Annotated in this window: 181 protein-coding genes, 5 tRNA genes, 2 pseudogenes and 1 riboswitch (2 of these 189 only partly in view); of the genes and pseudogenes, 125 read left to right on the top strand and 63 right to left on the bottom strand. The window is 75.1% G+C overall.

Annotated features, from left to right (window positions below; genetic code table 11):
* The 3 genes from K5O09_RS17760 to K5O09_RS17750 all read right to left on the bottom strand — a co-directional run.
* On the bottom strand, nucleotides 1-798 hold the 5' portion of the coding sequence (locus K5O09_RS17760; protein WP_255595856.1) for a diguanylate cyclase. The gene continues 537 nt to the left of window position 1, outside the view; only the first 798 of its 1,335 coding nucleotides appear in the window; its start codon is at nucleotides 796-798; its stop codon lies off the left edge, out of view.
* An 81-nt stretch (nucleotides 799-879) separates the two neighbouring features.
* Entirely contained in the window at nucleotides 880-1,509 is a 630-nt protein-coding gene (locus K5O09_RS17755; protein WP_222170771.1) for a TetR/AcrR family transcriptional regulator, read from the bottom strand.
* 45 nt (nucleotides 1,510-1,554) lie between these two features.
* Nucleotides 1,555-2,244, bottom strand: coding sequence for a heme oxygenase (biliverdin-producing) (locus tag K5O09_RS17750; RefSeq protein ID WP_222170770.1), 690 nt, complete (start codon nucleotides 2,242-2,244; stop codon nucleotides 1,555-1,557).
* Between the two features lie 310 nt (nucleotides 2,245-2,554).
* Here K5O09_RS17750 and K5O09_RS17745 point away from each other — a divergent pair, with 310 nt between their 5' ends.
* On the top strand, nucleotides 2,555-3,037 hold the full coding sequence (locus K5O09_RS17745; RefSeq protein ID WP_255596416.1) for a DinB family protein: 483 nt from the start codon (nucleotides 2,555-2,557) through the stop codon (nucleotides 3,035-3,037).
* 815 nt (nucleotides 3,038-3,852) lie between these two features.
* On the opposite strand, the gene K5O09_RS17740 is transcribed toward K5O09_RS17745, so the two are convergent.
* The gene (locus tag K5O09_RS17740; RefSeq protein ID WP_222170768.1) at nucleotides 3,853-4,464 is read right to left on the bottom strand and encodes a hypothetical protein; all 612 of its coding nucleotides are present in this window, start codon (nucleotides 4,462-4,464) and stop codon (nucleotides 3,853-3,855) included.
* A gap of 132 nt (nucleotides 4,465-4,596) precedes the next feature.
* Here K5O09_RS17740 and K5O09_RS17735 point away from each other — a divergent pair, with 132 nt between their 5' ends.
* Both K5O09_RS17735 and K5O09_RS19350 read left to right on the top strand, forming a co-directional pair.
* Entirely contained in the window at nucleotides 4,597-5,106 is a 510-nt protein-coding gene (locus tag K5O09_RS17735) for a helix-turn-helix domain-containing protein (protein WP_255595855.1), read from the top strand.
* A complete protein-coding gene (locus tag K5O09_RS19350) occupies nucleotides 5,103-5,228 on the top strand; it encodes a hypothetical protein (RefSeq protein WP_255595854.1) in 126 nt (41 codons plus the stop codon). The genes K5O09_RS17735 and K5O09_RS19350 overlap by 4 nt, the downstream gene beginning before the upstream one ends.
* A gap of 54 nt (nucleotides 5,229-5,282) precedes the next feature.
* Here K5O09_RS19350 and K5O09_RS17730 read toward each other — a convergent pair.
* Both K5O09_RS17730 and K5O09_RS17725 read right to left on the bottom strand, forming a co-directional pair.
* Nucleotides 5,283-5,356: transfer RNA gene (locus tag K5O09_RS17730), tRNA-Gly, on the bottom strand.
* Nucleotides 5,357-5,438: 82 nt separating this feature from the next.
* On the bottom strand, nucleotides 5,439-7,934 hold the full coding sequence (locus tag K5O09_RS17725) for a GH36-type glycosyl hydrolase domain-containing protein (protein WP_222172893.1): 2,496 nt from the start codon (nucleotides 7,932-7,934) through the stop codon (nucleotides 5,439-5,441).
* Nucleotides 7,935-8,097: 163 nt separating this feature from the next.
* On the opposite strand from K5O09_RS17725, the gene dcd reads away from it, so the two are divergent.
* The 5 genes from dcd (at nucleotide 8,098) to K5O09_RS17700 (ending at nucleotide 13,657) form a co-directional block, all read left to right on the top strand.
* Nucleotides 8,098-8,673 carry a dCTP deaminase gene (gene dcd, locus K5O09_RS17720; protein ID WP_222170766.1) on the top strand — a complete coding sequence of 192 codons (576 nt, stop codon included), beginning with the start codon at nucleotides 8,098-8,100 and terminating at the stop codon, nucleotides 8,671-8,673.
* A 13-nt stretch (nucleotides 8,674-8,686) separates the two neighbouring features.
* Nucleotides 8,687-9,808: a hypothetical protein gene (locus tag K5O09_RS17715; RefSeq protein WP_255595851.1), complete on the top strand. Its 1,122-nt coding sequence runs from the start codon at nucleotides 8,687-8,689 to the stop codon at nucleotides 9,806-9,808.
* A 131-nt stretch (nucleotides 9,809-9,939) separates the two neighbouring features.
* Nucleotides 9,940-10,833, top strand: a complete 894-nt coding sequence (locus K5O09_RS17710) for an SDR family oxidoreductase (protein WP_222170765.1) — start codon at nucleotides 9,940-9,942, stop codon at nucleotides 10,831-10,833.
* Between the two features lie 136 nt (nucleotides 10,834-10,969).
* A complete protein-coding gene (locus K5O09_RS17705) occupies nucleotides 10,970-12,724 on the top strand; it encodes a glycoside hydrolase family 15 protein (RefSeq protein ID WP_255596414.1) in 1,755 nt (584 codons plus the stop codon).
* A gap of 132 nt (nucleotides 12,725-12,856) precedes the next feature.
* The gene (locus tag K5O09_RS17700) at nucleotides 12,857-13,657 is read left to right on the top strand and encodes an SDR family NAD(P)-dependent oxidoreductase (protein ID WP_222170763.1); all 801 of its coding nucleotides are present in this window, start codon (nucleotides 12,857-12,859) and stop codon (nucleotides 13,655-13,657) included.
* Between the two features lie 541 nt (nucleotides 13,658-14,198).
* Here the strand turns inward: K5O09_RS17700 and K5O09_RS17695 are convergent.
* Both K5O09_RS17695 and K5O09_RS17690 read right to left on the bottom strand, forming a co-directional pair.
* Nucleotides 14,199-16,913 (bottom strand): annotated as a pseudogene (locus tag K5O09_RS17695) (cation-translocating P-type ATPase); the annotation flags it as partial.
* A gap of 453 nt (nucleotides 16,914-17,366) precedes the next feature.
* Entirely contained in the window at nucleotides 17,367-17,882 is a 516-nt protein-coding gene (locus K5O09_RS17690) for a TetR/AcrR family transcriptional regulator (RefSeq protein WP_255595850.1), read from the bottom strand.
* Between the two features lie 82 nt (nucleotides 17,883-17,964).
* Between K5O09_RS17690 and K5O09_RS17685 the strand changes: the two genes are divergently transcribed.
* The gene (locus K5O09_RS17685; protein WP_222170761.1) at nucleotides 17,965-19,539 is read left to right on the top strand and encodes an MFS transporter; all 1,575 of its coding nucleotides are present in this window, start codon (nucleotides 17,965-17,967) and stop codon (nucleotides 19,537-19,539) included.
* A 323-nt stretch (nucleotides 19,540-19,862) separates the two neighbouring features.
* Here K5O09_RS17685 and K5O09_RS17680 read toward each other — a convergent pair whose 3' ends face one another.
* Nucleotides 19,863-22,199 carry a (Fe-S)-binding protein gene (locus K5O09_RS17680; protein WP_222170760.1) on the bottom strand — a complete coding sequence of 779 codons (2,337 nt, stop codon included), beginning with the start codon at nucleotides 22,197-22,199 and terminating at the stop codon, nucleotides 19,863-19,865.
* 292 nt (nucleotides 22,200-22,491) lie between these two features.
* Between K5O09_RS17680 and K5O09_RS17675 the strand changes: the two genes are divergently transcribed.
* The 6 genes from K5O09_RS17675 to mnhG are packed head-to-tail and all read left to right on the top strand — an operon-like array spanning nucleotide 22,492 to nucleotide 29,131.
* Nucleotides 22,492-25,596, top strand: coding sequence for a Na+/H+ antiporter subunit A (locus K5O09_RS17675; RefSeq protein ID WP_222170759.1), 3,105 nt, complete (start codon nucleotides 22,492-22,494; stop codon nucleotides 25,594-25,596).
* Entirely contained in the window at nucleotides 25,593-26,114 is a 522-nt protein-coding gene (locus K5O09_RS17670; protein ID WP_222170758.1) for a Na(+)/H(+) antiporter subunit C, read from the top strand. The genes K5O09_RS17675 and K5O09_RS17670 overlap by 4 nt, the downstream gene beginning before the upstream one ends.
* Entirely contained in the window at nucleotides 26,111-27,661 is a 1,551-nt protein-coding gene (locus K5O09_RS17665; protein ID WP_222170757.1) for a Na+/H+ antiporter subunit D, read from the top strand. The genes K5O09_RS17670 and K5O09_RS17665 overlap by 4 nt, the downstream gene beginning before the upstream one ends.
* Nucleotides 27,658-28,254: a Na+/H+ antiporter subunit E gene (locus K5O09_RS17660; RefSeq protein WP_222170756.1), complete on the top strand. Its 597-nt coding sequence runs from the start codon at nucleotides 27,658-27,660 to the stop codon at nucleotides 28,252-28,254. Before K5O09_RS17665 ends, K5O09_RS17660 begins: the two co-directional genes overlap by 4 nt.
* Complete coding sequence (locus K5O09_RS17655; RefSeq protein ID WP_255595849.1) at nucleotides 28,251-28,700, top strand: monovalent cation/H+ antiporter complex subunit F; 450 nt, start codon at nucleotides 28,251-28,253, stop codon at nucleotides 28,698-28,700. Before K5O09_RS17660 ends, K5O09_RS17655 begins: the two co-directional genes overlap by 4 nt.
* A complete protein-coding gene (mnhG, locus tag K5O09_RS17650) occupies nucleotides 28,697-29,131 on the top strand; it encodes a monovalent cation/H(+) antiporter subunit G (protein WP_222170755.1) in 435 nt (144 codons plus the stop codon). The genes K5O09_RS17655 and mnhG overlap by 4 nt, the downstream gene beginning before the upstream one ends.
* 42 nt (nucleotides 29,132-29,173) lie before the next feature.
* Here the strand turns inward: mnhG and K5O09_RS17645 are convergent, their stop codons facing one another.
* Both K5O09_RS17645 and K5O09_RS17640 read right to left on the bottom strand, forming a co-directional pair.
* Nucleotides 29,174-29,932 carry a cyclopropane-fatty-acyl-phospholipid synthase family protein gene (locus tag K5O09_RS17645; protein WP_222170754.1) on the bottom strand — a complete coding sequence of 253 codons (759 nt, stop codon included), beginning with the start codon at nucleotides 29,930-29,932 and terminating at the stop codon, nucleotides 29,174-29,176.
* Between the two features lie 87 nt (nucleotides 29,933-30,019).
* Nucleotides 30,020-30,307 (bottom strand): DUF4235 domain-containing protein, encoded by a 288-nt coding sequence (locus K5O09_RS17640; RefSeq protein WP_222170753.1) that lies wholly within the window; start codon nucleotides 30,305-30,307, stop codon nucleotides 30,020-30,022.
* Nucleotides 30,308-30,461: 154 nt separating this feature from the next.
* A riboswitch (TPP riboswitch) is annotated at nucleotides 30,462-30,595 on the top strand.
* Between the two features lie 83 nt (nucleotides 30,596-30,678).
* Here K5O09_RS17640 and K5O09_RS17635 point away from each other — a divergent pair.
* From K5O09_RS17635 to K5O09_RS17610, 6 genes are all read left to right on the top strand, one after another.
* Nucleotides 30,679-31,773 carry a thiamine ABC transporter substrate binding subunit gene (locus tag K5O09_RS17635; protein WP_222170752.1) on the top strand — a complete coding sequence of 365 codons (1,095 nt, stop codon included), beginning with the start codon at nucleotides 30,679-30,681 and terminating at the stop codon, nucleotides 31,771-31,773.
* A 4-nt stretch (nucleotides 31,774-31,777) separates the two neighbouring features.
* The gene (locus K5O09_RS17630) at nucleotides 31,778-33,559 is read left to right on the top strand and encodes an ABC transporter permease (protein WP_370635489.1); all 1,782 of its coding nucleotides are present in this window, start codon (nucleotides 31,778-31,780) and stop codon (nucleotides 33,557-33,559) included.
* The gene (locus K5O09_RS17625; RefSeq protein WP_222170751.1) at nucleotides 33,556-34,599 is read left to right on the top strand and encodes an ABC transporter ATP-binding protein; all 1,044 of its coding nucleotides are present in this window, start codon (nucleotides 33,556-33,558) and stop codon (nucleotides 34,597-34,599) included. The genes K5O09_RS17630 and K5O09_RS17625 overlap by 4 nt, the downstream gene beginning before the upstream one ends.
* A 98-nt stretch (nucleotides 34,600-34,697) precedes the next feature.
* The gene (locus K5O09_RS17620) at nucleotides 34,698-35,330 is read left to right on the top strand and encodes a hypothetical protein (protein ID WP_222170750.1); all 633 of its coding nucleotides are present in this window, start codon (nucleotides 34,698-34,700) and stop codon (nucleotides 35,328-35,330) included.
* A gap of 196 nt (nucleotides 35,331-35,526) precedes the next feature.
* Entirely contained in the window at nucleotides 35,527-36,765 is a 1,239-nt protein-coding gene (locus K5O09_RS17615) for an Nramp family divalent metal transporter (protein WP_222170749.1), read from the top strand.
* A 193-nt stretch (nucleotides 36,766-36,958) separates the two neighbouring features.
* Complete coding sequence (locus K5O09_RS17610; protein WP_222170748.1) at nucleotides 36,959-37,633, top strand: TetR/AcrR family transcriptional regulator; 675 nt, start codon at nucleotides 36,959-36,961, stop codon at nucleotides 37,631-37,633.
* Nucleotides 37,634-37,655: 22 nt separating this feature from the next.
* On the opposite strand, the gene K5O09_RS17605 is transcribed toward K5O09_RS17610, so the two are convergent.
* Nucleotides 37,656-39,185: an SDR family NAD(P)-dependent oxidoreductase gene (locus tag K5O09_RS17605; RefSeq protein WP_255595847.1), complete on the bottom strand. Its 1,530-nt coding sequence runs from the start codon at nucleotides 39,183-39,185 to the stop codon at nucleotides 37,656-37,658.
* Nucleotides 39,186-39,357: 172 nt separating this feature from the next.
* Between K5O09_RS17605 and K5O09_RS17600 the strand changes: the two genes are divergently transcribed.
* Nucleotides 39,358-40,320: a cold-shock protein gene (locus K5O09_RS17600; protein WP_222170747.1), complete on the top strand. Its 963-nt coding sequence runs from the start codon at nucleotides 39,358-39,360 to the stop codon at nucleotides 40,318-40,320.
* 47 nt (nucleotides 40,321-40,367) lie between these two features.
* On the top strand, nucleotides 40,368-40,664 hold the full coding sequence (locus K5O09_RS17595; protein ID WP_255595846.1) for a DinB family protein: 297 nt from the start codon (nucleotides 40,368-40,370) through the stop codon (nucleotides 40,662-40,664).
* Between the two features lie 97 nt (nucleotides 40,665-40,761).
* On the opposite strand, the gene K5O09_RS17590 is transcribed toward K5O09_RS17595, so the two are convergent.
* On the bottom strand, nucleotides 40,762-42,063 hold the full coding sequence (locus tag K5O09_RS17590; RefSeq protein ID WP_222170746.1) for an MFS transporter: 1,302 nt from the start codon (nucleotides 42,061-42,063) through the stop codon (nucleotides 40,762-40,764).
* 90 nt (nucleotides 42,064-42,153) lie between these two features.
* Between K5O09_RS17590 and K5O09_RS17585 the strand changes: the two genes are divergently transcribed.
* From K5O09_RS17585 to nrdF, 12 genes are all read left to right on the top strand, one after another.
* Nucleotides 42,154-42,762, top strand: a complete 609-nt coding sequence (locus tag K5O09_RS17585) for a sugar O-acetyltransferase (protein WP_222170745.1) — start codon at nucleotides 42,154-42,156, stop codon at nucleotides 42,760-42,762.
* Between the two features lies 1 nt (nucleotide 42,763).
* On the top strand, nucleotides 42,764-43,327 hold the full coding sequence (locus K5O09_RS17580) for a TetR/AcrR family transcriptional regulator (RefSeq protein WP_222170744.1): 564 nt from the start codon (nucleotides 42,764-42,766) through the stop codon (nucleotides 43,325-43,327).
* A gap of 166 nt (nucleotides 43,328-43,493) precedes the next feature.
* A complete protein-coding gene (locus K5O09_RS17575) occupies nucleotides 43,494-44,204 on the top strand; it encodes a M15 family metallopeptidase (protein WP_222170743.1) in 711 nt (236 codons plus the stop codon).
* Nucleotides 44,205-44,625: 421 nt separating this feature from the next.
* Nucleotides 44,626-46,491, top strand: coding sequence for a molecular chaperone DnaK (dnaK, locus tag K5O09_RS17570; RefSeq protein ID WP_222170742.1), 1,866 nt, complete (start codon nucleotides 44,626-44,628; stop codon nucleotides 46,489-46,491).
* Nucleotides 46,488-47,114, top strand: a complete 627-nt coding sequence (locus K5O09_RS17565) for a nucleotide exchange factor GrpE (RefSeq protein ID WP_222170741.1) — start codon at nucleotides 46,488-46,490, stop codon at nucleotides 47,112-47,114. Before dnaK ends, K5O09_RS17565 begins: the two co-directional genes overlap by 4 nt.
* Before the next feature lie 103 nt (nucleotides 47,115-47,217).
* Complete coding sequence (locus K5O09_RS17560; protein ID WP_222170740.1) at nucleotides 47,218-48,222, top strand: DnaJ C-terminal domain-containing protein; 1,005 nt, start codon at nucleotides 47,218-47,220, stop codon at nucleotides 48,220-48,222.
* A 68-nt stretch (nucleotides 48,223-48,290) separates the two neighbouring features.
* Nucleotides 48,291-48,734: a heat shock protein transcriptional repressor HspR gene (locus K5O09_RS17555; RefSeq protein ID WP_222170739.1), complete on the top strand. Its 444-nt coding sequence runs from the start codon at nucleotides 48,291-48,293 to the stop codon at nucleotides 48,732-48,734.
* A 79-nt stretch (nucleotides 48,735-48,813) separates the two neighbouring features.
* The gene (locus K5O09_RS17550; RefSeq protein WP_222170738.1) at nucleotides 48,814-50,853 is read left to right on the top strand and encodes a threonine/serine exporter ThrE family protein; all 2,040 of its coding nucleotides are present in this window, start codon (nucleotides 48,814-48,816) and stop codon (nucleotides 50,851-50,853) included.
* 718 nt (nucleotides 50,854-51,571) lie between these two features.
* On the top strand, nucleotides 51,572-51,817 hold the full coding sequence (gene nrdH, locus K5O09_RS17545) for a glutaredoxin-like protein NrdH (protein ID WP_222170737.1): 246 nt from the start codon (nucleotides 51,572-51,574) through the stop codon (nucleotides 51,815-51,817).
* 90 nt (nucleotides 51,818-51,907) lie between these two features.
* Nucleotides 51,908-52,324: a class Ib ribonucleoside-diphosphate reductase assembly flavoprotein NrdI gene (gene nrdI, locus K5O09_RS17540; protein WP_222170736.1), complete on the top strand. Its 417-nt coding sequence runs from the start codon at nucleotides 51,908-51,910 to the stop codon at nucleotides 52,322-52,324.
* Nucleotides 52,294-54,465, top strand: a complete 2,172-nt coding sequence (gene nrdE / locus K5O09_RS17535) for a class 1b ribonucleoside-diphosphate reductase subunit alpha (protein ID WP_370635487.1) — start codon at nucleotides 52,294-52,296, stop codon at nucleotides 54,463-54,465. The genes nrdI and nrdE overlap by 31 nt, the downstream gene beginning before the upstream one ends.
* A 136-nt stretch (nucleotides 54,466-54,601) precedes the next feature.
* Nucleotides 54,602-55,576 (top strand): class 1b ribonucleoside-diphosphate reductase subunit beta, encoded by a 975-nt coding sequence (gene nrdF / locus K5O09_RS17530; protein WP_222170735.1) that lies wholly within the window; start codon nucleotides 54,602-54,604, stop codon nucleotides 55,574-55,576.
* Between the two features lie 73 nt (nucleotides 55,577-55,649).
* Here the strand turns inward: nrdF and K5O09_RS17525 are convergent, their stop codons facing one another.
* Together K5O09_RS17525 and K5O09_RS17520 are read right to left on the bottom strand one after the other, a co-directional pair.
* Nucleotides 55,650-56,405: a hypothetical protein gene (locus tag K5O09_RS17525; protein WP_222170734.1), complete on the bottom strand. Its 756-nt coding sequence runs from the start codon at nucleotides 56,403-56,405 to the stop codon at nucleotides 55,650-55,652.
* Nucleotides 56,398-56,760 (bottom strand): PadR family transcriptional regulator, encoded by a 363-nt coding sequence (locus K5O09_RS17520; protein WP_222170733.1) that lies wholly within the window; start codon nucleotides 56,758-56,760, stop codon nucleotides 56,398-56,400. Before K5O09_RS17520 ends, K5O09_RS17525 begins: the two co-directional genes overlap by 8 nt.
* A 129-nt stretch (nucleotides 56,761-56,889) precedes the next feature.
* On the opposite strand from K5O09_RS17520, the gene K5O09_RS17515 reads away from it, so the two are divergent.
* Nucleotides 56,890-57,492 (top strand): sugar O-acetyltransferase, encoded by a 603-nt coding sequence (locus tag K5O09_RS17515; protein WP_222170732.1) that lies wholly within the window; start codon nucleotides 56,890-56,892, stop codon nucleotides 57,490-57,492.
* A gap of 29 nt (nucleotides 57,493-57,521) precedes the next feature.
* Here K5O09_RS17515 and K5O09_RS17510 read toward each other — a convergent pair whose 3' ends face one another.
* Together K5O09_RS17510 and K5O09_RS17505 are read right to left on the bottom strand one after the other, a co-directional pair.
* Nucleotides 57,522-57,737, bottom strand: a complete 216-nt coding sequence (locus tag K5O09_RS17510; protein WP_222170731.1) for a hypothetical protein — start codon at nucleotides 57,735-57,737, stop codon at nucleotides 57,522-57,524.
* An 83-nt stretch (nucleotides 57,738-57,820) separates the two neighbouring features.
* Nucleotides 57,821-58,027: a hypothetical protein gene (locus K5O09_RS17505; RefSeq protein ID WP_222170730.1), complete on the bottom strand. Its 207-nt coding sequence runs from the start codon at nucleotides 58,025-58,027 to the stop codon at nucleotides 57,821-57,823.
* Nucleotides 58,028-58,121: 94 nt separating this feature from the next.
* On the opposite strand from K5O09_RS17505, the gene K5O09_RS17500 reads away from it, so the two are divergent.
* The 6 genes from K5O09_RS17500 (at nucleotide 58,122) to K5O09_RS17475 (ending at nucleotide 65,201) form a co-directional block, all read left to right on the top strand.
* Nucleotides 58,122-59,483 carry a TrkH family potassium uptake protein gene (locus K5O09_RS17500; protein WP_222170729.1) on the top strand — a complete coding sequence of 454 codons (1,362 nt, stop codon included), beginning with the start codon at nucleotides 58,122-58,124 and terminating at the stop codon, nucleotides 59,481-59,483.
* Nucleotides 59,484-59,579: 96 nt separating this feature from the next.
* On the top strand, nucleotides 59,580-61,790 hold the full coding sequence (locus K5O09_RS17495) for a hypothetical protein (RefSeq protein ID WP_222170728.1): 2,211 nt from the start codon (nucleotides 59,580-59,582) through the stop codon (nucleotides 61,788-61,790).
* 108 nt (nucleotides 61,791-61,898) lie between these two features.
* Complete coding sequence (locus tag K5O09_RS17490; protein WP_222170727.1) at nucleotides 61,899-63,254, top strand: YihY/virulence factor BrkB family protein; 1,356 nt, start codon at nucleotides 61,899-61,901, stop codon at nucleotides 63,252-63,254.
* A gap of 70 nt (nucleotides 63,255-63,324) precedes the next feature.
* Nucleotides 63,325-63,801, top strand: coding sequence for a transporter substrate-binding domain-containing protein (locus K5O09_RS17485; RefSeq protein ID WP_222170726.1), 477 nt, complete (start codon nucleotides 63,325-63,327; stop codon nucleotides 63,799-63,801).
* Nucleotides 63,798-64,814 carry a cation transporter gene (locus tag K5O09_RS17480; protein ID WP_222170725.1) on the top strand — a complete coding sequence of 339 codons (1,017 nt, stop codon included), beginning with the start codon at nucleotides 63,798-63,800 and terminating at the stop codon, nucleotides 64,812-64,814. The genes K5O09_RS17485 and K5O09_RS17480 overlap by 4 nt, the downstream gene beginning before the upstream one ends.
* Before the next feature lie 84 nt (nucleotides 64,815-64,898).
* Entirely contained in the window at nucleotides 64,899-65,201 is a 303-nt protein-coding gene (locus K5O09_RS17475) for a DUF1540 domain-containing protein (protein ID WP_222170724.1), read from the top strand.
* A gap of 19 nt (nucleotides 65,202-65,220) precedes the next feature.
* Here K5O09_RS17475 and K5O09_RS17470 read toward each other — a convergent pair whose 3' ends face one another.
* Both K5O09_RS17470 and upp read right to left on the bottom strand, forming a co-directional pair.
* Nucleotides 65,221-65,886 carry an SDR family oxidoreductase gene (locus tag K5O09_RS17470; RefSeq protein ID WP_222170723.1) on the bottom strand — a complete coding sequence of 222 codons (666 nt, stop codon included), beginning with the start codon at nucleotides 65,884-65,886 and terminating at the stop codon, nucleotides 65,221-65,223.
* Nucleotides 65,887-66,289: 403 nt separating this feature from the next.
* Nucleotides 66,290-66,925, bottom strand: a complete 636-nt coding sequence (gene upp / locus K5O09_RS17465) for a uracil phosphoribosyltransferase (protein ID WP_222170722.1) — start codon at nucleotides 66,923-66,925, stop codon at nucleotides 66,290-66,292.
* 467 nt (nucleotides 66,926-67,392) lie between these two features.
* Between upp and K5O09_RS17460 the strand changes: the two genes are divergently transcribed.
* A complete protein-coding gene (locus K5O09_RS17460; RefSeq protein WP_255595844.1) occupies nucleotides 67,393-67,863 on the top strand; it encodes a nucleoside deaminase in 471 nt (156 codons plus the stop codon).
* 147 nt (nucleotides 67,864-68,010) lie between these two features.
* Here K5O09_RS17460 and K5O09_RS17455 read toward each other — a convergent pair whose 3' ends face one another.
* A complete protein-coding gene (locus K5O09_RS17455; protein WP_222170721.1) occupies nucleotides 68,011-69,381 on the bottom strand; it encodes an ABC transporter substrate-binding protein in 1,371 nt (456 codons plus the stop codon).
* Between the two features lie 247 nt (nucleotides 69,382-69,628).
* Between K5O09_RS17455 and K5O09_RS17450 the strand changes: the two genes are divergently transcribed.
* Genes K5O09_RS17450 through K5O09_RS17440 form a run of 3 tightly spaced genes read left to right on the top strand, consistent with a single transcriptional unit; the run spans nucleotide 69,629 to nucleotide 76,048 of the window.
* Nucleotides 69,629-72,250, top strand: a complete 2,622-nt coding sequence (locus K5O09_RS17450) for a hypothetical protein (protein ID WP_222170720.1) — start codon at nucleotides 69,629-69,631, stop codon at nucleotides 72,248-72,250.
* Complete coding sequence (locus K5O09_RS17445; RefSeq protein ID WP_255595843.1) at nucleotides 72,247-74,277, top strand: ABC transporter ATP-binding protein; 2,031 nt, start codon at nucleotides 72,247-72,249, stop codon at nucleotides 74,275-74,277. Before K5O09_RS17450 ends, K5O09_RS17445 begins: the two co-directional genes overlap by 4 nt.
* Nucleotides 74,258-76,048 (top strand): ABC transporter ATP-binding protein, encoded by a 1,791-nt coding sequence (locus K5O09_RS17440; protein ID WP_222170719.1) that lies wholly within the window; start codon nucleotides 74,258-74,260, stop codon nucleotides 76,046-76,048. Before K5O09_RS17445 ends, K5O09_RS17440 begins: the two co-directional genes overlap by 20 nt.
* 27 nt (nucleotides 76,049-76,075) lie before the next feature.
* Here K5O09_RS17440 and K5O09_RS17435 read toward each other — a convergent pair whose 3' ends face one another.
* Nucleotides 76,076-78,895 carry an alpha-mannosidase gene (locus K5O09_RS17435; RefSeq protein ID WP_255595842.1) on the bottom strand — a complete coding sequence of 940 codons (2,820 nt, stop codon included), beginning with the start codon at nucleotides 78,893-78,895 and terminating at the stop codon, nucleotides 76,076-76,078.
* A 181-nt stretch (nucleotides 78,896-79,076) separates the two neighbouring features.
* Here K5O09_RS17435 and K5O09_RS17430 point away from each other — a divergent pair, with 181 nt between their 5' ends.
* The gene (locus tag K5O09_RS17430) at nucleotides 79,077-81,080 is read left to right on the top strand and encodes a beta-N-acetylglucosaminidase domain-containing protein (protein WP_255595841.1); all 2,004 of its coding nucleotides are present in this window, start codon (nucleotides 79,077-79,079) and stop codon (nucleotides 81,078-81,080) included.
* A 103-nt stretch (nucleotides 81,081-81,183) separates the two neighbouring features.
* Here the strand turns inward: K5O09_RS17430 and K5O09_RS17425 are convergent, their stop codons facing one another.
* On the bottom strand, nucleotides 81,184-84,216 hold the full coding sequence (locus tag K5O09_RS17425) for a glycoside hydrolase family 38 C-terminal domain-containing protein (protein ID WP_222170716.1): 3,033 nt from the start codon (nucleotides 84,214-84,216) through the stop codon (nucleotides 81,184-81,186).
* Between the two features lie 248 nt (nucleotides 84,217-84,464).
* On the opposite strand from K5O09_RS17425, the gene K5O09_RS17420 reads away from it, so the two are divergent.
* Nucleotides 84,465-84,719, top strand: coding sequence for an STAS domain-containing protein (locus K5O09_RS17420; RefSeq protein ID WP_222170715.1), 255 nt, complete (start codon nucleotides 84,465-84,467; stop codon nucleotides 84,717-84,719).
* A gap of 78 nt (nucleotides 84,720-84,797) precedes the next feature.
* On the opposite strand, the gene K5O09_RS17415 is transcribed toward K5O09_RS17420, so the two are convergent.
* Genes K5O09_RS17415 through K5O09_RS17405 form a run of 3 tightly spaced genes read right to left on the bottom strand, consistent with a single transcriptional unit; the run spans nucleotide 84,798 to nucleotide 87,648 of the window.
* Nucleotides 84,798-85,457 (bottom strand): class II aldolase/adducin family protein, encoded by a 660-nt coding sequence (locus tag K5O09_RS17415; protein WP_222170714.1) that lies wholly within the window; start codon nucleotides 85,455-85,457, stop codon nucleotides 84,798-84,800.
* Entirely contained in the window at nucleotides 85,454-86,803 is a 1,350-nt protein-coding gene (gene otnK, locus K5O09_RS17410) for a 3-oxo-tetronate kinase (protein ID WP_222170713.1), read from the bottom strand. The genes K5O09_RS17415 and otnK overlap by 4 nt, the downstream gene beginning before the upstream one ends.
* Nucleotides 86,800-87,648, bottom strand: a complete 849-nt coding sequence (locus tag K5O09_RS17405; protein ID WP_222170712.1) for a DeoR/GlpR family DNA-binding transcription regulator — start codon at nucleotides 87,646-87,648, stop codon at nucleotides 86,800-86,802. The genes otnK and K5O09_RS17405 overlap by 4 nt, the downstream gene beginning before the upstream one ends.
* A gap of 85 nt (nucleotides 87,649-87,733) precedes the next feature.
* On the opposite strand from K5O09_RS17405, the gene K5O09_RS17400 reads away from it, so the two are divergent.
* From K5O09_RS17400 to K5O09_RS17340, 13 genes are all read left to right on the top strand, one after another.
* Nucleotides 87,734-89,338 (top strand): L-fuculokinase, encoded by a 1,605-nt coding sequence (locus tag K5O09_RS17400; protein ID WP_255595840.1) that lies wholly within the window; start codon nucleotides 87,734-87,736, stop codon nucleotides 89,336-89,338.
* A complete protein-coding gene (locus K5O09_RS17395; RefSeq protein ID WP_255595839.1) occupies nucleotides 89,335-90,234 on the top strand; it encodes a hypothetical protein in 900 nt (299 codons plus the stop codon). The genes K5O09_RS17400 and K5O09_RS17395 overlap by 4 nt, the downstream gene beginning before the upstream one ends.
* Nucleotides 90,231-90,959 (top strand): aspartate/glutamate racemase family protein, encoded by a 729-nt coding sequence (locus tag K5O09_RS17390; RefSeq protein WP_222170711.1) that lies wholly within the window; start codon nucleotides 90,231-90,233, stop codon nucleotides 90,957-90,959. Before K5O09_RS17395 ends, K5O09_RS17390 begins: the two co-directional genes overlap by 4 nt.
* Before the next feature lie 11 nt (nucleotides 90,960-90,970).
* A complete protein-coding gene (locus tag K5O09_RS17385; protein ID WP_222170710.1) occupies nucleotides 90,971-92,479 on the top strand; it encodes an alpha-amylase family glycosyl hydrolase in 1,509 nt (502 codons plus the stop codon).
* Nucleotides 92,480-92,558: 79 nt separating this feature from the next.
* Nucleotides 92,559-95,240 carry a hypothetical protein gene (locus K5O09_RS17380; protein WP_222170709.1) on the top strand — a complete coding sequence of 894 codons (2,682 nt, stop codon included), beginning with the start codon at nucleotides 92,559-92,561 and terminating at the stop codon, nucleotides 95,238-95,240.
* Nucleotides 95,237-96,628 carry a GH1 family beta-glucosidase gene (locus tag K5O09_RS17375; protein WP_222170708.1) on the top strand — a complete coding sequence of 464 codons (1,392 nt, stop codon included), beginning with the start codon at nucleotides 95,237-95,239 and terminating at the stop codon, nucleotides 96,626-96,628. The genes K5O09_RS17380 and K5O09_RS17375 overlap by 4 nt, the downstream gene beginning before the upstream one ends.
* Before the next feature lie 30 nt (nucleotides 96,629-96,658).
* Nucleotides 96,659-98,587 carry a hypothetical protein gene (locus tag K5O09_RS17370; protein ID WP_222170707.1) on the top strand — a complete coding sequence of 643 codons (1,929 nt, stop codon included), beginning with the start codon at nucleotides 96,659-96,661 and terminating at the stop codon, nucleotides 98,585-98,587.
* A complete protein-coding gene (locus K5O09_RS17365; protein WP_222170706.1) occupies nucleotides 98,584-100,122 on the top strand; it encodes an FAD-dependent oxidoreductase in 1,539 nt (512 codons plus the stop codon). The genes K5O09_RS17370 and K5O09_RS17365 overlap by 4 nt, the downstream gene beginning before the upstream one ends.
* A gap of 176 nt (nucleotides 100,123-100,298) precedes the next feature.
* A complete protein-coding gene (locus K5O09_RS17360; RefSeq protein ID WP_222170705.1) occupies nucleotides 100,299-102,149 on the top strand; it encodes an MBL fold metallo-hydrolase in 1,851 nt (616 codons plus the stop codon).
* 22 nt (nucleotides 102,150-102,171) lie between these two features.
* Nucleotides 102,172-103,221: a LacI family DNA-binding transcriptional regulator gene (locus K5O09_RS17355; protein WP_222170704.1), complete on the top strand. Its 1,050-nt coding sequence runs from the start codon at nucleotides 102,172-102,174 to the stop codon at nucleotides 103,219-103,221.
* 443 nt (nucleotides 103,222-103,664) lie between these two features.
* Nucleotides 103,665-104,855 (top strand): ROK family protein, encoded by a 1,191-nt coding sequence (locus K5O09_RS17350; RefSeq protein WP_255595837.1) that lies wholly within the window; start codon nucleotides 103,665-103,667, stop codon nucleotides 104,853-104,855.
* The gene (locus K5O09_RS17345; protein WP_255595836.1) at nucleotides 104,848-105,429 is read left to right on the top strand and encodes an SIS domain-containing protein; all 582 of its coding nucleotides are present in this window, start codon (nucleotides 104,848-104,850) and stop codon (nucleotides 105,427-105,429) included. Before K5O09_RS17350 ends, K5O09_RS17345 begins: the two co-directional genes overlap by 8 nt.
* A 32-nt stretch (nucleotides 105,430-105,461) precedes the next feature.
* Nucleotides 105,462-107,483, top strand: coding sequence for a hypothetical protein (locus K5O09_RS17340; protein WP_222170703.1), 2,022 nt, complete (start codon nucleotides 105,462-105,464; stop codon nucleotides 107,481-107,483).
* An 83-nt stretch (nucleotides 107,484-107,566) separates the two neighbouring features.
* On the opposite strand, the gene K5O09_RS17335 is transcribed toward K5O09_RS17340, so the two are convergent.
* From K5O09_RS17335 to K5O09_RS17325, 3 genes are all read right to left on the bottom strand, one after another.
* Nucleotides 107,567-108,541, bottom strand: coding sequence for a carbohydrate ABC transporter permease (locus K5O09_RS17335; protein WP_222170702.1), 975 nt, complete (start codon nucleotides 108,539-108,541; stop codon nucleotides 107,567-107,569).
* Nucleotides 108,541-109,515, bottom strand: a complete 975-nt coding sequence (locus tag K5O09_RS17330) for a carbohydrate ABC transporter permease (protein ID WP_222170701.1) — start codon at nucleotides 109,513-109,515, stop codon at nucleotides 108,541-108,543. Before K5O09_RS17330 ends, K5O09_RS17335 begins: the two co-directional genes overlap by 1 nt.
* Nucleotides 109,516-109,761: 246 nt before the next feature.
* Nucleotides 109,762-110,649 carry a Sir2 family NAD-dependent protein deacetylase gene (locus K5O09_RS17325; protein ID WP_370635584.1) on the bottom strand — a complete coding sequence of 296 codons (888 nt, stop codon included), beginning with the start codon at nucleotides 110,647-110,649 and terminating at the stop codon, nucleotides 109,762-109,764.
* A gap of 132 nt (nucleotides 110,650-110,781) precedes the next feature.
* On the opposite strand from K5O09_RS17325, the gene K5O09_RS17320 reads away from it, so the two are divergent.
* The 4 genes from K5O09_RS17320 to K5O09_RS17305 all read left to right on the top strand — a co-directional run bounded on the left by K5O09_RS17320 (nucleotide 110,782) and on the right by K5O09_RS17305 (nucleotide 119,180).
* Nucleotides 110,782-110,868: transfer RNA gene (locus K5O09_RS17320), tRNA-Ser, on the top strand.
* Nucleotides 110,869-111,307: 439 nt separating this feature from the next.
* Complete coding sequence (locus K5O09_RS17315; protein WP_222170700.1) at nucleotides 111,308-112,066, top strand: hypothetical protein; 759 nt, start codon at nucleotides 111,308-111,310, stop codon at nucleotides 112,064-112,066.
* Nucleotides 112,063-118,827, top strand: a complete 6,765-nt coding sequence (locus tag K5O09_RS17310) for a DUF6531 domain-containing protein (RefSeq protein ID WP_222170699.1) — start codon at nucleotides 112,063-112,065, stop codon at nucleotides 118,825-118,827. Before K5O09_RS17315 ends, K5O09_RS17310 begins: the two co-directional genes overlap by 4 nt.
* Nucleotides 118,827-119,180, top strand: coding sequence for a hypothetical protein (locus K5O09_RS17305; protein ID WP_222170698.1), 354 nt, complete (start codon nucleotides 118,827-118,829; stop codon nucleotides 119,178-119,180). The genes K5O09_RS17310 and K5O09_RS17305 overlap by 1 nt, the downstream gene beginning before the upstream one ends.
* Before the next feature lie 138 nt (nucleotides 119,181-119,318).
* Here the strand turns inward: K5O09_RS17305 and K5O09_RS17300 are convergent, their stop codons facing one another.
* Nucleotides 119,319-120,137 carry a hypothetical protein gene (locus K5O09_RS17300; RefSeq protein WP_222170697.1) on the bottom strand — a complete coding sequence of 273 codons (819 nt, stop codon included), beginning with the start codon at nucleotides 120,135-120,137 and terminating at the stop codon, nucleotides 119,319-119,321.
* Nucleotides 120,134-121,030: a helix-turn-helix domain-containing protein gene (locus K5O09_RS17295; RefSeq protein ID WP_222170696.1), complete on the bottom strand. Its 897-nt coding sequence runs from the start codon at nucleotides 121,028-121,030 to the stop codon at nucleotides 120,134-120,136. Before K5O09_RS17295 ends, K5O09_RS17300 begins: the two co-directional genes overlap by 4 nt.
* Before the next feature lie 128 nt (nucleotides 121,031-121,158).
* Between K5O09_RS17295 and K5O09_RS17285 the strand changes: the two genes are divergently transcribed.
* From K5O09_RS17285 to K5O09_RS17265, 5 genes are read left to right on the top strand one after another with little or no spacing between them, the layout of a single operon-like run.
* Complete coding sequence (locus K5O09_RS17285) at nucleotides 121,159-122,505, top strand: SDR family NAD(P)-dependent oxidoreductase (protein ID WP_255595835.1); 1,347 nt, start codon at nucleotides 121,159-121,161, stop codon at nucleotides 122,503-122,505.
* Between the two features lie 15 nt (nucleotides 122,506-122,520).
* Nucleotides 122,521-123,402, top strand: a complete 882-nt coding sequence (locus K5O09_RS17280) for a PfkB family carbohydrate kinase (RefSeq protein ID WP_222170695.1) — start codon at nucleotides 122,521-122,523, stop codon at nucleotides 123,400-123,402.
* Nucleotide 123,403: 1 nt separating this feature from the next.
* Entirely contained in the window at nucleotides 123,404-124,933 is a 1,530-nt protein-coding gene (locus tag K5O09_RS17275) for a Na+/H+ antiporter NhaC family protein (RefSeq protein WP_222170694.1), read from the top strand.
* On the top strand, nucleotides 124,933-126,471 hold the full coding sequence (locus K5O09_RS17270; protein WP_222170693.1) for an amidohydrolase family protein: 1,539 nt from the start codon (nucleotides 124,933-124,935) through the stop codon (nucleotides 126,469-126,471). The genes K5O09_RS17275 and K5O09_RS17270 overlap by 1 nt, the downstream gene beginning before the upstream one ends.
* A 32-nt stretch (nucleotides 126,472-126,503) precedes the next feature.
* Nucleotides 126,504-127,610 carry a LacI family DNA-binding transcriptional regulator gene (locus tag K5O09_RS17265; protein WP_222170692.1) on the top strand — a complete coding sequence of 369 codons (1,107 nt, stop codon included), beginning with the start codon at nucleotides 126,504-126,506 and terminating at the stop codon, nucleotides 127,608-127,610.
* Between the two features lie 24 nt (nucleotides 127,611-127,634).
* On the opposite strand, the gene K5O09_RS17260 is transcribed toward K5O09_RS17265, so the two are convergent.
* On the bottom strand, nucleotides 127,635-128,141 hold the full coding sequence (locus tag K5O09_RS17260) for a septum formation family protein (protein ID WP_222170691.1): 507 nt from the start codon (nucleotides 128,139-128,141) through the stop codon (nucleotides 127,635-127,637).
* Between the two features lie 143 nt (nucleotides 128,142-128,284).
* On the opposite strand from K5O09_RS17260, the gene K5O09_RS17255 reads away from it, so the two are divergent.
* From K5O09_RS17255 to K5O09_RS17240, 4 genes are all read left to right on the top strand, one after another.
* Entirely contained in the window at nucleotides 128,285-129,016 is a 732-nt protein-coding gene (locus K5O09_RS17255) for a response regulator transcription factor (protein ID WP_222170690.1), read from the top strand.
* The gene (locus tag K5O09_RS17250) at nucleotides 129,016-130,455 is read left to right on the top strand and encodes a cell wall metabolism sensor histidine kinase WalK (protein WP_222170689.1); all 1,440 of its coding nucleotides are present in this window, start codon (nucleotides 129,016-129,018) and stop codon (nucleotides 130,453-130,455) included. Before K5O09_RS17255 ends, K5O09_RS17250 begins: the two co-directional genes overlap by 1 nt.
* A 90-nt stretch (nucleotides 130,456-130,545) precedes the next feature.
* A complete protein-coding gene (locus K5O09_RS17245; protein ID WP_222170688.1) occupies nucleotides 130,546-131,322 on the top strand; it encodes an LmeA family phospholipid-binding protein in 777 nt (258 codons plus the stop codon).
* Nucleotides 131,323-131,406: 84 nt separating this feature from the next.
* Entirely contained in the window at nucleotides 131,407-133,677 is a 2,271-nt protein-coding gene (locus K5O09_RS17240; RefSeq protein WP_222170687.1) for an MMPL family transporter, read from the top strand.
* A 12-nt stretch (nucleotides 133,678-133,689) separates the two neighbouring features.
* Here the strand turns inward: K5O09_RS17240 and K5O09_RS17235 are convergent, their stop codons facing one another.
* The 3 genes from K5O09_RS17235 to K5O09_RS17225 all read right to left on the bottom strand — a co-directional run bounded on the left by K5O09_RS17235 (nucleotide 133,690) and on the right by K5O09_RS17225 (nucleotide 140,415).
* A complete protein-coding gene (locus tag K5O09_RS17235; protein WP_222170686.1) occupies nucleotides 133,690-136,458 on the bottom strand; it encodes an Ig-like domain-containing protein in 2,769 nt (922 codons plus the stop codon).
* A gap of 122 nt (nucleotides 136,459-136,580) precedes the next feature.
* Entirely contained in the window at nucleotides 136,581-139,637 is a 3,057-nt protein-coding gene (locus tag K5O09_RS17230; protein ID WP_222170685.1) for a DEAD/DEAH box helicase, read from the bottom strand.
* A 49-nt stretch (nucleotides 139,638-139,686) separates the two neighbouring features.
* Nucleotides 139,687-140,415: a hypothetical protein gene (locus K5O09_RS17225; RefSeq protein WP_222170684.1), complete on the bottom strand. Its 729-nt coding sequence runs from the start codon at nucleotides 140,413-140,415 to the stop codon at nucleotides 139,687-139,689.
* Nucleotides 140,416-140,582: 167 nt separating this feature from the next.
* Between K5O09_RS17225 and K5O09_RS17220 the strand changes: the two genes are divergently transcribed.
* Nucleotides 140,583-140,780 (top strand): hypothetical protein, encoded by a 198-nt coding sequence (locus K5O09_RS17220; RefSeq protein ID WP_222170683.1) that lies wholly within the window; start codon nucleotides 140,583-140,585, stop codon nucleotides 140,778-140,780.
* Between the two features lie 28 nt (nucleotides 140,781-140,808).
* A complete protein-coding gene (locus tag K5O09_RS17215; RefSeq protein WP_222170682.1) occupies nucleotides 140,809-141,774 on the top strand; it encodes an Fpg/Nei family DNA glycosylase in 966 nt (321 codons plus the stop codon).
* 31 nt (nucleotides 141,775-141,805) lie between these two features.
* Here the strand turns inward: K5O09_RS17215 and K5O09_RS17210 are convergent, their stop codons facing one another.
* The gene (locus K5O09_RS17210; protein WP_370635485.1) at nucleotides 141,806-142,327 is read right to left on the bottom strand and encodes a GNAT family N-acetyltransferase; all 522 of its coding nucleotides are present in this window, start codon (nucleotides 142,325-142,327) and stop codon (nucleotides 141,806-141,808) included.
* 88 nt (nucleotides 142,328-142,415) lie between these two features.
* Nucleotides 142,416-143,081: a DUF1684 domain-containing protein gene (locus K5O09_RS17205; RefSeq protein ID WP_222170681.1), complete on the bottom strand. Its 666-nt coding sequence runs from the start codon at nucleotides 143,079-143,081 to the stop codon at nucleotides 142,416-142,418.
* A gap of 118 nt (nucleotides 143,082-143,199) precedes the next feature.
* Here K5O09_RS17205 and K5O09_RS17200 point away from each other — a divergent pair, with 118 nt between their 5' ends.
* Nucleotides 143,200-144,144, top strand: coding sequence for an LLM class F420-dependent oxidoreductase (locus K5O09_RS17200; protein ID WP_222170680.1), 945 nt, complete (start codon nucleotides 143,200-143,202; stop codon nucleotides 144,142-144,144).
* Here K5O09_RS17200 and K5O09_RS17195 read toward each other — a convergent pair.
* Nucleotides 144,125-145,492 carry a hypothetical protein gene (locus K5O09_RS17195; protein ID WP_255595831.1) on the bottom strand — a complete coding sequence of 456 codons (1,368 nt, stop codon included), beginning with the start codon at nucleotides 145,490-145,492 and terminating at the stop codon, nucleotides 144,125-144,127. The two genes, K5O09_RS17200 and K5O09_RS17195, sit on opposite strands and share 20 nt — an antisense overlap.
* Before the next feature lie 102 nt (nucleotides 145,493-145,594).
* Between K5O09_RS17195 and K5O09_RS17190 the strand changes: the two genes are divergently transcribed.
* On the top strand, nucleotides 145,595-146,941 hold the full coding sequence (locus tag K5O09_RS17190; RefSeq protein WP_222170679.1) for a uracil-xanthine permease family protein: 1,347 nt from the start codon (nucleotides 145,595-145,597) through the stop codon (nucleotides 146,939-146,941).
* 54 nt (nucleotides 146,942-146,995) lie between these two features.
* On the opposite strand, the gene K5O09_RS17185 is transcribed toward K5O09_RS17190, so the two are convergent.
* Both K5O09_RS17185 and K5O09_RS17180 read right to left on the bottom strand, forming a co-directional pair.
* Nucleotides 146,996-147,661 (bottom strand): LytR C-terminal domain-containing protein, encoded by a 666-nt coding sequence (locus tag K5O09_RS17185; protein ID WP_222170678.1) that lies wholly within the window; start codon nucleotides 147,659-147,661, stop codon nucleotides 146,996-146,998.
* A complete protein-coding gene (locus K5O09_RS17180; RefSeq protein WP_222170677.1) occupies nucleotides 147,651-147,959 on the bottom strand; it encodes a type II toxin-antitoxin system VapB family antitoxin in 309 nt (102 codons plus the stop codon). The genes K5O09_RS17185 and K5O09_RS17180 overlap by 11 nt, the downstream gene beginning before the upstream one ends.
* A 165-nt stretch (nucleotides 147,960-148,124) precedes the next feature.
* Between K5O09_RS17180 and K5O09_RS17175 the strand changes: the two genes are divergently transcribed.
* The gene (locus K5O09_RS17175) at nucleotides 148,125-150,962 is read left to right on the top strand and encodes a bifunctional diguanylate cyclase/phosphodiesterase (protein ID WP_222170676.1); all 2,838 of its coding nucleotides are present in this window, start codon (nucleotides 148,125-148,127) and stop codon (nucleotides 150,960-150,962) included.
* A 2,579-nt stretch (nucleotides 150,963-153,541) separates the two neighbouring features.
* Complete coding sequence (pheA, locus tag K5O09_RS17170) at nucleotides 153,542-154,492, top strand: prephenate dehydratase (protein WP_222170675.1); 951 nt, start codon at nucleotides 153,542-153,544, stop codon at nucleotides 154,490-154,492.
* 20 nt (nucleotides 154,493-154,512) lie between these two features.
* Here pheA and K5O09_RS17165 read toward each other — a convergent pair whose 3' ends face one another.
* On the bottom strand, nucleotides 154,513-155,670 hold the full coding sequence (locus K5O09_RS17165; RefSeq protein ID WP_222170674.1) for a diacylglycerol kinase family protein: 1,158 nt from the start codon (nucleotides 155,668-155,670) through the stop codon (nucleotides 154,513-154,515).
* Between the two features lie 128 nt (nucleotides 155,671-155,798).
* Between K5O09_RS17165 and serS the strand changes: the two genes are divergently transcribed.
* The 7 genes from serS (at nucleotide 155,799) to K5O09_RS17130 (ending at nucleotide 163,756) form a co-directional block, all read left to right on the top strand.
* The gene (gene serS / locus K5O09_RS17160) at nucleotides 155,799-157,112 is read left to right on the top strand and encodes a serine--tRNA ligase (RefSeq protein WP_222170673.1); all 1,314 of its coding nucleotides are present in this window, start codon (nucleotides 155,799-155,801) and stop codon (nucleotides 157,110-157,112) included.
* The gene (locus tag K5O09_RS17155; RefSeq protein ID WP_222170672.1) at nucleotides 157,109-157,921 is read left to right on the top strand and encodes an HAD family hydrolase; all 813 of its coding nucleotides are present in this window, start codon (nucleotides 157,109-157,111) and stop codon (nucleotides 157,919-157,921) included. The genes serS and K5O09_RS17155 overlap by 4 nt, the downstream gene beginning before the upstream one ends.
* 120 nt (nucleotides 157,922-158,041) lie before the next feature.
* Nucleotides 158,042-159,064: a LacI family DNA-binding transcriptional regulator gene (locus K5O09_RS17150; protein WP_222170671.1), complete on the top strand. Its 1,023-nt coding sequence runs from the start codon at nucleotides 158,042-158,044 to the stop codon at nucleotides 159,062-159,064.
* Nucleotides 159,065-159,165: 101 nt separating this feature from the next.
* Complete coding sequence (locus K5O09_RS17145) at nucleotides 159,166-160,554, top strand: ABC transporter substrate-binding protein (RefSeq protein ID WP_222170670.1); 1,389 nt, start codon at nucleotides 159,166-159,168, stop codon at nucleotides 160,552-160,554.
* A 99-nt stretch (nucleotides 160,555-160,653) separates the two neighbouring features.
* Nucleotides 160,654-161,643: a carbohydrate ABC transporter permease gene (locus K5O09_RS17140; RefSeq protein WP_222170669.1), complete on the top strand. Its 990-nt coding sequence runs from the start codon at nucleotides 160,654-160,656 to the stop codon at nucleotides 161,641-161,643.
* Nucleotides 161,640-162,617 (top strand): carbohydrate ABC transporter permease, encoded by a 978-nt coding sequence (locus K5O09_RS17135; RefSeq protein ID WP_222170668.1) that lies wholly within the window; start codon nucleotides 161,640-161,642, stop codon nucleotides 162,615-162,617. Before K5O09_RS17140 ends, K5O09_RS17135 begins: the two co-directional genes overlap by 4 nt.
* Nucleotides 162,618-162,691: 74 nt before the next feature.
* Complete coding sequence (locus tag K5O09_RS17130; RefSeq protein WP_222170667.1) at nucleotides 162,692-163,756, top strand: DMT family transporter; 1,065 nt, start codon at nucleotides 162,692-162,694, stop codon at nucleotides 163,754-163,756.
* Nucleotides 163,757-163,795: 39 nt separating this feature from the next.
* On the opposite strand, the gene K5O09_RS17125 is transcribed toward K5O09_RS17130, so the two are convergent.
* Nucleotides 163,796-164,380, bottom strand: a complete 585-nt coding sequence (locus tag K5O09_RS17125) for a bacterial proteasome activator family protein (protein WP_222170666.1) — start codon at nucleotides 164,378-164,380, stop codon at nucleotides 163,796-163,798.
* Nucleotides 164,381-164,471: 91 nt separating this feature from the next.
* Entirely contained in the window at nucleotides 164,472-165,455 is a 984-nt protein-coding gene (locus tag K5O09_RS17120) for an NAD(P)H-quinone oxidoreductase (RefSeq protein ID WP_222170665.1), read from the bottom strand.
* A 216-nt stretch (nucleotides 165,456-165,671) separates the two neighbouring features.
* On the opposite strand from K5O09_RS17120, the gene K5O09_RS17115 reads away from it, so the two are divergent.
* From K5O09_RS17115 to K5O09_RS17055, 13 genes are all read left to right on the top strand, one after another.
* Nucleotides 165,672-169,559, top strand: coding sequence for a nitrate- and nitrite sensing domain-containing protein (locus K5O09_RS17115; RefSeq protein WP_222170664.1), 3,888 nt, complete (start codon nucleotides 165,672-165,674; stop codon nucleotides 169,557-169,559).
* On the top strand, nucleotides 169,499-169,849 hold the full coding sequence (locus K5O09_RS17110) for a hypothetical protein (protein WP_222170663.1): 351 nt from the start codon (nucleotides 169,499-169,501) through the stop codon (nucleotides 169,847-169,849). The genes K5O09_RS17115 and K5O09_RS17110 overlap by 61 nt, the downstream gene beginning before the upstream one ends.
* 52 nt (nucleotides 169,850-169,901) lie before the next feature.
* Nucleotides 169,902-170,351: a roadblock/LC7 domain-containing protein gene (locus tag K5O09_RS17105; RefSeq protein WP_222170662.1), complete on the top strand. Its 450-nt coding sequence runs from the start codon at nucleotides 169,902-169,904 to the stop codon at nucleotides 170,349-170,351.
* A 7-nt stretch (nucleotides 170,352-170,358) separates the two neighbouring features.
* On the top strand, nucleotides 170,359-170,733 hold the full coding sequence (locus tag K5O09_RS17100; protein WP_222170661.1) for a DUF742 domain-containing protein: 375 nt from the start codon (nucleotides 170,359-170,361) through the stop codon (nucleotides 170,731-170,733).
* Entirely contained in the window at nucleotides 170,714-171,355 is a 642-nt protein-coding gene (locus tag K5O09_RS17095) for an ATP/GTP-binding protein (RefSeq protein ID WP_255595830.1), read from the top strand. Before K5O09_RS17100 ends, K5O09_RS17095 begins: the two co-directional genes overlap by 20 nt.
* 54 nt (nucleotides 171,356-171,409) lie before the next feature.
* Complete coding sequence (locus K5O09_RS17090) at nucleotides 171,410-171,817, top strand: PIN domain-containing protein (RefSeq protein WP_222170660.1); 408 nt, start codon at nucleotides 171,410-171,412, stop codon at nucleotides 171,815-171,817.
* A gap of 324 nt (nucleotides 171,818-172,141) precedes the next feature.
* Nucleotides 172,142-173,155, top strand: a complete 1,014-nt coding sequence (locus tag K5O09_RS17085) for a LacI family DNA-binding transcriptional regulator (protein ID WP_222170659.1) — start codon at nucleotides 172,142-172,144, stop codon at nucleotides 173,153-173,155.
* 80 nt (nucleotides 173,156-173,235) lie between these two features.
* The gene (locus K5O09_RS17080) at nucleotides 173,236-175,284 is read left to right on the top strand and encodes a beta-galactosidase (RefSeq protein ID WP_255595829.1); all 2,049 of its coding nucleotides are present in this window, start codon (nucleotides 173,236-173,238) and stop codon (nucleotides 175,282-175,284) included.
* A gap of 13 nt (nucleotides 175,285-175,297) precedes the next feature.
* Nucleotides 175,298-176,605 carry an ABC transporter substrate-binding protein gene (locus K5O09_RS17075; RefSeq protein ID WP_222170658.1) on the top strand — a complete coding sequence of 436 codons (1,308 nt, stop codon included), beginning with the start codon at nucleotides 175,298-175,300 and terminating at the stop codon, nucleotides 176,603-176,605.
* The gene (locus K5O09_RS17070) at nucleotides 176,602-177,549 is read left to right on the top strand and encodes a carbohydrate ABC transporter permease (protein WP_222170657.1); all 948 of its coding nucleotides are present in this window, start codon (nucleotides 176,602-176,604) and stop codon (nucleotides 177,547-177,549) included. The genes K5O09_RS17075 and K5O09_RS17070 overlap by 4 nt, the downstream gene beginning before the upstream one ends.
* A complete protein-coding gene (locus tag K5O09_RS17065) occupies nucleotides 177,546-178,466 on the top strand; it encodes a carbohydrate ABC transporter permease (protein ID WP_222170656.1) in 921 nt (306 codons plus the stop codon). Before K5O09_RS17070 ends, K5O09_RS17065 begins: the two co-directional genes overlap by 4 nt.
* Nucleotides 178,467-178,524: 58 nt before the next feature.
* Nucleotides 178,525-180,864 carry an alpha-xylosidase gene (yicI, locus tag K5O09_RS17060; protein WP_222170655.1) on the top strand — a complete coding sequence of 780 codons (2,340 nt, stop codon included), beginning with the start codon at nucleotides 178,525-178,527 and terminating at the stop codon, nucleotides 180,862-180,864.
* Between the two features lie 55 nt (nucleotides 180,865-180,919).
* Nucleotides 180,920-181,012 (top strand) — tRNA-Ser (locus tag K5O09_RS17055).
* 98 nt (nucleotides 181,013-181,110) lie between these two features.
* Here K5O09_RS17055 and K5O09_RS17050 read toward each other — a convergent pair.
* Complete coding sequence (locus K5O09_RS17050) at nucleotides 181,111-181,503, bottom strand: YchJ family protein (RefSeq protein WP_222170654.1); 393 nt, start codon at nucleotides 181,501-181,503, stop codon at nucleotides 181,111-181,113.
* 125 nt (nucleotides 181,504-181,628) lie between these two features.
* Here K5O09_RS17050 and K5O09_RS17045 point away from each other — a divergent pair, with 125 nt between their 5' ends.
* The 4 genes from K5O09_RS17045 to K5O09_RS17030 all read left to right on the top strand — a co-directional run bounded on the left by K5O09_RS17045 (nucleotide 181,629) and on the right by K5O09_RS17030 (nucleotide 186,306).
* Nucleotides 181,629-182,897, top strand: coding sequence for a threonine/serine exporter ThrE family protein (locus K5O09_RS17045; protein ID WP_255595828.1), 1,269 nt, complete (start codon nucleotides 181,629-181,631; stop codon nucleotides 182,895-182,897).
* 48 nt (nucleotides 182,898-182,945) lie between these two features.
* Nucleotides 182,946-183,034: transfer RNA gene (locus tag K5O09_RS17040), tRNA-Ser, on the top strand.
* A 264-nt stretch (nucleotides 183,035-183,298) separates the two neighbouring features.
* The gene (locus tag K5O09_RS17035; RefSeq protein ID WP_222170653.1) at nucleotides 183,299-184,348 is read left to right on the top strand and encodes a hypothetical protein; all 1,050 of its coding nucleotides are present in this window, start codon (nucleotides 183,299-183,301) and stop codon (nucleotides 184,346-184,348) included.
* 95 nt (nucleotides 184,349-184,443) lie between these two features.
* The gene (locus K5O09_RS17030; RefSeq protein WP_222170652.1) at nucleotides 184,444-186,306 is read left to right on the top strand and encodes a DUF4012 domain-containing protein; all 1,863 of its coding nucleotides are present in this window, start codon (nucleotides 184,444-184,446) and stop codon (nucleotides 186,304-186,306) included.
* A 57-nt stretch (nucleotides 186,307-186,363) separates the two neighbouring features.
* Here the strand turns inward: K5O09_RS17030 and K5O09_RS17025 are convergent, their stop codons facing one another.
* Nucleotides 186,364-187,701 (bottom strand): EAL domain-containing protein, encoded by a 1,338-nt coding sequence (locus K5O09_RS17025; RefSeq protein WP_222170651.1) that lies wholly within the window; start codon nucleotides 187,699-187,701, stop codon nucleotides 186,364-186,366.
* Between the two features lie 210 nt (nucleotides 187,702-187,911).
* On the opposite strand from K5O09_RS17025, the gene K5O09_RS17020 reads away from it, so the two are divergent.
* The 8 genes from K5O09_RS17020 (at nucleotide 187,912) to K5O09_RS16990 (ending at nucleotide 195,249) form a co-directional block, all read left to right on the top strand.
* Nucleotides 187,912-188,346: a helix-turn-helix transcriptional regulator gene (locus K5O09_RS17020; protein WP_222170650.1), complete on the top strand. Its 435-nt coding sequence runs from the start codon at nucleotides 187,912-187,914 to the stop codon at nucleotides 188,344-188,346.
* Nucleotides 188,347-188,455: 109 nt separating this feature from the next.
* Nucleotides 188,456-189,016 (top strand): hypothetical protein, encoded by a 561-nt coding sequence (locus K5O09_RS19335; protein ID WP_255595826.1) that lies wholly within the window; start codon nucleotides 188,456-188,458, stop codon nucleotides 189,014-189,016.
* A 209-nt stretch (nucleotides 189,017-189,225) separates the two neighbouring features.
* Nucleotides 189,226-190,542 carry an exopolysaccharide biosynthesis polyprenyl glycosylphosphotransferase gene (locus tag K5O09_RS19330; RefSeq protein WP_255595825.1) on the top strand — a complete coding sequence of 439 codons (1,317 nt, stop codon included), beginning with the start codon at nucleotides 189,226-189,228 and terminating at the stop codon, nucleotides 190,540-190,542.
* Entirely contained in the window at nucleotides 190,542-191,903 is a 1,362-nt protein-coding gene (locus tag K5O09_RS17010; RefSeq protein WP_255595823.1) for a nucleotide sugar dehydrogenase, read from the top strand. The genes K5O09_RS19330 and K5O09_RS17010 overlap by 1 nt, the downstream gene beginning before the upstream one ends.
* A gap of 120 nt (nucleotides 191,904-192,023) precedes the next feature.
* Nucleotides 192,024-192,857 carry a DUF4397 domain-containing protein gene (locus tag K5O09_RS17005; protein ID WP_222170648.1) on the top strand — a complete coding sequence of 278 codons (834 nt, stop codon included), beginning with the start codon at nucleotides 192,024-192,026 and terminating at the stop codon, nucleotides 192,855-192,857.
* Nucleotides 192,858-193,039: 182 nt separating this feature from the next.
* Nucleotides 193,040-193,732 carry a class F sortase gene (locus K5O09_RS17000; RefSeq protein WP_222170647.1) on the top strand — a complete coding sequence of 231 codons (693 nt, stop codon included), beginning with the start codon at nucleotides 193,040-193,042 and terminating at the stop codon, nucleotides 193,730-193,732.
* Between the two features lie 5 nt (nucleotides 193,733-193,737).
* Nucleotides 193,738-194,367: a sigma-70 family RNA polymerase sigma factor gene (locus tag K5O09_RS16995; RefSeq protein ID WP_370635483.1), complete on the top strand. Its 630-nt coding sequence runs from the start codon at nucleotides 193,738-193,740 to the stop codon at nucleotides 194,365-194,367.
* A 408-nt stretch (nucleotides 194,368-194,775) separates the two neighbouring features.
* Entirely contained in the window at nucleotides 194,776-195,249 is a 474-nt protein-coding gene (locus K5O09_RS16990) for an anti-sigma factor (RefSeq protein WP_255595821.1), read from the top strand.
* A gap of 89 nt (nucleotides 195,250-195,338) precedes the next feature.
* Here K5O09_RS16990 and K5O09_RS16985 read toward each other — a convergent pair whose 3' ends face one another.
* From K5O09_RS16985 to K5O09_RS16970, 4 genes are read right to left on the bottom strand one after another with little or no spacing between them, the layout of a single operon-like run.
* Complete coding sequence (locus K5O09_RS16985) at nucleotides 195,339-196,742, bottom strand: ABC transporter permease (protein WP_222170645.1); 1,404 nt, start codon at nucleotides 196,740-196,742, stop codon at nucleotides 195,339-195,341.
* Nucleotides 196,742-197,461, bottom strand: coding sequence for an ABC transporter ATP-binding protein (locus tag K5O09_RS16980; RefSeq protein ID WP_222170644.1), 720 nt, complete (start codon nucleotides 197,459-197,461; stop codon nucleotides 196,742-196,744). Before K5O09_RS16980 ends, K5O09_RS16985 begins: the two co-directional genes overlap by 1 nt.
* Nucleotides 197,458-199,227 (bottom strand): hypothetical protein, encoded by a 1,770-nt coding sequence (locus K5O09_RS16975; RefSeq protein ID WP_255595820.1) that lies wholly within the window; start codon nucleotides 199,225-199,227, stop codon nucleotides 197,458-197,460. Before K5O09_RS16975 ends, K5O09_RS16980 begins: the two co-directional genes overlap by 4 nt.
* 1 nt (nucleotide 199,228) lies before the next feature.
* A complete protein-coding gene (locus K5O09_RS16970) occupies nucleotides 199,229-200,308 on the bottom strand; it encodes a hypothetical protein (RefSeq protein ID WP_222170643.1) in 1,080 nt (359 codons plus the stop codon).
* A 267-nt stretch (nucleotides 200,309-200,575) separates the two neighbouring features.
* Between K5O09_RS16970 and K5O09_RS16965 the strand changes: the two genes are divergently transcribed.
* A tRNA-Arg gene (locus tag K5O09_RS16965) sits at nucleotides 200,576-200,648 on the top strand.
* Here the strand turns inward: K5O09_RS16965 and K5O09_RS19625 are convergent.
* Nucleotides 200,607-200,942, bottom strand: coding sequence for a helix-turn-helix transcriptional regulator (locus K5O09_RS19625; RefSeq protein WP_370635583.1), 336 nt, complete (start codon nucleotides 200,940-200,942; stop codon nucleotides 200,607-200,609). The two genes, K5O09_RS16965 and K5O09_RS19625, sit on opposite strands and share 42 nt — an antisense overlap.
* Nucleotides 200,943-202,787: 1,845 nt before the next feature.
* Here K5O09_RS19625 and K5O09_RS16955 point away from each other — a divergent pair.
* Genes K5O09_RS16955 through K5O09_RS16945 form a run of 3 tightly spaced genes read left to right on the top strand, consistent with a single transcriptional unit; the run spans nucleotide 202,788 to nucleotide 204,153 of the window.
* Entirely contained in the window at nucleotides 202,788-203,042 is a 255-nt protein-coding gene (locus tag K5O09_RS16955; protein ID WP_222170642.1) for a ParA family protein, read from the top strand.
* Entirely contained in the window at nucleotides 203,000-203,701 is a 702-nt protein-coding gene (locus K5O09_RS16950) for a ParA family protein (protein ID WP_255596406.1), read from the top strand. Before K5O09_RS16955 ends, K5O09_RS16950 begins: the two co-directional genes overlap by 43 nt.
* On the top strand, nucleotides 203,698-204,153 hold the full coding sequence (locus tag K5O09_RS16945) for a hypothetical protein (RefSeq protein WP_222170640.1): 456 nt from the start codon (nucleotides 203,698-203,700) through the stop codon (nucleotides 204,151-204,153). Before K5O09_RS16950 ends, K5O09_RS16945 begins: the two co-directional genes overlap by 4 nt.
* 350 nt (nucleotides 204,154-204,503) lie before the next feature.
* Here K5O09_RS16945 and K5O09_RS16940 read toward each other — a convergent pair whose 3' ends face one another.
* The 3 genes from K5O09_RS16940 to K5O09_RS16930 all read right to left on the bottom strand — a co-directional run bounded on the left by K5O09_RS16940 (nucleotide 204,504) and on the right by K5O09_RS16930 (nucleotide 208,456).
* Nucleotides 204,504-206,090 (bottom strand): hypothetical protein, encoded by a 1,587-nt coding sequence (locus tag K5O09_RS16940; protein WP_222170639.1) that lies wholly within the window; start codon nucleotides 206,088-206,090, stop codon nucleotides 204,504-204,506.
* Between the two features lie 513 nt (nucleotides 206,091-206,603).
* Complete coding sequence (locus K5O09_RS19620) at nucleotides 206,604-207,128, bottom strand: DUF1643 domain-containing protein (protein WP_370635482.1); 525 nt, start codon at nucleotides 207,126-207,128, stop codon at nucleotides 206,604-206,606.
* Between the two features lie 2 nt (nucleotides 207,129-207,130).
* Nucleotides 207,131-208,456: a DNA methyltransferase gene (locus K5O09_RS16930; RefSeq protein ID WP_222170637.1), complete on the bottom strand. Its 1,326-nt coding sequence runs from the start codon at nucleotides 208,454-208,456 to the stop codon at nucleotides 207,131-207,133.
* 203 nt (nucleotides 208,457-208,659) lie between these two features.
* Between K5O09_RS16930 and K5O09_RS16925 the strand changes: the two genes are divergently transcribed.
* Nucleotides 208,660-211,299: a sensor histidine kinase gene (locus tag K5O09_RS16925; protein ID WP_222170636.1), complete on the top strand. Its 2,640-nt coding sequence runs from the start codon at nucleotides 208,660-208,662 to the stop codon at nucleotides 211,297-211,299.
* Nucleotides 211,300-211,309: 10 nt separating this feature from the next.
* Entirely contained in the window at nucleotides 211,310-213,076 is a 1,767-nt protein-coding gene (locus tag K5O09_RS16920) for a hypothetical protein (protein WP_222170635.1), read from the top strand.
* Between the two features lie 13 nt (nucleotides 213,077-213,089).
* Here the strand turns inward: K5O09_RS16920 and K5O09_RS16915 are convergent.
* The 5 genes and pseudogenes from K5O09_RS16915 to K5O09_RS19615 all read right to left on the bottom strand — a co-directional run.
* Nucleotides 213,090-214,252, bottom strand: a protein-coding gene (locus K5O09_RS16915) for an IS3 family transposase (RefSeq protein WP_222170634.1) whose coding sequence is annotated in 2 segments (ribosomal slippage) — nucleotides 213,090-213,971 and nucleotides 213,974-214,252 — 1,161 coding nt in all. Because the reading frame shifts where the segments join, the coding sequence is not laid out codon by codon here.
* A gap of 176 nt (nucleotides 214,253-214,428) precedes the next feature.
* Complete coding sequence (locus K5O09_RS16910; RefSeq protein WP_222170633.1) at nucleotides 214,429-214,944, bottom strand: hypothetical protein; 516 nt, start codon at nucleotides 214,942-214,944, stop codon at nucleotides 214,429-214,431.
* Between the two features lie 116 nt (nucleotides 214,945-215,060).
* Entirely contained in the window at nucleotides 215,061-215,225 is a 165-nt protein-coding gene (locus tag K5O09_RS16905; RefSeq protein ID WP_222170632.1) for a hypothetical protein, read from the bottom strand.
* Nucleotides 215,226-215,427: 202 nt separating this feature from the next.
* Nucleotides 215,428-215,700 carry a hypothetical protein gene (locus K5O09_RS19325; protein WP_255595819.1) on the bottom strand — a complete coding sequence of 91 codons (273 nt, stop codon included), beginning with the start codon at nucleotides 215,698-215,700 and terminating at the stop codon, nucleotides 215,428-215,430.
* A 432-nt stretch (nucleotides 215,701-216,132) separates the two neighbouring features.
* Nucleotides 216,133-216,360 (bottom strand): annotated as a pseudogene (locus tag K5O09_RS19615) (IS3 family transposase); the annotation flags it as partial.
* Nucleotides 216,361-216,425: 65 nt separating this feature from the next.
* Here K5O09_RS19615 and K5O09_RS16895 point away from each other — a divergent pair.
* The 3 genes from K5O09_RS16895 (at nucleotide 216,426) to K5O09_RS16885 (ending at nucleotide 219,944) form a co-directional block, all read left to right on the top strand.
* Nucleotides 216,426-217,004 carry a hypothetical protein gene (locus K5O09_RS16895; protein WP_222170630.1) on the top strand — a complete coding sequence of 193 codons (579 nt, stop codon included), beginning with the start codon at nucleotides 216,426-216,428 and terminating at the stop codon, nucleotides 217,002-217,004.
* Nucleotides 217,001-217,252 (top strand): hypothetical protein, encoded by a 252-nt coding sequence (locus tag K5O09_RS16890; protein WP_222170629.1) that lies wholly within the window; start codon nucleotides 217,001-217,003, stop codon nucleotides 217,250-217,252. The genes K5O09_RS16895 and K5O09_RS16890 overlap by 4 nt, the downstream gene beginning before the upstream one ends.
* 454 nt (nucleotides 217,253-217,706) lie before the next feature.
* A complete protein-coding gene (locus K5O09_RS16885; RefSeq protein ID WP_222170628.1) occupies nucleotides 217,707-219,944 on the top strand; it encodes a putative Ig domain-containing protein in 2,238 nt (745 codons plus the stop codon).
* A 50-nt stretch (nucleotides 219,945-219,994) separates the two neighbouring features.
* Here K5O09_RS16885 and K5O09_RS16880 read toward each other — a convergent pair whose 3' ends face one another.
* Nucleotides 219,995-220,621 carry an AraC family transcriptional regulator gene (locus tag K5O09_RS16880; protein WP_255595818.1) on the bottom strand — a complete coding sequence of 209 codons (627 nt, stop codon included), beginning with the start codon at nucleotides 220,619-220,621 and terminating at the stop codon, nucleotides 219,995-219,997.
* Between the two features lie 300 nt (nucleotides 220,622-220,921).
* Here K5O09_RS16880 and K5O09_RS16875 point away from each other — a divergent pair, with 300 nt between their 5' ends.
* Nucleotides 220,922-221,362, top strand: a complete 441-nt coding sequence (locus K5O09_RS16875; protein WP_222170627.1) for a universal stress protein — start codon at nucleotides 220,922-220,924, stop codon at nucleotides 221,360-221,362.
* Between the two features lie 51 nt (nucleotides 221,363-221,413).
* Here K5O09_RS16875 and K5O09_RS16870 read toward each other — a convergent pair whose 3' ends face one another.
* Complete coding sequence (locus K5O09_RS16870; RefSeq protein ID WP_222170626.1) at nucleotides 221,414-223,732, bottom strand: DUF11 domain-containing protein; 2,319 nt, start codon at nucleotides 223,730-223,732, stop codon at nucleotides 221,414-221,416.
* Between the two features lie 378 nt (nucleotides 223,733-224,110).
* Nucleotides 224,111-224,650, bottom strand: coding sequence for a TetR/AcrR family transcriptional regulator (locus K5O09_RS16865; protein WP_222170625.1), 540 nt, complete (start codon nucleotides 224,648-224,650; stop codon nucleotides 224,111-224,113).
* Between the two features lie 91 nt (nucleotides 224,651-224,741).
* Between K5O09_RS16865 and K5O09_RS16860 the strand changes: the two genes are divergently transcribed.
* A complete protein-coding gene (locus K5O09_RS16860) occupies nucleotides 224,742-225,701 on the top strand; it encodes an SDR family NAD(P)-dependent oxidoreductase (protein WP_222170624.1) in 960 nt (319 codons plus the stop codon).
* 55 nt (nucleotides 225,702-225,756) lie between these two features.
* Here K5O09_RS16860 and K5O09_RS16855 read toward each other — a convergent pair whose 3' ends face one another.
* Nucleotides 225,757-226,959, bottom strand: coding sequence for an amidohydrolase (locus K5O09_RS16855; protein WP_222170623.1), 1,203 nt, complete (start codon nucleotides 226,957-226,959; stop codon nucleotides 225,757-225,759).
* A gap of 79 nt (nucleotides 226,960-227,038) precedes the next feature.
* Between K5O09_RS16855 and K5O09_RS16850 the strand changes: the two genes are divergently transcribed.
* Both K5O09_RS16850 and K5O09_RS16845 read left to right on the top strand, forming a co-directional pair.
* Nucleotides 227,039-228,088, top strand: coding sequence for an Lrp/AsnC family transcriptional regulator (locus tag K5O09_RS16850; protein WP_222170622.1), 1,050 nt, complete (start codon nucleotides 227,039-227,041; stop codon nucleotides 228,086-228,088).
* A 57-nt stretch (nucleotides 228,089-228,145) separates the two neighbouring features.
* Nucleotides 228,146-229,543, top strand: coding sequence for an L-serine ammonia-lyase (locus K5O09_RS16845; RefSeq protein WP_222170621.1), 1,398 nt, complete (start codon nucleotides 228,146-228,148; stop codon nucleotides 229,541-229,543).
* A 30-nt stretch (nucleotides 229,544-229,573) separates the two neighbouring features.
* On the opposite strand, the gene K5O09_RS16840 is transcribed toward K5O09_RS16845, so the two are convergent.
* Nucleotides 229,574-230,365 carry an alpha/beta fold hydrolase gene (locus K5O09_RS16840; protein WP_222170620.1) on the bottom strand — a complete coding sequence of 264 codons (792 nt, stop codon included), beginning with the start codon at nucleotides 230,363-230,365 and terminating at the stop codon, nucleotides 229,574-229,576.
* A gap of 4 nt (nucleotides 230,366-230,369) precedes the next feature.
* Nucleotides 230,370-230,686: the final stretch of an enoyl-CoA hydratase/isomerase family protein gene (locus tag K5O09_RS16835; RefSeq protein ID WP_222170619.1), read on the bottom strand. 538 nt of this gene lie beyond the right edge of the window; only the last 317 of its 855 coding nucleotides appear in the window; its start codon lies beyond the right edge, outside the window; the stop codon is at nucleotides 230,370-230,372.

Genomic DNA, 230,686 nt, shown 5'->3' with positions numbered 1-230,686 from the left:
CTGCACGACGGTGGTCCGCGGGATGCCGCACGTGACGACGCAGAACTCGTCACCGCCGATCCGCGCGGCGGTGGACCCGGGCAGCCCGCTGCTGGCGCGCCGGAGCACGGCCGCGACGGCGCGCAGCAGGTCGTCGCCGGCGTCGTGCCCGAGCTCGTCGTTGACCCGCTTGAGGCCGTCGACGTCGCACATCACGATGCACGTCTCGTCGCCGGAGTCGATCGCGGCCTGTGCGGCCTCGTCGGCGACACGGCGGGTGCCCAGGCCGGTCAGCGCGTCGTCGGACACCAGGTGGCGGACCTGCTCCGCCAGGTCGAGCCGGGCGATGTGGGCGCCGAGCAGCGTGCCCAGCACCTCGCCGCGCGCGGCGTCGTCGCGCGTGAACGGCAGCGCGCGCTCGTCCCGGACGGCGCACAGCGTGCCCCACAGCTCGCCGTTGACCACCACGGGCGCCACCAGCGCGGGACGGCTGCGGGCGGCGTCTCCGGGGCTGCGGCGCCACGTCTCCTGCCGGTGCCCGAGCGCGCGGGCGGCCTCGCCGTCGCGGACGGCGTCGAGCACGGCGTCCGCCTCGTCCGCGGGGTCCGCCGCGAGCACCTGCCACTGGTCCTGCTCCCGCCGCGTCACCGCGGCGACGCCGGCGCGCAGCACGTCGCGCGCGGCGGCGGCGGCGGCCTCGTGCGCGTCGGCCAGCGTCAGCAGCCCGCCGAGGCGGTGCGCGAGCAGCGCGAGCTGCCGGGCGTCGTCCCCGTCACCCCGGGGTGCGGCTGCCCGGGCCGGCGTCGGTGCGTCGGTCACGCGCACATCATCGCCGACCGCGGCCCTGCCCACACGGGTTCCGCGCACCGGGGCGCGCGCAGGCGGGTGATGTGCGGCGCGTCAGGCGGGCACCGGCTCCGCCGCGGCGACCTCGGCGCGCTCGCCGGCACCGACGGCGCGCAGCACGAACAGCACGGTGGACTCCACGGCTCGCTCGCGGGCCTCCGGGTCGTCCGGGAGCCCTCGGCTGCTCAGGCAGGCGTTGACCAGCGAGACCGTCGTGCCGAGGTCCTGCTCCGGGAACTCGCCGGACTCGATACCCGCCGCCAGGATGCGGCGCAGCAGCGACTCGACCAGCACGACGTGCTCGCGGACGCGCTGCTGGGTGCCGCGGGAGAGCACGGAGCGGAGGTCCGGCCCGGGCGCCAGGTGGTAGTCGCGCTTGAGCTCGCACTGGGCGCGCACGTACGCGCGCAGCTGGGCGGTCGGGTCGTCGACGCCGGCGAGCTCGGCCTCCAGGGCGGCGACGTACTGCTCGGTCTCGTGCAGGATGAAGCCGACGAGCATCGACTCCTTGTCCGCGAAGTGGTTGTACACCGCGGTGCGTCCCACGCCGGCGGCCTGGGCGATGTCGGCGAGCGTGATGGCGTCGAAGCCGCGCTCGCCCATCAGGCGCGACAGCGCGCCGAACAACCGCAGCCGGGTCTGCTCGCGGTGCTCGTGCAGCGAGCCGCCGATGATCTTGGGCATGCTGACATTCTCGCACGAAGCGTCAGCACGCTCCGAGGCGGGCCGTCAGGCCGGGCGGTGCCGCTCGCCGAGCGCCGCGAACAGCGCCCTGTTGTGCCGGAACGCGGCACGGGCGCGGTCCACGACGGCGTCCCGCTGGGCGTCGGTCAGGGGCAGCGCGTCGACCCGGGCGCGGTACAGGTCCTTGAACGGCTTGGGCTTCGGGACCGCCGGGAACGCGTAGAACCCGACGCCCGCGTCCGGGACGCCGTAGTGGCGCTGCACCATCCGCCCGATGACCTGCCCGCCGGACAGGTCGCCCAGGTAGCGCGTGTACGCGTGCGCGACGTACGCCCCGGCGTCCGCGCCGCCGTCCCGGATCTCCGCGGCGTAGGCGGCGGTGGCCGGCAGCGGGTCGGCTGCCGCCCGCCACGCCGGGCCGAGCAGGTGGGCCAGGTCGGACTCGAGGGCGGGGACGCGCCGCAGCTCGTCGAAGACGACGCCCGCACCGGCAGGGGTGCCGCGCACGGCGTCGCCGACCTCCTCCAGCGCCCGGTAGACGGTGTGCAGCTGCAGCGCGAGGTCCGCGTAGGCGGCCACGGTGAGGCGGCCGGCGAGCAGGTCGTCCACGAATGCCGATCCCTCGGCGGCCTCGTGCTCGGCGCGGGTGCCCTCGCGCAGCATCGTCGACAGGGGTGCGCGGGCGTCGTCGTCGGCGCGGGTCGCTGCGGCGGGCAGGTCGTGCGTGGCGGTCATCGCGACTCCCGGACGTGGTGGTGCGGCGTCGTCCTGACGCCGTGTCAGCAAACGTACCGGACGAAGTTAGGATTGCCTACCCTAGCCCTGGGGGTCGTCGTGTCGACCTCAGGTCGCGCCGAGGGCGCCCGCCCGGCTGACGGCCCCGCGGGATGACGACGTCGCAGGCGCCTCCCGGGTTACCGTCGAGGGCGTGACCGCTGACGCCGCACCCGCCCCGACCGAGCCCGACGAACCCCACGAACCCGCGACCGCGGACGCCGTCCCCGCCTACGCGCCGGCCGCGCCCGACGCGAAGGACTGGACGTGGGTGCTGCGCGAACGGTGCCCGGAGTGCGGATTCGCCGGGACCGATGTCGCCGGCCCGCAGCTGGCCGCGACGATCCACGACCTCGTCCCGCGCTGGCGGGCGGCGCTCGGCCGGATCGACGTCCGCGACCGCCCCGACCCGGCCGTCTGGTCCCCGCTGGAGTACGGCGCGCACGTGCGCGACGTCCACCGGGTGTTCGACGAGCGGCTGAGGCTCATGCTCGAGGAGGACGGCCCGCAGTTCCCCAGCTGGGACCAGGACGCGACCGCCGTCGAGGACCGCTACGACCTCCAGGACCCGGGCCGCGTCGCCGACGAGCTGGCCGACGCCGCCGCCGCCCTCGCCGCCCGGTTCCAGACCGTGCGCGCCGACCAGTGGGAGCGCACCGGGCTCCGCTCGAACGGCTCCGCGTTCACCGTGACCACGCTCGGCCAGTACTTCCTGCACGACGTGGTGCACCACCTGCACGACGTCGGGGCCTGAGCACCGGCACCGGAGACGCGGCGAGGCCCCTCGGACGCTTACTCCGAGGGGCCTCGATCCGTGGACGACGCTACGGGGCCGCCCCCGCACGCCGAGGGAGGCGCGCCGACGCCGTCGTCGTCCACAGATTCTGTGCACAGCCCTGTGGGTTCCGCGCGATCACGCAGGTGAACGTGTGGACAACATGTGCATCGACCGGTGGACGAAAACTGCCTGCTCCAGGGCCTTGCGGGGTGTTCCCGGGCAGGACTAGAACTGCTCCATCGACCTCGACGGACAGCCCGTCACCGCAGGACGACCGGTTCGCCGGACGCCCTCGGAGCGGGACCGGAGAGGTCGGGCCAGAGGGAGAACGACGGGACGCCCCGGCCGGGAGACCGGCAGGGCTGCGGATGACGACGCAGAGTCCTCGTGGGACCCCGACGGCCTGGTCGCCGCCGTCCCGCCTGCGGGAGGTGCCCTCTCGGGGGTGCCCACCGGGTGCCGGGACGGAGCCGCACCGTCAGAGCGGCCGCCGGTCCCCGACTCGTCGGGGGAAGCCGGTCGACGGCCACGGGAAGGGCCCCTCGGACGCTTACTCCGAGGGGCCCTTCTCCGTGCCCGGGCGCCTCTGTCCACAACCGCCGGGTTGTTGTCCACAGTGCTCGACCCCGGATGTCGTGCGGCGGCGCCACCCGTTCGGGCGATATGTCCGGCTCTATCCACAGGATTCATCCCCAGGTTGTGCACCGGGTCCCAGGTCAGGCGCACCACGCGTCCGCGCCCTGTGGATGCACGCCCACGGGGCTGTGGACCTGGTGTGCACGGGCCGGGGGTCAGCGGCCCGCCGCGGTGGCGACGGAGGCCCGTGACGGCGCCGCGAACCGGACCCGCATCGCCGTCGCGATCGACTCGGCGTGCCGCAGCAGCTCCGGGTACCGCTGGCTGCCGCGGGTGTCGAACCGGAGCTGCACGGCCTGGTGCGCTCCTGGCGGGAACACCGTCCAGACCACTTCGTGCCGCGCCGCGCCCTCGCTGCGCAGCGCGACGACCGCCGTCCCCGCGGGCACCTGCGAGCGGCTCGCGGCATGGTGCGCGATCCGCGTCGTCGTGCGCCGCGACCGGTAGATCTTGCGCCGCACCCGTCCCAGGTAGGTGTCGGCCGCGTCCGGCCCCTCGGGCGACTCGACGAGCAGCTCGCACGCCAGGGACGCGGCCACGTCGCCGGTCGGCTCCGGTACCCACACCCCGGCGCGGACGTGCCGGCTGTGCAGGTCGACCACCGCCCGGTCGACCGCCTCGACCGCCGCCCGCAGCCTGGCGCCCGCGACGGGCCCACTGGCCAGCTCGTCCGCCGCGCGCCGGGCGGCACGGGGACCGTCGCCCGGTCGCCAGACGCGCCAGCGCTCCGGCAGCTGCAGGTCGATCGACACGATCTGGCGGTCCATGTGGTGCCTCCCTCTGCTCAGGAACGGGCACGCTAACCGGCGCCGAGCACCACTCGGTGACCACTGAGTGGTGCGGGCGCGGGAGGAGTGAGGGTTTCGGCAGCGCATGCTGTGACCGGTGTGCTGTGCACCGTGGATGCCGCCACCTTGATCCGCACCACCCGCGAGCGTGCCGGGTTGAGCCAGCTCGAGCTCGCCCGGAGGGCGGGGACCTCGCAGCCCGCGGTCTCCCGGTACGAGTCGGGCGTGAGCTCACCCGCGGTGGACACGCTGGACCGGTTGCTCGCGGCGATGGGGGCTCGCCTCGAGCTGCGGGCCGACGAGGCTCCCCGCCGCCTGGACGTGAGGACCCCGAGGATGGCCCGGTTGCGTGCGCACCGCGACGCCATTCGCCGCGTGACCCATCGATACGGTGCGTCGAACGTCCGGGTGTTCGGGTCGGTCGCACGAGGCGAGGACGGGGCGGAGTCCGACGTCGACCTGCTCGTGGACCTCGACGTCCGCCGCCGGGGTCTGCTGCCCCTCGGGGCGATCGCGGACGAGCTGTCCGCCCTGCTGGGCGAGCGGGTCGACGTCGCTCCGGCGGGTGCGCTGGCGCCGCACGTCGCCGAGTCGGCGCTCGCCGAGGCGGTGCCGCTGTGACCCGGACGAGTCGCCTGAGGCTGCGCGACATCCTCCGGGCGATCGAGGCCATCGCGCGGGCGGAGGCGACGGGCCGTCGTCACGACACGGATCCCGAGCTCGCGGGCGGCGACCACTCCTGACGGTACGCGAAGGGCCAGGCCGGAACGTGCGGCCCGGCCCGGCCCTGCGATGGATGGAGCGGGTGACGGGAATCGAACCCGCGCTGTCAGCTTGGGAAGCTGAAGTTCTACCATTGAACTACACCCGCGCAGCGCCCCCGCCTGCGGGAGCGCGCACCCAGCATAGCGGCTCCGGACGCCCGGTCGGGTCGCCCGGAGCCGCCGCGGGTGTCAGACGGTGACCTCGACCCGCACGGTCGACCCGGCCGGCGCGTAGGGGACGGTGCGGCCCTCGACGGGCGTGCCGTCCACGACGAGCGCCGCGCGGGCGCCCGGGCGGCCGGAGTTGGTGACGGTGATCTCGTACCGCGCGCCGCGGGCCACGCGGGTGACGGTGAACGTCGGGACGTCCGGGCCGAGCTGCGGGTCGACGACCAGGCCGTCGTAGCCGGGCCGCACGCCGAGCAGGTACTGGGACGCGGCGACGAAGTTCCACGCGGCGGTGCCGGTCAGCCAGGAGTTCTTGGCCTCACCGTGCCGGACGGCCTCCTTGCCGGCGATCATCTGCGCGTACACGTACGGCTCGAGCCGGTGGACGTCGGAGATCTCCTCGCGGTACGCGGGGGTGATGCGCCGGTAGTAGTCGAACGCCTGCTCGCCGCGGCCGACGACGGTCTCGCCGATGATGACCCACGGGTTGTTGTGGCAGAAGATGCCGCCGTTCTCCTTGTAGCCCGGGGGGTACGTGGAGACCTCGCCGAGCTCGATCTGGTAGCTCGTGTACGCCGGCGACTGCAGGACCATGCCGTGCGGGGTCGCCAGGTGCTCGCGCGTGGAGTTCAGGGCGCGCAGCGCCGGGCTGGCGGCCGCCTCCGGGGTGGTGGGGTCGGTCGAGTCGACGCCGATGCCCGCCATGACCGCGAAGCCCTGCGGCTCGATCCAGATCTTGCCCTCCGGCTTGGCGTCGGTGCCGACGGGGTTGCCGTAGAAGTCGTACGCGCGCAGGAACCACTCGCCGTCCCAGCCGTGCTCGAGCACCGCGGCGCGCATCTCCTCGATCGCGGCGCGGGCCTGCGCGGCGACGTCGGTCAGCCCGCGGCGCTCGGCGAGCTCGGCGTACTCCGGGCCGATGAACACGAACATCGCGGCGATGAAGACGGACTCCGCGACACCGCCGGCCTGGTTCTCGGTCGTCTGGAACGACTCGCCCGGCTCGGTGGAGAAGCAGTTCAGGTTGAGGCAGTCGTTCCAGTCGGCGCGGCCGATGAGCGGCAGGCCGTGCGGGCCGCGGTTCTGCACCGTGAACTGGAACGAGCGCGTCAGGTGCTCGAACAGCGGGACCTCGGAGCCCGGCTCGTTGTCGAACGGCACGGCCTCGTCGAGGATCGACCAGTCGCCGGTCTCCTTGATGTAGGCGGCGACGCCGAGGATCAGCCACAGCGGGTCGTCGTTGAAGCCGGAGCCGATGTCGTTGTTCCCGCGCTTCGTGAGCGGCTGGTACTGGTGGTACGCCGACCCGTCGGGGAACTGCGTCGACGCGATGTCGATGATGCGCTCCCGCGCCCGCTCGGGGATGAGGTGCACGAAGCCCAGCAGGTCCTGGTTGGAGTCGCGGAACCCCATGCCGCGGCCGATGCCGGTCTCGAAGTACGACGCCGACCGGGACATGTTGAACGTGACCATGCACTGGTACTGGTTCCAGATGTTGACCATCCGGTCCAGGCGCTCGTCGGACGAGGTCACCGAGTAGGTCGACAGCAGGTCGGTCCAGTACGCCCGCAGCGTCTCGAAGGCCGCGAGGGTCTGCTCGGTGGTCGCGAACCGGGACAGCAGGGCGTGCGCGCGCTCGCGGTTGACGCGCTGCATCGGCAGCTCGCCGTCGGCGGCCGGCGCCCACTTCTCCTCGTGCGGGTTCTCGACGTAGCCGAGCACGTACGTCAGCGACCGGCTCTCGCCCGGGGCGAGCGTGACGTCGACCTGGTGCGAGCCGATCGGGTACCAGCCGGACGCGACCGACCCGGTGGCCTTCCCGGTGCGCGGGACGGTCGCCTCGCCGAGCCCGTTCCAGGGGCCGACGAACGTGTCGCGGTCGGTGTCGAAGCCGGCGGCGCGGGTGTTGACGCCGTAGACGGCGTAGTGGTCGCGGCGCTCGCGGTACTCGGTCTTGTGGTAGATCGCGGAGCCGGACGGGCCGTCGAGCTCGACCTCGACCTCGGCGAGCGACAGGTTGCGCTGGTAGTTCGTCTGGTCGTCCTGGGCGTTCCACAGGCAGAACTCGACGAACGAGAACAGCGAGACGGTCTTCTCGGCGTCCGAGGTGTTGGTCAGCGTGACGTGCTGGACCTCGGCGGTCTCGCCGAGCGGCACGAAGAACAGCGTCTCGACGCGCAGGCCGCCGCGCTCGCCGGTGATCCGCGAGTAGCCGAGGCCGTGGCGGGTCTCGAAGTGGTCGAGGTCGGCCTTGACCGGCAGCCAGCCGGGCGTCCAGACGTCGCCGCCGTCGTTGACGTAGAAGTAGCGACCGCCCTCGTCGGCGGGGATGTTGTTGTAGCGGTACCGGGTCAGCCGCCGCATCTTGGCGTCGCGGTAGAACGAGTACCCGCCGCCCGTGTGGGACAGCAGGGAGAAGAACTCCTCGGAGCCGAGGTAGTTGATCCACGGGTACGGCGTGTGCGGAGTCGTGATGACGTACTCGCGTGCCGCGTCGTCGAAGTGGCCGTACCGCATCGTCGCGCCTCTCGGTGTCAGGATGATCGTGGCGCGCGGGAGCGCTCCCACGCACGCCGACGGTCAGCATAGCGTCCGGCGTCCCGGGCCCTCGCGGCACCAGGTCCCGGGCCGCGCGGTGCCCGGCCCCCGGACGCACGGCCGGGGTCGGTACCGTGTCCCCGTGCTGCTCTCCGACCGCGACATCTCCGCCGAGCTCGACTCCGGACGGGTCCTGCTCGACCCGTACGACCCGGCGATGGTCCAGCCGTCCAGCGTCGACGTGCGGCTCGACCGGTACTTCCGGCTGTTCGACAACCACAAGTACCCCGTCATCGACCCCGCGGCGGAGCAGCCGGACCTCACGCGGCTGGTCGAGGTCGAGGGGGACGAGCCCTTCGTCCTGCACCCCGGGGAGTTCGTGCTGGGCTCGACGTACGAGCAGGTCACGCTGCCCGACGACATCGCCGCGCGCCTCGAGGGCAAGTCGTCGCTCGGACGGCTCGGCCTCCTGACGCACTCGACGGCCGGGTTCATCGACCCCGGCTTCTCGGGCCACGTCACCCTCGAGCTGTCGAACGTCGCGACGCTGCCGATCACGCTGTGGCCGGGCATGAAGATCGGCCAGCTGTGCTTCTTCCGGCTGTCGTCGCCCGCGCTGCGACCGTACGGCCAGGGCGCCGCGGGGTCGCGGTACCAGGGTCAGCGCGGTCCGACGGCGTCCCGGTCGTGGCAGGGCTTCCACCGGACGGACGTCTGAGGCTCCGGCCCGCATGACGCTGCTCCCCGCCCTGCCGACCGGGACCGCCCCCGACCGTGCCGGTGTCGCGCCGCCCCCCGGCCGGCACCTGCTCGTGCTGCCGGACGGCGTGGCGACCGACGAGGTCGAGGTGCTGGCCGCCAGCCGGTTCCCGGCGGCCCGCTGGGAGCGCCCGCCGCGCATCCCGTCGGGCCGCCGCTCGACGGGCGCGACCCGGGCGCCGACCGTCTCCGCCACGCCCGGCGTCCTCCGGGTGGGACGGCTCTCGACGCTGACCGGGCCGTACGCCCTCGAACCGGCGCGCGTCGCCGCCTGGGGTCTGCCCACGGACAGCCGCGTGGCGTGGGTGGTCGACTGCCCGCGTGAACGCCAGGAGGGGCCCAGGTTCGGCGGCGACCGCGACGGCTTGCGGCGGGCGTTCGGCGCCGCGGGGCCCGTCCGCGAGGAGCTGCGGGTGGTGCAGTGGCTGGTGGCCGCGGCGCGCCGGCTCGGCGGCGCGTTGCGCGTCGACTCCGGGGTCGTGCTGGAACCGGACATGGACGCCGCGCTCGACCTGGTCGTGCTGACCGACCGGTGGGTCGAGCCGGCCACGGTCCTGGCCGCGGCGCGCCGCGTCGCCCCGCAGGCCCGGCTCGACGGCGCCGGCGCGGCGACCGGCCCCGGGGCCGGCCCCGACGTCCCGCGGCCCTCGCCGCAGGAGACGGGCGCCGTGCTCGTCGCCCGCGACCAGGTCGGTGCGGGCGTCGCGGACGAGGCCGAGCGGCGCCGCCTGCACGCCGAGGCGGACGCGTTCGACGCGTGGATGCGCGCGCACCCGCCCGCCGCCGAGGCGTTCGGGCTGCAGGTGGACCTCGGCGTGGACGGCATCGTCGCGGTCGAGGTCTCGGCGGAGCGGGACGTGCCCGTCGTGCTGGCCGGGCTGCCGTGGGCGCAGGGCGAGGTGGTGGCGTACCGGGTCCGCTGGGAGGCGCCGGACGTGGAGCAGCTCGAGGCCGAGCGGCCGTCGCTCGCGCACCGCGTGGCCCGCGGGCGGGCGGCGCGGGTGGTGCGCTCCGTGGCGCGGGAGGTCCACGCCGACGTCGGCGGGGAGATCGCGGACCAGGCCGGGTTCCTGGTGGACCCGGTCGACCTGTAGGGCCCGCCCCCGCTCCTGTTGCGGGCCTCCCGGGGCCGTCCGACGATGGCTGCAGGTCGACGCCCGCCGCCCCCGGGGCGGCGGGCGTCGGCGTACCCGGACCCGCAGCCGCACGGAGGGCAGGACGCGAGATGGCCGACCAGTACACGTTCCAGGACCCGATCGCCCAGTACCGGATGCCCGCGCCGCCCGCGCAGAGCCAGGACGGTCCCGGGCTCGACGCGGACCTGCGGCCGCAGGCCGACCACGGTGAGGACACCTACCGCGGCACGGGCCGCCTGGCGGGCCGCAAGGCCGTGGTCACCGGCGGGGACTCCGGCATCGGCCGCGCCGTGGCGATCGCGTTCGCGCGGGAGGGCGCGGACCTGGTGCTGTCCTACCTGCCGGAGGAGCAGGAGGACGCCGAGCACGTCGCCGCCGTGGCACGTGAGGCCGGCCGGACCGTCGTGCTCGCGCCCGGCGACGTCGCCGACGAGGCGTACAGCCGGTCGCTGGTGCGGACCGCGCTCGAGGAGCTCGGGGGGTTGGACGTCCTCGCCGTGATCGCGGGACGGCAGCAGCACGTCGAGGACCTCGCGGACCTGACGTCCGAGTCGTTCGACCAGACGTTCCGGACCAACGTCCACGCGCTGTTCTGGCTGGTGCAGGAAGCGGTGCCGCACCTGCCGCGCGGCGCGAGCATCATCACCACGTCGTCGATCCAGGCGTACGAGCCGTCGCCGATCCTCGTGGACTACGCGACCACCAAGGCCGCGATCAACACGATGTCGAAGGCGCTGGCGCAGCAGCTCGCGCCGCGGGGCATCCGCGTCAACGTCGTCGCGCCCGGGCCGATCTGGACGCCGCTGCAGACCGCCGGCGGCCAGCCGCCCGAGGCGCTGCCGGACTTCGGGTCGCAGACGCCGTTCGGACGGGCGGGGCAGCCGGCCGAGCTCGCGCCGGCGTACGTGTTCCTGGCCTCCCCGGAGTCGGGTTACGTGAGCGGCGAGACGCTCAACGTCAACGGCGGGATGCCGACGCCGTGACGCGGCGCGAGGGGCGCGCGTGACGGAGCAGCAGGGCCTGGAGAACCTCGACGGCGACGCGGGTCACGCGACCGCGGGGTCCGGGCACGCGGCCGCCGAGCGGCTGCGGGCCCCGACCCCGCGCACCGGCGGGTACGTGGACCTGCGCGCGTACGCCGCGCTCGGCGACGGGCGGACGGTCGCGCTGGTGGCCGACGACGGCCGGGTGGACTGGTTCCCCGTGCCCGACCTGGACACGCCGCCCGTGTTCGCGGCGCTGCTCGACGCGGAGGGCGGCGGGTCGTTCGAGCTCGCGCCGGCCGTGCCCTACCGCCTGCGCCGGCAGTACGTGGTCGGCACGAACGTGCTCGAGACGACGTACGTGACGGACGGCGGCTCGGTGCGTGTCACCGAGGCGATGAACACCGGAGTCGCCGGACGGCTGCCGTGGAGCGAGCTCGCGCGGCGGGTCGACGGCCTCTCCGGGGCGGTCCCGATGGCGTGGCGCATCGCGCCGGGCACCGTGCTCGGCACCGCGTCGCCGTGGGTCCAGGACACCGTGCACGGGCCCGTCCTGCGCGACGACGGCGTCACGCTCGCTGTCCGGACGCTCGGCGCGACGACGGTCGTCGCCGAGGACCAGGCCTGCTCCGGGGCGTTCACGTCGACCGCCGGGTCCCGGCACCTCGTCGCGGTGGCCGGCACCGAGCGCGAGCCCGTGCCCGTGCCCGACCCCGAGGACGTCGACCGGGGCCTCGACCGCACGATCGAGAACTGGCGGGCCTGGACGCGGGAGTTCCACTACGACGGACCGTGGGGCAAGGCAGCGCAGCGCAGCGCGCTGGCGCTCAAGCTGCTGCTGCACGAACCCACGGGGGCGATCGCCGCCGCGGGCACCACGTCGCTGCCCGAGAGCCGGGCCGGTGGCAAGAACTGGGACTACCGGTACGCCTGGGTGCGCGACGCCGCGTACACGCTCGACGCGTGGATCGGCTTCGGGCTGCGCGAGGAAGTGCACGCGGCGATCTCCTGGGTGCTGCGCACGCTGCGCCGGCACGGCACCCGGGTGTTCTTCACCCTGGACGGCGACCTGCCGCCCGGGCGCGTGACCCGGGACGTGCCGGGCTGGCGCGGCATCGGACCGGTGGTCGCGGGGAACCGCGCCGACGGTCAGCTGCAGCTCGGGGTGTACGGCGACCTGCTCGCGGTGGTGCGCGGCTACGTCGACGCGGGCAACCTGCTGGACGCCGACACCGGCCGGATGCTCGCCGCCGTGGCCGACGAGGCGGCGGACGCCTGGCACCGGCCCGACGCCGGCATGTGGGAGCTGCCGGAGGAGCAGCACTACACGTCCTCGAAGCTCGGCTGCTGGCAGGCGCTGCGCTGCGCCGTGCACCTCGCGGACCTCGGACAGATCCCCGGGGACGCCGACCGCTGGCGGTCGGAGGCCGAACGCATCCGCGTGTGGGTCGAGGACCGGTGCTGGTCGCCGGCGCGCGGGGCGTACGTGATGCACCCCGGATCGGACGCGCTCGACGCGTCGGTGCTGCTCCACGCCCGCAGCGGGTTCGACACCGGGGAGCGCATGAGCAGCACGGTCGACGCGCTGCGCGCCGAGCTGGGCTCCGGGCCGCTGCTGCACCGCTGCTCCGGCGCGGCCGAGGAGGAGGGGGCGTTCGTGGCGTGCGCGTTCTGGGGCGTGGCCGCGCTGGCGCTCGTGGGCCGCACCGACGAGGCGCGCGACTGGATGGACGAGCTACTCGCCCTCGCGAACGACGTCGGCGTCTGGCCGGAGATGGTCGAGGCCCGCACCGGCGACTTCCTGGGCAACGTCCCGCAGGCGCTCAGCCACCTCGCGCTCGTGCAGGCGGCGCTGACGCTCGCGCCGGCGCTCGGGCACGCGGACGGTTGAGCCGACGGCTGACCGGTACCGACCGGCACGGATCACCGCCGACCACCCACGACCACCGCCGACCATCCACGACCACCACGACCGTCACCGCGGGTCCCGTCCGGTTCCGCGGAGCACACCGAGGAGGACCCCATGGACCTGGGCATCACCGACCGCATCGCGCTCGTCACGGGCGGGGACTCCGGCATCGGGCTGGCGACCGCCCGTCTGCTGCTGGCCGAGGGCGTGCGCGTCGTGCTCACCGACCAGGTCCCGGACCGGCTGGCCGCGGCGACCGCGGAGCTCGGGGCCGGCGAGGACCGGCTCCTGCCCGTCGTCGCCGACCTCACCGTGCCCGACGACGTGACCGGGCTGCTCGACCGGGCACGCGCCGCGTTCGGCGACCCGGAGATCCTCGTGCACTCGGCCGGGGTGACCGGCGCGCAGGGCCCGTTCCACGAGATCGACGACGCCGGCTGGGCGCGGACGCTCGAGGTGGACCTCCTCGCCGCGGTGCGCGTCGTCCGGGCGGTGCTCGGCGGCATGCGCGCGGCGGGACGGGGGCGCATCGTGCTGCTCGCGTCGGAGGACGGCGTGCAGCCCTACGTCGACGAGCTGCCGTACTGCGCGTCGAAGGCGGCGGTGCTCTCGCTCGCGAAGGGGCTGTCCAAGGCGTACGGGGCCGAGGGCGTGCTCGTGAACGCGGTGTCGCCGGCGTTCATCGCGACCCCGATGACCGACGCGATGATGGACGCGCGCGCGGAGCAGCGGGGCACGGACCGCGCGGAGGCGATCGCGTCGTTCCTCGAGGAGGAGCGACCCGGGATGGTGAGCGGCCGCCGGGGCGAGCCCGAGGAGGTCGCGGCGGTGATCGGGTTCCTGGTGTCGGAGCGCGCGAGCTTCGTCACGGGGTCGAACTACCGTGTGGACGCGGGCTCCGTCGCGACGATCTGAGGCGCGCTCGACCCGGCGCGGGGGGTCGGGCTCAGGGAGCCGCGCCGGGGTCGACGTCCCGCCTGCTGCTGCGCCGGGTCGGGGGCGTGACGTCCGGGGTCGCCGCGTCGTCGACGGGGGCGAGCACGATGGTGTCGTCCGGGTCGGTCGTGGGCTCCGTGACAGCGGTGTCGCCCGAGTCGTCCGCCTCTCCCGTGCCGGGCGAGCCTCCGGCGTCCTGCGCGCCCGCCTCGGCGGGGGGCGGCGTCAGCTGGATCGCCGTGGTGGCCGCGGCGGTCGCGTCGACCCCGCCACGACGCCCGCTGGCCCGGCGGGCGCCGTCGCGGGCGGGCACGAGCCGGGCGACGGTGCGCCCGTCGCGGACCAGGGCGATCTCGTCGCCCTGCTCGGCGGCGGCGACCAGGTCGGGCAGGCGCGCAGCGGCCTCGTCCACGTGCACACCGTCGGCGGTGCCCGTCGCTGCGTGGTCCCCGGCGGTGCCGGCCCCGGCGGTCCCCGCGGTCGTCCGCGCGGTGCCGGTGGTGCGGGCCCGGTCACGCGTCCGGGTGATCGCCTTCATGGCCTCGACCAGCAGGAACACGATGATCGCGAACCCGAGGGTCAGGCCCCACTCGCGCAGGTTGATCGGCGCCGAGTCGAACCACGCGTTCATGAACGGCACGTACGTGAACACGAGCTGGAGGACCAGCAGCGCGCCGGTCGCGATCCACACCACCGGGTTGCCGCGCAGCACCCGCGTCGTGATGCTCGACTCGCCCAGGAACCGGCAGTTGAACAGGTAGGCGAGCTGTCCGAGGGCGAGCATCGTGACGGCCGTGGTCTGGGCCACGTCCGTCGCCGTGCCACGCGCCCGCTCGATGCTGAACACCGCGAGCGTGGCCCCGCCGATGAGCAGCGACGCCACCACGACGTGACGCAAGGCGTCGCGGGAGATCACGGACCCGCCGGGCTTGCGCGGCGGCCGCGCCATGACACCCGGCTCCGCGGGCTCGTACGCCAGGGCGAGCGACAGGGTCACGGCGGTGACGAGGTTGACCCACAGGATCTGCACGGGGGCGAGCGGCAGGGCGAGACCGAACAGCACGGCCACGAGGATCACGAGCGACTGCGCGCCGTTGGTGGGCAGCAGGAAGACGACGGACTTGCGGATGTTGTCGTAGATCCGCCGCCCCTCCTCCACGGCCCGCTCGATGGACGCGAAGTTGTCGTCCGCGAGGACGATCTCGGCGGCCTCCTTGGTGGCCTCCGTGCCCTTGATGCCCATCGCGATGCCGACGTCCGCGCGGGTGAGTGCCGGGGCGTCGTTGACGCCGTCGCCGGTCATGGCGACGACCTCCCCGTGCGACTGGAGCGCGCGCACGATGCGGATCTTGTGCTCCGGGCTGGTGCGCGCGTAGACGTCGACGTCGCGCACGCAGGTGCGCAGCTGCTCCTGCGTCATGGCCTCGAGGTCGGCACCGGTGAGCGCGCGGACGTCACCGTCGGCGGCCACGATCCCGAGCTCGCGGGCGATGGCGGTCGCGGTGCCCACGTGGTCGCCGGTGATCATCTTGACCCGGATGCCGGCGCGGTGGCAGTCCGCGATCGCCTGCACGGCCTCGGGACGCGGCGGGTCGACGATGCCGAGGACCCCGAGGAACACGAGGCCGTCCTCGACGTCCTCGGGGCTCAGCGTGTCGGCGTCGTCGGCGGCGGGGCGCTCGGCGGCGGCCAGCGTCCGCAGGCCCTGGCCCCCGATCCGGTCGATGACGGCCTCCCACCGCTCCCGGTCCAGCGGCTCCGGGGCGCCGTCCGCCCCGCGCTGGTGGGTGCACCGGTCGAGCAGCCGGTCGGGCGCGCCGACGACGCGCACCCGCCGTCCGGTGCCGGGCACCTCGTCGAGCGTGGCCATGAACTTCGTCGCGGACTCGAACGGCAGCACGGCGTGCCGTCGCACCTCCGACACGTCCGCGCCCGCCTTGAGCGCGAGCGTCGCGACCGCCCCCTCGGTCGGCTGCCCGACGACGCGCCACCCGTTGCCCTCGGGGACCACTCGCGCGTCGTTGCAGGCGGCCGCGGCGGTCAGCAGCGCCCGCAGGTCGTCGTGCGAGTCGAGGGGCGCCGGTCGGCCGTCGAGCGTCACGCGGCCCTCCGGGGCGTACCCCAGGCCCTCCACGTCGTAGGTCGCCACGGCGGTGACGACCGTCCGGGCGGTCATCTCGTTCTTCGTCAGGGTGCCGGTCTTGTCCGAGCAGATCGTCGTGACCGAGCCGAGCGCCTCCACCGCGGTCAGCTTGCGGGTGATGGCGTTGCGCCGTGCCATCTGCTGCACGCCGAGCGCGAGCGTCACCGTCACCAGCGCCGGGAGGCCCTCGGGGACGGCGGCGACCGCGAAGCCGATGGCCGCCGAGACCAGGTCGGGCAGGTCGAAGTCGTGGATCACGCGCCCGATGACGAGCATGAGCGCGGCCATGCCGAGGATCCCCAGCGAGAGCGTCTTGCCGAACGCCGCGAGCTGGCGGGACAGCGGGGTGTCGAGGTGGTCGACCTCCGCGATCATCGACTGGATGCGGCCGATCTCCGTGCCCGCGCCCGTCGCGGTGACGACACCGGTGCCGGTCCCGACGGCGACGATCGTCCCGGAGTACAGCATCGAGGCGCGGTCACCGAGCCCGGCGTCCGCGCCGACCGGCGTGACGTCCTTGGCGGCGGGTACCGACTCACCGGTGAGCGCGGCCTCCTCCACCTGCAGGTTCGTCGCCTCGAGGAGCCGCAGGTCAGCGGGCACGCGGTCCCCGGAACGGACCCGGACGACGTCGCCCGGCACGAGCGTCTCCGCGTCGACGACCTGCCACTCGCCGTCGCGGCGTGCCTGCGCGTCGAGCGACAGCATGGTGCGGATGCCGTCGAGCGCCCGCTCGGCCTGGCCCTCCTGGAGGAAGCCCACGGCGGCGTTGATGACCGCGACCGCCAGGATGACGCTGAAGTCGATCCAGTCGCCGAGGATCGCCTTGAGGACGGCCGACGCCAGCAGGATGTAGATGAGGATGTCGTCGAAGTGTCCGAGCAGCCGCCGCAGGGCGCTCGGCCGTGGCGGCGTGGGCAGCCGGTTCGGGCCCCGCTCCGCCAGCCGGCGTCCCGCCTCCGCGCCGCCGAGACCGTCGGGAGTCGCGTCGAGACCGGCGAGGACCGCGTCCGCGGGCTCGGCGTAGGGCCGCGGCGTCGCCGCCCCGTCGGTGGGCGAGGGTGAGGGCGTCGCGGGTGCGGAGGTCGTCATGTCACCACCTGGTCGTCGGCGTCCACGCCATCGTGGCACGCCTCCCCGGCAGGATCGAGCCCCCGCCCCGGGCCTGGGGACGACGCCTCGCACGTCGCGCACGCGTCTCGCACGCGGGTCCCCGGCGGCCGTGGGACGGGGGTCCCACGACGTCGCGCGGGGGCCCCGGGTGAGTCGTCCCGTGAGGTTTTACGTGCCGTTCACCCCCAGGGGGTGCGCCGCTCGCGGTGCACCCGCAGACTGCTGCCCCGGGACCACGACGAGGGGGCGACGATGGACATGACCTCGCAGGACCAGCAGACCGCCGACGGCCAGCGCGACGAGATCGCGTGGACGTCGGTGAGCAACCCACGGCGCGTGCGGATCTGACGCGACCACCGCGGGACCCCGTGGCCGCCAGGTCGCGGGGTCCTCGTGCGTCCGGGCACCGCGGCGGGACGCCGCAGCACGCCGTCAGCGCGAGCGCAGCCGGCCGATCACCTCGCGGGCGTCCGCGAGCGCCGAGTCGTCCTTCACGCCCGTGACGGCGTGGTGGTACATCCCGTCGCCGATGAGCTCGACGACGTGCGCGAGGGCCGGGTCCTCCAGCTCCTCGACGAGGGCGTCGTACCAGGCTGCGCGCATGCGGTCCAGCACCGACGACGCGTCGCCGTCGGACTCCTCCGCGAGCCGGATCGCGGCGACGAGCGCCCGGTCCAGCGGGCCGCCGGACTCCGTGGAGCTGCGCAGGTAGTACTCGACCGGCCCCTCGGGCGCGGCGCGCATCGCCTCGACGTCGGCGTCCCCGAGCGCGGCCAGGCGCTCGCGCTGACCCTGGACGAGGGCCGCCTTGCTGGGGAAGTGGTAGAGCAGCCCGCCCTTGGAGACGCCCGCGGCCGCGGCGACGGCGTCGAGCGTGGCGGCGCGGGCGCCGTGCTCGATGAGCAGGCCCTCGAAGGCGTCGAGCAGCCGGTCGCGGGTGGCGGACATGGCGACGACCGTACCGGTCTCGACGACTGTACCGTCCGGACGGTACAGTCGTCGGGTCCGCTCACCGAACGAGGTCTCTGCCATGTCTGCCCCGGCCCCCACCGGCCACCCCGCCACCAGCCCCGCGACCGGCCCCACCGCGGCCGCGGCCGTCCTGCTGCACCGAGGCCAGCCGGTCCGGCCCTGGGGCGTGCTCGCGGTCCTCATGCTGCCCGTCCTGCTGATCTCCGTGGACAACACCGTGCTGTCGTTCGCGCTGCCCTCGATCACCGCCGCGCTCGGCGCGTCCGGGTCGCAGCTGCTGTGGATCGTGGACGCCTACCCGCTGATGCTCGCCGGCCTGCTCGTGCCCATGGGCTCCCTGGGGGACCGCATCGGCCGGCGACGGCTGCTGCTCGTCGGGGCGACCGGCTTCGCCGTGGTCTCCCTGCTGGCGGCGTGGTCGACCTCCCCGCAGGTGCTGATCGCGTCGCGCGCGCTGCTCGGCGTGTTCGGGGCGACGCTGATGCCGTCCACGCTGTCGCTCATCAGGAACGTCTTCCTGGACCGGTCGCAGCGTCGTCTCGCCATCGCGGTGTGGGCGTCCGGGTTCGCCGGTGGAGCGGCGTTGGGCCCGGTCGTCGGCGGGGTGCTGCTCACGCACTTCTGGTGGGGCTCGGTGTTCCTGCTGAACGTGCCGGTGCTGCTGCTCCTGCTGCCGTTGGCGCTGCTGCTGGTGCCGGAGTCGAAGGACCCGGCGCCCGGGCCGCTCGACCCGTGGAGCATCGTGCTGTCGCTCGCCACGATGCTGCCGCTGGTGCACGCGATCATCGCGGTCGGGGAGCACGGGGTCACAGGCGGCACCGTCGCGGGTGTGCTCGTCGGCCTCGCGGCGGGCGCGGCGTTCGTCCGCCGTCAGCGCCGGCTCGCGGCACCCATGCTCGACGTCCGCCTGTTCGCCCGGCCGACGTTCTCCGGCGCGGTCGCGGCCAACCTGCTGTCCGTGCTCGGGTTCTCCGGGCTGCTCGTCGTCGTGTCGCAGTTCCTGCAGCTCGCCGCGGGCCTGAGCCCGATGGACGCCGGGCTCGTGCTGGTGCCGGGTCTCGCTGCGTCCGTGGCCGCCGGCCTCCTGGCGGTCCGCCTGGTGCGGCACGTGCGTCCGGGGACGCTGATCGGGTCGTCGTTCCTGCTCGCCGCCGCCGGGTACGGCGTGCTGACCCTCGTCGGGGACGTGCCGACCCCGGTCACCGTCGGCGTGACCTTCGTGATCATGGGGACCGGCGTCGGGCTCGCGGAGACCCTCACGAACGACCAGATCACGACGGTGGTCCCACCGGAGAAGGCCGGGGCGGCGTCCGCGATCTCGGAGACCGCCTACGAGCTCGGCACCACCCTCGGCGTGGCCCTGCTCGGCTCGCTGCTCAACGCGACCTACCGGGCCCGTGTCGCCGTTCCCGACGGCCTGACGGCGGACCAGGCGCACGCCGCCGGGGAGACGCTCGGCGGCGCGGTCGGCGTGGCGGAGGGGCTCGGCCCGGACGCGGCCGGCGCGCTGCTGGAGTCCGCCCGGCTGGCGTTCGACGCGGGCACGCAGCACGCCGCCGCCGTCGGGGCGCTCGTGGCGGTGGCCGCCGCCGTGGTCTCGTTCGTGGCGCTGCGCCGCGCGACGGCCCTCTGACGCACCCGACGCGCTCCGGCGGGCTCCCTCGGAGGCTCCCAACGGTGAGGGAGGGGTGCGCGCGGGATCGGAGGTCTCCGCGGACACCTCCGATGGCGCGCGGGGGTCTCCGAGAGCGTTCGGAGCCTCCGACGGTGGCGCGGGCTGGCCCGGGAGGGCGAGCGTGCGGGGCGCTCGGAGCGGCGGCGGGGGCGGCGGGCGGCGTCAGGGCGTGCGCGGCCGGACCTCATGGTGTGCGTTCGGAGGCTCCCAACGGCGAGGGAGGGGTGCGCGCGGGATCGGAGGTCTCCGCGGACACCTCCGATCCCGCGCGGGGGTCTCCGTCAGCGTTCGGAGCCTCCGACGGTGCCGGCGCGGACGCGGTCGAGCAGCAGCAGCGCGATGTCGGTGACCTCCGGGACGCCGACCGCGGCGCGGTCGAGGCGCGTGGCGCTCGCCGCACCTGCGCCCGAGGGCGCTGCGGACGCCGCCGGGGCGGACCCGGCCGGGGCGGTCCCCGCCGGGGCGGACGCCGCCGGGGCGGCCGCCGCCGCGACCCCGTCCGTCAGCATCACGGTGCAGTACGGGCACGCCGTCGCGATGACGTCCGCCCCGGTGGCGACGGCCTCGGCTGCCCGGGCGGTGCCGATGCGGGTGCCGATCGACTCCTCCATCCACATGCGCGCCCCGCCGGCGCCGCAGCAGAACGAGCGCTCGCGGGTCCTCGGCATCTCGACGGCCTCGACGCCCGGCAGCGCGGCCAGCAGCTCGCGCGGCGGCTCGTAGACGTCGTTGTGCCGGCCGAGGTAGCAGGGGTCGTGGTAGGTGACGCGCTGCGGGCCGTCACCCGGGTCGACCGGGGTGAGGCGGCCCTCGGCGACCAGCCGGTCGAGCAGCTCGGTGTGGTGCACGACGTCGTAGTGCCCGCCGAGCTGCGGGTACTCCCGGGACAGGGTGTTGAAGCAGTGGGCGCACGTGACGACGACGGCGCGCGCCCCGGCGGCGGCGAGCGTCTCGACGTTCGCGGAGGCGAGCATCTGGTAGAGCACCTCGTTGCCGGCGCGGCGTGCGGGGTCGCCCGTGCAGCCCTCGCCGTCGCCGAGCACGGCGAACGTCACGCCGGCGGTGTGCAGCAGCTCCGCCACGGCGCGGGTGGTGCGACGCGCCTTCTCCTCGTACGCCCCGGCGCAGCCGACCCAGAACAGGTAGTCGACCTCAGCCGCCGACTCGACGTCCGCGCCGACCACGGGCACGTCGAACGGCAGGTCCTTCGCCCAGTCCAGCCGCTGGCGCGCGGGCAGCCCCCACGGGTTCCCCCGGCGCTCCATCTTGGTGAACGTCCCGCCGAGCTCGGCGGGGAACGCCGACTCCATGAGCGTCTGGTAGCGGCGGATGTCGACGATCGTGTCGACGTGCTCGATGTCGACGGGGCACTGCTGCACGCACGCCCCGCAGGTGGTGCACGCCCACAGGGCGTCCGCGTCGATGACGCCGGAGGCGACGAGGTCGACGTCCACGTGGCCGGGCTCGACGTCGGTGCCGGCGCGGGCCGCCCGCAGGTACGGGGCGGTGGCGGCGGCGTGGTCCCGCAGGGCGAGCGTCAGGAGCTTGGGGGACAGCGGCTTGCCGGTCGCCCACGCGGGGCACTGCTCCTGGCAGCGGCCGCACTCGGTGCAGGTCGTGACGTCGAGCAGCTGCTTCCAGGTGAGGTCCTCGACGGCGCGCGCGCCGAGGCGGGCGTCGTCCGGCAGGTCCTCGAGGGCGGCGACGTCGAGCTCGCGCCCGTCGACGCGGACCGGGTCGAGCGGGCCGAGCGCGACGTCCCCGTCGGGGGAGCGCCGCGCGTACACGTTGACGACGGCGAGGAACCGGTGCCACGCGACCCCCATCGTGGGCTGCAGACCCACGACGACGAACCACGCCATGGAGACGAGGATCTTGACGGTCGCGCAGACCACGACGGCGGACTCGAGCGTCGCGGTCGGGACCCCGGCCCACAGGTCGCCGATCCACCCCGTGGTGGGGAAGTGCCAGGCGCTCGCCAGGGCCGAGCCGTCGCGCGCGGCGAGCTCGTGCTCGAGGCCGCGCAGCAGCAGCACGGCCAGCATGACCAGCAGCACGGTGGCCTCGACCACGGCGGCCTGCCCGGTGTGGGAGCCGAAGAACCGGGACCGCCGCGCCGGCTCGGTGGGTGCGGGCCCGCTGCCGTCGCCGACGCCCGCCCCGGCGGCCGCGACGGCCCGCGCGGGCGTCGCCGGGGCGCCGCGCGGCGTGGTGCGGACGCGGGCGGCGACCAGGGCGAGGATCCCCGCGAGCGACAGCCACGCGATGCCCTCGGTGAGCCACGACCAGGGCGCGAACCCGCCGAGCACCGGCAGCACGAAGCCCGGGTCCACCACCTGCACGTACCCGGTGACGAGCGTGAGGAACAGGACCGGGAACGACACCATCACCGACCAGTGGGCGACGCGCACCACCGGTCGGTGCTGGAACCGCCCGTGGCCGATCATCTCCCGCACGACCAGCCAGGTCCGCCGCCCGGCGGGACGCAGCCTCCCCGGCGCGGGGCGGCCCGAGCGGATCGTGCGCGTGAGCCGGACGGCGCCGCGGGCGAAGACCGCGACGCCCACGACGGTGGCCGCGAGCACCACGACGAGGCAGGTCACCCGGAGCGCGTCCACGCGCACACGCTAGCCGCACGGTCCCGTGACCCGTCCGGACCCGAGGTCCCCCCGGGAGTGTGGCGTCCTGCACATCCGCGGCGGTGCGTGGTGACCGCTTGGTACAGTTGCGGCAATCCCTCGACCTCGGTCGGCGCCGGCGGCCCTTGCGCGCGCGGCGTCGCCGTGCGTCCCTGTACCTGCCCGCTGACAACACCACACGACCGCCGACCGCCGTCCGTGCCGCCCCGGCCCGGGCCACGACGGCGTCACCGACCGACCGACCACCCGCCCACGACAGGACGGAGCGGACGTGCTGCAGCTCCTCGCGGTGCACCTGCTGGCTGCTCTGGTCGCCCCTGCCCTGGTGGCGTGGATCGGCCGCAGGGCGTTCTGGGTGCTCGCGCTGGCGCCCGCCTCGGTGACCGTGTGGGCGCTCACGCTGACCGGCGAGGTCATGGAGGGCGGCGGTCCGACGCAGCGGGTGGAGTGGATCCCCGGGCTGGGGCTGGAGCTGGCGTTCCGCCTCGACACGCTGTCGTGGCTGATGACGCTGCTGGTCGGCGGTGTCGGCGCGGTGGTGCTGGTCTACTGCTCGGCCTACTTCAAGGAGAACGCGAGCGGGCTCGGGCGGTTCGGCGGCGTGCTGGTGGCGTTCGCCGGCGCGATGTTCGGCCTCGTCACCGCCGACGACACGCTGCTGCTGTTCGTGTTCTGGGAGCTGACGACGGTCTTCTCCTACCTGCTCATCGGGCACTACCACGACCGCAAGGCCAGCCGGCGGGCCGCGATGCAGGCCATCGTCGTGACCACGGCCGGCGGCCTGACGATGCTGGTCGGCGTCGTGCTGCTCGGCGAGGCGGCCGGCACGTACCGCCTGTCGGAGATCCTCGCCGACCCGCCGCACGGTGCCATGGTCACAGCCGGCGTGGTCTGCCTGCTGGTCGGCGCAGCGAGCAAGTCGGCCCTGATCCCCCTGCACTTCTGGCTGCCCGCCGCGATGGCCGCGCCGACCCCCGTCAGCGCGTACCTGCACGCCGCCGCGATGGTGAAGGCCGGCGTCTACCTGGTCGCCCGGTTCGCGCCGGCGTACTCCGAGCTGAGCGCCTGGCGGTGGCTGGTCGTCGTGCTCGGCGGCGGCACCCTGCTGCTCGGCGGCTACCGCGCCCTGCGGCAGCACGACCTCAAGCTCATCCTCGCGTTCGGCACCGTGAGCCAGCTCGGCCTCATCATCCTCCTCATCGGCTTCGGCACCCGGGCCACGGCCCTGGCCGGCCTCGCGATGATCGGCGCGCACGCCATGTTCAAAGCGGCGCTGTTCCTCGTGGTCGGCGTGGTCGACGCCGCGACCGGCACCCGCGACCTGCGGCGGCTGTCGGGGGTGGGGCGGGCGCTGCCGATCACCGCCACGGCCGGCGCGCTCGCCACCCTGTCGATGATCGGCGCCCCGCCGTTCGCCGGCTACGTCGCGAAGGAGGCCGCCCTCGAGGCGCTCGGACACGACGGCGACCCGTTCGGCCCGACGGTCCTGGTGCTGGTCGCGGTCGGCTCCGCGCTCACCGTCGCCTACGGCATCCGGCTGTGGTGGGGCGCGTTCTGGTCCAAGCAGGTGCTGTCCCCGGCCGCGGTGCGCGAGCTCGCGGCCGCGAAGGACGCGACCGGCAAGGAGCCCGTACCGCGCGAGTCGCCCGAACCCGGCCCGGAGGACGACCGCGCCGAGCCCGCGCCCGTCGGCCGCCCGTCCCTGCTGCTCGTGTGGCCCGCGATGCTGCTGGCCGTGCTCGGGCTCGCGGTCGCGCTGCTGCCGGGCCTCGGGGAGCAGCTCCTCGCGCCGCAGGCCGACGCGTACCCGGTGGGGGAGCCCGGCCACCTCCTGCTGTGGGGCGGCCTGACCCCGACGCTCGCGATCACGGTCGCCGTGCTGGCCGCCGGCGTGCTGCTGTTCGTCGTGCGCGGCCCCGTGGAGCAGGCGCAGGCCGCGGCGCCGCGCGTGCCGGAGGCCGACCGGGTCTACCGCAAGTTCATGCGCCGCCTCGACGACGTGGCCGCGGACGTCACCGCCGTGACCCAGCGCGGTTCCCTGCCCGTGTACCTCGGCGGGATCCTCGTGGTGTTCGTCGTCGCCGTCGGCATCCCGCTGCTGACGTACACGCGGCTCCCGGCCGAGACCCGGCCGTGGGACCGCCCGGCGCAGGTCGTCGTCGGGGCGTTCGTGGCCGTGGCCGCGGTGCTCGTCGCCCGCGCCCGCCGGCGCCTCAAGGCCGTGATCCTCATGGGCGTCTCGGGCTACGGCGTCGCGGCCCTGTTCCTGCTGCACGGCGCACCGGACCTCGCCCTCACGCAGGTGCTCGTCGAGACCGTCACCCTCGTGGTGTTCGTCCTGGTGATGCGCCGGCTGCCGCCGTACTTCTCGGACCGGCCGCTCGTCGGGTCGCGCTGGGTCCGGCTCGCGATCGCGCTGTCCGTGGGGCTGACGGTGGGCGGCCTGGCGCTCGTGGTGCCCGCCGCCCGGGTGCACACGCCCGTCTCGGTGGACTTCGCCGAGGAGGCCTACGCGTACGGCGGCGGCAAGAACATCGTCAACGTCACGCTCGTCGACATCCGCGCGTGGGACACGATGGGCGAGATCTCGGTCGTGCTGGTCGCCGCGACCGGCGTCGCCTCCCTGGTGTTCCTCCGGCGGCGCTCCGGCGCGATCTTCCGGGCGGGCGATGCCCCCGAGCAGCGCCAGGTCTGGGGCGGTGGTGACGACCCGCTCGCCGTGGTGCGCCGGCCGGTCGAGGCGCGCAGCGCGTACCAGCCGCGGGAGTGGCTGCGCGCGGGGCGGACGCTCGCCCCGCGTCGCCGGTCCGTGGTGTTCGAGGTCGTGGTCCGGCTGCTGTTCCACACGATGATCGTGTACTCGCTCTACCTGCTGTTCTCCGGGCACAACGCTCCCGGCGGCGGGTTCGCGGCGGGACTCGTGACCGGCATCGCGCTGATCGTCCGGTACCTGGCCGGCGGGCGGTACGAGCTGGGCGAGGCGGCGCCGGTGCAGCCCGGTCTGCTGCTGGGCAGCGGCCTGTTCCTGTCCGCGGGCGTCGGCCTCGGGGCCCTGGTGTTCGGCGGCACGGTGCTGCAGTCCTGGATCCTCGAGGCGGACCTGCCGCTGCTCGGCCACGTCAAGCTCGTGACGTCGCTGTTCTTCGACGTCGGCGTGTACCTCGTGGTGGTGGGGCTGGTGCTCGACATCCTGCGGTCGCTCGGGGCGGAGATCGACCGGCAGGCGGAGGCCGAGGGCGACGCCGAGCCCGTCGGCGGCGACGCGGACCCGGGCGAGGAGATCCGGGTCGACGCGGCCGCCGCGGGCCTCGTCGGGCGCGGCGGGGGCGGCACCGGCGGCCCGGCGGACACGACTACCTCCGGGGGGCCGCGATGATCGACATGAGCCCGAACCTCGCGCTGGTCGCGGTGATCGTCGTGCTGGTGACCGCCGGCGTCTACCTGCTGCTCGAGCGGAGCCTGTCCCGCGTGCTCATCGGGATCATCCTCATCGGCAACGGCGCCAACCTGCTCTTCCTGGTGGCCGGGGGCGCGGCGGGCCGGCCGCCGATCGTCGGGCTGGAGCTCGAGCGCGACATGGCGGACCCCCTGCCGCAGGCCATGGTCCTGACCGCGATCGTCATCACGCTCGGCATGACGGCGTTCCTGCTCGCGATGGCGTACCGGTCCTGGCAGCTGCACCGGCACGACGAGGTGCAGGACGACGTGGAGGACCGCCGCATCGCGCGGCTGGCCGCCCGGGACGAGCGCGCGTTCGAGGACGCCGACACGGAGGACACCATCACGTCGCTCGACGAGGAGGCCGCGGAGACCCGCGACGAGACCGACGAGGGCGGGCCGGTGCCCGCGGGCACCGCAGCCGAGCCGGCCACCGGCCAGCGGGAGGGCGCGTGACGGACTACACCTGGCTGGTCCCGCTGCCCGTCGTCGTGCCGCTGTTCGGCGCGGGCCTGGCGCTCGCGCTGTACCGCAAGCCCCAGGCGCAGCGGATCATCAGCGTCGTCGCGCTCAGCATCGTGCTGGTGGCGGCCGCGTCGCTGCTGGTCCTCGTCGACGACGGCCCGCTCGTCGTCGACATCGGCAACTGGGCGGCCCCGGTCGGCATCGACCTGGTGGCGGACCGGCTGTCGGCGCTCATGCTCACCGTCTCCGCGGCGGTCACCCTGTGCGTCCAGCTGTACTCGCTGGCGCAGGGTGAGGCCGACGGCGACGAGGCCGCGCCGGTGTCGATCTACCACCCGACCTACCTGATCCTGGCCGCCGGCGTCGCGAACGCGTTCCTGTCCGGCGACCTGTTCAACATCTACGTCGGCTTCGAGATCCTGCTGGCCGCCTCCTACGTGCTGCTCACGCTCGGCGGCACGGGGGAGCGCATCCGCGCGGGCAGCATCTACGTGGTCGTCGCGCTGCTGTCCTCGCTGCTGTTCCTCATCGCGATCGCGCTGACGTACGCCGCGACGGGCACCGTGAACCTGGCGCAGCTGGCCGAGCGGCTCCCGGAGATCGACCCGGGCGTGCGGCTGCTGCTGCAGGTGCTGCTGCTGCTCGCGTTCGGCATCAAGGCCGCGATCTTCCCGCTGTCCGCGTGGCTGCCCGACTCCTACCCGACCGCGCCGGCGCCCGTCACCGCCGTGTTCGCCGGCCTGCTCACCAAGGTCGGCGTGTACGCGATCATCCGCACGCAGACGCTGCTGTTCCCCGAGGGGCGGATGGACGACGTGCTGCTGTGGGCGGCGCTCGCGACGATGGTCGTGGGCATCCTCGGTGCGGTCGCGCAGGACGACCTCAAGCGCCTGCTGTCGTTCACGCTCGTCAGCCACATCGGCTACATGATCTTCGGCATCGCGCTGTCCTCGCAGGCGGGGTGGGCCGCGGCGATCTACTACGTCGCCCACCACATCACCGTGCAGACCGGCCTGTTCCTGGTGGCCGGGCTCATCGAGCGCCGCGGCGGCACGACGTCGCTGGAGTCGCTCGGCGGCCTCGCGAAGCTCGCGCCCGTGCTCGCGGTGCTCTTCTTCGTCCCGGCGATGAACCTGGGCGGCATCCCGCCGCTGTCCGGGTTCCTCGGGAAGGTCGGCCTGCTGCAGGCCGGCGTGCAGGACGCCCGCCCGCTCGCGCTCGCGCTGGTGGTCGGGGGTGTGCTGACGTCGCTGCTCACGCTGTACGCCCTCATCAAGGCCTGGAACAAGGCGTTCTGGCAGACCCCGCCGGAGCCGCTGCCCGAGGCCACGCTCCCGGCGGGCATGGTCGGCCCCGCGGCCGCCCTCGTCGCGCTGGGTCTCGGCCTCACGGTGTTCGCCGGGCCGCTGTACGGCTACGCGGAGCGTGCTGCCGAGGCGCTGGCGGACCGCGACGTGTACGTGCAGTCGGTGCTGCCGGACGGCGGCCGGGGCGAGGGGGAGTCGGCGGACGCCGCCCGGGCGGAGGCGGACGGATGAGCCTGCACCCGCGCCGCCGGCGGCTCGCCGCGCAGTGGCCCACGATGCTCTGGCTGGTCGGCGTCTGGGTGCTGCTGTGGGGCGACCTGACCGTCGCCAACGTCCTCGCCGGCGCCGTCGTGGCCGTCAGCGTGACCGGGGCGCTGCGTATGACGCCGATCGACTTCCACGGTCGGCTCCGCCCGTGGGGTCTCGTGGTGCTGGTCGTGCGCTTCGCGTGGGACCTGGTGGTGGCGTCCGCCGAGGTCTCGTGGGTCGCGCTGCGGCCGCGCCACACCCCGCGAGGCGCCGTCATCGGCGTGCAGCTGCGCAGCCACTCCGACCTGTACCTCACGATGACCGCCGAGCTGTGCTCGCTCGTCCCCGGGTCGCTCGTCGTCGAGGCGCACCGGCTGACCGGCATGCTCTACCTGCACGTGCTGGACGTGGAGCAGTCCGGCGGCGTGGAGGCGGCGCGGCAGGCGGTGCTCGACCAGGAGGAGCGTGTGCTGCGGGCGTTCGCCTCCGACGCCGAGCTGCGCGGGGCCGGCCTCGAGCCCCACCCGCGCCGTGCCGCCCGGCGCGGCACCCCCGGGACGGAGGTGGGCGCGTGACCGCCGTGTACCTGGTGTGCGCCGCGCTGCTGGCCGTCGCGGGGGCTCTGGCCCTGGTCCGGGCGGAGCGGGGCCCGTCGATGCTGGACCGCACCGTGGCGCTCGACATCGTCGTGACCGTCGTGGTCGCCGGCGTCGCGCTGTACGCCTCGATCGACCGGCGCACCGACGTCGTGCCCGTCCTCGTCGTGCTCTCTCTCGTGGGGTTCGTCGGCTCGGTGACCATCTCCCGGTTCGCGTCCGTGGAGCCCGAGGGCGAGGGCCGCGTGCGCACCCGCGAGGAGATCGCCCAGGAGGAGGCCGAGCGCATGCGCGCCGAGGACGAGGCCGAGGAGCAGCGCCGCCGGCGCCGCGCCCAGGAGGCCGAGGCGCAGGTGACGCACGACGACGCCGCGCACGGGCACGAGGACCACGCGGACGAGGAGCAGGAGGGAGGCGCACGGTGAGCACGGACACCCTCGCGGACGTCGTGGCGGCGGTCTGCCTCCTCGGCGGCGCGCTGCTGGCGCTCGCGGCCGGCATCGGCGTGCTGCGGTTCCCCGACCTGCTGTCCCGGATGCACGCCGGCACCAAGCCGCAGGTGCTCGGGCTGGTCCTGGTGCTCATCGGGCTATCGCTGCGGCTGCGGTCCGGCGGCGCGGTGTGGGCGCTGATCCTGGTGGCGCTGTTCCAGATGCTCACGGCGCCCGTCGCGGCCCACCTGGTCGGGCGGGCGGGCTACCGCACGGGCAAGGTGCGCCGCGACCTGCTCGTCGTCGACGAGCTCACCGAGGCGCAGGAGCGCGCGTCGGAGCGCGAGGGGACGCAGGACGGGGACGAGGACGACGACCACGACGACGCGCACGGTGCCCCGGGTGCGTCCGGCCGCCCGGGCTGACCCCGGCGGCGGGCGTCCGGTGCCCGCCCCGGCGGTGTGCCGTCACCGGCGGAACATCGCCGCCCAGAGGAAGTCCTCGCCGAACGTCGCCGGGTCGCCGGACCGCATGCGGCGCAGCTCCACCTCGTCCAGCCAGCCGAACGCGCGCCGCAGGTCGTCGGCGCCGTAGGCGAGCCCGCCGCCGAGCCCGCCCTCGCGGTACAGGTCGGCGTCGTCCGCCTCGGTGCCGCCGCGCCCGTCGTGCCCGGTCGCGAAGCAGGCCAGGCCGAACCGCCCGCCGGGGCGCACCGTCCGCTCCAGCAGCCCGCGGTACGTCAGCCGGCGGTGCGGCGGCAGGTGGTGGAAGCAGCCGGAGTCGTAGACCAGGTCGTACTGCTCCGCCGGCGGCTGCCACGTGAGGACGTCCGCGCGGGCGAACCGGACGTCGACGCCGGCCTCGTCGGCCCGCTCCCGTCCCCAGTCCAGCGCCGCCTGCGAGAGGTCGAGCGCGTCGACGGTGCAGCCCTGCTGCGCGAGCCAGACGGCGTTGCGGCCGGGCCCGCAGCCGAGCTCCAGCACCCGGGTGCCCGGACCGAGGGGCAGCCGGCCGTCGGCGTGCCACGCCACCAGGCTCTCGTCCGGGGCCCAGCGGAAGAACGGCACGCCCCGGCCGCGGTCGGCGTAGAACCGGTCCCAGAAGTCCGCGCCGCCCCGGTCCGACCACCGGTCGGCCTGCTCGGCGAACAGGTGGTCCATGAGGTCGAGCACGTCGTCGACGGTCTGGACACAGCGGCGTGCGGGCCGGGCTGGCGTCGCGGGCATGGCGGGCTGACCTGCGCATTCGTCGGCGAGCGGGACGCTCGAGCCTAGCGGGGCGCAGGTCGGTCGGAGGGGGACCTCCGTGCCTGGTCAGGCGTGCGGCAGGCGCCGGTTCCTGTCGACGCGCTGCACGAACTTCTTGGTCCCGCGCGTGGCGAACACCCGCGCCAGCGTCACGGCGCCGGCGGTGATCACGGAGGCCGCGACCACCTCGCCGATGCGGATGTCGTCGGCGTCGTCCTCCGGCTTCGGCGGCTTGTGGCCGACGGCGGCCTTCCAGGCGGCGTCCACGGCCTTCCCGGCGAGCCACGCGACCGCGCCCGCCACCACCAGGCCGGTGATCTTCGCGAACGTGGACTGGGTCTCCTCGTCGGCCACGGTTCCTCCTGCTGCGTCGGTGCGGTGTCGTGCGGGCGCGTGCGTGCTGCGCCCCACGCTAGCCCCGCGGGTGCCGCACCGCAGGTCACCCCGGCGCACGCAGTCGCGCGGGGGCGGCGGCTGGGGGCGTCGGGGACGGCGGTGTAGGGTCGGCCCCGAACGACAGGGGAGCGTCCCGGACCGCCGCCGCGAGGTGGCGCCCGACCGACGCTGAGAGTGCGGACGGAACCGCAGACCCTCGCACCTGATCCGGTTAGCACCGGCGTAGGGAGTCGGGATCTCAGTCGCCTCGTGTCGTCGGCACGGGTGCGGCAGCGCGCGCGGGCGGACGACGCGCGGCGACCCCCTCGGTTGCACATCGAGGAGGACGCATGGCGCGCACGCGCGCAGCACGCCGGACCATCCGGCACACCGCGGCCCTGGGGGTCGCGGCCCTGGCCCTCACGGCCTGCTCGGCCACCGGCGGGTCGCCGTCCGGCGGGTCCGCGGGCGGGGACGGCACGGCGGGCGGGTCGGTCACGCTGGTCACCCACGACTCGTTCCACGTCAGCGACGGGCTGCTCGAGCAGTTCGAGGCGGACACCGGGCTGACCGTCACGCAGGTCGCGCCCGGTGACGGCGGGGCGCTGGTGAACCAGCTCATCCTGACCAAGGACGCCCCGCTGGGCGACGTCGTCTACGGGATCGACAACACGTTCGCGTCGCGGGCGATCGACGAGGGCGTGCTGGAGCCCTACACGTCGCAGGTGCCGGCCGCGGCCGACGCGGAGCCGTACGCCCCGGACGACTCGGGGTCGCTGACCGCCGTCGACCTCGGCGACGTGTGCCTCAACGTGGACCACGCCTGGTTCGCCGACCGGGGCGTCCCGGAGCCGGCGACGCTCGAGGACCTGACCGACCCCGCGTACCGGGACCTGACCGTCGTGACGAACGCCGCGACGTCCAGCCCCGGGCTGGCGTTCCTGCTGGCGACCGTCGGGGCGTTCGGCGAGGACGGCTGGCAGCAGTACTGGCGTGACCTCACGGCGAACGGCCTGAAGGTCGCGGAGGGCTGGTCGGACGCGTACTACACCGACTTCTCCGGCGGGGGCGGCGGCGGCTCCCGGCCGATCGCGCTGTCCTACGCGTCGTCGCCGCCCGAGACGATCCCCGAGAGCGGCGGCGAGCCGACCACCGGCGCGCTGCTCGGCACCTGCTTCCGGCAGGTCGAGTACGCCGGCGTCCTCGCGGGCGCGCAGAACCCCGAGGGCGCGCGCCGGCTGGTGGACTGGCTGCTGTCGGACGCGGTGCAGGGCGACATCCCCGGGTCGATGTACATGTACCCGGTGAGCTCGGCGGTGGACCTGCCGGAGGACTGGGCGCAGTGGGCGCCGCTGGCCGACGAGCCGTACACCGTGCCGCTCGACGAGATCGCGGCGAACCGGGAGACGTGGGTCCGTGAGTGGACGGACCTGGTGACGGGCTGACGCCGTGACCCGCCCGCTGACGCACCCGTCCCCGACCGGCTCCGGCCGGCCGGGGACGGGTGCGCGCGCGACCCCTCCGGGGGTCCCCGCGCCGCCCCCGGCCGCGCCCACCGCGCCCACCGCGCCCGGGCGCGGCTGGGCGGTCGCGCGCGGGACGGCGTGGGCGGTGGCGGCCGCGGTGCCGCTGCTGTTCCTCGGGGTGTTCTTCGCGTGGCCCGTGCTGACGCTCGTCGGGCGCGGCCTCGTCGTCGACGGGTCGCTGGACCTGTCCGGGTTCGCGGAGGTGCTCGGGCGACCGCGGACCTGGCGGATCGTCGGGCTGACGCTGGCGCAGGCGACCCTCGGCACGGTGATCTCGGTGCTGCTGGGCGTGCCCGGTGCGGCGGTGCTGTACCGCAGCCGGTTCCCGGGGCGCGGGGTGCTGCGCGCGTTCGTGACGGTGCCGTTCGTGCTGCCGACGGTCGTGGTGGGCGTGGCGTTCCGGGCGCTGCTGCGGGACAACGGGCCCCTGGGGTTCCTGCACCTCGACGGGACGTTCGCCGCGATCGTCGCCGCGCTGGTGTTCTTCAACTACGCGGTCGTCGTGCGGACCGTCGGCGGGCTGTGGGAGCGCCTCGACCCGCGGCCCGAGCAGGCCGCCCGGTCGCTCGGCGCGTCGCCCGCGCGGGCGTTCCTGACGGTGACGCTGCCGGCGCTCACCCCGGCGCTCACGTCCGCGGCCTCGCTGGTGTTCCTGTTCTGCGCGACGGCGTTCGGGACGGTGCTGGTGCTCGGCGGCATGCGGTTCGGCACCGTGGAGACGGAGATCTGGATCCAGACGACGCAGTTCCTGGACCTGCGGGCCGCCTCGGTGCTGTCGGTGGTGCAGGTGGTGGTGGTCGTCGCCGCGCTCGCCGTGGCAGGCCGCGCGCGGGCCCGGCGGGAGCGCGCGCTGTCGCTCGTCGACACGCCTGTCCGGGCGGTCGGCCGCCCGCACCCCCTGCCGGCGGTCGTCACGGCGGTGGTGCTGGTGCTGCTCGCCCTGCCGCTCGCCGCCCTGCTGCTCGGGTCGCTGCGCACCGGCGACGGCTGGGGCCTGGACCACTACCGCGCGCTCGGCACCACGGGCGGACGGAACGCGCTGACGGTCACGGTCTGGGAGGCGCTGGGCAACTCGCTGCGCGCGGCGGTCGACGCCACGGTGCTGGCCCTCGTCGTCGGCTGCCTCGTGGCGCTTCTGGTGTCGCGGCGCCCCCGGCGCACGGCGGCCCGCCGCGCCGTCGGGGTGCTGGACGGCGTGTTCATGCTGCCGCTGGGCGTGTCCGCCGTGACGGTCGGGTTCGGGGCGCTGCTGACGCTCGGGCACCCGTTCGGCATCGCGACGGACCTGCGGACCACGGGAGTGCTGGTGCCGGTCGTCCAGGCGGTCGTCGCGGTGCCGCTCGTCGTGCGCACGGTGCTGCCCGTGCTGCGCGCCGTCGACCCGCGGCTGCGGGAGGCCGCCGGGACGCTGGGTGCCGGTCCCGGCCGCGTGCTCGCGACGGTGGACGGGGCGCTCGCGGTGCGTTCCGCCGGCCTCGCCGTGGGGTTCGCGTTCGCGGTGTCGCTCGGCGAGTTCGGCGCGACGTCGTTCCTGGCCCGGCCCGACCGTCCGACGCTGCCCGTCGTGATCTTCCGGCTGATCGGCCAGCCGGGTGCGGACAACTACGGCATGGCGCTCGCGGCCGGGGTCGTGTTGGCCCTGCTGACGGCGGGGGTGATGGCGGTCGCGGAGCGGCTGCGCGGCCCGGTGGGAGGAGAGCTGTGACGGACGGGCTGGCGGTACGGGGCCTCGAGGTGCGGTACCCGGGGGCGACCCGGGGTGCCGCGGGGGTGACGGCGGTCGCGGGCGTCGACCTGGACGTGCCGCAGGGGCAGGTGCTCGCGCTGCTCGGCCCGTCGGGCTGCGGGAAGTCGTCGCTGCTGCGCGCGGTGGCCGGGCTGGAGCCGCCGACGGCAGGGCGGGTGCTGTGGGACGCGCAGGACCTCGCACCCGTGCCGGTGCACCGCCGGGGGTTCGGCCTGGTGTTCCAGGACGGCCAGCTGTTCCCGCACCGCGACGTCGCCGGCAACGTCGCGTACGGGCTGCGGGACCTCGGCCGCGCGGAGCGCACCGCCCGGGTGGCGGAGCTGCTGGACCTCGTGGGCCTGCCCGGCTACGGCCCGCGGCCGGTGGCGACGCTGTCCGGGGGTGAGCGGCAGCGGGTCGCCCTCGCGCGGTCGCTGGCCCCGCGCCCCGGGCTGCTCCTGCTGGACGAGCCGCTCTCGGCCCTCGACCGGTCGCTGCGCGAGCGGCTCGCCGACGACCTGCGGCGGGTGCTGGTGACCACCGGGACGACCGCGCTGTTCGTCACGCACGACCAGGACGAGGCGTTCGCCGTGGCGGACCGGGTCGCGGTGATGGCGGCCGGCCGGCTGCTGCAGGTCGCACCGCCGGAGGAGCTGTGGCACCGCCCCGCCGGGCGCCAGGTCGCGGAGTTCCTGGGGTACCGGACGTTCCTCGCCGCCGCGGACCGGGGCTCGGCGGCCCCGCCGGCCGACGGCCCGCTGCTGGCGGGGACGCTCGCCGTGGCGCCGGGCGGCTGGCGCGTGCTGGCCCCGGGGGAGTCCGCGGGGGAGGGCGCTCCGGTGCGGGACGCGCGGGTCACCGGGCGCCGGTCGCGCCGCGGTCGCCTGGAGCTCGTCGCGGTCATCGAGCCGGAGGGCGTGGCGGTCGCCGCCACCCCGGCGCGCGGCGGCGTGCCCGCGGACGGCGCGCGCGTGCGGGTGGCGGCCGACGAGGGGTCGGTGGCGGTGCTCGGCGGCTGACGTGCCGGGGCCGGTGCCCGCACATCCGGCGGCCACGACGTTCCGGTAGTCGCGCTACAGGATCGTGCGGTGACGCTACCGGGCGGTAGCGTCACGCCATGCCGTGGCTGGAGATCATCGGGTGGACCGGGTCCGTCCTCGTCGTCGTGTCCCTCATGCAGGCCCGCGTGCTGCGGTTCCGGTGGATGAACTTCGCCGGCTCCGTGGTCGCCGCCGGCTACAACGCCGTGGTCGAGATCTGGCCGTTCGCCGCCATGAACGGCGTGATCGCGGTGATCGACGCCTACTGGCTGTGGCGGCTCACCCGCGAGCGGCACGACGCCGACGTCTACCAGGTGGTGCCCGTCGGCCCGCGCGACGACTACCTGCGGCACGTGCTCGGGGTGCACGCCGACGACATCGCCCGGTACTACCCGTCGTTCGCGCTCGACGACCCCGGCGCGCGGTGGGCGTACCTCGTGCTGCACGGCGACGAGACGGTCGGCGTCGTCGTCGTGCGCGACGCCGGCGAGGGGGTCGGCGAGGTGCAGCTCGACTACGTGACGCCCCGGTTCCGCGACTTCGCGCCCGGCGAGTTCGTGTACCGCCGCAGCGGGGCGTTCGCCGGGTCGGGCCTGCGGTTGCTGGTGGTCGTCGACGACGCGCAGGACTCCGGCGACTACCTCCGCCGCGTCGGCTTCACCCACGAGGCGGGCCGCTGGCGCCGCGAGGTCGCCCCCGCCACCCCCTGACCCCCGCCCGTCCGGCCCCGTCCGGTCCCGTCCGGTCCCGTCCGGTCCCGTCCGCCGAGTTCGGCAGTCCCAGGCGAGGTCGGCAGCTCCGGGTGCCGACCTCGCACACGACCTGCCGAACTCGCGGGAGGGGGTGGGCGGCGGCGGGGGTGGGGTGTGCTTAGGATGAGTTCGGACGACCGAAATTGGAGGTGTGGTGACCAGCACTCAGGATCGTGCCGCGGTGTCGCGCGGGCGCGTGCTGCCGCTGCTCGGTCCGGCGTTCGTCGCCGCGATCGCGTACGTCGACCCGGGGAACGTCGCGGCGAACCTCACGGCCGGCGCCCGGTACGGGTACCTGCTGCTCTGGGTGCTCGTCGCCGCGAACGCCATGGCGGTGCTGGTGCAGTACCAGTCGGCGAAGCTCGGCATCGTCACCGGTGAGTCGCTGCCCGGGCTGCTGGGCCGGCGGATGCGGCGCGGGCCCCGGCTGGCGTTCTGGGCCCAGGCGGAGGTCGTGGCCGCCGCGACGGACATCGCCGAGGTCGTGGGCGGCGCCATCGCGCTGCACCTGCTGTTCGGTCTCCCGCTCGTCGCGGGCGGGCTCGTCGTCGGCGTGGTGTCGATGCTGCTGCTGGCCACGCAGGACCGCTACGGCCAGCGGCGGTTCGAGCGGCTCGTCGTCGCGCTGCTGGTCGTCATCGTCGTCGGGTTCCTGGGTGGCCTGCTGCTGGGGCCGCCCGACCCCGCGGGCATGCTCGCCGGCCTCGCCCCGCGGTTCGCGGGCACCGACTCGGTGCTGCTCGCGGCGTCGATGCTGGGCGCCACGGTGATGCCGCACGCGATCTACGTGCACTCGGCGCTGAGCCGGGACCGGTTCGGCCGGTCGCCCGCCCCCGAGCTGCGCGCCGGCCTGCTGCGCGCCACGCGCTGGGACGTCGGGACGGCGCTGGGTGTCGCCGGGACGGTGAACATCGGGCTGCTCCTGCTGGCGGCGGCGAACCTGCGCGGCGTCGAGGGCACGGACACGATCGAGGGGGCGCACGCGGCGATCAGCGACGCGCTCGGCGGGGGGATCGGCGTGGTGTTCGCGGTCGGGCTGCTCGCCTCGGGCCTCGCCTCGACGTCCGTGGGCTGCTACGCGGGTGCGGCCGTCATGGAGGGCCTCATCCACCGCCGGGTGCCGCTGCTGCTCCGCCGGGCGATCACGCTCGTCCCGGCGCTCGTGCTCCTGGCGGTCGGTGCCGACCCGACGTGGACGCTGGTGGTCAGCCAGGTGGTGCTGTCGTTCGGCATCCCGTTCGCCGCGTTGCCGCTGGTCCGGCTGAACCGGGACCGGGGCCTGCTGGGGGCGTACGCGAACGGCCCGCGGCTGCAGGCGGTCCTGGTCGTGGTCGTCGCCCTGGTGGTGGCACTCAACCTGGCGCTGCTGGTGCTGCTGGCGGCCGGGGCCTGAGTAGTCGGAGCGCGGCTCCCGAAACCCGCGGCGACCTGCGTTGACGCGGCGAGTCCCCGCGTCCGCTCGGCACCGCGGACCGGCCGGGAGGGGGTCGGTGGGCCCTGGCCGTGGTGCCGCGGCCGCCGGGCGGGCGGTGCTTTCCGGAGCGGCGGTACGAGAACCTTTCCGTAGCGGCGCTACGATCAGCGGTGTGACCAGCGGTGTGACCAGCGGTGTGACCAGCGGCGACGGGCGGACCCTGCGGGCCGTGGCGACCCGGGCGCGCGTCGCGCAGGCCGCGACGCGGCTGTTCCTCGCCGACGGCTACGGCCCCACCACCATCACGGCCGTCGGGCGTGCCGCCGGGGTCGGCGTCCAGACCGTCTACTACTCGTACCCCACCAAGGCGGACATCCTCGTCGGCTGCCTCGACCACGCGGTGGACGGTGCCGACCGCCGGGACGCGCAGCACGACCTGGCCGACCAGGCCTGGGTCCGCGCGGTCGTCGCCGAGGCCGACCCGGCGCGGCGCGTGTTCCTGCACGTGCGCGGGTTCGCCGAGCTGCTCGGCCGTGCCGCCGCGGTCCAGGACCTCGTGCGGTCGGCGGCGCCGGGCGACGCGGTGCTCCGGGACGCGTGGGAGCGCGACGAGACGCGGCGGCGGACGGTGCACGGCCTGCTGGTCGGCACGCTGGTGGCCGACGGGTCGCTGCGCCCGGGCCTGGAGCCGCTGCACGCCGTCGACCTGCTGACGCTGCTGCTGGGCCCCGAGCCGTGGAACGCGCTGGTGCGCCGCGGCGGCTGGAGCGCCCTCGCGTGGGCGCGGTGGGCGCACGGCGCGCTGCTCGCGGACCTCGTGCCCTCCCGGTGGGAGCCCGGCGCCTGACCGGCCACCGCGCCCCGGGCCCTCACCAGGCCGAGCGGGCGTAGTCCTTGAGGAAGCAGCCGTACAGGTCCTCGCCGGCCTCGCCCCGCACGATCGGGTCGTACACGCGGGCCGCGCCGTCCACCAGGTCGAGCGGCGCGTGGAACCCCTCCTCGGCGAGCCGCACCTTCGTCGGGTGCGGCCGCTCGTCGGTGATCCACCCGGTGTCGACGGCGGTCATGAGGATGCCGTCGGCGAGCATCTCGCCCGCGCTCGTGCGCGTCAGCATGTTGAGCGCCGCCTTGCTCATGTTGGTGTGCGGGTGGCCCGGGCCCTTGTAGCCCCGGGCGAACACGCCCTCCATCGCGGAGACGTTGACGACGTACGTCCGGCGGGCCGGCGACGCCGCGAGGGCGGGCCGCAGCCGGCTGATGAGGATGAACGGCGCCGTCTGGTTGCACAGCTGCACCTCGAGCAGCTCCATCGGGTCGACGTCCTCGACCGTCGCGACCCAGGAGTTCGTCTCCGCGACGTCGGGGATCAGCCCGCCGGCGTCGATCGACGTCCCCGCCACCAGCCGCTCGAGGCTCGCCGCCTCGGCGGTGAGGGACTGCGCGGTCAGCGCCTCCGCGGCGGCGCGCCCGGCTCGTTCGATCGCCAGGGCCGGGCTGCTCAGCTCGCTGACCGATCCCGCCAGCGCGCGCGGGTGGGCGTCGCTCGTCCGGCCGAACGTCGTGATCATCCGCGCGGCGTCGGCGTCCAGCGGGGCGTCCTCGGCCTCGGCGATCCGCGCGTACGCCCCCGGCGACCGCCGCACCGTCTGCGCGGCGTTGTTGATGAGGACGTCCAGAGCCCCCTGGGCGGCGACGTGGTCGGCGAGCGCGACCACCTGCGCCGGGTCGCGCAGGTCGATGCCCACGACGTGCAGCCGGTCGATCCAGTCGGCGGAGTCGTCCATCGCCCGGAACCGGCGGACCGCGTCCTGGGGGAACCGGGTGGTGATCGTCAGGTCGGCGCCGTCCCGCAGCAGCCGCAGCGCGATGTACATGCCGATCTTCGCGCGACCGCCCGTCAGCAGCGCGCGGCGGCCGGTGAGGTCCGTGCGGGCGTCCCGCTTGGCGTGGTGCAGCGCCGCGCAGTCCGGGCAGAGCTGGTGGTAGAACGCGTCGACCAGCGTGTAGTCCTGCTTGCAGACGTAGCAGGCGCGCGGCCGCAGCAGCGTCCCGGCGATCGCGCCGGTGGCCGACGAGGTGATCGGGATGCCGGCGGTCTCGTCGTCGATCCGGCCCGGGCTGCCCGTCGCGGTGGCGGCGACGACGGCGGCGTCGGCCTCGGCGATCAGACGGCGCTTCTCCCCGCGGCGGTGCTTCTTCGCGGCCTTGAACATGGCGGACGCGGCACGCCGGGCGGCGGCGTGCTGCGGGTGCGTCTGCGGGAGGGCGGCGACCTGGTCGGCCACCCGCAGGAACGTCGCGAACTCCGCGGGGTCGACGCCGGGCACGTCCGCGGCGGGTTCCGTGCCGTCGCCGGGTGCGTCCGGGTGCTGCGGGGGCGTGGTCGTCTGCGCGCTCATAGCGCCGTCCGTCCTCGGGTGGGGGAAGGGCGCCGCGGTCGCGCGGGGCCCGGAGGATCGTACGCGGCGCGCGCTGCCGGTACCCAGGCCGGGGCCGGCGTGACGCCCCGGCGCCCCGGACGGGGGACACTGGGAGGCAGCAACCGTCACCGCAGCACCACGAGGAGTCACCGTGCCCCAGGGAACCGTCCGCTGGTTCGACGCCGAGCGAGGGTTCGGCTTCCTCGCGCTCGGCGACGACGCCGAGGACCTGTTCGTCCACGTCTCCGAGGTCGTCGGCCAGGACGGCCCTGCGACGCTCCGCGAGGGGCAGTCCGTCGAGTTCGAGGTCGGCGAGGGCGACCGCGGCCCGCAGGCCCGCCAGGTGCGCGTCACCGGTGACGCCGCGGTGGACGCCGCGCTCGGCGTGCTGGGCACCGTCAGCTGGTACGAGCCGGCCAAGGGCTACGGCTTCCTCACGCCGGACACCGGCGACGGCGAGATCTTCGTGCACAGCTCGGCCATCGTCGGCGGCGGGGTGATCGCCGAGGGCCAGCGCGTCGCGTTCCTCGTCGTCGAGGGGGAGAAGGGGCCGCAGGCCGACCACCTCCTGCCGCTCGGCGCGCACGCCGCCGCGGGCCCGGGCCGCGCCGCGGTGACGGACGACGGCGCCGACGGCACCGTGACCTGGTACGACGCGGGCAAGGGCTTCGGCTTCATCACCCCCGACTCCGGGGAGCAGGACGTCTTCGTGCACGCGCGCTCGCTGCACGGCGACCTGACCGAGCTCGTCGAGGGCGACCGGGTGAGCTACCGCGCCTCGGAGGGCGAGAAGGGCCTGCAGGCCCAGGGGGTCCGGCTGGTCGGGGGCCCGTCCCGAGGCGGCCGCGGCGGTCGCGGCGGGTCGGACCGGCGCGACCCCGGTCGGGGCCCGGCACCGTCCCGCGGCTCGCAGCGGGGCGGCCAGGGTGTCGTCGCGCGCTACGACGCGGAGCGCGGCTTCGGGTTCATCACCCCGGACGACGGCGGGCCGGACCTGTTCGTGCACGTGTCGGTCGTGCGGGACGGCGAGGAGCTCTACGAGGGCGACCGGGTGCGGTACCAGGTGCGCCAGAGCGACCGGGGTCCCCAGGCGGACCGGGTCGACCTGCTCTGACCGGCAGGAGGTCACCGGCCCGCCGGGGCGGTGACCTCCTCGGGCACGTGGCGCAGCAGGTCGCCCGGCTGGCAGTCCCCGCGGTGTTCTCCGAGCCGTCGCCGACGTTCGACCGGGTGCTGGCCGTGCGGGCCGAGCGCCAGGCGATGGTGCGGGACCACCTCGCCTCCGTGACGCCGGCGGACCTGACGGGCGTGCGGCCGAACCCGTGGGGGCCCGACCACCTCGAGACGGTGCTGTCCTGCCTGCACACGATCCTCGACGAGGAGTGGTCGCACCTGCGCTTCGCGCTGCGGGACCTGGACGCGCTCGCGGCGCGCCCAACCGACGCCGACCCGGCCTGACGGCTCCGGCCGGGCGGCTGGTCCGGCCGGGGGCGCGGCCGCGCCGGTCCGAGCCCGGCGTGGCCGCGCCGGGCTCGTCGTGCGCGGTCAGGCGCGGTCAGGCGCCGGGCGACGCCGCCGGCCCACCCGAGGCGGTCACGGGCTCCTCGTCCGGCTCGGGCGCGGCCGCGCGCGTCAGCAGCACCCGGCCCACCCCGGCGACGACGAGTCCCGACACGACGACGCTCAGCAGCGCGACCCGCAGGCTCGAGGCGTCCGCGACCACGCCCACCACGGTCGGCGACACCAGGAACCCGACGCGGAGCAGCCAGCTGACGACGGTCAGCCCGACGCCGGCGGGCAGGCCGGGCAGCTCGTCCGCGGTGTGCATGACGGCGGGCACGAGCGTCGCGACGCCGAGACCCGCGAGCGCGAACCCCGCGAGCGTCGTCGCCAGTGACGGCACGGCGAGCATCCCGCCGGCCCCGACCGCGATCGCGAGGCCGCCGACGCGCGCGACGCGCCGCTGCCCGAACCGGTCGACGACCCGGTCTCCGGTGAGCCGGCCGACGGTCATCGCGACCTGGAGGGCGACGAACGCCAGCCCGGCGGCGGCCGCGCCGGTGCCGACCTCCGTGCGCAGGTACAGGGCGCCCCACGAGGACCCGGCGTCCTCGACGAACGCGCCGCAGGCGGCGAGCACGCCGAGCGCGGCGAGCAGGAGGACGGCGTGGCCCGCGACGCGCCGCCGGGGCGCCGGTGCGGGGGCGTCGGCTGCGGGGGCGTCGGCCGCGGGGGCGTCGGCCGCGGCCCGCTCGGCGTCCTCGGGCCCGCGCAGCAGGAACCGGTGCGCGACGACGGCGACGACCGCGAACACCGCGGACGTGGTGGCGATGTGCGCGGGCAGCGGCACGCCGAGCCCGGCGGCTGCCGACCCGACCAGCCCGCCGAGCACCGCGCCGACGCTCCACAGGCCGTGGAACGCGTTGACGATGGAGCGCCCGTAGAGCCGCTGCACCCGGAACCCGTGCGCGTTCTGCGCGACGTCGATCACGGCGTCGAGGGCGCCCGCGAGCAGGAGCAGCCCGGCCAGCGCGGCCCAGCTCCCGGCGAGAGGCACGAGCGCCACGGCGACCGCGAGCGTGACCAGGCCGGACGACGCGACGGCGGCCGACCCGAGGCGCTGGATCAGCAGCGGCGCGAGCAGCCCGGCCAGCAGGGCGCCGAGCGGCATCGCGGCGATCGCGGTGCCGAGCGCGGCGTTGCTCAGGCCGAGGTCGGCCTTCACCTCGGGCAGCCGCGGCACGAGGTTCGCGTACAGCACGGCGTTGACCAGGAACACCATCGAGACGGCGACGCGGGCGCGCCGGGCGACCGGCGTCACGACGGCTGCTGAGGGTGCTGCAGGGGAGGCGGGCATGGGGCTCCGGCGGTGGGTCCGGGTGCCGGCGTCGGCGCCCGCGGGCGGGGTGCGTCGTCGAGCGTACACACGATGTGTACGCTCGTACACATGAGCGATCGCGACTACTTCGCCGGCGACCCGCGCACCAACCGCGAGCGGATGCTCGCCGGTGACCTGTACATCGCGGACGACCCGGAGAGCGAGCGCATCGCGCGCCGGGCGACCGTCCTGGTCGAGGAGTACCGGCTGGCCGTGATCGCGGCCGACGACGCCCGCGCCCGCCGCGTGCTGACGGACCTGCTCGGCTCGCTCGGCGAGGGCGCGTTCATCAAGCCGCCGCTCGCCGTCGACTACGGGGAGAACCTCCACGTGGGCGCCCGGACGTTCGTGAACTCCGGCCTGACGGCGCTCGACGTCGCGACGATCACCATCGGCGAGGACTGCCAGATCGGCCCGGACGTGCAGCTCCTGACCCCCACGCACCCCCTCGACCCGCAGCCGCGGCGCGACAAGCTCGAGGCCGCCGAGCCGATCACGCTCGGGGACAACGTCTGGCTGGGCGGCGGCGTCATCGTCTGCCCCGGGGTGACCATCGGGGACGACACGGTGGTCGGGGCCGGTGCCGTCGTCACGCGGGACCTGCCGGCGGGCGTCGTGGCCGTCGGGAACCCGGCGCGCGTGGTGCGGCGCCTCGACGAGCCCGGCGAGCAGGTCTGAGGTGGCCGCCGCCGGGCAGCCCCGCAGGCGCCGGCACGACCCCGACCGGCGCGACCGCATCGTCGAGACGTGCCTGGAGGTCATCGGCGCGGAGGGCGTCGCGGGCACCTCGACCCGTCGCATCGCGGCCGCCGCGGACGTCCCGCTCGGGTCGATCACGTACCACTTCGCCGACGTCGACGCCTTGCTGCACGAGGCGTTCGAGCGGTTCGCGACGCGCGTCAGCGACCGGTTCGAGGCCGCGATGGCGGGCGCCGCGACCCTCGACGAGGCGCGCGCCGCCGTCGTCCACCTCATCGGCTCGGACGTGCTCACCGACCCCCGCGAGCTCGTCCTCACCCACGAGCTCTACACGCTGGCCGCCCGCGACCCCCGGTACCGGCGCCTGACCCACGCCTGGATGGCCCGCAGCCGCGCCGCGCTCGAGCGGCACTTCGACCCGCCGACCGCCCGGCTGCTGGACGCCCTCATCGAGGGCCTGTCGATCCACCGGGCGCTGGACACGGAGCCGCACGGCATCGCCGAGGTGGAGCGCGCGGTCGCGCTGGTGACCCGGGCGCCGTGACCGCGCCCCCGGCACCCACCCCCGGCGGCATCCCCTCGGTCGTCCGGGCGGGTCCGGCTCCCCCTGCGGGGTGACGTGACCGGACCCTTCGGTGGTGCGGCGCGGCCGCCGGGACCGGCCCGGGAGCCGATGTCCCGGGGGGTCGCCGCTTCCTAGCGTCGAGGGCATGACGACCCTGACCGGCACCCCCGCCCCTCACGCCCTCCCGGCCCCCCGCGCCCACCCGGCCCCCCACGCCCACCCGGCCGCGTACGCGGACTCCGGGTCCCGGCCGGCCCACCCCGGTCACGCGGCCCGGCGAGTCCGCGCCTCCCGTCCCTCCCGTCCCTCCCGTCCCCGGCGGCACGCCGTCGCCCTGGTGCTCGCAGTCGTGGCGGTAGCCGTCGCCGCGGCGCTCGCGCTCCAGGCCCTCGCGCCGGGAGGCGACCGCAGTGCCGGCACGTCGCAGAACGGCTGGCCCGAGATCACGTCCGGCGACGACCCCCGCCTCGTGCGGCTGCCCTGGGTGACGGGCCGTGTCCTGGGCGGCGACGTCGCCACCGTCCTCGGGTACGTCGCGGAGCGGTTCGACGCCGAGGTCGAGCCCGTCGACCCCGACGCCTCCTGGGGCTGGGCCCACCGCCCGGTCCGCGGCGGGACGACGCTGTCCAACCACGCCTCCGCCACGGCCATCGACCTCAACGCCCCCCTGCACCCGCTGGGCGTGCGCGGCACGTTCACGGACGAGCAGGTCGCGGCGATCCGGGCGATCCTCGCGGACGTCGCGCCCGCGGTCGCCTGGGGCGGCGACTACGCCGACCGGCCGGACGAGATGCACCTGGAGATCGTCGGGGACCCGGACGTGGTGGCGGAGGTCGCGGCGCGGCTGCGCGGCTGAGCGCGCGCCAGCGGGGGCGGGTCCCTCCAGCGTCGCGCCACGCCGCTGGATGCAGTCCGTCATGAGGGGCACCGTGCCGTCGGAGTCCTGATCTCGTCGATGAACAGGGCCATCGCGATCGCGCACTCGCGGAGCGCTGGGACGACGCCGGCCACCAGGTCCTCGAGGTCGAGCTCGACGTCTCCGGACGAGGCCCGGTCCGGGGGACGACGCCGTCCTTCCTGGTCGGCCCTCATCTGCCGCGGCAGCGGAATGCTCCGCCGCCGTCCAGGGTTGAGCCAGATGGACTCAAGTTCGCCCGCGCCGAGTTGCCACAGCGCCCGGAGCGACGCAGACTTGAGCGCAGCAGGCTCAAGGCGACCGGCCCCGCTCCGGGGTGCGCGGCGCCGGACCCACGCAGCACGACGAAGGAGCGACAGACATGGCACGAGCAGTCGGCATCGACCTGGGCACCACCAACTCCGTGGTGGCCGTCCTCGAGGGCGGGGAGCCCACGGTCATCGCCAACGCGGAGGGCGCCCGCACGACCCCGTCGGTCGTCGCGTTCTCCAAGACCGGCGAGGTCCTCGTCGGTGAGGTCGCCAAGCGGCAGGCCGTCACGAACGTCGACCGCACCATCGCGTCCGTCAAGCGCCACATGGGCACGGACTGGACGACCGAGATCGACGACAAGACGTACACCGCGCAGGAGATCTCCGCCCGCGTGCTCGGCAAGCTGAAGCGCGACGCCGAGGAGTACCTGGGCGAGCCGGTCACCGACGCGGTCATCACCGTCCCGGCCTACTTCAACGACGCCGAGCGCCAGGCGACGAAGGACGCGGGCCAGATCGCCGGCCTCAACGTCCTGCGCATCGTCAACGAGCCCACCGCGGCGGCCCTGGCCTACGGCCTGGAGAAGGGCAAGGAGGACGAGCTGATCCTCGTCTTCGACCTCGGCGGCGGCACGTTCGACGTCTCCCTGCTCGAGGTGGGCAAGGACGACGACTTCTCGACCATCGAGGTCCGCGCGACCTCCGGCGACAACCGCCTCGGCGGCGACGACTGGGACAACCGGATCGTCGACTGGCTGGTCGGCCAGGTCAAGAACTCGACCGGTGTCGACCTGTCCAAGGACAAGATCGCCGTCCAGCGCCTGCGCGAGGCCTCCGAGCAGGCCAAGAAGGAGCTGTCGTCCGCGACCAGCACCAACATCAGCCTGCAGTACCTCTCGATGAGCGAGAACGGCCCCATCCACCTGGACGAGAAGCTCACCCGGGCGCAGTTCCAGCAGATGACGGCCGACCTGCTCGAGCGGACCAAGGCGCCGTTCCACGCGGTCATCCGCGACGCGGGCATCAAGGTCTCGGACATCGACCACGTGGTGCTCGTCGGCGGCTCCACCCGCATGCCGGCTGTGGCCGACGTCGTGCGCGAGCTGACCGGCGGCAAGGAGCCCAACAAGGGCGTCAACCCGGACGAGGTCGTGGCCGTCGGTGCCGCGCTGCAGGCCGGTGTCATCAAGGGCGACCGCAAGGACGTCCTCCTGATCGACGTGACCCCGCTGTCCCTCGGCATCGAGACCAAGGGCGGCGTGATGACCAAGCTCATCGAGCGCAACACGGCCATCCCGACCAAGCGCAGCGAGATCTTCTCGACCGCCGAGGACAACCAGCCGTCCGTGCTGATCCAGGTGTTCCAGGGCGAGCGCGAGTTCGCGCGGGACAACAAGCCGCTCGGCACGTTCGAGCTGACCGGCATCGCGCCGGCGCCGCGCGGCGTCCCGCAGATCGAGGTCACCTTCGACATCGACGCGAACGGCATCGTGCACGTGTCCGCCAAGGACCGCGGCACCGGCAAGGAGCAGTCGATGACGATCTCCGGCGGCTCCGGCCTGCCGAAGGACGAGATCGACCGCATGGTCAAGGAGGCCGAGGCGCACGCCGCCGAGGACAAGAAGCGCCGCGAGGAGGCCGAGACCCGCAACTCCGCGGAGCAGCTCGTCTACTCCACGGAGAAGCTGCTCGCCGACAACGACGACAAGCTGTCCGACGACGTGAAGACCGAGGTGACGTCCGCCGTCGGCGACCTGAAGAAGGCGCTCGAGGGCGACGACCTGGCCGAGGTCACCGCGAAGCAGGCGGCCCTGGTGACCGCCAGCCAGAAGATCGGCGAGGCGCTGTACTCGGCGAACCAGCAGGCGCCCGCGGGCGACGCCCCGGCGGACGGCGCGGCGGGCTCCGGCGCGTCGGCGCAGGACGACGACGTGGTGGACGCCGAGATCGTCGACGACGAGAGCGAGAAGAAGTGACGGACGAGCCCACCCCGCAGGGGCGTGACCCGGAGGACGCCCCGCGCGTGACCGACAAGCGCCGCATCGACCCGGAGACGGGCGAGCTGCGCGAGCCGACGCCCGAGGAGGCGGTGCTGGCCGAGGCGGAGGACGCCGCGACCGCAGCCGAGGAGACCGTGATGCTGGAGGGGCTGGTGGAGGCGCAGAAGCTGGCGGCCGAGCGGCTGGACGAGCTCCAGCGCCGGAACGCCGACTACTACAACCTCGAGCAGCAGTACTCGGCGTACGTCAAGCGGTCGAAGTCCGAGGCCCTCACGGCCCGCGACCAGGGCGTGGCGTCCGTCGCCGAGGCGCTCATCAGCGTGCTCGACGACATCGAGCTGGCGCGCCAGCACGGCGACCTGGTCGGGCCGTTCGCGTCGATCGCGGAGAAGCTCGAGGGCACCCTCGGGCGGTTCGGCATCGAGCGGTACGGCGCGGCCGGGGAGCCGTTCGACCCCACGGTGCACGAGGCGCTCATGCACGGGCACTCGGCAGACGTCTCCGAGCCGACCGTGCAGCAGGTGCTGCAGCCGGGCTACCGCATGGGCGAGCGCATCATCCGCGCCGCCCGGGTGGCGGTCGTCGACCCGGAGGCGTGACGAGCAGGATGAGGGCCCGGCCGCGTGACCGCGCGGCCGGGTCCCGCCCGGCCCGGGCCCTGACGCGGGCCAGGACCGGTGGAGCAGAGCGGAGGGAGGCGTCGTGAGCGGGCAGGACTGGCTGGAGAAGGACTTCTACGCCGTGCTGGGCGTCCCCAAGGACGCCGACGCGGCCGCGATCAAGAAGGCGTACCGCAAGCTCGCCCGCACCATGCACCCGGACCACAACCCCGGGGACGCGGTCGCGGAGGCGAAGTTCAAGGAGGTCGGCGAGGCGTACGCCGTGCTGTCCGACCCCGAGCAGCGGCAGCAGTACGACCAGCTGAGGGCCATGGCCGGCGGCGCGCGGTTCCGCGCGGGTGCGGGCGACCCCGGCAGCGCGCAGGCGGGCGGGTTCGAGGACCTGTTCGGCGGTGTGTTCACCGGCGGTGGCTCACGCGTGCGGTTCCCGCAGGGCGGCGGTGGTGCCGCGGGCGGTGCGGGCGGTGCCGGCGGGTTCGAGGACCTGCTCGGCGGGCTGTTCGGCGGCGGCGGAGGCTTCGGCCAGACCCGCGCCGCGCGGCGCGGCGCCGACCTGTCCGCGGTGACCACCCTGCCGTTCCGGCAGGCCGTCGAGGGCTCGACCGTCGCGCTCGGCGTCGAGGGCCGCACCGTCAAGGCGCGGATCCCCGCCGGCGTCCGGGACGGGCAGAAGATCCGGCTGCGCGGCAAGGGCCGGCCCGGTGAGCACGGGGCGCCCCCCGGCGACCTCGAGGTCACCGTGCGGGTCACGCCGCACCCGGTGTTCGCGCTGGACGGCAACAACCTGCGCGTCACGCTGCCGGTCGCGTTCGACGAGGCCGCGCTCGGCGCCGAGGTGCCCGTGCCGACGCTCGACGGCGGCACGGTGCGGCTGAAGATCCCGGCCGGCACGCCGTCGGGTCGCACGCTGCGCGTCAAGGGTCGCGGCGTCACCACGACGTCCGGCACGGGAGACCTGCTGGTCACCGTGCAGGTGGTCGTCCCGCAGCGGCTCAACGCCGCCGCGAAGGAGGCCGTGCAGGCGTTCGGCATCGCGACGTCCGGCGAGGACCCGCGCGCCGAGCTGCTGGCGCGCGCCCAGGAGTGAGGCACCGCCGGGCGCCCGGGGCCTGACGGTCCCCGGTGTCCGGCGCCCGACGGCAGGAGGTGGTGGGGATGGTCTCGGAGGACGCGCAGGTCTACGTGATCTCGGTCGCCGCCGAGCTCGCCGGCATGCACCCGCAGACCCTCCGGCAGTACGACCGGCTCGGCCTCGTGCAGCCCGGTCGCACGCGCGGCCGGGGGCGGCGGTACTCCCTGCGGGACATCGCCACGCTGCGCGAGGTGCAGCGGCTCTCCCAGGAGGAGGGTGTCAACCTCGCCGGCATCAAGCGCATCCTCGAGCTCGAGTCCGAGGTCGAGCGGCTGCGCCGGCAGGTCGAGTACCTGCGGGCCTTCGCCGAGCCCGGACGGCGCGTGTTCACCGCACACCCCTCCGGCGACGTTGTGGCGATGGGACCGCTCGGACGCAGCCAGCGCCGGTCCGCCGCCTCCGCCGAGGACCCGCGAGCCGCCGGGGCGCGCGGGGCGATCGTGCTCTGGCGGCCGTCCGGGCGCTGACGCGCGACGTCACCCGGCGCGGTCCGGGCGAGGTCGCCTACGGTGGCAGGCGACGGGCTGGACGGACGAGGCGGGCACCATGCGAGGCAGGACCCCGGCGGCGGGCGCCGCGCTGCTCGTGGCGGTCCTGACGGTGCTCGGGCCCGGGCCCGCAGCGGCGGCGACCGTCGACGGAGGAGGCGGTGCGGCGGTCGGGAGCGGAGCCGCCGGCGGCACGGCGGACGGTACCGCCGCGGGCGGCGGGTCGGGCGGCGACGCCGCGGCACCCGAGCCCGTCCCGACGCCCGAGCCCACGTCGACCCCCGCGCCGACCTCCGCGCCCGCGCCGACGCCCGACCCCAGCCCGTCCGGGGAGCCGGAGGCGACGCCGACGCCGACCCAGGCACCCGCACCGCAGCCAAGCCCGAGCACGCCGGGGTCGCCGGGGCCCTCGCCCTCGCCGACGTCCGTCGTCCCCGAAGGATCCGGGACGGACGACGAGCAGCCCGCGCCCGGACGGCGCCCCGCCACGCCGCCCGCGGTCACGACGGCCGCCACGCCGTGGGGGCAGCTGCTCGGCGCGCTGGCGGTCGTCCTGGCGGGGGCCGTCGCGGTCGTGGTGCTCTCGGCGCGCCGGCGGGCTGCGGCGGCCGCAGCTGCCGCACACCGCGGCCCGGCGGCGGGCTCCGCGTCGTCCTCGCCGCCGTCGGTGGCTCCCACGGGCGGAGCCCCGGGCCCGGAGGATGTCCTGCGCCTGATGGTCACCGCCGGCGAGGCGATGATCGACGCCGGGCACACGGTGTCCTCGGTCGCCGAGACGCTCGACGACATCGCCGCGGCGCACGGCGTCCCCGGCGCGGAGACGGTCGTGCTCCCCACGGCGCTGCTGGTGTCGGTGCCGCAGGGGTCGACGGTCGCCACCGCCGCGGTGTCGACGGGTCGCCGTCCGCTCGACCTGTACCAGGTGGACGACCTGGCCGACGTGCTGCGCGACGCCGCCGCGCCCGCGGACGCCGCCGCACCCGCGGCCCCGGGGGCGCTGGTCGACCGGATCGCGGACCTGCGCGTCGCGCCGCGGCCGTTCGGGCCCGTGGCCCGGCTCGCCGGCTACCTGCTGCTGTCCGTCGGCCTCGCCGCGCTGCTGGGCGGGTCCTGGGTGGACCTGCTCGTGGCGGGCGGGCTGGGCGTGGCCGTCGGGGCGGTGCAGCTCGCCGTCCCGCCGCTGTCCAGCGGTCCCCAGGTGGCGCTCACGATCGCCGCGGCGTTCGGGGTGGCGCTCGCCGTGCTCCTGCTCGCCCGCGTCGTGCCCGGGCTCGGCGTGCTGCCGTCCGTCGTCGCGCCGCTCGCGCTGTTCCTGCCCGGCGGTCTCCTGACCACCGGGGTGATCGAGCTCGCGGCCGGCCAGATGCTGTCCGGCGGCGGGCGGCTCGCCGCCGGGACCATGCAGCTCGCCCTCCTGGCCGGCGGGATCGTCAGTGCCGGAGCCCTCGTCGGAGTCCCCGAGCTGGACCTCACGGCGTCGTCCCAGCCGCTCGGGCCGCTCGCACCGTGGGCGGGCGTCGTGCTGTTCGGCGTCGGGACCGTCGTGTTCCGGTGCGGTCGGCCGCGGACCACCGGCTGGGTCGTCCTGGTGCTCGCGGTGGCCTACGGGGCGCAGGTGGTCGGCGGGACACTGCTCGGCGGGGTGCTGTCGGCGTTCGTGGGCGCGCTCGTCATGACGCCCGTGGCGCTCGCCGTCGCGCGGTTCCCGTCCGGCCCGTCGCCACTCGTGTCGTTCCTGCCGGCGTTCTGGATGCTCGTGCCCGGTGCCCTCGGCCTGGTCGGCGTCGCGACCCTGCTCGACGGCGGGAGCGGCGCGCTGTCCACCCTCGTGTCGACGGCGGCCACCATGCTCGGGATCGCCCTCGGTGTGCTGCTCGGGCTGTCGGCGTCGCGGGCGATGCCCGGCCTGCCGCACCGGCGCGGCGGCGACGGCCTGCCCGGCACAGCCGTCGTGGGACGGCGGGTGCCCGTCGGCGGCGAGGGACCCGTGGCACCGCGCGCGGCGGCCCGGACGGACCACCGGTACCCCGCGGACGGCCCCGACCACGCCCCGGGCGCCCCGGAGACGCCGGCCGACCCTGAGGCGCCTCGGGTCTGACGCGCGCGCGGCGCACGAGCGGCCCGGGGCACGTGGGCACCGGCACCGCGGCACTCGGGCACCGCGGCACCCGGCGCCCCGGCCGCCCGGCACCCCGGCACCCCGGCCCTCTGGCCCTCTGGCGCTCCGGCGCTCCGGCGCCGCCGCACTCGGGCACCGCGGCACCCGGCGCCCCGGTGGCTGTGATGGTGATCGGATCCGTTCGCGCGGACACGCCGGGTGTGTCGGGTCGGGGGGATCCGAACGGGTGCGGGGGTGGGGGTGGAGGGCGTCGCGCGGGGGTCGGCGGGGACCCGCGACACGCCGGCGGGCGCGACACGCCGGACGCGGATCACGTCCGCGGCAGGTCCGCGGCGCGTCGTCCACAGGTGGACCCCGGTGTGGGTGGACTGGGGACGACGAAGGGGTCCCTGTGGACGACGCAGCAGGTCCCGCGGGTCGCCGCCCGGCGGGCTGTGTGTCAGTGGTCGGTCGTAACCTGTGGATGAAGCCGGACACCACGGCTCCGTGCACAGCCTGTGGAGAACGACACGCGTGTAACACCAGCACTTGTGGTCCCTTGCCGGGCGCACCACTAGGTGTAGTGTTCTAACTCGCCGCTCGACGCGGGCCCCGGCCACCCGGGAGACCCGCCGACGCGGCCCAGGACGAGCACCAGCAGTGCGGGGCGGGCGCGGGGGCGCACGTACCAGCGAGGCCTTCACACCGGGGAGACACGATGACCATCACCGTCTACAGCAAGCCGTCGTGCGTCCAGTGCAACGCGACGTACCGCGCCCTGGACAAGGCCGGGCTGGAGTACGAGGTCGTCGACATCACCGAGGACGCCGACGCCCGTGACTACGTCATGTCGCTCGGCCACCTGCAGGCGCCCGTCGTCGTGGCGGACGGCCACCACTGGTCGGGCTACCGCCCCGACCAGATCAAGGCGATCGCCGACCGCGCCGCGGTCTCCGTCGCCTGACGTCGCCGCCCGCCGCCCGCTGACCCGGGCGGCCCGGCCGCGACCCTGCACGATCCACGATCCGACCGGGGCGAGGGGGATCGACGAGCCATGAGCTCACTGGTCTACTTCTCCAGCGTCTCGGAGAACACCCGCCGATTCGTCGACAAGCTGGACATCGACGCCGCGCGCATCCCGCTCCGCCCGACGGAGCCGTTCCTCCGCGTCACCGACCCCTACGTGCTGGTGGTCCCGACGTACGGGGGCGGCAACGAGGGCGGCGCGGTCCCGCGGCAGGTCGTGAAGTTCCTCAACGACGCATCGAACCGTTCCCTCATCCGCGGCGTCATCGCGGCGGGGAACACCAACTTCGGCGCTGCCTACTGCATCGCCGGGGACATCATCGCCGCGAAGTGCCAGGTCCCGTACCTGTACGCCTTCGAGCTCATGGGAACGACCGAGGACGTCACGCGCGTCCGAGAGGGATGGGGACGATTTTGGCAGCGACAGTCACGGATGCCGGCCTGACCGACGGCACGCAGGTCGTCACCATCACGCCCGAGATGGACTACCACTCGCTCAACGCGATGCTGAACCTGTACGGGCCGAACGGCGAGATCCAGTTCGACAAGGACCGGGAGGCGGCGCGGCAGTACTTCCTGCAGCACGTCAACCAGAACACCGTCTTCTTCCACGACCTCGAGGAGAAGCTGGACTACCTGGTCACGAACAAGTACTACGAGGCCGAGGTCCTGGCCCAGTACGACCACGAGTTCATCAAGCGGCTCTTCAAGCACGCGTACTCGAAGAAGTTCCGGTTCCAGACGTTCCTCGGCGCGTTCAAGTACTACACCTCGTACACGCTGAAGACGTTCGACGGCAAGCGGTACCTCGAGCGGTTCGAGGACCGCGTCGCGATGGTGTCGCTGACGCTGGCGGCCGGTGACGAGACGTTCGCCCTGCAGCTCGTCGACGAGATCATCTCCGGCCGGTTCCAGCCGGCCACGCCGACGTTCCTCAACCTCGGCAAGGCGCAGCGCGGCGAGCCCGTGTCCTGCTTCCTGCTGCGCATCGAGGACAACATGGAGTCGATCGCGCGCGGCATCAACTCCGCCCTGCAGCTGTCGAAGCGCGGCGGCGGCGTGGCGCTGCTGCTGTCGAACATCCGCGAGCACGGCGCGCCCATCAAGCACATCGAGAACCAGAGCTCCGGCGTCATCCCCGTGATGAAGCTGCTCGAGGACTCGTTCTCGTACGCGAACCAGCTGGGTGCGCGCCAGGGCGCCGGCGCGGTGTACCTGCACGCGCACCACCCCGACATCATGCGGTTCCTCGACACCAAGCGGGAGAACGCGGACGAGAAGATCCGCATCAAGACCCTGTCGTTGGGCGTCGTCATCCCGGACATCACGTTCGAGCTCGCGAAGAACAACGAGGACATGTACCTGTTCTCGCCGTACGACGTCGAGCGCGTCTACGGGGTGCCGTTCGCGGACGTCAACGTCTCCGAGAAGTACCGCGAGATGGTCGACAACGGCGAGATCCGCAAGAAGAAGATCAACGCCCGCGACTTCTTCCAGACGCTCGCCGAGCTGCAGTTCGAGTCCGGCTACCCGTACATCCTGTTCGAGGACACGGCGAACCGCGCGAACCCGATCAAGGGCAAGATCACGCACTCGAACCTGTGCTCGGAGATCCTGCAGGTGTCGACGCCGTCGACCTTCAACGAGGACCTGTCCTACGCCGAGGTCGGCCGGGACATCTCCTGCAACCTCGGCTCGATGAACATCGCGCTGGCGATGGACTCCCCGGACTTCGGCCGCTCGGTCGAGACCGCGATCCGCGCGCTGACCGCGGTGTCGGACCAGACGGACATCGAGTCGGTGCCGTCCGTGAAGAAGGCGAACCGCGGCGGGCACGCCATCGGCCTCGGGCAGATGAACCTGCACGGCTACCTGGCGCGCGAGCACATCTACTACGGGTCCGACGAGGGCCTCGACTTCACGAACATCTACTTCTACACGGTGGCGTACCACGCGATCCGGGCGTCGAACCTGCTGGCGAAGGAGCGCGGCCAGGCGTTCCTCGGCTTCGAGGACTCGACGTACGCGTCCGGCGAGTACTTCGCCAAGTACGTCGAGGGCACGTGGGAGCCGCGCACCGCCCGGGTACGGGAGCTGTTCGCGACGGCCGGCGTGCACATCCCGACGCAGGACGACTGGCGGGCGCTGGCGGAGTCGGTGCGCGAGCACGGGCTCTACAACCAGAACCTCCAGGCGGTCCCGCCGACGGGCTCCATCTCGTACATCAACAACTCGACCTCCTCGATCCACCCGATCGTGTCGAAGATCGAGATCCGCAAGGAGGGCAAGATCGGCCGGGTCTACTACCCCGCGCCGTTCATGACCAACGAGAACCTGGACTACTACCAGGACGCGTACGAGATCGGCTACGAGAAGATCATCGACACGTACGCCGAGGCCACGCAGCACGTGGACCAGGGCCTGTCGCTGACGCTGTTCTTCAAGGACACCGCCACCACGCGCGACATCAACCGGGCCCAGATCTACGCCTGGCGCAAGGGCATCAAGACGCTCTACTACATCCGCCTGCGGCAGATGGCGCTCGAGGGCACCGAGGTCGAGGGCTGCGTGTCCTGCATGCTCTGAGCGACCGGCGCCGGCCGTGCCTGCGGGCCCGGCCGGCGCGTCGGTCCCGGGGTGCAGGATGGGGAGCAGGACGTCGCGGGCCCCGGCCCGCAGCCGCGGTCGGCGCGGCGAACCACGACACGACGATGGAGCAGTGATGGCGGAGAAGCTGAAGTTGATCGACCGCGTGCAGGCGATCAACTGGAACCGGCTCGAGGACGACAAGGACCTCGAGGTCTGGGACCGGCTCACGGGCAACTTCTGGCTGCCGGAGAAGGTGCCGCTGTCCAACGACATCCAGTCGTGGGCGACGCTCACGGAGACCGAGAAGCAGATGACCACCCGGGTGTTCACGGGTCTGACGCTGCTCGACACCATCCAGGGCACGGTCGGCGCGGTCTCGCTGATCCCCGACGCCCTGACCCCGCACGAGGAGGCGGTGTACACCAACATCGCGTTCATGGAGTCGGTGCACGCCCGCTCCTACTCCTCGATCTTCTCGACCCTCATCTCCACGCGGGAGATCGACGAGGCGTTCCGCTGGTCGGAGGAGAACCCGAACCTGCAGCGCAAGGCCGAGATCGTCCTCAACTACTACCGGGGCGACGACCCGCTGAAGCGCAAGGTCGCCTCGACGATGCTCGAGTCGTTCCTGTTCTACTCCGGCTTCTACGCGCCGATGTACTGGTCCTCGCGGGCCAAGCTCACCAACACGGCCGACCTGATCCGCCTGATCATCCGCGACGAGGCGGTGCACGGCTACTACATCGGCTACAAGTTCCAGAAGGGTCTGGAGAAGCTCACGGAGGCGGAGCGCCAGGAGCTCAAGGACTACACGTTCGAGCTGCTGTTCGAGCTGTACGACAACGAGGTGGAGTACACCCAGGACCTGTACGACCCCCTGGGCCTCACCGAGGACGTCAAGAAGTTCCTGCGCTACAACGCCAACAAGGCCCTGATGAACCTGGGCTACGAGGCGCTGTTCCCGCGCGACGAGACGGACGTGAACGCCGCGATCCTCGCCGCCCTGTCGCCGAACGCCGACGAGAACCACGACTTCTTCTCCGGGTCGGGCTCCTCGTACGTCATCGGCAAGGCCGTGAACACCGAGGACGAGGACTGGGACTTCTGATCCCGGCCTGACCCGCGCGCGACGACGGCGGACGCCGGACCTCCGGCGTCCGCCGTCGTCGTGCGGAGGGACCTCAGCCCCCGGACCCGGCCCCGATGACGGCGACGACCACGGAGCCGATGGCGGTCCACGCCAGCACCGTCCACGGCAGCAGCATGCTCACGCGCTGCGGGGCCGCCTCCTCGCGCGGGCCGACCACGGGGTCGGCGGTCCGGCCGCGACGCCCGAGGACCACGTCCGCCCCGACGCCGGTGGCGAGCAGCAGCAGGCCGGCGCCCAGGGCCGCGGGCGCGGGCAGGTGCGCGATCGGCGCCTCGATGCGCAGCAGCAGCGCCGACGGGACGAGCGCAGCGGTGACGCCGGCGCCGACGGCCACCGCGGCGACGAGCGGCCTGCGGACGATCAGCTCCAGCAGGCGGTCCGCGCCCCGGGCGAGGAGCCCGCACCCGGCGGCCACGACCGCCAGCATCGCCAGGTGGCCCCAGGTGAGCGTGACGTCGCCGCCACGGGCGATCTCGCCGACCGCCGTGATGACGGTGGTCATGCCGGCGAGCTCGACGGCCAGCGGCGCGAGGTGCGGCCACCACCGGGGACGCGGGGTGGGGAACGTCTCGGCGACCGTCCGGGCGTAGGCGGCGGGGTCGCCGAAGGCGACGTGCGCGGGTTCGCCGCTGTCCCGGCAGTGGGCGTCGATCTCGGCGAGCGCGTCGCCGATGCGCTCACCCGGGACGTCGCGCAGCCGCGCCTCGAGGACGAACGCGTCGACCCAGCCCGGGTCGACGGCGGACGCGATCTGCTGGGCGTCGGTCGGGTGGCGGGTGTCAGGCACGGGGGTCCTCTCCTCCGGGGGCGGGTGCGGCCAGGTGGGCGTCGACGACCGCCGCGAAGCGCGTCCAGCGCGCCACCAGGTCGAGCAGGTGGCGGCGCCCCTCCGGGCTGATCTCGTAGTACTTGCGTCCGGGGCCGCCCTCACCGGCGCGCCACTCGACGGTCACGTGGCCGGCGGCTTCGAGGCGGCCGAGCAGGGGGTAGAGCGTGCCGCCCTTGATCTCGCCGATCCCGGCCTCGGCGAGGCGGGTGGCGATGGCGTACCCGTACGTCGGGCCGTCGTCGAGCACGCGCAGCACCGCCTGCGGCAGCACGCCCCGCAGCCACTCGCCGGGCCACTCGCGGTCGTCGGTCACGTCTAGATCGTACGGCTGACTAGATGGGCAGACAACCTACTAGCCAGGCCCGGCGGCGGACCCGGGGTCCCGGCTGCCCGCCGGCGCGGTCTGGGACACTCGCCCCACACGACGAAGGAGGACCTGAGGGTGGAGCTCGACCTGGCGACGGCGCTCGCGGACGGCCGCACGGAGTACGACAAGATGGTGGCCGGCGACTGGTACCGCTACCGGTCCGGGCCCGAGCTGGCGGACATGACGACCAGCACGCAGCGCACGTGCCGCCGGATCACGGCGCTGTACGACGAGGACCGGCCCGCGGCCGAGACGCTGTTCCGCGAGCTGCTGGGCACGGTCGGAGAGGGGGTCGACTTCCGGCCGCCGTTCTACCTCGACTACGGGCACCGGCTGCACCTCGGGGACCGGACGTTCGTCAACGCGGACTTCCTGACCCTGGGCGGCGGCGAGATCCGGATCGGTGCGGACGTGCTGATCGGCCCGAGCGTCCGCCTGTACACGCCGACGCACGTGCTCGACCCCGAGCTGCGCCCGCAGGGATGGGAGCGGGTGTCCCCGATCACGATCGAGGACGGCGTGTGGCTGGGCGGCAGCGTCGTGGTCTGCCCGGGCGTCACCATCGGCGCGCGGTCGGTGGTCGGTGCCGGGTCGGTCGTGACGAAGGACGTGCCGCCGGACGTGGTCGTGGCCGGCAACCCGGCGCGCGTCGTGCGCCCGCTCGTGCCGGAGGGCTGACCTCGGGCACCGTGCCGCCGGTGCGGCCGTCAGCGGTCGCGCAGGTCGTCCGGGTCGGGCCCGGGGGTGGTCGGCGAGGCCGCCGGCGCGTCGGGGTCGTCGTGCGCGGAAGGCCCCTCGTCGCCGTGGCCCTCGTGCTCCTGCCCCTGGTTGATGTCGTCGGGGTTCGGCCCGGGGCTCGCCCGGTGACCCGGCGACGTGGGGATGGCCGCGCCCGTGCGCTCGTGCGGATCTGAGGTGCTCATGCCGGTCACTCCTCTGTGCGTGCGGCGTCGAGTCCTGGAACGCTCTCACCGTACGCGCGACCGGGCCCCGGCGCCGCTCGGGGTCAGCGGCGCTCCGGCTCCCCCGTGGTGCCGTCGCCCAGCTGCGAGGGGAGGGCGACGCCGCACGTCCCGCCGGTCCCCAGCACGGTGTGCACGACCTGGTCGCGCCCCCCGACGCCGCCGGCGCGGACGTCCCGGTGCCCGGCGCGGTCCGTCCCGGCGACCGTGAGGATTCCGTCAGGATCGGCGCGCCCCGCGCGCCGCGGCACCGGTGACCCGGTGGGATGCCTGCGGGCGCCGCCGCGCCGCCGCCCTGCCCACCGCCCTCCCGCCGACCTGCCCCCGCCGACCGAGGAGCCTCTCGTGCCCGATGCCGTCCTGCGCCTGCGGTCCCGGCTGAGCGTGCACCGGGGACCCGGACAGCTCGTGGCGCTCGGCTTCGCCGCGGCGATCGCGGTCGGCACGGTCCTGCTCTCGCTCCCCGCCGCGGGGAGGCCGGGTCACGCGGCGTCGCTGCTGGAGGCGCTCTTCACGGCCACGTCCGCGGTGTGCGTGACGGGCCTCGCGGTCGTCGACACCGCGACGGCGTGGTCGGGCTTCGGCCAGGTGGTGATCCTGGTGCTCATCCAGGTCGGCGGCTTCGGGATCATGACGCTGGCCTCGCTGCTCGGCGTGCTGCTGTCCCGCCGCCTCGGGCTCCGCACCCGCCTGACGGCCGCGGCCGCCACCCGGAGCGTCGGGCTCGGTGACGTCCGCCGCGTCCTCCTCGGGGTCGGGGTCATCACGGCGGTCGTCGAGGTGGGCACCGCCGCGGTCCTGGCGGCCCGGCTCACCGTGGCGTACGACGAGCCGGTGGGACGCGCGTTGTGGCTCGGCGTGTTCCACTCCGTGTCGGCGTTCAACAACGCCGGGTTCGCGCTGTACCCCGACAGCCTGGTGCGATTCGCCTCCGACGCGTGGGTCACGCTGCCCGTGACCGCCGCGGTGCTGGTCGGCGGGATCGGCTTCCCGGTCCTCCTGGAGCTGCACCGCAACCCGCGCCGTCCCCGGCGGTGGTCCCTCCACACCCGCCTCACGCTGCTGCTCACCGCCGTCCTGCTGCCGGCGGGGTCCCTGCTCGTGCTGCTCGGCGAGTGGTCCAACCCCGCCACGCTCGGGCCGATGAGCACGCCGACGAAGCTGCTCAACGCGTTCGTGCACGGCGTCATGCCGCGGACGGCGGGCTTCAACACGGTCGACGTCGCGGGCATGAACCCGGGGACGTGGATGGGCAACGACGTCCTGATGTTCATCGGGGGTGGCAGCGCCGGCACGGCCGGTGGCATCAAGCTCACGACCTTCGCCGTCCTGCTCTTCGTCATCTGGTCCGAGCTGCGCGGTGATCCCGACGTCACCGTGTTCGACCGCCGCATCTCCACCACCACGCAGCGGCAGGCGCTCTCGGTGGCTCTGCTGGGGGTCGCCGCCGTCGTGGGCCCGGCGGTGCTCATCACGCTCACCTCGTCGTTCAGCGGGGACCAGGTGCTGTTCGAGGTCGTGTCCGCGTTCGCGACCGTCGGCCTGTCCACCGGGATCACCGCGGACCTGGCGGGCTGGCACCAGGTCCTGCTGATCGGCCTCATGTTCGTCGGACGTCTCGGTCCGATCACGCTCGGGACCGCGCTCGCCCTGCGCGAGCGCCGCCGGCTGTTCCGCCACCCCGAGAGCGCGCCGATCATCGGCTGAACCACGCGCTCCGTCCCCCGGGGCGTCCGGGTGGTCGCTGGTCCTCGCCGTGCGAACCGGTCCCCGGCCCCGGCCGCGCGCTGCCAGGATGCCCGCATGCCCTCGCCCCGTCTGCTCGCGGTCGTCGGTGCCGCTCTGCTGCTGCCGCTCCTCGTGCCCGGCGGCGCCGACCCGGCCCCCGCCGGCGCACCGCCCGCGACGCCCGGCCGGCCCGGGTGGGCCGCGGTGGCCGCGCCCCCTCTCGCCGAGGCGCCGGCGTTCCCGGCGCTCGGGCCCCTGCCGGCAGCGGAGGACCGCACGGAGGGCCTGCGCGTCGCGACCTCCGCCACGTACTCCGTGGATCTGGCGGCGAGCGTCGTGCACGTCGAGCACGTGGCGACGCTGACGCACGAGACCCCGCCGTCGCGCGGCTGGTACTACACGTTCGAGGAGTACGCGGTGCCGTTCCTGCCCGGCGGGACCGGCGTGAGCGCGACATGGGACGACGGGACCCCGCTGGCGTTCACCCTGGAGCCCGGCACGGACGAGTACCTGCCGGCGGTCGTGGTCGGGTTGCGGCCGGTGCTGACGTACGGGGACACCCGGACGCTGCGGGTCACGTACGACCTGCCGGCGCAGCCGCCGCGCGTCGCCACGTACGCGCAGGTGAACCCGGCGTTCGCGACGTTCCCCGTGGTGCTCGACGGCGACCCGGGTCTGGCCGCCGCGCGCGTCGTGGTGCCGGGGGGACCGGAGGTCGAGGTGGTCGGCGGTCCGATGACGCCGACGCCCTCCGGCGACGGCACGACGTGGAGCGCGGACGCCGTCGCCGACCCCGCCGCGTGGCAGGCGCAGGTGGTCGTGCGGGACGACGAGGCACTGGTGCCGGCCGACGTGGACTACGGCGACGGCGTGCGGGTGCTCGGCTGGCCAGCCGACGAGGAGTGGCTGGCGTTCACCACCGACCTGGCCGGGCGCGGCCTGCCGGCGCTGGAGGAGGTGATCGGGCACCCGTGGACGGTGACGGGCGAGCTGACGATCCTCGAGGCGGCCACGCCGAGCGCGCACGGGTACGCGGGCTGGTACGACCACGACCGCGGCACGATCGAGGTCGGGGACATGCTCGACGCCCACGTGACGCTCCACGAGCTCGCCCACGCGTGGTTCAACGGGACGACGTTCGAGGGCCGGTGGATCGGCGAGGCGCTCGCCGACGAGTACGCCGCGATCGCGGTGGAGGCCCTCGGCGAGGAGCGGCCGGAGCCCGCACCGCTGGACGTCGCGCGGCCCGACGCGATCCGCCTGGTCGACTGGGAGGACGCCCGTGCGGACGGGCCCGAGGGGGGCGCGCACGACGAGTACGGCTACGCGGCGTCCTGGTGGGTGTCGCACGAGATCGCCGCGGAGATCGGGCCGGAGGCGCTGTCCGTCGCCGTCGGTGCGGCGGTCTCCGGGAAGGACGCGTACCCCGCGCCGACCGACGAGGAGGGCCCGCCGGGCCCCACCGGGTGGCAGCGGCTGCTCGACCTCCTCGAGCAGGCCGGGGGCTCCGAACGGGCCGCGCAGGTGTTCCGCGACGTCGTGGTGCGGCAGGAGGACCTCCCGCTGCTCGACGCCCGGGACGGCGCCCGGCGCGAGTACCGGCGGCTGCTCGACGCGGGCGACGGGTGGGCACCGCCGGCAGGGGTCCGGGACGCGATGGCGGACTGGCGGTTCGACGACGCGACGGCCGCCGTCCCCGGGGTGCTGGCGCTGCTGGAGGACCGGGACGTCCTCGAGGCCGAGCTCGCCGGCATCGGGGCGGACGTCCCGGCCGCGCTGCAGGAGCAGGTGGAGAACGCGACGTCCGTGCCGCAGGCGGCGGGCCTCGTCGCGCAGGCGGGGGAGGCCGGCGCGGCGCTCGTCGCCGCCACCGGCGCGCGGGAGGCAGCGGACCCGGTGACGCGGCTCGGGATGCTCGCCGGCGGCGTCGACGGGGACCTCGAGGCGGCGCGCACCGCGTTGGACGCCGGCCGGTACCAGGAGGCCACGGCCGCGGCCGAGCGGGCGTCCGGCACGCTCGCCTCCGCGCCCGCACGGGCGGCCGTCGCGGCGGGCGCGCTCGTCGTGCTGGTGGCGGGCGGCGTGCTGCTGGTCGTCCGGCGCCGCCGGGCGGCTGCCCGTCGCCCGGCGGGGCCCCCGACGGTGCCCGCGGCGGCACCGACGTCGCCGCCCACGCCGCCCACGGCGCCCACGCCGCCCACGGTGCCCACGCAGCCCGGGGCGCCCGACGGCACTCCCACGCCGCCGCCCGGCGGGCCGGACCCCGGGGGTCGCGCCCGGTCGTGATCCGACGCCCGCCGGCGCACGACGGCGGCCGTCGCGGGCCACCGTGCGCCGCACGCGCATCTCGGCTTCACTCGACCGGGGGCGTCGCCCGCCCGGAGAGGAGGCCCCGTGCCCGCCACCGTGCTCGTCGTCGGCCTCCTCGCGGCCGTCCTGGCGCGTCGCGTGCCGTGGGTGCGCACCCGGCTGCCGGTGCCCGCGTCGACGACCGCGGCGTGGCTGGCGGCCGCGGGCAGCGCCCTGGCGGTGGCGGGCCTCCCGGCGGGGTGGCGCGCGGTGGCCGGGGGCGCGCTCGCTGCCGCCTCGGCCGCGGTGGCGGTCGGCGCGGCCGCGTGGGTCACCGGCCGGCTGCGGGGGCCGCTCGACCGCCGCCGGCGCCGCCGCGAGGGGCAGCCGACGCTCCGGGAGCGGACGGTGGCGTTCGCCGGGCGGCACCCCGTGCGGGTCGCGGGCCACGACGTCGTGGGCACGACGGTGCGTGCGGGACTGCGGGCGGGCGACGTGCGCGTCACCGGGCTCGCCGCCGAGATGACGTACTACGCCCTCATCTCGCTGGTGCCGATCACGACGGCCCTCGGCGCCAGCCTGGGGTACCTGCGGCCGGTGCTCGGGGACGACCAGGTGGAGCAGCTGCGGTCGAGCGTCGTGGACACGCTCGCGGCCGTGTTCGCGCAGCAGGTCGCCGGCGACGTGCTGGTGCCGCTGGTCGACGGCCTGCTGGACGAGCAGCGTGGCGGGTTCGCGGTCGGTGCCCTGGTGCTCACGCTGTACCTGGCGAGCCGGGTGTTCCGGGCGGCGGTGCGCGCGCTCGACGACGCCTACCAGGTGCGGAGCCGGCGCGGGGTGGTCGCGCAGTACGCCCTGGGGCTGGCGTTCACGGTCGGGGCGCTGGTGACGGTCGTGACGGCGCTGCTGCTGGTCGTCGTCGGCCCGCTGCTCGGGGGCGGCGCGAGCCTGGCGGACCGCCTCGGGCTGGGCGACGCGTTCCGGACGGCCTGGGACCTGCTGCGCTGGCCCGCCGTGCTGGCGGTGACGACGGCGTTCCTCACGCTCCTGTACCGGTACGCGCCGAGCGCGGACTCCACGTGGCGGCGCTGCCTCCCCGGGGCGGTGGTGGGCACCGCGGGGGTGCTGCTCGTGTCCGCGGGGTACCTGTCGTACGTGCGGGTCGCGGTGCCGGACACCCCCGGGGCGTCCCCCGGCAGCGAGGCCGTGGTGCAGGCGGCGGCGCAGATGCTCGGGCTGGTGCTGGCGGGCGCGCTGTGGCTGTGGCTGTGCAGCGTCGCCGTGCTCGCCGGGGGTGTGCTGGTCGCGGAGCTCGACGCCGAGCAGGACGGGCGCGCGGGACACGCGCAGCGGGGACGGGGACCCGGCCACCCGCACGGCGGGGGCCGTGCGGAGCCTCCTGCCGGCGTCCCCGGGGCGGGAGGCGGTCCGCGGCCGGCCCCGCCCCGGGACCCCGGGTGACGCGCCGGCCGCGCCCCGGTGCGGAGCCGCCCGGGTGCGGAGCGGCGCGCCGTCGGCTTCACTCGGCGGTATGAGGCGCATCGCTGCGGTGGCGCTCGCGGTCCTGCTGCTCGCGGGGTGCGGCGGTTCCTTCCCGGCGGACCCGGACGGCACGCTCGACCGGGTCACCGGCGACGTGCTCCGGGTGGGCGTCTCCCCGAACCCGCCGTGGACGGAGGTCCGACCCGGGGCCGGGCCGTCGGGGCTCGAGGTGGAGATCGTGGCGGAGTTCGCCCGGACGCTCGACGCCCGGGTGGAGTGGACGACCGGGGGCGAGGAGTCACTGGTGGGCGACCTGGAGCGGGGACGGCTGGACCTGGTGGTCGGTGGGCTCACCGGGCGCTCGCCGTGGGCCGGCCAGGCCGCGCTGACCACGCCCTACACGACCGTGCCGGGGCCGCGGGGCGACCCCGAACCGCACGTCATGGCCGCGCGGATGGGGGAGAACGCGTTCCTGGTGCGCCTGGAGACGTACCTGCTCGAGCACGAGAAGGACGTGCTGCCGTGAGCGTGACCTTCGGGCACACCGAGCTGCCGCCCGTGCAGTCGCGGGCGCTGCGCCGGGCGGTGCGCCTGGCGTGGGGGACCATCGGGTTCCTCGTCGTGGGTGTCACGCTCGTGTACCTGGTGATGGGCAGCTCGCAGGCCATGAAGGCGGCGTGGACCGAGGACCTGCTGTCGTTCATCCCGCCGATCAGCTTCCTGGTGGCCGTGCGGTACGCCCGGCGCCGACCGACGCCCGAGCACCCGTACGGGTACCACCGCTCGGTCGGCATCGGGCACCTGGTGGCCGCGACGGCGCTGCTGGCGATGGGCGCGTTCCTGGTCGTCGACTCCGGCAGCGGGCTGCTGAAGGCGGAGCACCCGCCGGTCGGCGTGATGCACCTGGGCGGTCACGTCTTCTGGGCGGGGTGGCCGATGATCGCCGCGATGGTGGTGACGGGCCTGCCGCCGGTGCTGCTCGGCCGGGCGAAGCTGCCGCTGGCCCGGACGCTGCACGACCGGGTCCTGTACGCGGACGCCGACATGAACAAGGCCGACTGGATGACGGCCCTCGGCACGGTCGTCGGCGTGCTCGGCATCGGGGCGGGTCTGTGGTGGGCGGACGCGGCGGCCGCGCTCTTCATCGCCGGGAGCATCCTGCGCGACGGCGTCACGAACCTGCGGGTCGCCGCGAGCGCCCTGATGGACGCCCGGGCGACGACCGTCGACGGCGCGGACGTCCACCCGCTGGTGGGCCGGGTCGACGAGTACCTGCGCGCCGTGCCGTGGGTGGCGGCCGCGCGGTCCCGGGTGAGGGACCAGGGCCACGTGTTCCACGTGGAGTCGTTCGTCGTGCCCCGCGACGGGACGTCCCCGGGCCCCGCGGACCTCGACGCGCTGCGCGAGGGCGTCACGGCCCTCGACTGGAAGGTCCAGGACCTGGTCGTGGTGCCCGTCGAGCAGCTGCCGGAGCAGATGCTCCCCGGGGCGCGGACGGAGCCCGGGGAGGAGTCACGGCCGGTCGCCCGCGGCGGGTGAGCCAGGCCTTCCTGCCTAGACGCCCCGCCCGGCCGGGCCTAGCGTCGAACGGGACAGCACGCCCCACCCCCCGCGGAGGTTCCCATGAGCACGCTGCTGGACCAGCCGCCCGTCTCCGAGTGCTCGGTCGACGGCTGCTCGTACAACCACGACCACGCGTGCAGCGCGGCCGCGATCACCGTCGGCGGCAGCACCACCGGCGACGCGCAGTGCTCCACGTTCATCCCGCTGGGCGTCAAGGGCGGGCTCGACCGTGTCGTCTCGCACGTCGGCGCCTGCCAGCGCGCGGACTGCTCCCACAACGAGCACCTGACGTGCGCCGCCGACGCGGTCCGCATCGGCGCGGGTCACGACCTGGCGGACTGCCTGACGTACGCCCCGGCCTGATCCGCCGCGCCGGGCGGGGTCAGTCCTCCCGCTCGGTGGCGGCGGCCACCGCGGCCGCCACCGGGACGGCTCCGCCGGACAGCTCCAGGGTGAGGCCCGCGGTGCGCGGCTCGTCGAGCAGGGCCACGAGCACGGCGGCGACGTCGTCGCGCGGCACCGCCCCGTGCGGGATCCCCGTGCCCAGGCGGACGTGTCCCGTGCCCGGGTCGTCGGTGAGGGCGCCCGGCCGCAGGATCGTCGAGTCGAGGTCGCGGTCGCGCAGCGCCTCCTCGGCGGCCGTCTTGGCGCGCAGGTAGGCCGCGAAGACCTCGTCCGTGCCGGCGGGCGGCTCGGCTCCTGCGCCGGCGGACGAGACCAGCAGGTAGCGCCGGACGCCGGCGGCCGCCGCCGCGTCGGCGAGCAGCACGGCGGCCCCGCGGTCGACGGAGTCCTTGCGGGCCGTCCCGCTGCCCGGGCCGGCCCCGGCCGCGAAGACGACGGCGTCGGCGCCGTCCAGGTGCGGCGCGAGCTCGGCGGCGCCGACCTGCTCGAGGTCGAGGAGGACGGCGGCCGCTCCGTCGGCCTCGACGTCCGCGACGTGGGCGGCGTTCCGGACGACGGCGACCGGTGCGTCGCCTCGCGCGGCGAGCAGCCGGCTCAGGCGTCGGGCGATCTTCCCGTGGCCCCCGGCGATGACGATGCGCATCCGTCCACGGTAGGAGCCCGCGGGCCCGCCCGCCACAGGGTCGCAGCCGTGCGGCCCGGGACGGCCGGCCCGGACCGACGTGCCCCGGTCCGAGGTGCCCCGGGCCGCGGAGGGGGCCGCGGCCCGGGGCGTGACGCCGGTCGCCGAGGGGGGGTGACGGTGCCCGACGTCGGCGCCGCGTGCCGCGCGCACCGGCGCGGGTGTGCCGGTGCGCGGTGCGGCGGCGCTCGACCAGGCTAGGGAGCGTCAGCGGTCGTGCACACCGATGAGTAGCGCGCGGCGGTGGAACCAGGTGGTGGACCGGTGGGGATTGAGGGGTGCAGCGGGTCGCGGTGCCCCACCGCGCAGCGACTGCGTAGGCGTACGGGAGCGGCCGGGGCGCGGACGACCGGGCGGGTCGCGGTCAGACCACGCCGTAGAGGCGGTCGCCGGCGTCGCCGAGGCCCGGGACGATGTAGGCCTTCTCGTTGAGGCGCTCGTCCACGGCGGCGACGACCACGGTGACGTCGACCCGGTCGCCGACGGCGTCCTCGACGACCTTGAGGCCCTCGGGCGCCGCGAGCAGGCACACCGCCGTGACGTCGCGCGCGCCGCGCGCGAACAGGTACTCGATCGCGGCGACGAGCGTGCCACCGGTGGCCAGCATCGGGTCGATGAGGAAGCACTGGCGGCCGGTGAGGTCCTCCGGCAGCCGGTTGGCGTAGGTGATGGCCTCGAGCGTCGTCTCGTCGCGCTGCATGCCGAGGAACCCGACCTCCGCGGTCGGCATCAGCCGGGTCATGCCGTCGAGCATGCCGAGGCCGGCGCGCAGGATCGGGACCACGAGCGGCAGCGGCTCGGCGATCTTGACGCCGGTGGTGCGGGCGACGGGCGTCTCGATCTCGACCGGCTCGGTCCGCACGTCGCGCGTCGCCTCGTAGGCGAGCAGGGTCACGAGCTCGTCGACGAGCTTGCGGAAGGTCGGGGACGACGTGTCCTTGTTGCGGAGCACCGACAGCTTGTGGGCGACGAGCGGGTGGTCGGCGACGTGCAGGCGCATGGGGTCAACCTACCGTGCGCGGCACCGCGTCACCGCGTCCCGGCGGACGGGCCGGTCCGGGAGGACGCCGGGACGCGGGGCCCCGCCGCCGACCCGTGCGCCGGACGGGCGGCAGGTGGGTCCAACGTCCCGGGTGCGGGTGCCGCGGGGGCGCGAGGCTAGCCCGAGCGCGCGGCGACGACGAGGACCCCCTGCCTGTGTCGTCGCCGCCGCGCACCCACGTCCCGTGCCGCACGCGCACCGTCGCGCGCCCGGTCCGGTGAGGCGCCCGGTGGCGCGAAACGTGCCCTGCCGGGACCCGCGCCCCTGCCGGGACCCGCGCCCCTGCCGGGACCCGCGCCCCTGCCGGGACCCGCGCCCCTGCCGGGACCCGCGCGCCGGTCCCCCGCCGCGCCCGGTCGCGGCCGCCGGCTGCCGCGCTCGTCGCCGCGCGACCCCGTCGCGGGCGGTGCGCGAGGATGGGCCGCATGTTCGCGCGCCCCGACGACCTGACCGCGATGGGCCTGGCCCTCACCGAGGCCGCCGGCTGCGCGGCGTCGGGCGACGTGCCGGTGGGGGCGGTCGTCATCGGTCCGGACGGCGCGGTCGTCGGGGCGGGGCGCAACCGGCGGGAGGCGGACGGCGACCCGACCGCGCACGCCGAGGTCCTGGCGCTGCGGGCGGCGTCGGCGGCCCTGGGCCGGTGGCGGCTCGACGACTGCACGCTGGTGGTCACGCTCGAGCCGTGCCTCATGTGCGCGGGCGCGACCGTGCTGGCCCGGGTGCCGCGGCTGGTGCTCGGTGCGTGGGACCCGAAGGCCGGCGCGTGCGGGTCGCAGTGGGACGTGGTGCGCGACTCCCGGTCGAACCACCGCGTCGAGGTGGTCGGTGGCGTGCGCGAGGAGGAGTGCGGGGCGCTGCTGCGGGCGTTCTTCGCGCCGCACCGCGCCGACGGCTGACGGCGTCGGTCGGCGCCCCCGTGGCGCGGGTCCTGCGCGCGCCGGTCACGGCACCGGGACGCCCGTCCCGCCGCGCACGGCGCACGAACGAGGGCCCCCGCCGGTGCACCGGCGGGGGCCCTCGTTGCAGGGGGCGGACGGCGTCGGTCAGCCGCCCGTGATGTTGTCGTACGCCCGCATGGCCGCGGTCTGGGCGTCCGCCAGGGCGTCCTCGGGCGACTTGTCACCGAGCAGCGCCGCGGTGATGGCGTTGTTCAGCTCGTTCTGGATGTCCTGGCCGGCGGGCGAGGACCCGAAGGTCTGCCCGTAGTCCACGACGTCGTAGTAGGTGGAGATCACCTGGTCGAAGCCGGCGTCGCCGGTCTCCTTGACGTACTCGTCGCGGATCGCCTGGTCGGCCTCCGGCGAGCCGGTGAACAGGCCGGTGTTGAGGCCGCCGTCCGTGGCGATCGTGTCGGCGCGCGCCGCCCCGGCCGCCATCCACGCGTCGTAGGACGTGAGGTTGAGCATCCAGGAGCAGGCGGCGTCCTTGTTCTGCGCGCCGGCCGGGATGACGAACGCCGTGCCGGAGGCGACGGAGAACGGGTTGCCGTCCTGGTCGAGGAACGGCACGGCCTCGATCTCGATCTGGCCGACGTAGGCGCCGAGCACGTTCGGGTACCACTGGGCGTTGACCTGGGCGCCGACCTGGTCCGCGACGTACTGGTTGTTGTCGCCGAAGGTGTCGAACGAGTCGGTGAACGACTTGACCTTGGCGAAGCCGCCCTGGGCGTCGGTGATCTGCTTGAGCAGCTCGATGCCGGCGACGTTGGACGGGTCGTCGAGCGTCGGCTTGCCGTCCGCGTCGGTCAGCTGCCCGCCCTGCCCGAGGATCCACAGGCCGCCCTGGCCGGTGGCCACGGGGTCGAGGCCGAGGGTCGTCGGGACGCCGCCGCTCTCGGCGTACATCTTCTCGATGGCCGGGATGAGGACGTCGGGCTTCGAGGTGTCGATCTGGTCGTTCGTGACGCCCGCGGCGTCCATGACCCGCTTGTTCAGGATGATGGCCGGCGGCTGGTAGAACTGCGGCACCGCCCAGACCTGGTCCTCGTACCGCACGTCGTCGACGACGGACGGGTAGTACTGCTCCTCCGGCACGACGTCGTGGGCGGCGTAGCAGGCGTCCAGCGGCATGATCAGGTCCTGCGCGGCGTACGTCGTGACGTACCGGCGGTCCATCTGCACGACGTCGGGGACGTCGCCGCTGGCGAGACGCGTGGTGAACTTCTGGGCGTCGAACGCGGTGGCGTCGAGCTCGATGTCCACGTCGGAGAGCTGCTCGGCGGCGTAGTCGAGCCGCGACTGGCCCACGTCGTCCGCGTTCTCGAAGCCCCAGGCGTTGAGCGTGCCGGTGGCCTCGGTGCTGAAGTCGGTGGATCCGCCGCCCTCCTCGTCCCCACCGCCGGAGCTGCACGCCGCGAGGGCGAGCGCGGTGAGGGGCAGCAGGGCGATCGCTGCGCGACGGCTCCTCTTGGTCATTGACGTGTTCCCTTCCTCGGCCGGTGGGCCTGCGTCGTCGCAGACCCACGGGAGAACCCTCGGCATCGGTGCCGAGATGGATGAAAACCTTCCCACATCGGACGCTAGTTCAGGGCCGTCGGCGACGGCAAGAGCGGGCGGATCACGGTGTGATCACGCCTGTCCGGCGCGTGCTGACCATGGACTGGGCGCCCGGTCTGTGACTAGGCTCATATGGCAACGATGCCACAAAGACGAGGATTTGGCGATGCCCTCCCCGCGTGAAGACCTTCGAGACGACCTCCTGGACGACGGCGGCCCCGGCCGCTCGCTCCCCGACGGCCCTGCCGGTCCCGACCCCTCCCCGGGGCGGCGGCTGCGGCAGGTCCTCCTGGTGGGCCACACCCACCACGACGTCGGCTACACCAACAGCCCGCGCCTGGTGGACGACCTGCACGCGGAGACCGTACGGCGGGTCCTGGACCTGTGCGACACGGACGACGGCGACGGCCCGGACGCGTTCCGGTGGACGTTCGAGGTGGCCCGGCCGGTGCTGCGGTTCCTGGAGCGGGCCTCCGCCGCCGACGCCGAGCGGCTGCGCCGGCGGGCGGCCGAGGGGCGGGTCGCGGTGACCGGCGGCTACCTCAACATGACCCAGCTGCTCTCCGACGCGGAGCTCGGGACCGCCTACGACCTGCTGGACCGGCTGCGGGACGCCGGGATCCCCGTGCGCACCGAGCAGCACGGCGACGTCAACGGCACCGCGTGGGGCACCGTCGACGGCATGCGCCGCGCCGGCGTCGAGCGGCTCGTGATGGCCCTGAACCCCGACCACGGCAGGCCGCCCTACACGCAGCCGACCGGCTTCTGGTGGGAGGGCCCCTCCGGCGGGCGGGTGTTCGTGTGGCTGTCCACGCACTACGGCGTGGGCGAGGAGTGGGGGATCGTCGACGGCGACGTGACCGCCGCGGAGGCCCACGTCGCGGCCTTCGTCGCGCAGCTCGAGGCGCGCGCGGACTACCCGTACGACACCGCCGTCGTGCACGCCGCGAACGACAACCGGTGGCCGACGGCGCTGTGGCTGGACGTCGTCCGGCACTGGAACGCCCGCCACCCGGAGCTCCCGATGCGCACCGCGACGGTCGACGAGGCGCTGGACGTGCTGCAGCCGCAGGCGGAGGCCGCCGACGTGCCCGTGGCCCGCGGCGAGTGGTCGGACTGGTGGGCCCACGGCCACGGCTCGACCGCGCGGGAGGTCGCCGTCTACCGCGAGGCCCGCAGCTTCGCGCGCGCCGCCCAGACCACGCTCGGCCTCACGCGGCTGCGGGGCGACGGCCGGCCGGCGCTCGCGGACGTCGTCGGCTACCGACGCGGTCCCGTGCGCCTGCGGTCCGACGCCGAGGTGGCGCGCGACCTGGAGCGCGTCGACCACGAGCTGCTGCTGTTCGCCGAGCACACCTGGGGCTCCTGGGAGACCTACTCCAAGCCGTACTCCACGTTCAGCCACTCGCACTGGAACGCCAAGGCCGGCTTCGCCTACGGGGCGTTCGACCTCGCGCGGGACCTGGCCGTCGAGGGGCTGTTCCGGCTCGCGGCGAGCGGGCCGGCGACGGGCGACGGGGCCGCGCCGGCTGCCGGCGGGACCCGGGTGCTGGTCGTCAACCCGACCGAGCGCACCCGCACCGAGCCGGTCGACGTCGAGGTCGCGGGTCGCACCCGGGCCCGCACGGTGGCGACCGTCCCGCCCTTCGGGGTCGCCGTCGTGCCGCTGCCCGCGGAGCCCGGCGCGTCCCGGACGGCACGCGAGCTGACCTGGGGCGCCCACCGGGTCGTCGTGGACCCGGCGCGCGGGGGCGTCGTCTCGCTGGTCCACCTGCCGTCGGGTCGCGAGCTCGTGGACGACGGCGCCGGGCACGGACTGGGAGCGGTCGTCACCGAGACCGTCGTCGCGGGCAGCACCCACCCGATGGTGGTGCGGGACCCGAAGGACTTCCACCCGGACTTCCCCGGCCCGGACTTCGACCGCCGGCACGCGACCGGCGACGAGGAACCCGTCGTCACCGAGGGCGACGGCTGGGCGCGGATCTCGTGGCGGACCACCCCGCCGGGCCTGCCGGCTGCGACGACCTCGCTGACGCTCTACCGGGACGTCGACGTGGTGGACCTCGCCGTCGCGCTGGTGAAGCCCGAGTCGTTCGGACCGGAGAGCATCCACGTGGCGTTCCCGTTCCGCGTCGACGGCCCACCGGAGTTCCTGCTCGAGACGGCGGGCGCCGTGTACGCCGCCGAGACCGAGCAGCTGCCCGACACCAGCAAGGACTGGTACTCGGTGCAGCACGCCGTCGGGGTGCACGGCGCGGCGGGCGGACCGGGCGTGCTCTGGGGCACCGTCGACGCGCCCCTGGTGCAGCTCGGCGGCCTGCACACCGGGGAGTGGGCGCGCACCCTGCGCGCCACGAGCGGCCACGTGTCCTCGTGGCTCATGAACAACCTGCACTTCACGAACTTCCAGGCGCGGCAGGAGGGCACCCGCACCTACCGGTACCGGTTCGCCGCCACCGAGGCCGTGACGCGCGAGGCCGTCCGGGTGCTCGGGCGGGACCTGGCCGAGCCGCTCCAGGCACGCGCGTACGACGGCCCGGTGGCGTTCACCGGCGGGTCGGGCCTGCGGGTCGAGCCGGCCGACCGGGTGCTGGCCGAGGTGCGGCCGCTCGCCGGACCCGCGGACGGCGCCACCGCCGGCGGCGTCCGGGTGCGGCTCCGCAACCCGGGTGCCGGGCCCGTCGAGGCGACGGTGTCGTGGGACGGGCCGGACGTGGAAGGGGGGCAGCGGGTCGCGCTCGGCGCCCACGGGGTCGCCGACGTCGTGCTGCACCGCGTCCCGAGGTGAGCGGCAGACGGCGGGACCGCGAGGTCCCGCCGCTGTCGTCCGTGCCCCGGTTCCTGCTCTGGCAGGCAGCACGCCAGCCAGGGACCCTGGTCGGCGGCGTGCTGTTCGGCGTGCTGTGGATGCTCTGCCAGGTCGCGTGGCCGTACCTGCTGGGCCGGGCTGTCGACGAGGGCGTGACGGGCGAGCCCCGCGACGTGCTCGGGTGGTGCGGCGCCCTGCTGGCCGTGGCCGTGGCGCAGGCGGCGACGACCACGCTCCGGCACCGGATGGCCGTGACGAACTGGCTGCGCTCGTCGCTGGGGGTCGCGCGCCTCGTCGGGCACCACTCGGCCGGCACCGGGCACGCGATCACCGCCACCACGGCGCAGGGCGAGATCGTCGCGACGGTGTCGGGCGACACGCTGCGGCTCGGGGAGATGTTCGACGTGGTCGCGCGGCTCGCCGGAGGGCTCGTGGCGTACCTGTGCGTCGCTGCTGTCGTCGCCGCGCGGTCGTCCGCGCTCGGCGTGCTCGTGCTGGTGGGCGTGCCCGTGCTGGCCGCCGCGCTCTCGCTGCTGATCGGCCCGCTCCAGAGGCGGCAGCAGGCGTACCGGCACGAGACCGGCCTGCTGACGACGCTCGGCGCGGACACGGTGGCCGGGCTGCGGGTGCTGCGCGGCATCGGCGGCGAGGACGCGTTCGTCGACCGGTACGCCCGGCAGTCGCAGCGTGCCCGGGTCGCCGCCGTCGAGGTCGCCCGCACGCAGTCGTGGCTCGACGGCATGCAGGTGCTGCTGCCCGGTGTGCTCGTCGCCGCGCTCGTGTGGGCGGGCGCGCGGCTGGTGGCGGCCGGGTCCCTCACGGCGGGGGAGCTCGTGACGCTCTACGGCTACGCGACGTTCCTCGTGGTCCCGCTGCGCACCGGGGCCGAGGCCGCCCAGGTGTTCACGCGCGGCGTGGTGGCGGCGCGCCGGGTGCTGGCGGTCCTGCGCATCCGGCCGGCGGTGCAGGACCCCGGCGACCCGGTGGAGCCACCGCCGCGCGGTGCCGGGCTCGAGGACACCGCGTCCGGCCTGGTCGTGGCCCCCGGCCGGTTCACGGCGGTCGTCGACACCGACCCGGACGCGGCCGCCGCGGTCGCGACCCGCCTGGGCCGGTTCGACGACGCGGCGCTGCGCGACGCACCCGTGCTCTGGGGCGGGGTCGACCACCGGGCGGTGCGGGTGCGCGAGGTCCGCCGCCGCATCGTCGTCAGCGACACCACGCCGCACCTGTTCGCGGGACCGCTCGGCGACGGCCTCGACGTCCTGGCCGTGCGGGAGCCGGACCGCGCCCGCGCGCACCCCCGGCACGGGCGGATCGACGCGGCGCTGGACGCGGCGGCAGCCCGGGAGACGGTCGACGCGCTGCCCGGCGGGCTGGGGGCGCCCGTCGCCGAGCGCGGCCGGACCTTCTCCGGCGGGCAGCGGCAGCGGCTCAGCCTGGCCCGGGCGCTGCTCACCGACGCGGAGGTGCTGGTGCTGGTCGAGCCGACGTCCGCGGTGGACGCGCACACCGAGTCCCTCATCGCGGGCGGCGTGCGGCGGGCGCGCGAGGGACGGACCACGGTGGTCGTCACCGAGAGCCCGCTGCTGCTCGACCGCGTCGACGTCGTGCAGGTGATGGACCACGGCCGGGTGGTCGGCAGCGGCACCCACGGGGAGCTGCTGCGGCGCGCCGACGAGGTCGGCGACCTGTACCGCTCGGTCGTGGCGCGGACGAGCTCGCCCGCCGAGCCGGAGCCGGGGGTCGACCCGGGAGGGGCCGAGGCCGGCGGGGTGGACGCCCTGTGGGACGAGGGCGTGCACGCCGGCACGCTGCCGGCCCCCGCGCCGCCGGCGCAGCGCGTGCCGCCCCCTGCACGGCGCCGGGACGGGCACGTGGTGCTGCCGCCGCCGGGGCGGCACGAGGCCCTGCCGCCGGAGCCGCCGGCCGCCCCGCCCGGCACCCCTGCCGATGACCCGCACCCCGACGCCCCGGAGGGCACCGATGCTCCTGCCGATCGCTGACGGCCCCACCGTCCGCCGCACCGGGGCCCGCCTCGTGCGGGCCCACGCCCGGGAGCTCGCCGGCGTGCTGGCGCTGCACGGCGGCGCCGCGGTGTGCGGGCTCGCCGGGCCGTGGCTGCTCGGGCGGCTCGTCGACGCCGCGACCCGCGGCACCATCGGCACGGCGGCGGTGGACCGCACCGCCGCGGTGCTGCTCACCGCGCTCGTCGTCCAGGCCGTGGCGACGCGGTTCGCGCAGCGCGCCGCGATGGTGCTGGGCGAGACGGTCTTCGCGGCGCTGCGCGAGGAGTTCCTCCGCACGGTCGGGCGGCTGCCGCTGTCCACGGTCGAGCGCGCCGGCACCGGGGACCTGCTGTCCCGCACCACCAACGACATCGAGAGCGTCGCCCGGACCGTGCGGTTCGGGGTGCCGCGCATCCTCGTCGCCGGCATGACGGTCACGCTGACGCTCGTCGCGGCCGTGCTCACCGACGCCCTGCTCGCGTGCGGGCTCGTCGTGGGCGTCCCGCTGATCGTCGTCAGCACCCGGCTCTACCTGCGCCGGGCCGGCCCGGGGTACCGCCGCCGGCTGGCGTCCTACGCGCTCCTGTCCGGCGTGATCTCGGAGACGGTCGAGGGCGCCCGCACCATCGAGGCCCTGGACCTGGCGCGCGCGCAGCGCCGGACCATCGACCGCGCGCTGGCCGAGCGCCGGGACGCCGAGCGGTACACGCTGCGCCTGCGGTCGTGGTGGTTCCCGTGCACGACGCTCGGGTTCCTGCTGCCGGTCGTCACCGTCGTCGGGTGGGGCGCGTGGCTGGTGGCGGCGGACCGCACGACGCCGGGCGCGGTCACGGCCGTGGCGCTGTACGCGATGCAGCTCACCGGCCCGGTAGACGAGCTGATCGGCTGGATGGACGAGATCCAGGTCGGCACCACGGCGCTGTCCCGCATCGTCGGCGTGGGCACCGTGCCGCCGGACCGCACGCCGTCCGGCGCCGAGCCCGCGTCCGAGGAGCTGGTGGTCGACCGGGTGCGGTACGCGTACCGGCCGGGCGTGGACGTGCTCCGTGACGTGTCGCTGCGGCTGCGCGACGGCGAGCGGCTGGCCGTCGTCGGCCCGTCCGGCTCCGGCAAGTCGACGCTCGGGCGGCTGCTGGCCGGCATCACGGGACCCACCGGCGGCTCGGTCACCGTGGGCGGCGTCCCGCTGGTCGACCTGCCGCTGGAGGAGCTGCGCGGGCACGTCGCGCTCGTCACCCAGGAGCACCACGTCTTCGTCGGCAGCCTCGCGGAGAACCTGCGGCTGGCCGCCCCCGGGGCCCCGGAGGCCGCCCTGCGGCGGGCGCTCGGCGTCGTCGGGGCGCTCGGCTGGGTGGACGCGATGCCGGACGGCCTCGCGACGGCGGTCGGCTCCGGTGGCGTGGTGCTGACGCCCGCGCAGGCGCAGCAGCTCGCGCTTGCGCGGCTCGTGCTGCTGGACCCCCGCACCGTCGTGCTCGACGAGGCGACGTCGCTGCTCGACCCCGGCGCCGCGCGGGACCTCGAGGACTCCCTGTCGGCGGTGCTGGCGGGGCGGACCGTCGTCGCGGTCGCCCACCGGCTGCACACCGCCCACGACGCCGACCGGGTGGTGCTCGTCGAGGCGGGCCGCATCGTCGAGCAGGGCCCGCACGACGTGCTCGTCGCCGCCGGCGGGCAGTACGCCGCCCTGTGGGCGAGCTGGCACGGCGAGCCGCACGAGCACCCGGCGGGGACCGGGCGCCCGGGCGGCCCCGGTGCCGGCGCGTAGCAGGTCAGCGCCGGCACCGGGAGCGCGTCAGGCCGGGTCGTCCTCGGAGGCCGCCTCGGCCGGCACCGGCCGGCCCGTGGCGTCCGGGTGGCTGCCCTGCGTCGGGGTCAGGCCCGCCGAGGCCCGCTGCGCGTCCGCGTCCGGCACGTCGCCGCCGGCCGCGGGGACGTCGGGGGCCACGGCGGCGGTGCGCACGCCCGCGGGGCGGCCCGGGCCCTCCGCGCCGTCAGCGCCGTCAGCGCTCTCCGTCAGCGGCCGCTCGACCAGGTCGACCTCCCGCACCGGCGCCTCCGGGTCCGCCGGCACGACGAACGTCCGGAGCTGGTAGGGCCCGAACTCCGCCTCGACGGTGCGACCCACGACCGGGAGCTCCAGCCGGGCGACCGCGGCGGCACCGCGGGTCTCGACGGCCCGGACCACGAGGTCCGCCCCGCCGGGCCCGGCGGTCGCGTCCTCGGTGCCCTTGAGCGCCGTGATGGCCACGGGGCCGGCCTGGTCGGACGCGAACGAGCCGGTCCGCGGCAGCGTGCCGGGGTGGAACGACTCGAGCATCGCCCGCACGGGGGAACCGAGCAGGGCGGCGCGGCGCCCCGGGTCCGCGGCGTGCCGGTCGCCCCCGTGGACGACGAGCTCGTAGGAGAACCGCTGGATGCCCATGTCCTGGTAGGCGTACACGTCGTCGCCGTCCAGCAGGCGCGGGTCGTGCCACGCGTACACGGGGCTGCGGACGGCCGTCACGCCGATGCTCGGCTGGTCACCGGGGGAGACGTCGTAGCCGTGCTTGTTCGTCATGACGACGGTCAGGCCGGCGGGCCGCCCGTCGAGCGTGCCGGTGAGGTCCACCCAGCCCTGGCCGGGCTCCTCGGCGCCGTCCACCGGCCGCTCCAGCTCCGCGTAGGGGATCTGGTACGTGGCGCGCGGGTCGGTCAGCGCCGTCGGGAACCGGAGCTTGAGCAGGTGCGCGGGCTCCCGCCAGTCCAGCGTCACGTCGACGCGCAGCACGGCGGAGTCGTGGTCGAGCAGCAGCTCCTCGATCATCGTGGAGGCGCCCCACTCCCGCTCGACGCGGACCCGCGCCCGCAGCGGGCCGGTCTCCCGCACGACGATCCGTGCCGTCGCCATCGTGTCGCCCGCCCACGCGTACGACACGACGCGGTGACCCCAGGTGTCGGTCGGGTCGTCGCAGACCTGGGTGTGCGGGGCGCCGTCGACGCCCCGCATGACGTCCAGGCCCGTGCGCTTGTCGAGGTACGAGGTGATCCAGCCGGTCGCGGGGTCCAGCTCGACGCGGACGAGGTCGTTCTCGAGCACCGTCCCGGGCACCGTGCCGGACACCGTCAGGCCACCGGGCGCGCCCTCGCTCCACTCGGGGGCGGCGGGCTCGGCGGCCATGCGGACGCGGTACAGCCGGTAGCCGAGCGGCGGCACGTCGGCCCGCAGCACGAGCGCGCCGCGACCGGTCTGGTTGGTGGTCGCGCGGGACTGGGTGGGCTGCGAGACGACGACCCGGCCCTCGTCGTCGACGACGTGCACCGCGCCGGGGTGCGAGCCGTAGTGCAGCTCGACGTCGGTCGACACCGGCCACGGGTGCGGGTTGAACACGAGGACGGGCTGGCTGCCCTCCTCCAGCGGCACGTCGACCTGCCGGGCGATCGTGTTGTGGGCGCGCGTGATGAGGCGCTTCGCGATCGCGACGGCCTCGCCGAGCTGGTCGCGCGCGTCGTCGTAGGCGTGCTCGATGGCGGACCCCGGCAGCACGTCGTGGAACTGGTTGAACAGCACCTGCTTCCAGGCGCGCTCCAGGTCCTCGCGGGGGTAGGGCGTGCCGTCGTGCACCGCGGTGACGGCCGCCCAGCGCTCCGCGGAGAGCAGGGCGTACTGCGCGCGACGCTGCCACGCCTTGATGCCGGAGTGGGCCGAGTAGCAGCCGGGGGCGTGGTGCTGCAGGTCGTCGGTCCACACGGTCAGGCCCTCCCGGAACTCGGGGCCGCGCGCGTGGACCCCGTCGAGGTACTCGCGCGGCGACGACATGCGCAGGCGGCCGAAGGACCCCATGCGGTCGTAGCGGTGGATCGACTCGATGTTCGCGATCGTCGGCCCGCCGCCGTGGTTGCCGACCCCGTACAGCACCATGACGTCGCCGAGGGAGCGGTCGAGGGTGCCGAGCGCCTTGTCGACCTGGCCGTCGACGGAGCCGGGCGGAGAGCAGTACTCGAACGGGATGCGGTAGCCGAGCACCTCCGAGCCGTCGGGCGCGCGCCACCGGAACAGCGTGTCGTCGAGCTCGCTCTCGTGCGGGCCGGGCCGCAGGAACAGGTACGAGTCCATGCCCTGGCCGCGCAGGACGGTCGGCAGGCTGGCGCTGTGGCCGAATGGGTCGGCGTTCATGCCGACGGTCGCGGGCTTGCCGAACCGGGACACCAGGTACCGCTGGCCGTACAGGCCCTGCCGGGCGAACGACTCGCCCATCGGCATGTTGCAGTCGGGCTCCACCCACCAGCCGCCGACGTTGACCCACCGGCCCTCGGCGACGCGCTCGGTGATGCGGGCGAACAGCTCGGGGTCGGACTCCTCGACCCACGACAGCAGCACCATCTGGTCGCACGTGAAGACGAAGTCCGGGTACTCGTCCATGCGGTGGATCGCGGACCAGAACGTGGCGCGCGCCTCCTGGTAGCCCTCCTGCCACGGCCACAGCCACACGGGGTCGATGTGCGAGTTGCCGATCATGTGGATGGTGCGGTCCGGCGTCGCGTGCGGGCGGGGTGCCGCCGGCAGGTCCCGGGGCTGGGCACCGGCGGGTGCGTTCGACAACGGTGCGCCGGTGGTGTGGCGGGGCCTGCTCATGTCGCTCCTCGTGCGTCGTCGCGCGGGTCCGGTCCTGTGCGCACGATCGTACGCTGCAATCGATCCCATATCGAGGGACCGGGCGGTGTCAACCCACGACGTCCCCGCACGTGGAATGTGCGGCACCGCACATGTGTGCGTCGATTGACACGTGATGCGAGCGGCCGGTTGCATGGGCGCCATGTCACGTCGCGGAGGACGTCTGCAGGCCGGTGTCGTCGAGGGGTTCTACGGCCCGCCGTGGAGCCACCGGGAGCGGCTCGACCTGCTCGCCGCCGCACCGTCCCTCGGGCTCGACACCTACCTGTACGCGCCGAAGGACGACCCGTGGCACCGCGAGCGCTGGCGCGAGCCGTACCCGCCGGACGCCCTCGCCCGGCTCGGGGAGCTCGCGGAGCGGGCGCGGGAGGCAGGGGTCGCGTTCGTCTGGTCCGTCGCCCCCGGTCTGTCCATGCGGTACGCCGACGACGCCGACCACGCGGCGCTGGCGGCGAAGGCGGAGCAGGTGCGCGCGGCCGGCGTCCCGGACGTCTGGCTGCTGTTCGACGACGTCCCGGACCGGCTCGCCGACCCCGCCGACGTCACCCGGTACGGCGACGGGCCCGACGGGGCGGGCCGGGCGCACGGCGAGGCGGCCGCGCGCTTCCGCGAGGCGTTCCTGCTGCCGCACGGGATCGACCACCCGATGACGGTCTGCCCCACGGACTACGCCGGCTGCGGGCCCTCGCCCTACCGCGCCGGGCTCGCGGAGACGCTGCCCGCCGACGCGCGCGTGCTCTGGACGGGACGGGACATCGTGGTCGGGGAGGTCACCCGCGACGACGTGCTCGCTGCGGCCGCGGCGTTCGGGCGCCGCCTGGTGCTCTGGGACAACTACCCGGTCAACGACTTCGACCGCACCCGGCTGTTCCTGGGACCGCTGCCCGGACGCCCCGCGGACGTCACCGGCCTGCCCCTGGACGGCGTGGTCGCCAACGCGATGATCGAGGCGCTGCCGTCCCGGCTGCCGCTCGCGACCGTCGGCGCGTGGGCGCGGGACCCCGCGGCGTACGACCCGGGGCGGGCGGGCGCCGAGGCGCTCCGGGCCGTCGCCGGGGACCGCGCGGCGCAGGTCGCGCCCCTGGTGCGGGCCTGCTCGTCCTGGCCGCCCTCGGCGCCGCGCGACCCCGGGCTGACCGCGCTCCTGGACGGCGCGCTCGCGGGGGACGCGGCCGCCCTCGCGGCCGTCCGCGGGCGGATGCAGGAGCTGCGCGGGTGCGCGCCGGGCCCGCTGGAGGAGCACCCCGGCGGCGCGGACGCGCCTGCCCGCGCGGCGGACCCCGGGGCACCGCACGACGTCGCCCCCGCGCGCGGGCGCGCGCTGCTGGTCGCGCTCCGCCCGTGGCTCGACGCCGCGGCGCACGCGGGGGCCGCCGGAGCTGCGGCGTGCGACCTGCTGGGCAGGGGCGACGACGCGACGGCCGAGGAGGTCGCGGCGGCGCGGGAGGCGCTCGACCGGGTCGAGACCGACTTCCCGGACGTCCTGCGCGCGGACGTCGCGGGATTCGTGCGCCGGGCGCTCGCGGCGTGCGGGGCCGTCACCGCGTCCCCGGTCGCCGGTGGCCGCCGGGCGGTGCTCGTCACGGGCCCGGAGCCCGGTGCCGGCGACCGCGCGACCGAGGCGTGGCTGCGCCGCCGGGGGTTCGCGGTGGAGGTGCGCTCGACCTGGGCGCCCGGGGACGCTTCCGACCTCGTGGTGCTGACCCCGGGGGCCCCGCTGCCCGCCGCCCGGGCCGTGGCGGCGTCCGCGGTCCCCGTGCTCGCGGCCGGCCGGCTCGTGACCCTCGGGGTCGCGCGGGAGTCGGGCGTGCTGCTGGACCGCGACCGCGTGCGCACCGGCGAGGACGAGGTCGTCGTGCACCGGGGGCCCGGTCGGCTCACCTGGTGCGAGCCCGTGGCCGGCGCCCGCGTCGTCGCCCGGGCGCCCGAGCCGGAGCCCCGGCCGGTGCTCGTCGAGGTCGCGACCGGGACCCCGCTGACGGACGGCACGCCCGCGCCGGCCGCCCGCACCGTGACGTTCCTGACCGGTGACGGCGCGGCGCGCTGGCTGCTGACCGACGCCGGGTGGTCGCTGCTCGACGCGGCGCTCGACCGGCTGCTGCCCGGGGGCCCGGACGCCGTGGAGCCGGCGGGCGCCCGGTCCTGAGGCGGCGCCGGGGCCCCCTGCGCGCTGGTGCCCGGGAGCGGGCGGTCGGCCACCTGCACCGGCCGCCCGCTCCCCGTCGTCCCCGGTCGTCCCGGGCCGGGCGTCAGGCCCGCGCGAAGCGCAGCGTCACCACCTGGAACGGCGCGAGGTCCAGCGCCACCGCCCCGTCGCCCGCGTCGGACAGCGGCGCGAGCGCGGCGACGTCCGTGTCCTCGCACTCCAGCAGGTCCCGGACCGACGCGCCCGTCGTCGCGAACCCCGGCCGGACCACCGTGCGGCCGCGGCCGCCGCGGGACTCGTAGAGCCGGACCACGACGTCGCCGGACCGGTCGTCCGCCAGCTTCACGGCCTCGACCACCGCGCCGCCGCCGGTGACCTCGACCAGCGGGGCGACCGCCGCGGCGCCCCGCACGCGCCGCTCGGGCAGGTTGATCCGGTAGCCCTCGCGCACCGCGTCGTCGATGTCGGCCCCGCACGCCAGCGCGTACCGCATCGTGTGCCGGCCCTGGTCGGTCTCCGGGTCGGGGTAGCGCGGCGCCCGGACCAGCGACAGCCGGACCGTCGTCGCCCCGGCCCCGCGGGCGTCGCCCGGCCCGGGGCGGGTCACGTCGTGCCCGTACGTGGAGTCGTTGACCACGGCCACGCCGTAGCCGGGCTCGGCCACGTGCACCCAGCGGTGGGCGCAGATCTCGAACCGCGCGGCGTCCCACGAGGTGTTGGTGTGCGTGGCCCGGTGGACGTGCCCGAACTGCGTCTCGCTCGCGGACCGCTCGGCGTGGACCGCCAGCGGGAACGCGGCCTTGCAGAGCGTCTCGCGCTCGTGCCAGTCGACGTCCAGGGCCAGGTCCACGCGGCGCTCGCCCGCCGCCAGGGCGATCGTCTGCACGTACGTCGACGCCCCGTCGCGCCGTGTGACGCGCAGCTCCGGACGGGCCGGGTCGGCGTCGTCGAGCACCAGGTCCTCGACGGTGCGGACCTCGCGGACGGAGTGCCGGTAGAACTCGTCGACGTCCCAGGCGTCGAACCGCACCGGCTGGTCGGGGTGCAGCTGCAGCACGTTCGCGGACGCCCCGGGCGCGAGGACCTCGCGGTCGGCGACCAGGTCCCGCACGGCGCCGACCGTGCCGTCGGCGTCGACCCGGACCCGCAGCAGGCCGTTGTCGAGCACGACGGCGTCGCCGTCGCGCCGGACCGCGACCGGTGCCGGCGGCGCGGTGGCGGGGCCGGCCCCCAGCCCCGGGACGCCGGCGCGGGTGTGCGGCGCCGCGTTCGCGACCACCTCGGTGTCGCCGTCACCGGCCGCGCGGCGCAGCGCGTCGCCGACCAGCGCCTCGAGCTCCTCGCGCAGCCGCGCGTAGGTCGCCCGCGCCTCGCGGTGCACCCAGGCGATGCTGCTGCCCGGCAGGATGTCGTGGAACTGCAGCAGGAGCATCTCCTGCCAGATCCGGTCGAGCTGCTCGTACGGGTAGTCAGCGCAGCCGCGCACCGCGGCGGTCGCCGCCCAGAGCTCGGCCTCCCGCAGCAGGTGCTCGGTGCGGCGGTTGCCCTGCTTCATGGCGAGCTGGCTGGTGTACGTGCCGCGGTGGAACTCGAGGTACATCTCCCCGGACCACACGGGCGCCTGCGGGTACTCCGCCTCGGCGCCCGCGAAGAACTCCGCCGGCGTCTCGACGACCACGCGCGGCGACCCCTCGAGGTCCGCGACGCGGTGCGCGGTCTCCATCATCTCGCGCGTCGGGCCGCCGCCGCCGTCGCCGTACCCGAACGGCAGCAGGCTGCGGTTCGCCGGGCCGGCGTCGGCGAAGTTCGCCACGCCGTACGCCAGCTGCTCGCCCGACAGCTTGGCGCCGTACGTGTCGGCGGGCGGGAAGTGCGTGAACACCCGGCTGCCGTCGATGCCCTCCCACCAGAAGGTGTGGTGCGGGAACCGGTTGGTGGTGTTCCACGACATCTTCTGCGACAGGAACCACCGGAACCCCGCCAGCCGGGCGAGCTGCGGCAGGGCACCGGTGTACCCGAAGGAGTCCGGCAGCCACACCTCGCGCGGCTCGACGCCGAACTCCGCGTCGAAGAACCGCTTGCCCTGCACGAACTGCCGCACCAGCGCCTCGCCGCCCGGCAGGTTCGTGTCGGACTCCACCCACATCCCGCCGACCGGCACGAACTGCCCGGACGCGACCTTCTCCCGGATCCGGTCGAAGACGCGCGGGTGGTGCTCCTTCGTCCACGCGTACTGCTGCGCCGACGAGCACGCGAAGCGCAGGTCCGGGTACTGGTCGGCGAGCGACACCACGTTGGAGAACGTGCGCGCGCACTTGCGGATCGTCTCGCGCACCGGCCACATCCAGGCGGAGTCGATGTGCGCGTGGCCGACCGCCGACACCCGGTGCGCGCTCGGCGCCGCGGGCTGGGCGAGCAGGTCCGCGACCTGCGCGCGGGCGCGGGCCGCGCTGCCCGGGACGTCGCGGACGTCGAGCGTGTCGACCAGCCACTCCAGGCCCGCGCGGATGCGCTCGCGGCGGGGGTCGTTCTCCGGGAGCTGCAGCGCCAGCTCGTGCAGCACCTGCGCGTCGAGCGCCAGCGCCTGGACCTCCTCCTCCAGCACGGCGACCTCGGCGCGGGCCAGCCGGTACAGCAGGGTGTCCGGCACCGTGTCGAGGTCGCCGAGCGCGGTGACGGGCTCGCCGCCGATCGACGGGTTGGCCGCGGCCTCGACGTAGAGGTCGACCACCTCTCCGCCGGTCGCGGGGTCGGCCACCGGGACGTACAGGTTGCGCGGCTCGATGCCCTTCAGCGGGGTGCCGTCGGGGGTGTACACGAGCCCCTCGGCCTCGAATCCGGGGCCGCCGGTGCGGAACCCCAGGTCGACGAGCACCTCGACGCGCCGGCCGGCCATGCCCGGCGGCACGACGCCCCGCAGGCGGAACCAGGAGGTGGACCAGGCGCGGCCCCACGGCTCGCCGACGGCGGTCGGCGTGAACGGCAGCCGCACCGCCTCCGCGAACGGCACGGGCTCTCCGGGCAGGTGGGCGACCGTCACCTCGAGCGGGGTCCGCTGGGTGTGCACCCAGGGGAGGATCCGCTCCTTCACGGTGCGGTCGATGCGGGCGGTGAGGTCGGTCAGGGTGCGGTGCACGGCTCTCCTCGGTCGGACCGCGCGCGCGGGGGCTCCCGGGCAGGGTTCCGTGCGGCGCCGGACGGATGTAGGAACGTTGCCACACTAGCGAATGTGCGAGTTCGCACACCAGGGGCACGGGGTGACGTCCTGCGGTCCGTGCGCTCCTCATGAGTGGCGCTTCCCCTCGCGCCACCGGAGAACCGCTCCTACCCTCACCACGGCGGGCTGTGGCACAACGGCCGGACCGGCTGCAGGGGAGGTGCGCCGTGGAGGTGACGATCGACCTGGGACGACCCTCGCAGGAGTCGGTGATCTCGGTGCGCGGCCAGCTGGACGTGCACACCGCGTCCGCGCTCCGCGAGGCGCTGCACTGCCTGCTCGAGGCCAGCGGCGAGGAGCTCACCGTCGACGCGACAGCCGTGCGCGTCACGGACGACGCCGGCTGGGCGACCCTCGAGGGCGTCGGGCGGCACTGCCGCGAGTTCGGCGGCCACCTGCGCCTCCCGCCCCCGGCGGCCTGACCCCGCCCGGAGCCACCTCCCCGGGGCGACCTCGCCACCGGGGAGCCGAGCCGCGGGGGCGCCGGTGGCGGGCGCGGGTCAGCGGGAGCGGAGGGCCGCGACCTGGGCGGGGGTCAGGCGGCGGTGCGGGACGCCGTGCAGGAGGAGGACCACCTGGGCGGCGGCCTCCAGCTCCTCGGCGAGGTCGACGGCCGCGTCGAGGTGCGTCCCCGCGACGACGGAGCCGTGGTTCGCGAGCAGCAGCACCGGTGCCGTGCCGGCCCGGTCCGCGACGCCCGCCGCGAGCTCGGTGCTGCCCGGCAGGGCGAACGGCGCGACCGGCAGGTCGCCCAGCCGCATCACCTGGTACGGCGTGGTGGCGGGGAGCGGGCCGGTGGCGGCCTCGGGCGGGAGCGCGGCCGGGTCGAGGCAGGACGCCGCGACGGCGGCCGGGGAGTGCAGGTGCACGACCGCGCGGGCGTCGGGCCGGGCGGCGTACACGGCGCGGTGCAGGGGCAACTCCTTCGACGGCCGCGGCCCGCCTCCGGTGACCGTGCCACCGCCGGGCGCGTCGGCGACCGGGACCAGCGCGAGGTCCTCCGGCCGCACCCGGGAGAGGCTCGAGCCGGTCGGCGTCACGAGCAGGTCGTCGCCGACGCGGACGCTGACGTTGCCGGAACCGCCCGGCGAGAGCCCGCGGGCGGCGAGGTGGCGGCACGCGGCGACGACGGCCTCGCGGGCGGAGGCGGGGGTGGTCACGGGCAGGCCTCCCAGGCGGTGCGGAACAGGTCGGGACCGCCGAAGTTGCCGGACTTCAGCAGCACGGAGAGGCCGGGCCGGCCGACGGGCACCATCCACGGCACCCCCGGGGCGGCGGCGGGGCCGACGTGCAGCACGTGCAGCCCGAGCGCGGTGGCCACCGCGCCCGACGTCTCGCCGCCGGCGACGAGCAGCCTCCCGACCCCGAGGTCCCGCACCGCCCGCGCCGCGACCTCCCCGGCGGCGTCCTCCAGCAGCGCGGCGGCCCGGCGGGCGCCGAGCCGCCCCTGCGTCGCGCGCACGGCCGCGGGCTCGGCCGAGGACGCGACCAGCACGGGGCCGGGGCCCGCGCGGTAGGCGTCCGCGAGGGCGCGCAGCACACCGTCGAGGGCGACCTCCCGGTCGGCGGCGAGGGCGGTCGCGTCGAGCGCGATCCGGGGACCGTCGAACCGTGCGATCTGCTCGAGCGTCCGCGCGGAGCAGGAGCCCGAGACGACGAGGGCGCGGCGGTCGGCCCGGGCGCCGGCGGCGGGCGGGAGGCCCGGGGCGCCCGCGGACGTCCGGACGGAGGGGGAGGCGGGCGTGGCGCGGGCCCAGAGCCGCGCCAGCGCGGCAGCGAGGCCGGCGGCCCCGCCGAGCAGCACGGGCCGCCCGGGCGCCGCCCGCCGTCCCGCCAGCACCTCGGCCAGGGCGTCGAGGTCGGCGTCGGTCAGCGCGTCCGCGAGCACGTGCCGCGCGCCGTCGGCGGCCAGCCGCTCCAGCGCCGCTGCCGCGTCGTCGGACAGCACCGCCTGCCGGCTCAGCAGCGCCACGGGGCGCGGCGTCTGCCGTCCGAGCACCCGGACCAGGTCCGGGTCGCGCATCGGTGTGAGCGGGTGGTCGCGCAGCGGCGACTCGGACAGCAGCCGGTCCCCGACGAACAGGTGGCCCTGGTACTGCGTCCGCCCGGCGCGCGGCGTCGCGGGGGTGCCGACGGCGACGGCGTCCGGCCCGAGCAGGTCGAGCAGCGCGTCCGCGACCGGGCCGATCATGCCGTCGTCGGTCGAGTCGAAGGTGGAGCAGTACTTCTGGTACAGCGCCTGCGCGCCGAGGTCGAGCAGCCGGCGGGCGGACGCGACGGACTCGGCGACGGCCTGCGGGCGTGGCGCGGTGCGGGTCCGGAGCGCGACGACCGCGCAGTCGCAGGACGGCAGGTCGAGGTCCCGGCCCGGCACGCCCAGGACGACGACCGCCGAGCCGCCCGCGTCGCGCACGGCGTCCGCCAGGTCGCACGCCCCGGTGACGTCGTCCGCGACGACGCCGAGCCGCGGGCCGGACGCGCCGGTGGCCGCCCGTCGCCCCGTCACGCCGGTGCCCGTGCCGCGCCGGCGGTCGCGCGGTCCGCGTCACCGCCCTCGTCCGCCGCACCGCCCGGTTCGCCGGGCCCGGCGGTCGCCGCGACGACGACCCGCTCGCACCGCTCGCGCAGCAGCGCCAGCTGGTCCGGGGTCGCGGCGTCGTCGACGACGACCGCGTGCGCCTGCTCGAGCCCCAGCACCCGCATCGGCGCGCGGGCGTCGAGCTTGCGGTGGTCGAGCAGGAGCACGACGCGCTGCGCGATGGCAGCCATGGCGCGCTTGGTGTCGGCGTCCCACTGGTCGGCGGAGAACACCCCGGCCGGTCCGGCGGCGGTCGCGGAGAGCACGGCGACGTCGACGGCGAGGTCCGCGAGCCCGGCCCGGGTGCTGGGCCCGGCGAACGACCGCGTGAGCCGGTGGTAGGTCCCGCCGAGGGCGACGACCTCCAGGTCGTCGCGCGCGGTGCAGGTGGTGATGACGGGCACCGAGTGGGTGACCACGGTGAGCCCGCCGGGCAGCCGCCGCGCGAGGGCGGCCACGGTGGTGCCGGCGTCGAGCGCGACCACACCGGCGTCCGCGAGCAGCGGGAGGGCGGCGCGCGCGACCGCGTCCTTCTCCCGGGCGGCCTCGGTGCGCCGCAGCTCGAACGGGGGGGCGGCGCTGCCGTCCACGAGGCTGGCGCCCCCGACGACGCGTCGGACCCGTCCCTCGGCGGCGAGCTGGCCGAGGTCCCGGCGGATGGTCATCTCGGACACGCCGAGCTCCGCGGCGGCCGTGCTGGACGACACGTAGCCGGTCTCCTCGAGGCGGCGCAGCAGCTCGTCGCGGCGGCGGGGGGCGGCGGAGTAGCGCACGGACGTCATCCAACGGGGCCGGTCACGGGTTGTCAATCGTCGGACATGGTTGACCAAAGTGTTCGATGACGAACACACTGGGCGGGTGAGTCGTCAGCGCCGCCGGGTGGGCCTCGGCATCGACGTCGGGACCACCAACGCCAAGGTGGCGGTGGTCGGCGTGCCGGAGGACGGCTCCGGCGCGCCGGTGCTGCTCGCCGTCGCGTCGGCTCCGACGCCCGGCCCCGCCGGCCTCGACCGCACGCTGCGGGAGCTGGGCGTCCGTGCACTCGCCGCGGCCGCGCGCCGCACCGGGTCCGCCGTCGAGCCCGAGGCCGTCGGCATCGCGTCGATGGCCGAGACCGGCGTCCCGCTCGACGCGGACGACCGGCCGCTCGGGCCGTGGCTGCGGTGGGACGGCCACCGCGCCGCCGCGGAGGCCGCCGCGCTCGCGGACCGGCTCGGCGCGATCGCGCTGTTCGAGGCGACCGGGGTGCGCCCGAGCGCGAAGGTGCCCCTGGCCACGCTCGCGTGGCTGGGCTCCCACGAGCCGGCGACCCGCGCGGCGTTGCGCCGGTGGGCGGGCGTCGCCGACCTGGCCTGCCTCCACCTCACGGGCGAGCTCGTCACCGACCACACGCTCGCCGGGCGCACGATGGCGTACCGGCTGCCGCCCGCGGGGGACCCGCTGCCCGAGCAGCTCGACGCCGACCTGCTCGCCGAGGTCGGCCTGCGCCCGGACCACCTGCCCCGGGTCGCGCGGCCCGGCGCCGTCGCCGGGAGGGTCGACGCCCCCGCGTGGGTCGCCGCCGGTGTGCGCAGCGGCACGCCGGTGACCGTGGCCGGCCACGACCACGCTGTGGGCGCGTGGGCCGCCGGCGTCCGGGCACCGGGTGACGTCGCCGACTCCATCGGGACGGCGGAGGCGGTGTGCACGGTGCTCGCCGACGACCCCGTCCGCCCGGCCGTCGCCCGGGCGGGGATGAGCCTGGTGCGGACCGTCGCGGGCCTGCCCGCCCTCCTCGCCGGGTCGTCGAGCGCCGGCGCCATGGTGCGGTGGTGGCTGGAGCAGGAGGCCCCGGGCTGGTCGGCCGACGCGCTGTTCGCGGCCGTCGCGGCCCTGCCGGAGGCGGAGCACCCGGCGGACGTGGTCGTGCTGCCCTACGTGAGCGGGCGGCAGACGCCGGCGCCCGACCCCGGCGCCCGCCCGGTCGTCCTGCACCGCGGCAACCACGGCCCGGTGGCGCTGGCGGCGGCCATGGTGGACGGGCTGGCGCTGCACGCGCGGTGGATGCTCGAGGTCCAGGCCGGGCTCGCCGGCGACGGCCACCGGCCCCGGCAGGTGCGCGTGCTCGGCGGGCCCGCGGGGCGGAACACGGCGTGGATGCGCGCCAAGGCGCTCGCCGGACCCGTCCCGGTGCGGCTCGTGGACGGGGCGGAGCCCGTCGCCGCCGGGGCCGCGCTGCTCGCCCTGCACCGCGCCGGGCTGCTCGGCGGGGGCGCGGCCCCGACGCTGCCGCTGCTCCCGGGCCTGCCCGACGGCCGCCCCGTGCCGGCACCGGTCCCGGCCGCCGACGCGGCGCTCGACCGCTTCGTGCGTGCCGCGCTCGGCACCGACGTCCCCGGGGCACCCGCGCCCGGGGCCCCGACCACCGGACCCGCGCCCCGTCGCGCGGCTCCCGCACCGCACCGCCAGGAGGCCCGCCCGTGACCCACCCGACCGCCGCCGCGCCCACGCTCGACGCCATCGCCCGCCCGTCCGGGGCGCTCGCCATGGTGGCGATGGACCAGCGCGAGAGCCTGCGCACGATGTTCGACCAGGCCGGTGCCGGCCGTCCCGACCACGCGACGCTCGTCGACTTCAAGGTCGCCGTGGCCCGCGCCCTGTCCCCGCTGGCGTCCGGGTTCCTCATCGACCGGGAGATGGGCGTCGAGCAGGCCGCCCCGCTGCTGCCCGCGTCCTGCGGGCTGATCCTCGCGGCGGACGCGCTGGAGCAGGAGCCCGGCGGTCCGGTCGAGGAGACCGGGCTGGACGACGTCGTCGTGGCCCCGGAGTCCGACCTGCACGGCGCGGTCGCGCTCAAGCTGCTGGTGATCTGGCGGCGCGACGCGCGCAGGGAGCGGCGCGTGGAGCTCGCGCGCCGGTTCGTCGAGGTGGCGGCGTCCCGCGGCGTGCTGTCGGTCCTCGAGCCCGTCGTGCGGGCGACCCCCGAGGAGCTGGCGGCCGGCACGTGGGACCAGGAGGCGGCGATCGCCGAGGCGGCCCGTGAGCTGTCCCCGCTCGGCCCGAGCCTGTACAAGGTGCAGGTGCCGCTGGGCGGCCGGGCGCCGGCGGCGGAGCTGGAGCGGGCGTGCGCGACGCTGGGCGAGTCGATCACCGGGCCCTGGGTGGTGCTGTCGCAGGGCGTGGACCGGGAGGACTTCGCCGGGGCGGTGCGGGCGGCGTGCCGCGGCGGGGCGAGCGGGTTCCTCGCGGGCCGGGCGCTGTGGAGCGACGTCGTCGGCCGGCCGGACGTCCCGGCGGCGCTCGCGGAGGTCTCGGTGCCGCGGCTGCGCGCACTGGTCGAGCTGGTGGACGCGGAGGCGCGCCCGTGGAGCGCGGCGTGACCGCCGGGTCGGGGTCCGTCGCACCCGGGTCTGCCGGCACCGTCGGCCTGCTGCACACCGTCCCGGCCCTGGCGCAGCGGTTCGACTCCGACGTGGACGCCGCCGCGCCGCTGCTGCGCCGGCTGCACGTGGTGGACGGCTGGCTGCTCGCCACCGCGGTGGCCGCGGGTGTGACGCCGCAGGTCGAGGCCGCGGTCGCCGCGCACGTGCAGCACCTGGTGGCCGCCGGGGCGTCGGCGGTGCTCGTCACGTGCTCGTCGGTCGGCGAGGCCGCGGAGGCGGCGGCCGCGACGGTGGCCGTCCCGGTGCTGCGCGTCGACGCGCCGATGGCACGGGAGGCGGTGACGCTCGCGTCCGCCCCGGGCGCGCGCGGGAGGGTGGCGGTGCTGGCGACCCTGGCGTCGACCCTGGGACCGACCGGGCGGCTCGTGGAGCGCGCCGCGTCGGACGCGGGAGCGGGCGTCGAGGTCGCGGCCCGCGTGGTCGACGGGGCCGCCGCCGCGCGGGACTCCGGGGACGGCGGGCGGGCGGACCGGCTGGTCGCGGAGGCGGTGTCCGACGCCGCGCGCGACGCCGACGTGGTGGTGCTGGCGCAGGCGTCGATGGCCGGGGCCGCCGAGCTGGCGCGGCCCGCGGTCCCGGTGCTGACCTCGCCCGCCGGCGGGGTGGCGGCGCTCGTCCGGGCGCTCGCGACGACGACCGGGCGCGAGCCCGGGGAACGGTGAGGAGGACGGACGTGGACGACCACGGCGTGCACCTGCTGGCGTACACCGAGCGGCTCGGCGGGCCGACGCCCGACCTGGCCGGCGTGCGGGCGCTGCTCGCGGACGGCCCCCTGGCGGCGTTCAGCGGCGTGCACCTGCTGCCGTTCTTCGTGCCGTTCGACGGCGACGACGCCGGGTTCGACCCGGTCGACCACGGGACCGTCGACCCGCGCCTCGGCACCTGGGACGACGTGCGGGCGCTCGCCGCCGCGGGCGTGCACGTGACCGCGGACCTCATCGTCAACCACGTCTCCGCCGACTCGGCGGAGTTCCGCGACTGGCTGGCGCGCGGCCCGCAGTCCCCGTCGGACGGCATGTTCCTCACGTTCGACACCGTGTTCCCCGACGGCGCGGACGAGGCGGCGATCACGGCGTTCTACCGGCCCCGGCTCGGGCTGCCGTTCACGCCCTACCAGCGGGCCGACGGCACGCGGCGGCTGGTGTGGACGACCTTCATGCCGACGCAGGTGGACCTCGACGTCCACCACCCGGCGGCGCGCGACTACCTGCGGCGCATCCTGCGGACCCTGCGCGAGGGGGGCGTGTCGACGGTGCGGCTCGACGCCGTGGGGTACGCCGTCAAGACGCCGGGCACGGACTCGTTCATGACCGAGCACACCCTGGCGTTCGTCGAGGAGATCACCGCCCTGGCGCACGCGGAGGGCCTGCAGGTGCTCGTGGAGGTGCACGCCCACCACACGCAGCAGGCGGCGATCGCTCCGCTGGTGGACCTGGTCTACGACTTCGCCCTGCCCCCGCTGCTGCTGCACGCGCTCGCGACGGGCGCCACGGACCGCCTCGCGCACTGGCTGGAGATCCGCCCGGCGAACGCCGTCACGGTGCTGGACACGCACGACGGCATCGGCGTCATCGACGCCGGACCGTCGGGCGACCGCCCGGGCATCCTCAGCACGGAGGAGATGGCCGGCGTGTTCGCGGAGGCGGAGCGCCGCACCGGCGGCGAGTCGGCGCAGGCGTCGGCGCGGGTCGCGTGGGCGGCGCTGCCGCACCAGGTCAACTCGACGTTCTGGTCGGTGCTCGGCGCGGACGCGACCGCGTACCTGCTGGCCCGGTGCGTGCAGCTGTTCGTGCCCGGGCGGCCGCAGATCTACTACGTGGGGCTGCTGGCCGGCGCCAACGACATGCCGCGGTACGCCGCGACCGGTCAGGGCCGCGAGGTGAACCGCCACGTCTACACGCCGGGCGAGCTCGAGGCGGCGCTCGCCGGTGAGGTCACGCGCGCCCAGCTCGGTCTGGTGTCGCTCCGGACGGGGCACCCGGCGTTCGCCGGCACGTTCGCGGCGCGGGCGGCGGGCGACGGGCGGCTCGAGCTGGCGTGGCGGGACGACGCCGGGGCCTCGGCGGTGCTCACGGTCGACGTCACGCCGGGACGGCAGGGGTTCCTGGTCGAGGTCGCGGGCGGGCCGGAGGGGGAGCGGCGGTACGCGTCCGTGGCGGACCTGGCGGAGCTCGCCGGCTGACCGGCGGCCCGCGCCGCCGCCGCGGCACCCGGCCTTGCCCCGCCTCCGAGGCATGTGGTTTCGTTCTCATATGGCATCGATGCCAGATCCCCTGACCTCGCCGGACACGGCCCCCGCCCCCGGGTGGGTGCTGGACCTGGACGGCGACGGCTGGCTCCTGCGTGAGGCGCTCGGCGACACGTGGCAGTGGTACGTCGACGCGGGGGCGCACAGCCTCAACAACGCCGCCGACGCCGCCCGCGCCGCCGCGGCGACCCCGGGCTGGTGGCCGGCGACCGTCCCGGGGTCGGTCGTCACCGCCCTCGCCGCGGCCGGCGAGCTGCCCGACCCGTACCGCGGGCGCAGCAGCCGCGCCGCGGAGTGGACCGGGGCTCGGTCGTGGGTGCACCGCCGCGTCGTGGACCTGCCGCCCGTCCCCGCCGGGCACCGGGTCGTCGTCGAGCTCGACGGCGTCGACCCGTCCGGGACGCTGTTCTGGGACGGGGAGCCCGTCGGCCGCGTCGACGGCCTCTACCACCGGCTGCGCGCCGAGGTCCCACCGCCCCGCGCGACCCCGGGGCCGCACCGGATCGCGGTCGTCGTGGACCCGCTGCCGCCGTCGGAGCCCCAGGTCGGGCGCACGGAGCGCGTCCGCACGCACCGACCGCGGATGACCGAGGGCTGGGACTTCTGCCCGCGGCTGCCGCACCAGGGGCTGTGGCGCAGCGCCCGGGTGGTGGTGGACCGGGTGCACCTGGCGTCGGCCGGCGTCCGCGCGGAGCTGGTGCCCGGTCCGGCGGGCCTGCCCGCACCCGACGCCGACGGCCTGGTCCGCGTCACCGGCAGCGTGGAGGTCGCCGACGACGGTCCGGCGCGCGTCCTCGCCGAGGTGCTGGACGCCGCGGGCCGCGTCGTGGCGAGCACCGCCGCGGACCTGCCCGGCCCCGTGGGCGAGCGGCCGCTGGGCCTGGCCGTCCCCGTCGACCGCCCGGCGCGCTGGTGGCCCCGTCGGCTGGGAGAGCCCACCACGTACACCGTCCGGCTGCGCACGGCCGGCCGCACGCTCTGGTCGGGCACGGTCGGATTCCGCACGGCGCACCTGGTGGCGAACGCGGGCGCTCCTGCCGGCGCCCGCGGCTACACCGCCGAGGTCAACGGCGTCCGCCTGCCGCTGGTCGGGTGGAACTGGGCGCCGGCCGACGCCCAGTACGGTGCCGTGCCTCCCGAGCGGGTCCGGCACCTGGTGGACCTCGCCGCCCGGTCCGGCGCCGCGCTGCTGCGGGTGTGGGGCGGCGGCCTGGTGGAGACCGAGGAGTTCTACGACGCGTGCGACAGGGCCGGTCTGCTGGTCTGGCAGGAGTTCTCCCAGTCGTCGTCGGGCATGCAGAGCGCGCCCGCCACCGACGACGCGTTCGTGGACCTGCTGCGGCGGGAGGCGGCCGCGCTGGTCCCGGCCCGCACCCACCACCCGAGCCTGCTGCTCTGGGGCGGCGGCAACGAGCTCGACGACGGCGGCGTCCCGCTGGACGAGGAGCGTTCGCCGGCGCTCGCGGCGCTGCGCGACGAGGTCACCCGCCTGGACCCGGGCCGGTCCTGGCTGCCGACGTCCCCGACCGGTCCGGCGTTCCACCACCGCGCCGACGTGATCGCCGCCGCGCCGGACGACCAGCACGACGTCCACGGGCCGTGGGAGCACCAGGGCCTCACGGGGCAGCAGGCGCTCGCGGACGCCGGCACCTGCCTGGCGCACAGCGAGTTCGGCGTCGAGGGCATGGCGAACCGCCGGCTGCTGGACGACCTGGTGCCCGCGTCCGAGGTCTGGCCGCTGGACCGGTCGAACCCGGTGCACCGCCACCTGGGGGAGTGGTGGGACAACGCGCCACTGGTGCAGGAGTGCTTCGGCGGCCGGCTCGCGGACGTCGAGGGCTACCGGCGCGCGAGCCAGCACCTGCAGTCGACCGGCCTGGCGTACGCGGTGGAGGCGGACCGGCGGCGGTGGCCGCGTTGCTCGCTGGTGCTCCCGTGGCAGCTCGCGGAGTCGTACCCGAACACCTGGTGCACGGCCGTCGTCGACCACCTGGGCGACCCGAAGCCGGCCTACCACGCGGTCGCGCGGGCGTTCGCCCCGGACCGGGCGACGCTGCGGACGGCGACCACCGCCTGGGGCGGGCGGTCGCACGCCGTCGCGGAGGTCTGGCTGTGGTCCGACGCCGGCGTCCCGCCCGGGTCGCGCGTGGCGGCCCGGCTGCGGCGCGCGACCGACGGCGCGGTGCTCGCGGAGCGGCGCTGGCACGTCCCGGAGCCGGTGGCCGACCCGCGCCCGGCGGGGGAGCTGCGCTGCCCCGCCGCGGTGCTGCCGCCGGCGGAGGTGCTGCTGTGGGAGGTCGAGTGGACCGCGCCCGACGGCACGCCGCTGGACCACGAGGTCGTCGTCGCGACCTCCGCGGCGGACCTCGCGCCGCTGCTCGACCTCGCGCCCGCGACCGTCGAGGCCGGGATCGGGCCGGACGGCCCCGACGGTGCCGTCGTCACCGTCACCCACCGCGCCGGACCGGCGGTGGTCGGCCTCGCGCTGCTCGACGCCCGCCCTGTGGACGCGCCCGGCTGGGCGGTGCTCGACGGGGACCCGCGGCCGCTGCTGCCCGGCGCCACCCGGCGGCTGCGAGCCCGGTGGCGCGGCGAGCGGCCGGAGGGCGGGTCGCCCGCGGCCGGCCCGCCGCACCGTCCGCTGACCCTCGAGGCATGGAACCTCACCCCGACCACCCTGGAGCCCCTGCCGTGACCGTGACCTTCCCGCCCGGGTTCCTGTGGGGCGCCGCGACGTCCGCCTACCAGGTCGAGGGCAGCCTCGACGCCGACGGTCGCGGACGGTCCGTGTGGGAGGAGTTCGCGTCCCGGCCCGGTGCCGTCGAGGGCGGCGGCGACGGCTCCCGCGCCTGCGACTCGTACCGGCGGTGGCGTGAGGACGTCGACCTCGTGGCCGGCCTCGGCCTGGGGGCGTACCGGTTCTCCGTCGCGTGGTCCCGCGTCGTCCCGGAGGGCCGCGGGCGCGTCGAGTCCCGCGGGCTCGACCACTACGAGCGGTTCGTCGACGCGCTGCTGGAGCGCGGGGTCGAGCCGGTGCTGACCCTCAACCACTGGGACATGCCGCAGGCGCTCATGGCGGACGGCGGCTGGGCGGGGCGGTCGAGCGTCGACGCGTTCGCGGAGTACGCCGACGCGGTGGCCGCGCGCCTGGGGGACCGGGTGACGTGGTGGGTGACCCAGAACGAGCCGTGGATCGTGCAGCTGCTCGGCTACCAGCTCGGCCTGCACGCCCCGGGGGTGGCGGACCTGGCGGCGTCGGTCGCCGCCGGTCACCACGTGCTGCTCGGCCACGGCGCGGCCGCCGACGCGATCCGCGCCCACGCGCCCGCGGCCCGCACCGGCTGCGCCCTCAGCCTGTTCCCGTGCGACCCGGCGACCGGGTCGGACGAGGACGCCGCCGCCGCGTGGGGCTCGGACGGCTACGTGAACCGCTGGTACCTCGACCCGCTCGCGGGCCGCGGCTACCCGGCGGACACCCGCGCGCACTACGAGCGGGCGCTGGGACGGTCGCTGGACGACATCATCCGCCCCGGCGACGAGGAGCGGATCGGCGGCCGGCAGGACTGGATCGGCGTCAACTTCTACACCCGCCGCGTCGTGGCGGCCGCGGAGCCCGGCCCCGGCCGGCCGTTCCCGTGGCAGGTCGTGGGCCCGTCCGGTGACGTGCAGCGGACCGACGAGGGCTGGGAGGTCGTCCCCGGCGCCCTGCGGGACCTGCTGCTGCGGCTGCACCGCGAGAACCCCGGCACGCCGTTGATGATCACCGAGAACGGCGGCGTCTTCGGTGACGGGCCCACGCACGACGGCCGCGTGCACGACGTCCGGCGCACCGCCCTGCTGCTCGGGCACCTGCGGGCGGTGCACGAGGCGGTCGAGGGCGGCGCCCCCGTCGTCGGCTACCTGCACTGGTCGCTGCTCGACAACTTCGAGTGGTCGCTCGGCTACCGGCCCCGGTTCGGTCTGGTGCACGTGGACTACGCCACCGGCACGCGGACCGTGAAGGACTCCGGCCGGGTCTACGCGGAGATCGCCCGCACCGGCACGCTGCCCACCGCCCTGCCCGAGATCCCGCCGTTCGGCTGACACCCGCCCCCGACCCCGAGGACCCACCCCATGCGCATCACCGCCGGACCCGGCACCCGCACGGTCGCCGCCGACACCTACCTGCTGGAGGTGCGGTCGACCCCGCCGCGCGCCGTGCTCGCAGGCCCCGACGGCCGCATCTGGTCGCACCTGTCCCTGCTGGCGTCGGTGGACCGCGTCGGGGCGGTCGACGAGTCGCTGGACGTGGCGGCGCCGACGGTGCACGCCGCGGACGGTTCGCCGGTCGGGTCGGATCCGGTCGAGTCGGACGCGGCCGAGGTGCGGCTGGAGTGCACGAGCACCGCCTGGGCGCGCCGGACGGTGACGCTGCGGTGCCTGCCCGACCGGCTGGAGCTGGTCGTGGAGGTCGAGGGCGAGGGCGTCCTCACGGACGTGCGCCTGCTGGGCGGCCGGGCGGTGCTCCCGAACGGCGCCGGGGGGACGTTCCGCTCGTCCGCGGAGCACCGGTCGGTGTTCGTCCCGACGCCGACCGAGCCGGTGGACCTGGTGCGCCCGGCCGCGTCGGCCGCGACCCTGGGCGTCGTCGGCGACGCGTCCCCGGGGCGGCTGCACGCCGTGTTCTCGCCGCCGCCGCTCTGCCTGGTGCTCGGCCGCGAGCCGGCCGCGTCGGCGCTCGACGTGCCCGCGGGGGAGTGGCTCGGGATCGGCGTCGTCGCGCCCGTGGCGGACCTGCGGTTCACCGAGCTGCGCTACCAGCCGCTGGACGGGGGGTTCCTGCTGGAGCTCGACCACGACGCGCACACCCGCGTCTCCGGGCGCTGGACCAGCCCGGTCCTGGTGCTGCGCCCCGCCGCCGACCCGTGGCAGGCCCTCGCGGACCACCGGGAGGACGCGGTGCGCGCCGGCGCCCCCGCCGGGCCGGTCGCCCCGTCGGCGCCCTGGTGGGCGGAGCCCGTCTTCTGCGGCTGGGGCGCGCAGTGCGCCCGCGCCCCGCTGCCCGGGGAGCCCGCGTCGCACCCGTACCGGCTCCAGGACCTCGGCCCCGCCGTCGTCCCGGTGGGTCTCCCGGTCGCGCCGGACCTCGCCCGGCAGGACGTGTACGACGAGCTGCTCGGCCACCTCGCCGCGCACGACGTCGTACCGGGGACGGTGGTCGTCGACGACAAGTGGCAGGCCGCCTACGGCACGGGCGAGCCGGACACCGAACGGTGGCCGGACCTGCGCGCGTGGGTCGCCGCCCGGCACGCCGCGGGCCAGCGGGTGCTGCTGTGGTGGAAGGCGTGGGACCCCGAGGGCCTGCCCGTCGAGGAGTGCCTGGTCGACGCCGGCGGCCGACCCGTGGCCGTCGACCCGGCCAGCCCGGCGTACCGGGAGCGGGTCCGACGCGTGGTCGCCGCGCTGCTCGGCCCGGACGGCGTCGACGCCGACGGGTTCAAGGTCGACTTCACCCAGCGCGCGCCCGCGGGCCACACGGTGCACCCGCACGCGGGCGCGGACCCGGGCGCGCCCTGGGGTGTCGCCGCGCTGCACGCCCTGCTGGCCGACCTGTACGCCGCCGCGAAGGCGGCGAAGCCCGACGCGCTCGTCGTCACCCACACGCCGCACCCCGCGTTCGCGGACGTCTGCGACATGGTCCGCCTCAACGACGTCCTGGAGCGGGACACCGCGCACCGCGTCGTCCCGCTCGCCGACCAGATGAGGGTGCGGCGGGCGATCGCCGGCACCGCGCTGCCGGGGCACCTGGTGGACACCGACCAGTGGCCGATGCTCGACGCGGCGCAGTGGCGCGCGTACGTGGCGGCGCAGGCCGAGGGCGGGGTGCCGGCGCTGTACTACGCGGAGCGGATCGACCGGAGCGGCGAGGAGCTCGCCGCGGACGACCTCGCCCTGGTCGCGGACGCGTGGCGGGCGTACCGCGCCGCCCGGTCGGCGGCACCCGCCACCCCGCCGGCGGGTGCCGCGCCGGTGGCCGCCGCGCCGGCGGAGGCGGGCCGATGACCTCCGCCGACGTCGTGGTCGCCGGTGCCACCTCCGCCGGGGTGTGCGCCGCGCTCGCCGCCGCGGAGGCCGGCGCGTCCGTCGTGCTCCTCGAGGCCGGGCGGCACGTCGGCGGCATGACGTCGGGCGGCCTCGGCTACACCGACGTCGGCGACGTGCGGGTGCTGGGCGGCATGGCGGCCCGGTTCCGCGCCGAGGTGGCCGCGCACTACGGCGTGCCGGTCGGGACGTACGCCGGCCCGGAGCCGCACGTCGCGGAGGGGATCTTCCGGCGCTGGCTCGACCACCCGCGGATCCAGGTGGTGCACGACGCCGAGCTCGAGGCAGCCGAGGTCCGGGACGCCACGATCGTGGGCGTCCGCACCCGGGACGGGCGGGCGTGGACCGGCGGGGCGTTCGTCGACGCCACCTACGAGGGCGACCTGCTGGCGTTCGCGGGCGTGCCGTCGTCGGTCGGGAGAGAGGACCGGTCGCTGCACGGTGAGGCGTTCGCCGGGCGCCGCGAGCCGGTCCCGGGGCGGCACGCGTTCCCGGCGTGGGTGTCGCCGTTCACCGACGACCCGAGCGGCGGGACGGCCGGCGCGGTGCTGCCGCAGGTGCGCGACGTCCCGATGGCCCCCGTGGGGGCGGGCGACGGCGGGGTGATGTCCTACGGCTACCGGCTGTGCCTGACGACCGCCCCCGACCGCGTGCCCGTCGAGCGCCGCCCCGGCTACGACGCGGCGCACTGGGAGCTCGGCCGGCGGCTGTTCCGGCACTGGGCGGCCGAGGGGTACGAGCCGCCCGCGGGCGCGCTGCTGGGGCTGGAGCCGAACCTGCCCGGCGGCAAGGCCGACGGCAACTCGCTCGGCCCGTTCTCGCTGAGCGTCCTGGACGGCACCGCGTGGGAGTACCCGACCGCCGGCAGGGAGCGGCGCGAGGAGATCCGCCTGCACCACCTGCACCACGCGCAGGACCTGCTGTGGTTCCTCACGCACGACCCCGCCGTGCCCGCGTCGGTCCGCCGCGAGCTCGGCCGCTGGGGCCTGCCGCGCGACGAGTTCGCCGACACCGGACACCTGCCGCACCAGCTCTACGTGCGCGAGGCCCGCCGGATGCAGGGCGAGGTGGTGCTGACCGAGCACGACCTGCGCCGCCCGGCGCGCTGGCACGACGTGGTCGCCATGGGGTCGTACCACCTGGACGTCCGGGAGGTGCAGCGGACGTGGCGCTGGGTGCACGAGCACCCGCGGCCGGTCGGCATGGTGGTCACGGAGGGCTACCTGTCGGTCCCGGTGCCGCCGTACCCGATCCCCTACCGGGCGCTCGTGCCGCGGTGGGAGGACTGCACCAACCTCGTCGTCCCGGTCTGCGTCTCGGCCTCCCACGTCGCGTTCTCGTCCGTCCGGATGGAGCCGCAGTACCAGATGCTCGGGCACGTCGCCGGTCTCGCCGCGGCGCGCGCGGTGGCGTCCGGGCGCGCGGTGCAGGCGGTGGACGTGGTGTCGCTCCAGGTCGAGCTGCGGGCGGCCGGTCAGGTGCTCGCGCTGCCCTGACCGGCCCGCAGCGGCGGCCGGCGTCCCGGAGGGGTCCCGGCTCTTCGCCCACCCGACCTCGACGAGCCCCCGCCTCGACCGGTGCGGGTGCGGTCCGCGCCGTCCACGAGGCTCGGGGGTCGCCCTGAGCAGCGCTTCTCTTGTCCCGCCTCGACTGGAATCGATACCATAGGGCGATGTCCCCCGTTACCGAGGTCGCTCCCGGGGTGTTCCGCATCGCGGACACGTGCCAGGTCTACGTCGTGCGCGCCGAGCAGCCCGCCCCGGACGGCACCCGCACCGCGGTGGCCGTGGACTTCGGGTCCGGTGCCGCGCTCGACCACCTGGCCGAGATGGGCGTCGACCGCATCACCGACGTGCTCATGACCCACCACCACCGGGACCAGGGCCAGGGGCTGCCGCGCGCCGTCGAGGCCGGCATCGCCGTGCACGTCCCGCCCGTGGAGCGCGACCTGTTCGAGCACGTCGACGAGATGTGGCGCACCCGGCCCGTCGTCAACGACTACAACCTGCGCCAGGACCGGTTCTCGCTGCTGGAGCCGGTGCCCGTCAGCGACGTCGTCCCCGAGTACCGGGTGCGCGAGTACGGCGGCGTGGCCGTCCAGGTGGTGCCGACACCCGGGCACACCACCGGGTCGGTGACGTACGTCGTCGAGCGTGCGGGTCGGCGCATCGCGTTCACGGGGGACCTCGTCTACGCGCCCGGCAAGGTCTGGTCGCTCGCCGCCACCCAGTGGTCGTACACGGAGAACGAAGGACCGGCGATGACCGTCCTGTCCTGCTACCTGCTCATGGACGAGCGGCTCGACCTGCTGCTGCCGTCGCACGGCGCGCCCATGGACGACCCGCAGCACGCGCTCGGGCTGCTCGCCACGCGCATGCGCGGCTACGTCGACTCCCGCCGCCCGCAGCCGTGGGACCTGCGCACCCGCCTGACCGAGCCGTTCCAGCGCATCACCGAGCACTTCCTGCTCAACGTGTCGTCCAACGCCTGCTCGTACGTGCTGGTGTCCCGGGACGGCGCCGCGCTGCTCATGGACTACGGCTACGACATGACGACGGGGCTGCCGACGGGCACCGACCGCGCGTCCCGACGGCCCTGGCTCGCGTCACTGCCCGCGCTGCGACGGGACCACGGCGTCACGGGCGTCGAGGTGGTGCTGCCCACGCACTACCACGACGACCACGTCGCCGGCATGAACCTGCTGCGCGAGGTCGAGGGCACGCAGATCTGGGCGCCCGCGAACGTCGCGCCGGTGCTGGAGGAGCCGCTCCGGCACGACCTGCCGTGCCAGTGGTACGACCCGATCCCCGTGGACCGCGTGCTGCCGCTGGGGGAGACGTTCCGGTGGCACGAGTACGAGATCACGGTGCACGAGCTCCCCGGCCACACGCTGTACGCCGCGGCGTTCGAGGTCGAGGTCGACGGCGTGCGGGTGCTCGTCACCGGCGACCAGCAGGACGGCCTCGGCATCCCCGGCCACCGGCGCGAGATCCTCAACTACCAGTACCGGAACCTGTTCCGGATCACCGACTACCGGGACTCCGCGGCGCTGTACCGGCGGATCGCCCCGGGCGTCATGGTCTCCGGGCACTGGGAGCCGCGCTGGGTCGACGAGGCGTACCTCGACATGCTCGCGCAGGAGGGCGACGAGCTCGTGCAGATCCACCACGACCTGCTGCCGCTCGACGAGTACGACCTCGGCGCCGACGGCCGGCTCGCGCACATCGCGCCGTACGTGTCGCGGGCCCGGACCGGCGAGCCGGCGCGGTTCACCGTGACGGTCCGCAACCCGACCCGCGAGGACTGCACAGCGACCGTGCGTCCGGTGCTGCCGGTAGGCTGGCGCGCGCACCCCGACGAGGCCGTCGTCGCTCTCCCGCCCTCCGGGCAGGCCGAGCTGGACCTCGAGGTGGTGCCCACGGGCCCCGGGGCGAGGCGCCGGCGGCTCGCCGTCGACGTCAGCATCGGGGACCTCCGGCTGGGTCAGCACGCCGAAGCGCTCGTGGACGTGGCGGGGGACTGAGGACGACGCTCGAGGAGCACGCATGGACGCCGTCGCGCAGGGGACGCGGGGCCCGGTGACCGCCGGGCGTCGCGCGACGATCAAGGACGTGGCCGAGGCGGCCGACGTCTCGCGCTCGACGGCGTCCCGCGCGCTCACCGGCCGCGGCTACGTCGCCCCCGCCGTGCGCGACCGGGTCCGCCGTGCCGCGCAGACCCTCGGCTACGTGCCCGACGCGATGGCCCGCAACCTGCGCCAGCAGGTCAGCCGCTCCATCGGCGTCCTGGTGTCCGACCTGCGCAACTCGTTCTACGCGGACCTCGCCGCAGGCGTCAGCCAGCAGTCCCGCCGCCGTGGCTACGCGATGATGCTCGCCGACGACAACGGGTCGGTCGAGGCCGAGCTCGAGGCCGCGGAGACGTTCGTCGCGCTGCGCGTCGCGGGCGTGATCCTCACGCCGCTGTCCGTCGAGGTCACCGAGTACCTCGCCCGGCACCGCATCCCCGTCATCGAGGTCGACCGGCAGTTCGCCGAGGGCACCTGCGACGCCGTGGTGGTCGACAACAAGTCCGCCGCGGAGCGCGTCACCGCCGGGCTGCTCGCGCAGGGCCACCGCCGCGTCGCGCTGCTCATCGACGAGATGGACTGGACGACGGGCCGCGACCGCCTGGTCGGGTACCGCTCGGCGTTCCTCGCGGCCGGCCTTCCGCTGGACGACCGGCTCGTGGTCCGTGGCGGGTGGGACGTCGGGGCCGCGCAGGGCGTCGCGCGCGACCTGCTCGGGTCGCCGGACCGGCCCACCGCGGTGTTCGCCGCGAACAACGTGCTCGCCGAGGGCGTGTGGCGCGCCGCCCAGGGCCTCGGGCTGCGCATCCCCGAGGACCTCAGCCTGGTGTCGTTCGACGACGCCCCCTGGATGACGATGGTCCGTCCCGGCGTGACGGCCGTCGCGCAGGACGCCGTCGCGCTCGGCGAGGCCGCCGTGGCCCAGATGTTCGACCGCATCCAGAGCCCCGAGTCGCCCGTGCGGACCGTGATGCTGTCCGCCGCCGTCGCCGAGCGCGGCTCGACGGCCCCGCCCGCCAGCGCCTGACCCGGGGCCGTCCCCGGCGGCGCGCGGCCCGTCCTCACGTGCGCGTCCTGACGTGCGCGCGCGGGAACTGACGATGCCCCCGTCGGAGACTCCGAACGCGCACGGAGACCCCCACGCGTCATCGGAGACCTCCCCGGAGCCCTCCGATGACGCGCGGAGACCTCCCAGAACGTGGGGAGCCTCCGAACGGGGTGGCGGGTCGGCGTCGCGGCACCGGTCACTCCGCCGGGCTGGACTCGTTCCCATGCCGGTGTCGCGTGGCGGACCGGCTCATCTCCCGCATCGCGGCCCTGCGGCTTGACGGTCGATCGAGCATCCTCCTATGCTCGTTCTGGAATCGATCCCAGGCCGGATCGGCTGCACAGGAGCCGCCGAGCCAACCGCCGGGGTCCCGCGCTCCGCGCCTGCCGCGTCGCGCGCCGTCGGGGGTCTGGAGGACGTGCATGACGACGGATCGACCGCTCGCGCCTGCCCGCACGGCGCAGGTCGCCCGCGACGCGGCACCGGACCCCGCGCCGGTGCCCGCCCCGCTGGCCCCGGCCGGCGCCGGTCCCGTGCTGGCGCTCGACATCGGCGGCACCAAGCTCGCGGTCGCGGTCGTCACCGCCGACGGCGCCGTGCACGGCCTGCGCATCCGGCCGACGCGGCGCGAGGAGGGCCCGCAGGCCGTCATCCGCCGGCTGTTCGACATGGGTCACGAGGCCGTCGCCGAGGCCGGTCTCGGTCCGGTCGGCGCGGTCGGGATCGCGTGCGGCGGGCCGCTCGACGCCCCCGCCGGCCTGCTGCAGTCCCCGCCGCACCTGCCGGGCTGGGACGACATCCCGATCGGCCCGCTGGCGTCGCAGGAGTTCGGCGCCCCGTTCGCGCTGGAGAACGACGCGACGGCCGCCGCCGTCGCCGAGCACCGCTACGGCGCCGGCCGGGGCCTGCGGTCGCTGGTCTACCTCACGGTCTCCACCGGCATCGGCGGCGGCGTGATCCTCGAGGGCCGGCTGCACCGCGGCGCCGCGGGCAACGGCGGCGAGCTCGGCCACATCACCGTGCGCCGCGGCGGGCGCGCGTGCTCCTGCGGTCGCGCCGGCTGCATCGAGGCCTACGCCTCCGGCACGTCGATCGCGCAGCGCGCCCGGGAGGCCCTGGCCGCGGACCCGGCCTCGTCGCTCGCGGGGCTGCCCGCGGTCACCGCCGCGGACGTCAGCGCGGCCGCCGCCGCGGGGGACCCGCTCGCCCGGAGCCTGTGGGACGAGACGACCGACCTGCTCGGCTGCGCCGTCGCCGACCTGGTGAACGTGCTGGAGCCGGAGCTCGTCGTCCTCGGCGGCGGGGTCACCCGCTCCGGCGCGATGCTGCTGGACCCCGTGCGGGACCTGGTCGCCCGCGAGGCCATGCCGCCGGCCGCGCGCGCCGCCACCGTGACGCTCGCGGCGCTCGGCGACGTGGTGTGCGTGGTGGGCGCCGGGGCGATCGCCCTCGACGTGCTGCCGCCCGCAGCGCCGGACGCCCCCGTCGACGCCACCGCGCCCGCCGTGGGCGCGGAGCCGCCCGCCCCGCCCCCCCCCGCCCCCCCCCCCCCCGCCGGGACCGCCCCCGCGGGACCCCCGCCCCACACCGCCCCGGAGGCCGCCCGTGTCTGACTGGCTGCACGCCCACCTGACCGCGCACACCGACGTCGCCCACGCGATGTCGGGCCTCGCGGAGCAGATCCGCGCCGCGGGCGAGCTCGTGCGCGACACGTTCGCCGCCGGCGGCACCCTCTACACGTTCGGCAACGGCGGCAGCGCCGCGGACGCCCAGCACCTCACCGGAGAGCTCGTCGGCCACTACAAGCGCGACCGCCGGCCGCTGCCCGCCGTCACGCTGAGCACCGACCCGACGTCCATGACCTGCATCGCGAACGACTACGCCTACGACGACGTGTTCGCCCGCCAGGTGCAGGCCCTCGCCCGGCCCGGGGACCTGGTGGTGGCGTTCACGACCAGCGGCCGGTCCCCGAACGTCGTCGGGGGGCTGGCGGCGGCGCGCGCGAACGGCGCGACCACGCTGCTGCTGGCCGGCGGCGACGGCGGGCCGGCTCGGGAGCACGCCGACCACCTGCTGCTGGTGCCGTCGGCCACCACCCCCCGCATCCAGGAGATGCACACGTTGGTGCTGCACGTCATCAGCGAGATGGTGGACGCCTGGGCCGCCGACGAGGCGCCCACCGCCTGACCGCGTTCCCCGAGTCGAGAGGAACCACCGCCGTGCACCAGGGCGTCCTGCTGCGACCCGCCGGGACCCGGTGGCCGGGGGGCGACGCGCCCGTGGTGGGCACCGTCCCGCACGTCGTCGAGGTGGTGGCACCGGACGGCACCGTCACGCCCGTGCCGCCCGCCTCGTCCCCCGGCCCCGGGGCGGTCGCCGGCGAGGCCGCCGGCTTCCGTGCCACCGCCTGGTGGTCGCCGCCCAGCGCCACCGGCCGCGTGGACGTACGGCTCGACGTCGAGCACCGCGGCGGCAGCGAGCGGGACGCGTGCCTGCGCGTCCGCGTGCTGCTGCCCGCCGCCCCGCAGGCGCCGTGGTGGCTGGTGCCCGGCGCGTTCTACGGCGAGAACCGGCCCGTCGGCTGCGAGCGGGCGTTCCCGCGGTTCGAGGTCGGGGCCGACGACCCGGCCGGCATGGTGAGCGACCACTGGGAGCTGCGGGCGGACCGCGCCGCGACGCCCGCGGTGCTCGCCTGGGCCGGTCCAGGCGGCGTCGCGCTGCTCGCGCCCGAGACGACGCCGCTCGGCATGACGGGGCTCGGCCTGGCGCACGACGCGGCGACCGGTGTCGGCAGCGTCCACCTGACGTTCCCGTTCCGCGAGGGTCCCGTGTCGTACACGGGCTCCGGCACCCCCGCCCCGGCGGAGGTCACCACCCACCGCTGGGCGCCCGGCGAGCGGGTGTCGCTGCGGTTCGCCGTGCACCCCACCGGCCCGGACCGCCACGCGTACGCCGCCGTCCTGCGGGAGGAGCACGAACGGACCCGCGCCGGCTCGCCGCTCGCGCCGTGGGTGGGCGTCGACGAGGCCGCCGACCTGACGGCCGAGGGCCTGCACCGCTGGCACTACGCCGAGCCGGGCGTGCTGCTCGAGACCGTCGGCTTCGACCGCGAGGTCAGCGGCCGCGACGGGCTCTCCGTCGACCGGCAGGCGATGCACGTCGGCTGGGTCAGCGGCATCCCGTGGGCGCACGCCCTGCTCGCGCACGCCCGCCGCCGCGACCGCCCCGACGCGGGTGCCGCGGCCGCGCGCGTCATCGACGTCATCTGCGACAACCTCGCGCCCTGCGGCACGTTCTGGGGCGTCTGGTACGCCGAGCACGGCTGGTCGCAGTCGTGGTCGCACATCAAGGGCGCCCTGCACTCCCGCACGCTCGCGGAGGCGGCGCTGTTCCTGGCGCGCTCGCTCGAGCTCGGGGCGGACGTGCGCGCCGCGCACCCCGGGTGGGAGGCGGCGCTGCGGTCGAACCTCGACGCGGTCGTGCGCCGGCAGCGCTCCGACGGCAACCTCGGCTCCGCCCACCACGCGCAGACCGGCGAGGTGCTGTCCTGGGAGGGCGCCGCGGGCCTGACCTGGGTCGCGGCGCTCGCGGAGGCGGAGCGCTGGGACGGTGCCGACGGCGCGCGCGGGGCGTACCTCGACGCCGCGCTGCGGGCGGGGGAGTACTACGCGCAGTTCGTCGACCGGGAGTTCCTGCACGGCGCCCCGGAGGACGTCGACCTCGCGCCGACGTCCGAGGACGGGTACGTGGCCGTGATGTCCTACGTCGCGCTGCACCGCCGCACCGGCGACCCGCGCTGGCTGGACCTCGCGCGCCGCGCGGCGGACTGGATGCTGACGTTCCGGTACTCGTACAACACACGGTTCCCCTCGGGCACGATGCTGGAGCGCTACGGGTTCGCGACCCGCGGCGCCGACAACGCCTCGCCGTCCAACCAGCACCTGCACGCGTACGGGCTGGTGTGCACCGCCGAGCTCGCGGAGCTGTCCGCGGCGCTGGGCGACCCCTGGTACGCCGAGCGCGCCGCCGAGACGCTCGCGTGCTTCCGGCAGATGGTCGCGCGGTTCGACGGCGACATGAACGCCTACCGCGGCATGACGTCCGAGCGGTACTACCAGACGGCGTGCTTCCAGCCGAAGGGCATGCTGCTCACGCTGTCGCACGCCTGGACCGTGGGCGTGCTGCTGCTGGCGTGCGAGCAGGTGCTGGCGCGGCCGGGTCTGCTGCCCGACCCGGTCTGAGCCGCCCCCGCGCACGACGAGGGCCGCACGACGAGGGCCGGGTCGCGACGGGCGACCCGGCCCTTCGTCGTCGGTGCGGGGCGTCAGCCCTTGCGGCCCTGCGTGGCCACGCCCTCGATGAAGTACCGCTGCCCGAAGGCGAACAGCGCCAGCATCGGCAGCGTGACCAGCAGCGACGCGACCATCACGTACTGGTAGTCGCCCTGCCCGCCGGCCGTCGGCGAGTACTTCGTCATCGCGTACGCGATGCCGAGCGGCGCCGTGAACTCGTCGGGGCTGCCGGCGTTCAGGTAGATCAGCGCGGCCTGCAGGTTGTTCCAGGACGCCTGGAACTCGAACAGCAGCACGATGATGAACGACGGCACCGACAGCGGGAACGCGATCCGCCAGTACGTGCGCCACTGGTTCGCGCCGTCGATGCGCGCGGCCTCGAACAGCTCCCGCGGCAGCCCCAGGTAGAACTGCCGCTGCAGGAAGATGTAGAACGCCGACCCGAACAGGTTCGCGCCGAACAGCGGGACCCAGGTCCCGAGGAACCCGAGCTCCTTCCAGATCAGGTAGATCGGGATCATCGTGACCGCGCCCGGAAGCATCATCGTGGCGAGCACGAGGCCGAACAGCGGGCCGCGCAGCGGGAACCGGAAGTGCGCGAAGCCCCACGCCACCAGCGAGGACGACACGGCGACCGTCACGGCCGCCAGCACCGCGATGCCGATGCTGTTGACCATCCAGCTGCCGAGCGGCAGCTCGTCGAACACCCGGACGTAGTTGTCCCAGTGGAAGGTCCCGGGCCACAGCGAGTTGTCGAACACCTGCCCGCGGCCCTTGAGGCTGGCCGAGAGCAGCCACGCGAACGGGTACAGGAACATCAGGGAGATGACCGAGAGGAGCGCGATGACGACGCCGCGCCTGATCCTGCGGCCGGTGCGCCCGCCGCCGCGGACCTCGCTGGGCGCGGGACCGGTCGGGTCGATGGGGCGGTCGCCGTGCCCGGCGGCGTCCTCGGGGAGGCCGGGGACCTGGCGGACGGGCGTGTTCGTGGTGCCGGTGCTGGCCATCAGTCCTTGCCCCCCTCGTAGTAGACGAACCGGTTGCCGAACTTCATCTGGAGCGCCGTGATGGCCATGATGATCAGGAACAGCAGCCAGGCCATGGCGGCGGCGAACCCGAAGTTGAACTGCCGGAACGCCTGCTGGAACAGGTAGATCGCGTAGAACAGGGACGCCTCGGGCGAGGCGTTGGACTGGTCGCGCCAGAACAGCAGGTACGCCTGGTCGAACACCTGGAACGCGGCGATCGACAGCACGATCACGTTGAAGAAGATGGCGCTCGAGATCATCGGCAGCGTGATGTTGCGGAACCGCTGCCAGATGCCCGCGCCGTCGAGCTCCGCGACCTCGTAGAGCTCCCGCGGGACGTTCTTGAGGGCGGCCAGGAAGATCACCATCGTCCCGGAGACGCCCCACAACGTCATGAGCACGATGGACGGCTTGATCCACGCCGGGTCGACGAGCCACTGCGGCCCCTCGATGCCGAAGATCCGCAGGAACTGGTTGAGCGCCCCGGTGTTGCCGTTGAGCAGCAGGAAGAACACCGCGGCGGTCGCCACGGCGGGCGTCATCTTCGGCAGGTAGTACACCGTCCGGAAGAACCCGGCGCCGCGACCGGCCTGGTTGAGCAGCGACGCCAGGCCCAGCGCCACCAGGATCTCCAGCGGCACCGCGAGCACCGCGTAGAACAGCGTGTTGCCGAGGGCCGTGGCGACGCGCGGGTCGGTGAACAGCTGCGCGTAGTTCTCGAACCCCGCGGGCCGGGCCGTGTTCGTTGCCAGGTTGTAGTGGCTGAACGAGATCACGAGGCTGTAGACCATCGCCCCGGCCGTGAAGATCAGGAACCCGACGATCCACGGCGAGATGAACAGGTAGCCGGACAGCGCCTCGCGCTTGTTGTAGGGCACCTTGTCCCGCCGCTTGCGCGGGGCCCGGGGCGAGCGCGCGACCGCCGGGGCGGCGTCGGCTCTGAGCTGCGTCATCGGGGCCTCCAGTCGACCGATATCGCCGGTCGAGGCCTGCCCCTGCTCCGTTGCCCGGCGATGTGGCAACGATGCCACATGCCGCGACTATAGGGCGCAGGGGGTGCTGCCGCAAGACACCGGCCGGAGCCCGCGGACTACCTCACGGGCGCTGTCGGGGGCAGCGTGGCACGACACGCCCCGGCCCACGACCGGAGTGCCGGCCACGCCGCCGGCACGGCACCCGGCGCGCCGCCGACCCCGGCGTCAGAGCCGCGCCGCGAGCTCCGTCAGCGCCTCCGACGCGCCCGCGTCCAGCGTCAGCGTCGCCAGCGGGTCGCCCCGCGTCGCCCCCCGGTTGAGGATCACCACCGGCTTGCCGCCCGCCGCCGCGTGCCGCACGAACCGCAGCCCGGACTGCACCGTCAGCGACGAACCGGCCACGAGCAGCGCGTCCGCGTCGTCCACCAGCGCGTACGCCTCGGCGACCCGCGGCGCCGGCACGGTCTCCCCGAAGTACACGATGTCCGGCTTCAGCATCCCGCCGCACGGGCCGTCGCCGCCGTCCGGGTCCGGCAGCCAGCAGTCCACGACCCGGAAGTGCGCGGTCTGCTCGATCACCGCGTCCGCGTCCGGCGCGATCTCCACGTCCCCGACGGCGCCGACCGACTCCGCGAACCCCGGGTTCGCCGCCTCGAGCCGCTCCGCCAGCTCGGCGCGCGACACGGTGCGCCCGCACCGCAGGCACACCACCCGGTCGTACCGGCCGTGCAGGTCGATCACCCGCCGCGACCCCGCCTGCTCGTGCAGCAGGTCCACGTTCTGCGTGATCACCCCGACGACCGCCCCGTGCGCCTCCAGCGACGCCAGCGCCCGGTGACCGGCGTTCGGGTGCGTCCGGTGCACGTACCGCCACCCCACGTGGTTGCGCGCCCAGTAGTGCCGCCGGAACGCCGCGTCCCCCACGAACTGCTGGTACGTCATCGGGTTGCGCGGCGGCGAGTCCGGCCCCCGGTAGTCCGGGATCCCCGAGTCCGTCGACAACCCCGCGCCCGTCAGCACCGCCACCCGGCTGCCCCGCAGCAGCGCCACCACGTCGTCCACCGTCCCCGGGTTCGGCCGCACGTCGTCGTGCGCCGGCACCGGCAGGCGCACCGGCGGCGCCGGCGTCACGGGCGGGAGGGGCAGCGCGGGGGCGGGGGGCACGGGGTCCGGGGACGTCACGGGTCCACGCTACGTCCGCCGATGCGGGAGTTCGTCCCGGCATCCGGTAGTCTCTCCTGCCGAGGTAGCGTGTCCGAGCGGCCTAAGGAGCACGCCTCGAAAGCGTGTGTGGGTGAAAGTCCACCGTGGGTTCAAATCCCACCGCTACCGCGCGAGACGTCGCAGGACGTCGACGACAGCCCGAGCCCGTCAGGGTTCGGGCTGTCGTGGTTTCCAGGCGCGCGGGGGCAGTCCGATCCGCGCGGGCCACCGCAGAGCACCTCCCCGGCTCCGGGGCGGACGGCCAGCCGCTGCCACAGACCGCGCACGGCGGCGGAGAGGCTCGCCGGGTAGGTGGCCGGCCGGTGCGCGCAGGTCCACTCAACGCCGAGCGGGAGCCTCCACCTGGTCAGCGGTTCCCCGCCACTCAACGTCCGCACTCGGGCACCTGAAAGCTGTGAGTCGGCCGTGGGTGCGTGGTGCCCCCGCCTAGCGTCGCGATCCGGCGGACCGAGCCCGGACCGCCGCTCGCCTCCAGGGGGAAGGCCCTTTCCGCGTGCACCCGAGTCGCCGTCCGCTGCCCGTTCCAGCACGCCCGCGACCGTCCGGCTTGTCCGCCGCCGCGACGGGGGCGCTGTCCCGGACGAGGGCCGTGGTGGCGGCCGGCGTCGTGCTCCTCGTCCTGGGGGCCGTTGCCGCAGTCACTGCCACGGCAGCTCCGAGGGAGTCCGGCGCACGGGAGGCGGCGGAGCTGCTGCCTGGCTGGGAGCGCACCTCCTCGGCTGCGACGCCGGAGGCCGTCGTGTCGCTGGCCGGCACGGGCCTCGTCGACCGCGCTGCGTGGGCGGACGCCGATGAGGACGGCGTCGCGGACCGTGTCGAGCAGGCGCTGTGCGGCTCGGCCACGTGCGCGGTCCCGTGGGCGGACGTCGATGCCGACGGAGTTCCGGACGCCGCCGACGTGCTGGTCTGCGGGACCGCGGGCTGCGTGGACGCTCGAGTCGATGCGGACGCCGACCGGATCCCCGACTTCGTGGGCGTGCTGCTGTGCGGGGAGGCCGGGTGCCCGGCGGGGACGCTGCGCGGCGATGTCGACGGCGACGGCGTGGAGAACTGGGTCGAGGCGCTGATCGCCGGGGACGCCACGGGGGCCACCGGTCAGGAGGACCTGGACGGGGACGGCATCGCGGACGAGGCGGCGCTGATGGAGTGCCTGCGTCTGGTCGACAGGCTGGCGACGACCGGTGCCGAGGTGTGGTGGCTGCTGGCCGCCGCGTGCGTCGCCTGTGGGGCGGGGCTGGTGCTGCGCGGGTGGCGTGACCTGCGGATGGAGCGGGACGGGACGTCGTCGGAGGGGATGGCGGCGTGAACACCACCCGCACGAGCAGCCGGGTCCGCGCGGTCGGCGGCGGTGTCGAGGGGGCGTTGGCCCGGTGGACCGGGCGCGGCGTGGTCGCCGCCGTGGCCGCGGGCACCCTGGTCGCGGTGATGCTGGTCCCCGCGGAACCCTCGGCGGCGCACCAGCAGGCGCAGGCCGCGGCGGAGGTGCTGGCGTGGGCGCGCTCGAACGCCCACGCCGCGACCACCGCCACCGACCCCGCTCCCGACCCGCAGCCCCGGCCCGCTCCTGACCACACCGGCGACGCCCCCGCGCCGGTGTGGGGGACCGGCGCGGTCACGCCGGGTGCGGGTGGGCAGGTCAGCGGCGACGTGGCCTCGGTCGAGTTCTCGGGCCACGGACTGACCGCTCCGGTCGACGTGATCGTCACGGCCCTGGACGACGCCGTGGCGGCGACGGCGGCCGATGGGGACACCACCGTCGTCCTCGCGCCGGGTTTCGACGTGACGGCGCTCGACCCGGACGGCGAGCAGGTCACTGCGTTCCCCCACGACTCCCCGGACGCCCCGGAGCCTGGCACTGCCGCGGCAGCTCGTCGAGCGGGTGCCTCCGGGCTGCCGGTGACGCAGGCCGAGGACGGCTCCACGCTGATCGGCGGGCTGCCCGTGGGGCAGGCGCCGCACCCGGACGCGGCGAACCTGGACGCCGGGCTGGGTGAGGCGATGGCCGGCGACGACGGCGAGACCACGCCGGGCGTCCGGATCGAGGTGCAGGTCGCGCCGACCGAGCTGGACGGCATCCGTCCCGGGTCGGTGCGGTTGATGACCCGTGAGTCCGACGCCGACCGGTGGACCGTCGTCCCGTCGTACCTCGACGCCGCGCGGTCGGTGGTGGTGGGCGAGCTGGACCACCTGTCGCAGTTCGTCGTCATCGGCGGCAAGGACCTCGGCGACCCACGCCCGCGCGTCGTGCTCGACCCGGACAACGACCGGGCGTTCGCGAACTCCCCGGGTCCGCGCGTGACGGAGGTCGGGTACAACGTCGCCCTCGCGAACCAGGTCGCGGCCCGACTCACCCAGACCTGCAACGCCGACGTCGTCGTCACCCGCACCACTCCGATCCCGGACCTGGGGCGCGACATCCGGGCGGGGATGGCGGTCGCCCACCACCCGGACCTGACCGTGACGTTCGGGTTCAACGGCAACGACGGGGACGCGTGGGGGAACGTCGGCAACGGTGGGTCCGAGGTGTACTCGCGCGGCGGCGGCCTCGACGAGCAGGCCCGCGCCACGATGCTGAACGTCCTGCCCGTCTACACCGGTCGCCCGGCGAACCCGAAGTCGCGGGTCAACCTGACCTACCCCGAGTACGCGGGCCTTCCGGGCGCCCTGATCCACCTCGAGGCGCTGTTCCTCGACCACAACTTCGACCGGCCCGTCATCGACAACGGGTTCTCCTTCATCGTCGACGGGGTCTTCACCTCGCTGGGCCTCCAGCTGGAGAACCAAGGGTTCGACTGCTCGGACCCCGACCGCGGGGGCGGGTGGCCGTCACCGCCGTCGGCGGCGCAGGTCGCGACGTGGATGCAGCTGGGGTTCAAGAACTACGCCGCCTACGGCGCCGACCCCGTCAGCTTCGCCACCGGCAACCTGGTCGAGCTCGAGGACCTGTTCCACCTGACCGGCCCCGGCGGGTCGGACACGCAGATCGCGCTGATCCACAACTCCCAGGACGGGCGGGTCAGCCGGTTCGGGGCCGGGTGGACGAGCGACCTGACCGCGAGGGCCCAGCGGTTCGCCGACGGGTCTGTCATGGTCGTGCGCGGCGACGGCGCGTCGTTCGTCTTCACGCCCGACGGGACCGGTGGGTACAGCGCGGACCCCAATACCGGGGCGGCCCTGGCCGAGGCCGGCAGCGGGCAGCTGGTCCTGACCGTGGACGATGGCACCAGGTGGCGGTTCGACACGTCCCATCCCGAGGGCGTCGGGGACGTGGTCGAGCGCCGCGACCCCACCGGCGCGGTCACCCGGTTCGAGTACGCGCCACTGTCGGGGGACCCGTTGTTCCGCTCGCTGACCGCCGTGGTGCTGCCCGGCGACCAGCGGATCGCCGTGGAGTCCGACGCGCGCGGGCTCGTGACGGCGCTGACCGCACCCGACGGGAGGGCCTGGCGGCTGGGGTACGACGACGCCCTCGACCTGCGCACGATCACCCTGCCTGACGGGCGCGTGCGCGGCTTCGACTACGACACCGCCCACCGGATCACGGTCGCCCGGGACGCCGCGGGAGCGGTGTACCTGACGAACAGCTACGACGCGGCCGGCCGTGTGGTGTCCCAGGGGGACGGCGTCGGTGGGACGCGCACCTTCGCGTACCGCACGGGCGGGACGGACTACACCGACGCCGCCGGGTCCGTCTGGCGGTACCAGGTCGACGCGCGGTCCCGGGTCACCGGGTTCACCGACCCCCTCGGGCACACCACCAGAGTGGAGTACGGGGCGCTCGACGCACCGACCGCCGTGGTCGGCCCCGACGGGGAACGCATCACCTACGAGCTGGACGCCCAGGGCCGGCCCACAGCCGTCGACGTCCCCGGGACTGGTGCGACGGAGCTGGTGCTCGGCGCGCTCGGCCGGGTCACGCAGGTGACCGCACCTGGCGCCGGCGGTGCCGCCGTGACGACCCGCATCGAGCGGGACGGGGCGGGGCGGCCCACCCAGGTGCAGCACCCCGACGGGGTGGTCGAGGTCACGCGGTACGACGCCGCCGGTAACCCTGTCGCGTTCACCGATGCCGCCGACGAGACCTGGACGGCGACATTCGACGCCCGCGGGAACCAGACGTCGAGCACCGATCCGCTCGGGCGGACCACGACGTTCGCCTACGACGCCGGCAACCGCCTGACTGCCCGCACTCTGCCCTCCGGCGCCACCTGGGGATACGGGTACGACGCGGTGGGGCGTCTGGTGTCGGAGACCGACCCCACCGGGGCGGCCACCACCTACGGGTACGACGCGAACGACAACCTCACCCGGATCACCGATCCCACCGGGGCCGTGACCCGCCAGACCTGGGACACCGGCCGGCGCCTGACCCGTGTCACCGACCCGAACGGCGGGGTGACGACGTACGCCTACAACGGCGAGGACGTCGTGGTGCGCGAGACCGACCCGACCGGTGCGACGACCGCATACACCCTCGACGCCGCGCACCGGGTGGTCGCTGTGACCGATCCGAACGGCGGAGTCTGGGAGCGGACCCTCGACGAGTCCGGCAACGTGGTCGCCCAGACCGACCCGGGCGGCGGGGTGTCGACCTGGGAGTACGACCAGGGCGGGCGGCTCATCGCCCAGAGCGATCCCGACGGGGTCGTCACCGCCTTCGCCTACGCCCCGGGTGGCGGGCTTCTGGAGACCCGCGACGCGGCCGGTGCCACGACGACGTTCACCTACGACGCCGCAGGCCGCGTCGTCGCCGAGTCCGGTCCGGCCGGGACGACCCGGTACGCCTACGACGCGGTCGGACGGCTCATCGCGACCACGGACCCGGCGGGGCGCACCACCGAGGTCGCCGTCGACGCCGCCGGGCAGGTCACGGCCGTCACCGACCGGACCGGAGCCACCACGGCTTTCGAGTACGACGCAGACGGTCACCAGGTCGCGACCCTGGACGCCGACGGTGTGCGCCAGACCGGGAACCTCGACCTCGCGGGGAGGGTCCTGGCCGCCGGTGTCGAGGGCGGCGCGGTGCGGGAGTACACCTACGACGCCGCTGGTCGGGTGACCGCCGAGACCGACGGCCTGGGTGCCGCCACGGCGTACTCCTACGACCCGGCCGGGCAGCTGATGGGGGTCACCGACCCGACCGGCTCCGTCACGACGTTCGCCTACGACGGTGCGGGGAGGCAGACCGCGACCACGGACCCCGACGGGGTGGTGACCGCGTACTCCTACGACCGGGCCGGGCAGCTCGTCGAGGTCGTGCAGAACGCCACCGGCACAGGCGACGCCTCCGATGACGAGAACGTCACCACCACGTACGCCTACACCCCCGTCGGGGACCTGTCGCAGGTCACTGGCCCGCGCGGCGCCGTGACTAGGTACGCCTACACCCCCGGTGGGCGGCTCGTGGCCGAGACCGATCCGCTGGGCCACACCTGGACCTCCGCCTACGACGACGCGGGACGGCTCGCGCGAGAGACGGACCCGGACGCCCGGACCGTCACGTACGCGTACGACGACGCGGGACGGGTCCGGTCGGTGGAGTACACCCAGGGCCGTCGTGCGGCGCGTGCCGCCCGTGACGAGCCGCTGCGGGTCGAGCTGGAGTACGACGCCACCGGGAACGCGATCGCGATGACCGACCCCACGGGCGTCACCGGGTGGACCTACGACGCCGAGGGCCGCCGCACCGCCCAGCGGACCGTCGCAGGCACGGTGAGCACCGCCTACAGCGCTGCGGGCCGTCAGGTCAGCCTGACCACCCCCGACGGGACGACGCAGACGTGGGCGCACGACGCCGCAGGCCGCGTGGCCGAGCAGGGCACCCCGGCCGGGGTCATGACCTACGCGTACGACCAGACCGACCAGGTCACCGCGATCAGCCGCACCAACGCGGACGGCACGCCCGGCCCGATGACCGCCTTCGCCTACGATCCCGCGGGGCGCACCACCGGCATCCGCCACCGCGTCACCGAAGTCGACCCGTTCATCGCGCCCGAGCCCGGCGAGGTGGCGCTGACGTGCGACACCTGCCTGCCGGGGCCGGACTACCTCGCCGGACGCACCCTGCCGGGGACCGGCACATCCGGGTCCGGGGTCTGGGACATCCAGATCGACCAGACGTACACGCCCACCGGCCACGTCGCCACGCGCACCCGTGTCGACGCGGGCGGACGGACCCTGTCCGGTGCGTACACCTACGACCCGCTCGGGCGGCTGACCGGCGGCACCGAGACCGACCGGATCCCCGGTCCTGAAGCCACCGACGAGGCGGAGGCGTGGGACCTCGCGCAGGTCCCCGTGGTGCCGGCTCCGCGCGCGCCGGACACCCCCGCGGCCTCGGACGCCGGATCGGGCGAGACGGCTCCCGAGACGCCGGCCACGCAGCTGACGTACGCCTACGACGCGGCCGGCAACCGCACCGCCGCTAGGGCCACAGGCCCGGACGGGACCACCCGTACCCGGGCTGCGGTCTTCGACCAGGCGGACCGGCTCACCCGCACCACCGACACCACCACGCAGCAGGACGACGGCGCCGACGTCCTGTCCGGGCTGATGGCAGCCGCCCGGGGCGGGTCGGTGACCGAGTACCGGTACGACGAGGCGGGCAACCGCACCCGCGAGGCCACGACCCCGGCCGGCGGGGGCCTTCTCACCGCGGGAACGTTCGTGCGCGACTACGTCTACGGGCCGGACGGGCGCCTCGGACAGGTCACCGACCTGGACCGGACCGTCGCGTTCACCCGCGACGGCCTTGGGCGCACGGTGACCACGACGACGGCGACCGAGTTCGTGACGCACACCGCCACCGCGACGTGGGACGGGTTGACCCAGGTCGCCACCACCGACGACCAGTTCGGCACCACCACGTACGCGCGGGATGTGACCGGGGACCTCGCGGTCCAGTCGTCGGCCCGGACGGCGACGACGGGTGGCGTGGGGAACAACGACCCGACCGTCCTGCCCGGCGGGGTGACGTCCGGGGCGGTGTGGGAGCTGACGGACGCCCTCGGCTCCGTGATCGCCCAGGCGGTGGGGGACACGATCACCCAGGTCGCCTCCTACGACCCGTGGGGCGACGCCACTACCCGCACCGCGGGGTGGGACGCCGATCACGGGTACACCTCCCAGACGGCCGACCTCGGGCTCGGTGAGGTGTGGTTCTACGCGCGCACGTTCGACCCGACCACCGGGACGTTCACGACCCAGGACGCCTGGGAGGGACTCCTCACCGCCCCCGGCACCCTCAACGCCTACGCCTACGTCCTTGCCGACCCGCTGACCACAGTCGACGTGCTCGGGTACTGGCCGGACTGGCTGGACGACGTGAACTGGCGCGAGGTCGGGGGAGCCGTCGCAGGCGTGGCCGCGGGTATCGCGGTGGGCGTCGCTGTCGGCGCGTGCATCGCCGCGACCGCCGGGATCTGCGGTGGCGTGGTCGCGGGTGTCGCGGTCGCGGTTGCCGGCGGTGCTGCAGCCGGAGCAGCCGGGGCGGCAGCCAGCTACGCCGTCACCGGGAGCAACGGGCAGTACTCCTGGGGCGGCTTCGGCACGCAAGTCGGCCTCGGAGCCGCCGCCGGGGCAGCAACCGGCGGTCTCGGCTACGGGGTGACGTCGGGGCTGCGAGCGGTGGGTAACCGCATCACCGCAGCACACCGGGCAGCGCAAGCTCAGCGTGCAGCCCAGGCCGCCGCGAGGCGTAATCCGAGCGGACGGTCGACCGTGGGTCGGTCGGGCCAGGTGACGTCTGGATCTCACGCCACCCAGGCGCCACCGAAGGCGTCGGGCGCCTCGGCTGCTACCTTCACGGATGATGCCATCGCTTACGCGATGACACCTCAGAGGTACGGGCACATCTTCCGCGCTAAACACCTTCTGGGTCCCGTGTTGACACGTGCGGGCTCTGAGCGAGCCCTCCTGCGTGCCGTGATCGGCGCCGTTCGCCCGTCTCTACCCGCTCGAGGTCCGTTCGCGCGAATCGTGCGGGTCTACGGCTACCAACTCGAAGTGCGAGGCTCCGTGATGGAGGGACGGCTCCTAATCGGGAGCATATTCCGGAAGGGGAAGTGATGGCTCCCCGATTGCTTTCCACGCAAAGAGCAATCGCGTTGATTGAGCGCGCCCGTGAACTGCTCGGGTTCGAATCCATGTCCCCTTATTCGGGCATCTCCGAGGTGGTGCAGGAAGAGGTCTCAACCTTCGCTCGGCTCGGCCCCGACGACTCTTCTGTTCAGCGGCCTGTTCCGGCCGATAGCCAGCTTTTCTGTGGACGCGATGACTCTGGATTTCCGATGGGCGAGATGATTTTCTGGGTCAAGGACACCGGAGAAGTCGGCGAAATCGAGCTGGTATGGTACTCCAACGACCTGCCGGACGAATGGCCGTCTGCTGCTGATTTGTGGGTGTCGGCGAAGTGGCTGTGAGGAGGCGCCGCTTTTCGCGGTCTGGGTGTGGCGACGTCGGATGACGCCCGGTGTGGGGACGATGGACCGGAGCAGGGGCCCCGGCGTCGTCGCTGACCGAGACGAGGCCGAGGGGCGTCACCGCGGAGGCGCCGGCCGTCAGGCCACGGGCCGCACGCGGTCGACCAGGCGGGTCCGTCCCGTGCCGTCGCCGAGCTCGTGCCGGGCGCCCGGGGTGGCGGCGTAGAAGAGCAGCGTCCCGGCGAGGAACAGCGGGTCGACGTCGAGCACCGGGGTCGGCACGCCGAGCACCGCGCCCTGGGGCGAGCCCAGCCCTCCGGGCACCGGGGCGCTCAGGAACCGACCGCGCCGCCGCCAGGGGGCCGAGCGGGCGCCCGGCCTCGCGATGAGGTGGAGCACCGGCCAGGAGCCGGTGTCGCCGAGCCGGACGTCCGCGAGGTCGTCCCAGGCGAGGTGGCCGTCGCCGTCCCAGCCGTGCACGGTGACGCCGCGGGCGTCCAGGACGAGGCGGTGCGGACGGCGGCGCAGGCGCAGCAGGCTGTCGGGGAGCGGCAGCGCGAGCAGCACGGCGGCGCCGATCATGACCCACGTGATCGGCGCGGGATCGCCGAGCTGGAGCGTGGCCCCCGCGAGCAGCACGACGACGAGGCCGCCGATCGTCGCCGCGGGCACGGTGAGCAGGGTCGTGGACCACGTGAGCACGGTGGCGCGGCTGCCGTCGGGGAGCGTCTCGACCGTCACGCGCCGGCCGTCGAGAGGCGGTCGGCGCAGGTACGTCCGGTGGAACCCGACCGCGCCGGCGCCGACCCACAGCAGTCCCGCCCCGGCGACGACCACGCAGGTCGCGGGAGCCCACGTGCCTGGCGAGGCCACCAGCAGGGCGACGGCGAGCAACGTCAGGGCCGAGCCGAGCAGCGCGTTGCCGACGACGACCGCCCACAGCGCCGGCCTGCTCACGCCGCCCCGCCCGTAGCGCCAGCGCCAGCAGCGCCACCTCCACGACGACCAGCCACGTCCCCCGGCACCCCCGCGGCCTCCGCCGCGAGCGCCCCCAGCAGCCGCAGCCGCTCCGCGCTGGGGCTGCCCGCGTCGGCGTAGTACACGACGAGCACCACGCCCTCGACCGGCAGCTTGTCGCGGTGCAGCGTCAGCTCGCCGACCACGGGGTGGTGCACGACCGTCGTGCCGCCGGTGAGCGGGCGCACGTCCTGGCGCGCCCACAGGGAGCGGAACCGGGCGCTGGACAGGGACAGCTCGCCGACCAGCTCGACCACGCGCGGGTCGTCGGCGTCGTCCCCGACGCTCTGCCGGAACGCTCCCACGAACCCGGCGACGGCGGCGTCCCAGTCGGTGTGGAAGGCCCGCTCCTCGGGGTCGAGCAGGAGGGACCGGAGCCGGTTCTCGCCCGGTCGCAGCCGCGGCGAGAACGCGACGGCGAGCGGGTTGGCGGCGAGGACGTCGAACGCGCGGCCCTCGACGAACGCCGGGACGTCGAGCGCCGCGAGCAGGTGGTGCAGCCGCTCCGGCACCCGCTCGGGCGGCCGGCGGCGGGGCCGGGAGCGGGGCCGGGGTGCGGCGAGGTCCCGCAGGTACGCGGTCTCGACGTCGTCGAGCCGCAGCACCCGCGCCAGCGCGTCGAGCACCTGGGCGGACGGGTTGCGGTCGCGGCCCTGCTCGAGCCGCAGGTAGTAGTCGGCGCTGATGCCGGCGAGCAGTGCGACCTCCTCGCGGCGCAGCCCGGCGACCCGCCGGTTCGCGCCGCCGGGGATGCCGGCCTGCTCGGGCGTGACGAGCGCGCGGCGGGCGCGCAGGTACGCGCCGAGCCGCCGGGTGCCGTCGTCGGTGCTCACCGGACCACGGTAGGCGCGCTGCGCGCCCCCCGGGGTGGTCCCGGCACTCCCAGGAACCGCGGGGCCGTCCCCCGCGCGCGGGGCCGCGCCGAACCTGGAGGTCCCCCACACGGAGAGAAGGAACGACCATGGACGTCTCGCGCCGCACCGCGCTGGTCGTCGGCGGCACGTCCGGCATCGGGCTCGGCCTCGCGCACCGGCTGGCCCGCCTGGGCAGCACCGTCGTCGTCGGGGGGCGCCGGCCCGCCCCCGTCGACGGCCTGGAGCAGGTGCAGGTCGACGTCACCGACCCCGCGTCGGTGCTGCGCGCCCGCGACGAGGTGCTCGCCGCCCACCCGGACCTGGACCTGGCGCCCACGACCGCGGGCGTGTTGACCGTCCGCGGCTGTGGGCGCTACTTTGTGCGCGCCAGAGACCGGTCTCTCAAAGAGAGCGGTCTCCACCCGACAGAGAGGTCTTCCATGCTCGGCTTCGACCCGGACCGGTTCTCCACGGTGGTCGGCGGCGCCGTCCGCCTCCGCCCGCGCATCGAGGAGCTCGCCGAGCTCGTCGTGGACCGCGACCCGAACGCCCTCTTCCTCATCGGCTCCGGCGGTTCGCACGCCGCGATGTGGCCCTACGCCCTGCTGATGTCGACCCGCTCGACGCTGCTCACCCGCACCCCGATCGCGGCGGAGCTCGTCGTCTCCGGCGACCGCCACCTGACCGCCGAGTCGGTCGTCGTGCTGGCGTCGCTCTCCGGCACGACCAAGGAGACGGTCGCCGCGGCCGAGTACTGCCGCGAGCGAGGGGTCACCACGATCGGCATGACCGGCGACCCGGAGTCCCCGCTGGCGCGGATCGTCGACCACGTGCTGGTGAACCCGGCCGACGACGAGACGGCGTCGGAGTCCTACGACATCCAGCTCACGCTGCTGATGACCGCGATCCTCGCGCGCCGCGGCGAGTTCGACGGCTACCCCCGTCTCGCCGCCGCCGTGGACCGGTCCGAGGAGATCCTGCTCGCGATCCAGCAGCAGGCGGAGCCGGTCGCGGCGGCGTTCGCCGAACGGCACCGGGACACCGGCTACCACATGCTCGTCGGAGCCGGGAACCTGTGGGGCTTCGCCTACAACTACTCGATGTGCATTCTCGAGGAGATGCAGTGGCTGCACACCACGCGTGTGCACGGGGCGGAGTTCTTCCACGGCTCGCTCGAGCTGGTCGAGAAGGACACCAGCCTCATGCTGTTCGTCGGCGAGGACGAGAGCCGGCCGCTCATGGAGCGGGTGCGCCGCTTCGCCGAGACCTACTCCGACCAGGTCACCGTCCTCGACTCCGCCGACTACCCGCTCGAGGGCGTCGACGCCGACCTGCGCGGGCTGTTCGCGCCGCTGGTCATGGACTCCATCACCATCCGCATCTCCAAGCACCTGGAGCAGGTGCGGAACCACCCCCTGGACACCCGGCGCTACTACCGCGTCGTCGAGTACTGAGAAGAGGACCTCCCCATGTCTGCAACGACGCAGGCGGCCACGCCCCCTCGCGTGGTCGGCTTCGGCGACAACGTCGTCGACCGCTTCCTCGACCGCCGGGTCATGTACCCCGGCGGCAACAGCGTGAACTTCGCTGTGTACGCCGGCCAGCTCGGGGCGGAGGCGGCCTACCTCGGCGTCTTCGGCACCGATGAGGCCGCCGCACACGTCCGCGAGGCGCTCGTCGACCAGGGCGTGGCCCTCGACCGGTGCCAGGAGAAGCCCGGCGAGACCGGGTACTGCGACGTCACCGTCGTCGACGGCGACCGCGTGTTCGGCGACTGGAACGAGGGTGGTGTCACCACCGCCGACCCGTTCAGGCTCGAGAGCGACGACATCGCCTACCTGGCCGGCTTCGACCTCGTGCACTCCGGCGTCTACGGAGGCGTGGCCGACCAGCTCGGTCAGCTGCGTTCCACGTCCGCGCTCGTGTTCTTCGACTTCTCCGACGAGGACGAGTTCCGGACCGCCCCGTACCTGGATGAGGTGTGCCCGGCCGTCGACCTGGCGCTCCTGTCGTGCGAGCACCTGACCCTGGACGACACGATCTCCCTCGCGCACGACGTCCGCCGCCGGGGCCCGGCCCTGGTGCTCGCGACGCGCGGCATGCACGGATCCGTGCTGGTGGACGGACGCGGGACGCTGCACGGGACGGCGACGCCCATCGAGGCGTACGACACCATGGGGTGTGGGGACGCGTTCTCCACGGCGTTCGCGGTGAGCTGCCTGCGGTCCGGGTGGCGCCGGGGCGCCCTCCCGCCCGTGGTCGACCTTCAGGAGGCACTCGCTCTCGCGGCCGACTTCGCCGCGAAGCAGTGCCTCGTCGAGGGTGCGTTCGGCTACGGGAAGGAGTTCTGAGATGAGCTCGACACTCGCTTCCGAGGGTTCCATGACCGGGGCGCCGCAGCAGCCGCAGGGGCCGTGGTCCGCCCTGGTCCGGCGGCTCGGCGACCGCCGGACGCTGCTCGCCTACGCCGGCCTGGCCGTCATCTTCCTCCTGGTCCTCGCCTTCGCCCCGCAGGGTGAGGGCGCGACGTACGGTGCGTGGTCGCTGCTGCCCGCCGGGACGCTGTTCATCTTCATCCTCATGACGCAGCAGGTCCTCGAGGGGTTCATCTGGGCATCGCTCCTCGGCGCGGTGATGCTCGCGCGTGGCGCCTTCTTCGGGTTCTGGATCGACCGCCTGTTCACCGAGGTGGCGGTGGCCGATCACCTCCAGCTGCTGGTGCTGCTGCTGCTCATCGGCGGGCTCATCGGGGTGTTCGAGCACATGGGGCTCGCCGCGTCGTTCGCCGAGGCCGCCGCGCGGCTGGCCCGCGGTCCGAAGCGGTCCTCGCTCGTCACCGTCGTGGCGACCGGGCTGCTCTCGAACGACTCCTACCTGTCGACATCCGGCGTCGGCGTCTCGATGACGCCCGTGAACAAGGGCTTCGGTCTGCCGCGCGCGTACAGCGCGATGCTCATCCGCTCGACCGCGGAGCCTGCCTGCACGCTGAACCCGATCGGCTCCACCCCGGTCCTGGTGACGGGCCTCCTGGTCACGGCGGGAGTCGTCAGCGCGGACGAGCAGGTCTCCGCCTACCTGCACGTCCTCCCGTACCTGTTCTTCTCACTGGCGATCGTGCTGGTCGCCCTCCTCACCGCTGCCGGCGTGCTCCCGATGCTCAGCGCGATGCGCCGCGCGGCGGCCGCCGAGGCACAGGAGGAGGCCGGGCAGACGGCTGGGGCCGAAGCGGCTGGGCCGTCGTCCGCCACGGAGCCCGCCGGCCGCGCACCGCACTGGCTGAACATGGTCGCCTCGATCGCGGCCGTCATCGTCGGCATGCTGATCACCGGCAGCGTGCAGCATGCCTTCATCATCGCGCTCGTCGTCACCGGCGTCGTGCTGCTCGCGCAGCGGCTGACCTCGCCCAGCGGCTACCTGGACGCCGTCCTCGAGGGGATGAAGGACATCTTCTCCCTCGTGCTGCTCATGGCCATCGCGTACATCCTGGTCTCGTTCATCGCGGACCTGGACTTCGCCGGGTTCGTCATCCAGCACGTGTCGGGCGTCGTCGCCCCGGCCTGGCTGCCGCTCGCGGTGTTCCTCGTGTTCGGCGTGACCGAGCTCCTGGTCACGCTGAACTGGAGCCTGTACATCCTGCTCATCCCGGTGCTCGTCCCGCTCTGCGAGCAGACCGGCGCCAACCTGTGGGCCACCGTGGCCGCGCTGCTGAGCGCCGGCACCTGGGGGCTGACGGCATCGATCTCCTCCGACGTCGGCCTGCTCACGGCTTCGTCGACCGAGGTGGGCCTCTTCCGGCACTGGATCACGAACCTGCCGTACCAGGCCATCGCCTTCGTCGTGGCGGCGGCCGGGTTCGCCGTGGTCGGACTGGTGGGTGCGTGATGGCCGTGGACCTGATCATCCGGTCCGAGGCGGTCTACGACGCGGCGACGGGGACGGCGTCCCCGGGCCACGTGGCCGTCGCGGGCGACCGCATCCTGTCGGCGGGCCGGGGCCCGGGGGACGAGCACGTCGGCCCCCGCACCCGCGTCGTGGACGCCGGTGACGGGCTCGTGGTGCCGGGGCTGCACGACAACCACACGTTCGTGACGGCCCTCATGCTCGAGCACGCGGGTGCGGACGTCTCCGGGTGCACCACGGCGTCCGAGGTCGTCGACGCGCTGCGGTCCGCGCCGGAACCACCGGCCGGCGGGGTGCTGCTCGCCCGGGACGCGGTCCTCGGCGACGCCGCGCGGGCGGGTCTGCCCGACGCGCTCGACGCGGCCTTCCCCGGCAGCGCCGCGGTGGTGCTGGGGGCGGGCCGGGAGTGGCTGGTCGCCGGACGCGCCGCCCGGGCCGAGCTCGGCGACGGGCTGGACCCGGGATCGAACGAGGCGCTCGCCCCGCTCTACGCGGCCCTCGCCCGGGACGCCGGCGTGGTGCGACGCACCTACACCGACACGGCCCGGCGCATGGCGGCCCAGGGCGTGGTGTCCGTCAAGGAGATCGCGTTCGACGACTACCTCGGCATGCTCCCCGTCCTCGACGACCTGACCCGTTCCGGCGACGTGCACCTGCGGATCAGCTTCGCCTCGCAGCCGGTGCAGGCGCCGGCGGACCTCGCCTTCGGGGACCGGGCACGTGCCGCGCACGCGTCTCCCCGTCTGCGGTTCCACGGGTTCAAGCTCATGACCGACGGCTCCTTCGACGAGTACACCGGTGACCTCGCCGGACCCGCCGACGAGTGGACCGCGCGCCAGCACCCCACCGTGGACTACGCCGCTCTCCGGCGCGAGGCCCGGAGGATCGTGGCCGCCGGGCACAACCTCGCGCTCAACGCCGACGGGGACGGTGCCGTCGGGCGCTGCCTCGACGTCATCGAGGAGATGCTGCTCGACGGCATGGCCCTGCCGGACCTGCTCTCCCTGTCCGACGTCTCGTTGATCACCGACGAGGACGCCCGGCGGGCCGGCGCGCTGGGCGTGTTCTGCGAGGTGTACACGCAGCTCCTGCTCATCGAGGGGTACACCCCGGACCTGGTCCGGGACATCCTCGGACCCGAGCGGGAGCAGCGCCTCGGCAACCACGCCCGCCTGCTCTCCGCCGGCGCCCGACTGACCTCCGGGACGGACCTGCCGCTGTTCTTCCCGTCTCTCGGGGAGGCGATGCTGTCGGCCGCCGAGCGGCGGTTCCCGGGCGGCGGACCGGCCGGCGGCTGGCACCCGGAGCGCGGGCTGAGCCGTGCCCAGGTCGTCGACTCCTGGACGGGCACGGCGGCGGCCGCGATGGGCCTCGACGGCTGGACCGGGGCGTTGCGACCCGGTCTGCGTGCGGACGTCGCGGTGTTCGACCGCGACCTGCTGCGCGTGCCCGCCGACGGGCTCGCCGGGGCGGCAGCGGTGCTCACGGTCGCCGGCGGGACCGTGGTGCACGAGTCGTGATCAGGGGTGACGCGTCGGATAGGCTCACCGGCGTGTCCGGCGCGTCACCCTCCCGAGTCACGGTCACCGACGTCGCCCAGGCGGCAGGTGTGGCCCGTGCGACGGCGGCCCGGGTGCTCGGCGGCTACGGCTCCGTCCACGCCGGGCTGCAGGAGCGGGTGCGGGAAGCCGCCGCCGCGCTCGGCTACCAGCCGAACACCCTCGCCCGGTCGATGGCGACGGGCGTCACGCACACGATCGGCGTCGTCGTCGCCGACATCGGGAACCCCTTCTTCGCCGGCGTCGTCCGGGGCATCGCCGACGCGGCGCGCTCCGCCGGCTACGACACCATCGTGGTGAACACCGACGAGAGCGCCGACCGCGAGCGGGACGCCGTCCGCGTCCTGCTCGGGAAGCAGATCGACGGCCTGATCGTCGCCTCCGCGGTCGGGGCCGCCGAGGACCCCGCGCACCTGCGGGCCGCCGTGGAGCGCGGCGTCCCCGTCGTCGCCGTCGACCGGGAGCTCCCGGGCCTCGACGTCGACGCGGTCGTGATCGACAACCACGACATCGCGGCGGAGGCCGTCCGGCACCTCACGTCCGCCGGGCACCGGCGCGTCGCCCTGGCGTGGGGGCCGGCGCTCCCGCACCGACCGCGGACCCTGAGGACGCTGCTCGACGCCGGCCGCCGGGACCTCCCGACGAGCGGGGCCCGCCTGCTGGGCTGGGCCGACGCCCTCGCCGAGGCCGGCCACGACCCCGACCCGGCGCTGGTGATGACCGGCAGCCAGACGATCGAGGGCGTGCGCCGGTTCGTCACGCGCCAGCTGGGCGGGGACGACCCCGCGACGGCGGTGTTCGCCACCGAGACGGACGCCGTGCTCGGCACGCTGGCCGCTGCCCGGGACCTCGGTCTCCGGGTGCCCGAGGACCTGTCCGTCGTCGGGTTCGACGACAACCCGTGGGCGACCGTCACCGTGCCCGCGCTGACGATGGTCGAGCAGCCGGTGCGGCAGCTCGGGCGGGCAGCCGCCGGGCGGCTCGTGCAGCGGATCGAGGGGCGGGCGGCCGGGTCCAGCACGCGTGCGCTGCGCGCACGGCTGGTGCGCAGGGACTCCGTCGCCGCGCCACGGGAGCGGGTGCGGCCGGACCGGCCGTGACGCCGGACGACCGGCGGAGCACCGTCAGAGCGCGGAGCCCTCGAACGACTGCGTCACCATCTCGGACGGGTGCTGCGCCACGCACTGCAGCGCGTCGTCGCCCTGGTCCCAGCTCTCCTCGGTCGGGTACAGGAACGTCACCTCGAGCACCGAGCTCTCGTACGCCGCGCCGACGAACGGCTCGAACTCCGTGAGGCAGAACTCCTGGGCCATCGCGTCCAGCTCGGTCTGCTCGGGCAGCTCGGTGAGCGTCTGCTCGGCGTAGATCTGGCCGTCGTGCGGCTGGTCGCACGGCAGCGCCTGGAGGGACTCGACCATCGTCTCGTCGGCCGACGGCATGACGAGGCAGTCCTTCACCTCGAGCGAGAAGACGCTGGCCTCGGCGGATTCCGTGATCTCACCGGAGGCGGAGTCGCGCTGGGCGTCGTCGGGGCCGCCCAGCACGCCGCAGGCGGAGACGGACAGCACGAGCGCCGCGGCACCCGCGAGCACGCCGGCGGGACGGGACAGGTGGTGCACAGGGAACGTCATGCCGACATCCCAGCAGGTCACAGCCGCTCGCGCTCGCCCTCTCGCCTCTCGGACCCTCGGTTCGCCCGATCGGCGGCGTGCAGGGCAGCGACCGGTCCGGACGCGTTCCGGCCGGAGCGGTCCGGGCCTGGCAGGATCGGTCCGTGCCTGCCGACCGTCCGCACGTCCTGGTCGTCGACGACGACCCGGGCATCCGGGAGCTGCTCGCCGCGGGTCTCGCGTTCTGCGGCTTCGAGGTGACGGCCGTCGGCACGGTCGCGGCGGCGCTCACCGCGCTGCGCGAGCAGCGGCCGGACGTGGTGGTGCTCGACGTGGTGCTGCCCGACGCGGACGGCGTCGACATGCTGCGCGTCGTGCGCCGGTCCGGGGACCGGACGCCGGTGGTGCTCCTCAGCTCGCGCGACGCCGTGGCGGACCGGGTGGCGGGGCTGGCGGTCGGCGGCGACGACTACGTGACCAAGCCGTTCGACCTCAGCGAGGTCGTGGCCCGCCTGGAGGCGGTGCTCCGGCGCACCCGGGCGGCGGGGACGCCGGGTGCGGTGCCGGACGGGGCGTCGGCGGCGGACGAGGTGCTGCGCTACCGCGACCTGCGCGTCGACACGGCGCGCATGGTGGCGCACCGCGGCGGGCGGGACCTGGACCTGTCCCCGGCCGAGTTCCGGCTGCTCGCCGCGCTCGCCGCGAGCCCGGAGCGCGTGCTGTCCAAGGCGCAGCTGCTCGACCGCGTGTGGGCGTACGACTACGGCGGCGACACCTCCGTGGTGGAGAAGCTGGTCTCCCGCCTGCGGCGCAAGGTGGACCCGCCGGACGAGGAGCCGCTGGTGCGGACGGTGCGGGGCTTCGGGTACGCCCTGCGGGCGGGGGACGGCGGCTGATGGCCCGGCCGCGGCTGCCCCGGTCCATCCGCGGCCGGGTCGTGGCGGGTGTCGCGGGTGCGGTCGTCCTCGCGGTCCTGGCCGCGGGGCTGCTCAGCGTCGTCGCGCTGCGCGCCTCCCTGCTCGCGCGGACCGACGAGCGGCTGCGTGACGGGGCGGGGACGGTCCGGCAGGCGCTCGCGGCAGCCGGCGACGACGGCCTGCTCGTCCGGGACGACCGGGTGCGGGTGCTGCTCGAGGCCTCGACGGCCGACCTCGCGGTGCACCTCGTCGCGGGGGACCGGGTCGTGGAGACGATCGCCGCGTCCGGTGCCGTCCCCGCGCCGGTGGCCGTCGCCGACGCGCACGCCCTGCGCGACGGGCCCGGGTGGTTGCCCGGTGGTCCCGCGCTCCGGGCGCTCACCGTGCAGACCCCGGGCCTGACGGTGGCGGAGGGGGACGCGCAGACCGCTGTGGACGAGGTCGTGCTCGTCGCCGACGTCTCGGAGGACCGGCGGACGGTCACGACCCTCGCGCGGATCGAGCTGGCCGCGGGCGCCGGCGCGACCGTCGTCGGCGTGGTGCTCGCCTGGTGGGCGGCGGGCGCCGGCCTGCGCCCGCTGCGGCGGATGGCCGCGTCCGCCGAGCGCATCGCGGACGGCGACCGGACGGTGCGGATCCGCGAGCCCGCCGCGCCCAGCGAGACGCGGCTGCTCGCGACGGCGCTCGACGACGCCCTCGACCAGCGGGCTGTCGCCGAGCAGCGGGTGCGGGACTTCGTGGCGGATGCAGCGCACGAGCTGCGGACCCCGCTCACCAGCGTCCACGGCTGGGCGGACCTGTACCTGCAGGGCGCGCTCGACGAGGACGGGCTGGACCGGGCGATGGAGCGCATCGGGCGGGAGACCGCGCGGATGCGGCACCTCGTCGACGAGCTGGCCCTGCTCGCGCGGCTCGACGCGGAGGCCCCGCTGCGCACCGGACCGGTGGACCTCCGCGACGTCGTGGGGGAGGTGGTGGCCGACCTCGGCGTCCTCGCGCCCGGGCGCCCGGTGGTGTGGCGAGCGCCCGCGCGGCCGGTGGTCGTCGCCGGTGACCGGGACCGCCTGGTGCAGGTGGTGCAGAACCTCGTCGGCAACGTCCTGCGGCACACCCCGGCGACGGCGTGCCTCACCGTGACGCTCGCCGCGCCGGGCCCCACCGCCCGCCTCGTCGTCCACGACGACGGACCGGGCGTGCCGCCCGAGCTCGTCTCCCGGGCCTTCGACCGCTTCGTGCGGTCGCGCGGGACGCCCGGGACCGACCCGGAGGACGCGGCCGGCGGTCCCCGCCGCGAGGGCTCCGGGCTCGGTCTGGCGATCGTCGCCGCCCTCGTCCGGGCGCACGGCGGGACGGTCGGCCTCGACTCCGTCCCCGGCGAGGGGACGACGGTGACGGTGGAGCTGCCGCTGCTCCGCTGACGCCGCTCCCAGGGAGCCGGGGGCGGGAGGTCAGCGTCCGGTCAGGTCCGCGGGAGCCGTCGCGCAGGCTGCCCTGGTCTGCTGCGCGACGTGACCCGACACCCCGGTCCCGACCGAGCCCGCGCCACGGCGCCCGACCGTGCGCCACGACGACGGCCCGCCGGTCCCCGCCCCCGGCGGCGGCTGGCGGTCCTGGGCGCGGTCCTCGCGGGGCTGCTCGTCGTGGTGGCCGGAGCCGACGTCGCCGTCCGGTGGTGGGCGGAGGGTCGCGCCGCCGACCGGCTCGCCACCGAGCTCGCCGGGCGCGGGCTGCGGGACGTCGACGTGCACCTCGGCGGCGTCCTGGTGCTGCCGCAGCTCCTCCGCGGTCACCTCGACGGGGTGGTCGTCTCGGCGCTGGTGCCGTTCGACGTGCTCGACGCCGCGGTCCTGCCCTGGGGCGGCGGCTCCGGCTCCGGGGCTGCCGGGTCGCTGGACGGCCTGCGGTGGTCCGGCGAGGACGGCCTGCTCGTCGCACGCGGCGAGCTGACGCGCCGGTCGCTGACCCTGCCGGTCGCGGTCGCGTCCGAGGTCTCCGCGGCCGACGGGGTCCTCGTCCTCACGCCGCGCACGGTCACCGTGTCGGGCGTGACCCTCCCGGTCGACCGTGCCGCCGGCGTGCTGCCGGCCCGTCTCGGGGACCTGCTCCAGCCCCGCCGCGTCGACGTCGGGGCGCTCGCGCCGGAGCGGCTCGACGGTGCCGAGGTGCGTTCCGCCTCCGTGACCGCGGAGGGGGTGGCGATCGCGGTCGCCGTCCCCGGCGACGCGCTGCCGTCGTCGGCGGCTCCGAGGGCGACGGCGCCCGTCCCGGAGCCGCCCGCCCCGTAGCCCCCGCCCGTCCCTCACGCGTCCCTCGCCCGTCCCTCGCCCGCCCCCTCCCCCCGCCCGCTCCTGCTCTCGAGAGGTCCTCCCGTGCCCCGTCCTGTGATCGCCCTCGCCCGGTTCAGCGCCCGCCACCGGCGCCTGGTGCTGGCCGTCTGGGTGCTGCTCGCCCTCGCCCTGCTGGCCGGGAGCCGTGCGCTCGGCTCCGCGCTCGACGACGACCTCGAGGTGCCCGGCAGCGACAGCGCCGTGGCGACCGGGATCGCCGGCACCGTCGGAGGCTCCGACGGCGCACCGTCCGGGGCGTCGACGTCCAGCGTGCTCGTCGCGTCCGGCGACCCGATCACCTCCCGGGCGGCGGACGTCTCGGGCCTGGCGGCGGCCCTGCGCGAGGTGGACGGCGTCACCGAGGTCACCGACCCGCTGGCGGCGGCCGCGGACGGCGGGCGGCCCGCCGGCGTCAGCCCGGACGGCCGGGCCGTCACGCTCCGGGTCACCGCCGAGGACGACGTCGACGACGCGGCCCTGCGCGACGCCGTCACCGCCGCCCGCGAGGCCGGGCTCGACGTGGGCGTCGGGCAGCCGCTGGTCCGTGATCTCGAACCGGCCGCGGACTCGCGCGTCAGCGAGCTGGTCGGGCTCGCCGCCGCCGTGCTGGTGCTGCTCGTCGCGCTGGGCTCGGCGGTCGCCATGACGGTCCCGATCGCGACCGCGCTGGTCGGTGTGGTGAGCGGTCTGTCGGCCCTGCAGCTGCTCGGGCACGCGGTCACCATCCCGACGGTGGTCCCCACGCTGGCGACGATGATCGGCCTGGGCGTCGGCATCGACTACGCGCTGTTCCAGGTCGCCCGGCACACCGACAGCCTGCGCGCGGCTCCCGACCGCGTCGAGGCCGCCGCGGTCACCGCGGCGACGTCGGGCTCCGCCGTGGCGTTCGCCGGCCTCACCGTCGCGGTCGCCATCTCCGCGCTGGCGGTGACCGGGGTCGACTTCGTCTCCTGGCTCGGGTTCGGGACGGCGGTGGTCGTGCTCGTCGTGCTGCTCGCGGCGCTGACCTTCACCCCGGCCCTGCTCGCGACGCTGGCCCCCCGCCTGGTGCGGCCGCGACGCCGGTGGGCCCGGCGACGTGTCGCGGCGGCCGACCGGGCCGCGCCGGCGGGTCCCGCCGCCCGGACCGACGGCACCGTCCCGGCGGAGCCCGCCACCCGGACCGACCCGGTCGCCCTGCCCGGGTCCGCCGCCCTGCCCGGCCAGGCAGGCGCGGACGACCCCGCCGCGGCACTCGACGCGACGCGGTGGGCGGGCTTCGCGCGGCTCGTCACGCGCCGCCCGTGGGTGTCCGTCGCGGTCAGCGCCCTCGTCCTGGGGGCGATGGCCCTGCCGGCCGCCTCGATGACGCTCGGGCAGGGCAGCGACGGGGACCGGCCGCCGGGCACGGAGCGACGGACGGCCTACGACCTGACGGCCGAGCACCTCGGGGCCGGGGCCAACGCGACCCTCGTCGTCGCGGCGACGCTCGACCCGGCGGTGAGCGACGGGCAGGACCCGCGGGTGGCTGCCGTCCGCGAGGAGGTGGCTGCGGTCGAGGGCGTGGCGGCCGTCGCCGCGCCGCAGCTCGCCGCCGACGGCTCCGCCCTCACACTGCGTGTCACGCCGACGACGGACCCGACCGACCCGGCGACGGCCGACCTCGTCACGCGGCTGCGGGCGCTCGACCCGGACGGCGCCGAGGTCCACGTCGGCGGCCAGACCGCGGTGCGGCTGGACCTGTCGGACCGCATCGCCGCGCGGCTGCCGTGGCTCGTGCTCGCGACGGTCGCGGTGGCGGCGCTGCTGCTGGTCCTCGCGTTCCGGTCGGTCGCGGTGGCGCTCAAGGCCGCCGCGATGGACCTGGTGTCGGTGGCCGCGGCGTACGGCGTCGTCACGGCGGTGTTCGAGTGGGGCTGGGGCGTCGGGCTGCTCGGCCTGGACGGTCCGGTGTCGGTGGACGCCTACGTGCCGATGATGCTGTTCGCGGTGCTGTTCGGCCTGTCGATGGACTACGAGGTGTTCCTGCTGTCGTCGGTGCGCGAGCACTGGCGCGCGACGGGTGACACCACGCTCGCGGTGCGCCGGGGCGTCGCGTCGACGGGGCGCGTGATCACGGCGGCGGCGGCCATCATGCTCGCGGTGTTCGTGTCGTTCGTGCGGGTCGACGACCCGACCATCAAGGTGTTCGGCGTCGGGCTGGCGGTGGCGGTGCTCGTGGATGCGACGCTGGTCCGGTGCGTGCTGGGCCCGGCGGTCATGGTGCTGATGGGCCGCTGGACCTGGTGGCTGCCGCGCCGCCTCGACCGGGTGCTGCCGCGGGTGGAGGTGTGAGGCGGCGCGGCGTCAGCTCGCGCGCCGCCGCCGCGTGGCCGCGGCCCGCAGCAGCAGGCCCGCACCCACCAGGAGGACGGCCGGGACCGCGGCCCCGGCGGCCGTCGTCCCGGTGACGGCCAGCGGGACGCGCGCGGTCACCGGGGACGCGCCGGCCGGCCCGACCGCCACCGGAGGGGCCGCGGGCTGGACGGCGGGTGCCGCCGTGTCGTACCGCAGGACGACGGTGGTGGTCGTGTCGACGCCGACCAGGACCAGGTGGTGGGCGCCGGCCTCGAGGTCCAGACCGGCCAGGACGGCCCGGCCGTCGCGGACCGGGAACGTCCCCAGCAGCCGCGGCGTCGAGTACGCGTACACGGTCACCGCGGCGTCGGCCTCCGCCCAGGGGACGGTCAGGTCCACCGTCCCGGGCAGGGCGGCCGGGTCGAAGCCGAGGGCGACGTCCGCGAGCCCGGGCGCGTCGGGGTGGCGCGCGACGAGCCCGGCGGTGTCGGCGGCCACCTCCGTGGCGACGTCCCACACCCGCAGCAGGGCCGCGCGCGTGACCGCCTCCGTCCCGTCGCTCCCGGCGAGCCGCGCGCGGAACCAGGTGTCCGGACCGGGGCCGGCGGTCACCCGCAGCGTGAGCGCGGCGGCACCCGGCACCCGCTGCCAGGCCGCGTCGGGGGCCGTCGGTGAGGCGGCGGTCTCCCAGACCACCGACCCGACCGACGCGGGGTCCGCGGCAGCGACGGTGAACGTCGCGGAGCCGCCGGGGACGACAGGTCCGGTGTCGCCCGGCTGGGCCGACACGACCGGCGTCGCCGCGGGCAGCACCGTCACGACGAGCGGGGCCTCGCCGCGGTTCCCGGCGCGGTCGGTCGCGGCCACCCGCACCCGGCGCTCGCCCGGGCCGGCGGTGGCGGGATCGCTGAGCAGGAGGGTGCCGTCGGAGACCCGGAACAGGGCGTTGTCGGCGTCGCCCGCGCCCGGGACCAGGGTGAACGCGACGGGCCCGTGGGCGTCCTGCGCGACGAGCGTCCCCGCGGTGGCGTCCGGCGCCGCGCTCGCCCGGAGGGTCGCCGGCACCAGACGCGGGGCCTCGGGAGACGTGGTGTCGACGACCACCGTCAGCGGCTCGCCGGCCGAGGAGGTCAGGACGCTGCCGAGGACGGAGGCGGTCGCCCGCGCGGTGAACGTGCGCTCGCCCTCCGGCCGGGTCGGCGCGGTGATGGTCCAGGACCCCGCGGCGTCCGCGGTGCCGGTGCCGAGCTCGGTGCCCCCGTCCAGCAGGGTCACGGTGCTCCCCGGCCACGCGGTGCCGGTCACGGTGGGGGTGGTGTCGGAGGTGTGCGTGCCCGCGCCACCGGTGTCGCTCGCGGGGTCGAGCCGGAGCGCGCGGGGGGCGGGCGGCGCGGCCGGGGAGAGCCGGAGCCGGCCGTCGACCACGACGTACGACGCGGGGGTCGCCGACCCGGGCACGACGAGGGTGGCGTCCGCTCCCGCGGCGGCGTCGATCCCGAGGTGCACGCGGGTCCCGCCCGGGTCGGCCTGGACCTGGACCTGTCCCGCCCCGAGCGCCGAGCCGTCCCCCTCGCCCAGCACGGCGGTCAGCGGGACGCGGGGCTCGCCGGGCGTCGCGAGGTCGCGCACCTCGACGGCGTCCTCGACCCCGAGGTCGGTGATCGTGTCGGTGCCGGACGGGCCGGCGGCGGGCACGACGACGACGTCCGCGCCCGCCCTGCCGGTGAGCCGGTTGTCGGCCTGGTTGCCGATCAGCACGTCGTCGCCGGACCCGCCGACGGCGTCCTCGATCAGGCCCTCCGTGCTGCCGGCGGGCAGGTGCGCCGTGGCGATGTTCGGCGACCGGCGGGTGACGTCGTCGGTGTCGAGCACCGGGTACTGCCCCCCGAGGTCGGTCCAGCCGCCGGGGCGCAGGTCCACGCGCAGGTCGGTGGTGTACGACGCGAAGCTGTACGTGTCCGTGCCGGCGCTGTCCCAGATCGTCGTGAAGACGACCTCGGCACCGGGGTCGAACATGTAGGTGGTGTCCCAGGCGTTGTTCGCCCCCACGCCGTAGAGGTGCTGGATCGCGGAGACGTCCTGCAGCATCGGGGACGACGGGTAGCTGCCGTCGGCGATGCTGTAGGCACCCGCGGGGGCGCCGGGCCAGCTCGAGTAGCTCATGACCGTCGTCGCGACGGAGTGCGTCCCGGGTTCGGCCGCGGGGAAGCCCCCGACGGCGTCGTGCGGGTGCTTCAGGCCCAGCGCGTGCCCCAGCTCGTGCAGCACGGTGAAGCCGGTGTAGGTCCCCGCGCCGGCGAGCTGACCGCTCGTCAGCCCCGCTCCGAGCTGCACGTCGACCGGACCGTCCCCGGGCGTCTGCGGCACCCGGGCCGTCAGGTTGTCCGGCGAGCGGTACCAGTACACCCGGATGTCCGCGGCGGCGGGGTCCGTGACCTCGGTGAACGTCAGACCGGACGGGCGCGCCCACCGGTCGAGCTGCTGGCGGAGCCGGTCGCGCTCGTCCGCGTCGAGCGCCGTCACGTACGCGGCGTCCACGTCGGTGAGGGCGGCGGCGTCCTCCGGGAACGCGTAGGTGAGGGCGGTACCGGACCAGCGCGCCCCGCTGAGCAGCGAGTCGACGGCCGGGTCCCCGGACGGGGGCACCGCGAGGGCGGCGGCGGGGGCGGCGTGCACGAGGGGACCGGCGGCCAGCGGCGCTCCCGCGACGAGGGCGAGGGCGGCGGCGCAGACGCGTCGGCGCCAGGCGGTGGCCGGGACGGTCAGGGCGCGGGGCATGGGGATCCGAATCGGAAGGGATGAAGGTCCTGGTCGCAGACCTGCCGACCCTACCGGCGGCCCGGCGGCGGACGGGAGCGCCGCCCGCCGCCGTCACCCGCCCGGAGCAGCGCGGTGCCGGGTCACCCGAGCAGCTCCCGCACCTCCGCCGCGGTGACCGCCGCCGCGAACAGGTCGCCGTCGTCGACCACCGCGTCGACCAGGGCGGCCTTGCGGCGCTGGAGCGCCACGACCTTCTCCTCGATCGTGCCGGCCGCGATGAGCCGGTAGACCATGACGGTGCGGTGCTGCCCGATGCGGTGCGCGCGGTCGACGGCCTGCTGCTCGACCGCCGGGTTCCACCACGGGTCGAGCAGGAACACGTAGTCGGCCTCGGTGAGGTTCAGGCCGGTGCCGCCCGCGCGCAGGCTCAGCAGGAACACGGGGGCGTCGCCGGTGCGGAACCCGTCGACGACCTCCTCGCGCCGGGTCGTCGAGCCGTCCAGGTAGGCGTGCTCGACGCCCGCACCGGTCAGCCTCTCGGCGACGAGCGCCAGGTACGACGTGAACTGGCTGAACACGAGCGCCCGGTGACCCTCGGCCACGACGTCGGCGATCTGCTCCACCAGCGCGTCGGTCTTCGCCGACGGCACGCCGGCCAGGGCCGGGTCGACGAGGGAGGCGTCGAGGGCCAGCATCCGCAGCAGGGTGAGCGAGCGGTAGACGATGAACCGCTGCCGGTCCAGGTCGTCGACGAGCCCGAGGACCTTCTGCCGCTCGAGCTGGAGGTACCGGTCGTACACCGCTCGGTGCTCCGGGGACAGCTCGACGGCGAGGGTCTGCTCCTGGCGGTCGGGCAGGTCGGCGGCGACCAGGTCCTTGGTGCGACGCAGCAGGAACGGCCGCACCCGGCGCCGGAGCCGGTCGAGCCGCTGGGACCGCAGACGCTCGGCGCTCGCGGGCAGGTCACCCGCCCCGGGGCCGGTGCTGATGCCCGCGTGGACGCCTTCGACGGGCCGGACGTACTGCTCGGCGAACCGCCGCGCGGACGGCAGCAGGCCGGGTGTCGTGAGGGCCAGCAGCGCGTGCAGCTCGGTCAGCGAGTTCTCGACGGGCGTGCCCGTGACGGCCAGCGTGAACGGGACGCCGAGGTCCCGCACGGCCCGGTGCCCCCGGGAGGCGGCGTTCTTCACCTGCTGCGCCTCGTCCAGGACGACGCCCGCCCAGCCGTCGCCGGACGCGACCCCGGCGTACGCGTCAGCGTCGAGCCGGAGCAGCGCGTAGCTGGTGACGACGACGTCGGCCCCGCGGGCGACGTCCGCGAGGGGGACGGGCGCGGTCGCCTCGGTGCCGGCCACGCGGCGGACGGTCAGCCCCGGGGTGAACCGCGCCGCCTCCGCGACCCAGTTCGGGACGACCGACGTCGGCGCCACCACGAGGAACGGCCGGCGCGGCTCCGTGGGCCCGCGCTGCTCGACGGCGTGCTGCACGAGGGCGAGGGTCTGCACCGTCTTGCCGAGTCCCATGTCGTCGGCCAGCACGCCCCCGACCCGGTGCCGCCAGAGGAACGTCAGCCACCGGAACCCCTCGGCCTGGTACGGCCGCAGCTCCGCCTGCAGCCCCGCGGGCAGCGGCACCGTCCCGCCGGCGGGGTCCTGCGCCTCGGCCAGGAGCGCCTGCCAGGCGGGGGCGGCCTCCGCCTCGTCCGCGAGCCCGGCCAGGTCCTCCCACAGGGACGTCTGGTGCCGGCTGATCCGCAGCCCCGTCTCCCACTCGGCGAGGTCGCGGGCCTCCGCGATGAGCTCGACGAGGGGCTGGAGCGCGGGGTGGTCCAGGGACAGGTAGGTGTGGTCGACCAGCAGGAGCCTGCGCCGGCCCTTCGCGAGCGCCGTGAAGAGCGGGACGAACGGCACCGTCCGGCCCTCCAGCGTGACGGTGACGCCGAGGTCGAACCAGTCGTTCTGCTCGGTCGGCTGCGCGGTGACGGTGAGCACGGGCGTCCCCCTCAGCTCGCGGTACGCCGGTGCGTCGCCGACGACGTCCACGCGCACGCCCGGCAGGCCCGCGAGCCGTGGCAGGACGGTCGTGGCGGCCTCCGCGGCGTCCACGTCGCGCAGGGTGAGCCGCCGGGGCAGCACGCCGGCCGGAGCGGGGCCCCCGGCCGGGTCCCGCGGCCACCACTCCTCGGGTACCACGCCGGCGAGCAGCCGCCGCGGGTCCGGCGCGGGAGCCGCCGCACGCCCGGCGTCCCAGCGCCACGCCAGGTCGAGCACGTGGCCGGGGGAGTGGGTCGCGGTCAGCACCAGCGTCGGCGGGGCGGGCGGCGGCAGGTCCACCGTCCCGTCCGCGCTCGTGACCTCCATGCCGGCCCGCAGCGCCGGCAGGTGCTCGGCGAGGAACGCGGGCGCCTCGTGGTCGGGCACCACGACGCCGGCCCCGAGGGCGTGGCCGACGGTCCTGCCGCCGGCCGCGCCGAGCAGCGCGAGGTGCTGCGGCGTCAGCGGCTCGGCCACGGGGGCGAGCACGACGTCGCGCGGTCGGGTCGGGTCGGCCACCCACACGCCGTGCGTGCCGACCGGGTGCGCGTGCCGGACGGGCACCGCGACGTCGTCGACCGTCACGCGGGCGCCGAGCCGGATGCCGCCGGCCACCCGGGCGGCGTCGATGCCCACTGCGGCCCGGGCGCCGACGCGGACGACGGCCCGCGCGGAGGCGCCCACGAGCGGCAGCCCCAGGGCGTCCGCCTGCGCGAGCAGCTCCCAGAGCACGGGGTTCACGAAGTCGTCGAGGAACAGCCAGCCCGGGTCGTCCCCGGGTCGGGGCGGGCGCCCCGCCCGGTGCAGCGCGCCGAGCTGGCACAGCCACCGGTGCTGCGCGTCGTCCAGGTCGAGCCGCTCCTGGAGGTGCGGCAGGTTCGACCACGTCAGGCCGGCGCGAGCCCAGCCGCGCGTGGTGCGGACCACGGGCCGGGCGCCGAGGCGCAGCTCGCCGCTGCCCGGGGCGCCGTCCGCCGGAGCCCGCCGGCCGGCCGCGCGCGACGTCGGGCCGTTCCAGCGGTCCCGCGTCCGGGGCGTCAGCTCCCGCACCTCCAGCTGGAGCGCCGCCCGCCCGGAGCGTGCCGCGTCCTGGGTGCCGCCCCACGCCAGCAACCCGTCGAGCACGGCGTGCCACGGCTCCGGCGAGGTGGCGGGCTCAGGCACCGGGCGATCGTGCCACAGGCGGCCGACACCCCCGGCGGCGGGCCGGGCGTCAGCCGTGCAGGGGCCCCGCGGCCTGCTCGACCGCCCCGCGGGCGCCGTCCGCCTCGCGCGTCGCGGCCAGCACCGCGTCGACGTCGGCCAGGTCGACCGGCGCGGCGAGGACGCTCTCGGCCCCGGTCAGCGCCGCACCGAGCGCCGCGCGCTGCCCGGGCGTCCCGCGCCCCTCGGCCAGCGCTGCGGCGGCGGGAGCCACCGCGCCCCGCAGCGCGTCCCGGGCGGCCGCGAGCCCCGTGACGGCCTGGGCCAGCTCCCAGGCGGCGGAGGACTCCGCGGCGTCCGCGGACGCCGCACGGACCTCGGCGGCACGGCGTCCGGCGGCGCGGGCGTGGTCCCGGGCGGCCGCGGCGCGCTCCGCGCGCGACCCGGTCGTGCCGGGGCCCGGCCCCAGCGCGGTGGCCTCCTCGAGCGCCTCGGCGAGCGCGGCGCGCGTCGCGTCGGACTCGACCCGCCCGGCGGTGCTGAGCAGCACCTGCTCCCCGGCCGCGGTCGCCGCTCCCAGGTCGGCGACCGCGGCGCCGAGCTCCTCCTGCGCCGCGGCCAGCGCCCGCTCCTCGTGGGCGACCTGCTGCTGGTGGCGCAGCAGCCACGCGCCCCCGCCGGCGGCGAGCGCGAGGACGAGCAGCGCGACGAGGGCCGTCGCGCGGAGGCCGCGCTCGCTGGGCGCGGGCGGCTCCGGCGGCGCAGCGGCCGGGTCGGGGGCGGGCGTCGTGGGAGGCATGCGGGTCCTGCGGCTCGGGTCCGGGAGGACACCATCCTCCCCCCTCGGGGCGGCTGGTGGCGGGGGACCTCCGCCGACACGCGCCCGAGGACTTCCTGAGAGCGGGCTGTGGCTGACAGGATGGTCGCCATGACCAGCCCGGACGTCCCCGCGCGCCTGGTGGGCCCGTGCTGAGCGGGTCGACCGACGCGCTGGTGGAGATCGTGCTGCGCCTCGCCTCGGCGCTCGTCGAGCGCGTCGTCGCCGGCCGGGGCGCGGTCACGGAGCTCGCGGCCGCGTGGTCGTGGACGGTCGTGGGCCCGGCGCTCGGACTCGTCGCGGTGGCGCTCGTGCTGGGCGCGTGGACGGCGTTCTGGGACGACTGACGTCCGACCCCGCACCTAGCCTGGGCGCATGCCCGAGGGTCACACCGTCCACCGCATCGCCCGCCAGTTCGCCCGCGACCTCGTCGGGCGCCGCCCGGCGGTGTCGTCCCCGCAGGGGCGCTTCGCCGCCGGGGCCGCGCTGCTCGACGGCCGCGAGCTGCTGACCTCCGCCGCCGTCGGCAAGCAGCTGTTCCTCGGCTTCGAGGGCGGCCACGTGCTGCGGGTGCACCTCGGGCTGTACGGCGCGTGGGACTTCGCGGGCGTCGTGTCGCCGCTGGAGGACGGCGCCGACGCGGTGGCGAGCCTCGGTGCCCCGCGCGTCCGTCGCCGGCTGCGCATGGGCGAGGGAGAGCGGGAGGGCGACGTCGGCGCCGAGGTCGAGGACTTCCCGCCGGAGCCGGTCGGTCAGGTGCGCGTCCGCATCGCCACGGACGCGACGGTGGCCGACCTGCGCGGCCCGACGGTGTGCGAGGTGCTCGACCCGGTCGCGACGGCGGCCGCTCTCGACCGGCTCGGGCCCGACCCGGCGGTCGAGGACGACGTCCGCGCCCGGGTCACGGGCACGCCGCCGGACACCTCCCGCCCCGCGGCGGCCGACGTCGTGGTGCAGCGGCTCACCGCGCGCCGCACGCCCGTGGGCCAGCTCCTCATGGACCAGGCGGTCGTCGCCGGCATCGGCAACATCTACCGCGCCGAGCTGCTGTACCGCGCGCGTCTCGACCCGCACACCCCGGGGACGCGGGTGCCGCCCGGCACCGCCCGGGCGCTGTGGGACGACTGGGCGCTGCTGCTCGCGGACGGCATCCGCACCGGCGTCATGCTCACGCGCGAGGACCTCGACCAGGCGGGCCGGGCCGCGGCGCTCGCGGACCCGGCCGAGCGGCACTGGGTCTACGGCCGGGCGGGGGAGCCGTGCCGGACGTGCGGCACGCCGGTCGCCGTCGAGGAGATGGCCGGGCGCAAGCTGTACTGGTGCCCGACCTGCCAGCGGTGACGCCGGGTCCCGCCGGGCGGCAGCCGTCGCGTCAGGCGGGCCGCCGGACCATGGGCACGTGCGGGATGCCGTCCTCGTCGTAGCCCGCGCCCGCCCGCTCGAACCCGAACCGGGCGTACCAGCGCTCGAGGTGCGCCTGCGCGTGCAGGTCGATCGCCGCGTCCGGCCCGCACAGGGCCACCGCGTGCTCGATCAGCGTCGCGGCCACCCCGCGCCCGCGGGCTGCCGGCGCCGTGACGACGCGGCCGATCGCGGGCGAGGTGCTGCCGGCGCGGAGCACGCGCAGGCACCCCAGCACCTCTCCGTCGTCGTGCGCCCAGACCTGGAGCGTGTCCGGCAGCAGGTCCCGGCCGTCGAGGTCCGGGTACGGGCACGCCTGCTCGACCACGAACACGTCGACGCGCAGCCGCAGCAGGGGGTACAGCTCGGCAGCGGTGACGTCGGCGGCGGTGCGGGTCTCGACCACCAGGTCGCCGGCGCGGACGGTGCGGACGGTGCGGACGGACGCGGGGACGGACGCGGCGGCGTCGGGCCGGCGGGGCTGGTCGGGCACCGCGTCAGCCTAGGCGGCGCCTGCCAGGACAGGCGGCGCACCAGGACACGCGGCGCGTCCGGACAGGCGGCGCGCCCGGCGGCCGCGGTCAGCCGTCCTCGCCCTCCACGTCGATCACCAGCATCGGGTCGGGCTGCCGCTCGCCGACGGGCACCTCGGCGTCGAGCACGTTGCCGCGGGTGGCGAGCGGGCACGCCCACGCGGGGTCGTACGCGCACGACGGGTTGTAGGCGAAGTTCAGGTCGACCACGAGGCTGCCGTCCGCCGCGCGCCCCAGGTCGGCGCCCTTGACCGTGTCGAGGACGTACCGGCCGCCGCCGTAGCTCCCGCGGCCGGAGGTCCGGTCCTTCACGGGCACGAAGACCCCGCCGCCGTACGTGCGCAGCGCCCACACCGACAGCCCGCCCAGGCCCTCGAGCTCGACGCGCCCGACCCGGTCGAACGGCACGACGCCGTCCGTCCCGGTGGTGACCTCGAGCCGCTGCGCCGACGTGGAGCGCACCCGGACCTCGAACCGGTAGGCCGGGTCGTAGGGCGCGACGTCGAGGCCGCGGAACACCGCCTTGGCGGCCGGGCGCAGCGGGGAGGCGGCGTGCTCGGCGAACAGCTCGTCGCGGCGTGCCACCCACTCGGCGTGCGCGGCGGCGGGGTCGTCCGCGGCGATCCGGCGGACGTCCGCGTACGTCTGCGCGGTCCGCCGCCGCCAGTCGACGACGGCCAGCACGTCGAGGGCGAGACCGAGCTGCGTCACCATGCCCTCACCGTCTCACGCGCCGCCGGGCGGCGGCATCCAGAGGCCCTGCGACCTGCACCTCGCGGACGCGGTCCCGGTGCGGACGACCACGGGCCGGTGACGTGAAAGGCTCGGCGGCATGGACCTGAGGATCTTCACCGAACCGCAGCAGGGCGCCTCGTACGACGACATCCTCGCCGTCGCGCGCGCCACCGAGGAGCTGGGCTTCGACGCCTTCTTCCGTTCCGACCACTACCTGAGCATGGGCGGCGACGGGCTCCCCGGCCCGACGGACGCGTGGACGACGCTCGCCGGCCTGGCGCGGGAGACGAGCCGCATCCGGCTCGGCACGCTCGTCACGTCGGCCACGTTCCGGCACCCCGGCGTGCTCGCGATCCAGGTGGCGCAGGTGGACCAGATGTCGGGCGGCCGCGTCGAGCTCGGCCTGGGCGCCGGGTGGTTCGCCCAGGAGCACGCGGCGTACGGCATCCCGTTCCCGGCCAAGCGCTTCGGGCCGCTGACCGAGCAGCTCGAGGTCGTCACCGGGCTGTGGGGCACGCCCGTGGGGGAGCGGTTCTCCTACGACGGCGAGCACTACACGCTCACCGACAGCCCGGCCCTGCCCAAGCCCGTGCAGCGCTCGCCCCTCGACCCGTCGCGTGCGGGCGTGCCGGTGATCGTCGGCGGCCTGGGCCCGCGGCGGACGCCGGCGCTCGCCGCCCGGTTCGCGAGCGAGTTCAACCTGTCCTTCCCGCCGCTGGACCAGGTCGGCGAGAAGCTGGAGACGGTGCGGGAGGCGTGCCGGGCGATCGGGCGTGACCCGCAGTCCCTCACGATGTCGGTGGCCCTGGTGGCGGCGGTCGGGAAGGACGACGCGGAGGTGGACCGTCGCGCCGCCGCCATCGGCCGCGACCCGAAGGAGCTCCGGGAGGTCGGCGTCGCCGGCACGCCCACGGCCGTCGTCGACCGGCTCGGCGCGCTCGCGGAGCTGGGTGTGGGCCGCGTCTACCTGCAGGTGCTCGACCTGCACGACCTCGACCACCTGGAGCTGGTGGCCTCGCAGGTCATGCCGCAGGTGCGCTGAGCCGCTCGGTCGTGGTGGCCGGGGCGCGTCCTGTGCGGAGGACGTCCCGCGCCACCACGACCGCCAGCGCCACCAGCAGCAGGTTGCGCAGCACGAGCAGGAGCGACGGCCCGGCCTGCTGCGCCGTGATCCCGTCGTAGGTCAGCGGGAACACCCACTGGGTGAGCGCCGCGACCACCAGCACCAGCACCGCCGGCACGCGCCACGGGCGCACCCCCGAGGCGCCGGGCCGGGCCAGCCCGACGACCACCGGCCCCGCGAGCCAGCCGACGAACTGCGGCGACCCGACCTTGTTCGCGACGATCAGCGTCACGGCCACCAGCAGTGCGCCACGGGCGAGGAACCCCGCGGTGTCCAGCCGGTCCCCGGCGCGCCGTCGCACCCACGCGAGCAGGGCGGTGACCGCAGCGAGGGCCAGCGGCAGCAGCGCGCCGAGCGCCCCGGCCACGGCGGCCGTGCCCGGTCCGGTGATCTCCCACGTCGTGATCGCCTGGTTGAGCACGACCCGAACGTCCGGCGACCCGAGCCCGGCCAGCACCCACGGCGTGGCCGCGACCGCCTCGACCTGCAGCCCCCGGTCGCCCTGCTCGGTCAGGAACGACGTCAGGTGCGCGGCCCCGCCGCCTGCGACGACGGCCGTCGACACAGCGGCGCACACCAGCGCGGCGGGCAGCACGAGGTCGCGCCACGGCCGCCGCACCACGAGCACCAGCGGCAGCAGCAGGGCGCCCGGGGCGACCTTGATCCACGCGCCGGCCGTCAGGAGGGCCGAGGCGACCGCCGGCCGGCGCAGCGCCAGCGTGAGCGCGACGACCACCACCGGCGCGACCACCGCGTCCAGCCGACCCACCGCCACGGGGCCGAGCAGCAGCACGAACGCCAGCCACCACCACGCGCCGAGCGCCGGGTCGTGGCGGGGCGGCCCGGCGACCACGCCCGAGACGGCGCCGTCCGCCGCCGGCCTCGCCCCGGGGTCCGTCGCGCGCGCACCCCGCAGCAGCACCCCGACGGCCGCCGCGTTCGCCCCCGCGACCAGCAGCGTCCACGCCACGGCGTACGCGCGGGTGTCGACGGCGTCGACCACCAGCGCCGGCGCCAGCATCGGCAGCACGGCGCCGGCCGGGTACACCCAGTCGCCGCCCAGGACCGGCCACACGCCCTCGTGCAGGCCCTGCCACATCCACCAGCGGTACAGGTCGACGTCCCAGAACGCCTTCGCCGGTATCAGCACCGTCCCGACGTACCCGATCCAGGCGTGCACCGCGACGAACGCGGTCCACAGCGCAGCGCGGGAGCGCAGCAGGCGGTCGATGGTGCACCTCCGCGTGTGAGTCAGGGCGCGGGACACCCTACGCGGCGGACCGTCCCGACGGGCCCGGGGAGCGAGCCGCTAGCCTGCCGTCCGGCGCGCCCGGACGGACCGGGCCGGGCAGCGAGGAGGCGGGACCGCGTGAGCGCGTTCGGGTGGCGGGTGCACGGCGACGGCAGGAGCGTCGCCCCGGGGGCGGTCGTCGCCCCGGAGGAGCGGTTGAGCTGGCCCCGGACCATCGGGATCGGCATGCAGCACGTCGTCGCGATGTTCGGCGCGACGTTCCTGGTGCCGTTGCTGACCGGGTTCTCGCCGGCGACCACGCTGCTGTTCTCGGCGATCGGGACGGTGACGTTCCTGCTCGTCACGGGGAACCGGCTGCCGTCCTACCTCGGGTCGAGCTTCGCGTTCATCGGCCCGATCGTCGCGGCGACCGCCTCGGGCGGCCAGTCCGCCGCCGTCGGCGGCATCCTGGTGACCGGTGTCCTGCTCGCGGTCGTCGGCCTGGTGGTGCACCTGGCGGGGTCCCGGTGGATCGACGTCGTCATGCCGCCCGTGGTGACCGGCACGGTCGTCGCGCTGATCGGCTTCAACCTCGCGCCGACGGCGTGGGGCTCGTGCGACGCGGAGGGCGTGTGCAGCGGGTTCCGCGCGGCCCCCGTCACGGCGCTCGCGACCCTCGGTGCGATCGTCCTCGCGGCCGTGCTGTTTCGCGGCATCCTCGGCCGGCTGTCCATCCTGGTCGGCGTCGTCGTGGGCTACGTCGTGGCGTGGCTGCGCGGCGAGGTCGACTTCACCGCCGTGGGCGACGCGGCCTGGTTCGGCCTGCCGGACTTCGTCACGCCGACGTTCGAGCCGCACCTGCTCGGCCTGTTCCTCCCGGTCGTCTTCGTGCTGATCGCGGAGAACGTGGGGCACGTGAAGTCGGTCGCCGCGATGACGGACCGCAACCTCGACCACCTCACCGGCCGGGCGCTGCTCGCCGACGGCCTGGCCACCACGTTCGCGGGCCTCGGCGGCGGCTCGGGCACCACCACGTACGCCGAGAACATCGGCGTCATGGCGGCGACCAAGGTGTACTCGACTGCCGCGTACTGGGTCGCGGCCGCGACCGCGCTGGTGCTCAGCCTGTCGCCCAAGTTCGGCGAGCTCATCAACACCATCCCGCCCGGGGTGCTCGGCGGCGCCACCACGGTCCTCTACGGCATGATCGGCGTGCTCGGCGCCCGGATCTGGGTGCAGAACAAGGTCGACTTCTCGGACCCCGTGAACCTCACGACCGCCGCCGTCGCGCTGGTCATCGGCATCGCGAACTTCACGTGGACGGCGGGCGACCTGCAGTTCGCCGGCATCGCGCTGGGCACGGCCGCGGCGATCGGCGTCCACCACGTCATGCGGGCCGTGGCCCGGTGGCGCGGGACGAGCCAGGAGCCCGCGTCGCCGGCGTCGGTGCCGGGGGGCACGGAGCTCGAGGGCAGGGCTCGCTGACGACGGCACGCGGCGCGGGTCCCCGGCGGGTCCGCGCCGCGTGCCGCTCCGGCGTCAGCCCGCGGGCGGCGGGGTGGTCGCCGGGGCGGTCGGCGTCGGCTGCGGACGCGCCGTGACCTGGTCCAGGGCGATGCAGCCCTCCGGCACGGCGAACGGCTGGTCCGGCTCCAGGACGACGTCCGCGGCGGCGACCAGGTTGTTGAACGCGGCGCCGACCACCACGTCGACGGTCGCGTCCTCGCGGGTGTCGAGCACGAGCTGCGGCGAGTCGAACTGCGCGGCGACGGTGTACGCGGCGGCGACACCCTGCGAGCCGAACTGGATGAGCGCGGTGTCCGAGTACGCGGCGTAGCCGGCGCCGCGGGCGTTCGCCTCGGCGCCGATGACGAAGCCCCGGGACTCCAGGGCGTCGCCGGTGTCACCGGCCAGCCCGATGCGGTTCGTGCTGTTGTAGACGTTCACGGTGATCTGCCCGTAGGGCACCGGCGTCGCGCCCTCGGGAGGGCAGGGCGAGTCGGCGACGGCCAGGCCGGTCGGCTCCGGCGACGAGAAGTCGCGGGCCAGGAACGGCAGCTCGAGGTTGCCCGCGTAGACGGCCCCCGCGCCGGCGGCGGCGACGCCGAGGCCCGCCAGCAGCACGCCGAACACGACGGCCTGGCGCTCACGGGTGTGCCGGCGGCGCCGCTGCCGTGCGGCGGCGGGCGTACGGTCAGTGCTCATCGGTCTCGATCACCAGGACGCGCGCGTGCAGCACGGGCCGCTGCTGCAGCGCGGCGCGCACCGCCCGGTGCAGGCCGTCCTCCAGGTAGAGCACGCCGCGCCACTGCACGACGTGCGCGAACAGGTCGCCGTAGAACGTGGAGTCCTCGGACAGCAGGTTGTCGAGGTTCAGGGTGCGCTTGGTGGTGACCAGCTCGTCGAGGCGCACCTGCCGCGGGGGCACGTCCGCCCACTGCTTGGGCGTCACGAGCCCGTGGTCGGGATAGGGCCTGCCCTCGCCCACCGACTTGAAGATCACGCTGGCGAGTGTAGGTGAGAGCCGCGGGGCGCCGCGCTGCGGCTCGCGGGGCGGGGACGAACCGCGGCGCCGGAGCAGCGCATCGGGTGAATGTGCCCGTGCCTGGTCGCGCGCGGGCGTGCACCGGCCGATGGGAGGGAGACGCCGGTCGCGAAGGAGGTGGGCATGCCGCTCGACGCGCGCCGCCGTGCCCGCGCGCGCGTGCGCGGGATCGTCGCGGTGGCCGTGCCGGTCGGGCTGGTGCTGTCCCTGGCGGTGTCGGTGTTCGACGGGCACCAGCGCCGCGACCACGCGGCGGACGAGGCCCGCGCCCGGCTGGCCGTCACGGCGGAGGCGTTGCTCGCGCGGTGGGACATGCAGCTGCGCCTCGCGCGCACCTCGGCGCTGATGCTGACGCCGGGCGCCGACGACGCGTGGGCCGAGGCCGGCGGCGCCTGGGAGGCGCACCTGCGGGTGCTCGCCGGCCCGGGCGGCCGGACCGACGCGGTCGGCGGGGTCGCCTGGATCCCGGCGCCGGCGAGCCCGGCGGACCGTGCCGGGCTCGTCGACCTCGTGGGCGGCGGGACGGAGCCGTCGCCGGATGCCGTCGCGGCCACCCGGGTCGTGCGGCTCGGGCCGGCCTCGCTGGTCGACGAGCTGGCCGCCGGTCGCACCCCGGACCCCGGTGCCGTGCAGGCCGTCGAGGAGGCGCTGGCCGCGTCCCGCGACCGGGGGGACCTCGTCGTGTCCGAGCCCTACCCCGCCGACGTCGGCGCCGCCTACGGCCCGGCGGACGCGGGGCTGGTGGCGCGGGCCGGCGCCGTGGGCGGCCTGGAGACGGCGGCCGTCACGCCGGTGTTCGACGGCCCGGACGCCCCGGTGGGGCGCGACGAGCGCGTCCGCCGCCTCCTGGGGTGGACGGTGACGACCGTGCGGCTCGACTCCCTGCTCGCCCTCCTGGACGAGCCGGAGGAGCCGACCGCGGTGCTGGACGGCGACCGCCTGCTGGGGGCGGTGCCCGCGGGGACGGGCTCCGCCGCGGTCCAGGCCCCGGTGATCCGCACCCGGGACGTGCCCGTCGCGGGGCGCACCTGGACCCTCGTCGCGGCGCAGTCCGACGTCCCCGGGCCCCTGACGTGGTTCCCGCTGCTCGCGGGGTCGGTGCTCACCGCCCTCGTCGTGGGGCTGCTGACGTCCCGCGCCGCGGCGGAGAACCGCGCTGTCGATCTGGCCGCCGAGCGGACCCGCGCGCTCGCGGACCGGACGCGCGACCTGGAGTCCATCACGCGCAACACCCCGGACGCGATCGCCCGCGTGGACGGCGACGCCCGGCTGCGGTTCGCGAACGTCGCCATGCGCCGGGCGGCGCAGCTCACCGAGGACGACATCGGCGTGCGGGCGGCCGAGCTCGCGTCCCGCTCCCCGGTGATGGACGCCGTGCGCGCGCTCGCGAACCACATGCTCGCGCTCGCCTCCGACCCGGGCGTCGACGTCGAGCACGACCCGCGCCGCCTCATCAGCATGTCCGCGGCGCACGACGGCAGCTGGTACGAGGTGCGGGCCGTGCCCGAGCGGAGCCCGGCGGGGACCGTCGACTCGGTGCTGGTCGTCGCGCGGGACGTCACCCGGTTCCGGGACGCGCAGGACCGGCTCACGCACGCCGCGACCCACGACCCGCTCACCGGGCTGGCGAACCGGGACGTCGCCCGCGAGCGGGCCGTGGCGGCGCTGGCCACCTCGCGCGTCGGGACCGCCCTGCTCCTGCTGGACCTGGACCGGTTCAAGCTCGTCAACGACTCCTACGGGCACGTGGTGGGTGACGAGCTGCTGCGCCGCGCGGCCGCCCGGGTCGCCGGGGGCCTGCCGCACCGCGCCACGCCCGCCCGGGTGGGCGGCGACGAGTTCGTGGTGCTGCTGCCGGACGCCACCCCCGCGGTGGCGGACGCCGTGGCGTCCCGCCTGGTCGCCGCCTTCGACGAGCCGTTCGCGCTGCACGACGAGGAGTTCGCCGTCGGGTGCAGCGTGGGTGTCGTCCACGCCCCGCCGGGGACCATGCCCTGGGACGAGCTGCTGCGCTGCGCGGACGTCGCGATGTACCGGGCGAAGGCCGCCGGCGGCGGATGCCACGAGTGGTACGAGGAGCACACCGCCGACCGCGCGCGACAGCGGCTCACGATGGCCGCCGACCTGCGCCGTGCGGTCGCGGAGGGCGAGATGGCCCTCGTCTACCAGGCGGAGGTCGACCTCGCGCACGGCCGGGTCGAGGGCGTCGAGGCCCTCATGCGCTGGACGAGGCGCTCCCGCGGCCCGGTGCCTCCGTCGGAGTTCATCCCGGTCGCGGAGGAGACCGGGCTGATCGGCGAGCTCGGGGCGTGGGCGCTGGACCGTGCGCTCGGCGAGGTCGTGGCGCACAACCGCGGCACCGGGGCCGACCTGCGGGTGTGGGTCAACGTCTCCCCGCGGCAGTTCGTCGGCCAGAAGGACCGCCCCGACCTGGTCACGCTCGTGGTGGACCTGCTCGCGGCGCACGACGCGCCGGCGGCGTGGCTCGGCATCGAGGTCACCGAGAGCGCGCTGGCCGACGACACGCGCGTGGTGCCGATGCTGCGCGCGCTGAGGGAGCTCGGCGTCGGGGTGGCGGTCGACGACTTCGGGACCGGGTACTCCTCCCTGTCCCGCCTGCACGACTACCCGGTGACGCTGCTGAAGATCGACCAGTCGTTCGTGCACGGCCTCGGCGGCTCCGGGCCGGTCGGTCCCCGCGCGGCGGGCGTGGTGGAGGCGGTGGTCGCGCTCGGCCGGTCGCTCGGCGCCGACGTCATCGCCGAGGGCGTCGAGGACCGCAGCCAGTACGTCGCGCTGCGGGAGCTCGGCTGCGACCTCGTGCAGGGCTACCTGTTCGGGCGGCCCTGCGCGTTCGCCGACGCGGTGCGGCCGCCGGCCGTCGTGGACGGGCCCGTCCCCGCGGCGTCGTCCGTCTCCGTCCCCGCGGGCGACGCGGCAGGGACGGCCGGCGGCCGCTGACCCGTACCGCCACCGCCGGGGCGTGCGGCGGTGGCCGGCTGGAGCGAGAGCATCCACGTGGCGCACGTCGCGGCGAGCAGCGGGACGGCCAGCCCGATGCCGGTGGCCGGCACCACCACGCCCGAGTCGTTCAGGGCGAAGCCGATGCCGAGCGTGACCGCCAGCGCCGTCAGGCCCTTGAGCAGCACCGGGGCGTCCGTCGCCAGGCGCCGCAGCGGGGCGCCCGCGGACAGCCACGCGTACGGTCCGCCGTCGTCGGCGCGCACCGCCGACCGCGCGGGACGCCCGACCAGCAGCACGACCAGCAGCAGGCCGCCGATCGCCAGGAGGGTCTGCTCGCTGCCGAACAGGATGCGCAGGTTCGTCTCCGCCTTGCGGGCGAGCACGGTGGTCAGCCCGCCGTCGAGCACGGTCTCGATGAACCGCCCGAGGTGGGTGCGGTCGTCCGCGGGCCGCATCCAGTCCACGACCGCGATGCCGACGACCGTCACGGCGCCCGCGCCGAGCACCGCCACCACCCGGCGCCAGCTGAGCCGCAGTCCCGCGGTGAGCAGGCCCAGGATCAGGAAGCCCGGGACCAGCGCCGGCGGTCCGCCGAAGTCGGCCCCGAGGGACGGCAGGCCGTTCACCACCGTCGCGACCAGGCCCGTGGCGGCGACCACGCCGACCGCCAGGCCCCTGCGGCCCGCCCGCAGCAGCGGGTCCGCGAGCGCCACGGCCGTCAGGATCATCGCCGTCGCGAACAGGGCGAACGCCGGGTTGCCGAAGCCGTAGAACCGCCCGGCCACCAGCGACCCGGGGCCCATCATCGAGTCGAGCGCGAGGCGCGCACCGGTCGCGACGTCGAGGGCCAGCACCGCGGCCGTCACGCCGCTGACCACGCCGAGCGGTCCGAGCAGCCGCCCGCCCCACCACGGCGGCAGCAGCGCCAGGGCGGTCACGGCGGCGGCGGACAGGGCGACGGCGCCGGCCAGCGCCCACCCGGGGGTGGCGGCCCGCCACCAGGGCAGCAGGTTCGCCAGGAACGTCGACACCGGGACCGCCGCCACGACGACCGCACCCATGCGCAGGCCGTGCAGGACGCGCGCCGGGTGCGCCGAGCCCGTGACCCGCCGCGGCCAGAACCGGTGGAGCAGCGCCGACCAGGCCGTGCGCACCCGGTGGTTCAGCCCGACCATCACGAGCAGGTACAGGGCGAGGTTCATCCCGACCCAGAACACGTAGAACCCGCCGACGAGCGGCTTGGCGGCCTGCGCGTGCCGGTTCTGGTCGATGAGGTACGCGACGCGCTGCCCGGCGGGGGCGTCGTCCGGTGCCTGCCGGACGGTGGAGCCGACGAGCGCGCCCGACGGCGCCCGGTCGCGGATCCCGAGCGCGTCCAGCAGGGTCGGGGTCAGGTCCGTGGCCTGCAGGTACCCGGTCTGGCGCGTGGACGGCGAGCCGATCGTCCCGCCCTCGTACCCCGGCCCCGTGGCCAGCGCGAGCTGCAGGTGCGCCCGGCGGCTGGAGTCCGCGACGGACGCCACCAGGACGGTCGCGTCCGGGTCCGCGCGCCGGGTCGCCGCCACGACGGCGCCCACGCGGGAGTCGATGTCCTGCACCTGCTCGGCGCGGGTCGGCGCGGTGACGACGTCCGTCCCCGACAGGTCCGGGACCTCCTGCTCGGCGTCCGGGTCGGCGGTGCCGTCGGACTCGACCCTGCCACGGGTCTGGTAGCCCGGGTCGCGGACCGTCCCGACGTCCACGACGAGCAGGCGCGCGTCGGCGAGCGCGGCGGTGACGGCGGTCTCGAGCGCCCGCGCGTCCGCCGGCTTGCGCACGTGCGTCCCCACCGGCGTCCCGTCCGACCCGGCCAGGGCGATCGCCGCGCCGGGGCCGATGCCGGCGACCGGGACCCCCGCGTCCGCGAGCGTGTCGCCCAGCAGCCCCAGGCGCGAGGCGTACGAGGACGCGTCCGTCGCGGCGACGTAGTCCGCCCAGCCCGGGACGGCGCCGTTCGCGAGCGGGTCGCGCAGCGTCCGGCACGTGCCGTCCGGCACGCGGAGGTCGTCCGCGCGACCGCCCGCCGACACCGCGAGCCACCCCGCGCTCGGGCACGTGTACGACCCCACCGACCGGACGACGGTCGTGCCGAGCGAACCCTCCCGGGAGAGCTGCCACAGCGCCGGCGTCGTCAGCGAGCCGAGGTCGTCCCAGCGCAGGCCGGTCGCGCCGACGAGGACGACGGGGTGCTCGTCGTCGGCGGCGGCCGGGGCCGTCGTGCCGGTGCCGGCCACCGCCGGTGCCGGGGACCACCCCAGGGCCAGCACCAGCAGCGCCGCGAGCAGCGCCGCCACCCGGGCGGCGCGCGTCCCCCGGGGCGCCCGGGCGGCGGGCAGGGCGGCGGCAGGCGTGGGCAGGGGCACCGGCCCAGCGTACGGGCGCACTACGCTCGGGCGGGTCGCCAGGGCGCCCCCGGTCGGCACGTGCACGCCCGCCCCACAGCGTGCTCACGCCGTCCCCACGCGTCCCACGCGTCCGCCCGTCCCTGTCGCCCCGTCCGTCCCGCCGCACCGCCACCGCCCGACCCGGAGGTCCCCATGCCCGGTCGTCCCCGCTACGCCTACCTGGGCCCCGCGGGCACCTTCACGGAGGTGGCGCTGCGGCAGGTGGCGAGCCCCGAGGAGGCCGTCTACCTGCCGCAGCCCGACGTCGTCACCGCCATCGAGGCGGTGCGCTCCGGGGAGGCCGACCACGCGGTCGTCGCGATCGAGAGCACGGTGGAGGGCGGCGTCACCGCGACGCTGGACGCCCTCGCGGTGGGCACCCCGCTGGTGCTGCAGCGCGAGGTGCTGGTACCGGTGGGCTTCTCGCTGGTGGGCCGGCCGGGCGTCGCTCTCGCGGACGTGCGGCGCGTCGCCGCGCACCCGCACGCGTGGGTGCAGTGCCGCCGGTGGCTCGCGCAGCACCTGCCGGGTGCCGTCCACGTGCCGGCGGCCTCGAACACGGCACCCGCCGCCCTGCTGGCGGACGCGGGCGCCGAGGGGGCGCTGGGCTTCGACGCGGCGCTCGTGCCGCCGGCGGCGACGGCGCACTACGGCCTGGCGGCGCTCGCGGAGGGGGTCGCGGACAACCCGCACGCCGTGACCCGGTTCGTCGTCGTGGGCACGCCCGGCGCGGTGCCGGCGCCCACCGGCGCGGACAAGACGACCCTGGTGGTGCACCTGCCGTCGAACGAGGCGGGCGCGCTGCTGACGATGCTCGAGCAGTTCGCCGCGCGGGGCGTCAACCTGTCCCGCATCGAGTCCCGGCCCATCGGGGACTCGCTCGGCCGGTACTCGTTCTCGATGGACGCCGAGGGGCACATCGCCGAGGAGCGCATGGGCGAGGCGTTCATGGGGCTGCACCGGGTGTGCCCGCACGTGCGGTACCTCGGCTCCTACCCGCGGGCGGACGGGCAGGCCGCCGACGTGCACCTCGGGACGTCCGACGCCGACTTCCGCGGCGCCCGGGAGTGGCTGCGGTCGGTGCGGGGCGGCACGAGCGTCTGACGGGCGGGGTGCCCGGGCCGTCAGGCGCGCGCCACCCGCACGACGAGCGCAGCCGGGTCGACGCGCGCCGACAGCTCCGTCACGTGGCCGAGGACGTCGCCGTCGACCTGCACGTACTCGCCGCCGGCCACCGTGAGGTGGACCTCGCGGGCGCGGGTGTGGTCGATGCGGCCGATCTTGGCCGGGAGCTGGTTGCGGACGCCGACCCCCTGCAGCACGACCTCCCCGAACAGCTGGGCCCAGCCGGCCACCCCGCCCCGGGTGTCGATCGCGGCGATGTCGAGCCAGCCGTCGTCGAGCTCGGCATCGGGCAGCAGCGTGATCCCGCCGGGCAGGCGCCCGCAGTTCCCGATCAGCAGCGAGCGGACCCGGGCGTTCGCCGGCGGGGCGTCGTCGAGCCGCAGCACGGTCCGCAGCCGCCGGCCGTGCAGGTGCTTGATGCCGGCGACGAAGTACGCGATCCAGCCGACCCGCGCCTTGAGCTCGTCGTCCGCGTCGGCGACCATCGCCGCGTCGAAGCCCAGCCCGGCGATGACGAGGAAGATGTGGTCGCGGGGGACGTCGGTGTCCGCGGGCAGCTCGTCGGCGGCCTCCGCGATGTCGTCGTCCACCAGCGACTCGTACCGGATCACGCGGAGCCAGCCGACGTCGATGGTCCGGTCCGTGCCGTCGAGCGCGATCTGCAGGGCCGCCAGCGGGTCGCCGAGCGGGATGTCGAGGTTGCGGGCCAGGAGGTTGCCGGTGCCGACCGGGACCAGGCCCATCGGGACGCCGGTCCCGACGAGGGCCTCGGCGACCGCGCGCACCGTCCCGTCGCCGCCCAGCGCGACCACGACGTCCGCGCCCCGGGCCACGGCGTCCCGCGCCTGGCCGATGCCCGGGTCCTCCGGGGTGGTCTCGAGCCAGAGCGGCTCGGGCAGGTACTGCTCGGCGCACGCCCGGCGGACGGTCGCGCGCAGGTCCGGCACGCCCGGCTTGGACGGGTTGGCGACGAACGCGACGAGCGGGGGCTGCCGGTCCGGCTCGTCGCGTCCGCCCGTCGGGGTGCCCGGGGCGGGGGCGGGGCGCCCGGCCCCGGTGCGTCGCGCGGCGCCGCCCCGCCACGCGGCCACCGCGACCCCGGTGGCCACCACCGACAGCACGAGAGCGGTGACGGACAGCCAGGCTTCCCAGGTCATGCGAGGAATCTACGGCGCGGCGCCCGGTCGCGCCCACGCTCCGGCCCGGTCCGCGCCGGAGCGGGCGCGGACCGGGCCGGTCGGGGCCGGCTCCGCCGGTCGGGGCCCGCGGTCGGTAGGCTCGCCGTGTGATCGATCTGAAGCTGCTGCGCCAGGATCCGGACGTCGTGCGTGCGAGCCAGGTGGCCCGCGGCGACGACCCCGGGCTGGTCGACCAGGTGCTCGACGCCGACGCCCGCCGCCGCGCGGCGCTCACCGACTTCGAGACGCTCCGTGCCGAGCAGAAGTCCCTCGGCAAGCAGGTCGCGTCCGCGCAGGGCGACGAGAAGCAGGCGCTGCTGGCCCGCGCGAAGACGCTCGCGGAGCAGGTGAAGGCGCTGCAGGCCGACGCGGAGGCGGCGGACGCGCTCGCGACCGAGCTCGCGCGGCGGATCGGCAACGTCGTCGAGGAGGGTGTGCCCGCCGGCGGCGAGGACGACTACGTGGTGCTGCGGCACGAGGGCACGCCGCGCGACTTCGCCGCCGAGTACGGGCCGGACTTCGCGGTGCGGGACCACCTGGAGCTCGGCGAGGGGCTCGCAGCGATCGACACCGAGCGCGGCGCGAAGGTCTCCGGCGCGCGGTTCTACTACCTCACGGGCATCGGCGCCCGTCTGGAGCTCGCGCTGCTGAACGCGGCCGTGGACCGGGCGCTGGCGGTGGGCTTCACCCCGGTCATCACGCCGACCCTGGTGAAGCCGGAGATCATGGCGGGCACCGGGTTCCTCGGGGCGCACGCGGACGAGATCTACCGGCTCGAGGCCGACGACCTGTACCTGGTGGGCACCAGCGAGGTGGCGCTCGCGGGCTACCACTCGGGGGAGATCCTCGACCTGTCGGCGGGGCCGCGCCGGTACGCGGGCTGGTCGGCGTGCTACCGGCGCGAGGCCGGGTCGTACGGCAAGGACACCCGCGGCATCATCCGCGTGCACCAGTTCCACAAGGTGGAGGCGTTCTCCTACACCACCGTCGAGGACGCCGCGGCGGAGCACCGGCGCATCCTCGGCTGGGAGGAGGAGATGCTCGCGCTGGTCGACCTGCCGTACCGCGTCATCGACACCGCGGCGGGCGACCTCGGGTCCAGCGCCGCACGCAAGTTCGACTGCGAGGCGTGGCTGCCGAGCCAGCAGCGCTACCTCGAGCTGACGAGCACGTCCAACTGCACGACGTTCCAGGCCCGCCGTCTGGGCGTCCGGGAGCGCACGGCGGACGGCGAGGTCCGCCCGGTCGCGACGCTGAACGGCACGCTCGCGACCACGCGGTGGATCGTCGCGATCCTCGAGAACCACCAGCAGGCGGACGGCTCGGTCCGGGTGCCGGAGGGGCTGCGGCCGTACCTCGGCGGCCTGGAGGTCCTGGAGCCGGTGCGGGCCGCGGCGGCCGCGGGGGGCGGGTCGCGATGACCCACCCGCGCACCGTGGCCGGCACGCTCGTCGCCCTGGACGTCGACGGCACGCTCATGACCTACGACGGCGTCGTCTCGGACGACGTGCGCGCGTGTGTCGCGTCCCTGCGGGAGGCGGGCGCCCACGTCGTGCTCGCGACGGGCCGCGCCGTCCTGGCGACCGTCCCGGTGGCGCGCGACCTCGGCATCGACGACGGCTGGCTGGTGTGCTCGAACGGGGCGGTGCTCGCACGGGTCGCCCCGGAGCGGCCGGAGGGCTACGAGGTCGTCGAGCTCACGACGTTCGACCCCGAGCCCGTGCTGCGGGTGCTGCAGATGGAGCTGCCCGATGCGTTCTTCGCGGTGGAGGACCTGGGGCGCGGGTTCCTGGTGTCCCGGCCGTTCCCGGACGGCGAGCTGACGGGGGAGCAGCGCGTGTCGACGTTCGAGGAGCTGTGCGCGAGCCCGGCGACGCGTGTCGTCATCCGCGACCCGGGCAGCACGCCCGAGGAGTTCCACGCCCTGGTCGAGCGAGTGGGCCTGCACCAGGTGTCGTACGCGGTCGGCTGGAGCGCGTGGCTGGACCTGACCCCCGGTGGCGTGTCGAAGGGCAGCACGCTGGAGGAGCTGCGCCGGCGGCTCGGCGTGGAGCCGTTCGCGACCGTCGCGGTCGGCGACGGGGGCAACGACGTCGAGATGCTGCGCTGGGCGGCGCGCGGGGTGGCCATGGGGCACGCGCCCGACGCGGTGCGGCAGGCGGCGGACGAGGTCACCGGCACGATCGCGGACGACGGCGTCGTCGCGGTGCTGCGCAGCATCGGCCACTGACACCGCCGGCCCGTGTCGGCGGACGCGGCCCCGGCCGTCCTGCGGCGCGGCAAAAGCGGTAGCGCTCCCACGGGGTCGCACGGTGGACCGGGCACGGGCCCGCGGAGCACAATCCCCGCCATGGCGCACGGCATCGTCGACGTGGCCCGGGCAGCCGGGGTGTCCACCGCGACCGTGTCGCGCGCCCTGCGGGGCCTGCCGAACGTCACCGCCGCCACGCGCGAGCGGGTGCGCCGGGCCGCGGACGAGCTCGGCTACGTGCCGTCGCCGTCGGCCGCGTCGCTCGCCTCGGGCCGGACGCGGACGATCGGCCTCATCACGCCCTGGGTCGCGCACTGGTTCTTCGCCCACGTCATCGAGGGCGCGGAGCGGGCGCTGCGGGTCGAGGACTTCGACGCCCTGCTCTACACGTTCGAGCTGAGCCGCGACGTGCGCCGGCTGCGCGTGGACCCGGACGTGCTGCGGCGGCGGGTGGACGGCGTGCTCGTGGTCGGCCTGCCGCTCGAGGCCGAGGAGGTCGCGGCGCTGGAGGACCTCGGCTACCCGCTGGTGTTCGTGGGCGCGGGGGCACCGGGCCGGGTCACGGTCGGGCTGGACGACGTGGCGACCGCGCGCACGGCGGTCGCGCACCTGGCGGACCTGGGGCACCGGACGATCGCGCACCTGTCGGGCGAACCCGACGACTGCCTGCCCTGGTCCCCGGCGGTGCGGCGCGCGGCCGGCTGGCGCGCCGAGATGTCCGCCCGTGGCCTGGCGGTCGAGGGCCTGGAGGTGCACGGGCACTTCGACGTGGCCGGGGGGCGGGCGTCGATGCACGCGCTGCTCGACCGCCGCCCGGACGTCACCGCCGTGTTCGCGGCGTCGGACGAGATGGCGATGGGCGCGATCCTCGCGCTGCGCGACCGGGGCCTGCGGGTGCCGGACGACGTGTCGGTGGTGGGGGTCGACGGGCACGAGATGGCCGAGCACCTCGACCTGACGACGATGGCGCAGAACGCGCACGACCAGGGCGTCACCGCGGCCTCGATGCTGCTCGAGATGATCACCGGCGCGCCGGTGCCGCGGGAGGTGCTGTTCCCGACGACGCTGGTGGAGCGCGGGTCGACCGCCCGGGTGCGTGACCAAATCGTGACCGGTCCGTAGCCCGGAACCGGTTGTGCACCGGCCATGTAAACGCTTGCATAGGGAGCACGGACCGGGCGTACCCGCCCCGGTCGGCAACCACGACGAGGTGGAGGCACAGCATGACCAGGATTCGTCGACGCCGGGCAGGCGTCGTCGTCGCCGGCGGGCTCGGGTTCGCGCTCGCGCTGACGGCATGTTCCGGGGGCGACTCGGGCGACGAGAGCACGGGGGGCAGCGGCGGGGACACCGGCGCGTCGTCCGAGATCGACTGCTCCGCCTACGACGAGTTCGGCGACCTCGACGGCACCACGGTGACCGTCTACACGTCGATCGTCGAGCCCGAGCAGAAGACCCAGGAGGACTCGTACACCCCGTTCGAGGAGTGCACCGGCGTCACGGTGGAGTACGAGGGCTCCCGTGAGTTCGAGGCCCAGCTGCTGGTCCGCATCCAGGCCGGCAACGCCCCGGACATCGCGTACCTGCCGCAGCCCGGCCTGCTGAAGACGATCGTCCAGGACTTCCCGGACGCGATCGTCCCGGCGCCCGACGCGACCGCGGCCAACGTGGACGAGTTCTTCTCCGAGTCGTGGAAGGACTACGGGTCGGTCGACGGCACGTTCTACGCGGCCCCGCTCGGCGCCAACGCGAAGTCGTTCGTCTGGTACTCGCCGGCGATGTTCGAGGACGCCGGGTACGAGATCCCGGAGACCTGGGACGACATGATGGACCTGTCCCAGCAGATCGTCGACGCCGGTGCCATGCCGTGGTGCGCGGGCGTGGAGTCCGGCGACGCCACCGGCTGGCCGGGCACCGACTGGGTCGAGGACGTCATGCTCCGCACCGCGGGCCCGGACGTCTACGACCAGTGGTACTCGCACGAGATCCCGTTCAACGACCCGCAGGTCAACGAGGCCTTCGACACGGTCGGCGAGATCCTCAAGAACCCCGACTACGTGAACGCGGGCCTCGGCGGCGTGGACTCCATCGCCACCACCCCGTGGACGGACGCGGGCTACCCGATCCTCGACGGCACCTGCTGGATGCACCGCGCGGCGAACTTCTACGCCACGCAGTGGCCGGAGGGCACCGAGGTCGCGCCGGACGGTGACGTCTACGCGTTCTACCTGCCGACCAACCAGACCGACATCAAGCCGGTGCTCGGCGGCGGTGAGTTCGTGGCGGCCTTCAACGACCGTCCCGAGGTCCAGGCGTTCCAGACCTACCTGTCCTCCGCGGACTGGGCCAACGCCAAGGCCAAGGCCACCCCGATGGGCGGCTGGGTCAGCGCCAACAACGGGCTCGACACCGAGAACCTCGCCACCGACTTCGACAAGCTGTCGGCCGAGATCCTCTCCGACCCCGACGCCGTCATCCGGTTCGACGCGTCCGACCTGATGCCCGGCGAGGTGGGTGCCGGCACCTTCTGGACCGGCATCGTCAACTGGCTGACGGGCTCCTCCACCGAGGAGGTCACGGACGCGATCGAGGCCTCCTGGCCGTCGTCCTGACCTGCACGGTCGACATCACCTGATCGGCAAGCGGCCTGCTCGGCCGGCCGGGGGTCCGCCCCGGCCGGCCGGGCAGGCCGACGTGGCTCGGAGGGGCACATGGACTGGCTGACGCAAGCATCGACGCCTGGCGAGAAGTTCGCCCTCATGGGGTTCGCCATCGTCCTGTTCGTCGTCGTGATGGGCGCGATCCTCTTCCTGGTGGACCGCCCCAAGAGGATCCCGCGCTGGGTGGTGGCCACGGCGTTCGCCGGGCCGGCGCTGCTGCTGCTGGCCTTCGGGCTGGTGCGGCCGGCGATCATCACGTTCTGGAACTCGTTCTTCGACAAGCGCGGCAACGAGTTCATCGGGCTCGACAACTACCAGCGCGCCCTGACCGAGGGGCAGTTCCAGAACGTCCTCGTCAACACCGCGATGTGGGTCGTGCTCGTCCCGCTGCTGTCCACCGGCATCGGTCTGGTCTACGCGGTGCTGGTGGACCGGACGCGGTTCGAGAAGCTCGCCAAGGCGCTCGTGTTCGTGCCCATGGCCATCTCGATGGTGGGCGCCTCGATCATCTGGAAGTTCGTCTACGAGTTCAAGCCGAACCAGCCCGGGGTCAAGCAGACGGGTCTGCTGAACCAGGTGCTGGTGTGGATCGGCCTCGAACCCCAGCAGTTCCTCATCAACTCGCCGTGGAACACCATGTTCCTCATCGTCGTGATGGTGTGGATCCAGACCGGTTTCGCGATGACCGTGCTCTCCGCGGCCATCAAGGCGATCCCGGACGACATCGTCGAGGCCGCGCGCCTCGACGGTCTCGGCGGCATGCGGATGTTCCGGTACATCACCGTGCCGTCCATCCGCCCCGCGATGGTCGTCGTGCTGACCACCATCGCCATCGGCACGCTCAAGGTCTTCGACATCGTGCGCACCATGACCGGCGGGCAGTTCAACACCCAGGTCATCGCGAACGAGTTCTACACGCAGTCCTTCCGGCAGAACAACCAGGGCCTGGGCGCCGCGCTCGCGGTGATCCTGTTCATCCTGGTGATCCCGATCGTCATCTACAACGTGCGGCAGCTGCGGAAGGCGGAGGAGATCCGATGACGTCCACACCCCCGCCCCCTGTGGTCCCCACGGCCGCCGCCATCGACGAGGCGGCCTCGGGAACCGGCTCGACGTCAGTCGGCTCGCGCCGGCTCAGCCGCCTCGAGCGCCGGGCCATCGCCACCAAGGGCAAGCTGTCGTCGCCCTGGGCCTCGTTCGCGGCGATCCTCATCGCGGTCCTGTGGACGATCCCCTCGATCGGCCTGCTCGTCACGTCGTTCCGGCCCGAGCTCGACATCCGGCGCTCCGGCTGGTGGACGGTGTTCGGCGGGCTGTTCTCCGGTGACGCCGAGTTCACGCTCGACAACTACGACCAGGCGCTGTTCGGGTCGGGCGCGGACCTGGCGACGTACTTCGTCAACTCGTTCGTCATCACGCTCCCGGCCGTGGTCATCCCGATCACGATCGCGCTGCTGGCGGCGTACGCGTTCGCGTGGATCGACTTCAAGGGTCGCGAGTTCCTGTTCGTCGCCGTGTTCGCCCTGCAGATCGTCCCGCTCCAGGTCGCGCTCGTCCCGCTGCTGCGCGACTACGTGAGCGTCGGCGTCGAGGGGTCGTTCTGGACGGTGTGGCTGTCGCACTCGATCTTCGCGCTGCCGCTGGCGATCTTCCTGCTCCACAACTTCATGAAGGAGATCCCGTCGTCGCTCGTCGAGGCGGCGCGGGTCGACGGCGCGGGCCACGTGAAGATCTTCTTCCGGGTGCTCCTGCCGCTCCTGGTGCCGGCCATCGCGGCGTTCGGCATCTTCCAGTTCCTGTGGGTGTGGAACGACCTGCTCGTCGGCCTCACGTTCGCCAACCCGACCTCGCGGCCTCTGACGGTGGCGGTCGCCGAGATGGCGGGCACCCGCGGCGGCGACTGGCACGTGCTCACGGCCGGCGCGTTCATCTCGATGGTCGTGCCGCTGATCGTGTTCATCTCGCTGCAGCGGTACTTCGTCCGCGGCCTGCTCGCGGGGTCCGTGAAGGGCTGACGCGACGACGCCCCGGTGCGCACGTCCGCACCGGGGCGTCGTGCTGCCCGAGCGGTGCGTAGAGTGCGACGTCGATGCGCGCGACGACGGAGGGGACGCCCTCGGCCCCCGGGGAGCCGGCCGCGCCGGGGTCGCGGACGGACGCCGGCCCGGGCGGCACGGGTGGCGACGGCGCGGGCGGTGGCCGCCTCGGCGGTGGTCCGGGCGGTGCGCTCGCCCGGGTCCCGGCGCCGGCGCTGTTCCTCGTCTCCGGCCTCGCGCAGTACGGCGGCGCCGCCCTGGCGGTGGCGCTGTTCGCCGTCGTCCCGTCCCCCACCGTGGCGTGGCTGCGGATCGCGGTCGCGGCGCTCGTGCTGCTCGCGTGGCGCCGGCCGTGGCGCGCGCGCTGGACCCGCGCGGACCTCGGCGCGGCCGCGCTGTTCGGGGTGGTGCTCGCCGCCATGAACGTGACGTTCTACGTGGCGATCGACGTGCTGCCCCTGGGCACCGCCGTGGCGATCGAGTTCATCGGCCCGGTCGCCGTGGCGGCCGTCACCGGGCGGACGTGGCGGGAGCGGCTCGGCATCGTCGTGGCCGCGGCCGGCGTCGTGGCGCTGGCCGGCGTGGAGCTGAGCGGCGGCGGCGAGGACAGCCTGCGCGGGCTCGTCGCCATCGGCCTGGCCGCGGCGTGCTGGGCGGGCTACATCGTGCTCGGGCGCCGCGTGGCGCAGGGGAGCGCCCGCCGGCCCGCCGGGGCGGACGGGGAGGTCGGCGCCGCCGCGGCAGGCACCTCGCCTGCACGGCCCGACGGGATCACCTCGCTGGCCGTCGGCATGACCACGGGCGCCCTCGTCGGGGCGCCGTTCCTCGCCGCGCCCTCCGCGCCCGTCCTGCACGACGCGCGCCTGGCGCTCGCCGTGCTCGGCATCGCCGTGCTGTCGTCCGTGGTGCCGTACGCGATCGAGCAGGTGGTGCTGCGCCGGGTCACCGCCGCGACGTTCGCGGTCCTGCTCGCGATGCTCCCGGCGACGGCGGCCGTGGTCGGGGCGGTCGCCCTGCGGCAGTGGCCGCACGGGTGGGAGGTCGTCGGGCTGGCGTGCGTGTCGGTGGCGATCGTCCTGACCGCGACCCGCCGCGACCCGGGCCGCGCGGACGGCTGACGTCGCGGGCCGCTCGGGCCGCTCGGACCGGCCGGCGGCCTAGAGGTACTGACCGGGTCCGGGGTCGCCCGTGGGGCCGCCCGCCGCGCCGGGCACGCCCGGGCCGCCCGGCACCGGCCGCCCGCCCGGCAGGGCCCGCCGCATCTGCGTGAGCTGCGCCTGCGCGGCCATCTGCTGGGCGACCAGGGCGGTCTGGATGCCGTGGAACAGACCCTCGAGCCAGCCGACGAGCTGGGCCTGCGCGATGCGGAGCTCCGCGTCGCTCGGGGTCTGCTCGTCGGCGAACGGCAGGGTGATGCGGTGCAGCTCGTCGATGAGCTCGGGGGACAGGCCGTCCTCCAGCTCGTGCAGGGACCGCTCGTGCACCTCGGCGAGCCGCGCGCGTGCCGCCTCGTCGAGCGGGGCGCTGCGCACCTCCTCGAGCAGCTGCTTGATCATCGTGCCGATCCGCATGACCTTCGCCGGCTGGCCGACGACCGCGGCCGGGTCCTCGGTGGCGTCGTCCGCCGGGCCGGACGGGCCGGACGGGCCGTCCGTCGCACCGGGTGCCTGCTCCGCGCCGGGGTCGTCGCCGCCGAGCACGACGATGCGCGGGTTCCGGCCGGGGACGCTGGGCTCGCTCATGCCGCCATCCTCTCGCGCGTGGCCCCGCCCGGCACGCGCCCCGCGCGCCGGACCCACGGGCGCGGGCGCTCGGGCGATCGCGGTCCGGCCCTCAGACGGTGAGCACGACCTTGCCGAACACCTCGCCGGAGTCGAGCAGGCGGTGCGCGTCGCCCGCCCGCTCCAGAGGCAGCCGCGCGTGGACCACCGGTCGCAACCGGCCGTCCGTCAGCAGCGGCCAGGCGTGCGCGCGGACGTCGGCGACGATCCGGGCCCGCTCGGCGACCGGGCGGGACCGCAGGGTCGTGCCGATGACGCTGGCGCGCCGGGCGAGGAGCAGGCCCAGGTCGATCTCCCCGCGGGTGCCGCGCTGCGTGCCGATGACGACCAGGCGCCCGCCCGTGGCGAGCGCCCCCAGGTTCGTGGCGAGGCCCCCGGCCCCCAGCACGTCGAGCACCACGTCCGCGCCGTGCCCCCCGGTGGCCTCGCGCACCGCCTGGCCCACGTCGGTGGCGCGGTGGTCGACGACGGTCCGGGCGCCGAGCTCCCGGCAGCGGGCAGCGCGGTCGGGGCCGCCGGCGGTGGCCACGACGTGCGCCCCCAGCGCGGCGCCGAGCTGGACCGCGACGGATCCGACGCCCCCGGAGCCGCCCTGGACGAGCAGCGTCTCGCCGGCACGCAGCCGCCCCGCGTCCACGAGGTTCGACCAGGCCGTGCACACCGCCTCCGGCAGCCCGGCGGCGTCGACGAGCTCGATCCCCTCCGGGACCGGCAGCAGCAGGCCGGCGGGCACGGCCGCGGCCGTCGCGTACCCGCCACCGGGCAGCAGGGCCGCGACCCGGGCGCCGAGCGGCCAGGCGGCGGCGTCGACGCCCGGGCCGTGACCGGCGACCTCGCCGGAGATCTCGAGCCCCGGCCAGTCGGGCGCGCCGGCGGGCGGCGGGTAGTGCCCCTGCCGCTGCAGGACGTCCGCGCGGTTCACGCCCGCGGCGGCGGTGCGGACCAGCACCTCGCCCGGGCCGGGCACCGGGTCGGGGCGGTCCGCGACCGCGAGCTGCTCCGGACCACCCGGACGGACGACCTCCACGACGCGCACCCGCCCAGGCTACGCACGGGACGGGTGACCGCCACCGGCCCGCCGGGCGGAGCGGGTCACCCGTCCGGGCGACCCCGGCACGTCTCCCGCGCCCCCGGACCGGGAGCAATCCGCCCGGAGCCCTCATGTCCGCCCCTCGGCGCGCCGATGCATGTCGGACGGGGGGCGCCGTCACGGGCCCCCGCGGGCGACCAGGGACTCGGGAGGCAGGTCGACATGCTGCGCAGGCTCGGCATCCGCGCCAAGGTGCTGGCGGTCCTCGCGGTGCCCGTGCTCGTCCTGCTGCTCGCCGCGGGGTACATCGCCGCGCAGTCCGTCGCCGAGGCCCGGACCGCGGCGACCGTCCGCGACATCGTGGCCACCCTGCCGCAGTACTCCCGCGCGGCCGAGGCGCTGCAGCAGGAGCGCACCCTGTCCGTGCAGCAGGCCAGCGACAGCGCGCTCGGCGGCAACCTCACCGTGTCGCGCTCCGCGACGGACGACGCCGTGGCGGCGCTGGGCGTCGCGCTGCGGTCGGTGGACCTGTCCGGGCTGGACGCGCGCGTGGCCGACGCGGTGAAGAACGCGAGCAACCAGCACACCCGCCTCATCGAGATCCGCGACCGCGTGGACGCGGGCTCCATCCCGCCCTCGCTGGTCGACAGCAACTACACCGACATCGTCCGGGCGGACAACCAGGTGCCCGTCACGGTCGCCGAGACGCTGTCCGAGCGGTCCCTGGCGAGCCGCATGTCGGCCTTCGGCGCGGTCGCCGACACGATCGAGCAGGTGCTGCGCGCCCAGCCGGTGGCCGCCGAGGTCATCGCGACCGACGGTGCCGACGGCGCCCAGGTGCGCGAGCTCTCGTCCCTGTTCGCCGTGCAGGACCAGGCGCGCGACGACGCGCGGTCGATCACGAACACCCTGCGTCTGCCCGGCCTGCAGCTCGCCTCGCGCGACGCCGACCTGACGGCGATGCAGCTCGCCCTGGAGTCGGGGAACCCGGCGACGATCGCCGAGGTCGACGCCACGCGGTGGAACTCGCTGGTGAACGCCGAGCTCGCGGTGCTGCGCCCCGTCGCGTCGCAGGTCCTCACCGCCGCGGGCGACCGCGCCGACACCATCGCGAGCCAGGCCCGGGAGCAGGCCCTCATCACCGGCGGCATCGCGGCCGTCGCCGCCGCGCTGTCGATCCTCATCGCGCTGGTCGTCTCCCGCGGGATCGTCGTCCCGCTGCGGCGCCTGACCGTCGCGGCCGGCCAGGTCCGCGAGGAGCTGCCGCGCCTGGTCGAGCAGGTGGCGGTGCCCGGCGAGACCCCCGACCTGACGCTGGCGAACCTGCCCGTGGAGTCGCGGGACGAGGTCGGGCGGCTCGCGCAGGCGTTCAACGACGTCAACGCGACCACCATCGAGGTCGCCCGCGAGCAGGCGGCCCTGCGCGGGTCGATCGCCGAGATGTTCGTCAACGTCGCCCGTCGCGACCAGGTCCTCCTCGGCCGCCAGCTGGCGTTCATCGACTCCCTCGAGCGGTCGGAGGAGGACCCGGCGACGCTGGCGAACCTGTTCCGCCTCGACCACCTCGCCACCCGCATGCGCCGCAACGCCGAGTCGCTGCTCGTGCTCGCCGGCATCGACTCCGGCCGCCGCCTCCGCGAGGCGATGCCCCTGTCCGACGTGGTCCGCACAGCGTCCTCCGAGATCGAGCAGTACGACCGGGTGCAGCTCGACCTCGGCGCCGACCCGCTGATGCACGGGTTCAACGCGCTCGCCGCGGCGCACCTGCTCGCGGAGCTGCTCGAGAACGCCACCCTCTTCTCGGAGCCCGGCACGCCGGTGCTGGTCGCCACGGCGGTCGAGGGCGACCACGTCGTGGTGCGCATCGCCGACCAGGGCCTCGGCATGGCCCCCGACGAGCTGTCCGCGGCGAACACCACGATCCGGTCGACGTCGCCCACCGAGGCGCTCGGAGCCCAGCGGCTCGGCCTGTACGTGGTCGCCCGGCTGTCGCAGCGCCTCGGTGCGCGGGTCCGGCTGGAGCGCTCCCGCTCCACCTCGTCGTCCGGCACGCTCGCCGTGGTCGAGTTCCCCGTCGCGCTGTTCACGGCCCACGACCCGGCGCTCGCCGGCGGGCTCGCCGGGCCGCAGCGTGCCGCCGGGCCCGAGACGGGCGCGCTGCCGGTCGCGGAGCCGCCCGTCGCCGTGCCCGTCGACCTCGCCGCGCTGACCGACGGCGCGACCCCCACGGGCCTGCCGCGCCGACGCACGCCGGGCGCGTCGCCCGACGGGGCGCCCGCCGAGCAGGACGTGGTGCTGCCCGCGCCCGCCGAGGCGACCCTGGCCCCCGAGGTGGCCGCGGAGGCGGGCGGCTGGACGCCGATGGTCGCACCGAGCGGTGCTCCCGCCGCGCTCCCCAGCCGCGGCCCGGCGCTGCCGACCCGCGGCCCCGCCGCGGGTGGAACCGAGACCCCCGGTGCCGGCGAGGACCGGACGGTCGCGGAGCGGATGCCCGCAGCCCCGCGCGGCGGTCTGTTCGCCGGCTTCCGCGGACGTGACGCGCTCGCCGCCGGCGGTGCGCCGGTGACCGCCGGTCCCGGCCCGGACGGACTCGCTCCCGGCACGGCCGCGGAGCCCGCGGAGGAGTCGTCCCCGCAGGACGTCCCCGCTCCCGGGTGGCCCGCGGACGTCCCGGGAGACGACGGTGCGGCGTCCGCGTGGCCGCGGGCCGACGTCCCCGCGGTGGTGGACGACCCCGCTGTCGCCGCCCCCGCGGAGCCGGAGCCGCTCGTGGTCCCCGGCCTCGTGCCCGACGACCCGGCGCTCGACTCGCAGGTCTGGGCCGGGACGGCGTTCGCGCCGCCGGACCCGTCGCGCTGGTCCGACGAGACGCAGGTCCTCCCGCCGCAGGACACCCCGCCCGCGACGACGCCGGCCCGGGGCGACGTGCCCGGCGCCGCGTGGGACGTGGAGCCCGCCTGGCGGTCGGGGGAGCCCGAGGCGTTCCTGGGCTCCGGAGCGGTTCCCGCCGCGCCGGAGCCGTCCACGCCGTCCGTGCCGGACCTGGTGGCGTCGGATCCGTTCCCGCCGAGCCCGATCGCGCCGGATGCGTTCCTGCCGGACGGGCCCGCGACGGACGGCGCCCTGCCGGGTGCGTTCCTGCCGGACGGGCCCGCGACGGACGGCGCGGCGCCGGGTGCGTTCCTGCCGGACGCGCCCGTCGCGCCGCCCGCCCTGCCCGACTTCGCGGAGCTCGTGCGCGGCGACGACCCGGCCCCGCCCGCCGAGCGGCCGCGCCGGCAGCGCGCCCGACGCTCGTTCTTCTCGCTGCGCCGCCGGCGGGAGGCACCCCCCGCCTCGCCGGCTGCGGCCGCACCGGCCACGTCCGCTCCCGTCGCGTCCCCGGCCGAGCCGGCGCCGGCAGCACCGGCCGTCCCCGCGCCGGCCGCGTCCCCGGCGGCTCCTGCCCGGCGGTCCGCCCGTGGCGCGCACGCCGCCCCGGAGCCCCCGCACAGCAGCCCGGCGACGCCGCGGGGGCCGCGCCCGGTGCGGCCCCCGCCCCGGGAGGCGCCGCCTGGCTGCCCGCCGCGGGGTGGCACCCGCTCGACACGCCGACCCCCGACGACGCGGCGCCCGCCGGTGCGTTCCCCGTCGACCCGTTCCTCGCCCCGTCGTCGCCCGCCGCGGACGCCCACGGGCACGATGCGGCGCTGCCCGCCCCGGTCGCCCCGGCCGGGCCGGTGCCGCTGCCCGGCCCGTCCGCCGGCCCCGCCGACCTCGCCCCGCCGCTGCCCGACCTCGCGCCCGTCGCGGCGCAGCCCGACGCCGACGGCGAGGTCGCGTGGTCGATCGCCCCTCCGGCCGACGACGCCGGACCGCTCCTGCGGCGGACGCCCGGTGTGGTCCCGCCGCCCGCCCCCGAGCCCGTCGCTGTGCCCGCCGGCGAGCGCCGTCCGCCGCGGGACATCAGCACGTGGGCGTCGGCCTGGTCGCCGCAGGGCCCGGGCGGTCCGCAGACGACGGCGTCCGCGCAGTCCGGCGGCCCCGAGGGTGCCCGGCGGCAGGGTGGCATGGACCCGGAGGCCGCCGCGATGCTCGCCCTGCGAGCCGACATCCAGGAGCAGGCGTTGAGCGAGCTGAGCCAGCTGTCCGCGTACCGGCCGAAGATCGACGCGCGGCCGGCCGGGGAATCGCTGACGCGCCGCGTGCCGACCTCGATCCCGGCAGCCCCCGAGCTGTCCGCGCCCGAGCCGGGCCGGGCGGCCGCGCGGGACGCCGACGGGCTGCGTGACCGCCTGTCGAGCTTCCAGTCCGGGACCCGCCGGGGCCGTCGTGCCCTCGCGGCTCCTGACGCGGACGGCGAGCCGTCGCCGTCCGCCGCCACCGACCAGCAGCCCGTCCCGCCGTCGCCGTCATGGTGACACCCGTTCCCGCAGCCGCGAACCGCGGGCCTGCACCACGTCAGGAGGATGCGTGACCACCCTCAGCACCGAGGCCGCCAACTTCGGCTGGCTGCTGGACAACTTCGTCCGGACCGTGCCCGGCACCCAGCACACGCTCGTGGTGTCGGCGGACGGTCTGCTCATGGCGATGTCCGAGCAGCTCGACCGCACCAGCGGCGACCAGCTCGCCGCGATCGTCGCCGGCATGTCCAGCCTGACCCGCGGCGCCGCCCGCCAGCTCCGCGCCGGGGACGTCCGGCAGGCCATCGTCGAGATGGACAACCTGTTCCTGTTCCTCATGAGCGTCTCGAACGGCTCCGTGCTCGCGGTCGTGGCGGACGCCACGTGCGACGTCGGCCTGATCGGGTACGAGATGGCGATGCTCGTGTCGCGCACGGAGGCGACGCTCACGCCGCAGCTCATCTCCGAGATGCGCGGCAGCCTGCCCGTCGACGGCGCGACCCGCGCTCCGACCGTGTGAGCGCCGGATGAGCGAGAGCGAGTTCGAGACCCGGACGGTCCGCCCGTACGCCCTCACCGGCGGCCGGGTGCGGTCCGACCGGTCCGACTACCCCCTCGAGGCGCTGGTCGAGCTGCTCCCCGACGGGGTGGCCGGGCAGGGCCTGACGCCGGAGAAGCGCGCGATCCTCCAGCACGCCTCCCACGGCTACATCTCGGTCGCGGAGCTGTCCGCGCTGCTGCACCTGCCGATCGGCGTCGTCCGCGTGGTGGTGTCCGACCTGGTCGACGCCGGCTACGTCCGCGTGCACGCCTCCGACCCGGTCGAGGTCCGCACCGGGCAGTCGCCCGCCCTGTCCCTCAGCGTCCTGGAGAGTGTTCTCAATGGCATTTCCGCCCTCTGACGCCGCCCCGGCGCTGTCGTCCACGGTGCCGACCGCCCGGCAGGCCGGTGCCGCCGGCACGCTCGGGGCCGCGCCCACCGTCGTGAAGATCGTCGTGGCCGGCGGGTTCGCGGTCGGCAAGACGACCTTCATCGGGTCCATCTCGGACATCGAGCCGCTCAACACCGAGGCCGCGATGACCGAGCACTCCGTCGGCGTGGACGACGCGGGCGGCGTGTCCGACCGCAAGACGTCGACGACGGTGGCCATGGACTTCGGCCGCATCGCGCTGCCCGGCTCGCTGTGGCTGTACCTGTTCGGCACGCCCGGGCAGGACCGGTTCCTGTTCATGTGGGACGACCTGGTGCGCGGGGCGATCGGCGCGGTCGTGCTGGTCGACACCGACCGGCTCGACCAGTGCTTCCCGGCGGTCGACTACTTCGAGTCCCGCGGCATCCCGTTCGTCGTCGGCGTCAACTGCTTCGACGGCATCGCCAAGCACCGGCTGGAGGACGTCCGCGAGGCGCTCGCCATCCCGGCGCACGTGCCGGTGCTGTACACGGACGCCCGCTCGCGGACCGCCACCAAGCAGACCCTCATCGCGCTGGTGCAGCTCGCCATGGAGCGGCTCCGGGGCGCGTGACGCCGCAGGTCGTGGGCCTCCGCGCGCCCGGCCCCGCCCGATAGGGTGCCAGGCGTGCGGGTCTACGCCGACGGGTCGGCGCTCGTCCGCTACCTCCCGGGATCGGAGCACCACGAGGACTGGCTGAGGTGGGCGGACCGGCGCGGGTCCGGCCTCCTCGTCACGTCGCTGTCCCTGAGCGAGCTGCGCGCCGCGGTCGCCGAGGCACCGGCGGACGTCCGCGCGCTCGCGCACGACGTCGCCGACGGGCTCGAGGTCGTGCGGTACCACGACCAGGCGCTCAAGCTGGCGTCGATGACCACGGGCGTCCTCACGCCGTTCGCGGCGCTGCACCTGGGGGTCGCCGCCACGCACCCGGACGTGACCGCGTTCGCCTCGTACGACCACCGGCTCGTGGCGGTCGCGGCGATCCACGGCCTGGAGATCGTGTCGCCGGGGCTGCCGCCGCAGTGGTGGGTCTGAGCACGCGACCGGCACGCGTGCACGAGACTGCCCGGCGGCTGTCAGGGTCCCGTCGTCAGCGCGAGCGGGCCGGTGGCCGACAGCCCGAGCGATGCGAGAGTCCTGACCGCCAGCGCTGCGAGGTCCGCGGCTCCGGCACGAGCTCCGGCCGGCTCCTGCCGCTGGTACTCGCTGTCGCTGTCGCTGGCGTCGGCTCGACCGCGGGCGTGACGTGAGGATCCCTCACCACGCGGGGGTCGTCACGGCAGCGCTGAAGAGCGTGTTTGTCTCCCGGCCCCTCGCCCCGTACTCTCGTCCCGAAGCGCTTCGAGGGTGAGGACAGCAGTGGCCACGATCAGCGACGTCGCCCGGGTCGCCGGGGTGTCGATCAGCACCGTCTCGGCGGCGCTGAGCGGCAAGCGGCACGTGGCCAGCGACACCCGCAGCCGCATCGAGGCCGTGGCCCGCACGATGGGCTACCACCCCAACGCCGGCGCCCGGATGCTCGCCGGGACGCGCGCCCAGATGCTGGCGCTGTCCGCGCCGCTGCACGCCGACACCTCGACCCCCGCGCACATGCGCTTCGTGCTCGCGGTCACGACGGCGGCCCGGGCGCACGGCTACGACACGCTGCTGCTGGTCGAGGACGAGGCGGCGGCCGGCATCGAGCGGGTCAGCGCGAGCGCGCTCGCCGACGGCATCGTCGTCATGGACGTCGACGCGCGCGACCGCCGGGCCGACCAGCTGCGGTCCGGCCGGTACCCCGCGGTGTTCCTCGGCGTCCCGGACGACCCGACGGGTCTGCGGTGCGTCGACCTGGACTTCGCGGCGGCCGCGCGCCTGTGCCTGGACCGGCTGGCCGGCCTGGGGCACCGCGCGGTGGGCCTGGTGGGTCAGCCGGAGGTCACGTACGAGCGCGGGACGAACTACGCGCGGGTCTTCCGTGACGCCTTCGTGGCGCACGCGGCGGCGACCGGGCTGCGGTGCGAGGTCGTGACGCCCGAGCCGGGACGCCTCGGCGCGGACGCCGCGCTGCCCCGGCTGCGCCGGCTCCTGCCGGACGTCAGCGCGGTCGTGCTCAACGCGAGCGAGCTGACGACGCACCGGTTCGTGCGGTCCTGCCTCGAGGCCGGGCTGCGCATCCCGGGCGACCTGTCGCTCGTCGTCGCGGGCGCGAGCTTCGACACCAGCGACGACGACGTCCCGCTGGACACCGTGCCGCTGCCGGCGGCGACCATGGGCGCGCGCGCCGTGCAGCTGCTGGTCGACCGCATCGAGGGGGCGAGCGAGCCGGTCGTCGAGCGGCTCGCCCCGACCTACGTCGAGCGCGGCTCCGTCGCGGCGCCGGACGCCGGCTAGCACCCATGAGCACCACGTCGGGGCGCCGCACGGCGTCGATGCGAAGCGCTTCGGGAACGACGCGCGCAGAGAGGGGAACGGTGACCGAGGACAACGAGCTGGTCTACGGCGGGGACTACAACCCCGACCAGTGGCCGCGGGAGACCTGGGACGAGGACATCCGCCTCATGCGCCAGGCGCACGTGAACCGGGTGACCCTCGGCGTCTTCTCCTGGTCGAGCCTCGAGCCGCGCGAGGGCGAGTACGAGGTCGAGTGGCTCGACACGATCATGGACAAGCTGGCGGACGCCGGCATCGGGGTCGTGCTCGCCACCCCCACCGCGTCACCGCCGCCGTGGTTCTCGCTCGCGCACCCCGAGGCGCTGCCCGTCCGCCCCGACGGCGTGCGCCTGGTGCACGGCAGCCGGGACACGTACAACCCCGCGGCGCCGGCGTACCGCGAGGCCGCCGTGCGGATCACGCGCATGCTCGCCGAGCGGTACGGGCAGCACCCGGCGCTGCGGATGTGGCACCTGCACAACGAGTACGGCACCGTCTCGCACGGGCCGGTGAGCGACGAGGCGTTCCGGGTGTGGCTGCGGGCGCGGTACGGCACCCTCGAGGCGCTGAACGCGGCGTGGTGGACGGCGTTCTGGTCGCAGGGCTACGGCGCCTGGGAGGAGATCCTCACCCCGCGCGCCACGCAGTACCTGCCGAACCCGGCGCACGTGCTCGACTTCAAGCGGTTCTCCGCCGACCTGCTGCGCGACTGCCTGCGCGACCAGGTGGAGGTGGTCCGCGCCGTCACGCCCGACGTGCCGGTCACCACCAACTTCATGCTCCCGTCGTGGCACCACTACGACGAGTGGGACCTCGCCGCCGAGATCGACACGGTGTCGATCGACCACTACCCGGCCGCGCGGGACGTGGAGGGCGAGGTGCACGCCGCGTTCGGCGCGGACCTGGCGCGCTCGTTCAACGGCGGCCGCCCGTGGACGCTCATGGAGCAGGCCACGAGCACCGTCTACGACTACGCCGCCGGGCGGATCTTCGCCAAGGAGCCCGGCCGCCTCGAGCGGAACACGATCCAGTACCTGGCGCGCGGTGCCACCGGCAGCCTGTTCTTCCAGTGGCGCAACGGGCGCGGCGGCGCCGAGATGTTCCACTCGCCGATGGTTCCGCACACCGGGCCCGACTCCCGGGTGTTCCGCGAGATCTGCGACCTCGGCGCCACGCTCGGCCGGCTCGGCGAGCTCGCGGCCCCGCCCGCGGACGGCGGGCCGGTCAACCGGAACCGCGTCGCGTTCGTGTGGGACTCGACGGCCTGGTGGTCCTCCGAGACGCGCGCCCTGCCGACCGACGACCTGAGCTTCCTGGACGCCGTGCGTGCCGCCCACCGCGCGCTGTGGTGGGAGGGCATCGGCTGCGACGCCGTCCGCCTGGGCGACGACCTGAGCGCGTACGACGTCGTGCTCGTGCCGAGCAAGCTCGCCGTGAGCGACGACGAGGCGCAGGCGCTGCGCACCTTCGTCGAGCAGGGCGGCACGGCCGTCGTCTGGTACTTCGCGGGCTCCACCGACGAGCACCTGCGCGTGCGCCAGGGCTCCTTCAGCGGGGCGTTCGCCGACCTGCTCGGCATCCGGGTGGAGGAGCTCCACCCGCTCGCGCCCGGCGAGACCGTCGCGCTCGACGACGGCACGACCGGCGACTGCTGGTCGCAGCTCGTCCAGCTGCGCGGCGCGGAGGCGCTCGCCCACCTGACCGGGGGCGTGCTCGACGGGGTCCCCGCGATCACCCGCCACGACGTCGGTGCCGGCGCCGCCTACCACGTCGGCACCCGCCTGGAGCCGGGGGCCCTGCGCCGGCTGCTGGCCGACGTCGTCGCGCGCGCCGGCGTCACGCGCGACCACCCCGCGGCGGGTGACGGCCTCGAGGTCGTGCGGCGCCACGCCGGACCCGGCACCTACCTCCTCGCCGTCAACCACGACGAGGTCCCCCGCGCGCTCACGGTCGACGGGCACGACCTGCTCGCCGACCGTCCCGTCGCCGGCGAGGTCGTCCTCGCCCCCGGCGCGCACCTCGTGCTGCGGGAGACCGCGCGCACGCCCGTCCCAGCCCGGCCGGTCGACCCCGTCCAGCCGACCCCCTGAAAGGAAGCCAACGATGGCACGTTCCTCCCGCCTGCTCGCCGCGACCTCGGTCGTGGTGGGAGCAGCCCTCGCGCTCACCGCGTGCTCGTCCTCGTCCGACGACTCCGGCGGCTCCGGCGGCTCCGGCGCGGCAGGCCCCGTCACCCTCGAGTTCTGGGGCTGGGCCACCGGCCTGGAGGACGCGGTCGCCCTCTGGAACGAGGAGAACCCCGACATCCAGGTCGACTTCTTCCGCATGACCGGCGACGACGGCGACAAGATCCCCGCGGCGATCGACAACGGCACCGCGCCGGACGTCGTGCAGATGTCCGTGCACTCGATCCCGTCGCACGTCATCGCCAACCGGCTGACGGACCTCACGGAGTACGTCGGCGACCTGGAGGACGACTTCACCGACGCGTCCTGGGCCAACGTCACGTTCGACGGCAGCACCTACGCGGTGCCGCAGGACTTCGGGCCGAACGCCCTGATGTACCGCAGCGACATCTTCGAGCAGCACGGCCTCACGGTCCCGACCACCTGGGACGAGTACCTCGAGACGGCCCGCGCGCTGAAGGCCGCCGACCCGAACCTCTACATCGCGCAGATGTCGCCCAACGAGACGGGCTACTGGATCGCCGACGTCTGGCAGAACGAGGGCTCCTGGTTCGGCATCGACGGCGACGCGTGGACCGTCGACGTGAACGACGAGGCCAGCCAGGAGGTCGCCGAGCGGTGGCAGACGCTGCTCGACGAGGACCTGGTCAAGGTCGTCGACATGTGGACCCCCGAGTACTGGGCGGAGATCAACGCCGGCACCATCGCGACGATCAACTACGCCGCCTGGTTCCCGGCCATGCTCGAGGCCAACGCGGCCGACCTGGCCGGCTCCTGGTCGGTGGCGCCGAGCCCGGTGTACGAGGCCGGTTCGACGGCCGCGGGCGCGGGTGACTCCTCGGTCGACGTCATCCCGACCGGCACCGAGGACGTCGCGCAGGCCGCGCAGTTCCTCACGTGGCTCAACACCTCCGAGGAGTCGCTCGACATCCTCGTCGGGGAGAACAGCATGTTCCCGGCGGCGCTGTCCGGCCTGCAGAGCGACGCGCTGCACCAGCCGAACGCGTACTTCGGCGGCCAGGTCGTCAACGACGTCTTCGCGGAGGCCGCGGAGAACGTGCCCGCGTCCTGGGTCGACGGCCCGGTCTACGACCTGGTGCAGGACACCATCAAGGACGAGTTCGCGAAGGTCGGGAACGGCGCGCAGACGTTCGAGCAGGCGCTCGACGCCGCGGCCGAGTACGCCCGGACCCAGCTCGAGCAGCAGGGGCTGAACGTCAAGTGACGACCGCGACGGCCACGGCCGTCCGTCGCACCCCCCGCCGGCGCCCGCGCGCCGGCGGGGGGCAGCGCCGGGCCCCGTACCTGTTCCTCGCACCGTTCCTGGTGCTGTTCGCCGTGTTCACGATGGCGCCCATCGTGCTCGCCGTGTACTCGAGCTTCTTCCAGACGAAGCGCAGCGGGCTGGGCTTCGGCGGCGAGGGCGAGGTCGTGTTTGCCGGCCTCGACAACTACGTGCGGGCGCTGTCGAACGACGGGTTCGTCGCGGGCTTCGGCCGCGTGCTCGGGTACGGCGTCGTGCAGGTCCCCGTCATGCTCGGCCTGGCGCTCGTGCTGGCCCTGCTGTTCGACACGGCGCTCGTGCGCTGGAAGCCGTTCTTCCAGCTCAGCGTCTTCATGCCGTACGCGGTGCCGTCCGTCGTCGCCGCCCTCATCTGGGGCTTCCTCTACCAGCCGCGCGTGAGCCCGATCGTCGAGGGCCTGCGCTCCGTCGGGTGGGACGTCAGCTTCCTGTCGCCCGACGTCGTCCTGTGGTCGCTGGCGAACGTGGCCGTCTGGTCGGTGACCGGCGTCAACATGGTCATCCTGTTCTCGGCGCTGCAGTCGGTGCCCCGGGAGATCTACGAGGCCGCGCGCATCGACGGGGCGAGCGAGCTGCGCACCGCGCTGTCCATCAAGATCCCGATGATCATGCCGTCGCTCACGCTGACGTTCCTGTTCTCGATCATCGGGACGATGCAGCTCTTCAACGAGCCGATGACGATGCGGGCCGTCACGTCCAACATCAGCGGCGACTACACGCCCAACATGGCGATCTTCCAGGCGACCACGCTCGGCGGCGACGTCAACCTCGGCTCGGCCATGGCGGTCGTGCTCGGGCTCGTCATCTTCGTGCTGTCGCTGGTCGTGCAGGGCGTCTCGCGGCGCCGGAACGGAGCAGACCGATGAGCGTCGCCACCGCGCCGCGCGCCACCACCGCGTCCCGTCGCGCCCGTCGCGCCCCTCGCGCCACCCAGGAGGGCGAGCGCCCCTCGGCGCGCTCCCGGGTGCTGGCCGGGGTCGTCATGGTCGTCGTCGCGCTGTACTTCCTCGTGCCGATCTACTGGCTCGTGGTCGCGTCCACCAAGTCGACCGCCGACCTGTTCGGCACCCCCGGGTTCTGGTTCGCGGACATGCAGCTGGTCCAGAACCTCGTGGACCTGTCGACGTACGACGGCGGCATCTTCTGGCGCTGGATGCTCAACTCCCTGGTGTACTCGGGCCTCGGCTCCGTCCTCATGACGCTCGTGAGCCTGGCCTTGGGGTACGCGCTGGCGATCTACCGGTTCCGCGGGCGGGCGTTCGTCATCGCGCTCGTGCTGGGCTCGATGCTCGTGCCGCAGACCGTCCTGGCGCAGCCGATCTACCAGCTGCTGGTCGAGATCGGCCTGAACAACACCATGCTCGGCGTCCTGCTGCCGACCATCGCCTACCCGTTCGGCGTGCTGCTGGCGTTCACCTACGCCCAGGCGTCGGTGCCGCAGGAGATCGTCGAGGCCGCGCGCCTGGACGGCGCGGGCGAGGTGCGGACGTTCTTCTCGATCGGGCTGCGCATGCTCTCCACGGGCGGCGTCACCATCCTGCTGTTCGCCTTCATCGCGAGCTGGAACAGCTTCATGCTCCCGCTGCTGGTGCTCAGCGACACCCGGCTGCAGCCCGTCACGGTCGGCCTGTCCGGCTGGAGCCAGGCGGCCATCACGGTGCCGGGCCTCCAGACGCTGGTCGTCGTGGGCGCGCTGCTGTCGGTGATCCCGATCATCGCGGTGTTCCTGAGCCTGCAGCGGTTCTGGAAGTCGGGGCTCTCGGCAGGTGCCGTGAAGATGTGACAGCGCCGCGCCCCACCCCCATGCACGCAGACGACGTAGACGACACGGACAGCAGGCGATGAAGTTCACCGACGGTTTCTGGCAGGCCCGCCCGGGCGTGGAGCGGCTCCTCGCGCGCGAGGCGTACGCGATCGACGACCGCGGCGACGCGCTGCGCGTCCTCGCCCCGACGAAGGTGATCGGGCGGCGCGGCGACACGCTGAACCGGCCGGCGCTGACGGTGACGCTCGACTCCCCGCTCGAGGGCGTCGTCCGGGTCCGCGTCGAGAACCACCGCGGGGGCGCGCCCGCGCCCGGGTTCGGGCTGCCGGGCTCCCGCGGCTCGGTGGGCGTCACGGGCTCCGACGCCGACGGGGCGACGCTCACGTCCGGCCCGCTGACGGCGCACGTGCGCCAGGGCGCGCCGTTCGGCATCGCGTTCACGGCCGAGGACGGCGCCCCGCTCACGCGGACCGGCCCCGACGGGGTGGCGCGCGTGCGGCTCGGCGCGGACGCCGCCGTCGCCGTCGAGCCGGTGGGCGAGACCGGTGTCAGCCCCGACGGGCGGGCGCCCGCCGGGACCTACCTCGTGGGGCGGCTCGGGCTGGGCGTCGGCGAGCTGGTGTACGGGCTGGGGGAGCGGTTCGGGCCGCTGACCAAGAACGGCCAGAGCGTCGACACCTGGAACGCCGACGGCGGCACCGCCAGCGAGCAGGCGTACAAGAACGTGCCGTTCTACCTGACGAACCGCGGGTACGGCGTGCTGGTCAACCACCCCGGGCACGTGTCGTTCGAGGTCGGCAGCGAGTCCGTCGGGCAGGTGCAGTTCGCGGTGCGCGGCGAGGTGCTGGAGTACCTGGTCGTCGCCGGGCCGACCCCCGCGGACGTGCTGCGCCGGTACACCGCGCTCACCGGGCGGCCTCCGGTGGTGCCGGCCTGGTCCTACGGGCTGTGGCTGTCGACGTCCTTCACCACGGACTACGACGAGAAGACCGTGACGTCGTTCGTCGACGGCATGGCCGAGCGCGGCATCCCGCTGTCCGTGTTCCACTTCGACTGCTTCTGGATGCGCGAGTTCCAGTGGACGGACTTCGAGTGGGACCCGCGCGTCTTCCCCGACCCCGAGGGCATGCTCGCGCGGCTGCACGACCGCGGGCTGCGCGTCAGCGCGTGGGTCAACCCCTACATCGGGCAGGCGTCGCCGCTGTTCGACGAGGCGCGGGAGGCCGGGTACCTGGTGCGCCGGCCGGACGGGTCCGTGTGGCAGTGGGACATGTGGCAGGCCGGCATGGGGCTCGTGGACTTCACCAACCCCGCCGCGACGGCCTGGTACCAGGGCTACGTCCGCCGGCTCCTGCGCCAGGGCGTCGACGCCGTCAAGACCGACTTCGGCGAGCGCATCCCCACGGACGTGGTGTGGCACGACGGCTCGGACCCGGAGGCCATGCACAACCTCTACGCGCACCTGTACAACCGCGCGGTGTTCGACGTCCTGGAGTCCGAGCGCGGAACCGGCGAGGCCGTCGTGTTCGCGCGGTCGGGCACGGCCGGCGGGCAGACGATGCCCGTGCACTGGGGCGGCGACAACTCCTCGTCGTTCGAGTCGATGGCCGAGACGCTGCGCGGCGGGCTGTCGCTGTCGCTGAGCGGCTACGGGTTCTGGAGCCACGACATCGGCGGGTTCGAGGGGATGCCGGACCGCGAGGTGTTCGTGCGCTGGCTGGCGTTCGGGCTGCTGTCCTCGCACAGCCGGCTGCACGGGTCGTCGAGCTACCGCGTGCCGTGGGCCTTCGACGACGACGGCACCCCCGAGGGCGAGTCGGCCGTGGCGGTCGCCGCGTTCTTCACGCGGCTGAAGATGCGGCTCATGCCGTACCTGCTGCACGTCGGCCGGACCGTCCACGAGCAGGGGCTGCCCTTCACGCGGCCGATGGTGCTGGCGTTCCCCGACGACCCCGCCGTCGAGCACCTCGATCGCCAGTACCTGATCGGCGACGACCTGCTGGTGGCCCCCGTGCTGCAGCCCGGCGGGCGCGTGCGGTACTACCTGCCGGAAGGCCGGTGGACGCACCTGCTGACGGGGGAGGAGGCCACCGGCGGCTGGCGCGACGAGGTGCACGACGTGCTGAGCGTGCCGCTCTGGGTGCGCGAGGGCGCGGTGCTCGTCACGACGGACCGCGACGACCGCCCGGACCACGACCACACCGTCGACCCGCTGGTGACCGTGTACCCCGGCGGGCCGGCGCGGCGCACGGCGGCGGTGACCGACCCGGCGTCGGGCGCGCGGGTGACGTTCGAGGTGGTGGAGGCGGGCGGCGCGGTCACCGTGACCGCCACGCCGGCGACGGCCTTCCGGGCGCGGCTGGGCCACGGAGCGGAGGTCGCGTCGGTCGACGGGGTCGCGAGGCTCACCCGCTGACCGGGGAACGGGTCCTGGTAGCGTGCCGCAGGATCCGGCGCGCCACCGGGATCCGGGAGGGCTGGCTGAGCGGCCGAAAGCGACGGTCTTGAAAACCGTTAGTGCGGTGACCCCGTACTCAAGGGTTCGAATCCCTTGCCCTCCGCCAGGAGACGTCGACGAGGACGCCCCCACCGCACCTCCCTGCCCCCCCGCGTCACCCCTCGAGAGGGTGTGCTCGCGGGAGACGGTGCAGGCAGTGCCAGGTCAGTCGTCCGTGGCGTCGCCGTCCACGTAGAGCCACGCCCCGCCCTCCCGGACGAACCGGCTGACCTCGTGCAGGCTGCCGCGCCCGCCCGGGCCGCGGTGGTGCGCGCGGAACTCGACCGTGCCCGTCGTGTCGAACGGGCCGCCGCCGGCGGTCGCGAGGACGTCCAGCCGGTACCACCGCACGTCCGGGCCGAGGTCGAGGTCGCGCGGCCGGGTGCGCGGGTGCCAGGTGGCTCGCAGGTACGCCGCGTCGCCGACGGCGAACGCGCTGTACCGGGAGCGCATGAGCTGCTCGGCGGTCGGGGCGACGGCGTCGCCCCGGTGCAGCGGCCCGCAGCAGGCGTCGTACGGGTCGCCGCTCAGGCAGGGGCAGCGGTCGGGGGCGGGCACCGGTCCAGTATCCCGGCCCGGCCCGCCCCGGCCCGGCCCTGGCCCGGTCCGGTCCGGGCTCGCACGGCCGGCGGGTGCGACGGACGTCCCGGCACCGCAGCCCGCGGCCCGTCATCATGGTGCGCGTGCCCACCCAGCCCACGGACGACGAGCTCGAGCTCATCCGCCAGTCCGGCGTCGCCCTGCGCGTCGGCCGGCTGAGCCTGTCCGCGGGCACCGGGTCGTACCGCGTGAAGTCGTCGATGGCCCGTGTCGCCCGCGCCATCGGCGTCGACCGTCACGAGGCGCACGTGACGCTCACGGAGATCACGACGACCTCGCACCGGGGCGCGAGCTTCCGCACCGAGGTCGCCGAGGTCCGGTCCGTCGGGATCAACGCCGACCGGCTCGCCGAGCTGGAGCGCCTCGCCGGCACGCTCGCCGCCTCGCCCCGCCGCGCGACCGTCGAGCAGGTCAGCGCCGAGCTGGACCGGATCGAGCGCAAGCCGCCCCTGTACCCGGACGTCGTCAACGCGCTGTGGGCGGCGGTCGCGTGCGCGGCGTTCGCGTTCCTCAACCACGGCGGCCCCGTCGAGATGGGCGGGGCGTTCGTCGCCGCGTGGCTCGGGCAGCTCACACGCCGCCTGCTGCTGCACCGCGGGTTCAACCAGTTCGGCGTGACGATGCTCGCAGCGGCGGTCGCGTGCCTGGCGTACCTGGGGCTGGTGTCCGTGCTGCACGGCCTCGGGGCCACGGAGGTCCGGCACGCCGCCGGCTACGTGTCCGCGGTGCTGTTCCTGGTCCCCGGGTTCCCGCTCGTGACCGGTGGCCTGGACCTGGCGAAGCTCGACTTCTCCGCCGGCGTCGCCCGCCTGACGTACGCGCTGATGATCCTGACGTCCGCCGCGCTCGCCGTCTGGGGCGTGTCGATCGCCGTCGGGCTCTCGCCCGACCCGGCGGCCGGCCCTGCGCTCGGCCCGGAGGTGCAGCTCGCGCTGCGGACGGTCGCGAGCTTCGTCGGCGTGCTCGGGTTCGCGCTCATGTTCAACAGCCCGTGGCGGATGGCGCTCGGCGCGGCCGCGGTCGGGATGGTCGCGAACACGGGCCGGCTGTACCTCGCGGACACCGGCGTGGCCGCGCAGGCCGCAGCCGCGGGGGCCGCGCTGCTGGTGGGGCTGCTGGCCGCGGTGATCGCGCCCCGGCTCGGCGTCCCGCGCATCACCGTCTCCGTGCCCGCCGTCGTCATCATGGTCCCGGGCGTCGCCGCGTACCGGGCGGTGTTCCACCTGTCCAACGGCGACACGACGCAGGCCCTCGCGTACGGCGTGCAGGCCGGGCTGGTCGTCGTGGCGCTCGCGGTGGGCCTCGCGGTGGCCCGGATGCTCACCGACCGGGAGTGGGCGTTCGAGCACTGACGGGCGCTTTGCCGCCTGCCGCCGACGCCCGGTACCCTGGTCCGACCTGGAGACGTCGCATAGTCAGGTCTAGTGCGCGACCCTGCTAAGGTCGTGAAGGGGCAACCCTTCCGTGGGTTCAAATCCCACCGTCTCCGCTCGCCGGCGTCGTCCGGACGCCGCTGCCGGCCCGGGCCCGTCAGGGTCCGGGCTGTCGCGCGTCCCGGGTGGGCTTCCTCCGGCGCTGCTAGCGTCGCGCTGTCGGCCGCGACGCGGCGGCCGGGCAGGGGGGTCTCGTCGTGGCCGCGGACGCCGTCTCCTCCGGGTGGCGGCCCGCGCCGGGGCGCGCCGGAGGGGGTGCTGCGGCCGTCCGCCCCGTCGCCGGGTCGGGGTCCGGGGTGCCGGTGCCCGAGTCTGACCGCGTGAATCCTGCGAACAACGCCCCGGTCCCGTCCCCTGCTCTCGTCCGCCGCTGGCTCGGCACCGACGCCCCGCTCGTCGTGCTGCGCGACCTGCCGCCGTCCACCCCGGGCCACGTGCTCGCCGCGCGGGACGGCGTCGTGGCGGTCGTCGCAGCCCGTGACGGGGCCGGGGCGCCCGTGAGTGCCCAGCGCGCCGCCGCTGCGGCGAGCCTCGGGGTGGCGCCGGACGGCCTGGTGCCGGTGACGGGGGCGCGTCCGGCCGCGTGGCTGGCGTGCGCCGGGCCCGGTTCGGGGTCCGTCGTCGTCCCGGTGCGCAGCGTCGCACGCGCGGTGTCCGCCGTCTCCGTCGAGCCGGTGCTGGGCGGCGCGCGGCTCGTGGCGGTCTGCCCCGACGCCGCGACCGCCCGGGCGACGTACCGGTGGCAGGCCGTGGACGAGGAGGGCGTGCGGCTGGTCGCGCGCCAGCGGGTGCGTCTGTGGCGCGTCGCCGTCCCGCCGGGTCTCGGCGCGACGGCCCTCACGGCACGGGTGCGCCGGACGCTGGTGGAGACGCCGGAGCGGGCACGGGTGGTGGCGGACAGCGGCCCGGCCGGTGGCTGGGTCGTCGGCGTGACGGGTGCGGACGGCGTGCTGACGCCCCGCGGCGTGACCCGGCACCGGACCCGCGAGGAGGCCGAGCGGGCGTTCGACCGGGCGCGGGACGTCGGCGCGCCGTGGCAGCGGGTCCGGCTGTGGCAGCTGCGCGGCGGGCCGGGTCGCCGCGCAGCCGCGCACCTGACCGGTCCCTGGCGCCCGCCGCGGTCGCGCGTCGTCCCCCTGCCGCTCCTCCTCGAGCGTCCCGAGGACGTCGTGCCGCTGCGCGACACCGCCCCCGGCCACCCGGCGTGCCCGGCGTGCTGGTCGTTCGACGTCAGGCGGGTGACCGGGGCCGGCTTCCGGTGCGGCTGGTGCTGGGCGTCGTGGCACCCGGGGGTCGGCGACGCTCTGGGAGCGCTTGCACCGGCAGCCCCCGTGACCCCGCGGTGGCGCGACGGGAGCGTGGAGGGGTGAGGGCCGCGGCCCCTCCCGCCACCCTCGAATATCAAGGTGGGATGAATGATCTAGCATCGTCACGTTGATGTCGACCTCGTCGAGGGGGTGCCGCCGTGACGGAGGACGCGCGACCGGCCCGGCGCGCCCACCGGGACACCGGCGGCCGGCGGGACCGTCATCGGCGGTGGCGCCCCGCGCTCCGCACGGGGGCCGCGGCCCTGGCGCTCGCCGTGGTGGCGCTGCTCGTGGTCGTGCTCGTGCAGGGGCTCCGGGCGCGTGGCGAGTTCGAGGCGCTGGTGGCGGACGGCCGGGAGCTGGCCCGGCTCGGGACCGCGGCGGCCGGCGACGGTGGCGACCCGGTGGGGACGGCCCCCGAGGCGGCACGGCTGCTCACCGAGGCTGCCGCGCACGCCCGGGCGGCGCAGGGCGCCGTCTCCGGCTTCCCGTGGGACCTGCTCGAACGGGCGCCGTGGCTCGGCCGGCAGGTCCACGCGGCCCGCGAGGTGCTCGGTGCAGGGGCGGGGCTGCTGGCCGAGACCGCAGCCGTCGCGGACGACCTGGCGCCGTCGGTCGGCGACCTCGTGAGCGCGGGGCCGGACGGGTTGGACGCGGGTGGTCTCGCGGCGGCAGCGCCCTCGCTGGAGAGCCTGGCGCACGCCCTCGACGAGGCGACCGCGCGCGTGGTCGCCGTGGACCCGGACGGTGTCGTCGGTCCCGTCGCCGGCGCGCGCGCCGAGCTGCTGGACGCGCTCGCCGCCGCCGGTCCCGCGGTGGACGCCGCCCAGGCGGTCGCCCAGGTGCTGCCCGCCGCCCTCGCGCCCGGCGGGTCGCGGTCGTACCTGGTGCTGGTCCAGAGCCCCGCGGAGCCCCGGGCGTCCGGCGGGCTCGTGGGAGCAGCGCTGCGTCTCGACGTGGCCGACGGCGCCGTGCACCTCGCGGAGGTCGTGGCCGGGGGAGACGTCGTCGTGCCGGATCCGGTCCTGCCCCTCACCCCGGGCGAGGACGCGCTGTTCGGGCCGCGGATCGCGGCCGACCTGCGGGACGTGGGCTTCACGCCGGACCACCCGCGCGCCGCGGAGCTCGCCGCTGCTCTCTGGGCGGACCGCACGGGCGAGCAGGTGGACGGCGTGCTCTTCGTCGACCCGGCGGTGCTCGCCGCCGCGCTGCAGGTCACCGGCCCGCTGCGGCTGCCTGCCGACCCGGTGGCAGGCGCCTCCGCCGTCGAGCTGCAGCCCGAGGACGTGGAGGCCTACCTGCTGCGCGGCGTGTACCTCGAGCAGCCGGACGCGGCGGCGCAGGACGCGGTCTTCGCGGCCGCGGCCGGAGAGGTGCTGACACGGCTGACCCGGGAGGGCCTGGACGTCCCGCGCCTGGCCGTGGCGCTGCGGGCGGTCGTCGCGGAGGGGCGGCTCGTGCTGTGGTCCGCGCACGAGGACGAGCAGGCCGTGCTGGAGGGCTCCGTGGTCGGGGGTGCCCTCACCGGCTCGCGCACCACCGCGGCCGGGACCGCCCCCGTGGTCGGCGTCGCGTTCAACGCCACGACGGCGGCGAAGACCGGGTACGACCTGGACGTGGCGGCTGACGTCCGGCGCGTGGGGTGCGGCGACGGCGCCTCCTCGGAGCTCGAGCTGCGGCTGCACCTGGCGTCGCGGGCCGCGGCGACGGCGGACCTCCCGGAGCGCGTGGCCGGTGGCGGGCCGCACGCCGGGTCGGTGGCGGTGAACGTGCTGGTGTACGCCCCCGAGGGCGGGCACGTCGTCACCGCCGACCGGGACGGCGACCCGCTGGGGCTGCTCGCGCAGCGGCACGACGGGCTGCAGGTCGGCGGCACGTCCGTGGTGCTGCCGCCCGGTGGGACCACGACGCTCGTCGTCACGCTGACCACCGCGGCGGGTGCGGGGCTGCCGCCGGTCGTGGCCCTGACGCCGACCGCGCGGCCGGCGGTCGTCACCGTGGAGGACGGGTGCGTCCCGTGAGGCCGGGGGCCGCCGCGCGCCTCGCGGGCCTGCCGTGACCGGGCGGGTCCCCTCCGGTCACCAGCCGGCTGTGCCGTGGTGGCGCAGGCCCGCCCAGGCGAGCGACACCTGGTACCGGTCCCAGCGCCGCCGGCCCGGCTGCTCCACGCGACCGGCGTTGATCATCAACGCGGTCTCGGCGGGGGTCAGCCCCGCCACCCACGCGTCGTCCAGCACCTGCCGGACGGGTCCGGGCTGCGGCACGTCGGTGCGGCGCGGTGCCACCGGGGCGAGGAGGGAGAGCGTGTCGCGGTCGAGGTGGCTGAGCACGAGCACGTCGTGGCGGCGCGCCGTCTCGAGCAGGGCCCAGCGCACGGCGCGGTCCGCCCGCGAGGTCACGGCCCCGCGCTCCAGCGCCGGGTCCAGGCTGATGGCGTCGACCGGCAGCTCGTCGAGCGGGGTGACGGGCTCCCGACCGCTGCCGTACTGGGTCAGCACGACTGTCCGGCCGCGTCGCCGCGCGGCCTGCATCGCCGGGTGCAGGAAGGGGAGCTGGGCGGCGGCCCAGGCGTCGACGCCGAGATGCGCCCCGGCGGGGAGGCTGTCGAGCAGGGTGTCGACGCGCGCGGCGTCGCCCGTCCGCAGCGCCAGCAGGGCGGTGACGTCGACGAGGAGCGGGTGCTCGAGCCGCGTCACCGGCGACCACTGGGGGCACCGGGCCCGCAGCCGCTCGGCCGCGCCGAGTACGGCGGGGGCCCGTGTGATCGCGGTGAGCAGCGGGTCGCAGTCCCGGCCCAGGAGCGTCCCGGCGCGGGGGTGCAGGTGGATCTCGCGCCCCAGCAGCTCTCCCGTCCCCGCGTCCCGGAGCTCGCCGCGGCGGCGCTGCGTGGGGATCCGGCCCGGGTCGGCCGGACCGGTCAGGGAGCCGGCCCGGCGGACCAGCGCGGCGACCGCGCGACCGAGCACCTCGGACGGGGCGTCGCCGGGACCGCTGGAGACGGAGGTCAGGGGGGAGTCGTCGAACGCGTGCCGGAGCGTCACGTCGAGGTCGTGCACCGCGGCCCTGATCCGCTCCGTGTCCCGCGCCGACCGCTCCGGTGTCTCGACGCCGACCGCAGCGACACCGTCCGCGATCCACGTGACCGGCGCCCCGAGGCCCGAGGCCCACGGGATGAGGATGCGGCTGAGCGACCGGTCGTCCTGGTCGAGCCGCGAGAACCTGCCCGCGGGCCGGCGGCTGCGGGGCAGGCGCGCGACCACGACGGCTGTCACGTGCGTCCTCCGGCCCTCCCGGAGCCGGCCGCGCGCCCCGCGGAGGCTGAGGGTCCCGGTGACGGGGTCGAAGAGGGTGGAGGCGGTACGTTCCGCGATCAGCGCGTCGGTCCAGCTCGCGGGGCCGACGCCGGGATCTCTCACGCCGCCACCCGCCGGGGCGGGGCCGGAGCCGTCGACCTCATGCGCGTGTGCCCCCCCTGCGTGGTCAGCTGCCCTCTCCGGTGACTGCGGCGCCGAGGCGTCCACCCGCTCACTATCACACCGCCGTTGTCGCATCGTCAAGACTCTCTGCATGGTCGACCGCCCGATGGCGCTGTCCGCTGGTTGCGCGCCCTCGCACGGTGCATGACGATGACACAGATCGTCATGTCGAAGTTGATGGGGTGGAGCATGGGCCGGCAGCTCTGGGCACTGGTGGACGACTACTTGACTCGCGCTGACCGCTCCGAGGCGGCGCTCGCGCGCCAGGTCGGGCTGAAGCCGCAGACGTTGAACTCGTGGAAGCACCGCGGCTTCAAGACGCCGCCCGACCCGGACACGCTGCGCTCGCTCGCCCGCGTGCTCGGTGCGCCGTATGCGGATGTCCTGATGGCCGCGCTGCGCGACACGGGCTATCTCGAGGAGGGCGAGGCCGGTCCTGGTGCCGGTGACCCGCTGTCGGGGCTGAGCGTGGTGCAGCGTGCGCTCGTGCTGGGCATCGTCGAGGAGCTGCGGTCCGAGCCGGAGCCGTCGGCGATCGACCAGGACCGGATCTCCGGGGAGGTCGTGTCCGGCCGCGGCACCTGAGCGAGGGGGTTCACACGCCGGAGGGGTTCTCCTCGACCGGCGAACATCACTTGCGCGTTGATGAATCATCTCTCTAGGGTTGAGGGACCAACTCGCGCAAGGGGCGCCCATGCCATCGCTCGTCGCCGTCGCTCTGCTGGTCTCAGCCGCCCTCGCGGCCCCCGTCCCCGCGGCCACCGACCCCGACGCCTACACGGCCCAGGAGTACCGGGCCGCCGTCTCCACCGCGCGCCCGCTCGCCGGCGAGGGGTTCGAGGTCACCCTGGACGCCGATCCGGGGCTGGTCGTGGTGCTCTCCGTGGAGGCCGCCGGCGCGCCCGTCTCACCGGCGGCCCTGACCACGCGGGAGGAGCCCGGCACCCCCGTGGTGCGCATCGACGGCCGCGAGACGACCACGTCCCACGGGACCACGGACAGGGACGGGCACATCGCGTTCCAGGTGGAGGTGGACCGCCCCGCGCAGTGCCGCGTCGTGCTGGCGACCGCCACCGGCGAGGTCCTGTTCGACCAGGTCGTCGAGGTCGTCGCCGCCCAGCAGGAGACCAGCGCCGGCCCGGCCGCGACCGGCGAGCCGTCGGTGGCCGGCCCGGCCGTCGCGGTCGTGGCGGTGCTCCTCACCGGGGGAGCGGTGCTCCTGCTCCTCCGGCGTCGCCGTCGGGCTCGGTCGTGACCTCCGGGACGGTGCCGCGGCCGCGACCCCCGGCCGACGACCAGGCGCCGGGGCGCCTGGGCGGCCCGCGCCCGGCGCCCGCCCCGCCCGAGCCGGGAACCAGCCGCGGGGCAGGCCCCGCCGGGGCAGGCCCCGCCGGGGCAGCAGGAGCCGCCCGGCGCCGTCCGCGCCGGGGATACCCGGCGGGCCGCGCCGCGGAGCTCGCGGCCGTGACCGCGGCCGCCGCCGTCGCGGCGTTCTGGCCGGGACCGCGCCCGGCCGCCTCCGCCGCGATCGCCCTCGCCGCGGGCTGGGCCGGACTCCTCCTCGCGCGCGACGCGGCCGCGGCACGGCGCGGGGTCCCCCGGTGGTCCCTGGTGCCGGTCGCGGAGTCGTCCGCCGTCGTCGCCTGGGCGGTCGCGCTCTCGGGGGTCCTCGTCGCGCCCGGTCCGGCCCGCACGGTGCTCGTCGTGAGCCTGCCGGCCGGCACGGGCCTGCTCGCCGCCCTGCGGCTCGCCCGCCGCGGGTGGGCGCGGCGACGCCGGGCGGGCACGCGGGCGCACCGCGTCCTCGTGGTCGGGCTGCCGGCCCGGATCCCCGCGGTGCTCGCCGGCCTCGCCCACCCGGGCAGCGGGGCGGCGGCCGTGGGTGTCTGCCTCACCGGCGCGGAGGGCGAGACGCCGGGCGACGTCGACGGCGTGCCGGTGCTGGGCCGCGAGTCGGGCGTCGAGGACGCCGTGGCGCTCGTCGCGGCCGAGCTCGTCGTGCTCGCGCCCGGGACGCCCCCGGACACCGTGGAGGTCGTGGGGCGGCAGGTGGAGCGCACGCACGCCGGGATGGCGCTCGCGCTCCCGCTGGTCGACGTGGGCGTGCACCGGCTGCGCCGGCCGTCCGGCGGGGTGGTGCCGCTGGCGCGGGTGGACCTGCCGGCCTTCCGCGGTCACCGCTACGTGGCCAAGCGGCTGCTCGACGTCACCGGCGCCCTCGCCGCGCTCGTGGTGCTGCTGCCGGTGCTGGTCGCCGTCGCCGTCGCCGTCAAGCTCTCCAGCCCGGGGCCCGTCCTGTACGCCCAGCGACGGATCGGCCGCGACGGGCAGCCGTTCGAGATGCTGAAGTTCCGCTCCATGGTCGTCGGCGCGCACGACAGGCTCGGGGAGGTGCTCGCCGCCGAGGGCGTCACCGACCTGGGGCTGTTCTACAAGCCCAAGAACGACCCCCGGGTCACGCGGGTGGGGCGGTTCCTGCGTCGCTACTCGCTGGACGAGCTCCCGCAGCTCGTCAACGTCCTGCGCGGGGACATGAGCCTCGTGGGGCCGCGACCGCAGATCGAGGCGGAAGTCGCCCTGTACGACGACCGTGCCCGCCGGCGGCTGCTGGTCCGCCCCGGGTGCACGGGCTTGTGGCAGGTGTCGGGCCGCTCGGACCTGGACCCCGGCGAGGGCGTCCGGATGGACGTCGCCTACGTCGAGAACTGGACGCTGCTGAGCGACCTCGGCATCCTCGCGCGCACCGCCCACGCGATGGTCGCCGGCCGGGGCGCGTACTGATGGCCGCCCCGCCCGGACGCTCCCCGGAGGGGGCCCTGCGCGTCGCGGTCATCGGCTGCGGGCGGGTGGGCGCGACGCAGGCGGCGCTGCTCGCCGCCGCCGGCCACGACGTGGTCGGCGTCGACGTCGACGAGAGCCGCGTGGCCGCGCTCGCGGCCGGGGACGTGCCGTTCCACGAGCCGGGCCTGGCCGCCCCGCTCGCCGCCGGGCTGTCGGGCGGCAGGCTGCGGTTCACCTCCGACGTCGCCGCGGCCGCGGGCGCCCGCGTGCACCTGGTCTGCGTGGGCACGTCCACCCGCCACGCCGGGGCCGGTGCCCGCCGGGGCGGCGTCGAGGCGGCGCTCGCGGGACTCGTCCCGCACCTGCAGCCCGGCGACGTGGTCGTCGGGCGGTCGACCGTGCCCGTGGGGACCTCCCGGGCACTCGCCGCCCGGGTGGAGCGGGCCGGAGCGACGTTCGTGGTGCAGCCCGACCTGCTGCGCACCGGGCCCGCGGTCCCGCACGCGCTGGACCCCGGGAGGGTGGTCTACGGGCTGCCGACGGATGCCGACGGCGTCGTCACGCCCGAGGGGGAGAAGGCGCGCGCGCTGCTCGCCGGGCTCGAGCCGCACGCGCCGGCGCACGAGCTCCCCGCGGTCGTGACGGACTACGCCACCGCGGAGCTGGCCGCGCTCGCGACCGGTGCGTTCCTCGCGGTGAAGGCCTCGTTCGTCGCGGCCGTGACCGTGCTGTGCGAGGCGTCGGGCGCCGACGTCGCGGCGCTCGCGGACGCCCTCGGCCACGACACACGCATCGGGCGGCGGTGGCTCGACCCCGGGCGGGCCTCCGGCGGCGGGAGACCGACCGAGGACGTCCGGGCGCTCGTGGCGGCCGCCGAGGGCCTCGGCGTGGGGCGGGAGACGGCGCTGCTGCGGGAGGTCGACGCCGTCACGGTCCGGCACCGGGTGGCCCTGGTCGACCTCGTGCGGGACGCGTGCGGCGGTGCCGTCGCCGGGCGGCGGGTCGCCGTGCTCGGTGCGGCCTCGTGGGCCGGCAGCGACGACGTGCACGACTCCCCGGCGCTGTCCGTCGCGGCCCAGCTGCAGCTCCAGGGCGCCCACGTGACCGTGACGGACCCGCGGGCGCTCGACGCGGTGCGCGCGGTCGCGCCGGCCCTCGACCCGGCCGCCACGGTCGCGGCGTGCGTGGCCGGCGCCGACGCGGTCGTCCTCGCGACGCCGTGGCCGGAGTACGCCGCGCTCGACCCGCGTCCGCTGACGGCCCTCGTCGCCCGCCCCTGGGTGCTGGACGCGTGCCACGTCCTGGACCCGGCACGGTGGCGGGCTGCCGGGTGGACGTACCGGGCGGCCGGTCGACGCTGACGACGCCCGCCCCGGGAGGTCGTGGCACGCGGGTGCATCCAGCGGGCCGGTCCGCGGCGTAGAGGAGGTGTCAGCACACGCAGCCCCCGACGACGGGGGCACGGACCGAGGAGCACCACCATGCGTCACCGTCCGTTCGCCGCCGGAGCAGCCGGCATCGCCGTCACCGCCGTGGCCGTCGCCGCGGCCGCCCTCCCCGCCTCGGCGGCCACCACGAGCACCGCCTCGCTGGCGGTCCTGCACGGGGTCCCCGACCTCACCGTCGACGTCTGGGTCGACGGTGAGCGCACGCTCGACGACTTCACACCCGGGACGCTCGCCGGGCCGCTCGACCTGCCGGCCGGCGCGCACACCGTCGCCATCACCGCGTCCGACGCGGCCGACGACAGCTCGCCCGCCATCGGACCGGTCGACCTCACCCTCGACGCCGGTGCCAGCTACACCGCCGTGGCGCACCTCGACGAGGCCGGCGACCCGACCGCGACGCTGTTCACCAACGACATCTCGCCCGTCGCGGCAGGCGAGGGCCGGCTGACCGTGCGGCACACCGCCGCGGCACCCGCCGTGGACGTGCTGGCCGGCGGCAGCCCGGTCATCACCGGCCTCAGCAACCCCGACGAGCAGACCATCACCGTGCCCGCCGGCACCGTCTCGGCCGCCGTCGCCGCCACCGGCACCACCGACCCGGTGATCGGCCCGACGGACCTCGACGTCGCCGAGGGCGTCAGCACGATCGTGTACGCGTGGGGCTCGCTCGAGGCCGGCAACCTGCAGCTCGCCGTCCAGACCATCGACGGCCTGCACTCCGCCCCCGGCGGCGTGCCGTCCGGCGAGCTGGGCCTCGCCGCCGACGGGCCGTCGACCGGCCTGTGGCTCGGCGGTGCGGCTCTCCTCGCCGCGCTCGGCGCCGTGCTGCTGACCACCCGCCGGCCGGCGGAGCAGCGCCGCCGCTGAGGGGGTCGGGGCGCGGCGACCGTCCCCGCGCCGCGCCCCGGCCCGTCCGCCCCGCCGCCGTGCGTCCCGCCGACCGGGGCGCACGCCCGATCCCCCGGAGCACTCCCGTGTCCCAGCAGCCCGCGGTCGGGCGCCCCGTCGCCCCGCCCGGTGGCCCCCGGCCACGCCGCAGCCCCCGCGGCGTGGCCGGGCTCGTGGCGGCCGTCCTGGCGCTGCTCACGGCCGGTCTGGCGGTCGCGGCGGCGTGGGGCGCGGCCCCGCCCGCCACGCGCCCGGACCCGGCCGTGACGTCGCCCGCGCCGGAGGCGACACCGACCCCGCCGGCGGCGGACGGACGGGCCGGCGACCGGCCCGGGACCTCCGCCGCCGGTGCCGTCCCGCTGGTGGCGGCCACGCCCCCGCCCGTGGCGGCCGCGTCCCCGACCGCACCGGTGCGGGTCGTCGTCCCGGCGCAGCAGATCGACGTCCCGGTGGACCCGGTCGGGGTGGCCGCCGACGGGCGGATGGAGATCCCGCCGCTCGCGGAGCGGGGCGGCTGGTACCGGTTCGGCGCGGACCCCGGGGACGACGCGGGCACGACCGTGGTCGCTGCGCACGTGGACTCGGTGGCGTCCGGCGGGACCGGGCCGTTCGTGCGGCTCGTCGAGGTGCGGCCGGGTGACCGCGTCGAGGTCACGCTCGCGGACGGCAGCACCCGGGCGTACGCCGTGGACGCGGTGACCCGGTTCCCGAAGACGGAGGCCCGCTGGCCGGACGTCTTCACCCGCGAGGGCCCCGCCCGGCTGGCCCTCGTGACGTGCGGCGGGTCGTTCGACCGCGACGCGCGGTCCTACACCGACAACGTGCTGGTCGTCGCCACCCCCGTCGGCGCATGATGTCCGTGACCACCCCCGACGACGCCGTCCAGCGGAAGGCGAGGAGGCCCGCCCTGACCAGCTCCCCGGCGTCGCCGGTGCACCCGCCGTCCGACTGGGACGACGACGACGTCGGCCGTGCCTTCGTCGCCGGCGACGAGCGCGCCCTGGCGGAGGCGTACCGGCGCTGGTCGGCGCTCGTCCACACGCTCGCGCTCCGCGCGCTGGCGTCCACCGCGGACGCCGAGGACGTCACGCAGCACGTCTTCGTCTCCGCGTGGCGGGGGCGCGGGGGCTTCGACCCGCGGCGCGGCCCGCTCCGCGCGTGGCTCACCGGGATCACCCGCAACGCCGTCGCCGACGCCCTGGGCCGGCGCAGCCGCGACGTCCGGGACCTGCGGGCGGTCGCCGCGACCGCCGACCGCGGCACCGCCCCCGACGTCGCCGCCGTCGCCGACCGCATCGTGGTCGCGGACGAGCTGCACCGTCTCGGCGAGCCCCAGCGCACGATCCTCGCTCTGGCGTTCTACCAGGACCTCACGCACGACCAGATCGCCCGGCGGCTCGACCTGCCGCTGGGCACGGTGAAGAGCCACATCAGGCGTAGCCTGCTGCGGCTGCGCGACCGGTTGGAGGTGGACGGTGCGGCACACTGACCCCGACCTGCTGGCGCTCGCCGCCCTCGGCGAGCCGCTGGACGCCGCCGACCGCGCGCACCTCGGCGGGTGCCCGGACTGCGCGCGCGAGCTCGCCGCGCTGTCCGCGGCCGCCGCCGTCGGGCGCTCCGCCCGCGACGACGCCCCCGTGCCCGCACCGGCCGGCGTGTGGGAGCGGGTGCGGGAGGAGCTGGGGCTCGACCCGGGCCTGGACGCGGTGGCCGGCGCCGGGCGTCGCGCCGAGGTGGCCCCCGGCGCCGACGTGGCCCTCGACGCCGACGTGGCCCTCGGCGTCGACGTGGCTCCCGGCGTCGACGTGGGCTCCGGCGCCGACGTGGCTGCCGGCGCCCACCTGCCCCCGGGGTCGACGCGGGACCCGCAGCCGCCGTCGGACCGCACGCCGAGGCGGTGCCCGGCGCGGCCGTCGTCCCGCTGCCCCGGCGCCGCGCCCGCCGCGCCCTGCTGGCCGTGGCCGCCGCCGGGCTGGTCGTCGGTGGGACCGCGGGCGGGCTCGTCGTCGCGGGCCTGCAGCGCGGCGACCAGGAGCAGGTCGTCGCCCGGACGGTGCTCGACGCCCTCCCCGGCTGGGCGGCGAGCGGCGACGCCGTCGTCGAGGAGGACCTCGAGGGGCGGCGCACCCTGGTCGTGCGGCTCGAGGGCGGCGAGGCCGACGGGTTCCGCGAGGTGTGGCTGCTCGACCGTGACGTGACCGGGTTGGTCAGCCTGGGGCTGCTCGACGGCGACGAGGGCCGGTTCGCGATCCCCGCCGGCCTGGACCTCGGGCGGTACCCGGTGGTGGACGTGTCCGCCGAGCCGGACGACGGCGACCCCGCGCACTCCGGGGACAGCATCCTGCGCGGGGAGCTCACCGCACCGGCGTGACGGCCCCGGCGTGGTGGCGCCGGCGTGACGGCGGGGGCGTGCCGTCCGGGGCGTCGCGGTGCCGCCGTGGGCGGCGCGGTCGGGGTGGGTCAGACCCCGCCGCGCAGCGCCGTCACGGGTTCGACGGACGCGGCCTTCAGCGCGGGGTAGATGCCCGCGACGAGCCCGATGACACCGCCGCCCGCAGCGGACGCGAGCACCACCGCGGTGTCGAGGATCGGCGTCCACGACTGCGCGGCGGACACCACGACGACGACGGCCACGCCGAGCGCCGCCCCGATGAGCCCGCCCAGCAGGCCGACGGCGACCGACTCGAGCATGAACTGCAGGCCGATGTCCCGCCGCCGCGCGCCGAGCGCCCGGCGCAGGCCGATCTCCCCGACGCGCTCCATGACGGACAGCAGCGTCACGTTGGCGATCCCGAGGCCGCCGATGAGCAGCGCGACGCCGCCGAGCGCCAGGAAGATGGTGTTGACGTCGGCCTGCACCGACTCGCGCACCCGGGAGCCGCTGGACGGCACCTGCATGCTGACCGTCTCGGGTGCGTTCGGGTCGAGCGCGACGGGCACCTGCTCACCGACCACCGGCCCGGCGCCGACGGCGATGCGCAGGTGCAGCTCCTCCGGCGCCCGGAGCCCGAAGTCCGCGCGGGCGGTGCCGAGCGGCAGCACCACGGCCTCGAGCAGGTCGCTGCGGCGCTTCACGCCGTCGACGATGCCGATCACCGTGTACGAGCGGTCCCCGATGAACACCGACGGCTGGCGGTCCACCCGGGAGACGCCGAGCCGCTGGGCGGCGCGCGACCCGAGCACGACCACGCGGTCGGCACGGGCGTCGTGGCCCGCGTCGAAGAACCGGCCGGTCACGACCTCGCCGCGGATCGCGTCCAGCAGCCCGCCCGAGGCGGCGAGCACCGGCGGCGACACCGGCTCGGGCTGGCTGGGGTCGTTGACCGGGACCGCGGTCACGGTGGCGTCCCCGGTGTCGACGGACGCGACGAGACCCGCCGCCGTCACGCCGTTGAGGCGCTCGGCACGCGCGTCGCCGTCCCAGGGCAGGGCGGCGGTGGCCCGCTGCGACCCGTCGGCGGTGCGGGTGGTGCTCGCGGTGGCCATGGCCTGCGTCGCGGCGACGGCGTCGAACTGCTTGGCGATCTGCCCGGCGGCGGTCTGCGCGAGGCCGATCGTCACGACCACCGACGCGATGCCGAGCACCGTGCCGAGGATCGTGAGGAACAGGCGGCCCGGCCGGGCGTCGATGCCCGCGGCCGCCTCGGTCACCAGGTCGCGGATCCCGAACCGGTCGGAGCGCGGCGGGCGGGTGCGGCCTGCCGGGACGCCGGTGGCCTCGTCGCCGTCCGGGCGGGCGTCGGCGTCGAGCAGCAGCAGGTCGGTGGCCGCGCCGCCGGCGCCCGCGGCGGGACCCGCCGCGGAGCCGTCCCCCGGGGTGGCCGGGGGCGTCGCGGCGCGGCGGCGGAAGCGGGGGCGGGCCATCAGGCGATCTCGCTCAGCCGGCCGTCGGCGATCCGCACGCGGCGCTGCGCGCGGGCGGACACCGCGGCGTCGTGCGTGATGACCACCAGGGTGAGCCCGTCGGCGTGCAGCTCGTCGAACAGGTCGAGCACCCCCGCCGAGTTCTGGGTGTCGAGGTTGCCGGTCGGCTCGTCGGCCAGCAGCACGTGCGGCGACGTCACGACGGCCCGCGCGACGGCGACGCGCTGGCGCTCGCCGCCGGACAGCACCGGCGGCCGGAACCCGAGCCGGTGCCCGAGGTGCACGCGGTCGAGCGCCGCCAGCGCCCGCTGCCGACGCTCGGCCCGCGGGACCCCGCTGTACAGGGTGGCGAGCAGGACGTTGTCGAGCACCGTGCGGTGCGGGAGCAGGTGGAACGCCTGGAACACGAACCCGATCCGGCCGCCGCGCAGCGCCGAGCGCTGCGCCTCCGAGGCGGTGCGGGTGGACACCCCGTCCAGCAGGTACTCGCCGGACGTCGGGCGGTCGAGCAGCCCCAGCAGGTTGAGCAGGGTGGACTTGCCGGACCCGGACGGGCCGACGACCGACACGTAGTCGCCCGCGTCGATCCGCAGGTCGCTGGGGTGCAGCGCGTGCACCGGCGGCTCGCCCGGGAACACGCGGGCCACCTGCCGCAGCTCGACCACCGGCCGCGCCGGCGCTGCGTCCGCGCCGGGGGCCCGGACGTCGAGGGCCGTCACGCGTCCGACCCGGCGGTCGGGTCCGCCGTCGGGTCGTCCTGCTCGCCCGACGACCCGATCACCACGAGGTCGCCCTCGGCGAGGTCGCGGTCGACCCCGGTGACCTCGACGTAGCCGCCGGCCGCCAGGCCGGTCTCGACCTCGACCAGCACGGTCGTGCCGTCGTCGCCCATCAGCTCGACGCGGGACTCCCCGCCCGGGCCGGCGGTCAGTGCCGCGAGCGGCACCGCCAGCACCGCGCCGCCCGTCGACGACACGGGGATGGTCACCCGCACGTTGCTGCCCTGCAGCTCGGCGACCTGCTCCGGGGTGAGGTCGCCGGGGGTGAGCACGACCGTCGTGCGGCCCGCGCTGCTCCCACTGCCCGACCCGCCGCCGTCGCCGCTCTGGTCGTCGCCGGACCCGCCGGACCCGCCGGAGGAGTCGTCGGTCCGCAGCTCGGTCACCGTGACGGGCACCTCCAGGTCGCCCGCCACCACCGTGCCGGTCGCGCCGACCTCCAGCAGCGCGGCGTCCGCCTTCGCGGCGCTCGCGACGACCTCCAGCTCGGCGCCGGACACGCTCATGACCGTGCCGTCGACGGTCCCGCCGCGCTGCACGGACACGGCGTCCACGCGGCGGGGGAGGGTCTCCAGGTAGACGACCTCGCTGGCGGGCAGGACCGTGATGACGGCCTCCTGCGCCTCGGTCAGCGCCTTCTGCGCGTCGGCCAGCGACTGCCGCGCCGACGTCAGGGACGCCTTCTCCCCGGAGGTGTCGGGAGCGGCGTCGAGCTGTGCCCGGCGTGCAGCGGCCACGCCGACGGCGTCCTCCGCGTCCGCGACGGCGTTGCGGGCCTGCAGCAGCCCGGCGGAGCTGCAGTCGACCTCCGGCGAGGGCGTCGGCGCCCCGCAGGCGGCCTCGCGGTCCGCGAGCGTCGCGCGGGCCACGTCCCGCGCCCGCTCCGCCTGCCGGACGTCCGCGTCGGCCTGCGCGACGTCGCCCGCCGCGGTGCCGCCGCGGCCCGCCGCCGCCAGGGCGTTCTCCGCGGCCGTGACCTCGGCCTGCGCGGAGCGGACGCCCTGCTCGGCGGCGCCGAGCGCCTCCGCCTCCTCGTCCGACGGTGCCGGGGCCGCGTAGCCGGCGCGCTGGTACAGCGCCTCGACGCCGCGGGCCGTCGCCGCGTCGTACGCGTCCGAGGCGGGGTCGCCCGCGTCGATGCCCAGCTGGCCGAGCGCTTGCTTGAGCTGCACCACGTCCGGCCCGGAGACGCCGACGCGCAGCGTGCGGTACGTCGGCAGGCCGCCCGGCAGCACGATGACGGGGCGGCCCGCGATCTCCAGGGCGACGGAGCCCGCGTCGAACGTCGCGCCGACCTCCGGGACCTGCCCGGTGACGACCGCGCGCTCCCCGAGGTCCGAGGTCTCGACCCGCACCTCCGCGGCGTCGTCGAACACCACGTCGCCGCGGATCGTCACGTCGTTGCTCAGCTCGCGGCTCTCCACCGGGACGGTGATCGGCCCCGCGGGCGGCGGCGCCGTGCGGGCGGCCGCGTCGGCCGGGTTGATGATGAGGCGGCTGAGCCCCAGGCCCGCGGCCAGGCTCACGACCGCGACGGCCCCCAGCACCGGCAGCGTGCGGTTGCCGCCGCGCCACCACCGCCCGAACGCGCCGCCGCGCCCCGACCCGCCCGCACCGTCACCGGCGCCGTCGCCCGCCCCGCCGTCGCCCGGCGGCTCCGGGAACGCCGGCACCGCGAGGTCCGTGCCCGGCTGCCCCGCCGTCACGTCAGGCGTCCCGGGCCGCGGTCGCGGCCTCGGCCCACGCCTCGAGCTCGTCCGCGTGCTCGTCGACGAACTGCTGCTGGAGGTCGTGGTCGATCGTCATCGCCTCCTCCTGGAAGTTCGTCGTGTCCTGGCAGTCGAAGTCGGCGACCGCCATCGCGATCTCCTTCTCCGTGAACGCCTTCACCGCGGCCTCGTCGGGCTCCGGCGCGGGCGGGCCGTCCGGGTCCGCCTCCCAGTCCCAGGACTCCACCTGCTCCTGGTACTCGGGGTCCTCCCAGCCCTGCAGCTCGTTCCACTCGTCGTACAGCGGCTGCTGCGACTCGTAGGCGTTCGTCATGCCGTCGTAGCCGGCGTCCGCCATGCACGAGCCCCACTTCGCGTGCAGGTCCGCCATCCGCGGGTTCGCCTGCACCGACTCGTAGAACGTCGAGAGCTCGTCCTCGAGCGCTGCGAACTCGTCGAGCGCGACGCCGCCCTCGTAGACCTCGTGCTGCGCGGCGCCGTAGCACCCGCCCTGCGTCCAGTCGTACTCCTGCGGCTCCTCGCCCTCCACGTAGTCCTGCGGCGGGCCCCACAGCGCCTCGTTGTACGCCTCGGCCTCCGACTCCGACATCGACTCGACGTAGTCCTGGTTCGGGTCGACGTACTCCTGGCCGTCGTCCACCGGGACGTCCTCGTTGCCCCACGGGTCGGTGCTGATGCCGTAGCCGTACTGCTCCGCGAACTCGCGGGTGCCCCACTCGACGTCCAGGTCGTCGCTCGCGACCACCGTGCCCGAGTTGCCCACGTTCGGCTGGTAGTCGAAGCCCTGCTCCTGCATGCAGGACGCCACGAGCTCCTCGACGCGGCGGTTCTGCTCGTCGGCCTCCGCCTGCATCTGCTCCTGGCTCTGCTCGTCGCCGTCGAGCGAGTAGCCGTAGATGCGCGACTGGTACTCGTCCAGCGGCCCCGGCTCCCACTCGAACGCCGACGACCCGCCGCCCTTGCCGCCGTTCCCCCCGCCGCCGGAGCAGCCCGCCAGCAGCAGAGCCGCGGCGCTCACGGTCACGAGCGCGAGACGCGTGCGAGTCGGTCGGGTCATCGTGTCCCCCTGGTGTCGGAGCGGTGACCGGAGCCGGCCGGGGCCGGGCGTCCAGTGGCCGCGGCGTCCGCCCGCCGCGACCTGCATCGACACCCTAAGCGGCGCCCCGGTGGCGGTGTGGGCGTTCTGGGTGTCCAATCTGCGCCCGCTGTGTGGCCGGACGGTGGGGGTGACGGTGCCCGACACGGGTGGTCGGCGGCGGGGTCCGGACGCCGGTTTGGGCCAGGGGCGGGGGACCTGTATCCTCGTCTGCGGCCCTCGGGCCAGGCGCCCGTAGCTCAATGGATAGAGCATCTGACTACGGATCAGAAGGTTGGGGGTTCGAGTCCCTCCGGGCGCACAGCGCAGCATCAGCAGTCGAACCCCCGTCCGGGTCCCCCGGGCGGGGGTTCTCTGCTTCCCCGGTCGCGAGCCAGGTGTAGGGCACACCGGTGCGGAGCGCCCACTGCTTCACGAACGCGGCACGAGGCGGTGTGCCACGGTCAGCCATCCATCGGCTCAGGCTGTTGCGTGCCATGCCAAGTTCGTCAGCCATCTCCTGGACCGAGATCCCGGCCTGACGCAGTGCCATCTGGAGCCGCCAGCCGAGGGTGAGGGGCGGAATGCTGCCCGCCTGTCCGGGCGCGTGCTCCATGCTCATGTATCGATGATCCCCGACAAGACCTCGGTCAGTCAAGGTGCCGTCGGCGTTTAGGCACGCTTGATGTGTCATGGTGCAATGTGCAACGGTGAGCGCGTGATCCTCGTACCGGCCAACGCCGCCTCAGGTGCTCGGTCCCACGAACCGTGTGGTGCGCCATGACGATTCTCACGATGGTGTGGGCGCTGAAGAGAGCCCCCGTCCCTGCCAACGACCCGGTCGCGCACCTCGTGCTCACCGCCTACGCCGACCACGCTAGCGACGACGGCACCGCCGCGTGGCCCTCCGTCGCAACCGTGGCCAGCTACGCGCGATGCACTCCCCGGACCGTGCACACCAAGCTCCGCCTGCTCCTCGAGCACGGCCTCATGCGACCCGGTGACCAACAGCTCGTGGACCACCTACCGGCGAACCGCCGGCCCGTCGTCTACGACCTCGTCATGGACTGCACGCCGGAGCCGGCGGGAGCCGAGAAGGACCTCGATCCCTGCGAAGCCGCAGGTCAGGCTGGGGTGAAATTCCTTCACCCCAGAACGGGCGCCGTAGAGCCCGTTGCTGTGGATGACTCCCGCTCTGGGGTGAAGCAGGGTTCACCCCAGAGCAGCGAGTCTCTGGATAACCGACCCGCTGGGGTGAAGCCAGTTTCACCCCACCCTGTGGATCAGCCCGATTCTGGGATGAAGCATGTTTCACCCCAGAAGGAGGTCTGGGGTGAACGAGAGCGCACTTCTGGGGTGAAGCTGTCTTCAGACAAACCACCCCTAGAACCACCCATGAAAGCCCAGGGGTTACCCCAGTCGGGAACTTCACCTGCGGTTATCCACAGCCGAACCACGACCGGAGAGCGCACCGACCGGTGCCACGCCCACCAGGCCGCCCAGATCCCGCCGCCCTGCCGCGACTGCGCCGACACGCGACGAGCCAACGACGCCGACCCGCCCACGACGCCGGCCGAAGGCCCGCACGGCGACCCGCAGCCCCACCGCTGCGCGCTATGCCGCCGGGGCCTCCTACCCGGGCTCGCCCCCTGGGACGCCGAACGTCCGATCCCCCAATCACGCCCCCCCAGCCGCCTGAGCCCAACCCTCGCAGCCCAAACTCCAGGCCGAAGCCGCCGGCCCGACTAGGAGGAGCACCATGGAATCCACCGCTCGCATCCTCGCGGCCCTCGACCTCGCCGCCTCGATCATTCGCGACGCCGACCGCGCCCGCACCGAGATCGCCTCGATCGAGATCTCACCCCACTACGCCAGCGCGGACCTCGCCGCACTTGCGGGCGTCGCAGCGGCCACCGCCCCGGCGCAGCACACCCCGTCTCGACCCTGTCGTCACCGTCCAACTCGCCCACAGCAGCGCGCGAAGGCCAGCCGACGAAGCGATCAACTTCCTCCAGTCACTCGGCCTCGACGGCCGGAACACCGTCATCGACGGCATGCACACCTGGACGGTCCAACAGGGCATCCCTCTCGGGATCCTCTAGCACGGCGAACCGAACCCTCACCGCTGCGTGCTCTGCCGGCGCAGGTATCTGCCTCGGGTAGCGCCGTGCGGCGCGGCACCTCGACTCGCCCAACCTCGTGCCCCGCCCGAGCCGCCCCAGTGGCGCCACCGACAAGCCGTCTTCGGGTCAACTGCCGACACCCGAGAAATCCTAGGGCGCCTACCTACACACAGTCCGCTCGACCTCCTAACTCACCTAGGTTCGCCACTCAATCACCGCTACCTGCTGCACCTAGTTGCACAGGTATCCGCGACATCCGCGTAGACCTAGTGGCACCACCAAACCGATCGATCCTCGGTTCCCTCGACTTGCAAGTTCTCCTAGGAAAGGCAGATCCCATGGAAAACCTCACCGATCCCGTCGCTCGCGATCGCGTGATAGCGGTCATCAACGGCAAGGGATGCGTCGGCAAGACGACCGTGACCGCGAACGTCGCCGGTCTGCTCGCGCAGTCCGACTACCGAGTCCTCGCCATCGACCTCGACACCCAAGGCAACCTCGGCCTGGACCTCGGCTACGCCGACACCCAGGACGACGACGGGGGAAGAGCCTGGCCGCCGCCCTCCTGTTCGGCAGCGACGTCAAGCTGCTGAACGACGTCCGCAGGAACCTCGACGTGATCGTCGGTGGAGATGCTCTACATGCCGCCTCCGCGGCCCTCGCCGCCTCCAAGGGCCGCACCGATCCACGCCTCGCGCTAGCTCGAGTCCTCGCACCACTCGCCGGGGACTACGACATGGTGCTGATCGACTGCCCGCCCGGAAACGAAGCCCTCCAGTCCGCAGCGATCACCGCCGCACGATGGGCCCTCGTACCGTCCAAGGCCGATGAGGGAACCGCCCGAGGACTGACCGAGATTGCCCGCAGGCTCGACCAGGTCATCGACGTCAACCCCGACCTAGACCTGCTCGGCGTCGTCCTGTTCGACGTCGAGAACCAGGCAACGAACGTGCGAGAGAACGCCAGACGCATGATCGCCGAGGTGATCGGCACCCGCGCGGCTATCTTCGACGCGGTGATCCGGCACTCCAGCTCCGTCGCGCAACAGGCTCGAGGACGTGGCCTGCTCGTGCACGAACTCGACGAGGCCGCCCGCAGGCAGCCGGAGTGGTGGCAGATCCGCAGGGGAGTGGTCGCAGCAGGTGAGCTCGTGACCCGCACCGCCGCCAGTGTCGCGGACGACCTTCACGCCCTAACCACTCAACTCGTGACGCGCCTCAACGATCGCGAGAACCAGGAGGCCTCCGCATGAACCAGCCCGCACCCGACCGCAGCATCACCGGTCTGCAGCGCCGCCGACCCGGCGCGGCCGGACTCATCCGCGGACAGCGCTCCGAGCCGCAGCATGCCGCGCGGGCCGAGGCGGCAGCTGTGACCCGTCAACTGGAGTCAGACGAGGGCGCCTGGCCGGCGATGACGTCAGCGAAAGCGCAGAGCGATGCCCAGCGCCCGCGACGCAACGCCGCTATCAAGGCCAGCAAGGGCCAGGTGAACGTCGAGATCGCGACAGACGTCCGCGACCAAGCCCGCGCTGCGTTCCGAGCGGCCGCCTACTTCGAAGGCGTGCCCACCTTCGCCCAGTTCGTCGAGAACGCAATCCGGCACGAGAACGAGCGCGTGCAGCGCGAACACAACAGCGGGCTCCCGTTCGAGCCCATCTCCGAGAACCTTCCCGCCGGGCGCCCCGTCGGAGGCTCGCGGTGAGCGGGCGTGAGCTGGCGCTCACGCGCCGGCCGCGGAGGCGCTCGATGCTATAGGTGTCCGCGTCAGGGAGTTCGCGCTGTACCGCTGGGCTGACGGCGTCTGGTGCGGCTACACCTGCGGGTGCCCGTACGACCGCTGCGCCGATTCCCACCACCCAACCAAGGCCGAGTGCTGCGAGGCCGAGCACGGACTTCGAGGAACGCCAGTGCGAAGCGAGGAAGGCCGCAGGGCACACGATCCGGCCAGTGAACAGCTCTGCCGCCGGGGCCCGACGGCCAGATCTGACGGACGTCCCCGGCCGGGGTCCTCGACGCTCGTCACGACGCAGAAGTCGACAAGTGGTACGCGCCTTAGTAGTGCAGCCCGACGTGGTCGACGACGATCCGGCCGTTCTCCGGATCGAACGCGAAGTAGATCCGGCCACACTCGTGCGGCGGAACGCCGTCGTTGACCTTTACGTGAGGGGTGCGGTCGTGCTTCTCGCCCTCGAACGTGAAGGTACGGAACGACCTAGGCATCTTGTCGTCTTGGAGCGACACCTTCAGGTCGTAGTTCTCACGGATCCACTTGTCGACGTGCCCGATCGTCCGATCGGTGCCGTCGTTGAGGTCCCAGGCGACCTGCGCCAGTTTCACCAAGGCCGTCCGCATGTCCACGGGCGTGGGGTATCGATCGGCCTTTTTCCATGCCGTCCGCGCCGCGTCGGTGAACACAAGTCGACCCTCAGTTGCCTTTTCGAGGTGGCTCGCGAGTGCGTCGAAGGTCTCGGCGTCGCCGGTGACGAGAGCCGGGGTATCGTCGAGGCTTGCGTCGGTGTTCTCGTCAATCAGTGCAGCTCCGGCGTAGTGCTGGGCGATCTGCAGTTGTTCGGCCGTCGCCTTCCAGCGAGCCGCCTCGCTTGCGAGCCCACGGGCGCGGGCATCGCTGTCCGCCCAGGCCTCCATGGCGTCGTTCAGGTCGCTGCGGAGCTGGTCTCGCTCTTGGTTGAGCGCCTCGATGATCGCCGTCAAGTTGCCGGACTCGACCGCCGCGGCAGTACGCGCGGCGGCCAACTCGGAACGCGAGACGCGACCAGCTTCTCGGACGGCCCGGTAGAGCTCGTCCGACCCGCGCGTCAGCACGGACAAGGGAGCGACTTGACGCATGGTTGTTGCCCTGAGTGTGTCCACCTCGCGGGCATTGACGATCTCCTCGCCGACCACCGTCGCAGGCAGATCCAGATCTGACCACACCAGCAGACCGCCTGCGTAGGGCACGCGCGCCCGCGGCTCGTGCGCCAGAAGGTGGCGGGCGGTCGGCAGGTCCACGGTCACAACGCGAACCAGGCCAACCAGGCCGGCGGCAGCCCTGCGTGCGGACTGATGTCCTTGCCTGGTGCGGGCATGCACCAAGAGCACGGGAAGGCGATGCTGCACCCGCAGCACGTCGGCGACGAGGGCGGCCGCGTCTGCGCCCCGCGCCTGGAGGAACTTGCCGTCGACGATCTGTCCGCCGCTCGAGACTCGCAGGCTCGGGTGGTTCACAAGGTCGGCGAGGATGTGGGGTTGACGCACCTGTGGATCGGCGACAGGACTCAGGCCGGCGGCGTCAACCTCGCGCGCCATGCCGAGGCGAAGTCGCAGGCTGCCGTTGAGCAGACCGACACTCACGCGCGCGGTGAAGTGACTGCCGTCCCTGCCGATCGTCACGACATCCAAGCGGGTGACCCAGTTGCCGAGAGGTGAGCGCAGATGGGTCCACTCGGCGTACTTGCGTAGCGCGCCGTGGGTCGCGCGCAGGTCCCGCCGCCCGTCATTCAGGAGGTCCGAGGCATTGAGCACCGAGTTGGCCGCGCTCACCCACGCGCTCAGAGCATCGAGTGTGGTCTCGACTGCCGCATCTATGTTGACCGCGGGTGCGGGCTCGATGACAAAGTCCGTAACGTAGAGGATCTGCACGCTGCCCCCAAAGTCCGTGTCCGCTTGTTAGGCGCAACCTAGCGCCGAACCTGCGTCCCGGGATTGTGCTTCAGCCAAGTAGGCCTAGCGCAAGGTACGTCGCCGCCCTGCTCGACCAGGCCAGTACCCCGGGTACCGCTGTAGCCGCGCGGTCGTGCTCCGCGCCGCGATCGCGCAGAACGTAGGCGCGCACACCGGGCGGTGCCTACCTGGAGGACACCGCCGCCGGGTACCGGAGCGCCCATTCTGGGCTCAGGCCACGCCCGGCGGCGGCCGGCGACGGGGCGCGACGAGCCGTCTCCGGCCACGGCGCTCGAGCTCCAGCCCACTGACTGGTCGCGCATCCCCTCAGCCCGCCGACACGCGCTCCCTGTCGAGGCGGTCCACCGAGCGGGTCCGAGACCCGGGGGACACCAGACGGCTCCCGACTACGCGGTCCGGCTCGGCGCCGTGCCCTGGGGTGGCTCAGTTGCAGGGCGGTTACGCCGAGCGGCGGGGGCTAGGAGCCATGAGTCAGCTGGCCCAGACTCGATCGTCCACTGGGACAGGCTGGATCACCTCTGTGAGACGCGTCCGAAACGAGCCCCCGGAGGTCCGGCCGTGTCGATCGCTCACGAACTGATGCCACCTGGACGGGTGGCGGGCCGAACCCACCTGCCAGACCGGAAGCGACGGCCGGCTTTGCAGTTCTGCGGACAACCACCGCAACTGGTCGGCAAGATGGAGGCGGGCGGGGCCGCTGACCGGGATGCCCCCGAAGCCGACAAGGACGCCGTCCGCGTGAGCAAGCGCTTCATTGACCAGCGATCGAGCCAAAATCCACCCGCCCATCTCCCTACCGAGCGTGAGGATGTCGCGGGAAGAGGGACTAGGGTACGCGAAGATGTTCGTGATCCTTACGCGGTCGAAAAGCAGGACAGCGGCGGCCACATCGACCTGGCGCTCTGTTCGTGTTCCTCTTCGATCGGAGGGGTTCGCGAGGACCGCCACAAGTGTCCGATCCGCCCGATCCGTGGCACGAGAGGGGCCCAGAAGCACGCTCAGGCTGTGCCCGCCGTCTTCTGCACAACGAGCACTGTCTCACGGATCATTGTCTCGCCGGCTGCGTTGCGGTTGGCCATCCTCTTGCGCGTGGGGAGAAGTCGCTCGACGCGGGTTACGTATGTATGGCCGGAAGCTTCCAGAATTTCCCTCGTGAACTGGACCAGCGGGACGTCAGCGCCGCTGACGCGTCGCTCACCGAGGGTAAAGAAGCAGAAACCCCCGGTCCGGACCCGTGTGGACGCATGTCGTAGCGCCGCCCGGTAGTCGTCCACGAAGGTGACGACCTTCTGGGTCGTTTCGCTCAACTCGGCGCGACCCTCCAGCCACGTCCGCAAGCTCGGGACCTCATCAGCCAGGTACGTTGGAAGAGGGCGAGGAACGTGTCGGCGACCGCCGAGGCTGACGGTGTCCAGGCGGGTGGGAATCTCGATTAGCGACGGTTCGAAGTCGCCGACGAGGTCGATCGGATCAATCCACTGGAGAGGCAGGTATGAGTACTGCCCATACGGGACAGTGGTGTGGTTGTCCCCATACGGCGGAGAAGTCATGAGTGCGTCTGCGAGAGGGGTGCCTGCGGGGAGGGGATCATTGACGCTCGCGCGGATCAGCGTGGGAGACCCCAACATGCCGGCGGCTAGGAGCTCGTGGATTCGAATTCGCTCGACATTCGTGGTGAGCACCGCCTCGAACTGCGCCAGAGGGTCGGGGGTACGGCCGGCGAGATCCTCCGCGCTGTAGAGGTGGAGTTTGAAAGTGGAGGGTCGAGAGTTCGACACGAACCGGACCGTCTCAGCCAGACACACCCACAGAAAGCGCCGAACCTGCTGGTCCGCCTCTTGCTGGATCCCGGCGCGTAGCCGTGTGAGGCCCAACGAAACGTCTTCCGTGAACCACTTGTCGCGGAACTTGAAGTCGAAGGGTCGCGTTCGACGCGATGCCCTCGCCCGCTTCGTCACTCGGGAACCGCTCGCCTCCGCCACGTCGCTCGCGGGAGGCGCTGCCTTCACTGTGCTTAGTAGGACTGCCATCGGGTTGATGTCTGTGCCGATGAAGTCCAGACCGAGGTAGAGCGACTCCAAGAGCACCGTACCGGAGCCCATGAAGGGGTCGTATACCGTCTTAACGTCCGGATCGGACGCGCGAAGGTCCTCGAGCAACGCACGCTGCAACTCCGGGACCATCATGGCCGGGTACTGGAAGTAGCCGTGGCCGCCGCTCCGTCCGAACACGCCAGCGAAGTCCCAGAACGCAGGGTCGTCCGTTGAGCGTGCGGCGATGCACTGGGCAAGGTTCGCCGGAGACGCGGCGGTCGTGACAGTCACCGGCGCTCCCACTCTGACGGTCGTGTAGACCGTACCCTAGCCCGCCGCCGGGCCCCGTCTGGCGTGACGCTCCGATGAGACGCGTGACACGGGGCATGGCGAGCGGGTCTTGCAGCGAGCACATGACCCTTCCGACTCGCGATCGCGGATCCTGCGCCTCACTCAGACCGAGACAGCCGCTAGTGTGAGCGACCATGGGTGTCATGCGCGAGAACACCGGCGATGATCAGGTGTTCGCGCTGTCAGTTCATCCATCGGTGGTGTTCAAGCTCGGTGAGGACCTCATCACCGACGACGTCCAAGCTCTAACCGAGTTGATGAAGAACGCGTACGACGCAGACTCCATGAGTGTCAGCGTCCGCATCGACACCAACGTCTGGACCAAGTTGCGCAGCGGCGAAATCCTCGAGCCCACCGCTGCGCGCAAGCTCCTCGCCGAGCGGGAACAACTCCTTGGTCGGATAGAACGCCTCGAGGAACTGCTGGACGAGAACAGCCCGCCCACCGACCGCGACGAGTTGCTCGAAGAGATCCTGGTCCTTCAGGCGCGCCTCGCGGCGGTGGACGAACCGGTGCGCGGGATCATCGAGGTCTCTGACCGCGGCACGGGCATGACGGTCGAGGACATCCGTCGCGGTTGGCTGACCGTGTCCGCGAGCCCCAAACGTCAGATGAAGGCAGAGGGAAAGGTCACCGCGACGCACCGAAGGACCCCGCTCGGCGACAAGGGTCTCGGCCGGTTGGGCGCCCAACGATTGGGTCGGGTCCTCGATCTGCGCACACGCACCGCCAACGATACCGATAGTCTTCACGCGACCCTGTTCTGGGACGACTTCACGGATGTTGACGCGCTGTCGGACGTACCCATTCGTATCCGCCGTTTCGAGGAGACGGGCGCGCCGGGTTCACGGATCACCATTCGCGGACTGCATCACCCAGAACATTGGGACGAATCTCGCCCGCTCTTTCAGCGCGACATTGCCGAGATGATATCGCCATACGGTGATGAACACGGCTTCCGGATCACGATGCGGGTCAACGGAATCCCCGTAGACCTCCGCGAAGTAACCGATCAGGCACTCGCAATCTCTCCCGTCAGCTATGAGCTGTCATACCGTGACGGGATCCTGAAAGTCATCGGGAAGATGAGGGCCGAGTACCTAAAGCCCGATCGAAACCCTGAAGGCGCGGCAGACTGGAACGAGTTTATCGCGGCCGACAATGGTGCGGCCTTCCTCGCATGGTTCAAAGCGAACCGCAAGCCGAAGTCGGAGCGACTGCGGCTCAGTGACGGTGACGACCTGCATCTGTGCGGCTTCGAGTCGTCGACTCGGCTCGACGACATGCCCAAGGTGGCGTTGAACCCAGACGGGTCACCTGCTGACCCCGGGCCATTCGACGGTCGCGTTGACATGATCGCTAGGCGCACTGCAAGGGAGATGTTCGAAGGCGGTAAGGACTACGAAAAATGGGTTGAGGCCGTCACGGGAGTCAGGCTCTACAGGGATCGATTCGGGATCCGGATGCGTGACGACTGGCTCCGCCTCGGGGCGCAATGGACGACTGGAAGCTCTTACTACACGCTGCGTCCCGACAACGTCGTGGGCTACATCAACCTGACCGCGCAGCATAATGCGGCCTTGGAAGAGACGAGCAATCGGGAAGAGTTCCTCGACCTGCCCGCCTATCGCAATTTCCAGCAACTTCTCGCCGAATGGCAGTCGCTCTCTGAGCTCTTTCAGTCCGCGGTTCGTCGCGGGTACAATGAGTATGTCAAGGAACTGAAGCAAGACCGCAACGGGATATCCCCGCGTTCGTCATCGAAGGAGTTGGCCCGGGACATTGCTTCCCAGTTCGATAAGGCGCAGGAAGTCAACGCGCGCGCAAACTCCGCGCGAGACTCGATCCGCCGAGCTCAAGCGGTAGTCGAAGATTTCGAAGCACAACGAGACGCGCTTGGCAAGTCCTACCTTGTGACGCCAGAACTCATTGCTGCGAATAGTCACCTTGCAAGCGAACTGCGACGCACGATGGGCGATCTGGAATCCCGACTCGACCTTGTGCAGCGCGCGTCAGCGGAGATTGCGGATCGACGGGAGGTCGTGGAACTTCTCCTCGAACGCCTGGTTGATGCTGAGAGACAGGTTCAGGAAGTGTGGGAGGTCGTTTCCCTCGGAATGACTGCCGAAGCCGTCTCGCACGAGGTCCTCAATGTCACAGACAGGCTGCGGGAGCGCAGCCGGCAAATCGCCAGGTACAACGACGCGGAGGTCCACAACCCACGCTTCGGGGAGTACGTGGAGCAGGTCAAGGCCGCCGCCCAGTCAATGCACAAACAGGTGTCTCACCTCGATTCCTCCATGCGCTACGTGCGTGACCGGCGCGAACAGGTCAACGTCGGAGACGCCGCGAAGCAGTCCGCGGAGTACTTCAACGCTCGTTGGCATGCCCAGCGGCTTGCGATGGTCGTCACCGTCGAGGAGACCCTCGCTGTCAAGATCAGTCGAGGCAAGCTCGCGCAGGTCATCGACAACCTGGTTCTGAACAGTGAGTTCTGGGTGCTCGAGGCGTTGCGACGAGGGTGGATCGACGTCGGCGAGGTCCGGCTGAGGGTCGACCGGCACGGGTTCACAGTTGAGGACAACGGACCCGGCGTAGATGCCTCCGTAGAGGAATTGCTGTTTGATCCCTTTGTGACCCGAAAGCCATCACGCCGCGGCCGGGGGTTGGGATTGTTCGTTGTCCGCCAGCTACTCGAGTCCGAAGGCTTTGCTATCTCCCTGGACCCCACACGAAACTCTCGCGGCAATCGATACAGATTCCGCGTGGACCTTCGCAGTTAGGAATGCGGTAGTGACGATCGAGGCACCTGATTCCCGGATCAAGGGGGCTATCACCGCGCTGCTCGACCAACTCGATATTACACGTATCGTGGTCGTGGACGATGATCTCGACGAGTCCGGAGATCAAAGCAGTCTGCTCCAGGTGAAGTCGCACTTCGCCGCGATGCGCCCGCAACTCTCGAGACTTGCGGAGACTTATGGTGTGGACGACTTGGTCGAAGATTTGCGGAATGCGTCAGAGTTTGGCGAGGAGATTCGCGACGACATCGACCTTCTTTGGGGACGTTTGTCGGATGAGGAGAAGCTCATCCTTGCAGCACTGATCCCTGACTCGGGTCACGAGTCCGACAACCTCGCCGCCCTCGATGCGATAAGGCCCTTTCTACCCGCTCGGATCAGTTACGAGCCGATGTCGGTGAGTAGATGGAAAGCGACATGTGAGGACCTGTTTCAAGAGGGGCATCCCCACACGCTCGTGTTCTTCGACCGCCAGTTGTCTGAGGCCCTCGGAGGGAGGCGGGGCGGCGACCTGCTCGTTCAGCAGCTTCATTCAAAGGACCGCGTGGGTGTGTACTGCGGCCTCCTCACGCAGGACGCGTCAGACCTGGCAGAAGAGACTCGAATCTCGGAAGAGCTTCGAAGTCTTGTCGATGCCGCAGTACCAGCGATCGGCAAGTATCGAATTCGAACGCCCGAGGCTTTCGTGCAGGGCCTCCAGTTCTTTCTGCATATCACCGAGCTTGCGCGGGTGAAGAAGCATACGGAGAAAGCTCTTGTTGCTGCGTTTGAGAGTACCAAGTCTTTCTTGGACGGCATCGGGTACTACGTGATTCTGGCGTCTGCCGCAAGTGCGCACGACGAAGGGGTGTTCGAAGGCGACGGCTTGCTGAGACTTGCGCGCTCGCATTTTCGCCGGGGTACCGAGAGACTCTTGGCCGCTGACCCTCCCGCAAGGGAGCTTCAGCTCTTGCGGAAGGCAACGGGCGCGGCCATTTCCGAAGTTCTCCCTTCCTCCCCAGACGCTCGTCTCCTAGAGTGGGGCGACCGCTTTGACTCTGGCGAAGACTTGAGGAACAGCAAGAGTCCTACCGAGGTTGGCGATATCTACGAGCTCACGGGCCGCGATGGCACGAAGACTCATGTGATTCTCCTGGCTCAGGCTTGCGACCTCGTTGTCCGGAAAGCGGGTGAGCGTGCCAACGCTCCGGCTGTGTTTACACTCGCGCAACTTGAGGAAATTGACTCGCCAGCGGAGACGGAAAGTGGTCGCCTCTTGCCGGTGGGTCGTCTCGTGCATGATAGCGATGCGTCCGTGGCGGCCAACCTTGCGAAACGGGTCTACCTGCCGCCTCAGGTTCTCGACGCGTGTGTCATCTCCGACGACGGACTGTCTCGATTTCCCTTGTCGATGTCCCACCCTGGCGCCCTGACGGCTGGATGGGTAAAGCGTCCCGCAAAGTTGCAAAACTGGGCGAAGGGTAGGGTGGCGGAAGCGAGGAAGCTCATTGACCTGCTTCCTTCAGCCAAGGAGTTCCCTGAGCGGGATCAGGTCGCCCAGCGTCTGTACGAGGCGGCGTTCGGTCCGAGTTTCGTGGAGGGGAGTATCTCGTTGACCGTGGACCGTGCGGGGGCGGTTGTCGTCGGTGTGAGGCGCGTGAGCCGGCTGGTGGAGTCGCACGCGAAAGCGCTGCTGGTTCAGTTTTCGCAGTACCAGTCCCGGCCCGACGTGCCAGCTCGAATCATGCGCCACGGCAAGCGGGGTCTGCTGCACGAATAGGTGACAGGTGGTCTCAGGCGGCGAGTGCGACCTGAGTGGTCATGATCGTCTCGTACTCGATGGGTGTCAGGCGGCCGAGTCGGACCTGGCGTCGGCGGCGGTGGTAGGTCCGCTCGATCCAGGTGATGATCGCGAGGCGTAGCTCGTGGCGGGTGGCCCAGCGGCGTCGGTCCAGGACGTTCTTCTGCAGCAGGGAGAAGAACGACTCCATGGCGGCGTTGTCGCCGGCGGAGGCGACCTGGCCCATCGACCCGACCAGGTCGTGGCGGCGAAGCTCGGCAAGGAACTTCCGGGACCGAAACTGGCTGCCGCGATCGGAGTGGACCGTGCATCCGGCGACGTCGCCGCCGCGGCGGGCGAGCGCCGAAGCCAGGGCGTCGACCGCGAGGCGGGACTTCATGCGGTCGCTGATCGAGTACCCCACGATCCGGTTGGAGTACACGTCCTTGATCGCGCAAAGGTAGAGCTTGCCCTCGGCGGTGTGATGCTCGGTGATGTCGGTCAGCCACAGCTCGTTCGGCGCGGCGGCGGTGAAGTCGCGGCGCACGAGGTCATCGTGAGCCGGCGGTCCGGGCCGCTTGCCGTTCTTGCCGCGCTTCTTGCCGAACACCGACCACCACCGGTTGTCCCGGCAGACCCGCCAGACCGTGCGGTCGCACGCCTGGTGGCCGGCCTCGCGGCCCTCGTCGCCGAGGAGCCGGTGGCCGAACTCGGGGTCGTCGCGGTGGGCGTCGAACAGCGCGTTCGCCAGGCGCGCCTGCTCGAGGTCGCGGTCGGTGAACGGGGCCGCGAGCCACCGGTAGTAGGGCTGTCTTGCGAGCTTCAGGACCCGGCACGTCACCGCGACGGGGATACCGTCCACAGCGAGCTCACGCACGAGCGGGTACATCATTTTCCCGGCAGATGCGCCTGCGAGAGGTAGGCCGTCGCCCGCCGCAGGACCTCGACCTCCTGCTCCAGCAGCCGGTTACGGCGACGCAGGTCACGTAGCTCGGCCGACTCCGACGCCGTCGCCCCGGGCCGGTTGCCGTCCTCGACGTCCGCGGCCTGGAGCCAGTTCCGCAGGCACGACTCGGAGATCCCGAAGTCGTGGGCGATCTGCTTGATCGGAGCGTCCCCGCGGCGAGCCACGGCCACGACATCGTCGCGGAACTCCTTCGGATGGGGTCTGGGCACGTTCGACATCCTCTCAGCGGCGCCTCCCGGCACCACAGATCAGGTGTCACCTACTCGTGCAGCAGACCCCAACTCGTTGTCGCGTCCCACTGAGGCCGGTATCGGATCTGGCCTCTGTCCGATGCGGTCCGCCCAGGTGAGCAGACGCCGTGCCCGGGCGCGGGTTCCCCACGGCTCTAGAGGTAGGTGCGCAGCCCCCGCACATCCTCGGGGCGCCACACCACAACGTCGAGTCCGTCGTCGGCACGCAGCCGATCGACCGCCTCACGGGTGGCAGCGATGCCCGCCCAGTGCACATCGACATCGCACACGACGCACCACCCTCGGTCGTCCGGCCACACCAGGGCTGGAGGGTGGTCGGACTCGGTCCCCAGCAGGCGCTCCCAGTCGCCGATGTCCTCGAGTCGCCCGTGAAGCACCGCGTACTCCCGGCTCGCGAGCGTCAGGAGCGGACCTCGCGAGAGAGCGGGTGGCAGGCGGACGTCTGAGTAGCCGTCCCAGACACAGAAGTACACCGACTCGGGCGTGCTCGTGAAGGTGGCGAGCGAGAGCAGCGCCCGGCGCATCTTGCCGATGTCCGACAGGCCCCCTGTCCCGGCGACCGCCTCGGACTCGAGCTGGTCCGGCCGGTCGGGGTCCGGGATCAGCCGAAGTCGGGCATAGGCCTCGTAACCCCCTGGGCCAGCGGTCACCAGGAGTTCCTCAGGGACCCCGGACTGGGTGAGCCAGCGGGCCGCTGCCAGATCTCGTGCCCGCTCTACAGCCATGACGGGATGCGTTCGCTACGGCGCAAGGGCCCTCGCCTCACCTAGTTGACCCGGCACGCGATCGTGTCGGCGTCGTACGGCTGCTCACCGGTGTCGATCTGCCCGTCCACGTCGACGTGGTTGCGCCACGTCGTGGTGAGCGTGCTCGAGCAGGTCGCTCGGGCGGTCGAGCGCTTGCCGCGCCCTCCACCAGGACCGACCTGCACTGTCTCGGAGCACGCCTTCTGACGGAAGGACCCACAACAGGGCGGGACCGATCGCCGCCAGTCGCCGCTCCATTCGCCGACCACTCACCACATCGCCTGCTGGATCGTCGCTCTAGAGGACCACTAGACGGTGCTACCGCTGACAGGTCTTGTCAACGCCTTCCTACGAGGAGGAGCTCGTGCCTTCGCTGCCCCCGCCCAACTACTCCCACGTCGACTGAATGCGGTGCGCCGATAGGGCGAAGCAAATCGCCAACACCGCGAACCCGACCGTCCAGTAGGGCGTGAGCAACAAGGCTGTCGATCCAAGCGACGCTGCTGCTGCGAAGAGCAGTGCGACTGCCATCACGGCCGTCCACTTCCGTCGCACGCTTTGCGCGAGCGACTCCGCCCGCGCGGCCCTGGACAGCGCCGTGAACAGCCGGATCCCGGCCACGCTCGCAACCCCGACGATAACAACAAGGCTCAGCTCCACCCTATCTCCCGCAATGTCGGAAATAGCGCATGCTGCGGCTAGTCCAGCGGTGAGGACCGCAGCCGCGTCCAGGTACGCCCAACGCACCCGGGACTCGGTCTCACGTCCGACCCAAGCCTCGGCGAAAGCAGCCACCTCATCGGAAGCAGGCACAGATCGTGCCCGTAGGGAGACTCGCGCGGCGTTCAGCCGCCTCGCTCGCGCGTGAACCGGCATGCCGGTCGACCTCCAGTACCGATCCACCTCCCGAAGGAACTGGTCGACACGATCGCCTGCTGCCAGTGCGAATTCTCTCTGTCCCCCTGAAGCCACAATCTCAGGGTACGGCGCACGGCAGTTGAGCGCGGCCGCTTCGGCGGACGGCGATGAGCCGCCCCGGGGTCCGACGGAGGCTCTGGTCATCTGACACCGACCAGGGCTTCGACAGCGCCCGACCGGGTGGCCGAGGCGGTGCAGGTGCTTCCACATCTTCCGCGCCCCGTAGACCCCGTAGTTCGCGGCGTGCTCGGCAGTGATGACCTCGGTCAGCTCCGCGTCGGCGACCGACCGCGCCGAAGGCGGCCGGCCCTTGGCGGCGTAGTAGGTGCTCGGGGCGACCCGCCCTGTTCGCGGAGTTCGAGGACGACGAGGCCGCGACCCGGGACCTGACCTTCGCCGCACAGAGCGGCCGGTCGCTCGCCCACGCCGCCCAGCAGGCCCGCGACCGGCGCGCCCGGGTCGAGGCGGTGGCGGTCGCCCGCGCCGCCCTGGAGGCCGACGGCGTGAAGGTGGTCACCGCACCCGGGTACTACGACGCCCTGGTCCGGGCTGTCGGTGACCTGCGCGCCAAGGGTCAGCGCGACCCGCTGACCGTCGAGCAGCACGCCACCTGCCCTCGGCACGTCGCGTGGGTCGAGTACGACCCCGAGACGCGCAGCGCGGCGCCGGTGTACGGGTGCAGCGACTACAAGGCCAGCGGGCACCAGCGGTGGACCGACCCGAACACCCCCGCCGCCACGGCGAACGTCCTGCCCGAGGAGGAGCGGGCCGAACGGCGCCAGGTCCGGGAGAACAACGCCGCATGGCGGTCCGCCGAGACGGTGCGCCGCGAGTGGCTGCCGACCCTGGCCGCCCGCAGGACCCCGCCGAAGGGCGCCGCCGAGTTCATCGCCCGCGCCGTGGCGTTCCACGGCGCGCTGCTGCAGGACGCAGCCACCAAGGGCCACGGCCTCGCCGCGCAGATGCTCGGCCACAAGCAGTCGATGGGCGGCGGGCAGTACATCGCCGGGATGCTGGACAAGGCCAGCACCCCCGCTCCCAGGTGATCGCCCTGGTCGTCGTGCTCGCCGCGATCGAGCAGAACACCGGCGTGCACACCTGGCGGCACGCCCACCCTGTGGACGCCGCCGCCCGCTACCTGATCACCCTTGAGCGCTGGTGCGGCCACCGTGGCCAGCAGACCGAGGCACGCTCCCGATCTTCACGGCGATCGACCGATCCCGGGAACGACGTCGTTCCATCTCCCTCAGCAGCCCCTGCGGGGCTTCTCGTCGGCCCGGTGACCGGCTACTGAGAAGACCCCCGTGGGCAGGGGGACCGAGCGCGGCGGCAGCCAGGGCGTTCCGTCGTCGGCCCGGGGCCGTGCCGACGACAGGGGTGGGCGGCTCGGGTTCTGCCGTGCCCGCAGGTGCTCCCCGCCGGGCCCACTCAGCCGCGCTGCCGACGTGGGGTGGACGCCTCCACTCATCTCCGCGCCCCGACCCCTCAATTCCGCCTGCTGACCACTTACTCGCGCCGGGCCCCCGCGGCTGAGTGGTCTGCGCCCTGTCACCGTAGGAACACGCGACGAGCCAGCGCTCCGCCGGCAGAACGCCCACCGGATGCGCCGACCGCGACCCCCTGCCCCGTCGGGTGCAGGTCCTGGGTGCGCGTGGTGCGCACACGGCCGACGCCCCCACCGCTCGAGACCCGCCGTCGACACCCGCCGACGTGCGCCCCTCGGGCACTCGACACGAAGGAGCGGAGACGTGAACGCGTCCGCAGCAAGCACGGTCGTCACCCGGGTCGGTGACGGCCGACCGGGTCGGGCGACGGGGCCGGCACGTCGCGCCGTCGCCGTCGTCGTCGCGGCGCTCGTCGCCGTGCTGACCTTCGGGACCGCTCCGGCGCACGCCGCGCGCACGTCGCTGGTCGTCGACGAGGCGATCCAGGCGCGCCTGGGGAGCGGCTTCGACGGGACGGTCCTGACGGTGACACCGCTGGACGACGGCGGCTACGTCGTCGGAGGGCTGTTCTGGAGCTACCAGGGCACGCCGGTGGGCCCGCTCGTGCGTCTCGACGCCGACCTCGAGCTGGACCACGAGTTCAGCGAGCGGTTCGGGACCGAGTACGCCCGCCTCTCCGGGGTCGTCCGCGACGTCGAGCCGCTGGACGACGGCGGGTTCCTGGTCGCCGGAGACCTCTTCAGCTTGGACGGCGTGGCGCTGGCCGACCTGATCCGTCTGGACGCCGACCTCCGCCTGGACACCGACTTCCAGGACGCCCTGGGCGGCCCGACGGCGTTCGACTCCTCGGACCCGTCCTTCGGCAGCGCCATCGAGACGATCGCGCCCGAAGCGGACGGCGGGTTGCTGGTCGGTGGTGCGTTCGACCGGTTCCGGGGCGAGCCCGTGGGGACGCTGGTCCGCCTGGACGCCGATCTCCGGCTCGACCCGGAGTTCGCGGCAGCGGTCGGGACCGGGTTCGACGGCAGCGTCGAGGTGATCGTCCCGACCTCGGACGGCGGCTACGTGGTCGGTGGATCCTTCGACGGGTTCCAGGGCACCCCGTCGACCGCGTTCGCTCGGCTGGGCGCCGACCTGCGCCTGGACACGGAGGTGGCCGCACGAGCCTCCGGGCTCCTGAGCGCCGACTCCCTGGTCACGGCGATCTCCGAGGTGGAAGGCGGCTACCTGTTCGCGGGCCGCTTCACGACTGGGGAGGGGGCCCAGCTCGGGGAGCTGCTGCGGCTGGACACCGAGCTGCGGGCGGACCTCGGGTTCACGTCCGTGGTCGGCCGGTTCGGCGGCAACGCCAGCGGCCTGGTGGAGGAGGTCGTCGTGCTCCCCGACGGCGGCTACTTGGTCGCCGGCGACACCAGTGAGTACCGGGGGACGCCGGTGGGCAACCTCGTGGTGCTCCGGTACGTGACCGTCGACCTGCAGCCCGTCCCTGACCGCTTCGGGTCCCCGGAGGGCGACGACGTCGTCGGCTTCCCCGTCGCGGTGCAGCTCGACGCGACCGTCGACCCCGCCGGCGAAGCCGTAGTGTACGCGGCGAGCGGCCTTCCGTCGGGCGTGACGCTCGACCCCACGACGGGCCTGATCTCCGGGACGCCGACCACCGACGGCTTGTGGGCCGTGTTCGCCTCGGCGAAGACGCCGGGTGGGGCCCCGGACCAGCAGATGTTCCTGTGGGCGGTGGAGGCTGCCCGGGCGGCGACGATCCAGGGAGACCCTGCGCCCGGTGTACTGGGCGAGACCTACGAGTTCGCCTTCGATATCGGCGGTGCACCGGCGCCGGGTGCGGTGGAGGTCGTCGACGGCTCCGTGCCGGATGGTCTGGCCCTGTCCGCCACCGGCGTGCTCGCGGGCGTGCCGACCCGGACCGGGCAGTTCACGTTCACCCTCGCGGCGGCGAACGGCGTCGAGCCCGCGGCGAGGCGCACGGTCACGCTGCACGTCACCCGTGCGCCGATCGGGCAGGTTGCCCTGGAGGTCGCCCACGCGCAGCGGCTGGCGGGCGAGCAGCAGACGGTCGCCGGGACGGGTTTCGCCCCGGGCGAGGGCGTCGAGCTCGTGCTGTCGTCGGTCCCGCACAGCCTGGGGACGGTCGCCGCGGACGACGCAGGGGAGATCCGCCTGCAGTTCGACGTGCCCGCGGGCACGCCCGCCGGCCGGCACACGGTCACGGCGACGGCGGTCTCGGGGGCGGCCTCGGTGGACTTCGAGGTCGTGGCGCACGAGCCGACCGACCCGGCCCCGACCGACCCGACCCCGACCGACCCTGCGCCCGCGCCCACGGAGCCGGCGACGCCCAGCCCCGGTGACGGGGACGGGACCCCGTCCGGTCGCAGCGGTGTGTCCAGCAGCGGCTCCGCGACGGGGGCTGTCCGCAGCGAGGTCCTGGCGACGACCGGCGCCGAGCTGGCCCCCTGGGGTGCCGGGGCCGCCGTCGTGATCGCCCTCGGTCTGCTGCTGGTGCGCCACCGCCGCCGCGCGAGCTGATCCGTCGTCCACCGCGGCGGGCACAGGCCCCGAGGTGCTCTCCGGGGCGGTCAGCGCGTCCCGTCGCCGGCCCGGTACCGCCCCGGGGTCGTGCCGACGAGCGGGGTGAACTGCGCGATGAACTGGCTCGTCGTCGCCCAGCCGCACGCTGCCGCGGTGTCGGTGACGCTCGCACCGCCGGCGAGGAGCACGAGCGCGCGGTGCACCCGGAGCTGCAGCCGCCACTGCCGGTAGCCCATCCCGGTCTCCGCCCGGAACAGCCGGCTGAGGGTCCGTGCCCCGACGCCGACCGCCGTAGCGACGTCCTGCAGTGACACCGGCGCGGCGAGGTCCCGGTCGACGATCCGGGTGACCTCCCGCAGGCGGCGGTCGCGGGGCTCCGGTAGGTGCAGCGGCTGCTCCGGGGCCGCCGTCGCCTCGTCCACCACGACGCGCAGGAGGTGCTCCGTCGCGGCCGCCGGACGGGGTGGGCCCGCGGTGGCGGCGAGCACGGCCTCCCGGGCCAGCGGCGTGGCGACCAGCACCGCCGGTCGCGGGGGGAGCTCCGCCGCGAGGGCGTCGTCGAGGTACACGATGCGCATGTCGGTGCGCCCGTGAGCGCGGTGGCGGTGGACGAAGCCCGCGGGCACCCACGCGAACCGGGTCGCCGGGGCGATCCAGGCCCCGTGCTCGGTCATGAGGGAGAGCACGCCCGAGGCGGCGTGGACGAGGTGGCCCTGCCGGTGCGCGTGGTCCGGGGAGACCGCCGCGTGCTCGATGAGGAAGGCTCCGCCGGCCGACGCCCCGGCCCGCGCGCCGTCCGGTCCGCGCGCCTCGGACTCCAGCAGCTCCGCCCAGCCGGGACGAATGGCGAGAAACAGACATCACGGAGAACTTTACGTGTTCCGCGCCGCGCCGTCCGGCGGGTCTACTCGGGGCATGACCGCGACACGCACGCCCGCACCTGTCCGCCTGCTGCCGCGGGACGAGGTGGCGCGATGAGCCTGCGCACGATCGTCGTCGGCGTCGACGGCCGCGAGAGGTCGTCCCGTGCCCTCGCCTTCAGCCTGGGCCTCGCGGAGCGGGAGTCCGCCACGCTCAGCGTCTGCTACGTGCGCCCGTTCGTGCACTGGTCGTCGTTCGCGCTGACGTCCATGTCGATGTTCTGCTGGGACGTCGGCGCCGTGCTCCGCGCGTCGAGCGACGACGTCGCGGCCGAGGTCGCCGCCGAGGTCACCGACGCGTTCCGCCGCACGGGGGTCCGCGGCCGGCTGCACCTCCCGTCCGGCGACGTCGTCGGCGAGCTCGCGGAGCTCGCGCGGGTCGAGCAGGCCGACCTGGTCGTCGTCGGGCGGTCGCGTCGCCTCGGGGGCGGCCGGTCCTCGGCCGCCCGGCGGCTCACCGACGGGTTCCAGCGCGGGCTGCTCATCGCGTCGTAGCGCGGACCGCCGGGGCGCCGCAGGTCCGGGGCCGGTCCGGCGGCGCGCCCGTCACGCCCGGCGGCGGCTCCGCAGCACCGCCCCGGCCAGCACCAGCAGGGCCGCCGCGGCGACGGCCGTCGTGACGCCGACGCCGGTCGTGGCCAGCACCCGCGCGGCGGGACCGCCCGCGCCGTCACCGGAACGCCCCTCGTCCTCGAGCACGTCGGTCGGGTCCGCGACCGCGACGACCCGGACGTCCGCGCTGTCCTCGGCGGTCAGCCGCGGCATGCCGAGGTCCTCGCAGGGTGCGGGCGCGGCCAGGGCGCAGCGCACGGCGGTGCCGGAGGCGTGCGCGACGTTGGTGAAGGTCTGCGGGGTCGTGCCGCGCCAGGTGCAGGTGGTGCGGCGCGACTCCCCGGGCGCGAGCGACCCCACCTCCGCCGAGCAGCCCGGGACGGCCGGGTCCTCGACCAGGACGTCGTCCAGGCGGACCTCGCCGGTGTTGGTCACCTCGACGGTGAACGTCGCCGTGTCCCCGGCCTCGACCTGCTCGGCGGACACGCTCTTGCGGACGTCGAGGGCGGGGGCGGCGGTCGGGACGTCGACCGCGTCGACGGCCTCCACGGTGTTCCCGAGCGGGTCGGTGGCGGTGGCCGTGGCGGTGTTGACGCCGCCGGCCAGCGGTGCCGCGACCGTGCAGGTGGTCGTCCGGAGCTCGCCGGGGTGGAGGGTGCCGAGGTCGGCGGAGCAGGCCGCGACCTGGGCGTCGGTGACCCGCACGCCGGTGAGGTCGGTGTCGCCGGTGTTCTCGACGACCAGCTCGAACGTCATCGGCTCGCCGTCGCGGTAGAGGGCGCGGTCGGCGGTCTTGGTGAGCGAGAGCGCCGGGTGGATGACCTCGACGGTGGCCTGGGCCTGGGCGGTCAGCGGCGCCCCGGCGTCGGTCGTCGCGGTGACGGTGGCGGTGTTGACCACGGTGGTGTCGGGGAGCGCGCCCGTGCACGTGTAGGAGAACGACGTCGCGACGACCTGCGCGGACGCCACGGACCGGTCGCACGCCGGCTCGAGGGGGTCGGTGACCACGATGTCGTGCAGGGTCGCCGGGCTCGGGTTGGTCACGGTGATCGTCCAGGTCACGGGGTCGCCCGGCCGGCCGGTGGTGATGTCCGCCGTCTTGGTCAGCGACACGCTCGCGACCGGCGTCTCCATCCACAGCGACTGGAGCCAGTACCCGTCGCCGTTGGTCCGGAACCCGAGCGTCGCCTCGGTGCTCCCGGCCGGGACGAGCCCGGTGCTGAACACGTTCACGTCGGTGCTGAAGTTCACCGGCCACGCGGGATCGCTGCTGCCCTCGGCGGCCGAGACGAAGAAGTCGTTGGTCGTGCCGTACCCGGTCGGCTCCAGGACGTCGGTGCCGTTGATCGAGAACCGGTCGCCGACGCTCCCGCGGTCGCCCTCGTAGGCCACGATGCCGATCCGGGAGGTCGACGACGCCGCCTCGAACCCGGAGATCCGGGCGATCGAGGCGGCGTCGGCCGCGCCCTGGCGGACGTGCCCCTGGAACACGCTGATCGCGTTGGCGTACTCGGCGACGCCGGGCTCGGGGGCGTCGAACGCCCACACCACCGTGATCGCCCAGCCGGCCGCGCAGTTCACGCCCTGGGGCGCCCAGATGTCGGAGACCGTCACGGTCACGTCGCCCGCGTGCCCCGCGTCCTGCAGCAGCGTGGTGACGTCGGCCGAGCCCGTGTAGAAGCGGTCGCTGTTCACGGGCCACGCCGCGCCGGAGTCCCGCGTGACGGCGTCGGGGGTCAGGGTGGTGCGGGGCCCGCCGCCGATCTGCAGGCCGGGCTGCTGTGCCTCGGGGGTCGCCGCGGCCGGGGCCGCGGGCATCGTGGTCGGGAACTGCGCGGCGTACTGCTGCCCCACGACGTTGCACGAGGGGATCGGCGAGACGGTGCCCGTGCTGCGGAGGAACTCCCCGGTGTGCCCGCCCCACTCGAGCATCGCGTACCGGATGTCGGCGCCCTGGGGGATGGTCAGCACGGCGGAGGACGCGTTGAAGGTGGCGGGGTCGCCGTCCGCGTCCTGGTGGCGCATCGAGTAGTCGTTGTTGTTGGTGAGCGTGCCCGCCGGCACGGCGCCGGCCTGGGCGTCCGCGCACGCCGCGAAGCTCGTCCCGGCACGCAGGTTCACGCCGTCGGCCGCGGTCGGGCAGCGCATCGAGCCGTTGCCCACGGAGGTCGCGCCGCCGTAGACCGTGTCGCTGTACACCGGCTCGAGCGGGGTGACCGCGGCGGCGTCCGCGCGCTCCGCCGGCAGGGAGGTGCCCGCGAGGGCGGCGGCGATCACGACGACGACCGCGGCCAGGCGGCGCTGCTTGTTCACGGGGCTCTCTCCAGGAGGGGTGCGGGCACGGTGCGCCGGCGGTCTCGGGCGGGCTCCGGGGGTGCGGCGAGCAGGAGCGGCCCGGGTGTCCGGCTGCGGGGAGATCGGTGTGGTGCGTCCACGGGTGGCGGGCGACGTCCCGGGTCGCTCTCGCGCACCGGGTCGCGCGCAGCTCCGCGCTGCGTGGATGTCCACGGTCGCCTGCTCCGTCGGCAGTCCGCGGGCACTCAGTGGTGATCGCGGCCCTGGTGAGTGGAGAAAGGGGCCGTCGCGTCCCGAATGCAGTGGTCTGATGTGCCCGCGGCGTCGGTCACCGAGCGCGCCGGTCGCCGGCCCCGTCGCGGGACCGCCGGCCGGCCCCGGGGCCTGCCGGTCGTGTCAGTCCGGCCGCAGCCCGGCGCGGAACACGGCCGTGAGGGTGCCGCGGTCCTCGGGGGCGCCGAGGCGGACGGCGTGCTCGATCCCGCACACGAGGTGCATGAGCAGCTCCAGGGTGACCTCGGTCCGGACCGCCCCGGCCTGCTGGGCGCGGTCGAGGAGGGTGGCGGCGGTGCGGGTCAGCTCGGCCTTGGCCTCGCCGACCGCGGTGGAGGAGCCGTCCGCGGCCAGCAGCACGTGCTGCAGCCCGTCGTCGGCGAGCAGCAGGTCGAGCATCGTGGCCAGGAAGCCGTGGAACGCGGCCGCCGGGTCGTCGGTGCGCAGTGCGGTGCGCGCGGCGTCGAGGGCGCGCTGGACGGTGCCGGCGGTCAGCGCCTCGACGAGGGCGTCGACGGTGGGGAAGTGGCGGTAGACGGTGCCGACGCCGACCCCCGCCGCGCGGGCGACCTCGTTGAGGCGCAGGGTCGCGCGGTCCCCGTCGGCGGCGGCGGCCAGGATGCGCGCACGGCTGCGTGCGGCGTCGGAGCGGAGCGCGGGCATGCCGCCCACCCTAGTCGAAGCGGATGGATCATCCGGTACGGTGCGGGTAACGGATGACCTATCCACTTCTCCGCTTCGAGACGAGGGCCCCATGACCGAGACGACCGCACCCACCGACCGCACCGCCTGGGACCCGCTCCGCCTGCCGCGCCAGGACGGCCGGACGCTGGTGGTCACCGGCGCGACCGCCGGGATCGGGTACTTCGCCGCCGAGCAGCTCGCGGCGGCGGGCGCCGACGTCGTGCTCGCCTCCCGGTCGGCCGCCAGGCTGGCCCACGCGCGCGACACGATCCTCGCCCGCACGCCGGACGCGCACGTGCGGACGGTCGTCCTGGAGCTCGGCTCGCTGGCCGCCATCGACGACGCGGCCGCGGAGCTGGCGGCGCTGCCGCGCCTGGACGGCGTGTTCCTCAACGGCGGCGCCATGTCCATGCGGGCGGGCGCCCGCACGGCGGACGGCCTGCCGCTGCTGCTCGGCACCCACGTGGTCGGGCACGCGCGGCTGCTCGCCGGGATCCTGCCGGCGCTCGCCGCGACCGCCGAGGCCCACGGGGGCGAGAGCCGGGTCGTCCACGCGTCCACGGGCTTCGTCCGCCGGTTCCGCCCCGGGTTCGACGACGTCGCGCGGGTCCCGAGGCTCGGCATCGTGGCGTACGCGAAGGCCAAGGCGGTGACGGAGGTGCTCGCGTTCGAGCTGGACCGCCGGCTGCGCGCCGCCGGACGGCCCGTCGCGTCGGTGGTCACGCACCCGGGTGTCGGCGTCGACGCGCGCACGCCCGAGCGCCCCGGCATCCGCGACCGCTCCACCCCGTACCGACGCAACCCGTACACGCCCTGGGCGCAGGGCAAGGACGCCGCGGCCTGGCCCGGCGTGCGCGCGCTGACGGACCCCGGCGTCCGCGGCGGGGAGTACTACGCCCCGGCCCAGGGGATGCGCGGTGTGCCGGCGCGGTTCCCCGTCCCCGCCCGGACCGCCGAGCCGGGGGACGACGCGGCGCGGCGCGTGTGGGCGGAGGTCGAGTCGCTCGCGGGCGCCGAGCTGCGCGTGTGAGCCGCCCCGGCGGGCGCGCGTCGCGGCCACGGGGCAGCCCGGCGCGGCCCGCGCGCTACCTCCCGGACGGCGTCCCCAGCCGCTCCCCGGCCCGCAGCGCCGCCACCGTGTCCACGGCGGTCAGCGCCATCGCCAGGGCGCCGTCGACGGCGGCGCGCTCGGCGGCAGGCCCGATCACGTCCTCCGCGAACGCGGGGGTGTGCGGCGCCGAGTCGCAGCCCTCGATCGCGACGAGCGGGTGGATGGCGGGCACCGCGTGGGACACGGTGCCCATGTCGGTCGACCCGCCCGCCGGCCCGGCGTACGGCCGCGGGGAGCGCCCGAGGGCGGCGAGGTTGCGGTCCCAGGCGCCGGCGAGCAGGGGGTCCTGCACCACGTCCGCGTAGGTGGGTTCGGCGTCGGTCCAGGACCAGGTGCACCCGGTGGCGACGGCACCGCCCTCGAAGCACGCGAGGATGCGCCGGCGGGCGTCCTCGACGGCGGCGAGCGTGTCGCCGCGCACCTCGGCGCGCACGGTCGCGGTCGACGGGATGATGTTGGTCGCCTCGCCGCCGTCCGCCACGTACGCGTTCGCGCGGGTGCCGTCGGGCAGGTGCTGGCGCAGGAGGCCGAGCGCGACCAGGCCGATCGTGGCGGCGCCGGCGGCGTTGGCCCCGTCGGGGTTCGCCGCGCCGGCGTGCCCGCCGCGTCCCCGGAACGTCATGTCGAAGCGCGCGACGGCCTGGGTCCGGACGTCGGCGCAGCGCAGGTCGTGCCCCGGCCCGGGGTGGACCATCAGGCTGAAGTCGACGTCCTCCCAGGCGCCGGCGTCGAGCAGCAGGACCTTGCCGCCGCCGTGCTCCTCCGCCGGGGTGCCGAGCAGCTTCACCCGCAGGCCGGTGCGGTCCGCGACGCGGGCGAGGGCGAGCGCGGCGCCGACCCCGGCCGCCGCGATGAGGTTGTGGCCGCACGCGTGACCGATGCCGGGCAGTGCGTCGTACTCGGCGCAGACGGCGACCGTGATGTCACCCGTCCCGCAGGTGGCCTCGACGGCGGTCGCGAGGCCGTAGGCGCCGACCGTCGTCGCGAACCCCGCGTCGCGCAGCACGCCGGCGACGGCGGCGGCGGCGCCGTGCTCCTCGAACGCGAGCTCCGGCGCGGCGTGGATCCGGGCGCTGAGCCCGAGCACCGCGTCCGCCCAGGCGACGCGGGAGGCGAGCACGGCGGCGCGCACGTCGTCGGGGGCGCGGTGGACGGGCGGGGGCTGGGTGACGGACATCGCTCCTCGATCGACGTGGCGGACGGGTCGCGTGCAGGATGTCCCGCCCGTGCGGGTGCCCTCGGTAGGGTGAAGGATCATGACGGCCACCCGCAGCCTGGTGCAGGGACGCAGCCTCGACGAGGTCGACCGGCGCATGATCCACGCGCTGCAGATCAGCCCGCGTGCGCGCTGGGCCGCGCTGGCGCCCGTCGTGGGCGTGGACGCGGTCACGCTCGCGCGGCGCTGGGAGCGGCTCTCGGCCGAGGGCCTGGCGTGGGTGGCGGGGCTCCCGGGCGCGGCGGCCCGCGGCCCGGCGGCGATCCTCGAGGTGGAGGCGCAGCCCGGTGCCACGCCGCAGATCGCGGACGTGCTCGCCGCGGACCCCGAGTCGTTCACCGTCGACCACACCGCGGGCGGCCGCGACCTCCTCGTCCTGGTCGGCGCCCCTGACCTGACCGCGCTGGGCGACTACGTCATCGGGCGGATGCGGGAGCTGGACGGGGTGCGGGCCACGCGCACGCACCTGCTCTCGTCGCCCTTCACCGACGCGGGGCAGTGGCGGCTGGGCGCGCTGTCCCCGGAGGAGGTGGCAGCGGTGGGCCGCACCGTCACGGCGCCGGGCGCGGCGCGGCTGCGGGTGGACCCGCAGCTCGAGGACGCGCTGCTCACGCTGCTCGCTCGCGACGGCCGCGCGACGGTGGCCACGATCGCGCGGACGCTGGACGTGGGGCAGCGCCGGGTCAGGGAGTCGATGGCGGCGCTGACCGCGCGCGGGCGCCTGGAGGTCCGCACGGAGATCGCGCGGGCGCACTCGGGCTGGCCGGTGCACGCGTGGTACTTCCTGCGGGTGCCGGCGGCGCTGACGGAGCGGGTCGGTGCGGCGCTCACCCGGCTCGGGGAGGTGCGCCTGGCCGTGTCGACGATCGGCCCGTACAACCTGGTGCTCTCGGTGTGGATGCGGACGCTCGCCGACGTCCAGCGCCTGGAGGTGGCCATCGGCAAGCGGGTGCCCGACGTCTCGATCGCCGACCGCTCCGTGGTCCTGCGCAGCCTGAAGAAGGAAGGCAGGGTGCTCGACCAGCACGGGCACGCGACCGGCACCGTCGTCCCGCTCCTGAATGACTTCGCGCGCGACGACGCTCGCTGAGGCGCCGATCCTGCACGGCGTTGGCGGCAGCGGACGCGGTACCTATCGTCGCGTGACATGGAGACGCAGCAGACCGTCGGGGTCTTCGACCTGTTCACGATCGGCATCGGCCCGTCCAGCTCGCACACGGTCGGCCCGATGAAGGCAGCGGCCGACTTCGCGCGGCGGCTGGCGGACGCGGGGACGCTCGAGCGGGTGCACGCGCTGCGGGTCGACGTCCTCGGCTCCCTCGCCGCCACCGGCGCGGGGCACGGGACGTTCACCGCGATCCTCCTCGGGCTCGCCGGCGCCCTGCCCGACCAGGTCCTCCCCGACGAGGCGGAGGCCCTGCTCGACCGGATCACGCGCACCGGCGCGGTCGACCTCGACGGGCGGCACCCGGTGCCGTGCCGGGTCGAGGACTTCGTGCTGCGCCCGCTCACCGTGCACCCGCGGCACCCCAACGCGCTGTCGTTCGCCGCGTCCGACGCGGACGGCCGCGAGCTGGTCGCCGAGACGTACTTCTCCGTCGGCGGCGGCTTCGTCGTGCGCGAGGGGGAGGACCCCGCCGAGGGCGCGGCGGACGGCGCCGACCGCGTGCCCGTGCCGCTGCCGTTCCGCACGGGCGCCGAGCTGCTCGCGGTGTGCGAGGCGACGGGACTCGCCGTGAGCGAGGTGATGCGCGCCAACGAGCGCGCGCGCCGCTCCGACGACGAGATCTCGCGGGGCCTGCGACACATCTGGGAGGTCATGGAGGCGTGCGTGCGCTCGGCGGTGGCCCGCGAGGGACTCCTGCCGGGCGGTCTGGGCGTGCGCCGCCGCGCGGGGGAGTGGGCCGCGCGGCTCGAGCGCGAGGACCCGCACCACGACGAGGCGCACTGGCAGCAGCGCGTCAACTTCGTGGCGCTCGCGGTCAACGAGGAGAACGCCTCCGGCGGCCGTGTCGTCACCGCCCCGACCAACGGCGCCGCCGGGGTCGTGCCGGCGGTGCTGTCGTACGCCCTGGACTCCACCCCGGCGGGTCGCGCCGACCGGGACGACGTGGTCGAGCGGTTCCTGCTCACCGCGGCGGCGATCGGGACGCTGTACAAGGCGAACGCGTCGATCTCGGGGGCCGAGGTCGGGTGCCAGGGCGAGGTGGGGTCCGCCTCGTCCATGGCGGCGGCCGGGCTCGCGGAGGTGCTCGGCGGCACCCCGCGCCAGGTGGAGAACGCCGCGGAGATCGCGATGGAGCAGAACCTGGGCCTGACGTGCGACCCCATCGGCGGGCTGGTCCAGATCCCCTGCATCGAGCGGAACGCGATCGCGGCGGCCAAGGCGGTCAACGCCGCGCGGATGGCGCTGTGGGGGGACGGCGACCACCGGGTCTCCCTCGACCAGGTGATCGCGACGATGCGCGAGACCGGGGCCGACATGAGCCACAAGTACAAGGAGACCGCGCTCGGCGGACTCGCCGTCAACGTCGTGGAGTGCTGAGGAGGGCCGGGCGTCGGCGCCCGGCCCTCCTCAGCGCACGGCCCGGAGGAACGCGCTGATCTGCGCGGCGGCGCGGGCCGGGACCTCGTTCTCCCACGCGTGCCCGGCGCCGGACAGCAGCAGCAGGTCCGCGTCGGGGAGCTCGGCGGTCATCGCCAGCACGTCCTCCAGGGGGACGGTCGGGTCCTCCCGCCCGTGCACGACCAGCACGGGCGCGACGACCGCACCGAGCGCGCCCCGGGTGTCGAAGCCCCGCGTCGCCGCGAAGCGTCGCACGAGCGCGTCGCCTCGGTCGCGGGCGGTGCCGGCTCCGGGCGTCGCCGGCCCGGTGGCCGGGGCCATGCGCGCGAGCAGCGCGGCAGCGCGCCCGGAGTCGCCGGAGCTCAGCGCGGCGAGCAGGTCGGCGACGGGCCCCGCCACCCGGTCCGGACGGAACGGCGCCTGCGAGGTGGCGCCGAGCACCAGCCGGTCGAGCAGGGCGGGGTGCCGCAGCGCGAAGGCCTGCGCCACCATCCCGCCGAACGACGTGCCGAGCACGTGCACGCGGCGGTGCCCGAGCACGGTGACGAGCGCCGCGAGGTCGTCGGCGAGGTCGTCGGTGCCGTAGGCGGCGGGCGGGTAGGCGCTGGCGCCGCAGTCACGCTGGTCGTACGTGACGACCTGGAAGGTCGGGGCGAGGTGCCGGCGCAGGGGGTCGAACAGGGTCTGCCCGATCTGCAGGCCGTGGACCAGCACGAGCGGCGGACCGTCCGCCGGTCCCTCCACGCGGAACGCCGTGCGCCCGCCCCGCAGCTCCGCGCCGCGCACCTCGCCCCCGGTCACCGGGTCACCAGATCTTCCGCTGGCGCGCGTCGGCGACGAGCTCGGGGTCCGGGATGAGGGTCTTCGCCGCGACCGTCGCGAGCGACTGCTGGGAGAAGTGGAACCCGAAGTCCTCGGTGACGAGCTTGCGCCACGGGCGGTTGAGGATGTTGTGCGTCGCCCAGCGGGCGAACCGCGGCCGCTTCATGATGTCGCGCGCCAGGTCCCAGGCGCGGGGGAGCAGCTCGTCGCGCGGCAGCACGTCGCTGACCAGGCCCCACTCGAGGGCCTTCGGCGCGGGGATGGAGGTGCCGCCGTAGATGGCGTACGCGGCCCGCTTGG

This window comes from Cellulomonas sp. C5510 (assembly GCF_019797765.1).
Lineage (GTDB): Bacteria > Actinomycetota > Actinomycetes > Actinomycetales > Cellulomonadaceae > Cellulomonas.
Note: the sequence above shows the minus strand (reverse complement) of the source record. Positions and strands in the feature narration are given on the sequence as shown.

Coding starts and splice junctions, on each gene's coding strand:
- K5O09_RS17645 (WP_222170754.1), bottom strand. CDS start 29,932: ATGCCCGCGACGCCAGCCCGGCCCGCACGCCGCTGTGTCCAGACCGTC.
- K5O09_RS17430 (WP_255595841.1), top strand. CDS start 79,077: ATGTCACGTCGCGGAGGACGTCTGCAGGCCGGTGTCGTCGAGGGGTTC.
- K5O09_RS17365 (WP_222170706.1), top strand. CDS start 98,584: ATGACCTCCGCCGACGTCGTGGTCGCCGGTGCCACCTCCGCCGGGGTG.
- K5O09_RS17670 (WP_222170758.1), top strand. CDS start 25,593: ATGATCGACATGAGCCCGAACCTCGCGCTGGTCGCGGTGATCGTCGTG.
- K5O09_RS17585 (WP_222170745.1), top strand. CDS start 42,154: ATGAGCGATCGCGACTACTTCGCCGGCGACCCGCGCACCAACCGCGAG.
- K5O09_RS17455 (WP_222170721.1), bottom strand. CDS start 69,381: ATGACCAAGAGGAGCCGTCGCGCAGCGATCGCCCTGCTGCCCCTCACC.
- nrdH (WP_222170737.1), top strand. CDS start 51,572: ATGACCATCACCGTCTACAGCAAGCCGTCGTGCGTCCAGTGCAACGCG.
- K5O09_RS17495 (WP_222170728.1), top strand. CDS start 59,580: ATGCCCTCGCCCCGTCTGCTCGCGGTCGTCGGTGCCGCTCTGCTGCTG.
- K5O09_RS17305 (WP_222170698.1), top strand. CDS start 118,827: ATGGCTCCCCGATTGCTTTCCACGCAAAGAGCAATCGCGTTGATTGAG.
- K5O09_RS17355 (WP_222170704.1), top strand. CDS start 102,172: ATGGACGCCGTCGCGCAGGGGACGCGGGGCCCGGTGACCGCCGGGCGT.
- K5O09_RS17130 (WP_222170667.1), top strand. CDS start 162,692: ATGCGCGCGACGACGGAGGGGACGCCCTCGGCCCCCGGGGAGCCGGCC.
- K5O09_RS17620 (WP_222170750.1), top strand. CDS start 34,698: ATGCCGTGGCTGGAGATCATCGGGTGGACCGGGTCCGTCCTCGTCGTC.
- upp (WP_222170722.1), bottom strand. CDS start 66,925: ATGCGCCTGCACGTCGCCGACCACCCGCTCGTCGCCCACAAGCTGTCG.
- K5O09_RS17750 (WP_222170770.1), bottom strand. CDS start 2,244: ATGACCGCCACGCACGACCTGCCCGCCGCAGCGACCCGCGCCGACGAC.
- K5O09_RS16860 (WP_222170624.1), top strand. CDS start 224,742: ATGACCGAGACGACCGCACCCACCGACCGCACCGCCTGGGACCCGCTC.
- K5O09_RS17275 (WP_222170694.1), top strand. CDS start 123,404: ATGAGCTCGACACTCGCTTCCGAGGGTTCCATGACCGGGGCGCCGCAG.
- K5O09_RS17065 (WP_222170656.1), top strand. CDS start 177,546: ATGAGCGTCGCCACCGCGCCGCGCGCCACCACCGCGTCCCGTCGCGCC.
- K5O09_RS17205 (WP_222170681.1), bottom strand. CDS start 143,081: ATGGTGACGCAGCTCGGTCTCGCCCTCGACGTGCTGGCCGTCGTCGAC.
- K5O09_RS17005 (WP_222170648.1), top strand. CDS start 192,024: ATGCGTCACCGTCCGTTCGCCGCCGGAGCAGCCGGCATCGCCGTCACC.
- K5O09_RS16865 (WP_222170625.1), bottom strand. CDS start 224,650: ATGCCCGCGCTCCGCTCCGACGCCGCACGCAGCCGTGCGCGCATCCTG.
- K5O09_RS17150 (WP_222170671.1), top strand. CDS start 158,042: ATGGCGCACGGCATCGTCGACGTGGCCCGGGCAGCCGGGGTGTCCACC.
- K5O09_RS17280 (WP_222170695.1), top strand. CDS start 122,521: ATGTCTGCAACGACGCAGGCGGCCACGCCCCCTCGCGTGGTCGGCTTC.
- K5O09_RS17235 (WP_222170686.1), bottom strand. CDS start 136,458: ATGCCCCGCGCCCTGACCGTCCCGGCCACCGCCTGGCGCCGACGCGTC.
- K5O09_RS17685 (WP_222170761.1), top strand. CDS start 17,965: ATGTCTGCCCCGGCCCCCACCGGCCACCCCGCCACCAGCCCCGCGACC.
- K5O09_RS17605 (WP_255595847.1), bottom strand. CDS start 39,185: ATGAGCGCGCAGACGACCACGCCCCCGCAGCACCCGGACGCACCCGGC.
- K5O09_RS17715 (WP_255595851.1), top strand. CDS start 8,687: ATGACGCTGCTCCCCGCCCTGCCGACCGGGACCGCCCCCGACCGTGCC.
- K5O09_RS17435 (WP_255595842.1), bottom strand. CDS start 78,895: ATGAGCAGGCCCCGCCACACCACCGGCGCACCGTTGTCGAACGCACCC.
- K5O09_RS16985 (WP_222170645.1), bottom strand. CDS start 196,742: ATGGCCCGCCCCCGCTTCCGCCGCCGCGCCGCGACGCCCCCGGCCACC.
- K5O09_RS16970 (WP_222170643.1), bottom strand. CDS start 200,308: ATGACCCGACCGACTCGCACGCGTCTCGCGCTCGTGACCGTGAGCGCC.
- K5O09_RS17725 (WP_222172893.1), bottom strand. CDS start 7,934: ATGCGGTACGGCCACTTCGACGACGCGGCACGCGAGTACGTCATCACG.
- K5O09_RS17155 (WP_222170672.1), top strand. CDS start 157,109: ATGACCCACCCGCGCACCGTGGCCGGCACGCTCGTCGCCCTGGACGTC.
- nrdF (WP_222170735.1), top strand. CDS start 54,602: ATGGCGGAGAAGCTGAAGTTGATCGACCGCGTGCAGGCGATCAACTGG.
- K5O09_RS17010 (WP_255595823.1), top strand. CDS start 190,542: ATGGCCGCCCCGCCCGGACGCTCCCCGGAGGGGGCCCTGCGCGTCGCG.
- K5O09_RS17690 (WP_255595850.1), bottom strand. CDS start 17,882: ATGTCCGCCACCCGCGACCGGCTGCTCGACGCCTTCGAGGGCCTGCTC.
- K5O09_RS17460 (WP_255595844.1), top strand. CDS start 67,393: ATGTTCGCGCGCCCCGACGACCTGACCGCGATGGGCCTGGCCCTCACC.
- nrdI (WP_222170736.1), top strand. CDS start 51,908: ATGAGCTCACTGGTCTACTTCTCCAGCGTCTCGGAGAACACCCGCCGA.
- K5O09_RS17140 (WP_222170669.1), top strand. CDS start 160,654: ATGGACTGGCTGACGCAAGCATCGACGCCTGGCGAGAAGTTCGCCCTC.
- K5O09_RS17510 (WP_222170731.1), bottom strand. CDS start 57,737: ATGAGCACCTCAGATCCGCACGAGCGCACGGGCGCGGCCATCCCCACG.
- K5O09_RS17100 (WP_222170661.1), top strand. CDS start 170,359: ATGAGCGAGAGCGAGTTCGAGACCCGGACGGTCCGCCCGTACGCCCTC.
- K5O09_RS19625 (WP_370635583.1), bottom strand. CDS start 200,942: ATGGAGCACGCGCCCGGACAGGCGGGCAGCATTCCGCCCCTCACCCTC.
- K5O09_RS17755 (WP_222170771.1), bottom strand. CDS start 1,509: ATGCCCAAGATCATCGGCGGCTCGCTGCACGAGCACCGCGAGCAGACC.
- K5O09_RS17095 (WP_255595830.1), top strand. CDS start 170,714: ATGGCATTTCCGCCCTCTGACGCCGCCCCGGCGCTGTCGTCCACGGTG.
- K5O09_RS16845 (WP_222170621.1), top strand. CDS start 228,146: ATGGAGACGCAGCAGACCGTCGGGGTCTTCGACCTGTTCACGATCGGC.
- K5O09_RS17575 (WP_222170743.1), top strand. CDS start 43,494: ATGACGACCCTGACCGGCACCCCCGCCCCTCACGCCCTCCCGGCCCCC.
- K5O09_RS17125 (WP_222170666.1), bottom strand. CDS start 164,380: ATGAGCGAGCCCAGCGTCCCCGGCCGGAACCCGCGCATCGTCGTGCTC.
- K5O09_RS17660 (WP_222170756.1), top strand. CDS start 27,658: ATGAGCCTGCACCCGCGCCGCCGGCGGCTCGCCGCGCAGTGGCCCACG.
- K5O09_RS17370 (WP_222170707.1), top strand. CDS start 96,659: ATGCGCATCACCGCCGGACCCGGCACCCGCACGGTCGCCGCCGACACC.
- dnaK (WP_222170742.1), top strand. CDS start 44,626: ATGGCACGAGCAGTCGGCATCGACCTGGGCACCACCAACTCCGTGGTG.
- K5O09_RS17285 (WP_255595835.1), top strand. CDS start 121,159: ATGGACGTCTCGCGCCGCACCGCGCTGGTCGTCGGCGGCACGTCCGGC.
- K5O09_RS17115 (WP_222170664.1), top strand. CDS start 165,672: ATGCTGCGCAGGCTCGGCATCCGCGCCAAGGTGCTGGCGGTCCTCGCG.
- K5O09_RS17330 (WP_222170701.1), bottom strand. CDS start 109,515: ATGACGCAGCTCAGAGCCGACGCCGCCCCGGCGGTCGCGCGCTCGCCC.
- K5O09_RS16855 (WP_222170623.1), bottom strand. CDS start 226,959: ATGTCCGTCACCCAGCCCCCGCCCGTCCACCGCGCCCCCGACGACGTG.
- K5O09_RS17335 (WP_222170702.1), bottom strand. CDS start 108,541: ATGGCCAGCACCGGCACCACGAACACGCCCGTCCGCCAGGTCCCCGGC.
- K5O09_RS17710 (WP_222170765.1), top strand. CDS start 9,940: ATGGCCGACCAGTACACGTTCCAGGACCCGATCGCCCAGTACCGGATG.
- K5O09_RS17250 (WP_222170689.1), top strand. CDS start 129,016: ATGGCCCGGCCGCGGCTGCCCCGGTCCATCCGCGGCCGGGTCGTGGCG.
- K5O09_RS17165 (WP_222170674.1), bottom strand. CDS start 155,670: ATGACCTGGGAAGCCTGGCTGTCCGTCACCGCTCTCGTGCTGTCGGTG.
- K5O09_RS17590 (WP_222170746.1), bottom strand. CDS start 42,063: ATGCCCGCCTCCCCTGCAGCACCCTCAGCAGCCGTCGTGACGCCGGTC.
- K5O09_RS17475 (WP_222170724.1), top strand. CDS start 64,899: ATGAGCACGCTGCTGGACCAGCCGCCCGTCTCCGAGTGCTCGGTCGAC.
- K5O09_RS17225 (WP_222170684.1), bottom strand. CDS start 140,415: ATGCCTCCCACGACGCCCGCCCCCGACCCGGCCGCTGCGCCGCCGGAG.
- K5O09_RS17550 (WP_222170738.1), top strand. CDS start 48,814: ATGCGAGGCAGGACCCCGGCGGCGGGCGCCGCGCTGCTCGTGGCGGTC.
- K5O09_RS19335 (WP_255595826.1), top strand. CDS start 188,456: ATGCCATCGCTCGTCGCCGTCGCTCTGCTGGTCTCAGCCGCCCTCGCG.
- K5O09_RS17700 (WP_222170763.1), top strand. CDS start 12,857: ATGGACCTGGGCATCACCGACCGCATCGCGCTCGTCACGGGCGGGGAC.
- K5O09_RS17440 (WP_222170719.1), top strand. CDS start 74,258: ATGCTCCTGCCGATCGCTGACGGCCCCACCGTCCGCCGCACCGGGGCC.
- K5O09_RS16880 (WP_255595818.1), bottom strand. CDS start 220,621: ATGACCGAGCACGGGGCCTGGATCGCCCCGGCGACCCGGTTCGCGTGG.
- K5O09_RS16875 (WP_222170627.1), top strand. CDS start 220,922: ATGAGCCTGCGCACGATCGTCGTCGGCGTCGACGGCCGCGAGAGGTCG.
- K5O09_RS17200 (WP_222170680.1), top strand. CDS start 143,200: ATGGACCTGAGGATCTTCACCGAACCGCAGCAGGGCGCCTCGTACGAC.
- K5O09_RS16945 (WP_222170640.1), top strand. CDS start 203,698: ATGAACCAGCCCGCACCCGACCGCAGCATCACCGGTCTGCAGCGCCGC.
- K5O09_RS17360 (WP_222170705.1), top strand. CDS start 100,299: ATGTCCCCCGTTACCGAGGTCGCTCCCGGGGTGTTCCGCATCGCGGAC.
- K5O09_RS17215 (WP_222170682.1), top strand. CDS start 140,809: ATGCCCGAGGGTCACACCGTCCACCGCATCGCCCGCCAGTTCGCCCGC.
- K5O09_RS17380 (WP_222170709.1), top strand. CDS start 92,559: ATGCCAGATCCCCTGACCTCGCCGGACACGGCCCCCGCCCCCGGGTGG.
- pheA (WP_222170675.1), top strand. CDS start 153,542: ATGCCCGGTCGTCCCCGCTACGCCTACCTGGGCCCCGCGGGCACCTTC.
- K5O09_RS17555 (WP_222170739.1), top strand. CDS start 48,291: ATGGTCTCGGAGGACGCGCAGGTCTACGTGATCTCGGTCGCCGCCGAG.
- K5O09_RS16955 (WP_222170642.1), top strand. CDS start 202,788: ATGGAAAACCTCACCGATCCCGTCGCTCGCGATCGCGTGATAGCGGTC.
- K5O09_RS16925 (WP_222170636.1), top strand. CDS start 208,660: ATGCGCGAGAACACCGGCGATGATCAGGTGTTCGCGCTGTCAGTTCAT.
- K5O09_RS17185 (WP_222170678.1), bottom strand. CDS start 147,661: ATGAGCACTGACCGTACGCCCGCCGCCGCACGGCAGCGGCGCCGCCGG.
- K5O09_RS17020 (WP_222170650.1), top strand. CDS start 187,912: ATGACACAGATCGTCATGTCGAAGTTGATGGGGTGGAGCATGGGCCGG.
- K5O09_RS17450 (WP_222170720.1), top strand. CDS start 69,629: ATGCCCTCCCCGCGTGAAGACCTTCGAGACGACCTCCTGGACGACGGC.
- K5O09_RS16850 (WP_222170622.1), top strand. CDS start 227,039: ATGACGGCCACCCGCAGCCTGGTGCAGGGACGCAGCCTCGACGAGGTC.
- K5O09_RS17635 (WP_222170752.1), top strand. CDS start 30,679: ATGGCGCGCACGCGCGCAGCACGCCGGACCATCCGGCACACCGCGGCC.
- K5O09_RS17110 (WP_222170663.1), top strand. CDS start 169,499: ATGGACCCGGAGGCCGCCGCGATGCTCGCCCTGCGAGCCGACATCCAG.
- yicI (WP_222170655.1), top strand. CDS start 178,525: ATGAAGTTCACCGACGGTTTCTGGCAGGCCCGCCCGGGCGTGGAGCGG.
- K5O09_RS17260 (WP_222170691.1), bottom strand. CDS start 128,141: ATGACGTTCCCTGTGCACCACCTGTCCCGTCCCGCCGGCGTGCTCGCG.
- K5O09_RS17175 (WP_222170676.1), top strand. CDS start 148,125: ATGCCGCTCGACGCGCGCCGCCGTGCCCGCGCGCGCGTGCGCGGGATC.
- K5O09_RS17350 (WP_255595837.1), top strand. CDS start 103,665: ATGACGACGGATCGACCGCTCGCGCCTGCCCGCACGGCGCAGGTCGCC.
- K5O09_RS17270 (WP_222170693.1), top strand. CDS start 124,933: ATGGCCGTGGACCTGATCATCCGGTCCGAGGCGGTCTACGACGCGGCG.
- K5O09_RS17075 (WP_222170658.1), top strand. CDS start 175,298: ATGGCACGTTCCTCCCGCCTGCTCGCCGCGACCTCGGTCGTGGTGGGA.
- K5O09_RS17470 (WP_222170723.1), bottom strand. CDS start 65,886: ATGCGCATCGTCATCGCCGGGGGCCACGGGAAGATCGCCCGACGCCTG.
- K5O09_RS17485 (WP_222170726.1), top strand. CDS start 63,325: ATGAGGCGCATCGCTGCGGTGGCGCTCGCGGTCCTGCTGCTCGCGGGG.
- K5O09_RS17145 (WP_222170670.1), top strand. CDS start 159,166: ATGACCAGGATTCGTCGACGCCGGGCAGGCGTCGTCGTCGCCGGCGGG.
- K5O09_RS17740 (WP_222170768.1), bottom strand. CDS start 4,464: ATGGACCGCCAGATCGTGTCGATCGACCTGCAGCTGCCGGAGCGCTGG.
- K5O09_RS17135 (WP_222170668.1), top strand. CDS start 161,640: ATGACGTCCACACCCCCGCCCCCTGTGGTCCCCACGGCCGCCGCCATC.